The sequence below is a fragment of the Amycolatopsis japonica genome, from assembly GCF_000732925.1.
Lineage (GTDB): Bacteria > Actinomycetota > Actinomycetes > Mycobacteriales > Pseudonocardiaceae > Amycolatopsis > Amycolatopsis japonica.
Genome location: NZ_CP008953.1, coordinates 7,467,958 through 7,693,440, shown reverse-complemented (window position 1 = coordinate 7,693,440; position 225,483 = coordinate 7,467,958). Strand labels below are relative to the sequence as shown.

The following is a 225,483-nucleotide window of genomic DNA, read 5'->3' as shown; positions in this document are numbered from 1 at the left end:
CACCTGGACGTCGCTGTGTTCCGCGACGATCAGTTCGATGGCCGCGAGCGTGCGGCTCAGCGGCTCACCCCAGGACTCACGCCGGTGCGACGTCACGAGGACGAGCCGCTCACCCGCCTCGGCGATTTCCATCTCCAGCAGGGCGAGCGCGGTGTCCCGCGCGGGGAGATCACGTTCGGCGATCGCGATCACGGCGTCGACGACGGTGTTGCCGGTGACGGCGATCCGTTGTCGCGGAACGCCTTCCGTGCGCAGTGCGGCCGCGGCGCCCGGCGTCGGCGCGAGGTGCAGGGCGGCGATACGCGAGATCATCTGCCGCGTCCCCTCTTCGGGGAACGGCGCGGCGAGGTCGTGGGTGCGCAGTCCCGCTTCCAGATGCACGACCGGGATGCCCTGCCAGAACGCCGCGAGCGCGCCCGCGAGTCCCGTCGTCGTGTCGCCCTGGACGACGATCGCGGCCGGCGCGACCCGGCGCAGCACGTCGTCGAGCGCGGGAAGCAGGCCGGAGACCAGTTCCGCCTGGGTGCCGGTGGCCCTGGGCGGGGTGTCGAGCCAGGCGTCGACAGGCAGGCCGAACGGGATCAGCGCCTGTTCGACCATGCCCGGATGCTGTCCACTGTGGACGACGAAGGGCCGTAGGTGCGGGTGCTCCGCCAGTGCCAGCGCCAGCGGCGCGAGCTTGACCGCCTCCGGCCGCGTCCCGGCCAGCAACATCACATCCACGCGTTCGCGCTCCTCATCCACGTATTCGAGTGTCCCGCATCAACGCGGGTGATGGCCGCCGGCGTGCGAGGGGCCCACGCCGGCGGCCGTTCCGTCCAGGGGAGCGTCAGTTCCCCATCTCGCCGAGCCGTTTCGTGCGGCGGTAGCCCGCGATGACCGCGATGGTTCCGAGAACCAGCAGGATCACGCCGACGGCCAGCCACCAGCCGACATCGGCCCCGGTGGCGGCGAGGGCACCCACCCCGCCACCGGCGACGCCGACTCCGGCGCCAGGCAACTTGTACATTTCGACCTCACTTCACCCTGGTCAGGCGGTGGTCGCCGGACGCCGGTTGCGGACCACGCGGATGCCGACCGGGATGGCGACGGCACCGAGCAGGCCGAGACCGATCCACAGCCCCGCGCCCGAAGCGAGCGGCACGGGCAGACCGGCCGGGCCACAGGTCGCCGACGAAACGATCACGTCGCCGGAACCGAGCGGGGTGAGGGCGTCACCGAGGAGCTTCACGTGGATGGCGTTGACCGTGAGGCTGCCGTCCTGGTTCTTGATCTGCTCGTTCAGGATGATCGTCGCGACGTTGACGGTGCCGAGGCCGACCTTGATCTGCGTGTTCGGGGCGGGCGTCGCGTCGACCGCGCCCGCGCTGCCCAGGTTCGCGCCGACCAGGTTCGTCGCGCCCTGCACACCCTTCTGGGTCGCGGTGCAGGTGGCTTCGACGACCTTGATGCCGACGTCGCCGAGGGCACCCTTCAGCAGTGGCAAGCCGACGTCGGCGGTGCTGGCCTTGGCCGTCACGGCACCGGAGTTGTCGTCGCGCTTGGCCTCGGTGTTGATCGCGCCCGCGGTCAGCACACCGGTGAGGTTGGCCTTCGCGAGGCTGTTGGTGGTCGGCCCGGAGGTCTTCGCCTCGGCGAGCGGCCCGGCCTTCACCGCGTCGAGGCCGAGGAGCTTCACATCGACCTTGACGCCATACGCGGAGCCGTCGCCGGGGGCCGCCGAGGCGGGCACCGCACCGGCGAGAGCCACGCTCGCCACCACAGCGGCGAGTACTCCGCCTCGTCGCAAGAGGTGCGTGTTCTTCAACTGGTCCTCCGAATTGATTCGTGGGGGTTTCTCTAGTCTGCGGTCGGCACGAGGGCACAACCGTTGCGGACGAATCCTCAGCTGGCCTGACTCGGCTCGCGGATCGTCTATCGCCGAGTGTTTCTTAAATTGAACGGAAAACTGCGAGGATCACCGGATCGGGTGGTCCTCGAAGAAATTGCCGCAGGTCGCCGAAGGCATCACCCTTTCGGCCTAGTCAGTTTCTCCACGATCGTGCCGAAAGGGCCCATGATCACGTTGGAAATGCGAACCCCGGTCGAAAGGGCCGGTTCTCGCTGACTTACTCTCGTCGGCGAGTTCCTGTCCGCTGCGCCGGATCCCCGTCGTCTGCTGCGTCTTTCCTGAGAGGGTCACCGTGGCCGTTGCGAGCGCTCCTTTGCCGAGTCACCACCGGTTTACGCTGCGTATGGCGGTGCTGGCGGTGATCGCCGTCGCGGTCGGCCTGGTGCTGGCCGAACGTCTGTACCGGGTGTTCGAGGTCCAGCTCTCGGGTCTGATACTGAGGGTCATCACCACATCGGGTGTCTTCGTCGCCGGTGAACGCGAGACTGTCTACTTTGGGTTGTCGGGCGATACTCCACTCGGGTTAAGAATGACTCCGGAATGCTCGTCGGCATTCATGTTGCTGCCACTGCTGCTGGTGACCGCCGTCATGTTGTATTTCCGTCCGGGAAATGCGAAGCGGCTCTTCACTTCGTTGGCGATTTCCGCGATCGTCGTCATTCTTGTCAATCAGATGAGGGTTTTGGCCATCGTCGGTCTCGTGAACGTGATGGGTATCGACGAGGGTTATTACTGGGGTCACACCTTGCTCGGCTCGATGGTCAGCGTCCTCGGTGGCGCGGTCGCCCTCGTCCTGTTCGTCTGGCTGAGCACCCGCAAGCCCCGCGCCGAACGCGGGACCGCCTGATGGGCGGCGGCTCGATCAAGATCCTTCTCGCGATCACGCAGGCCTTCGCGCTCACCATGAGCGTGGCGTTCATCGTGTACGTCGTCGTGATCGTCGTGCCGTACCTGCGGCGCAAACCCGCGCCCGTCGGTGACGCCGACGACTTCACCTGGCACTTCTTCGTTCCCTGCCGGGACGAACAGACCGTCATCCGGGAAACCGTGCGGTACCTGCGTTCGACGTTCCGGCAGGCGCACGTCTGGGTCGTCGACGACGACTCCGAGGACCGCACCGCCCGTGTGGTCCGGTCGATCTGGCGGCGCAACGGCGGCTACGACCCGTATCTGCACCTCGTTCCCCGCCGTCGTCCGGAAGCGAGGACGGGCAAGGGCGACGCGCTCAACGCGGCCTATCAGGCGCTCAACGACTGGATGGGCCCGGACGCGAGCCGTGACGACGTGGTCGTCGTGGTCGTCGACGCGGACGGACGGCCGGCGGAGAACTGCCTCGAGGTGTGCGCCGCGGACCATCTCTTCGGCGACGAGACGATCGGCGCCGTGCAACTCGACGTCTGGATGGGCAACGCGGGCACCCGTCCGCCGGGGAAGAACTGGTTCTCCCGCGCGTTCGGGCTGAAGCTGGCCCAGATGCAGGATCTCGAGTTCCGCACGGCCATCGCGGCCATCCAGACCTCGCGCGGGTTCACCGGCACGATCTCCATGGGCGGCAACGGTCAGTTCACGCGACTGTCCGCATTGGACTCGATCGCCGGGCCGGACGAGCAGCCGTGGCGCGGTTCGCTGCTGGAGGATTTCGAACTCGGCGTGCACCTGCTGACCGCGGGCTGGCGGACCGGCTACACGCCGGATTCCCATGTGAAACAGGAAGGTCTGTACAGCCTGCGTCGATTCCTGGTGCAGCGCACGCGCTGGGGCCAAGGGACGATGCAGTGTTCGCGGTATCTCCGGCGGATCTGGGATTCGCCGCATGTGAGCACGCTGGGCGCGGCGGAGATGATGTACTACCTCGCGCAGCCGTGGATGCAGCTGCTCGGCTCGCTGCTGTACCCGATCCCGTTCATCCTGCTGCTCTTCAGTACCGCGGGGGATCCGGCGCAGGTGTGGACCTGGTTCGCCGACGACGGCGCGTGGATCCTGTTCGCGATCTACGGCTCTTTCGGGCTGCTGCCGTTCATCGTGTGGGGCCCGATCTACCAGTTCAAATGCCTGAAGAGCCGTAACCTTCTGCGCGGGATCGGGATGGGCTTCGCCTACGCGCTGTACATCTACACGTTCTACATCACGTCGTGGCGGGCGCTGTTCCGGCTGGTGCGCGGCCGCAACGGCTGGTCGAAGACGCGGCGGAACACCGAGCACGCCCCCGGGGTCAAGGTCGCGCTGGACTCCTGACCCCGGGGACGGGTTCAGACGGCGGGCAGGATCCGGACGTCGTCCGCCTTCACGAACGCGATGCGGTGTCCGAACTGGATCTGCACGTACTTCGTCTTGCCCTTGACGACCACGTGGTTCGCCGGGTCGAACGTCGTCGCCGAGTAGTACTCGGAACCGAGGACGTTGCCGAGCGAGTACCGCTGCCCGGCCGAGAACGTGTACGGCAGCGGGATCACCTGCTGCACCGGCACGTTCGCCGGGTACGCCTCCGCCTCGGGATACGCGCGGCCGAACACCGGCACGGTCGCCAGGCCGGGCTTCGGCGTGACGACCAGGCCGAACGCCGGGCTCGTCGTGCGCTGATCGCGGAACCAGCCCTTCTGGCCGAGGTACCAGATCGCCGTCCAGCCGTCACGCCGTTCGGCGACGACGTAGCGCTGCCCGGTCTCCGCGCGGCTGCCGATGTCGGAAACGGCCATCGTGCTCGCCGAACCGTCCGGACGCAGGCCGATGTCCTTCAGCAGCGGTGCCGTGTCGTTCGGCTCGCTGCGCAGCACGACCGAACCGGACCCCCTTGCCGGGCAAGGCTTTCCCGCGGTCTCGCAGCCGGTGAACGCGGGCTGGTTCGTGGCGAAGTCCGGCGTGATGGTCACCAGCGGCGAGCCGGGGCGGCCGAAACCGGACAGCGGCGCGCCCATCAGGTCGAAGTAGTGCGCCCAGTCCCAGTACGGGCCCGGATCCCAGTGCATGCCCTTGATGGTCGAGGGGATGGTGCCGGGGACGTTGTCGTGGCCGAGGATGTGCGCGCGGTCGAGCGGGATGTCGTACTTCCGCGCGAGGTAGCCGACGAGTTTCGCGGACGTGCGGTACATCGCCTCCGTGTACCAAGTGCCCTTCGCGGCGAAGCCCTCGTGCTCGATGCCGACGGACTTCGCGTTGACGTACCAGTTGCCCGCGTGCCAGGCGACGTCCTTGGTCGGCACGTGCTGCGCGATCTGGCCGTCCGACGAACGGATCGTGTAGTGCCAGCTCACGTAGGTCGGGTCACGGACGAGGTCCATCGCCGTGTCCCAGTAGCCCTCGGTGTCGTGGATGATGATGTATTCGACCTTTTGGCTCTTCGGCCGGTCCGCCTTGTCGTGGTTGCCGTAGTCGTTGTTCGGCAGCTCCTGGTACGGCGCCGGCACCGAAAGGCACGAGACCTTCTTCGGGCACTCCGTCTTCGGTGCCTCCGCCTCGGCGCGCGCCGGGCTCACCGGTGACGCGGCGAGGGTGACGTTCTGGCCGTCGTCGGTCCTGCGGCTGACGCCCTTGGAGATCGTGTCGAAGACTTCGTCGGCAAAGGACTGTGCGCCCTCCGCGACCTTCGCGCCGCTGTAGCGCGCGACGGCGGCCCTCCAGTCGCCGGTTTCGCGCTGGTACTTCGCCAGCAGCGCGGCGCCACCGCGGATGTTCTGCGTGGTGTTCGTGCGCAGCGTCGCGACGTCCTGGCCGATCAACGTGGCCGCCTCGTCGATGGTCTGGAGACCGGGCGGGGGAGGCTTCGGCGCCGGCGTCACCGGGAGTTTCGCCGTGCGGGCGTCGTCTCCGCGCGGATCCTCGTCGCCGTCGTCGTGATGCGTGCCCGTGCCCGCTTCGCGCAGGTCGGTCAGGTGCATCGGGCCGTAGCCGGCGGACGTGCTCGGGGTGCCGGCGTTGAAATCCCAACGCGACTCCAGGAACGAGACGCCGAGCAGGACGTTCTCGGGAACGCCGAACTCCTGCGCGGCGGCCGCGAAGTCCCGCTGACGCTGTTGATCCGCCGGAGCGGCTTCAGCGGGGACAGCGGCGAGGAGTCCGGCGGTGAGGCTGAGGATCGCGAGCCCGGCGGTCCGTCTGGACCGGCGCCGGGGCGGCGTGAGGGAAACGGGACGGAAGGGACGCGGCATGGGCGTATACCCCCAGTGACTAGGTCTGCTCGAACAGGACCGACCCCAATGGTCGGAACCTAACCAGAAACCGGCTTGGTCCGTAAGGCCCCTCCGGATCGCGATTAGGGGGCTAAACGCAGGTCGGTGGCAAGGTGGGGGCATGGGTGGGGTGCGGGAGCTTCTGCGGGAGAAGGACCACGTCTTCCTCGACTTCGACGGCCCGGTGTGCGACGTGTTCGCCCGGCTTCCGGCGAGGGAGGTGGCCGACAGGCTGAAACGACTCGTCGAACCCGAGGTGATCGCTTCGGCCGATCCGTTCGACGTGCTCCGGTTCGCGGCCTCATGCGGGCCGAACGCCGCGAACGTCGTCGAGCGACAGCTCAGCCGTTTCGAGGGGGAGGCCGTCGCGCAGGTCTCGCCGTCGCCCGGTGTCGCGGACGTGCTGCGTGACTGGCGTGCGCAGGGGTTCACGGTGACGATCGTCAGCAACAACTCCGTCGACGCGGTCCGGGCGTTCCTGGGGCTGCACGACCTCGCCGAGCTCGTTCGCGGGATCAGCGCGCGGACGACGAGCGACCCGGCGCGGCTGAAGCCCGAGCCCGCGCTCCTCGACGCGGCGGTGAAGGCACTCGGCACGTCGCCGGGGCAGTGCGTCATGGTCGGCGACTCGGCGGCGGACATCCTGGCCGCACGCGCCGCCGGTGTCGCCTCGATCGCTCTCGCGAAGACGCCGGCGAAGCGCCGGGCCCTCGCCGCCCTCGCTCCCGATGCCCTGGTGACCGACCTCGCCGACCTGCGTTTCGCGGGCTAAACGCGCTCCGGTGGAACGGGGACGGAACAAAACGGCCGGTCAGGGGCTCGCGGACAAGGTGAGCGGCCCCTCCTTGCGAAGCTGGCACTCACATGGCTAGAGTGCTAATTGCACGGCCCGAACACGCCCCGGCACCCGCGACGGCGGGGGTGGTAGGAGCCGTAACTCATCCTGCCAACGCTTTCGACGACCGTGGAGGTCAACCCGGTGAGCGTGAACATCAAGCCGCTCGAGGACAAGATCGTTGTCCAGACGAGTGAGGCCGAGGAGACGACCGCTTCCGGCCTCGTCATCCCCGACACCGCCAAGGAGAAGCCCCAGGAGGGCAAGGTTCTGGCCGTGGGCCCGGGCCGCATCGACGACAAGGGCAACCGCGTCCCGCTCGACGTTTCCGTCGGCGACGTCGTCATCTACTCCAAGTACGGCGGCACCGAAGTGAAGTACAACGGTGAGGACTACTTGATCCTTTCCGCTCGCGACGTGCTGGCCGTCATCAACTGACGTCCGCTCTCAGCGCATGACGCCCCGGGCCCCGCATTGCCGGGGAACGGGGCGTTCGTGTTTTCCGAGCTTTAGAACTGGAAGGTAAGCGGAACAGGCCATGCCCAAGCAGATCAGTTTCGACGAGGACGCTCGTCGCGCGCTCGAGCGCGGGGTGAACAAGCTCGCCGACGCGGTCAAGGTCACCCTCGGCCCGCGCGGTCGCCACGTCGTGCTCGACAAGAAGTTCGGTGGCCCGACCATCACCCTCGACGGCGTCACCGTCGCTCGCGAGATCGAGCTCGACGACCCGTTCGAGAACCTCGGCGCCCAGCTCGCCAAGAGCGTCGCCACCAAGACCAACGACGTCGCCGGTGACGGCACCACGACCGCGACCGTGCTCGCGCAGTCGCTGGTGAAGGTCGGCCTGCGCAACGTCGCCGCCGGTGCCAACCCGACCGCCGTCGGCCGTGGCATCGAGGCAGCCGCGGAGAAGGTCATCGCGGTGCTCAAGGAGAAGGCGACCCCGGTCAAGGGCCGCGACAACATCGCCCAGGTCGGCACCGTCACCTCGCGTGACGCGGCCATCGGCGCCCTGCTCGGCGAGGCCGTCGAGCGGGTCGGCGAAGACGGCGTCATCACGATCGAGGAGTCGTCCACGCTGGCGACCGAGCTCGTGATCACCGAGGGTGTCCAGTTCGACAAGGGCTTCCTCTCGGCGCACTTCGCGACCAACCCGGAGGAGCAGAAGGCGATCCTCGAGGACGCCTACATCCTGCTCGTCCGCGAGAAGATCTCGTCGCTGGCCGACCTGCTCCCGGTGCTGGAGAAGGTCGTCGAGGCCAAGAAGCCGCTGCTGATCATCGCCGAGGACGTCGACGGCGAAGCGCTGTCCACCCTCGTGGTGAACTCGCTGCGCAAGACGATCACCGCCGTCGCGGTCAAGGCGCCGTTCTTCGGCGACCGCCGCAAGGCGTTCCTGGACGACCTCGCGGTCGTCACCGGCGGTGAGGTCATCTCGGCCGAGATCGGGCACAAGCTGTCCGAGACCACGCTGGCCCAGCTGGGCAACGCCCGCCGGATCGTCGTCACCAAGGACGACACCACGCTCGTCGACGGTGCCGGCACCAAGGACGACATCGCGGGCCGTGTCGCGCAGATCCGCAAGGAGATCGAGAACACCGACTCCGACTGGGACCGCGAAAAGCTGCAGGAGCGGCTGGCGAAGCTCGGCGGCGGTGTCGCGGTGATCAAGGTCGGCGCGGCCACCGAGACCGAGCTGAACGAGCGCAAGCACCGCATCGAGGACGCCGTGGCTTCGACCAAGGCGGCCGTCGAAGAGGGCATCCTGCCCGGCGGTGGCTCGGCTCTCGTGCACGCGGTCAAGGAGCTCGACGGCGGCCTCGGCCTCGAGGGCGACGAAGCGACCGGTGTGCGCATCGTCCGCGACGCGCTGTCCGCCCCGCTGTTCTGGATCGCGACCAACGCGGGCCACGAGGGTGCGGTCATCGTGAACAAGGTCCAGGAGCAGAACTGGGGGCACGGCTTCAACGCCGCCACCGGTGAGCTCACCGACCTGCTGGCCGCCGGCATCGTCGACCCGGTCAAGGTGACCCGGTCCGCGGTGGCGAACGCCGCTTCCATCGCCCGGCTCGTGCTCACGACGGAGAGCTCCGTCGTCGAGAAGCCGGTCGAGGAGGAGCCCGCCGCGGCCGGTCACGGCCACGCGCACTAGTTCCACCCCGAAGCGGGGCGGCACTCCACTCGGAGGGCCGCCCCGTTTTGCTTTCCCGCCCCTCTCCCGCGCCCGGATCGCGTTTAGCCCGCGAAACGCGATCCGGCGCCGAGGTGGGGCGCGTCCGCGGGCAGAGCGACTTTCGCGGGCTAACTGCGATCTGACGGTGCTCCCGCGCTGACCTGCGTTTCGCGGGCTAATCGCGATCCGGTGCCCGGACATGCGGAAGGGCGGCACCCCACCCGGATGCCGCCCTTCCGCGTTGCCGACTCGGCCGGATCAGCCGTTCGACATGCTCAATTGGCGCTTGTCCGCCTTGATGATGTGCTCGCGTTCCGATTCCGACAGCCCGCCCCAGATCCCGTACGGCTCGTGCACGGCGAGTGCGTGGTTCCGGCACATCGCCAGTACCGGGCAGGCCAGGCACACGGCTTTGGCCCGCGCCTCGCGGCGGGCTCTGGCCGGCCCGCGCTCGCCGTCAGGGTGAAAGAAGGACGCGCTGTCCATGCCTCGGCACGACCCTTCGAGCTGCCAGTCCCATACATCCGCGTTGGGCCCCGGGAGCCTGCGTGTGTCCGCCATCCTGACCGCCTCCGTCATCCGGTCGAAGCGTTTACCTGCTCTGCTGCGCTGCGGATACTCCATTCGGTGCAACGGCGGTAACGTTAGAAGCGCGCCAATACTTGTTCAAGAGATTCAAGACGATTCAGCCGTTAGGCATCCCCCGGATGTGTGAGCCGTACTTTCCGCTCCGGTTGCCCCTGTCCCGGCCTGCCTGGATATTGGGTCGAGTGGGATCTCGGACGAGCAGTGAAGAACCCACCCTGCCGGTGGCCTCCGTCGCTCGCCGGCTCGGGGTCGCACCGTCCACCCTGCGCACCTGGGACCGCAGATACGGCGTAGGGCCGAGCCGCCACACCAACGGCCGTCACCGCCGCTACGGCAGCTCCGACATCGGCCGTCTCGAACTGATGCAGCGCGCGCTCCTTCGCGGCGCCTCGACGGCTGAAGCGGCGAAGTACGCACTTGAGCAGATGCCCAGGATGGCGACGGAGCCCCCGGAATCCGCCGTCGTCCAAGTGGCGGAGCAGGCCGCCGCGCCGGCCGCCGAAGATCACGACGTCCCGTCCCGCCTCGCCAGGCGGTTGAGCACGGCCGCGCTCGCGATGGATTTCGGCGCGGTCCAGCGCATGCTCGCCGACACGATCCGCGAACTCGGCGTCCTGCCGGCCTGGACCGGTGTCGTGTCGCCGGTCCTGACCGCACTCGGTGCGCGCTGGCGCGGGGTGAGCGCCGGAGCGGAGGTCGAGTACCTGCTCGCCGAATGCGTGTACGCCGCCCTCGTCCGCGCGACGCCGGTGCTCCGCGAGCCGCGTAACCAACGCCCGGTCCTGCTGACCTGCGTCCCCGACGAGCGCGACAACATGCCGATGTACGCCCTCGCCGCGGCGCTGGCGGGACGTCGGATCGGCGCCCAGCTGTTCGGGGCGTCCCTGCCCGCCGAAGTACTCGCGGTGACCGTCCGCCGCAGTGTCCCGGCGGCGGTCGTCCTGTGGTCGGGGCGGCGGGCGACCGCGGACCCGCGCCTGTTCGCCAGGGTGTCCCGCGGCCGTCAGCGCAGCAGGCTGTTCGCGTGCGGTCCCGGCTGGGATCCCGCCACGCTCCCGGACAAGATCGAACTGCTCGGCGAACTGACGACCGCAGCCGACCGGATCGAGCACGTTCTTGTCGGTGCGAGGCGATAGAAAGGACGCATGGAATCGTCCTTGCGGTCCGCCGCGTTCGGTGACGGCGTGCCGCCGCCGGACCCGTTCGCGGTGCCCGCGTCGCCTCGCGGACGGCTGCTCGCCGCGATCGGGCTCGGTGCCCGCGGCCGGTACGCGGCGGCGGCCACCCTGCTGAACGGGTTGCGCGCGAACGGTGGCCCGGTGTTCGCGTCGCTGGCCGCGAGCACGCTGGCGTCGCATCGGCGGCAGTTGGGCGGGCACGCGGCGGCCCTCGTCCTCGACGGCGAGGCGCTCGCGCTGGTGATCACGGAGCCGCCAGGCGAGCCCGACCCCGACGGTCTGGACGCCGAGGGCGCGCGGGCGGACGCCCTCCTGGGGCTCGCGGCGGACAATCTCGGGCGCGGCAGGCTGACCGCCGCCCGGCGGTTGGTCGCGCGTGCGGACGTGCACTGCGGCAACTGGCGGACCCGGACCAGGGCCGGTTGGGTGGGCGCGGAAATCGAACTGGCGGGTAACATTTCCGGGGCGGCCATCGCGCCGGCGGAAATGGCGTGGGAAACCGCGCATGCCAGGGGCGCGTGCCGACATGTCGTCAAATCGAGCCTTGTACTCGCCGTGACGATCGCGAATGGCGGTTCCGCTGAGCGGGATCGCGCGAAAGCGCTGGTAGAGACCGCGCGCGAAACCGCCGAGAAATACGAATTCAATTCACTTCTGTGGGTGGCGTGCCTGCTCGAGGCGGACTTCGGGGCAGGACACGCCGATGAGTATCGATCCAGAAGTGCCGAACTGTTGCACGCAGTGTTACGGCATGCGGATCCTTGCGGGAGGTGGCTCGCCCGGGAATCTCCGTGGGTCCCCCTCTGAGGGCGTCTAGCCTGTTGGAGGGCCCATTCCGGCAACCGGGCTAAGAACTTTCAAAAAAAGCCACCGGATCGTGTCAAGGTTCGGGCTAAAGCGTCCGATAGGGGAAGTGGAATGTCACCCGGCTGCAGGAAGGAAACCCCGTGACGACGGTCTTGATCTGCGACGACCGACGCAGTGTCCGCGAAGGGCTCACTCGAGTGATGTCCGCGGTCCCAGGGGTCAGTCGCATCGACTGCGTAGCGCACGGTGACGAGCTGCTGGCCCGGTACTCCCGTCAGCCGGTCGACGTCGTGCTGGTCGGAACCCAGCGCGCTGTCCCGACTGGCGTCGAAGCCACCCGGCGGCTCGTCTCTGCGAACCCCCAAGCGAACGTGATCGTGTTCGGCGCCCCGGACGACGCGGGCAGCATCGCCGCCGCCATCGCCGGCGGCGCGCGCGGCTACCTGCGCTGGGACGCCTCGCGTCCCGAGCTGGTCGCCGCACTGGCGCACACGCTCGCCAGCACCTCGGTGCCGGCGCCGCGCCAGCCGTCCGACCCCGGCGTCCAGCTCACCGAGCGCGAGCTCCAGGTGCTCCGCGGGATGAGCCAGGGCAAGAGCAACGGACAGATCGGCCGCGAGCTGTACCTGTCCGAAGACACCGTGAAGACCCATGCGCGCCGCTTGTTCCGCAAGCTCGGCGTTCGGGACCGCGCTCAGGCGGTCGCCCACGGATTCCGCCGTGGACTTGTTTCCTGACAACGCTTTCCTGATTTCATCGGTCAGATTGCACAACGGGTGACGAACGGGCCGGGGGAGTACCCCTGGCCCGTACCTGTGTTCCCTGTCACGCTTCGCGCTTTTATGTTCGACGCTCGGGCACTCTTGCCCGAGCGAGTCCGCCTCCGGGCGGACCGTCGTACCCCACTGCGTTCCGGCTCGTTGAAAGTTCGACTACGAGCGAAGGGAACCAGGCAGGACCCGGGTTCAGCGTGCTCGCCGGAAAGGCGGCGCGCCGATGACGGCCGTCAGTGAAGGTGTCGGACCCGGGCGGTACGGTAGCTGTCACCGGTAGTGGTCTCCGAAGTCACACGCCGGACTCTTTGCACGCCTATACGTAACACTGGGACTGTTGTCTGCGATGGCCAATGTGGGGGACGGACTGGATGAGCCGGTCGCCGCTGCTGTTGAGGGTGATCCTCAAGCGGTCGAGCGGTTGCTGGCGGCCATCCGTCCTTTGGTAGTGCGGTACTGCCGCGCTCGGGTTGGCAGGCAGGAGCGTTCGTTCGCTTCCGCAGACGACGTTGCTCAGGAGGTGTGTCTCGCGGTGCTCACGGCATTGCCTTCGTACCGTGATCAGGGCCGCCCGTTCCTGGCCTTCGTCTACGGGATCGCCCAGCACAAGGTGGCCGACGCGCATCGTGCCGCGGCCCGAAATCGCGCCGAGCCGGTCGCCGAAGTCCCCGACGAGGTCGAGGGCGGCGTCGGTCCCGAGCAGCGTGCTCTCCAAGGCGAGCTGAACGAGCGTATGTCGCAGCTGCTGCGCGTCCTTCCCGACAAACAGCGTGAGATCGTGGTCCTGCGGGTTGTCGTGGGATTGTCCGCCGAAGAGACGGCAGAGGCCGTGGGGTCCACCCCCGGCGCCGTCCGGGTGGCCCAGCATCGCGCCCTCGCGCGCCTACGTAAGGTTCTGGCCGCTGAGGAGGTGATCTGAGTGACCGATCGCGACCGTCGGTTCTCCCCTGGGACCGATCGTGAACTGACGGCTTTCGATAGAGGGCTGACGCCCTCGGAAGCCGAGTTCGCAGCTGATCTGTCGGCCGTCCAGGCCGATGACGCGCTGCTCGACGCTCTCGGCGGCTCGGATCCGAAGATGGCCGACGACCTCGGCGATCAAGAGCTCAACGCCCTGCTGCTGGCTTGGCGTCGTGACATCGACAGTGAGCCGCTGGCGGAACTCGTCGATGTCGACACCGCCGTCGTCACCGTGAAGACCGCCGCGCTCGCCCGTAAACACGGGGGAAGACGCCGGCTGCTGGTCCCGGTGGCCGCCGCCGCGGCCGTCCTGGCCATCGCCTTCGCCGGTACCGGTCTCGCCGCGAAGGACGCGCAGCCTGGTGACACTCTCTGGGGCCTGACCAAGGTGCTTTACGCCGACCACGCCCGGTCGGTCGAGGCCGCCGCGGCGGCCAAACTCGATCTCGAGAAGGCCAACCTCGCGCTCGCCGGCGGGCGCCTCGACGACGCACGCAAGGCGCTCGACGAGGCCCAGGCCGCGCTGAACCAGGTGACCGACGAAGAGAACCGCGATCAGCTGCTCGAACAACACCGTCAGTTGAGCGCTCAGCTGCAGAACCCCGGTCAGCAGCCGCTGCCCCCGGATCAGCAGTCGCCTTCGCAGACTCCGGTCGCGACCACCCCGCAGCCCACCACGCAGCCGACGGCTCCGCCGACGTCGCTGCCGGGAGGCGGCAACCCCGGCACGACTTTGCCGGGCACCACGACTCCCTCGCCGACTCCGCCGACCACGACCAGTGAGCCTCCGCCGCCCACGACGTCGACCACACCGCCGGCCTCGGGCAACGACCCGGGCGGCTCGCGGAACGAACCGTCGCCGGGCGCCGGAGCGCAGGCTCCCGCGGCCGCCGTCGAGACGCCGTAACACCCCAGAACGCCGAAAGGGCCTGGTGAGATCTCTCTCACCAGGCCCTTTCTCTTTCCGGCTCAAATCGCGTTTAGCGGGCTAAACGCGCTCAGTAGGCGCTTTCGTTGGCTGTGACACCGTCCGCGAAGCCGCGGCAGTAGTCCCAGCTCACATAGTCGCCGGGGTTCGGATCGAACGCGGGCTCGTGCGGCCGCATGCGACCGTCGGCGAGCAGCTGCTCGAGACTGGCGCGCAGCAGATGCCAGTCGTGATAGTGGGGTTCGTCGCATTCACCGCAGTCGACCACGATCCCGCGTACTCCGCGCGGCTCGAGAAGCGCCTGGTACACGGCGAGATCGGAGAGGTCGGCCAGCAACTCGGTGCGCTCTTCGTCGCTGATCGGCTCGTCGAGCCGGTCGGCGTCGTCGATGAACGCGCGGGCCGGGTCGTCCGGGTCATCCGCGAACGGGTCTGGGGGCAACGCATCTTGCGGCACGCCTGCACGCTACCGGGCGCCCACCCGGGCCGGGCGGCCGCCCGGCCCGGATATCATGAGGAGCAGGCCCCCGCCACGATGCCACCAGCCACGGCGGCTTCCCTCCATCACCGCCAGGAAGGCCCTTCGCCTGCTATGACCAGCGACAGCGTCACCGCCCCCGTCCCGAGCAAGTTCGCCATGCTCGGGCTGACCTTCGACGACGTGCTGCTGCTGCCGGCCGAGTCCGACGTGGTGCCCAGTGCGGTCAGCACCCGCACCCGGCTCTCGCGCAACGTCACCCTGAACATCCCGCTGGTCTCCGCCGCCATGGACACGGTCACCGAAGGCCGGATGGCCATCGCGATGGCGCGTCAGGGCGGGATGGGCGTGCTGCAGCGCAACCTGCCGATCGACGACCAGGCGGCCGCCGTCGAGGTCGTCAAGCGCTCCGAAGCGGGCATGGTGACCGACCCGGTCACGTGCTCGCCCGAGGACACCCTCGCCGAGGTCGACGCCCTGTGCGCGCGGTTCCGGATCTCCGGCGTGCCCGTCACGGACGCCGCCGGGACGCTGGTGGGCATCATCACCAACCGCGATATGCGGTTCGAGGTCGACCACACCCGCGCGGTGCACGAGGTGATGACGAAGCTGCCGCTGGTCACCGCGCAGGTCGGCGTCACCGCGGAGGCCGCGCTCGGGCTGCTGCGCCGTCACAAGATCGAGAAGCTGCCCATCGTCGACGGTGCGGGCAAGCTGCGCGGGCTGATCACGGTCAAGGACTTCGTCAAGACCGAGCAGTACCCCAACGCCTCCAAGGACACCAACGGCCGCCTGATCGTCGGTGCCGCCGTCGGGGTCGGCCCCGACGGGCACAAGCGCGCGATGGCGCTGGCAGACGCCGGGGTGGACGTGCTGATGGTCGACACCGCGCACGGGCACTCCCGCGCCGTCGTCGAGACCGTCGCGCTGCTGAAGAAGGAACTGGGCGAAACCGTCGACATCGTCGGCGGCAACGTCGCGACCCGGGCCGGGGCGCAGGCGCTGGTGGACGCGGGCGCGGACGGGATCAAGGTCGGCGTCGGCCCCGGTTCCATCTGCACCACCCGCATCGTCGCCGGGGTCGGCGTACCGCAGATCTCCGCGATCTACGAGGCGGACCAGGCGGCGCGCCCGGCCGGGATCCCGGTGATCGGCGACGGCGGCATCCAGTACTCGGGTGACATCGCGAAGGCGATCGCGTCCGGCGCGTCCACGGTGATGCTCGGCAGCCTGCTCGCGGGCACCGCCGAATCGCCCGGCGACCTGATCCTGGTCAACGGCAAGCAGTTCAAGACCTACCGCGGCATGGGCTCGCTGGGCGCGATGCAGTCCCGCGGCGAGGCGAAGTCCTACTCGAAGGACCGCTACGCCCAGGACGACGTGCTGAGCGAGGACAAGCTGGTCCCCGAAGGCATCGAGGGGCGGATCCCGTTCCGCGGGCCGCTCGCGAACGTCGTCCACCAGCTGGTGGGCGGGCTGCGGTCGGGTATGGGCTACGCGGGTGCGTCGACGATCCCCGAGCTGCAGGAGGCGCAGCTGGTGCGGATCACCGCGGCCGGGCTCAAGGAGAGCCACCCGCACGACATCACCATGACCGTCGAGGCGCCGAACTACACCACCCGTTAGTCCGCCCCTTAGGACACTTACCCATCCGGTTCCGTTCCCGGGAGACTTGGCCCGCTGATCAAGTCTCCTGGGAGGAACCCGATGTCTTTCACGTCGCGCCGAACCGCGCTCGCCGTCTTCGCCGCCGCTGCCCTCGGGCTCGGCGGCGGGGTGGCGGCTTCAGCCGTCCCCACCGCTTCCGCCGCGCCGTCCGCACCCGAGACCGTCGCTCTCCAGGCTTCGCCGGGTGAGCTGTGGAAGCGCACCGAGCTGTACTTCGGGACGACGAAGCCGGGCGGCGGGGAGCTGACCGACGCCGAGTTCGCCGCGTTCACCGACAAGGCCGTCACGCCGAGGTTCCCGGACGGGTTCACCGAGCTGACCGGTCGCGGCCAGTGGCGCGGTTCGGACGGGGTGATCTCGCGGGAGAGGTCGAAGGTGATCGTCGTCGTGTACCCGTTCACCGATCGCGACGCGAACCGCGAGATCGAGGAGATCCGGACCGACTACAAGAAGGCCTTCGCGCAGGAATCCGTCCTCCGGACCGACTCCGTCGAAAAGGTCTCCTTCTGACCCCACGACCCCCAGAGCGCCTTTAGCGGGCTAAACGTGAAACGGGTGGGGCACCTGGGGCTGGTGTGACTTCCGGCCCGGTTCGGGTGCCCCGTGCGCAGGTCACCCACGCGGCCTAGCGACAATGGGGTGTAACGGTCGTCGGTGAGAAGGGACTTGACGTGCGGGATCTGGTCGAGATCGGCATGGGCCGCACCGCGCGGCGGGCGTATGACCTCGATGACGTGGAGATCGTGCCGTCGCGGCGCACCCGGTCGTCTTCGGTCGTGTCCACCGCCTGGCAGATCGACGCGTACCGGTTCGAGCTGCCGCTGGTCACGCACCCCACCGACGCGATCGTGTCGCCGGGAACCGCGGTGGCCGTCGGCGAGCTCGGCGGGCTGGGCGTCCTCAACGCCGAAGGGCTCTGGGCGCGGCACCCGAACGTCGAGGACGCGATCTTCCGCCTCGTCCGGGCGGCCGAAGACACCGAGGACCCGACCGCGATCGTGCGTGAGCTGCAGGAGCTGCACTCCGCCCCGATCCGGCTGGACCTGCTGACCGAGGCGATCAAGACCGTCCGCGAGTCCGGGGTCACGGTGGCCGCGCGGGTCAGCCCGCAGCACGCCGCCGAGCTCACGCCGGATCTGCTGGCGGCGGGCGTCGAGATCCTCGTCGTGCAGGGCACGATCATCTCGGCCGAGCACGTCCAGCGCGACGCCGAGCCGCTGGACCTGAAGGACTTCATCGGGCGGCTCGACGTCCCGGTGATCGCGGGCGGCGTGAGCGACTACCGCACCGCGATGCACCTGATGCGCACCGGCGCGGCCGGCGTCATCGTCGGCCACGGGGCCAGCCGCGGCGTGACGAGCACCGACAGCGTGCTCGGGATCGGGACGCCGATGGCGACCGCGATCGTCGACGCCGCGGCCGCGCGCCGCGACTACCTCGACGAGACCGGCGGCCGGTACGTCCACGTGCTCGCCGACGGCGGGATGAGCACGTCCGGCGACATCGCCAAGGCCATCGCCTGCGGTGCCGACGCGGTCATGCTGGGCGCGCCGCTGGCCGCCGCCTCCGAGGCGCCGGGGCAGGGGCTGTACTGGACGTCGGCGGCCGCGCACCCGTCGCTGCCGCGTTCGCGCGTGGCGCTGGGCCCGGACTACGCCGTCGACCTGAAGACGCTGCTGTTCGGGCCGTCCTCGGACGCTGAGGGCGTCGTGAACCTCTTCGGCGCGCTTCGCCGCGCGATGGCGAAGACGGGCTACTCGGACCTGAAGGAGTTCCAGCGGGTGGGCCTGACCGTTCGCCGCTGACCCTCGCTTCCCGGCCCGGATCGCGTTTAGCCCGCTAAACGCGATCCGGGCCGGTTTGCGTCGTTGGGATAATGAACCTGAGCGGGCTAACGGGGCACTCCTAGAATGGATGTAGCCGCGAGGCTCCTTCTCGACTGCGACCTCGGCGTCGCGTCGATCGAGGGAGGGCGTGGCACCTCAGCCATGCCGATACCGGCCAGCGCGGAGTTCGTTCGCGAACGTCCGCCCTGCGGCCGCGTGCCCTGAGAGGTGCCAATGAACGCCGTGGTTGCGAGTTCTGAACATGTTCTCTGGGTAGGGGGCGCCCTCCTCGGCGGTTTTTTGACTCGCCTGCTCGCCCTCCTGATCGCATTGCGGGGAACTAAGCCGGGTGAGCGTCCGGCGATCATCCGGGCCCTTGGAGATCTCTTCCGCGTCCTGCCTCGGCGTCGCTCTTGACCCCCAGCAGTCACACCTGCCCCATGTGCCCCACCAGTGTCGCGTTTAGCCCGCTAAAGGCGCTCTGAGGCCGCCCGGGCGGCGCGGGTGATTTCGGAATGGCGGGATTGCCAGAAGGCCGGGTCTTTGGCCGGGGCCAGGTCGACGGAGCCGTCCAGGTGCTCTCGCAGGATGTCGGCGTGCCCGGCGTGCCGGCTGGTCTCGGTGAGCATGTGGACGAGGATGTTGAACAGCATCACGTCGGGACTCGGCCACCACGGCACGCGTCCGGGCGCATCGATGGGAAGCGCGGCGATCGTCGCGTCGGAGTGCTCCCAGACGCGCCGATAGCGGCCGATGATCTCCTCGCGGGTTTCGTGCTCGGTCGCCCACAGGTCGGTCCCGCGCTCAGGGATCGCCCCGGGGAACGGTCGATCGAAAACCTCGCCGAAGTACCGGGCCTCCCATGCCGCCAGGTGCTTGACCAGGCCGAGAAGGTTGGTCCCCGTCGAAGTCAGCGGACGCCGGACGTCGTACTCGGAAAGCCCGTCGAGCTTCCGGAGCATCGCCTCCCGGATCTCTCGCAGGTCACCGTGCAGGTATTCCTTCGCGAAATCGTCGATCACGTGTCCGAGCATGCACCATCCGAGTGGAAGGTAACCGGCGAGTAACTTACCTCTGGTCAGAAGGGGTGGCCGGGGTTACAGTCGAGGGTGTGACTGCGAGTAACACCACCACTGAAGACGACTTCGACTACGACGTGATCGTCGTCGGCTCCGGGTTCGGCGGCAGTGTCGCCGCCCTCCGCCTGACCGAGAAGGGCTACCGCGTCGCCGTCATCGAGGCGGGGCGCCGCTTCGCCGACGACGAGTTCGCGAAGACGTCCTGGGACCTTCGCCGCTACGTCTGGGCGCCTCAGGTCGGCTGCTACGGCATCCAGCGCATCCACATGCTCAAGGACGTCATGGTGCTCGCCGGCGCGGGTGTCGGCGGCGGCTCGCTGGTCTACGCGAACACGCTGTACCGCCCGCTGAAGCCGTTCTACGTGGACCCGCAGTGGTCCCACATCACCGACTGGGAGTCCGAGCTCGGCCCGCACTACGACCAGGCCAGCCGGATGCTGGGCGTCGTGACCAACCCCAGCGTCACGCCGTCCGACGTCGTCATGAAGGGCGTCGCGGCGGACATGGGCGTGCCGGAGTCGTACCACCCGACGCCCGTCGGCGTGTACTTCGGCAAGCCGGGGGAGCGCGCCGAGGACCCGTACTTCGGCGGCGCGGGCCCGGCGCGCACCGGCTGCACCGAATGCGGCGCCTGTATGACCGGCTGCCGCGTCGGCGCCAAGAACACGCTGGTCAAGAACTACCTCTACCTCGCGGAGAAGGACGGCGCGAAGGTCATCCCCCTCACCACCGTGAGCGCGATTAGCCCGCTAAACGCAGGTGGGTACGAGGTGAGCATCAGGAAGACCGGGACCACCTCGCGCAAGTTCCGGCACAAGCTCACCGCGGGGCAGGTGGTGCTCGCGGCCGGCACATGGGGCACGCAGAACCTGCTCCACAGCATGCGCGACACGGCCAAGCTGCCGAAGCTCTCGCCGCGTCTCGGCGAACTGACCCGCACGAACTCCGAGGCCATCATCGGCGCCGCCCGCACCTCGGTCGACGAGGAGCGGAACTTCAGCCGCGGCGTCGCGATCACGTCGTCGATCCACCCCGACGACAACACGCATATCGAGCCCGTCCGCTACGGCAAGGGCAGCAACGCGATGAGCTTGCTCCAGACCATCGCCACCGAAGGCGACTCGGCGGTCCCGCGCTGGCGTCAGGCCGTGAACTTCATGGTCAAGCACCCGGTCCAGACCGTGAAGCTGCTCAACGGCTACCGCTGGAGCGAGCGCACGGTGATCCTGCTGGTGATGCAGAGCCTCGACAACTCCATCACCACGTACACGAAACGCGGGCTCTTCGGCCGCCGTAAGTACACGTCCAAACAGGGCCACGGCGAGCCGAACCCCAGCTTCATCCCCGCCGGGCACGAGGCCAACCTCCGCACCGCCGAGCGTATCGGCGGCATGGCGGGCGGCACCTGGGGCGAGATCTTCGACATCCCGCTGACGGCGCATTTCATCGGCGGCGCTCCGATCGGAACGGCGCCCGACAACGGCGTGATCGACCCGTACCACCGCGTCTTCAACTATCCCGGCCTGTCCATTGTGGATGGTTCGGCGATCACGGCCAACCTCGGCGTGAATCCCTCGCTGACCATTACCGCGCAGGCCGAGCGGGCCTTCTCGTTCTGGCCCAACAAGGGTGAAAAGGACAGCAGGCCGTCGCAGGAATCGCCGTATGCGCGGCTTGAACCGATCGCGCCGAAGAATCCGGCGGTTCCGGCGGCCGCGCCGGCGGCACTTCGGCGCTAAGTTGGGGGAGTGACAGCCTCCGAACGCGCACACGCGCTGCTGAACCGCGTCCGCGCCCTTCACGAAGAATGGGCGCGCGTAGTAGGACAGATGGACGAGGCGGCCGTGCACGCCCCCAGCGGGTTGCCCGGCTGGACCAGGGCGCATCTGTTGTCCCACCTGGCGCGCAACGCCGACGGCCTGGTCAACCTGCTCACCTGGGCGAAATCGGGTGTCGAGACGCCGATGTACGCGGGTGAGGCGGCCAGGGACGACGACATCGAGAAGGGTGCTTACAGGTCCGCCGAGGAGATCGCCGAAGACGTCGTCGCGTCCGCGGCGCGGTTCGTCGAAGTCGCGTCGAGCATGCCGGACGACGCCTGGCCGGTCCGCGTGCGTGCCCGGCAGGGACGGGAGATCCCGGCGGAGTTCGTGCTGTGGCTCAGGCTTTCCGAGACCGCCATCCACTTGGCGGATCTCGATCTCGGCTACGACTTCGCGCGGGTCGCGGAGTTGCTCGGCGACGAGTTCGAGATCGTCGTCGGCAACGCCATCGGCATGTACGGCGGCGAGCTGCCCTCGGTCCTGCTGATCGCCGTCGGCGAAGACGGGACGCGTCACGAATGGCGGATGGGTGCCGGAGAGCCGGTCACGCTGACCGGCTCCCCGGGTGACGTCCTGGCGTGGATCACCGGCCGCGGCGATGGATCCACTTTGGACGGCACCGCGCCGCCACTGCCGCATTGGCTGTGACGGCTCGGTCCACAAAGGACTAAGCGCGGAACGAGTCCACGCCGAACTGCTTCGCGATGTCGTCCAGCATGGCGTGCGCGCCCTGCAGGCTGACCGACGTGAACCACGTGGTGTCGTTGACGTCGATCACCTTTCCCTTGAGGGTGCCCCAAAGTGGGTTCGACTGGAACTTCGTCTTGGGGCTTTCGGCCTGCTTGGTCTCGTCGGCGTAGGTGGCGACGAAGATCGCTTCGGCGTCGAGTTTCCCGATCTCTTCCTGGCTCAGGTCGTTGGAGATCTTCGTCTTGTTGTCCGGTTGCCCGGCGGGCCGCTGGAAACCGGCGTCCGCCATCACGGTCCCGGGGAACGACGCGCTGCTGTAGAGCCGCACGGTCGGCTCGCCTTCGACGAAGCGGACCACCGACACGGCGGCGGGCTTGCCGAGCTTGGCCTTGATCGCGTCGCCGACCTTGCGAGCCCGCTCCTCGTAAGCCTTGATCTTCTGCTCCGCCAAGGCTTCCTTGCCCAGCGCCTTGCCGAGCATCCGGATGTTGTCCTTCCAGGTGGCGCCGGTGGTCTGGCTGAACACCGTGGGTGCGACCTTGCCGAACTCGGCGTAGAACTTCTCGTGACGCACCTTCGCCGAAACGATCAGATCCGGCTTGATGTCGTACAGCTGCTCGATGTCCGGGCTTTCCAGCGCGCCGATCTCCTTGGCGCCCTCGGCGTACTTGCGGTCGTCGCCCAGGTAGTCCGGCAGCTTGTCGTAGTTGCGATATTTGGTGTACGCCACGACCTTCGTCTCGAGCGCCAGCGTCGCGTCGACGTAGCTGGAGTCCAGCGCGGCGACGGTGGCGGGCTGCTTGTCGATCGTGGTCGACCCCATCACGTGTTCGACGGTGCGCGGGAATCCACTTTGGCCGGTGCCGGTGGAGGCGGATTCCTGTGCCCCGCCACCGCATGCGGAGAGTGCCAGGCAGGCGGTCACGGCGAAGGCGACGGCTGCGCGCCGGGGTGGGGTCATGGGTCACTCTTTCTGTGCGGTTAGGCTTTCCTAACCGGAGCATAGGATGGCGGATGTCCACAGTGGAAGTTCGTGTTGGAAAGGCGACAGCGGGAGCCCTGCTCCTCACTCTTCTGGCTGTGATCTGCGTCGCGAGCGTCGCCCTCGGTGCGCGTTCGATTCCCTTGGGTGTGGTTTGGGACGCGATCTTCCATCCCGCGGGTGTGCCGGATCACCTGATCGTCCGTTCGTTGCGGGTGCCGCGCACGCTGCTCGGTGTCCTGGCGGGACTCGCGCTCGGCGCGGCCGGGGCGCTCATGCAGGGACACACCCGTAATCCGCTCGCGGACCCCGGTCTGCTCGGCGTCACCCAGGGCGCGGCGTTCGCGGTGGTGCTCGCCGTCGTCGTGCTGGGCATCGACGACCTCTACGCGTTCATCTGGTTCGGCTTCGCGGGGGCTCTCGTCGCGAGCGCCGTCGTGTTCCTGCTCGGCGCCGTCGGCGGCCGCGGCGCCACACCGGTGACGCTCGCGCTGGCGGGAGCCGCCGTGAGCGCCCTGCTCAACGGCGTCATCTCCGCGATCGTCCTCGGCGACGACCGCGGGATGGAGACGTACCGCTTCTGGCACGTGGGTTCGATCGCGGGCCGGGATCCCGCGATGATCGGCCAGATCGCCCCTTTCGTGGCCGCGGGCCTGCTCCTCGCGGTGATCAACACCCCGGGGATGAACACGCTCGCGCTCGGTGACGACGTCGCCGTCGCGCTCGGGCGGCGGGTCGGCCGGACACGGTTGCTCGGGGTCGCGGCGATCACGCTGCTGACCGGCGCCGCCGTCGCCGCCTGCGGGCCGATCGCGTTCCTGGGCCTGCTCGTCCCGCATTTCGCGCGGGCGATCAGCGGACCCGATTACCGCTGGCTGGTGCCGTTCTCGGCGGTGCTCGGCGCGATCCTGCTGCTCGCCGCGGACCTCCTCGGCCGCGTCGTCGCCTCGGACAGCCTGGAGGTCGGCATCATGCTGGCGGTGCTCGGTGTGCCGGTGTTCGTCCACCTCGTCCGCAAGAAGGGCCTGGCACGGATATGACGGCTCCCAAGGTGATCTCGCTCGGCCCGGCGGCCTGGACGGTCCGGCCGAGGACGCTCACCGTCGTGCTCTTCGCGGCGATCGCGCTGGTACTGGTCGCGGCGTTGAACATCGGCATCGGCACCTCCCACATCGGCCTCGGCGACGTCCTGAAGACGCTGTTCGGCGGTGGCACCGCGCGGGAACGCGGGATCATCTTCGACCTGCGGATGCCGCGGACGCTGACCGCGATCGGCGTCGGCGCCGCCCTCGGCCTTTCGGGTGCGCTGTTCCAGACCATCGCCCGGAATCCGCTGGCCAGCCCGGACATCCTCGGGATCACCTGGGGCGCGGGTGTCGGCGCGGTCGGCGTGATCGTCGCCGGCGGCACGGGCGGCCAGGTCAGCGGCCTGGCGAGCACGCTGGGGGTCCCGCTCGCCGGGCTGGCGGGCGGCGTGATCGCGGGGATCCTGCTGTACGCGCTTTCGTGGCGGCGCGGGATCGACGGCTACCGCCTCGTCCTGATCGGTATCGCGTTGTCCGCCGTCGGCTACAACCTCGTGTACTGGCTGCTGACCGTCGGAGACGTCGACAACGCCGCGCGCGCGACGACGTGGATCGTGGGCAGCCTCGCCGACGTCGGCTGGGAATCGGTCGGCCCGGTCCTGCTCGCGCTGGCCGTGCTCGCGCCCGTCACGCTGATCGCCGGGCACACCATCGGCGGGCTGCAGTTCGGCGACGACACCGCGCGCGGTCTCGGGATCCGGGTCGATGCCGCCCGGGGTTCCCTGCTGCTGCTCGCCGCGGCATTGGCCGCGGTCGCCACCGCGGCCGCCGGGCCCATCACCTTCGTCGCGCTGGCCACCCCGCAGATCGCCTTGAGGCTGGTCCGCTCGGCGCAGCCGCCACTGTTCGGATCGATGCTCCTCGGCGCGCTGCTGACCGTCGGCGCGGACTTCGTGGTGCGCGTGACACCGGTCCTGTCGGGGCTTCCGGTCGGTGTGCTGACGGCGATCCTCGGTGCGCCGTATCTGATCTTCCTGTTCATCCGCAGCCGTAAGGAGGAGCGCGCGTGAACGCCAGACTGCGTGCCCGGGAACTGGAACTCGGGTACGGCGAAACGCCCGTCGTGACCGGGCTCGACCTCGACGTCCTCGACGGGACCGTCACCGCGATCATCGGCCCCAACGGCTGCGGAAAGTCCACTTTGCTGCGTGCGCTGGCGAGGTTGCTCAAGCCACGCCAGGGCGCGGTCCTGCTGGACGGAGAGCGGATCGACAAGCTGCCGACGCGTGAGGTCGCCAAGATCATCGGCCTGTTGCCGCAGACGCCGTCCGCTCCCGAAGGGCTGACCGTCTCCGACCTGGTCCGGCGCGGACGGCATCCGCACCAGAGCTGGTACCGGCAGTGGTCGTCCTCCGACGACGAGGCGATCGAACGGGCGCTGCGGCTGACCGGGATGGACGAGTACGCGGGCCGGGTCGTGGACCAGCTTTCCGGCGGGCAGCGGCAACGGGCGTGGATCTCGATGACGCTGGCCCAGGAGACCGGGCTGCTCCTGCTCGACGAGCCGATCACCTACCTCGACCTCGCGCACCAGATCGACGTGCTGGACCTGGTGTACCGGCTGCACAAGGAACGCGGAACCACCGTGGTGATGGTGCTGCACGATCTGAACCTCGCCGCCAGGTACGCGGACAAGCTGGTCGCGATGCGCGACGGCCGGATCGTCGCGCAGGGCCCACCCGCGGAGGTCCTCACCGAACCGCTCCTCGACGAGATCTTCGGCCTGTCGGCGAAGGTCATGGAGGATCCGGTGTCCGGGACACCGCTGGTCGTTCCGGTGAGCGCACACCTTCGGGCGTAGCGTCGCAACCTGCCCGTCCGCTACGCGTCTAACGGGCATGGAGAGAAGGGCGTTCCTCAAACTCGCCGGTGCGACCGTGGCCGGAGTGGCCGCGACGGCGTGCTCGGCCGCGCCTCCCGCGCAGGCGCCCAGTTCCGCGCCCGGCACGTCGCTGCCGCCGAGCACCGGTGTCACGCCGCCGTCCGGTCCGCCGGACTGGGCCGCGCTGCGGAACAAGATCTCCCTTGTCCTGCCGGGGGATTCCGGTTACGACAACGCCAAACGCGTGTTCAATCCGGCTTTCGACGGGCTCAAGCCCGCCGCGATCGCGAAATGCGTCAAACCCGAGGACGTGCAGGAAGCGGTTTCCGCCGCGGCACGGCGGGTTCCGATCGCCGCTCGTAGTGGTGGCCACAGTTACGCCGGCTACTCGGTTCCCGACGGTGGCCTGATGATCGACCTCGGCGGAATGTCCTCAGTGGACGTCCAAGGTGAACAGGTCGTGATCGGCGCGGGTGCGAAGCTGAAGGACGTCTACGCGACGCTCGGCGCCGCGGGACGTTGCCTTCCCGCGGGTTCCTGCCCCAGCGTCGGGATCGCCGGGCTGACGCTCGGTGGCGGAATCGGTGTCCTCGCCCGGAAATACGGTCTCACCTGTGATCACCTGGTGTCCGCGCGAGTCGTCACGGCGGACGGGAAACTCCGGACGGCGTCGGCGGATTCCGAACCCGATCTGTTCTGGGCGTTGCGCGGCGGGGGAGGCGGCAACTTCGGGATCGTCACCTCGTTCACCTTTCGCACCGACCCGGCGCCTTCGGCCATTTCGGTGTTCTCCCTGCGATTCCCGGCAGGGAGCGCGAACGACGTGCTCGCCGAGTGGCAGCGGTGGCTTCCCGAAGCGCCGCCGGAGTTGTGGGCGAACGTCGTGCTGTCCGGGGGATCGCCGGTCGGCGCGCGCATCGCTGGTTGCTACGTCGGCGATTCCGCCTCCTTGGGCAAGCTGCTGGACGGATTCCCCGGTGCGACGCGTTCGGTGAAGCAGCTCGACTATCTCGGTGCGATGAAGTACTTCTCCGGCAGCGAAAGCCGACAGTCCTTTGTGGCCTCATCGCGAATACTCGAAGAACCGGCCGATCCCGCGAAGCTGACGTCCGTGCTCAAGGGCAGGCGCGGAATGGATCTCCTGGTCGACGGTCTCGGCGGCGCCGTCGCCGACGTCGCACCGGACGCCACCGCGTTCTGGCACCGGAAGGCGATCGGCAGTGTGCAGATCTACAGTCAGGCGGACATGCGTAACCGTTCCGCGGCAACGGGTTCCGTCGCGGAAGTGGTGACGGGGCTCGGGCTGGGCGGGGGCTACGTCAACTACATCGACCCCGCCCTGCCCGACTGGATGACGGCGTACTACGGCGGCAATGCCACCCGCCTCAAGCAGGTGGCCAAAACCTACGACCCGGACAAGGTCTTCGGTTTCGCGCAGGCCGTCACCCCGGATTAGAGGTCGATGCCGGTGAAGACGGTGACCCGTTCCTCGGTGAGGTCGTTCATCGCGGCGAGAACGCCTTCCCTGCCGACGCCCGATCCCTTGACGCCGCCGTACGGCATCTGGTCGGCTCGGTAGGACGGGACGTCGCCGATGATCACGCCGCCGACTTCGAGTTCCGTCGAGGCGTAGAAGGCGAGATGGACGTCGCGGGTGAACACGCCGGCCTGCAAGCCATAGGCGGATTCGTTGACCGACGCGAAAGCCTCGTCGACACCATCCACAATGGACACGGCGAGCACCGGGCCGAAGATCTCCTCCGCCCAGGCCTTTGTGGACGGTGGGACGTCGGTGAGCACGGTCGGCTCCACCGTGGCTCCGTCACGCTTGCCACCGGTGAGGATCTTCGCGCCCGCGGCGACGGCTTCGTCGATCCAGGCCACGATCCGCTCCGCGGCGGCCTCGTCGACGACCGGGCCCACGTCGGTGTTCTTGTCGTACGGGTCGCCGGTGCGCTGGGCCTTCACGGCTTCCACCAAGGCGGGCACGAACTCTTCGGCGACCTCGCGTTCGACGATGACGCGTTGCACGGCGATACAGGACTGCCCGGCCTGGTAGTTGCCGAAGGTCGCGATCCGCTCCGCCGCGCCCTCGGGATCCGGCCAGTCGCGGAGCACGACGGCGGCCGCGTTGCCGCCGAGTTCGAGCACGACGTGCTTGCGCGGCGCGGCGTCCGCGATCGACCAGCCGACCGGACCCGAACCGGTGAACGACACGACCGGCAGCCGGGGATCCGCGACCAGCGCCGACGTCTCCTCGTTGCCGAGCGGCAGCACCGAGAACGCACCCTCCGGCAGGTCGGTCTCGGCCAGGATCTCGCCGAGGATCAGCGCGGCGAGCGGCGTCCGAGGGGCGGGTTTGACGATGATCGGCGCGCCGACCGCGAGCGACGGCGCGACCTTGTGCGCCACCAGGTTCAGCGGGAAGTTGAACGGCGCGATCCCCAGCACCGGGCCGCGGGGGACGCGGCGGGTGAGCGCCAGCCTGCCTTCGCCCGCCGGGTCGGTGTCCAGCCGCTGCAGGTCACCACTGAACCGGCGGGCCTCCTCGGCGGCGATCCGGAACACCGACACCGCGCGCCGCACCTCGGCCTCGGCCCATTTGAGCGGCTTGCCGTTCTCGGCGGTGATGACCTCGGCGATCTCCTCGGCCCGGCCCGCGATGACCCGCGAAACGTGGTCGAGCGCCGCGGCGCGGCTGTGCGCCGAGGAACGCCGGAACTCTTTCGCGACACTCACCGCCGCGCTCACCGCTCGCTCGACCTGATCAGGGCCGGGCACCGCGACGGTGGCGACTTCGCTTCCGTCGAAGGGGTGATGCACGGTGAGCGTCGAAGCGCCCTGCTCGGGGCGTCCGGCGATCCAGGCGGGGCGCGGCTCCGGGGTGATCATGTCCATGGGTGACAAGGTATTCCAGTCAGGGTTTGACGAGCACCTTGAGCGCCTCGCGGTCGGCCATCGCACGGTAGCCGTCGGGGACCTCTTCGAGCCCGATGGTCCGGTCGAAGACCTTGCCGGGCTGGTACTTGCCCTCGACGACGTCTTCGAGCAGTTCGGGGATGTAGTGGCGGGCCGGGGCGACGCCGCCGGTGACGGTGATGTTGCGGCGGAAGAGCGCGGGGCCGATCGGGCCCTCGGCGTACTGCGGCACGCCGACGCGGCTCACCGTGCCGCCGGGGCGGACAGCACCGACCCCCATCTCGAAGGCGGGCTTCGTGCCGACGCATTCGAGGACGGTGTGCGTGCCTTCGCCGCTTGTCAGCTCTCGCACCTTCTCGATGCCTTCGTCGCCGCGCTCGGCTACGACGTCTGTCGCGCCGAACTCACGGCCCAGGTCCGTGCGGGTCCGGTGGCGGCCCATCAGGATGACGCGCTCGGCGCCGAGGCGTTTCGCCGCGAGCACCGCGGAGAGACCGACGGCACCGTCACCGATGACGGTGACGGTGGTGCGCTCGTTCACGCCCGCCTTGACCGCCGCGTGGTGGCCGGTCGCGAAAACATCGGAGAGCGTGAGGAACGAGGCGAGCAGGTCGTCGTCCTCGGTGTGCGGCAGTTTCACCAGCGTGCCGTCGGCCTGCGGGACGCGGACGGCCTCGCCCTGACCGGCGTCGACGCCCTTCGCGCCCCAGTTGCCGCCGTGCAGACAGGAGGTGTGGAGGCCTTCGCGGCAGAAGTGGCACGTGTTGTCGGAGTAGACGAAGGGCGCGACGGCCAGGTCTCCCGGCTTGAGCGTGGTGACGTCGGAGCCGACGGCCTCGACGAGGCCGAGGAACTCGTGCCCGATCCGGACGCCGCGGTCGCGTGCGGGCATGCTGCCGTACGGCCAGAGGTCGCTGCCGCAGATGCAGGAGCGGACGACGCGGAGGAGGGCGTCGGTCGGTTCGCTCAGCTTCGGGTCCGGGACGGTCTCGACGCGCACGTCACCGGCGCCGTAGATGAGAGTCGCTCGCACGACGGGTCCTTTCCTCGGCTGGCCCCCAGTATGGGCGCGTCGCGTTTAGCCCGCTAAACGCGATCGGTGGAGGTCGCGCAGCAGGAGGATTTCGGCGCCGTGGTGGATGGCCTCCCGGTTGATATGCAGGATGAGGGCCGCGAAGGGGTACTCCGCGTACGGGCCCTCAGCCTCGCCGCAGGGGCGTTCGAGGCCTTCGGCGGCGAGGGCGCGGACGCCGTCACGCCAGCGCGCGTAGGCGTCGTCGAGCTGCTCCAGCGCTTCTTTGGCGGAGGCTGCGTAGGGGAAGGTCTGATAGTCGGCGGGCGGGCCGCCGAAGTGCGACGCGGTCCGCATCCCGAAGACGCCGACGATAATGTGCGCGAGGCGCCAGGCGATCGTCGTCACCGGCGGCGGGGACGGCTCCGGATACGCCCAGTCGATCGTGACGTCGCCGTTTTCACCCGGCCTCACCGTCCAGCAGTCCTCGACGGGTTCCCAGAGGTATTCGTCGTCGGTGAGGGTCTCCAGCCGAGGGCGCAGGTGGTTCGTCCAGTGCCAGTCGAGCTGTTCGGAGAGTTCCTTGCTCCAGTCGATGCCCATGTCCCCGGACGCTAGGCCGCCTCGCGGTCATCCGCTGTCCTGAATCGTGAGGGGGTTGGCGGCGGGGTGACCGGGCCCACCTGGGACGATGGTGGGGAAGCGTACTGCTCTGATCTGGAGGTTTCAGGTGCCCAGTCCCACCGGTCCGGTACTCGTCGTGGACTTCGGGGCGCAGTACGCGCAACTGATCGCGCGCCGCGTGCGTGAGGCGCAGGTCTACTCCGAGGTCGTCCCGCACACCGCCACCGCCGAGGACATCCTCGCCAAGGACCCTTCCGCGATCATCCTTTCCGGTGGTCCTTCCAGCGTGTACGCGGAGAACGCGCCCGCCCTCGCCCCCGGGCTGGTCGACGCGGGCGTGCCGATCCTCGGCATCTGCTACGGCCACCAGGTGCTCGCGCAGGCCCTCGGCGGCACCGTCGAGCCGACCGGGATCCGCGAGTTCGGCCGCACCGAGGTCCGCGTCGCCGGTGAGGGTGGCGTCCTGCACGCCGGTCTCCCGAGCAACCAGCCCGCGTGGATGAGCCACAACGACAGCGTCACCAAGGCCCCCGAGGGCGCCACCGTGACCGCTTCGAGTGACGGCGCCGCCGTCGCCGGGTTCGAAGACGTCGAGCGCCGCTTCGCCGGCGTCCAGTACCACCCCGAGGTGCACCACTCGCCGCACGGCCAAGAGGTGCTCCGCCGCTTCCTGCACGACATCGCGGGCATCAAGCCGCAGTGGACGACGTCGTCCATCGTCGACGATCAGGTCAAGCGCATCGCCGAGCAGGTCGGCGACGGCCGGGCGATCTGCGGGCTGTCCGGCGGCGTCGACTCCGCCGTGGCCGCCGCGCTGGTCCAGCGGGCCATCGGTGACCGGCTGACCTGTGTGTTCGTCGACCACGGTCTGCTGCGCTCGGGCGAGCGCACCCAGGTCGAACGCGATTTCGTCGCCGCGACCGGGGTGAACCTGGTGACCGTCGACGCGCGCGACCGGTTCCTCGACGCGCTGGCCGGGGTCACCGACCCCGAAGAGAAGCGCAAGATCATCGGCCGCGAGTTCATCCGCGTGTTCGAGCAGGCCGAGCGCGACCTCAAGGCCGAGGGCGACTACAAGTTCCTGGTCCAGGGCACGCTGTACCCGGACGTCGTCGAGTCCGGCGGCGGCGAGGGCGCGGCGAACATCAAGAGCCACCACAACGTCGGCGGGCTGCCCGACGACCTGCAGTTCGAGCTCGTCGAGCCGCTGCGACTGCTGTTCAAGGACGAGGTGCGGCGCGTCGGGCTGGAGCTCGGGCTGCCGGAGACGATCGTGCAGCGGCAGCCGTTCCCGGGCCCGGGGCTCGGCATCCGGATCATCGGCGCCGTCGACGCCGAACGGCTCGAGACGTTGCGCGCGGCGGACGCCATCGCGCGCGAAGAGCTCACCGCGGCCGGGCTCGACGGCGAGATCTGGCAGTGCCCGGTGGTGCTGCTGGCCGACGTCCGCAGCGTCGGTGTCCAGGGCGACGGGCGGACCTACGGGCACCCGATCGTGCTGCGGCCGGTGTCGTCCGAGGACGCGATGACCGCGGACTGGACGCGGCTGCCGTACGAGGTCCTGGAGCGGATCTCGACCCGCATCACCAACGAGGTCGCCGAGGTGAACCGGGTGGTCCTGGACGTCACGTCCAAGCCGCCGGGCACCATCGAGTGGGAGTGACCGCTCCCGTCCCGACCTGCGTTTCGCGGGCTAATCGCGATCTGTCGGTCCTGGGGGCACCCAGGCGACCGGATCGCGTTTAGCCCGCGAACTGCGTTCTGAGGCCTGGGGCACCCGCCGCGGCCCGGATCGCGATTAGGGGGCGAAACGCAGGTCGGCGGGGGTGGGCACGGTGGCGACGCCGGATCGCGTTTAGCCCGCGAAACGCAGGTCGGCGCGGGAGGGGGCGGAGCAAGGCGAAGGCCCCGGCGAGGGGCCGGGGCCTTCGGAGTGGGGTGGAGCGTCAGCGGCGCCGCTAGCGGCGGCTCTTGCGCAGCGAAGCGGCGAGTAGCAGGACGCCGACGAAGATCGCCCCGCCCGCCATGATCCACCGGAAGTCGAACTGCGGGAGCCACGTGGAGCCGTCCGAGAGGACGTAACCCGACACCAGCAGCGTCGCGATCCCGACGATCAGGGTGATGACGTCCACCCCGCGCTTCGCCGGCTGAGCCGCCTGGGTCTGCGTGCTGTCGTAGTTGTCGTAGTCGTACTCAGCCACGACGCACCTCCACGTTCCCGACACCGTTCTCGACCTTCACAGTGATCTTCTGCCCGTTGGAACCCGGCGAGGTGAAGTCGATGACTTCCTCGCCCACCCCCGAGCGGGACTGGCCGAGGCAGTCGATGTCACCGGCGCCCGTCTCGCACGAGACCTTCACTTCGGCTCCCGCCGGCACGAGCACCGTCGAGTTGCCCGCACCGTTGGACACCTTCGTGGTCACCGAAGCGCCCGCCGGCAGCTTGGTCAGGTCGACGTCGATGTTCCCCGCCGAGCGGTGGTACTCCGGCAGCACCTCGGACACCTGGACGGGTGTCGCCTTCAGGTCGCCGACGCCGCCTTTGACCGAGAAGTTCTCGAACGGCACCGTGGTCAGCGCCATCCCGACGATCGCCAGCGGCACCGCGAGCCCGATCAGGCCGCGACCGCCTCGCACGAACGAACCGGCCACCAGCCCGATACCGACCACGGCCAGGGTGAGCCCGACGACGTGCTGCATGGTGAACCACGGCTCACCGTCCAGGCCGAGGACGGTGCCGACTCCTCCGACCAGCACGGCGATCCCGAAGGTCGCGGCGCCGATCTTCGACTTGCGGCGACGGGGCATCGGCGGCGCGGGCGGCGGCGGAGGGGTCTGCGGCGGCATGCCGCCGGACGGCGAGGCGTTCGGCAGATCCCAAGCGGACGGGTCGGCCGCGAGCGGGTCCCAGCCGCCCTCGGTCGCCGTCGAAGCGGAGGCGGCCGACGCCGACGCCATCGAGAACGCGGCGGCGGGCTGAGCCGGGGTGGGCATCGACGGCCGGTTGAACTGGCCGCGGTTGCGGTGCAGCAGGTACAGCGCGACGGCCATCAGCGCGAAACCGATCAGCCCGGTGCCGTCGGTCATCCAGCCGCCGCTCAAGGTCCAGGTGAGACCGGGGAACAGCAGGATCAGCAGCAGCACCGCGAACGCCGGCGAACTCGACGCGCGACCCCGGCCGATCAGGCCCTCGAACGCGGAAACGCGGTCGCCTTCCTGCGGCAGGAACAGCCAGCCCAGCAGATAGACGAAGACGCCGAACCCGCCGAACACCGTCGCGGCGACCAGCGCGACACGGACCACGGTCGGGTCGATGCCGTACCGGTAGCCGATGCCCGCGGCGACGCCGGCGAACTTGCGGCCGTGTACCGGCCGGACCGGCCTGCTCCGCCAGAAATCCTTGACGGTCTCCTCGAAGCCGGCCGCGGGGCCGCGCTTCGGAACCTGTGTCTCACTCCCACTCATGCCACAAAGAATGCGCCCTGGCCGGCCCTCGCCACATCCGGGAACTCCCCTGAGGTTTCCCCCAGCGGGAAGAGTCAGGGGTTTCCCCGATGGATCAGTATCCCACTCCGTGTGACCATGGAGAACGTGCAGGAATCCGCCCCCAACGACCTCGCCGGACAGGTGAAGCCGACGATCATCGAGCGCACTCCGGTGCCCGTTCCCGGCAGCCTGTCCCCGGCACCGTTCGAGCCGCCCAAGATGTATCGCCGCCGTTCCGGCCGCGCCATCGCGGGCGTCGCCGGCGGCCTCGCCGACCACCTCGGCGTCAAGGTGCTCTGGGTCCGGATCGCGTTCGCGTTGCTGGCCGCCCTGAACGGCGTTGGCCTGCTCGCCTACGGCCTGCTCTGGGTGTTCGTCCAGCAGCGATCCGGCGAGGCCGAGCCGGAGAAGTCCGCGCCGAAGGAGAAGCAGCAGGCCTTCGGGCTCATCGCGCTGGGTGTCGGCCTCGCCGTCGCCAGTGGCACGCTGACCGGTCTGATCAGCGGCTGGGTCGCCATCCCGCTGGCGCTGGCGATGATCGGTGCGGCCGTCGTCTGGCGCGAGGCCGACGAATCGCAGCGGCGGCGTTGGCGTATCAGTGCCAAGGGTGGAGTCGCCACGGCGTTCCTCGGCGGCGGGGGCTGGTCGGCCGCGATCCGCCTGGTCGCCGGTGTCGCGCTGGTGATGACCGGCATCGGCGTCGTCGTTCTGGAGAGCGGCAGCATCGACCAGGTCAAATTCGCGCTGGTCGCCGTGATCGCGACGCTGTTCGGCGTCGCCGTGCTGACCGTCCCGTTCTGGCTGCGCCTGGTCCGCGACCTGTCCGACGAGCGCACCGCCCGCATCCGCACCGACGAACGCGCCGAGATCGCCGCGCATCTGCACGACTCGGTCCTCCAGACCCTCGCGCTGATCCAGAAACAGGCGGAATCGCCGCGCGAGGTCGCCAGGCTCGCGCGTGGTCAGGAACGCGAGCTGCGTGGCTGGTTGTACGGGCCGTCGGGGTACGGCAAGAGCAAGAAGACCGAGGAAGAGGCCGTCAGCGGTCAGCTGTCCGAAGTGCTCGCGGCCGCGTGCGGCGAGGTCGAAGACGCGTTCGCGATCTCGGTGCAGCAGGTCGTCGTGGGGGAGGCGACGCTGAACGAGCCCCTGACCGCGCTGGTCCAGGCGGCGCGTGAAGCGATCGTGAACGCCGCCAAGCACGCGGGCGTCGACGAGGTCAGCGTGTACGCCGAGGTCGAGCCGACAGCGGTCACCGTGTTCGTGCGCGACCGGGGCAAGGGGTTCGACCCCGACGTCGTGCCGAGCGACCGGCACGGTCTCGCCGATTCCATCCGGGGGCGGATGGAACGGCACGGCGGGAAGCTGAAACTGCGTACCGCACCGGGTGAAGGAACCGAGGTCCAGCTGGAGATGCCGGTCAAGGCGGGGAAGGGTGCGGCGTGAGGTCGCTATGCTCACGGGACAGGGCGAGCGAGGGAGCATCGTGACGGAGAACCAGCAGACGCGGGAGCCGGTCAAGGTCTTCCTCGTCGACGACCACGCGCTCTTCCGGGCGGGTGTGCGCACCGAATTGGACTCGATCACCGACGACGTCCGCGTGGTCGGTGAGGCGGGGTCGGTCGCCGAGGCGGTCGCGGGTATCGCCCGGACCAAACCGCAGGTCGTGCTGCTCGACGTGCACATGCCGGACGGTGGCGGCGCCGAGGTGCTGCGCCGGGTCCGGCCGGAACTGCCGGACGTCGTGTTCCTCGCGCTGTCGGTCTCCGACGCCGCGGAGGACGTGATCGCCGTGATCCGCGCGGGGGCGCGGGGGTATGTCACGAAGACGATCTCGTCGAAGGAGCTCGTGCGCGCCGTCGTGCGGGTCTCGGACGGGGACGCGGTGTTCTCGCCGCGGCTGGCCGGGTTCGTGCTCGACGCGTTCGCCGACCGGCCGGGTTCCGCGCCGATCAGCGACCCGGATCTCGACCTGCTGACCCCGCGGGAACGCGACGTGCTGCGGCTGCTCGCGCGCGGGTACGCGTACAAGGAGATCGCGTCGGAGCTGTTCATCTCGGTGAAGACCGTCGAGACCCATGTGTCGAGCGTCTTGCGGAAGACGCAGCTGTCGAACCGGTACGAGCTTTCGCGCTGGGCTTCCGACCGGCGTCTCGTCTAGGTGGCGCCTGTTCTCCTCGGCCTGGTGGCCGTGTTCTTCCTGGGCATGGGACTGCTCGGGCTCGCCGCGCCGAAGCGGCTGATCCGGCCGTTCGGCATCTCGCTGGAGTCGGCGACGGCGCGGACCGAGGTGCGGGCCGTCTACGGCGGCTTCGGGGTGGCTGTCGCGGTGCTGCTCGGGTTCGCGGCTTTCGATGTCGGCGGGATCCAGCGGGGTGTCGCGATCGCGGTGGCCGTCGCGCTCGCCGGGATGGCCTTCGGACGGCTGGTCGCGCGGTTCGCGGAACGGCCCGAGCGGTTCTATCCGAGCTGGCTCTACTTCTGGGTCGAGATCGTCCTCGCCGCCCTGCTCATCCTCGCGACCCTGGCGCCCTGACCTGCGTTTCGCGGGCTAAACGCGATCCGGCGAGCCCCCAGGCCCCACCGCGTCGCGATTAGCCCGCGAAACGCAGGTCAGCGGAATTCGTGGGTGACCTCGATCTTTCCGACGATGTGCGTGTTGAACTCGGCGAGCTCTTCGGCCGGGACCCAGAGCTCCAGGATCGTCTTCCCGCCCGCCTGCTGGACGGGGTACCGCTCGACGAACGACGTCTCGACCTCGAACCGTGTCACGAAGCCCGCGCCGTCGTGGCGCACGTTCCAGTCACGGGCGATCTTGATCGCGTAGTCCTCGTTCAGCACCGGGTAGAAGATCGGCTGCTCCGGTAGCCTCGGCGGCCATTCGCGCCAGCCCGACTCGCGGACGAGGTCGAGCTCGACGGGTCCGGTGGGGCGCCACAGCGTCGTCGTGTCCGTCATGGCGCGACCTTGTCGGCGGCGGCCAAAGGGCGCTCGACCTGCGAAGTGGTAGCAAAGGTCCCTTGCTCCCTCGGGCGGAGCCGGGTCAGCGCGACCCCGCCCAGCACGACGACCATCCCCGCGATCACCCGCAGGTTCAGCGGCTCGGCAAGGAACACCGCGCCGAGCAGCACCGAGACCACCGGCAGCAGGTAGCCGACGATCGACGCCGCCACGGCACCCTCGCTCGCGAGGAGCTGGTAGTTCAGCGCGAACGCGATCCCGGTCGACCCGATGCCCAGGATCACCACCGCGACGACCGCGCCGGTGCTCAGGTGCACCGGTTCGAAGCCGCCCATCGGCATCGCGAGCAGCAGGAACCCGGTCGCCAGCAGCATCTGCCCGCCGGCCAGCGACATCGGCGAGTCACCGGTGCCGGTGAGGTACTTGCCCTCGTAGACGAACGCGAAACCGTAGCTCGCGGCCGCCGCGAGGCACGCCAGCGCGCCCCAGCTGAGCAGGCCGGAGGCCTCCCACGGCGCGAAGATCAGCAGGATCCCGGCGAGCCCGGCGACCAGCCCGGTGACCCGCACCGCGGTCATCTTCGTCCGCGCACCCATCATCGGAGCGGCCAGCAACACCCACAGCGGCGTCGTCGAGTTCAGCACGCCGGTGATCCCCGAATCGACGGTCAGCTCACCCCACGCGAACAGCAGGAACGGCAGCGCGTTGTGGAAGAACGCCGCGACGGCCAGGTGTCCCCAGATCCGCCGTCCCGACGGCAGCCTGTCCCGGCCGAGATAGCAGAGCCCGATCAGCACCGCCGCGCCGAGCGCCACCCGCGCCAGCACCAGCTGCACCGGCGTGAACGCGCCGAGCCCCAGCTTGATCCAGAAGAAACTCGATCCCCACATGAGCGCCAGCGCGCCGATCCGCAGCAGGGTCTTCGTCTCGCCCACCCCAGTCCTCCTTAAGTGCCTGGCCCAGCTTTGCCGGGCCGACGCGTAAGGACAAGCGAAAATAACTGCAGGGAGCCTTAAGAAGAACTGTACGATCGGAGCATGCTGGACGTCCGCCGCATGCAGGTCCTCCGAGCCGTGATCAGCAGCGGTTCGATCACCGCCGCCGCCAGGAACCTCGGCTACACACCCTCCGCGATCAGCCAGCAATTGTCCACCCTGGAAAGGGAAGCCGGCGTCGAACTGCTCGAACGCGTCGGCCGCGGCGTGCGCCCGACGCCCGCCGGTTCGCTGCTGTCCGAACACGCGGAAACGCTGAGCACGCAGCTCGCCAAGGCCGAAGCCGCGCTCACCGAACTCAAGGAAGGCCGCACGGGCAGGCTCGCGATCCGCTATTTCGCCACCGCGGGCGCGTCGCTGGTGCCCTTGGCCGTCGCCGCGCTGCGCCGGGACTTCCCTGGTGTCCGCCTTGACCTGAAACTGGTCGAGCCCGACGATTCGATGCCCGAGATCGAGTCGGGCGAGGCCGACGTCGCGATGATCGTGCTCCCCAGCAGCTCTCCCCGGATCAAGGGCGTCGAGTACATCCACCTCCTCGACGACCCGTACCGCGCGATCCTGCCGAAGAACCACCGGCTCGCCCGCAAACGCGTGCTCGATCTCGCCGAGCTCGCGGAGGATCCTTGGGTCGGCGTCGACGGTCTCCCCGGCGCCTGCCGCGACATCCTGCTCGACGCCTGCGGCGCGGCCGGTTTCGCCCCGAACCACGTCGTCGAATCCGAGGATTACCAGACGGCACAAGGGTTCGTGGCCGCCGGGCTCGGTGTCGCGCTGATCCCGGAGCTCGGCCTCGGCGCCCCGCACCCCGGCGTCGCCATCCGCAAGGTCCGCCGTCCGGATCCGGTGCGGTCCATCCACGCGGCCGTCGCCGCGCACGCCAGGGAACATCCCGCGGTGCGGCGATTCCTCGGCGCGATCCGCGAAGGGGCCGGACAGGCAAGCGGGAATGGTCGAGTGGGCACGAAAACCGGCTGAGCTTGAACAGCCGCGCGGGCGGTCGACAACCTGGCAGGGAAGCCATATTCCCGCCAGCGAAAGGACTTCCGTGCGTCCCCTGATCGTCCTGCACGGCTCATGGCACCAGCCCGCCCATTTCGACGACCTCGTCGAACGCCTTCGCCGGGACGGCGTCGAGGTCACCGTCCCCGACCTCGGCGGCCGCCCGATCGCCGAAACCACCCGGACCGTCCAGGAAATCGTCGACAAGGCGGCCGAGCCGCCGGTGGTGCTCGCGCATTCCTTCGGCGGTCTGACCGCCAGCGGGCTCCAGGGGACCGCACACCTGATCTATCTGGCCGCGATCGTCAGCGAGCCGGGTGAAACCGCGCAGTACTGGATCGAGCGGACCAGAGAGGAAACCGGCCGCGAACCCCAGCAGCTGCCCTTGATCTTCGACGAGGAAGGCTGGACCCATCTCGACCTCGCCGCCGTCCGCGAGGCCATGTACGCCGACTGCACGGACGCCGTCGCCGAGCGCGCCACGGAGTTGCTGCGCCCGGAACCCGTCACGATCTTCGACGAGTCGCCGGAAGGCTCGGCGTGGAAGGACACCCCGACCACGTACGTCACCTGCACCGAAGACCGGGCGCTCGTCCCGGAAATGGTCGTCCACTTCGCCGCCCGGTGCGACACGACGGTGACCTGGCGCGCGAGCCACAGCCCGTACCTCAGCCGCCCCGTCGAACTGGCGACGCTGGTCCGCGAGCGGCTCTAAATCAGGAACAGCTCCGCGAACAGCACGCCGATCAGGATCGCCGCCACGACGGCGCCGACCGTGATCAGCAGCTTCCGGGTGTCCGGCGACTTCGCGGCCGCCGGCGCGGCGGGAGCGGGAGCGGGAGCGTACTGCTGCGTCGGCGGCGCGTACTGCGGCTGCGGCGGCTGATACTGCTGCGGCTGGTGCTGGGGGAACTGCGGAACCGGCTGCTGCGACGGCTGCTGCGTCGGGATCGGCATCGAGGCCGGGACCGTCGGCATCGCGGGGGCGGTCGGCGGGATGAACGCCGTCTGCCGCCCTTCCGTGATCGCGTTCAGCGAGCGGACGGTGTCGGCCATCGTCGGCCGCGCGTCCGGCTCCGCCCGCAGCATCTTGCGCAACGCGCCGGCCAACGGCCCGGCGGTCTGCGGCGGCCGTTCCGAGGACTCGCCGTCCTCACCGAACGGCGGCACCCCCTCGACGGCCGTGTACAGGGTCGCGCCCAGCGAGAACACGTCGGACGCCGAAGTCGCCGGTTCGCCGCGGGCCACCTCGGGCGCGCGGTACGCCGGACTCGGGCCGCCACCGGTGATGCCGATGTCGGTGAGCTTCACGCCGCCGTCGTCGGCCAGCAGGACCGTGCCCGGCTCGACCGTCCGGTGCACCACCCCGGCCTCGTGCATCGCGGCCAGCGCGCGGCCGAGCACGATGCCCAGCCCGGCCGCCTGTTCCGCGGTCAGCCTGCCGTGTTCGGCGAGGAAGGCCGCCATCCCGCGGGACGGGATGTACTCCATCACCAGCCACACGTCCGGCCCGTCGGGCAGCACGTCGTACACCTTGATGGCGGTGGCGTGCTCGAACTTGGCCGCGTCCTTGCCTTCTTGGACTACGACGGCCTTGGCCTGCTCCGCCCGGTCCGGCGGGAGGCCGACGGGCAGATACATGCGCTTCATCGCGACCGTGCGCAGCAGACGGGTGTCGAACGCCAGCCACACGATGCCCGCCCGGCCACGCCCGATGGGCTGGTCGAGGCGGTATCGGCCGCCGACGATGGAACCTTCAGAACTCAATTGCAGCCTCGGATCGGATCACGGACTCGCCGGAGGCGATGACGGTTCGGTCGGCTCATTGGACGAGGTCGGTGTCGTCGGAGTTGTCGTCTTCGACGGTGGCTTGGCGGAACTCTTCGAACTGGTCGGCCGATCCGGCTCGTCCGTCTGGCTCGCCTTGCTCGACGTCTTCTTCGACGAAGTCGTCTCCTTGGGCGGCTCGGCCGACTCCGTCTCCGTCGGCGTTTCCGTCGTCTCCGGAGCGGAAGACGTCGCCGAAGGAGTCGGCTTCGTCGACGAGTTCCCCACCTGCGCGGGCGTCTCCGGGTTGTTCGGGCTCAGCAGCCAGAAGCCCAGCGCGGCCAGCGCCACGACCACGACACCGCCGATGATCGCGGGCTTCTTCCACGCACCCGGCTTCTCGTCGTCCTCGTCCACCGGGCTGGTCTGCGCGCGGGTGGGCGGCGGCGGGGGCGGGTCGTCGTAATCGTCGTCGTAGGGATCGTCGTCGTAGCCGCCCGCGGGGATCGGGACGGCGCGCGTGGGCGCGGGGCCGCCGCCGGGGTGACCGCGTTCGGACAGCAACGCCGTCTCGTCGTAGTTGTCGTACCCGTCGTAGTCGTCTTCCGGGTATCCCGACGCGGGCGGCTGGTGGTAGTCGTCCTCGTCGTCGTAGTACGAACCGGCCGCGGCCTGATCGTCGAGGAGCGAACCCGAGTGGCCTGCGGCCTCGCTGTCGAGCGCCTGGGTCACGCCGCCACCGGCGAGCGCGCCCGCGATCGGCGCGGCGAGCACGGTCTCGTCGGCGGGACCGCCCAGCGGCGTTTCACCCCGCGCGACGGCGGCGAGAAGCTCTTCGCACTCTTCGGCGGTGGGCCGGTGCCGCACCTCCGGGTGCAGCAGCACGGCCAGCACGCTGGCGAGCGGGCCGGACTGACGCGGCGGGATGATCTGCCCGGCCGCGACAGCGTGCAGGAGGCTCAGCGTGTTCTCGCTCAGGCCGAACGGCGGCTGGCCTTCGCAGGCCGCGTAGAGCGTCGAGCCGAGCGAGAAAACGTCCGACTCCGGGCCGGGGTCGCCGCCGATGGCCACCTCGGGCGCCAGGTAGGCGGGGGTTCCGGCGATCATCCCGGTCTTCGTGACCGTGACGTCGTCCTTGGCCCGCGAGATGCCGAAGTCGGTGATCTTCACGGTGCCGTTGGGCGCCAGCAGGATGTTGCCGGGCTTGATGTCGCGGTGCACGATGCCGACCGCGTGCGCCTCGGTCAGCGCCGCCGCGACCTGCGCGCCGATCCGCGCGACCTCGGTCGGCGGCAGCGTCCGCTCCTCCTGCAGCACCTGGGCGAGGCTCGTGGAGTTCAGGTACTCCATGATCAGGCAGGGCTGGCCGTTGTCGTCGGTGACGACGTCGAACACCGAGATGGCGTTCGGGTGGTGCAGTCGCGCGGCGATCCGTCCTTCACGCATCGTGCGCTGGCGGGCGTCTTCGGCGTCGTGAGCCTCGAGCCCCGGTTGCAGCAGCAACTGTTTGATCGCCACCGTGCGGCCGAGTACCTCGTCGTGCGCTTGCCACACGGCCCCCATCGCGCCCGTGCCGATCCGCCCGGCGATGCGATATCGACCGGCGACCAGGCGACCCTCGTCGCTCACGCGACCTCCCTTTGGGCTCCGTCTTCACGTCGCGGAGTCGTCCGCGCACGCGGTGCGGCCTTCAGCACGCCACAGCGTTGGAGCGTATGCACATGTAGTGGTCTGTGTGCCGGCTTTTCCGAGACCGACTCGTGACAAGGCTAGGCGCTCACTCTGCGCACACACACGCGGCACACTCTGATCGCCCTGGGTGGAGGGCTGTTACACGCGGGGTGTCCGTCACATGTGCTGCGCGGACAGCAGCCGCGCGTCGGTGATCAGGCCGGTCGTCTCGTCGGCGAATTCCAGTACCTGGGTGACCCGGAGCAGGCCGCCGTCCGGGTTGCGCATGGTCACCACGGCGAGGATGGTGCCGTCGGCCTGTTCGCGGATGTCCTGGATCTGGATGGCGTCCATCGAGCTCCAGGCCTCGATCAGCCTGCCGGCTTCGGACTCGGCCAGCACCGGCGTGATCAGCGACATCGCGCCGTAGGGATCGGCGTCGACGGTCCGGTAGAACGTCCGGACCGCCTCGATCTTGTCCTCGACCGTGCTGACCGCGGCCGGTTTGGTGGCCGGCTGAGAACTCGTGCTGCCCGCCGGGGAACTCTGCCGGGGGAGCGAGCCCGAACCGATTCCCGAAGACGGCTGCGCCTTCGAGCTGGTGCCCGAGGTCGTCGGCGTCTCCTGCTTCCGCTGCGGCTCCGTGGAGTCCGGGACGGCGAGCCCGCCGAGCGCGGCGGCCCCGCTCATCGTCTCGGGTGCGGCGGCGCCCGGCACCGTGCCTTCCCGCTGGGTGCCCGCGAGCACGCCCGCGGTGACGACGGCGCCCGCGACCAGCAGTCCGGCGGCGACCAGCCCGGCCAGTTTGGCCCGCCGGGCGGCGCGGCTCTCCGGCTCGTCCTCTTCGGGCTCGGGCCGGGGCGCGGGCTCTTCACGGGTGCGCGCGGGTACGAACTTCTGCGGCTCGCGGAAGACCTGCTCGAGATACTCGCGGTCGACGCGGGTGTCGTTCAGGATCTCTTCCGGGATGACGTCCTCGACACGTACGGCGTCCTCACGCCGTATGCGCTGTCGATCAAGCACGAAATTCCTCGCTCTGGTCCGGGGCAGGCACTGGGCCGTTCGGCCGGTGCCTTTGGTCCGCGCGGCCGTCTTCTGAACGGTGCGGACCCTGCAGTCGTCAGGTAACCCTGTGCGGACGGTGCACGGCCAGGCTCTATCGCCGGAATGCCGTCGCGATACGACGAACGGCAGCATAGGTCACCCACCCGGACCAGGGATGACCGCTCAACGCACCGCACGTGCAGAGGAACAGGACACTTGCACGTGCGCGGTCGCCTACATGCCGTCGTCGACGATCTTCTCGTCGTCACCGAAGGTGAACGTGCGCTGCTCCATGGTCTTCGTACCGTCTTTGTGAGTGACTTCGACGGTGTTGACCGTGACGCCGCGGCGCTGGTCGATGCTGACCTTCTTCACCTCGAAGTAGGCGACGTCGGCGTAGCGCTCCCGGAGGCCCTGAGCGCCTTCTTCGCCCAGGCTGCCGGAGGTCACCGAGGACGCCTCTTGGGGGTCGGTGGTGACGGAGTTGAGGAAGATCTCGGTGTTGTCGCCCATCGCCTGCGCGTCCGGCTGCGACGCGTACCAAGCGGCCGTCGTGGTGGTGCGGTCGGCGGGCACGACCGGCGGTTTCTGCGGCCGGTCGCTCGACGACGGCGCGGATCCGGACGTGGCCGGTGCGCCCGAGTCGGGCCGCGACGAGCCGGTGCCGGTGTCGGCACTGTCCGACGAGGTGCCGGAGTTGCTGGAACTCCGGTCGTCTTTTGTGGAGGAGTCGGTCTCGGATTCGGACGGGTTGCCCGCCGCGCCACCCTGGGGCGGGGTGGTCGGATTGCCGGCGAGACCGTCCTGGGTCAGCGGGCTTCCGCCGCGGTATCCGGGCCAGCCGCCCTGGCTCTGCTGCTCCGGGAGGGGTTTGCCGACCAGGAACGAACCGGCGAAGAGCAGGCCGACCACGACCAGCGCGGACGCCGCCGCCGCGAACCAGGCGGCCTTGCGCCAGGTCTTGGGCGGGGTCACCGAGGCGGGCACCGAGCCGAGGTCGAAGGTGCTCAGGCCGTCGACGGGCGGGGCGACGTAGACACGGACGTCGCTGTCGTCGATCTCCGCGGGCTCGGGACGACGGGGGGAGGGGGCGGTCAGCGTCACCTTCGTGCGCTGGGCGGCCTTCGCACGCCGCTCCTCGACGGGCGTCATGACTGGTTCGGTCAACGAGACCTCGACGCGGGCTGGGCGCTCCACGGGAACCTCGCGAGCGGGCTGGGGGAGCGGCAGCAGGCCGCTCGATGGGGCGTAGCCGGGGCTCGGCGCCCTCCTGTTCCGCGGTGGCGGCAAGGGAAGGGAACCGGTGGAAGGCGGGGCGAACTCGCGGTGCGCGTGATGCCCGTGCCCGGTCGGGCGCTGCCGCCTCGGCGGCACGGGTGGGGTCCAGCTCTCGGTGCCGCCCGCCCGGTGACGACCTGTCTGTGTGGTGCCGTTGCGTCCCTGGTGTTCCGCCCAGCCGTTCATGTCCGAGCGACCCCCTCACAGGCCCGCCCTGACGGCGATGTGACACCGGTTAAGCCGAACGGAGCAGCGGTTTCACGGGATCCCTCGCTTGCAGACTCCCGGGCAGTCTCGTGAGCAAATGCACGCGCATACGACTCGGGGCGCGCGGGGCCATCGCCCCCGCGCGCCATACGGGCATCGCCCGACCCAGACGCAAGGGTCCTCACGAGGTCCACACTAAAAGTTCGACACCCGCAAGTCTTCACCCACTCTGCAAGTTGCAGATGTTTCACTCGGTCGGGCGCGGCCGAACGGGCCTCGGTGACGTAACGCTGTGCTATCGGCGCTGGTGGGGTCGCTCAGTTGCCGCTGCGGTACTTCTGCTGGGTCGATTGCAGGGCTTTCGTGGCGGTGATCCCGCTACCCGCTGCAAGCAGAATCGCGATGACGTCGAGCGTCGTTCCCCCACTCGTGAGCAGCCAGGCGAAAAGCGAAGCCGCGGTGGTACCCGCTGCGATCGGCCAGCGCGTCTTGACGTACTGGGCGACGGGAGTGCCGCCGGCGCGCTTACCCGCCGCGTTGTTCAGCATGGCGAGATAACCGACATGGCCCAATGCCGCGAGGACACCGGCGATCGCGATGATCACGGCGATGAGGTTAATCATGTGTCCAGTTTGCCTGGTCCCGAGCCGTCGTGGCTCGGGGAACACCCTGAGTTCCGCCTCACGCCGCAGGATCGTGACGTGGCCGGATCGCGTTTAGCGGGCTAAACGCGATCCGGGTGCGTCGTGGGGGAGCAAGGGACCTTTGCTACCACCTACCGCCCCAGCCTGCCCCGCCCCAGGTTGAGCAGTGCCATCGCCAGCTGCCGGCCCTCCGGCCCGAGTTCGCGGTAGCGCGCGAGCACGTCCATCTCGCGGTTGTAGACGATCCTCGTACCGCCCGCGGCCATCCTGGCCGCACCGATCGTCTTGGAGACTTCGACGCGGCGTTTGACCAGCCGCAGGATCTCGCCGTCGAGGAAGTCGATCTCCTTGCGGAGCTCGCCGATCTCCTCGGCCGTGGCGATGGGTTCTTCGGCGTCCGGCTTCTCTGTGGTGTTCATCGGGACCTTTCTTCGGTCCGGATTCCCTGCTGGCCCCCGGAACAGCGTAAAGCCCCGGGGTCCGTGGACTCCGGGGCTTCGGGTGATGGCATTGGCGGCACTATGCGATCACGGGAGCCGGAGTCCGGGTCCCGTAAAAAAATCGCGTCGCGTGGTGTCGCATGCCGGTCATTATGCCACAGCGATGCCGTCCTCCGGCTTGAAGCGGCGCCGCGCTCCGCGGACACGGACATGCACGAAGACGCTCATGGCCAGCCAGAACATCGGCATCGCCGGCCAGAAGAACGGCACTCCGGAAGAAACCCAACGGAGGATCGACAGCACCGAAAGCACGACGGCGATCGCGAGGTGGATCCGCACCGCCGGATGCGCGAAGACGAGCGGGCGCCGCTTCGAGGCGGGTTTCGGCAGATCCGAGGTGAGCGCGGCGAGGTCGTCCGTGTATTTGGCGGAATACACAGCGCTCAGCCGGTCTTCCACCTCTTCGAGAGTGAGACGGCCTTCACCGCCGGCGGCCTGGATGCGGGTGGCGACCTGCTCGCGGTCGGCGTCGGCTGCCCTGAGCCTGGAGGGAATTCCGTTGGTGTCCATGGCATCCGATCCTCCGCCGCGAACACCGTCCGCGCGTCGGACGGCAGGCGGCAACACCGCCTACGCCCGGCGCTGTAGCGTGGACCGGCGATGAACACCCTCTTCGATCTCCCAGCGGACGGTCCGGCCAAGCCCCGGCACTCGGATCTGCTCGACGACCTGAACCCGGCACAGCGCGAAGCCGTGACCCACGCGGGCTCGCCGCTGCTGGTCGTCGCGGGCGCGGGTTCGGGCAAGACCCGGGTGCTGACCCGCCGGATCGCGTACCTGCTGGCCGAACGGGACGTCCACCCCGGCCAGATCATGGCGATCACGTTCACCAACAAGGCGGCCGCGGAGATGCGGGAGCGGGTGAGCGACCTCGTCGGCCGCCGCGCGAACGCCATGTGGGTGTCGACGTTCCACTCGATGTGCGTGCGGATCCTGCGCCGTGAGGCCAAAACGCTGGAGATGTCGTCGAGTTTCTCCATCTACGACTCGGACGACACGAAGCGGCTCATCACCCTCGTCGCCCGCGATCTCGACATCGACCCGAAGCGGTACGCGGCGCGCACGCTGGCCGTGCACATCTCGAACCTCAAGAACGAACTGATCGATCCGGAGACGGCGGTCGCCGACGCGGGCAACGACCTCGAACGCCGCGTCGCCGAGGTGTACGTCGAGTACCAGCGGCGGCTGAACCAGGCCAACGCGTTCGACTTCGACGACCTCATCATGCGGACGGTCGAACTCCTGCAGACCTTCCCGGACGTCGCCGAGTACTACCGGCGGCGCTTCCGGCACGTGCTCGTCGACGAGTACCAGGACACGAACCACGCGCAGTACACGCTGGTCCGCGAACTGGTCGGCACCGAGGCGAACGAGGCCGGGATCGAGCCCGCCGAGCTGTGCGTCGTCGGTGACGCGGACCAGTCGATCTACGCCTTCCGCGGGGCGACGATCCGCAACATCGAGGAATTCGAGCGCGACTTCCCGAACGCGCGGACCGTGTTGCTGGAACAGAACTACCGCTCGACCCAGACGATCCTGAACGCGGCGAACGCGGTCATCGCGCGAAACCCGAACAGGCGCGCGAAGCGGCTGTGGACCGATTCCGGTGACGGCGAGAAGATCGTCGGCTACGTCGCGGACAACGAGCACGACGAGGCGGCGTTCGTCGCGGGCGAGATCGACGCGCTGGCGGACAAGGGCGAAGCGGACTACTCCGACGTCGCGGTCTTCTACCGCACCAACAACCAGTCCCGTGTCTTCGAAGAGATCTTCATTCGCCTCGGCCTGCCGTACAAGGTCGTCGGCGGGGTGCGGTTCTACGAGCGGCGCGAGGTCCGCGACATGCTCGCGTACCTGAGGGTGCTGGCGAACCCGGAGGACACGGTCAGCCTGCGCCGCATCCTCAACGTCCCCAAACGCGGCATCGGGGATCGCGCCGAAGCCGTCATCGCGACGTACGCCGAGCGTGAGCGCATCTCGTTCGCTCAGGCGCTGCGCGGTGCCGTCAGCGGTGAAGTGCCGCTGCTGAACCCGCGTTCCGCCAAGGCGATCACCGGTTTCGTCGAGTTGATGGACGAGCTCGGCGAGGTCGTGGAGAGCGGCGCCGAAGTCGCCGACATCCTCGAAGCCGTCCTTGAACGCACGGGTTACCGCGCGGAACTCGAGGAGTCCGACGACCCGCAGGACGCGTCACGGGTGGAGAACCTGACGGAACTCGTCACCGTCGCGCGGGAGTTCACCGAATTCACCGCCGAGGTCGCCGGTCCGGACGGCGAGCTGCCGGAGGCGGACCCGGGTGTGCCGGAGCCGGGCTCGCTGCCCGCGTTCCTGGAGCGGGTTTCGCTGGTGGCCGACGCGGATTCGGTCCCGTCGCCCGACGGCGGCGATGACGGCGACGGGCACGACGCGGGTGTGGTCACGTTGATGACGGTGCACACCGCGAAGGGCCTGGAGTACCCGGTCGTCTTCGGAACGGGCTGGGAAGACGGGATCTTCCCGCATATGCGCGCGCTCGGTGACCCGACGGAGCTGGCCGAGGAACGCCGGCTCGCCTATGTCGCGATCACGAGGGCGAGGAAGCGGCTGTACGTCTCCCGTTCGATGGTGCGCTCGGCTTGGGGCCAGCCGCAGATGAACCCGGCTTCGCGGTTCCTCGACGAGCTTCCCGCCGATCTGGTGGATTGGCGCAGGCTCGCGCCTTCCTCTTCCTCCGGTGGTTTCGGTTCGTCGGGCGGATCGCCGCGGGCCGCGACGACCTGGGGCAGCCGAGGCGGTGGCGGCGGCGCGTCGTCGCGGGCGGCGAGCACGAGTCCGTTCGGCAAGGGCTGGAAGGACACCGTCGCGCTCAAGCTCGACGTCGGCGACAGGGTCAGCCACGACAAGTACGGGCTCGGGACGGTCGTCGCCTGCGACGGCGCGGGCCCGCGTGCCACGGCGACGATCGATTTCGGTGCCGCCGGCAAGGTCCGCCTGATGCTGATCGGCAGCGTCCCGATGGTCAAACTCTAGCCCTGACCTGCGGTTTCCCCGCGCGACCGAAAACTGTCGGACCCTTCCCGTATACCTGTGTCATCGAACACGAGTTCGATGCTCTGGGGTATGCTGGACAAGCCGGTGCGCCCCGAACCGAGGAGGGGGCGCACGGTGTGGACGGGGTGCTGTTTCAGATTCTCTCGAGTGGGGTACTCGAGTACTTGCGGGGTGTTGAAAAAGGGGCGGGACCGGATCGGGGTCCGGAACCGCCGGAAGTGCTCAGGCTGGTCGCGGCCTGGCGCGCGTTACTGCGGGCACACGAACCGGACGGGGCCGGACGGTGTGTCGTATGCGGGCACGCGCGGCGATGGCTGTTCGGGCCGCGGCCAGCCGGGTACCGCACACGTTCCCGGAGACTTTTCGCCGGATGGCGGCCGATCGAACGGCGCCCGGCCGGTCTCTGCACGGTCTGGCAGATCGCCGTGGGGTACTTCGTCCGGAAGCTGCCGGACGGCGTCGCCTGAGGGCTTTGAGAGCCCGGAAAATCACCTGGGCTTCGCCCCGGAGGACCTACGACGCTTCGTGATGCCCTCGAAGGGGGAAGCGGAGGTCCTGAAGGCGCGCCTGAGCGTCATTGCCCGGCGCGCCCTCGTCACAGACGGGATCACCGGTGTGGTGAGAAAAGGTGATGCGGGGAAGAGCGAGGCTCGATCAGCCGACGCTCACGCCACGGGCGGCGAGCCACGGGCGCGGGTCGATCTTCTTCGTGCCGTTCTGCCACACCTCGAAGTGCAGGTGCGGGCCGGTGCTCTGGCCGCGGTTGCCGACCTCGGCGATCTCCTCGCCGCACTTGACCTTCTGGCCTTCGCGGACGGAGAAGGAGTTCATGTGGCCGTAGACGTGGACGGTGCCGTCGGCGAGCTGGACCTTGACCCAGAGGCCGAAACCGCTGGCGGGGCCCGCTTCGATGACCGTGCCGTCGGAGGCAGCGACGATCGGCGTGCCGATCGGGGCCGCGAGGTCGATGCCGAGGTGGCTCGTGCCCCACCGGGCACCGAAGCCCGAGGTGAAGGTGCCCTTGGTCGGCATGCAGGTCTTGGGGCGCTTTGCCTCTTCTTCGGCCTTGCGGGCCGCTTCGGCCTCACGCTTCACGCGGGCCTGGGTGATGCTGTTGTTGTCCGAGAGCTTCTGGGCCTCGGCGGAGGCGTTCGTCGACTGGCTCGTCGGCAGCAGTTCGGGGGCGCCACCACCGGCTCCACCACCGAGGGCGAACGAGGCGCTCGCGTCCTGGGTGCTGGCCAGCGGGGTGACGGCGGCGTCGGAGGATTCCGAAACGGACTTCAGGGTCTGCCCGGCAGCGGCGGCCGCGAAGGCGCCGGCAGCGACGGCTGCGACCACGACACGGCCGCGAAGGGCCGAGGACGGGGGCGACAGGCGGTGCGAGCCCCGGACGCGAACGACCGCACCATCGAGTGCGTTCTCGAGCGCCGGGGAAGGAGCTTGGCCGCCGGGGGAGCGGTGTGAAGCCAAGACGGGGCCTTCCATAGTTCGGGGAGTCGGATCAAGAGCCCGGGCGGGGGATCCCGGTGAACGACCTCGGGGGTGGTTCGTTCGGTGCTCTCATTCGTGATCTGACTGTAATGGGGACCCCGGGACAGTAACGAAGCGGCACCCCGGTGAGCAAGATCTGACGGCGCTCTCGGCCGATCGGGCGACGGAGATCTGGCCGTTGTCCAGTGAGGATTACCCAAAGTTAAACCAGGTTTACTCACAACCGTGTGACTTGCGTTACAGGTTCGAGGGGCCGTTCGGGGGTACCGGGCGGCCGGGAAGGGGGCGAACGAGGGAAATAACCGGTTGCCCGACGGTGTTGAAGGGTCCTTACCCGGACTAGGCCGAGCCAGTCACGGCGAGGGAGGCCTTCGGTCACGCTGGTTCCCCTGCTGCCGGGCCTGGCCGGACTCGGCTTGCTAGCGTCGCCGTCGATGACTTCGCGCTCACGGCACCCTGGTGACGAATCCACCGGGCAAGCCGTCCCCGGGACCGCTTCCGCCGACCTTCTCCGGAGCGAACCGGGCGCCCGCCCGCGAGCGCTCGTGCTGTCGGCGGGGCTGGTGGCGGCCGGTGCGGTCGCGCTGGCCGCCGGCGCGCTGATGCCCGTCGTCCGGGGTGGTTCGGCCGGGTTCACCGCCGCTCCCTTGCTGGTCGTGCTGGCCTTGGCGCCCGCGGCGGCCGTGCTCTACGCACTGGTCTCCGGGCGCTCCGGGCTCACGGCGGGCCTGGTGCTCGGGCTCACCGCGCTCGCGCCCGGGCGGCTGCTGCTGGATCTGCAACTGCTCGCGGACGGCTCCCTGGCCGCGCGTCCGGAGCTGTTCCTGGCCGACAGGCTGCTCGCGATGCCGCAGGCCGGGCCGGGACTGTGGCCGCTGGTGGCGGGGCACCTGCTCACCCTCGCGGCCGGGGCCTTCGCCGCCGGGGCCGCCCGCGACGAGGCGGAACTGGCGGGTGAACTCGACGGACGGCGCCGCTGGCGGTTGCTCGGGCCCGTGCTCGGTGTGGCGGGCGGGGTCGGTCTGCTGCTCGCGCCGTTCGGTTCGGGCAACGCGTACCTCCTGGCCAAGAACGCCTTCGAGGGCCCGACGGTCGCGATGGCCGGGTATCTGCTGCTCGCGGCCTTGCTTCCGCTGACAGTGCTCGTGGCCGTGAGCTCGCCCTCGGCCGGGGTCGGCAAGGGCGGCTTCGCGGGCGCGGGGCTGGCGGCGCTCGCGGTCGGTGTCCCGCCGGTGGTCGCGGGACTGGTCGTGGACCGGCTTTCGGTCGCGCCGGGTTCGGTGGTGGTGACCATCGCCGGTCTGGCGCTGGTCGGGCTGGCCTTCACGCGGTTCGACGTCGCGGAAGCGGACGAGACCGTCACCGGTGACCTGGCCGGCGAAGCCAGGCTGCCCGGGCTGTTCTGGTGGCGGCTCGCCACCGGAGGCCTGGCGTTGCTGGCCGCCGGTGCCGCGGCCGCGGGCGCGCTGGCCCCGGTGCTGAAGGCCAACGGTCCGACGCCGGTCCCCGAGACACCCGTGCGCTGGCTGCTGCTCGGTGCCGCCGTCGTGCTCGCCGTGCCCGCGCTGTTCGTCTTCGTGCCGCGGCTCTCGGCGTTCGCCAGGGGAGTCGTCGCGGCCACGTGGGCGGGCGTCGTCCTCGCGGGCGCGGCGGTGCTGAGCGCGGCCTTGTCCGTGACCGAGGACAAGGCCGTCGACCCGGCGCTGTTCGGGGTCGACCTGCCGGTGCCGTTGCCGGACAAGGTCGGCTACTCGGCGGGCGCCGGGGTCACCTGGACGTTCATCGCGCTCGTGCTGGCCGCGCTCGCCGCGCTCGCCGCGGTGATCACCGGCGTCGTGGAACGCGACGACTCCGATGAAGAGACCGACGAAACGCGCGTGAGCGGGACCGTGCTCACCCCGGTCGTCGCGGCCGCGGTGCTGGCGATCGCCGCGTTCGGCACGCCGGTGTTCGGCGCGCCCGGCTACACCGCCCCGGGACTGTGGTCGAACTTCGGCGCGGCGTCGTGGGGCCTGCTCGGCGCGCTGGCCGTCGTTCTCGGTCTGTACGCGCTCGTCCCGCGTTCCCGGCCGGTCGCCGCGGCGTCCGCACTGGCCGGGGCCGCGCTGGTGCTCGGCCTGCGCGCGGCGGAACTGCCGCTCGTCGGCGCGGAGTACGAGGGCTCGTCGGCAGGGGTGGGGTTCTGGCTCGCGCTGGGCGGCGCCGTCGTCACCCTCGTCGCGGCCGGCATGGCCGTCGCGGGTTCACGGCGGGCCGGATGACCCGTCATCTCCTTCGGGTCGTGCTGGCCGAGTTCGGTGTCGAGGAAGGTTCGGCGGTCGCGCTCGGCAGGTTGCTGCGCGACGAAGGCGTCGAGGTCGTCTACGCCGGACGTCTCGACACCGTCGAACAACTCGTCAGGACGGTCGAACAGGAGGATCCGGACATCCTCGGGATCCTGCGTGGCGCGAGCGAACCGGAAGGGCTCGCCGAAACGCTCCCCGGCGTTCTGCTCTTCGCGGTCGGTAACGGCCCGAGCGGGTTCGACAACGCCTTCGAAAGCCAGGAAGACGCGGCGAACTGGGTCTCCGGTGTGCGGTCTCACACCGTGGAAACACCGTCTGACCGCGTACGGTGACCGACTTCACCAGGTGCGGAGTCCCCTGCTTCTGCGCAGGTCGCTAACCTCGACTGGTCCGACAGCGCGGTCCGGCAACGGACCACCACAGTGGCGTGTCGTCAGGAGACTGGAGTAGTGGACCTCTACGAGTACCAGGCGAGGGATCTCTTCGCCGCCCACGGAGTACCGGTTCTGCCGGGTGCCGTGGCAAACACCCCCGAAGAAGCCAAGGCCACCGCCGAGAAGATCGGCAACCAGGTCGTCATCAAGGCGCAGGTCAAGACCGGCGGCCGCGGCAAGGCCGGCGGCGTCAAGCTGGCCCAGACGCCGGACGAGGCCGCGGAAAAGGCCGAGGCGATCCTCGGTCTCGACATCAAGGGCCACATCACGCGTCGCGTGCTGGTGGCCGAAGCCTCGGACATCGCCGAGGAGTACTACTTCTCCTTCCTGCTGGACCGTGCGAACCGCACCTTCCTCGCGATGGCTTCGGCCGAAGGTGGCGTGGAGATCGAGCAGCTGGCCGTCGAGCGCCCCGAAGCGCTCGCGAAGATCCCGGTCGACGCGATCGCCGGTGTCGACAAGGCGAAGGCCGTCGAGATCCTGACCGCGGGCAAGTTCCCGGAGAAGGTCGTCGACGAGGCCGCCGACGTCGTCGTGAAGCTCTGGGAGACCTTCGTCTCCGAGGACGCGACCCTGGTCGAGGTCAACCCGCTGGTCCGTGACCCGCAGGACAAGATCATCGCCCTCGACGGCAAGGTCACCCTCGACGAGAACGCGTCGTTCCGTCAGCCGGGCCACGAGGCCCTGGTCGACAAGGACGCGGAGAACCCGCTCGAGGCGAAGGCCAAGGCCAAGGACCTCAACTACGTCAAGCTCGACGGCGAGGTCGGCATCATCGGCAACGGCGCGGGCCTCGTGATGTCCACGCTGGACGTCGTGGCCTACGCGGGCGAGAAGCACGGCGGCGTCAAGCCCGCCAACTTCCTCGACATCGGCGGCGGCGCTTCGGCCGAGGTCATGGCGGCCGGTCTGGACGTCATCCTCAACGACACCGACGTGAAGAGCGTCTTCGTCAACGTCTTCGGTGGCATCACCGCTTGCGACGCGGTCGCGAACGGCATCGTCGAGGCGCTGAAGATCCTGGGCGACGAGGCCACCAAGCCGCTCGTCGTGCGGCTGGACGGCAACAACGTCGTCGAGGGACGTCAGATCCTTGCCGACGCGAACCACCCGCTGGTCACCGTGGTGGACACAATGGACAACGCGGCCGACAAGGCCGCCGAGCTCGCCGCGGCAGGTGCGTGAGATGTCGATCTTCATCAACGAGAACAGCAAGGTCATCGTCCAGGGGCTCACCGGCTCCGAGGGCATGAAGCACGCGACCAAGATGCTGAAGTCCGGCACGAACATCGTGGGTGGCGTCAACGCCCGCAAGGCCGGTCAGACCGTCTCCATCGAGGGCAAGGACCTCACCGTGTTCGGCACGGTCGAGGAGGCCATCAAGGAGACCGGCGCCGACGTTTCGGTCATCTTCGTGCCGCCGAAGTTCGCCAAGGACGCGGTCATCGAGGCGATCGACGCCGAGATCCCGCTCGCCGTGGTGATCACCGAGGGCATCCCGGTGCACGACTCCGCCTACTTCTGGGCGCACGCCGTCGCGACCGGCAACAAGACCCGCATCATCGGGCCGAACTGCCCCGGCGTGATCAGCCCCGGCAAGTCGAACGCCGGCATCATCCCGGCCGACATCACCGGCGCGGGCCCGATCGGCCTCGTGTCGAAGTCGGGCACGCTGACCTACCAGATGATGTACGAGCTGCGTGACATCGGTTTCTCGACCGGTGTCGGCATCGGCGGCGACCCGGTCATCGGCACGACGCACATCGACGCCCTCGAGGCGTTCGAGGCCGACCCCGAGACCAAGGTCATCGTGATGATCGGCGAGATCGGCGGCGACGCCGAAGAGCGCGCCGCGGCCTACATCAAGGACAACGTGACGAAGCCGGTCGTCGGCTACGTCGCCGGCTTCACCGCGCCCGAGGGCAAGACCATGGGCCACGCCGGCGCCATCGTCTCCGGCTCCTCCGGCACGGCCGCCGCGAAGAAGGAGGCCCTCGAGGCCGCCGGCGTCAAGGTCGGGAAGACCCCGAGCGAGACCGCCGTCCTGGCGCGCGAGCTGTACAACAGCCTCTGATCCTTCGGAGACTGAGCTTTCCCCGGCGGGCCGGGCACCCTCACCGGTGCCCGGCCCGCCTCTTTTCGCCCCGGATCGCGTTTAGCCCGCGAAACGCACGTCCGCGGTCGACCTGCGGTTCGCGGGCTAAACGCGATCCGACGGTCGGGAAGGGGTTCCGCCGGGAACCTGATCGGGTGTACAGACGTCTCAGAGCCCGAGGCGTGGGGTGTCCGCGTGTGCGCTAGCGTTCGAGCATCACAGCCGCCTCGTTTGTCCCGGGAGTCCCGCGCGCCCCGGGGTGCCGGTCGAACGACAGGAGAGCATTCGGATGTCCTATCCCAGCGGTGGGCCCGGCTACCCCCAGCAGGGTGGCGGCCAGCAACACCCCAACCCCGCCTCGGGGGCCTTCCCGCAGCAGCAGGCGCCGTCACCGGCCGCCCCGCTGAACCTGGCGTTGCTGCTCGCGCTCGCCGTCACCGTCCTCGGCCTGGTGCAGTTCTTCATCGGTTTCTCCGACGAGGCCGACGCCGCCGGACAGATCTCGGTCTTCCTCCTGGTCAGCGGTCTGCTCGCGGCCCTGCACGCGCTGCCGCGTGGCCCGAAGACGCTGCCGTTCGCCGCGTTGTTCAGCGTCATCGGCGCCTTCGGCGCGCTGGACCTGGTCATCGGCTACGGGAGCGGCCGTGAGGACGTCTCGGTCCCGGGCATCCTCACCGTGGTGCTGATCCTCGGCATCCTGCAGATGCTGGTCGCGGTCGCCGCGCTGCTCTTCGAACACGACGTCATCAAGCTGCCCGCCGCGAAGCCGCAGCAGCAGGCGCCGCAGGCCCCGTACAGCCAGCAGTTCCCGCAGCAGGGCCCGCAGGGTCCGTTCGGCCAGCAGGGTCAGCAGGGCCCGGCCGCCACGCAGGTCCAGCCGTTCCCCGGCGCGGGCCAGCAGGGGCAGCAGCCGGGCGAGCAGTCCGGTCCGTTTTCGCAGCCGGGCGGATTCCAGCCGCCGGTGACGCAGCCGCCGGGCCAGCAGGCCACGACGTACGCGCCGCAGCAGGGCCAGTTCTTCCAGCAGCCGCCGTCCTCGTCGTCGGAGTCGGGCCAGAACCCGGGCACGCCGCCCGGCGGTTTCGGCCAGCAGAGCTGACCTGCCGAACGCGAAAGCACCCGCTGTGACTCTCCGTGTCACAGCGGGTGTTTTTCTTTTCCGGGGTACCCGACCGGGTGGGTTGGGCCACGTGCCCCGGCCGGCGGCGGCGTGCCTCACCCGGACGGCCCAGTCCGGATGTCATGGTGCGGTTCATGAAGCTGCTCACCCGCGACGAACGCCCGCCGGGCGAAGAGCCGGTGAGCGACCTCGTCCCCGAGCTGGAGGTCTCCAGGGCGAAGCGGGTTCGTGTGTTGCTCGCCGCCGCCTGCGCGCCCTTGCTCTTCTCCTATACCGCCCTCGCTGCCGTGCTCGCGGTGGTCTCGTTCGCCGCCGACCGGACCCGGTTCTCCGCCACCGGCGCCCTGCTCGCCGCCGGCCCCGGCTGGCTCGCCTCGTGGCAGGTGGAACTCGACCTCGGCGGTCATCCGCTCGGCGTGCTGCCGCTGCTGCCGACGCTCGCCGTCGGCTGGCTCGTGGCGAGGGCGGCCGCGCGCGCCGCCCGCCGCGTCGGCGGCCGGACCCCCGCGGACGCCGTCCCGGTGGTGACGGTGATCGCCGGGGCGCACGCGCTGTTCGGCGTGCTGATCGCCCTGGCGGCCGGTGGGTCGCCGATCGACGTGAACCCGCTGACCGCTTTCTGCGTGCCGGGCCTCCTCGCGGGGCTCGCCGCCGTCGCCGGAGTCGCCAAGGTCTGCGGGCTTCCGGCCGTGGTCCGGGACCGGTTCGACCCGGTGGCCGTCCACGGCCTGCGGGCGGGCGCACTCGGCCTCGCCGCGCTCATCGCCTGCGGCGCCGTGGTGTTCACCGCGGCCACCGCGCTGTCGTGGTCCACTGTGGACAGTCTGTTCGAGCCGGGCTTCGGTGCGAGCTTCGGCCTGTTCGTGCTCTCCGTGGCCTACCTGCCGAACGCGGTCGTCGCCGCGCTGTCGTTCACCACCGGGCCCGGTTTCTCGGTCGGCTCGCTGACCGTCGGCATGTTCGGCTACCAGGAAGGACAGGTGCCCGGGGTGCCGGTGCTGGCGGGGATCCCGTCGCACCACGCCGTCTGGTGGCCCGCGTTGCTGCTCCTGCCCGCGCTGGTCGGTGCGCTGGTCGGCTGGCGGATCCGCGCGATCGACGAGGATCCGATGCTGCGGATGCGGGCGGTCGCCGTCGCGGGCGCGCTGGTCGCCTTCGGCTGCGTCATCCTCGGGACCGTCTCCGGCGGCAGGCTCGGCGACGGGCCGTTCGACCCGGTCAGCGTGCCGGTCGGCGTCGCGTCCGTGATCGCCTTCTGCTGGATCGTCGTCCCCGGCGGGTTCGTCGCGTTCTTCGCCGGACCGCACGAGGCCCCCGCACCGCCGGGTGAACCCGACGTCGAAGAGATCGCCGAAGTCGAGGAAGAACCGGCTGAGGAACCCGAGGCGGAAACACTCGAAGAAGCGGCGCTCGACGAAGAGGCCGAAGCGGAACTCGCCGCGGAGCTGGGCGAGGACACCGACGAGGTCCCGGCGGAATCGGAGCCCGAAACCGAGCCCGAGCAGGACGATGTCGTCGACGGTGCCGATGATGACGCTGTGACCGAGTCCACCGACGGGTCCGGCGACGAAAGCGCCCCCGGCGACGACCGTTAGGGTTGTCGCGACCAGGTGAAGCGCCGTACGCCCGAGTGCGTACCGCCGTGGCAAGGAGCCCGTTCTGGCTAGTCGGTTGGACCTGCCCACTCCGGTGAAGCTCGTCGTCCTCGCGTCCGGTTCCGGCACGCTGCTGCAAGCCGTGCTCGACGCCGTCGAAAAGCCGAACTTCCCGGCGAAGGTGGTCGCCGTCGGGGCGGACCGCACCGGGGTCGCGGCGCTGACCAGGGCCGAACGCGCCGGCGTGCCGTCGTTCACCGTCCGGATGGCCGACCATCCGGACCGCGCGGCGTGGGACGAGGCGATCACCGAAGCCGTTGCCGCCTACCAGCCGGACCTGGTCGTCTCCGCGGGGTTCATGAAGATCCTCGGCGCCGAATTCCTCGCGCGGTTCCCCGGCCGCGTGATCAACACGCATCCGGCCCTGCTGCCGTCGTTCCCCGGCGCGCACGCCGTGGCCGACGCGCTGGCGATGGCCGTCAAGGTCACCGGGTCGACGGTCCATTTCGTCGACGCCGGGGTCGACACCGGGCCGATCATCGCGCAGGAGCCGGTGATCGTGGAGCCCGAGGACGACGAGAACGTCCTGCACGAGCGGATCAAGGCCGTGGAACGCAGGCTCCTGGTGGAAACGATCGAGAAACTCGGCCGGAGCGGGTGCTCGGTCGAGGGACGAAAGGTGAGGTTTTCGTGAGTACCGCACAGGGACAGCGTCCCGTCCGGCGCGCGCTGATCGGCGTCTCGGACAAGGCCGGCCTGCTCGAACTCGCCACCGGGCTGCACGCGGCGGGTGTCGAGATCGTGTCGACCGGCGGCACGGCGAAGGTCATCGCGAACGCCGGGGTGCCGGTGACGCCCGTCGAAGAGGTCACCGGGTTCCCCGAGTCCCTCGACGGCCGGGTCAAGACGCTCCACCCGCGCGTGCACGCCGGTCTGCTGGCCGACCGTGACCGCCCGGAGCACGTCGAGCAGCTCAAGCAGCTCGACATCGCGCCGTTCGACCTGCTCGTGGTCAACCTGTACCCGTTCACGCAGACCGTCGCCTCGGGTGCGAGCCTCCAGGACTGTGTCGAGAACATCGACATCGGCGGTCCGGCGATGGTGCGTGCCGCGGCGAAGAACCACAACAGCGTCGCCGTCGTGGTCGACCCGTCCCGCTACGAGTGGGTGCTGGAGCGCGTCGCGGCGGGCGGTTTCGAACTGGCCGACCGCAAGCGGCTCGCCGCGCAGGCCTACGCGCACACGGCGGCGTACGACACCGCCGTCGCCGCGTGGTTCGCCAACGTCTACGCGCCCGCGGACGACTCCGGCTTCCCGGACTTCACCGGCGCTTCGTGGGAGCGCGGCGACGTGCTGCGCTACGGCGAGAACCCGCACCAGAAGGCCGCGCTGTACAAGCACTGGCGGCCCGGCCTCGCGCACGCGGAACAGCTGCACGGCAAGGCCATGTCGTACAACAACTACGTCGACACCGACGCCGCGCGCCGCGCCGCCTACGACTTCGACGCCCCGGCCGTCGCGATCATCAAGCACGCCAACCCGTGCGGGATCGCGGTCGGCGAGGACATCGCCGAGGCGCACCGGAAGGCGCACGCGTGCGACCCGGTCTCGGCCTACGGCGGGGTGATCGCGACCAACCGGCCGGTGAGCCGTGAGGCCGCCGAGCAGATCTCCGAGGTGTTCACCGAGGTCGTCCTGGCACCGGACTTCGACACCGAGGCGCTCGAGATCCTGCAGCGCAAGAAGAACGTGCGGCTGCTGAAGCTGCCCGCGATCACGTCGCCGGATCCGATCGAGTTCCGGCCGATCTCGGGCGGCATGCTGGTGCAGACCGTCGACACGATCGCCGCCGAGGGCGACGACCCGGCGAACTGGACCTTGGCGACCGGCGCGCCCGCCGACGAGCGGACGCTGGCCGACCTCGAGTTCGCGTGGCGTTCGCTGCGCGCGGTGAAGTCGAACGCGATCCTGCTGGCGAATGACGGCGCGACCGTCGGCGTCGGCATGGGCCAGGTCAACCGGGTCGACTCTTCGCGTCTCGCGGTCTCGCGGGCCGGGGATCGGGCGAAGGGCTCCGTCGCCGCTTCGGACGCCTTCTTCCCGTTCCCGGACGGGCTCGAGGTCCTGCTGGCGGCCGGCGTCCGCGCCGTCGTCCAGCCGGGCGGCTCGATCCGCGACGCCGAGGTCATCGCCGCCGCCGAGGCCGCCGGGGTCACCCTGTACCTCACCGGCACGCGGCACTTCGCCCACTGAGCCGACCTGCGTTTAGCGGGCTAAACGCGATCCGTGCGCGGACCTGCGTTTAGCCCCCTAATCGCGATCCGGGGGTGCCCGCGGGCGTTCCCGGTGCCCGGGTCCTGGGGGTTCGTGCCATGCTGGCCCCGGATCGCGTTTAGCCCGCGAAACGCAGGTCCGGGCGCGTGTCGCCTTTAGCGGGCTAAACGCGACGCGGACGTAAGTGAGTCGCCAGGGGAGGATCGGTGCACCAGCCGCCGCAGGGGTACGGCCAGGGGCCGGGTTACGGCCCGCCGCCTGGGCAGGGAGGGCAGCCGGGCTACGGACAGCAGCCGGGTTACGGCCAGCCCGCCGGTCCCGGATACGGTCCGCCGCCCGGCTATGGCCCGCCCGGCTACGGGCAGCCGCCCAAGAAGAAAAAGACCGGGCTGATCGTCGGCGTGATCGTGGGTGTCGTGGTCCTTCTCGGGCTGGGCATCCCCGGCGCCATCTTCGGGTCGGAGTACTACTCCTCGGTCGGCAAGGCGCCAGTGTCGCAGCAGCCGCCCGCCGAGTGCGCCGTCTCCCCGGAGCTGCTGAACAAGACGTTCACCACCAGCTTCCAGGGCGTCCGCGACAACGAGATCAAAGCGGGCGAGATCGTCACCAAGCAGCAGGGCTGTTCCTGGCTGCCGCCGGAGAGCGACAACGTCCACGACCGCGCCCTCCAGGTCATGGTGTACCGCCACGAGGGCCCGGACGCCGAGAAGCGCGCGGCCGAGTCGTCCACCGGATCGGCCGCGCCGTCCGAGCGCCAGCAGCAGGTCCAGGGCATCGGGGAGAAGGCGGTCCTCGTCTCCCTCGACACCGACAGCGCCTTCAGCGGCGCCGAGCTGCGGGTCATCCAGGGCGTGTACGTCGTCCTCGTCACCTACAAGGGCTGGGACAAAGGGTTCTTCACGAACTCGCCGATCCCGCCGGCGGAGTCCGCTGAAGTGGCGAAATCCGTGGGCGCCGAACTCGTGAAGAACCTGCCCCGCTAGGCGTACAGGCCGTTCAACCAGGCTGTCCACGCCTTCGCGGCTTTGTCCGCGTCGGCGTCTTCGGCGAACAGGTGGTGCCCGATGCCCACAAGCCAGCCCCAGACGTTCCGGCCGTAGAAGCGGTACAGCGCGTCTTCGGTCCGGACGCCGATGAAGGCCGGCGTCAGGTAGTCGACGACACCTTCGACGTCGGCGACTTCGAGATGCACCCGGTCGCCTACGGCCTTCGCGCCTAGAGCCGCCTTCACGGTCTCGAACGCCTCCGGAGCCTTCGACGCGTCGGGCGCATCGGCCTTGAAGTACTTCGCCTGACGCCGGTTGAAGTGCGTCAGGTACTCGCCCAGCGAGTGGTGGTAGAACGCCGTGTGCTGCTCGCACGCGTCGTATTCGACGTCCCAGTCGTCGAGGACGGTGGTGTGCTCGTAGCGCAGGTACGTGCCTCCGTCTTTCGGTTCGAGGACGTATTCGAGCGTGTTGAACCAGCCGGTCTCGTCTTCCGCGTACGTGACGAAGCGCCGCGACGGCTTCCAGACGGTCACCATGCCGCCGTTGGGGGTGAGGCCGGACTCGGCGCCGCCGTCGTGGGGTTCGTACTGGATCGGCCAGAGCCAGCCGCCGCTGGCGGTGGTGATCGCGGCCCAGGTGTCGGCGGGGGTGGTGGGCATGAAGCCCTCGAAGCGGACCTCGGATTCCTTCGCCATGACTGTCCTCTCTCTTGTGTCTTCATGAGAGCGACGCCTGGCCAGGGGCGCTTTCGACAACCGGATCGCATTTAGCTCGCTACGACTACCGCCGGGAAGTGATCAGCCTTCGGTGGGGCCGCCTCCTCAGAGGCGTTCGATGCGGTCGGCCTGCGGGCCCCGGTCGCTCTGACGCACCGTGTACCGGACCCGGTCACCCTTCTGCAGCGGCTCCGATCCCATGATCACGGACACGTGGGCGAAGAGATCGTCGCCGCCTGCGTCCGGGGTGATGAAGCCGAAGCCGCGGTCGGCGTCGTAGCGCGCGACGACGCCCTCGCCGCCTCGTACAGGCACGTCCCGCGTCGCCGACCCCGCGGCCGAGGCAGGCGCCGACCGCTGCGGCGACGGCTGGGGCTCGGTGCCCCGGACCAGGTGCACGTCGCGGGCCTGCGGGCCCTTGTCTCCACTGGTCACCTCGTAGGCGACGCGGTCGCCCTCCGCGAGCCACGTCAGCCCCTCGGCCAGGGCCCGGGCGTGAACGAAGACGTCCCCGGCGCCGGAGTCGGGGTTGATGAAGCCGAAGCCCTTGTCCTCGTCGTACCAGGCCACCGTGCCGTCGGCACCGTCCGCGATACCGGCCGCGGCGGGTGAGCCGGCCCCTGCTCCCAGCGGGATCACGTGCCCGGCCTGCGGTCCGCGCTCGCCTTCGACGATCAGGAAGGCCACCCGCTGCCCCTCGGTGACCACACCGCCGGTCACGATGGCGGAGCTGTGCACGAAGATGTCGGCGCCGCCGCCGTCCGGCGACGCGAAGCCGTACCCCTTGCCCGGCTCGTACCAGTTGATGGTGCCGAGCAGACCCACGGCGCTGCCGGTGGCCGCATCGGCGGTGACGCGAACGCGCAGCGCCTGGGGCCCGCGGTCGTTCTCGCCGACCTCGAACACGACGGCCTGACCCTCGCGGAGCATCTTCGCGCCGCCGTCCCCGACGATCTCGGAGGCGTGCACGAACACGTCCGGCGAGCCGTCCTCGGGCGCGAGGAAGCCGAAACCCCGTTCGGCGTCGAACCAACGGACGGTCCCTTGCGGCATAAAAGGCTCCAGGTCGAGAGGGCGGGTACTGGCCCCCAGTCTCTCTGACGGACCTCCGGTCCGTCGGGCCGGGCCCACAGGCGGGCGGTGCGGAGCCAGGGGCGGGCCGTTGGTTCACGCCGAGTTCCGAGACCAGGCCTATAGGTGAAGTGACGCAGGTCACATTTCGGGATGTCGAAGTGCGGCGGACAGCGGCGTCCCCGGGGTGTCCGCGAAGACGGCGAACCCGAGGAGAGAGACATGCGGCAGAGCACGATCGACGAGATCCTGAACCGCCCGTACAGCCAGGAGCTCCTGGCCCGTGACATGGCCCGGCTGGCCTACACCGCGTCCGACGGCACGCCGCGGGCGATCCCGATCAGCATCCACTGGAACGGCAAGGAGATCGTCATGTGCACCTCGACGAACGCGCCGAAGCTGCACTCGCTGCGCCGCAACCCGGCCGTCGCGCTGACGATCGACACCGAATCGCACCCGCCGAAGATCCTGCTCCTGCGCGGCACCGTCGAGCTGGACCACGTCGACGGCATCCCCGACGAGTACATGCAGTGGAACGGCACCTACGAGATGACGCCGGAGCAGCGGGCCGAATGGGAAGAGAACGTGAAATCGCTCTACGAGAGCATGGTCCGCATCGTGATGACCCCGACCTGGGTCAAGCTCATCGACTTCGAGGAAACACTGCCCACCGCCGTCGAAGAGCTCATCCGCCGTCAGAGCGCCTGAAAGGAGCGATCATGAAGCTGGAACACATCGGTGCCGTCGTCCACGACCTCGAAGCGGCCAAGGCGTTCTTCCTCGCGCTCGGTCTCGAATTGGAAGGCGAGGCGTCGCTCGAAGGCGACACGGTCGATCGCATCACCGGGTTGAAAGGGGTCCGGACGGATATCGCCGTGCTGCGGCCGCCGGACGGCCACGGCGGAGTGGAGCTGATCAAGTACCACACGCCGGAAGGGCCGGAAGGTGATCCGCACGCGCCGATGAACACGCCCGGTATCAGTCACTTCGTGTTCTCGGTGGAGGACATCGACGCGACCCTCGAGCGGTTGCGGCCGCACGGCGCCACGCTCGTCGGCGAGCTGGTGCGCTACGAGGACAGCTACCGGCTCTGCTACGTGCGCGGCCCGGAGGGGATCGTCGTCGAGCTGGCGGAAGCGCTCGTACGCCCGGAAGCGTAGGCGAGAAGCCGCGTCTCGACGGATTCCCGCGACGCCCCGCGCTGCCAGCATTTGCGCCATGACACTGACAGGAATCCTGGCCGCCGCGCTGATCGTCACCGGTGCGCCCGCCATCGGCACGGACGACGTCCACGTGCACACCGGAACGATCGACGGTGCCCGGTACCGGGTCGAGGTGCCGTCGAACTGGAACGGCAAGTTGTTGCTGTACAACCACGGGATCTATCCGCCGGGCTACGTTCCCGAGGAGATCGAACTCGCCAACCGGGCGGAGGCGAAACCCGTTCTCCTCGGCGAGGGGTACGCGTTGGCCGCGTCGCTCTACAGCAAGCCGAACGGCTTCTCGGCCCGCGAAGCCGTTCACGATCAGACGGCACTGCTGTCCTGGTTCGACCACAACGTCGGCCGCCCGGAGCAGGTGCTCACCTGGGGAGCTTCCGGCGGCGGGCTCAACGCGGTCCTGCTGTCCGAGCGGCTCCCGCACCGGATCGACGGCGCGCTGGCGATGTGCGGTCCCGTCGCGGGTGGTTCCGCGTTGTTCGGCCAGTCGCTCGATCTGGGGTTCACGGTCCGGACGCTGCTGGCGCCCGAACTGGAGATCGTCCGCATCGCCGACCCGGGGGCGAATCTGGCGAAAGCCCATCAGGTGATCGCGAAGGCGCTGGAATCACCCGATGGACGGGCGCGGCTCGCTCTCGCCAACGCGTTCGCCGACGTCCCCGGCTGGTCGACGGCGCATCATCCCCGTTCCGCCGATGTCGCCGAGCAGATCCGTCAGCAGACGAAGTTCGTCCAGGCGGTCTACGACCAGCTGGTCTGGGGTGCGCACCGGGCCGATCTGGAGACGCAGGCAGGCGGGAATCCGACCGGGAACACCGGTGTGGACTACCGCGGCCTGCTCGCCCGGTCCAGTGAACGCGGCCTCGTGGACCAGGCCTACCGTGACGCGGGCCTGGACCTCGACGCCGACTTGGCGCGGCTCGCGACCGCGCCGCGGGTCGAGGCCGACAAGGCCGCCGCCCGATGGCTCGGCCGCGTCGGGACACCGACGGGGCGCGGTCGTCAGCCCGTCGTCACGCTGCATCCGATCGGGGACGGCGTCGCCCCCGAACACGAGCGGACCTACGGCGACCGCGTCGATCCCGGCCGGATCCGGCAGCTGTTCGTGAATCGGGGCGGGCACTGCCAGCACACCGCCGCGGAAGAACTGACGGCGTTGCGCGTGCTGCGGGACCGCGTCGAAACCGGTCGCTGGCCTTCGACGTCACCGGAACGCTTGAACGCCGAGGCGAACCGGTTCGGCCCGGAGTTCCGCTTCCTCTACGACTGGCTGCACGCTGAGCCGGGGACCGCCGCACCCGCTTTCCGGCGGTATCACCCGGATCCGCTTCCCCGTGCCGTCTGAGATCGGCCGGGTCTCGTGAGTGGCAAGGACGGTTCTGACCGTCCTTGCCACTCACGAGGCTTCATTCGCCGTGGTAGCGCAGGCCGGTGCGCTTCAGGACGACCCAGCGTTCACCGGGCCGGTCCGCCACGACCGGATACCACCGCGGCGCGACCGCGTCGGTCAGTTCGCCACCTCGTTCGATGAGGGAACTCACCGCCGGTTCGCCCACCACGATGAGCGCGGACCAGTCGACGTGCGCCAGCAGGTCGTCCTCGGTGACGCCGAACCGTTCCTCCAGAACCATGACCAGGTCGTGCCCGCTGTCCGGGCCGGACTGGACTTCGCTGACGTCGGGCACTTCTTCGACGATTACGGGTTCGACCTGATCGAGGTCGTAGTCGTCTTCATCTTCTTCGTCGTCTTCGCGTTCTTCGGACCAGACGTGGTGATCGAGCCGCGAGATGCTGTTGCTCAGGTCGAAGGCCTGTTCGTCGGTCATGCACAGCGTCACGGTCTGCCCGTCGGTCAACGTGAACGTCAGTTCGGCCTCCGGGTAACCGCTGGTGCCGGGCTCCGCCTCGACCATGCCCGCCACGGTCCCGGCCAGCGCGGTGGGCGCCGGGCTCGTGTGCCAGTCCAGCGACGGCAGGTTCGCGGCCATCTCCAGCACGCAGGTCGCGGCGGTCCAGAACGCGTCCTTGTCCCGGAAGTCCTTGCGGCTGCTGGTCAGTGTCCGGCCGCCGCCCAGCGGCTCGGTGCGGGCGTCCACCCGGCCCCGCCCGGTCCCGTTCTCCCACATCGCGGTGACCGTGACCCGGTTGGCCAGGCGTTTGCGGTAGTTCTCGATATGGCCTTCCCTGGCGAGTTCCCAGCCGTTCACCGTCTCGGGCCAAGCGTCGTCCACTGCGGTTTTCCTTTCCTGACGGGAAGACCCCCGGTCTCGGACGTGACAGGTCCGGTGATCGTTCCGGCTCGCTTGACAAGCGCTGCGCCACCCGGTCTACTGGAGTCATCGAACAAGCGTTCGAAGTGCCGCCTTCCCCGTGGCACGCCGGTGCCGTCCACAAAGGACGGTCTAGGTGTCGTGGGGAGGCGAGGTCCGGTGACAGCGGAGGTGGTCGAGGCGCGGGCCTTGCCGTTGGCGAGGCTGGCGGCTTTGCCAGGAGTGAGCACGGCCAGTGGCGTGGCTTCCGCGGCCGAACACGCGAGGACGACGGGAAGGGTGCTCCCGGTGTCCCCGGCGTTGTCCGGTCTGCTGCCCGCCGCGGGGCTCCGGCGCGGGAGCACCGTTTCGGTGCTGGGGTCCACGTCACTGATGCTCACCCTGCTGGCCGCCGCGACCGCCGGCGGTGCGTGGGCGGTCGCGGTCGGCCTGCCCACGCTCGGGGTGGTCGCCGCCGCGGAACTCGGGGTCGAGGTGGGCAGGCTGGCGCTGGTCCCCCGTCCCGGTGCCGAGTTCCCGGCGGTGACCGCGGCCTTGCTGGACGGTTTCGATCTCGTGGTCGTCGGTCCGGGGCTCGCCCGGCCCGACGTGGCGAGAAGGCTGTCCGCCCGCGCGCGCAACCGTGGTTCGGTGCTGCTTTCGCTGGGTTCCTGGCCCGGTGCGGAAGTCGAGCTGAGCTGTCGTCGTTCGCATTGGACGGGTTTCACCGGCGGCGGTGCGGGCTATCTGCGCGCTCGTGAGGTGGAAGTGCGGGCGGGCGGCCGGGGTGCGGCCGCCCGGCCGATGTCGGCCTTGCTGCGCTTTCCCGGCGAGGGCGAGGTCGAGCGGGCCGAGTTCCCCACGACCAAGTGGGGGACGGCATGAACCCGCCGGTGCGCATGCTCGTCCTGTGGTGCCCGGACTGGCCCGCGGTCGCCGCCGCGGCCGTCGCGGGCGAACCCGTCGGCCGCCCGGCCGCGGTCTTCTCGGCGAACCGCGTGGTCGCCTGCACCGCGGTGGCCAGGGGCTACGGCGTCCGCCGCGGGATGCGGCGGCGCGAGGCCCAGTCCTGCTGTCCGGAGCTGGCGGTCTTCGGTGAGGACGAAGGTCGCGACGCCCGGCTCTTCGAATCCGTCGCACGGGCGGTGGAAGAGCTGGCCGTCGGCGTCGAAGTGGTACGCCCGGGGATCGTCGCCGTCCCGGTCGACGGCGCGGCCGGTTACTTCGGCGGTGAGCACGGCCTCCTCGAAAGACTGGTGGACGAGGTGTCGGTGGCGGCGGGAGTGGAGAGCCAGGTCGGCGTGGCCGACGGCCTGTTCGCCGCGACGCTCGCCGCCCGCCGTTCGACGCTGGTCGAACCCGGTGGGACGGCGGAATTCCTGGCCCCGCTGCCCATCCGCGAACTCGACCAGCCCGAGGCGGGCCGCGCCGAGCTGGTCACCTTGCTCAAGCAGCTCGGTCTGCAGACGCTGGGTGCCTTCGCGGCGCTCGGTGAAAGTGATGTCTCCGCGAGGTTCGGAATGGAGGGGGTGCTCGCGCATCGGTTGGCACGAGGACGGTCCGAACGTCCGCCGTCGCGCCGCCGTCCGCCACCGGAACTCTCGCTCGCGAAGGCGTTCGATCCGCCGATCGACCGGGTCGACGCCGCCGCGTTCGTGGCGAAAGGGCTCGGCGAACGCTTCCATGCCGGGCTCGCCGCGTACGGGCTGGCCTGCACCCGGCTCGGCATCTACGCCACCACCGAGACCGGCGAGCAGCTCGGCCGCGTGTGGCGTTGCGCCGAACCGCTGACGCCACTCGGCGTCGCGGACAGGGTGCGCTGGCAGTTCGAAGGCTGGCTGAAAGCCAAAGATCGCCCCCATTCCGGGGTCGTCCGGCTGCGGCTGGAGCCGGAGGAGACGGTCGAAGGCCGGTCGCTGCAGCTCGGGTTGTGGCAGGCGGGTGCGGCGGGGGTGCTGCGGCCGTCCACCGAGGACGAGGACCTGTCCGGCGAGCGCGCCGGTCGCGCCCTGGTACGGGTGCAGGGATTGCTCGGCCCGGAGAGCGTCTTCACCGCGGTGCTCGACGGCGGCCACGGCCCCGCCGAGCGGGCCCGGCTGGTGCCGTGGGGTGACAGGCGGGAGAAGACGGCGCAGGCGGACGCGAACTGGGCCGGGAGGCTCCCGTCGCCTTCCCCGGCGACGGTGTTCGCCCGGCCGGTGCCCGCCCAGGTGCTGGACGAAAGCGGGCGCGTCGTGGAGATCACCACGCGGCGCCGGGTCACCGCCGCGCCGTGTTTCGTGAGCTTCGAGGGCGGTGAGCCGCGCGAGGTCCTCGCTTGGGCGGGGCCGTGGTTCGTCGGTGTCCGGGCCGGCGCGGGCCATGCCCGGTCGGGGACGCGGATGCGGTTGCAGGTGCTGCTGGCCGACGGGCAGGACGCCGAGGAAGCGGTGCTGCTCCGCTTCGAGCATCACAAGAATCCGATGTGGACACTGGAAGGGAAGTACGACTGAACATGGACGAGGAGTACACGCGGCTGGTGCGGCGATGGCTGGAGGAGCCGGCCATCCCGGTGCAACGTGCGGAACTGGAAACGGCCTGGGCGGCGTGCGTCCCGCGCGCGGAAGTGTTCGTCCCCGCGCCGAGAAGCTCGACCGAGAACCGGTGACCGATGGGCTGGAACAATCCTCCACGGCCGTGGAAGGACCTCGCCCGCGAGCTCGCGGGTGAGGTGTCACCGCCCGGCGATGGCGGTGACAGCCCCGCGTGGAGTGCCAAGCGGCAGGGCTACCAGCGGCCCGCGGATCTGGCCGGGCTGATCGGTGACGACGACGGCGCCACCGCGCGCCGGATGCCGTACGCCGAACTGCACTGCCATTCGAACTTCAGCTTTCTCGACGGCGCGAGCCATCCCGAGGAACTGGTGGAGGAAGCCGCACGGCTGGGCCTGGACGCGATCGCGCTCACCGATCACGACGGCATGTACGGCGTGGTGCGTTTCGCCGAAGCGGCGAGGGAACTGGGCGTGCACACCGTTTTCGGCACGGAGCTCAGTTTCGGGCTGTCCGGCCCGCAGAACGGGTTCGCCGATCCCGAGGGCGAGCATCTGCTCCTGCTGGCCAAGCAAAAGGACGGTTATCTGAGCCTGAACCGGGCGATCACCGCCGGTCAGCTGCACGGCTTCGACCGGCGGTCGTTGTCCCCCAAGGAAAGGGCGGAGAAGGGCAGGCCGGTCTACGACCTGCGCGCGGTCGCCGAAGAGGTGCGCGGGAAGTGCGTCGTGCTCACCGGCTGCCGCAAGGGCGCGGTGCGCAAGGCACTCGTCACCGAAGGCCCTGCCGCGGCCGTGGTGCGGTTGAAGGAACTCATCGACTGCTTCGGCCGGGAAAACGTCTATGTCGAACTCATCGACCACAGCCTTCCCTTGGACAGCACGCACAACGACCTGCTGAGCGAGATGGCCGACGAGTTCGGCCTGCCGACGGTGGCGACCACGGCCGCGCACTACGCCCGGCCGGAGCGGGCGCCGCTCGCCGACGCGCTCAGCGCCATTCGCGCCCGGCGGGGGCTGGAGGACATGGAGGGCTGGCTGCCCGCCGCGGGGACGGCGTTCCTGCGGTCGGGGGAGGAGATGGCCGAGATCTTCGCGCGGTATCCGGGCGCGGTGCAGCGGGCGGCGCTGCTCGGGCGGGAGTGCGCGTTCGAACTCCACCACATCGAGCCGAAGCTGCCGCCGTTCGAGGTACCGGAGGGACACACCGAAGCGTCCTACCTCCGGGAACTCACTTACGAGGGCGCGAAGGAGCACGAGAAGAACAAAGACGCCGAGTACCGCGAGAAGGCCCGGAAGCTGATCGAGCACGAACTGGACATCATCGAAGAACTGGGTTTCCCCGGCTACTTCCTGATCGTCTGGGACATCGTGCGGTTCTGCCGGGAGAGCGACATCCTCTGTCAGGGCCGGGGATCGGCCGCGAACTCGGCGGTCTGTTACGCGCTCGGCATCACCAAGGTCGACGCCGTGCGCTACGGCCTGCTCTTCGAACGGTTCCTCGCCCCGGAACGCGACGGCTACCCGGACATCGACCTCGACATCGAATCCGATCGCCGCGAGGAGGCGATCCAGTACGTCTACCGGAAATACGGGCGGCTGAACACCGCGCAGGTGGCGAACGTGATCACCTACCGGGCGCGGTCCGCGGTCCGGGACGCGGCGCGGGCGCTGGGGTACTCGCCCGGCCAGCAGGACGCGTGGAGCAAGCAGATCGACCGCTGGGGTGCGTTGCGGGCCACGGAGAAGGACCACGATCACGATATCCCGGAAGAGGTCGTGGAGCTGGCTTGCGCGCTCGAAGACTTCCCCCGGCATCTGGGCATCCATTCCGGCGGAATGGTGATCTGCGAACAGCCGGTGAGCGAGGTGGTCCCGATCGAATGGGCCCGTATGGAGAATCGCAGTGTCGTGCAGTGGGAGAAGGACGACTGCGCCGCCGCCGGACTGGTCAAATTCGACCTGCTCGGGCTCGGAATGTTGTCGGCCCTGCACTATATGATCGATCTGGTTCGTGACCACAAAGGGGAAGAGGTCGACATCTCCGAATTGGATCTCAAGGATCAGAACATCTACGAAATGCTCTGCCGTGCCGACGCGATCGGCGTCTTCCAGGTGGAGAGCCGCGCGCAGCTGGCCACGCTGCCCCGCTTGCGCCCCAAGAAGTTCTACGATCTGGCGGTCGAGGTCGCGCTCATCCGGCCCGGGCCGATCCAGGGTGGTTCGGTGCATCCCTACATCCGGCGCAAGAACGGCCAGGAGAAATGGGATTTCGACCATCCGAAACTGGCCAACGCGCTGGGGAAGACGCTCGGCGTCCCGTTGTTCCAGGAACAGATGATGCAGATCGCCCTCGATATCGCCGATTTCACCCCGGCGGAGGCGGATCAGCTGCGGCACGCCATGGGTGCCAAACGTTCCGAACACAGGATGGAAAGGCTCAAACGACGTTTCCTCGAAGGTGCCGCGAGGAACGACGTCGACGGGGAGCTGGCGGAGAAGATCTTCGGCAAGCTCAAGGCCTTCGCGAATTTCGGCTTCCCGGAGAGCCACGCGCTGAGTTTCGCCCTGCTGGTGTTCGCGAGTTCGTACTTCAAGTACTACCACCCGGACGCGTTCCTGGCGGGTTTGCTGCGTGCGCAACCGATGGGGTTCTACTCGCCGCAGTCGCTGGTCGCCGACGCGCGGCGGCACGGAGTGCGGGTGCTCGGCCCGGACATCAACGCGAGCCTTCCGCACGCGACGCTGGAACCCTTGCCGGACGGGGGAGAACTGCTCGCCGTACGCGGCGGTCTGTCCACCGTGCGGATGATCGGCGAGAACTTGGCGCGGAAGATCGTCGAGGAGCGGGACCGCGACGGCCCGTTCGCGGATCTGGCGGAGGTCGCCCGGCGGGTACGGCTGACCAAACCGCAGGTCGAGGCGCTGGCCGCGGCCGGCGCGTTCGGTTGTTTCGGTGAGAGCAGGCGGAGCGCGCTCTGGGCGGCGGGCGCGGTCGCCGACGAAAGCCTGGAGAAGCTGCCGGGGCTGATCACCGGGGCCAAAGCGCCGATGTTGCCGGGGATGGACGAAATCGACATCGCGGCCGCGGACGTCTGGGCCACCGGGGTGTCACCGGACAGCTTCCCGACCCAGTTCATCCGGGAACACCTCGACGAACTCGGTGTCGTCACCGCGGCGGGCCTGCGCGAGATCCCGCACGGCGCCGAGGTGCTGACCGGGGGCGCCGTGACCCATCGCCAGCGGCCGGCGACCGCGGGCGGCGTCACCTTCATGAACCTCGAAGACGAGACGGGGATGATCAACGTCATCTGCACGATGGGCGTGTGGCAGCGCTATCACCGCGTCGCCCGCGGCAGTCCCGCGCTGCTGATCCGAGGCGTGGTCGAGCGCACCGGTGAGGTGGTGAACGTCCTCGCCGAACAGATCCGGCATCTGCCGTTGCGGATCACCGCCAAGTCCCGTGACTTCCGCTGAACCCTCTTGACGATCACCGGGGGGCTGTGCTGAAGTTGCGCCAGCGTCGCAGTGCACCCGGCAAAGAGACCGTCGCGGGCATGGAGGCGCCGGACCATGGGAAATCATGGAAACCCCTTCTCGGACGAACGGCCGGTTGACGGCGTTCGGAAATCAACTCGTTCAGGTTCACAACTGGCTGCGTAAAGAGCTGGCCTTGCTGCACGACGACCTCGGGTCGGTCGCTGAGGGGCGTGCCGAGCGGCTACGCGATCTCAGGGCGCATTGCCTCACCTTCTGCTCGGCGCTCACGAGGCATCACACCGGCGAGGACGGCGGTGCTTTCCTTGTGCTGGCGGACAAATTCCCCGAATTGCGACCTTCGCTCGAAGAGCTCGCACACGACCACGGGGTGATGACCGGGATCATCGAACGGCTCGAAGAGCTGGTCGCCGGGGTCGGCCCCGGGTCGAGTCAGGACGAGATCCTCGACGTCCAACGGGAACTGGACGGCCTCACGGCGATCATGGAGACGCATTTCCGCTACGAAGAGAAGCGGATCGTCGAGGTGCTCAACTCGCTGGACATGCCGGAGTGGCAGGAGTCGCAGCCGCCTTTCCTGCTGAAGACGCATTAGGACACGATCTGTCCTATACGGGCTCTAGCGTTCTTCTCATCGCTTACGACGACGAGGAGAACTCCGATGAGCAACCCGATTCCCGACGGCTACCACTCGGTCACCCCGTGGATCATCTCGCGTGACACCGCGGGCGTGATCGACTTCCTCAAGCGCGTCTTCGACGCCGAGCCGATCGGTGAACCGGTGTACGTCGAGGGCGGGAAGATCGGGCACGCGGAGGTCCGGATCGGCGACTCGGTCGTCATGTTGTTCGACGCGAAGGACGACTGGGTCGACACTCCGGCTTACCTGAGGCTCTACGTCGAGGACAGCGTGGAGACGCAGCGCCGGGCGGTCGAGGCGGGCGCCGAAGAAGTGACGAGGCAGACCGAACTCTTCTTCGGCGACCGTGTCGGCCGGGTCCGGGACCCGTTCGGCAACCTGTGGTGGATCCAGACCCGGCTGGTCGATCTCGACTACCCGGAGATGGAGCGACGGATGAACGATCCGAAGTTCATCGAGGCCATGCGGTACGTCTCCGGCTCGAAGATCATCCCCAGCCGCTGAAATCGGTAGGGTGGTGACAGCGACGCGGAGGTGAGCCGGTGGATCGCCACCCACTCCGGGGCAACCCCGGGGAGTACGAAGTCAGCGAAACAAGGCGCCCCGCGCGAGCGCGGCATGCTCCGCGTGCGAGTCCGCGCGGATGACAGGAGAAAGAGTCACCTCCGCGTCGCTCCTCGAACCCCTGCCGCCGGTTTGGCGGTTCCAGGTGGCTCGCTGGACGACCGTCGACGAGTGCGCCGCCGCGCTCGACCTGACGCCCGGCGAACTCTCGTGGTTCGCCGACGCGAAGGGCTGGAACAGGCGCGCCGCCGAGCCGGTCCGGCACTACACCTACCGCTGGCTCCCGACCGCTTCGGGCGGCGTGCGGCTCATCGAGCGGCCGAAACCGCGGCTCGCCGAACTGCAGCGCCGGATCGTGCGGCACGTCGTCGACGCGCTGCCGGTGCACGAGGCCGCGCACGGGTTCCGGCGCGGGCGTTCGCCGCTGTCGTGCGCCGCGCCGCACGCCGGGCGGGAGACCGTGGTCAGGATGGACCTCGAAGGGTTCTTCCCGGCGGTGTCCGCGCGCCGGATCTCGGCGTTGCTCGCCCTCGCCGGCTACCCGCCCGCGGTGGCGGAGGCGCTGGCGGGCGTGCTCACCACGGCCGTTCCGCCCGATGTCCTCGCCACCGTGCCCGGCGGACGGCGGGACCCGGCGCGAACGCGGCTGTTGAGCAACCTGGCGGCCACGCATCTGCCGCAGGGCGCGCCGTCCTCGCCCTCGGTCGCGAACGCGGTCACGCATCATCTGGACCGGCGGCTCGACGGGCTCGCGCGCGTACTGGGCGCGACGTACACGCGGTACGCCGACGATCTGGCGTTCTCCGGGGATTCCCTGCCACTGCACCGGTTGCTGCCCGGCGTCCGGCGGATCGTGACCGACGAGGGCTTCCGGCTCCGGGACGACAAGACGTCGATCGCCGGCGCGCACCAGCGGCAACGGGTCGCGGGCCTGGTGGTCAACAGCGCGCCCGCCGCGACGCGTGCCGACTACGACGCACTGCGTGCCCTGCTCCACAACTGCGTCCGAACCGGCCCGGAAGCGCAGAACCGGGGCAGGCATCCGGACTTCCGTGCCCATCTGCTCGGCCGGATCGGCTGGATCGCCGCGTCTTCGCAGGCACGGGCGGCGAAGCTGCGCGCGATGTTCGGCAGGATCACCTGGGGTTGAGCGGGTATGCGATCCTGGACGGGTGATCGAGACTGCCGAGGACTACCGAGAAGCCGTCCTTTCCCAGCAATGGTGGGAAAAACGCAGTTTCGTCGGCTGTGATTTCACCGAAGCCGACCTGCGCGGGCTGCGCACCCAAGGCTGCACCTTCGACCAGTGCGACTTCACCAAGACGGACTTCGAGGGCTCGCGCCACGAGGCGTCGGCGTTCCGCTCGTGCACCTTCGACCGCACCGTACTGGCCGGCACGCGGTGGAGCTCCTGCTCGATGCTCGGATCGTCCTTTGTGGACTGCCGATTCCAGAAGATCGCCTTCACCGAATGCGATCTTTCGCTCGTCTCGCTCAGCAAGGCTCGTCTGTCCAAAGTGGATCTGGGTGGTCTGCGACTGCGCGAGGCGAACCTGCTGGACGCGGACCTGACCGGTGCCGCTCTGCGTGGCGCGGATCTCACCGGTGCCCGGCTGGCGGGCGCGAAACTCGAGGGCGCGGACCTGCGCGGCGCGCGGCTCGACGCCAACGGGCTGGTGCAGGCGAACCTCTCCGGTGTCCACGTGGACACCGAGACCGCGATCGCCTACGCCGCCGCGCACGGCCTCGTCATCCACTGACCCCGCGTGCAATGAAAGGTCCTTTCCTCGCAAAATTTGCGAGGAAAGGACCTTTCATTGCACTTGAGAGGGCTAGTCGATCGGCGGTTCGCCCGGGTCCAGCTCGATGAGGTCGCCCTCGGCGAGCAACTCCTCGATGGACGCGGGCAGCAGGTACGCCGACCCGCCACCCGGCTGGTTGAACCACGGGATCGCGACACCGGCGAGGGCTTCGAGCGGACGCTGCACGCGGTACACGTGGTACGGCCGGTTCACCCATTCCGGCACGAGCGAGCGCTCCTCGAACGGCGTCCCGGCCGCGTAGGTCAGGTTGCCGTTCGGGCCGCCGAAACGGTCCAGTTCGCTGCCGGCGGGCAGCTCACGCAGCTCCTTGCCGCGGAACAGCGTCAGCGGCGGCTCGCCGTTGAGCGGCGAGATCGGCCAGTTCTGCTTGGCGTCGGGGGCCCCGGCGTTCGCCGCGACCGGCGGACGGGCCGGTTCCTCGCGCCGCATCGGCGGCGGAGGCGGCGGCGTCACCGGCGGCTCACGCCGCGGCGGCGCGGGCGGCGGGCTCGCCAGCACCGGGTTCGGCCGCGACGGGGGCGCGGGCGGGACCGGAGCGGGGGCGGGCTCGTCGTCCAAATCGTCCCCGAGCAGCTCCTCGGCCGTCGTGAACGCGGTCTGTTCCTGCGCCGGGATCGACTCCCGGGGCGGCACCGGATGCGAACCGGTCGCGATCTCGGGGGACAGCGTCGCCAGCACGGGAGGCGCCGGAGCGGGCTCCTCGACAGGCGGCTCTTCGGCGGCGGGCGGCTCCTCGGGAGGCGGGGCGCCGTTCGGGTTCAGCAGGACCTTGCCGAGCATGAACGCGGCCGCGTCCTCGGCGTCGCCGAACACCGCCGGGTTGGTCAGCTTCCCGTCGTACCAGCCGACCCGCCAGCCGCCACCGTCGACCTGCTCGACGCTCCAGCCGTGCTCGGCGGGGGCGCCGATGCGGTAGACGTCTTCGGGCACGTCGAGGTCGTCGAACCTCGCCTGCAGCTCGTTCAGCACGGGCACGGGGTGCTCGGCGCGGCGCGGCTGCGCTTCCTCGCGTCGCGGCTCGGGCTCCGGCTGGGGCACGGGGGTGGTAGCAAAGGTCCCCCGCTCCTGCGGTGGGGTGTCGACCTGCGTGACCTCGGAATCCGACGGCGGCGGTGCCACGTTCGGCTCCGCGTCGTGCGTCAGGAGAGGCAGCTCAGGACCGGCGTCGGCCTGCTCGACCGGGGTGTAGCCGGTGGTCGTCTCCTCCTCCGGAGGCGCGTACGGCTGCTCTTCCTCCTGCCGGGCGTACGCGTCCTGCTCCTCTTCGTGAGGAGGCTGCTCGTAGGCGTCGGCCTGCGGAGCCCGCGCGTACGTGGTCGCCTCCGGGTCGGCGATCCGCGGTTCCGGCTCGGGCTCGGTGTCCTGCCGGGCCTCGTCCGCGTAGGTGTCCTGTTCGGACGCGTACGGGTCTTCGTAACCCTCTTCGTACTGCTGCTCGGCGGCGGCCTCGTGGAAGTCCTGCGCCTGGTAGTCCTGGGTGTCGTAGTCGTCTTCGTACCGCTGGGCCTGCTCGGCCTGGTCAGGGACGGCCGACTCGGCGGAGGGGACCGCCGCCGCCGCGGCGACCGGTGCCGCGGCCGCGGCGGCCGCCACGGCCGGATCCGGGCCCTGCTGGTGCGGCGGCGGGACGGGCGGCTGAGCGGGGGGCTGGTTCGGCCCCGGACCACCGGGACCGGGCTGTCCGGGAGCGCCGGGACCGGCCTGCTGCGAAGGCGCCGGGCCGTTCTGCGGCGGGCCCTGCGGAGGCGGGCCCGCGGGCACGCCGTTGGGTCCACCCGGGCCACCGGGGCCGGGGCGCTGCTGCGGGGGCTGATTCCCCCGGGTGAGGTACCCCGCCGCGGCCTGCAGCGTCGGGGCGTCGACCTCGGGCAGCGTGAAGTCGTTCTGCCGGACGTGGTCGATCAGGTCGAGCTCCGGCGAGACGCCGTACTCGCGCAGGTAGAAGTTGACGGCGGCGGGCCAGATCCACTGGCCGTCGCTGTGGAAGGCGACCGGGACGGTGGCCTCGGGAGTCTGCGCGAGCCTGTCGATGTCGTAGCCGCGCTCGGTGACCACCAGCGGCGCGTGGTCGAGGTATTCGAGCAGCCTGTCCTGCTCCTCGATCTCCAGGTCGGGCCGGTTGATCACCGGACGTCCGGCCGGGCCGATGGTGTCGAAGATGCGGGCGATGCGGAAATGCGGTCCTGGCTGTTCGGGGCCGAGGCCGGACATGCGCCGGATCAGCCATTCGGGCACGTTCTCCTCGGAGCGGGGGAACATGCGCAGTTCGTCGGAGAGCGCCTGAGGAGGCGGCGCGAGGCGCCACTGCGGCTCGTCGCGGTTGTATTCGAGGTTGTAGCTGGACGGGTGGTCGAGCTGGTAACGGGCGTTGAACCAGGTGCCGCGGCCGTCGCGGTACATCCCGGCACGGAGCCTGCCGAACAGCGTCGCGATGTCGTGCGTCGCGACCCACTCGTGCGAGGTGCCGTCCTCGGTGATGATCTCGCCGGTCATCTCGTGGTACCTGCCGACGGCTCGGTACTCGGCGGTCACCTTCCGCCAATCACGCGGAGCGGCCCGCAGCAGGGCGAGGCCGATCTGTTTGACCAGGGTGTCCTGCTCGGTCGCGTTCAACTGAGTCGTCGGTTGTGCCACGGTCACATTTTGACCGTATCCGCGCTCCTGTGCACCCCGCATGTGGGTTTTGCCGCTATTGACTCCCTCGGAAGTCGCCCTGACCTGCTGCCCGATCACTCACCCGGGATACTGACGGGGTGAACCGATTTGCCGGCGAGACCCCGAAGGACGAGGACTGATGGCGGTGGCCGGACAGCGGCGTGACCGTGGGGCACTGCTCCATCACCTGCCGTTTCTGCTGGTGATGCTGGTGGTGGCGGTCGCCGCCCTGCGGATCGGCCAGTACCACTGGCGGCAGGGGGCCGCGCTGATCGGCGGCGCGTTGCTGCTCGCCGGCCTGCTCCGGGCGGTGCTGCCCGAAGCGAAGGCCGGGTTGCTGGCGATCCGGGGCAAGCCGGTCGACGTCCTGACCTACGGCGCGCTGTCGGTGTTGATCCTCTTCATCGCGTTCACGATCACCGGCGGGCCCCTGTCCTAAGAGGTCAGGACGCCATCGCGGGGGCCAGGCGTGCTTCGCGGCGGTCCATGCCGCCGGACACGACGGCCAGCGAGAGCCCCAGGACGGCCAGCGACGCACCGACCCAGTTCGGCGCGACCAGGCCGAAGCCGCCCGCGATCACCAGTCCGCCCAGGTAGGCGCCGATCGAGTTCGCGATGTTGAACGCCGACTGCACGGCCGCAGAGACCAGCGACGGCGTCCCGCCCGCCTTCTCCATGATCCGGGCCTGCATCATCGGGCCGATCATGAACCCGGCGAGGCCCACGAAGAAGATCGTCACCGCCGCGCCGACCTTGCCGTTCGCGGTGAAGGTGAAGATCGCCAGCACCGTGGCCAGGCCGAACAGCGAGACGTAGAGGCTCGGCATCAGCGCCTTGTCGGCGAGCCTGCCGCCGAGGATGTTGCCGATCGTCATGCCGACCCCGGCCAGCGAGAGCAGCAGGGTGACGTTCGACGGCGAGTAGCCGGTGACGTCGGTCAGCATCGGCGCGATGTAGGAGAGGCAGGCGAACACGCCGCCGAGGCCGAAGGTGACGATCGCGAGGGCGAGCCACACCTGCGGACGGCGGAAGGCACCGAGTTCGCCGCGCAGCGACGGCTCGGCCGGTTTGCCCTGGTGGGGGACCAGTTTCGCGATCGCGGCCATGGCGATCAGGCCGATCACGGCGACGACGCCGAAGGTCGCGCGCCAGCCGACCTTCTGGCCGAGGAGCGTCCCCAGCGGCACGCCGACGACGTTGGCGAGGGTCAGGCCCAGGAACATCATCGAGACGGCCTTCGCGCGTTCGCCCGGCTTGGCCAGGCTGGACGCGACCACCGCGCCGGCGCCGAAGAACGCGCCGTGCGGCAGACCGGCGAGGAAGCGGAACGCGACGCCGAACTCCTGGTTCGGCGAAAGCGCGAAGAGGGTGTTGCCGAGCGTGAACAGTCCCATCATCGCCAGCAGCATCGTCTTGCGTGGCAGCCGGACGGCGGCGGCGGTGAGCAGCGGTGCGCCGACCACGACGCCCAGGGCGTAGCCGGAGATGAGGTAACCGGCGGACGGGATCGACACGCCGAAGTCGGCGGCGGCTTCGGGCAGCACGCCCATCATGACGAATTCGGTGGTCCCGATGCCGAAGGCACCGATGGCGAGCGCGAGCAGCGCGACGGGCACGGCTCTCCTTCCGGGGTCGTACGTGAGTAAACGATTACTCGCCCAGCGTCGCGGATGGGGAGCTGAATCGATTTAGGTCTCGGACACAAAAGAAGACAGCGCGTGCGGCCCCAGCGTCGACGAGCTGTCCTGCGTCCAGTTCAACGGATCGAGGGGGCGTTTGTCATCCCGGTTTCGGGTGAGGCTGACCACCCTCAGCGGCGGGCGGCGAGCACGCCCTGGAGCAGTCCCGGGAAGAGCTCGTCGAGATCGTTGCGGCGCAACGAGTTGTAGCGGGCGGTGCCCTGCTGGCGGCCCATGATGATGCCCGCTTCGCGCAGGGTGCGCAGGTGATGGGTGAGTGTGGACTTGGTCACGGCGACGTCGAAACCGCTGCACGAGATCTCGGAGCCGGCGTCGGCCAGCTGGCGGACCATGTCGAGCCGGACCGGGTCCGCGAGCGCGGCGAGGACCGCCTCGATCCGGATCTCGTCCCGATCGGGATAGACGTACTGCTGCGTCGCGGCCATCCGTCCATAGTACGACGCCCCTCGAACTTCTCGCGTATCCGTAGTACGGTCACCATCGAACTACGACAACCATCGAACAACGACCCCGTGTCGCCTTTCGCGGGCTAACCGCGATCCGGCGCCGACCTGCGTTTAGCGGGCTAAACGCGATCTGTGGGGTCTGGAGCTGGGGAGTCATGACTTTCGCACCACCCAGGACCGCGGTGCTGGCGCTCGGCACCTTCGCGGTCGGGACCAGCGGCTACGTCGTCGCCGGGCTGCTGCCGGCGCTGACCGGCGAGCTCGCCGTCTCCGAGACGGCCGCCGCCCAGCTGGTCACCGCCTTCGCCATCGCGTACGCGGTCGGCTCGCCCCTGTTCGCCGCGGTCACCGGCCGCTGGGAACGCCGCACGCTCCTGGTCGCCGCGCTCGTCGTCACCGCCATCGGCAACGCGCTCGCCGCCCTCGCGCCCGGCTACGTGACCCTGCTGCTCGCGCGGGTCGTCACCGCGATCGGCGCCGCGGTCTTCACCCCGGCCGCGAGCGCCGTCGCCGCCGAGCTCACCTCGCCGGAACGCCGGGGCCGCGCGGTCGCGCTCGTCTTCGGCGGGCTCACCGTCGCGACGATCCTGGGCGTCCCGCTCGGCAGTGTCCTTTCGCAGAGCGTCGGCTACCAGGCCGTCTTCGCGCTCGTCGCGGCCTTCTCGCTCCTCGGCGCCTTCGCCGTCCGGATGGTCTTGCCCGCCGTCCCGGCGCCGCCCCCGGTCCGGCTGGCCGAACGGTTCACCGTCGCCAAGGACCCGCGTGTGCTCGCCATGCTCGGCGCGACCGTGCTCGGCTGCCTCGCCGCGTTCTCCGTGTACACCTTCATCTCGCCGGTCCTGTCGGCCACCGCGGGTATCCACGGCACGACGGTCAGCCTGCTGCTGTTCGTCTACGGCGCGGGTGGCGCGCTCGGCAACGTCCTCGGCGGCCGCGCCACCGACCGCTGGGGCGCGAGGGGACCGCTGCTGATCGTGTTCGGCGGGATCACCGTGGTGCTCGCGATGCTGCCGCTGGTGGCGACCACCGTCGCGGGCGCGGCCGTCGTCCTCTTCCTCTGGGGGCTGGCCACCTGGTCGGTCAACCCGCCGATCCAGCACCGGCTGATCGAGCTGTCCAAGCAGAACGCCGGGCTCGTGCTCTCGCTCAACGCGTCCGCGATCTACCTCGGCGTCGGCCTCTCCGGCCTGGTCGGGGGAGCGGTGCTCAGCGGCGGCGGGCCGCTCCTGCTGCCCGAGATCGCGGCGGTGCTGACCGCGCTCGGCGCGGCCGTGGTCGTGGCGGGCTGGCGGAGCCGCGTGAAGCAGCCCGCCATGGCCGAGTGACGACTACTCGGCGCGTGTCTGGACTTCGCAGTCGGGGCCGGGGAAGACCAGCCCTTCGTGTCCGTCCGCGAACCGGACGAGATACGGCGGGGCACCGTGTTCGCCGCGTACCTCGAGGATCTCGCCGCGTTGTTCGGCCGAGCCCACCGTGCGTCCGTGCACGTGGATCTCGTCTCCGACGGTCGCCTGCATGAGAACCACCTCCGACGTTTCAAGGTTAGGAGCGTCGGACTGATCCCGCTACAGTGTCGGCATGATCCTCGAAATCCTTGGAGGCGCGACGCCTCACGTCCGGTGAGCCCGTCGATCCGGGTCCGCACGCCTTCGGAGCTGCGTGCGGCCAGAAGAAGGAAATCCCATTCCTGCTGGGGGCATCTCGTCGCGGCACCGCTGTGGCCGCTGCACGGCGCGAACCTCGGCACCCTGCTGCGGACCTGCGACGCCGTGGGTGCTTGCCTTGCCGTACCGAGGTTTCCCTGGGTGCCGGAGGCGCTGCGCCGGGGGAACACGTTGCGGCGTCCGGCTTGTGTGCACTGGGTGCACGATCCACCCGGCTGGCTGACGCGGGAGAAGGCGGCGGGCACGGCGATCGTCGGCGTCGAACTCGCCGACGAGGCCGTGCGCCTCGCCGATCTCCCGCCCGCGCGGGGGCGGACGATCGCCGTGCTCGGCCATGAGCAGCAGGGTATTCCGCCGGAAGCGCTCGACCTTCTCGACACCGTCGTCGAAATCCCGATGGTGGGCACCGGCGCGAGCCTCAACGTCGCCGTCGCGGGCAGTCTGGTGTTGTACAAATTGGCGGGCTTGCTGTGACCGTCGCCGATAGGCTGCCCGGATGACCGACGTACTCGACAAGGTGGCCGGGAAGAGCGGCGAATTGGTGCTCCGCAGGGCGGGCGATGATTTCGAGGTCATCGCCAACGGCGTCTTCCTGATGGACACCCGTAACGGTGAATCCGAACGGTTGCTCGTCTCGGTGGCCGCGGATCTGGTGCCGGGCAAGGCACGGATGCTGATCGGCGGCCTCGGGGTCGGCTATTCGCTGCGCGCCGCGCTGGACCACCCCGGTGTCGGCGAGGTCGTGGTCGTCGAGCGCGAGCCCGCCGTGATCGGCTGGAACCGCGAGGGCCCGCTCAAGGACGTCCACGACGACGCCCTGTCCGACGAACGGGTCACCGTGGTCGAGGCCGATCTGGTGAAATGGTTGCGCCGTACGGAAGAGCGGTTCGACGCGCTGTGTCTCGACATCGACAACGGTCCTGAGTGGACGGTCACCGACGGCAACGCGAAGCTGTATTCCGACGCCGGTCTCGACATGCTCACCGCGCGGTTGCGGCCGGGCGGCGTGCTCGCGGTGTGGAGTGCCGAGTCGGTGCCGTCGTTCGCGAAACGGCTGCGGGCTCGGTTCGGTGAGGTTCGGGAGCTGAAGATCCCGGTGCCGCAAGGGGAACCGGACGTGCTGTGGTTCGCGCGGGTGTAGCCGACGCCGCGCGCGTCAACGCCCGCTGGTGCGATGTGGTCTGCCGGACGGGCACCTTCACCACCCGCGTCTGGAAGTCGCCGATCCGGACGCCGCCGCTGTATCCCGACGCGGTGACTCTGGCTCCCGACGCGACGGCCGCGGAGGTACTGGACGGGATCGACACCTCACCAGGCTGCGCGGTGAAGGACAGCTTCGCCTGCCTGGATCTCGCGCGCGAAGGTTTCGAGGTGCTCTTCGAGGCGACGTGGATCGCGCGGATGGCCGACGTGCCGCTCGAACCGGGCTGGGCCCGGGTCGACGACCGGTTCGACGATCCGTCCGTCGCCGTGTGGTCGAACGGCGTCGCCGGAGTGACGGCCAATCGTGACGGCGGCTTCGCCGGACTGTCCAATTTGTACACTCAAGGCGATCTGGACGAGGCCTGGCGCGGCGCGACCTCGGCCGTCGCGGCGAGCTTCCCCGGCTTGCCGATCACCGGCTACGAACGCGGCGAAGATCTCGACGCCGCCCTCCGCGACGGCTACACGGCGCTGGGGCCGCTGCGGGTCTGGCTGAAATGATCCCCGCATGGAGATCACCACCTGGCACCTCGAACAGACCTCACCGGACGACCTGAGCGCGGCGAAACCGCCTGCCGTCCCGGTGACGGTCACCCGCGCCGAGCTGGTCAGCCCGGAGCTGAATCGCTACCTCTACACCGCCGTCGGCGGCGACTGGTTCTGGATCGACCGGCTCGGCTGGTCGTGGGATCAGTGGATCGAGTGGCTGGACAGGCCGGGCGTCGAGACCTGGGTGGCGTACGCGCAGGGGACGCCGTGCGGGTACTTCGAGCTCGACGGCACTGTCGAGGGCGAAGTGGAACTCGCGTACTTCGGCCTGATGTCGTCCTTCGTCGGCAAGGGCCTCGGAGGGCATCTGCTGACCGTCGCGCTGCGGGAGGCGTGGACGCTCGCGGAGCGCTGGCCGGGCAAAGCGCCGGCGCGCCGCGTCACGGTCCACACGTGCACCACCGACGGCCCGGCCGCGCTCAAGAACTACCAGGCGCGCGGCTTCCGGCTGTTCCGCACCGAGGTCGAGGAGGCCGAACTGCCCGCCGAGACGCCGGGACCGTGGCCGGGAGCCGGGAAGAAGAAGTAGCTACCGGCCGGCCTCCTGCTCCGTCCTCGGCCCCTCCCAGCCGTGCCGGGCGGCGATCTCCGCCGCCCGTTCGAACTCCGCGGGCCCCCACTTCGGGACCGGCATGCCCGGCACGGCCGGATCACCCGCCTCCTGGAAGAACTTCTCGAACCCGGCGGGGGTGTAGACGAAGATCGTGTGCGCGACGTGGGCGCTGATGTTCTTGAAGCAGTGCGGGACGCCGCGGGGGACGAGCACGAAATCCCCCGCCTTGCCGAGGAACTGCTCGTCGCCGACGGTGAAACTCAGCTGGCCGGACAGGACGTAGAACGCCTCGTCCTCCTGCGTGTGGACGTGCAGCGGCGGACCGCTTCCCGGCAGGATCGAGGACTCCAGGACGGACATGGCGCCGTTGGTGCTCTCGGCGCTCGCCTTCACGGTGTAGACGTTGCCGTCGAACCAGGTCGTCGGCCCGTGGCCGGCGGGAACGAGCGCGGATGGTTCGGTCATGCTGCTCCTTAGCGGTTGGCCCATGGCCGGTCGGACTGGTACGGGCGCGCGGCGGTCTCCTGTTCGAACGGCGCGCCCGCGGGGATGTCGATCAATTCCATCTGCATCCCCCACGGCGTCAGGAAGTACACCCACCGATCTCCCGCGATCGGCCCGTCGGTGATCGTTTCCGGGTCGCCGAGGACACGGACACCCGGTTGGGTCCGCAGATAGGCCGCGGCGGCGTCGACGTCCGTGACGTGGATCGCCAGGTGGTGACCGCCCCAGTCGCTGTTGCGGGGAAGCTCGCAGCGCTGATCCGGCGCGGTGTACTCGAAGAGCTCCAGGTTGGTCACCGGCCCCATCCGGAGCATGGCGACCCTGGCGACGGCCGAGGCGTCCACGGCGAGTTTGCGGGTCATCCAGTCGCCTTCCCGGTCCTGCACCGGGCCCTCGGTGTAGATCAGCTCCGCGCCGACGACCTCGACGAAGAACTCGACCGCCTGCTCCAGATCCGGGACGGTGTAGGCGACATGGTGCACCGCCCTGGCCCCGGGGATGCCCCGCCGCCGGGTCATGCCACGCCGCCGGGCACTTCGATCATCAGCCAGTTCAGGTGGTCCGTGCCCTGATTCGCGAAACGGTGCACCGCACCGGCTCTGGTGGCGATCAGGTCGCCGGGACGCAAGTCGTGCGAGACCTCGTCGACCCGCAGCGCACCTTCGCCCGACAGCACGAAACAGAACTTGTCGGTCCCGGTCCGCGTGTCCTCCACCCGGAGGCCGCCGGGTGGCAGCGAAGCCCAATGGATCGCCTGCCAGGTGCTGCTCAGCCCGCCCCGGTCGATCAGGCGGTTCCCGTCGGCGTCGGACCGGCCGCCGACGTCGGTGACGATCACCTCGTCCGCCCCCGTCTCGTGCAGCGTACGAAGGTTCTCCGCCGCATGGGCGAGTTCGGCGGCGGTGAGATCGTTGAGGAAGCAGGCCGCACCGATCCCGACCGGGATCGGCATCCGTTGCAGCCCGTCCCGGTGCCGGACCGTCTCCCGTAGCGCGTGTTCCAGCAGTTCGGCCTCCATCAACGGATGCCAGACGGGCAGGCGCAGCCGACGCATGAGCCGGAAGATCCGCTCGCGGTCCACTGTGGACACCAGGCCGCGGGCCTCGGCGAGCACCGTGGTCAGCGCCATGTCGATGGTCACGGCCTCGCCGTGCAGCAACGCGGGAAGCGCCCGCATCTCCAGCGTGGGACTGAACGAGTGACCGTAGTCGACCACCCGTTCCAGCTGCTTCTCCCACAGGTTCGGCTGCAGCTCCTCCAGCATGCCGCCCACCGCCCGGCTGAACACCTCGCCGGCGACGAGGTCGCCGGTCTGCGTCTGGCCGGTGAGCCGTTCGGCGAGGAGCAACTCGGCGTGGTCCTCCAGGAGCTGGAACAACCTCGCGTCCTTGATCAGCGCGATCTTGAGGATCTCGGCGAGGCCGTTGCTGATGTGCCGACCGTCCAATGTGGCCAGAAAATCGCGGTCCAGCAACGCCACCGTCGGCGCGAAGTACGAGCCGAGACGGTTCTTGTGGTCGCCGTGGTTCACGCCGGTCTTGATGCCGACGCCGGCGTCGACCAGCCCGATCAGTGAAGTGGGGACCCGGACGTACGGGGTCCCGCGCCGGTACAGGCTGCCGACCAGGCCGACGATGTCGAGCACGACGCCGCCACCGATGGCGATGATCGGCTCGTTCCGGCGGGAGATACCGAACGAGTCGAGGTCGTTCACCACGGTGAACACCGACTCCATCGTCTTGGTCTCCTCCGAGACGGGCAGGACGCAGAGGCTGTATTCGACGTTGTGGTGTTCCAGGTATTTGCGCACGTTGTCGCCGTAGATGGCGTAGACCTCGGCGTCGACCACGACGAACCGCCGAAGCCGTTCGGCGCGGACGAGGGTGCCCGCGTCGAGCAACGCCGGGTTGGACGGGTCGAGTACGCCGGTGGTCAGCCGGACTTCGTAGTCGACGGGGAGCTGGGCCTCGACCCGCCAGTGGTGGGCGGGCGAACCCGTCTCCGCCGGTTTCGATTCGACCGGTTGCATGTTCACGTCCTCGCGACCACTTCGTTGACGGCTGATTTGACTGCGGTGGCGACGGCCTCGATCTCGTCGGCCGTCGAGAGCGGGGTGATGCCGAATCCGGCGCCGAGATAGCCGTCGACCACGCCGACGGACAGCGTGATCGACCGGCCGAGGATGTCGTCGGTACGCGGCAGCATGTGCGGCTCGTACCGGACCTCGGTGGGATGGGCCTGGCAGCCGAAAGGATGTTCCGACGCGGTGGGCATGCGACGGCTGATCAGCTGGGGCATGTTCCCGTAGTAGTGACGGCCGGAGTCGATGAGCGTGGAGGTGCCGAGCTTGGCGGCCACCGCCCGCGCCGTCTCGACGGTCTCGAACCGCAGGACGAGGAAGGAATGGCATTCGCCGTCCGGATCGTTGAGCCGCCTCCGCTCGACGCCGGGCAGCTCACCGATCGCCTCGGCGAGCGCGGTCTTCTGCTTGCGCAGGGTTTCCAGGATGAGATCGATCTTGCGTAGCTGGCCGAGCGCGACGGCGCCGCTCAGTTCGTGCATCCGCAGGTTCAGCCCGAACAGCGAGTCGGCGTCGGCGATGCCGTGGCGCATCGGTTTGAACCCGTGGTCGTGGAAGGCGAAAGCACGTTCGTAGGCGTCGTCGTCCGCGATCGTGAGAAGCCCGCCGTCACCGCTGGTGATGATCTTGAAGAGGTTGAGGGAAAAGGCGCCGGCGTCGCCGACGGTGCCGAGTGCGCGGCCCCGGTACCGTCCGCCGGTGGCCTGGGCGGCGTCCTCGATCAGGAACAGGCCGTGGTCGTCCGCGATCCGGCGCAGCTCGTCCAGCGCGGCGGGCGCTCCCAGCATGTGCACCGCGAGAATGGCCTTGGTCGCGGGGGTGATCCGGCGCGCCACGTCTTCGGGGTCGAGGGTCAGCGATTCGTCGATCTCGGCGAGCACCGGGACCGCGCCGCGGTGGACGATGGCGGCGATGGACGCGATGAACGTGTAGCCGGGGACGATCACCTCGTCGCCGGGGCCGACGCCCAGCGCCGCGAGCGCGGTGAGCAGCGCGGAGGTGCAGCTGTTCACCGCCAAGCAGTGGGCGGCGCCGGTCCGCTGCTCGAATTCGCGTTCGAGCGTGAACACCATGGACGGTTCGGCGTCCTCGTCGAACCGGTACCTGTTCAGCTGCCAGGTGTCCAGCGCACGAGTGACCAACGCCTTCTCTTCGTCACCGAGGAACAAGTAGCCCGGGCCGCTCATCTGCGCGCCTTTCCGCCGAGGATGGATGTTCAGTGCCGAGAATTCCGCGCGCCGCCCGCAACGCCATCGCGACGCTGGTCAGGGTCGGGTTGCTCGCGTTGGGGGTCGGGATGAGGCCGTTTCCGCCGAGATAGAGGTTTTCGACGCCCCAGACCCGCGAACCGGGGTCGACCACGCTGGTGTCCGCGTCGGTGCCCATCCGGGTGGTTCCCGCGATGTGCAACGGAAGCGTGGGAACGATGAACCGTGGTTCCGACCCCGGCAGGTACGACCCGAGCGCGGCCGCGGCCCGCCGGAGGTCCGCCATCATCCGATGCTGCCGTTCGCGATCCCGTTCGCCGAGCGAGAATTCGAAGCCCGGTCGCGGCAGGCCGAAGACGTCCTGTTCGGTGTCGGAGAACCGCACCCGGTTCTCCGGGCGCGGGTCGACGAGCCCGAACCAGCGCAGGTCGACCACCAGCCGCTTGTCGATTTCCCGGTTCGGCACCAGATCGGCGTAGGGCAGGTCGCGATGGATCTGGCAGTGCCACGGACGGTCCGCCGACACCGGGATCCAGACGTTCGGATCGGCGTCGTCCACCGGGATGGGCAGGGGATCGGCGGGACGGCTCGCCCGGTGGGCGGCGACCCGGTCGGTGAAGCGCTCATCGGCCGTCACGCGAGCGACCAGGTCGTCGCCGAGCACGACCTGGCAGAAGGCGACCGGCTGTTCGGTGAGGTAGCGGCCGAGCGCCGGCGGGCGGATACCGGAGGCGTACAACAACTGGGGGGTGAGCACGGCGCCACCGGCGAGGACGTACGTTTCCGCCACGACCCGCAGCGTCCGCCAGTCGCGGTGGTCCTCGATCTCGGCGTACTCGATCCGCCCGCCGTCCGCCGACGGTACGAGACGGCGGCACAGATGCTGTTCGCGCAGCACGAAATCGTCCCGCCCGCCGTCCGCGAGCGGGCCGAGAACGGTGTCCGTCCCGGTCCAGCGCACGAGCCGCGGGTTGTCGGCACGGCGCCGCGCCGCCATCGGCAGATGCCGGACCCCGTACGCCTCGGGCAGCTCGCGGTACTCCGAAGCGAGCGCGTCCAGGACGATCCGATGCGAGACGGCGTCCGCGGTCAGGTCGGTTCCGGTGTGAAGCAGAGCCTCGGCGTCGTCGTAGAGCCGGTTCCACTCGGCGGCGGTGAAGGCGTCGGACAGTTCGACCGCCGGGTGGTGCCGTGGGGTCACCCCGGTCCAATGGGTGGCCATCCCGCCGACCGCATACGTGGCGACGCCCGCGTCCAGGCTGATCAACCGGCCGGGCTCGGCAGGTTCGGCGGCCGGAACCGACAGCGGGTGCAGATGCCCGCTGACCAGACCGCCGAAGCGCTCGTGGCTGTGCTGGTAGGCGAAGTGGTTCTTCAGGTGCTCGCCAGGACGGCTGGAGAGCTGCGGACCGGCGTCCACCATCATGACGCCGCGTCCGCCTTCGACGAGCGTGCGCGCGAAGGTCGCGCCCACCGGCCCGGAACCGACGACGAGAACGTCGACCTCGATTCGCTGGTGACTCATGGGACTCTCCTTTCCCTGGTCAGTCGGACGGGGTCCGGGTCGGCAACCGCAGGCTCACCGAAGCGGGCATCAACGCCAGGAACAGCATTTCCAGCGGGGAGTCGCCGACGTTCCGCCAATGACCGGCCGACGCGTGCGCGCAGAAGACCAGTTCGCCTTCGCGGGCGAGCAGCGGGTCTTGGCCGTCCTCGACGAACTCGGCCTCGCCGCGAAGCACGAACCAGGCTTCTTCGATGTCACTCCGGCCGCGTCCGTCGAGGACCGCGCCCGGTGCGAGCCGGACGAAATCGAAGGATTCGCATTCACTGAACAACATCCCGCGGCGCCCGAGGCACCGCCATACCGCTTCCCCGGCGTCGCCGTCGAGGGTCCGGGTGAGTCCGTCGCCGGAGTCGGAGACGATCATTCCGCACCTCCCGCGTCAGCCGGGACGACCAGGCTGACCACGAAGAACTCCAGTCCGTCCGGCCCGCCCTCGACGGTGACGGAACCGCGGAACGGCACCCCGACCGATACCCCGTAGCGCAACGGGACGGTGGTGGACCCGGACTTCGCGGATCCGGTGCCGTCGAGCGTGAAAAGCACGTGCTCTTGCTCGTCGGCCACCAAGGTCTCGGCCTGCCCTGGAGCGAGCTCGATCAGCCGGGCCCGCCGAAGCGGCCCGGACAGATAGTCCAGCGCGTCGACATCGCGGACCTCACGGAGCTTGATCACCTCGGCGCGGTCGCCGCTGGTGTCCTGTGCGGGTACCTCCGGCGCCATTCCCGGGCCGGAAACCTCGATGACCAGCCAGATCAGGTCTTCGTCACCGACATTGCGGATACCGTGCCGGGTGCCGAGGCAGGTGGTGAGCAGATCGCCGGCGGTGACCGGATGGTCGACGCCGTCGATCGTCATCACACCGCTGCCGGAGACCACGTAGTCGAATTGCTCGGTCCGGCTGTGCAGGTGCACGCCGCTGGCCCCGCCCGCGGGCAGGAAGGAACACTCCACCGCTTCCCATGCCCCGAACAGATTGTTCCGCCTGGCAAGGCATTTCCACCGGGCGACCTTCTCGCCGCCGTGCATTTCGTAGACCTCGGACAGCTCGTCCAGCGTCGTGACGGTCAGCCGGTCAGCCATGGTCGGCTCCGGTCAACGGCGCGGGCGCCACCGGGATCCGGGCGGGGAGCCGGTCGGTCACCGCGGTGGGCAGCACCGCGAAGGAAAGCAGTTCGAGGTGACCGGTGGACGGGTTGTGCAGCGACCCGCGCGTTCCGCCCGACCAGAGCACCAGGTCGCCAGGGTGCAGCGGGACGGAATCCTCGGTACCTGGCCTGAATTCCCCTTCACCGCTGAGCACGAACCAGACCGCGTCGACCCCTTCCCTGCCGCGTCCGTCCCGCGTCCCGCCCGGCGGCAGGCGGAGATAGTCGAAGGCCTCGCATTCGCTGTGCAACATCCCGCGCCGGGCGAGGCAGCGCCACGCGCCGCCGTCCTGGCTCCGGCTCAGTCCCTCGGCGTTGGTGACGATCACCGCGCCGCCCCGGCGGTCTGCGGTGTGGTGAGGCTGGCGATGAACAGTTCCAGGCCTTCGTCGCCCGCTTCCACCGTGACACTGCTGCCCAGCGGCAGGGTCAGGGCGACGCCGGCGCGCAGCGGCACCGTCGTCGATCCGGTCACCGCGGTTCCGTTGCCGCGCACGATGAACAGGGTGTGCTCCTGGTCCTCGGCGATCAGCGTCTCCTGCTGGCCGGGCTCGAACTGCGGCAGCCGGATCCGGCCGAGCGGCCCGCTCAAGAAGACACGCGCGTCGATTTCCCGTACTTCACGAAGATTGATCACCACGGCGTTGCTCATCGATTTCCCCCGTTTTCGGTCAGTTTCTGGTGTTCGGAATAAACGGCGGCCATAAGCGGGCCGACCACTTCGACGACCAGCCAGGTCAGCCGGTCTTCGCCCGAGTTGATCAGGCCGTGCCGGGTGCCGATGCCGTTCAGGATCAGGTCACCGCCCCGCACCGGGTGCTCCTGACCGTCGAGGAGCATGGTCCCCGTGCCGGAGATGATGAAATAGAGTTCTTCGGTCCGGGTGTGCACGTGTTCGCCGCTGATCCCGCCGGGCGGTAGCGCGGCCCATTCGACCGCCTCCCACGTGCCGAACAGGTCATGGCGGCGGGCGAACGCCTTCCATTCGGAGGCGCCGTCCGCGCCGTGCACGCCGTGGACCACCGACGCCTGGTCGAGGTCGGCGACCACCATGCCGCGGCTCATTTCCGCAGTCCGTCGAAGTGGGCGAGCCAGCCGTTCAGCGTGGGAGCGGAAGCCAGCTCTTCGAAGACGACCGGCACCTTCGCCCGGCGCCAGCGACCGACCAGCCGCATCATGTCGATCGAGGTCAGGCCCTGCAGGATCAGATTGGCGTCGGCGGGAACGTCCTCGGGCCGGGTGTCCAGCAGCGGGGCCAGGAGTTCGCGCAGTTCCTGCTCGCCGGGTGGTTGCGTACTCGACGGGGAATCGGTGTCCATGTCAGCCTTTCCGGTTCGTTACCGACAGACGGGATCGCTCGGCGAGCCGCACCAGCGCCACCTTGTCGACCTTGCCCAAGGGGGTGACCGGGAGTTCGTCGACGAACTCGACCCGGTCGGGAAGCTTGTAGCCGGCCAGCCCGCAGTCGTGCAGGGCCCGCTTGAGGTCGGGCAATGACGGGCGTTCGCCCGCCACCACGAGATAGGCGCAGGTCCGTTCCCCGAGGAGGTCGTCCGGCACGCCGACCACCGCCGCGCGGAGCACTCCCGGATAACCGAGCAGGTGCCCTTCCACCTCGGCCGCGGAGATCTTGTCGCCGCCCCGGATGATCACGTCCTTGATCCGGCCTTCGATGACCAGATCACCGTCGGCGGTCAGCCGGGCGAGATCCCCGCTGCGGTAGAAGCCGTCCTCGGTGAACGCGATCGCGTTGTGCTCGGGCGCGCGGTAGTAGCCCCGCAAGGTGTAGGGGCCGCGGGTGAGCAGTTCGCCGATCTCGCCGTCGGCGACATCGCGGTCGTCCGGGCCGACGATCCGGATTTCGTCCTCTTCGGACAGTGGCCTGCCCTGGGTACCCAGTACCACCTCCGGTGCGTCGCCGAGCCTGGTGAGGGTGAGCAGTCCTTCGGCCATGCCGAAGACCTGCTGGAGCTCGCAGCCGAGGACCGGGGTGATCCGCTCGGCGACCGACCGCTGCAGTTTGGCGCCACCGATCTGGACCACCCGCAGGCTCGACAGGTCCGCCTCGGACCACTCCGCCGCCTCCAGCCACAGCTGGGCGATGCTCGGCACCACCGAGGTCACGGTGACCCGCTCGCGTGAGATCAGGGCGAAACAGTCGTCGGCCGTCGGGTCGTCGGCGAGTACCACCGTGCCGCCGGAGACCAGCGTGCCGAGCACTCCGGGGCAGCCCCAGGTGAAATTGAACTCCAGCGGCAGGACCGCGAGGTAAACGTCCGAAGTGGACATTCCGAGCACCGCGGACGTGGCGCGGATCTGGTAGGCGTAATCATCGTGGGTGCGCGGGATGACCTTCGGCAACGCCGTCGTCCCGCCGGAGAGCAGGAAGAACGCCGCGTCCGACGGATCCTGCCCGGGGAGCTCGACCGGTTCCGCGTCCACCGTGGACAGATCGATGACATCGCCGCCCTTGCCGCTGAGGCTGAACAACAGCCGGAGCGAGGGCGCTCCCGAGCGGACCTCCTTCGCCAGCACCCGGTGGTCGAACCCGCGGTGCACCCCGGGCAGCACATACGCCACCGCGCCGGTGATCCGGCACAGATGCCCGATCTCCTGCGAGCGGTGCGCGGTCAGCGCGAACACCGGTTTGGCGCCGAGCCGGAACAGGGCGAAACACACCGCGACGAACTCCGGCACATTGGGCAGCTGGACCACGACCCGGTCGCCGGGGGAGATGCCGTACCTGGCGAAGCCCGCCGCCATCCGATCCGCCCAGCGGTCGAGTTCGGCGTAGGTGATCCGGCGGTCGCCGTGCACCAGCGCGATGGCGTCGCCGTACTCGGCGGCGGCCGTCCGCAGCAGGGTGCCGAGTGTCTCGCCCCGCCACAGCAGGGCTTCCCGGTAGCGCCGCGCCGGATCGGCGGGCCAGGGGGTGCATCCTTCCAACACGTCAGTTCTCCGTCGCTGGCTGAGGGGCGGTGAGGATTTCGACGACGGCGGCGCCCATGGAGGCGCCCGCTCCCGAGGACACCAGGAGCACGCGGTCACCGGGGCCGACCTGTCCGGAGGTCCACAGATGTTCGAGGCCGAGGAACACCTCGGTCACCCCGGCGTGCCCGACTTTCCTGATGTAGTCCCAGATCCCGCGGTCGGCGTCGATCCCCAGCGGATCGAGGAACATCGTTTCCAGCGATTCCCAGCCGAAACCGGGATGCGCGACCCTCGCGATCTCGTCGAAGGTGACATCCGCTTCCTTGAGCACCGACTCGGTGACGGCGACGATCTTGTCGCCGAAGTAGCCGATGGGCGGGGTGACCCCCTGCGCCCATTGCTCGCGCATGTACTCCCGCCGCTTGGTGAAGTCCAACGGCTCCCCGACGGTCACCCCCGGCGGGAACAGCGGGTCGCCGCCGCGGTCGAGCGCCTCCATCCGGGCGTCGGACACCGAACCGATCGCCAGCAGCCGGGCGAATCCGCCGCCGCGGGACAGGGCCACCGCCGCGGCGGAGTCGGCGAGCACGAACGCCGAGGAGGTGCGCCAGCGGTCCACCAGCGGGATGGAGAAGTTGTCCGCTGCGGTCACGAGCGCGGACGGGTGGCTCGGATTGGCCAGCAACCGGGTCGCGGCGAGTTCGAGCGCGGCCAGCCCGCCGAGGCAGCCCTGTTTGACCTCGATCGCCGGGATCGGCCGGTCCAGGGTGTTGTTCAGGATGTAGTGCGCGGGCGACCAGGCGTCCGGGCCCTGGTGATGGGCGTGGCTGTGGAACAGGACACCGAAATCGTTCGCGGCCCGGCCGGAACGCCGGATCGCCACGTTCGCGGCCTCGACCGCCATGTCCGGCGCGGGCGTCGACCCGGCGACCGTGACCGACAGGATCCCCGACGCCTCGCGGTCCGCCTCGTCGTACCAGCCTCGCGTCACCGCGGATTCGGTGCTCACCCGGTCCGGCAGGACGCTGCCGATCCCGGAAAGGTAGACGTCCTCCGTCCTCACGCGGGCACCTCCGCCTTGATTTCGGCGGCGACCAGGAAACGCGCGACGCTGTCGAGCTTCTCGCAGGTCTCCTCGAACTCCCGGTCCGGCTGCGACCGGCCGACGATGCCCGCACCGGCCCTCAGCCAGGTCCGGCCGTCCTGGCGGTAGACGGTCCGCAGCACCAGCGCGGCGTCCATCGCTCCTGACTCGTCCACGGTCAGCACGGCGCCGCTGTACAGGCCGCGACGTTCGGTCTCATAGCGGCGAATGGCCTCGTACGCGGCCTCTTTCGACACCCCGGACGCGGTCACCGCGGGAAAGACGGCGGAGAAGGCGTCCCAAGCGTCGTGACCGGCGGAGAGCTTGCCGGTCACCCGGGAGGCGATGTGCTGGACACTGCCTCGTTCTTCCAGCGTCATCAGGTTGCGGACACCCACCGAGTCCGGTTCGCAGACGGTGAGCAGTTCGTCGTTGCCGACCTTCACCGAGATCGCGTGCTCGTAGATCTCCTTCTCGTCCGACAGCAGTTCCCCGCGCAGCCGGTCGTTGGTCGCGGCATCCGCGGTGAGCGCCCTGGTGCCGGCCAGCGGCTGGCTGACGACCGTGCCGTCCTCGGTCACGCTGACCACGATCTCCGGGCTGAAACCGGCGGCTTCCAGGCCGCCCAGCCGGATGAGGAAGGACCGGGCCGGGGTGTTCCGGCGGCGGCCGAGCACATAGGTGCCGACCAGGTCGATGTCCTCGTCCACCTGTACGAGCCTGGACAGGATCACCTTCTGCAGCCGCGCGTCGGCGATGTCCTGTACGGCGCCCGCGACCGCGGCTCGGTACTCGTCGCGGCCGGTCTGCCTGACGTCCAGCGGAACGGCGTCGCTCTCACGGCCTTCGGCGGGGCGGCCGAGCAGGTCGACGAGGACGGCGAGGGTGTCGGGGTCGGTGGAGCGCACCCATGCCCGGCCGGAGCCGACGCGCACCTCGCTCTTGGGCACCACGAGATGCAGCAGGGGCTGGTCGTCCACATGCTTCAGGTCGCCGTCCTTGGCGTAGGACAGCTCGAACGTCGCGGCACCGTAAGCCCGCCAGCCCCGGACGGGCACCATCCCGAGCAGTTCCTTGACCTGACGCAACGGCCGATCACTCCAGGGCAGTCGCGCGGTCCGCACGCCGCCGAGCCGGGCCCCGTCCCGGTCGAGCGTCACCTCGGCGAGCACTCCGCCCGCATAGGACCACTGCCCGTCCTTCTCGTAGATGACGAATTCGCCGTGCGGGCCCGCCTCGGCCAGCCTTGCCGACACCTCCAGCGGATCGCCCGCCACCTCGATCGACGTCTCGACGTAGTGCGCCCACTCTGTCCCGCCCATTACAAAGCCCTCGATTCTGCTGATACGACGACAGGAAAGGAATACGGATCCGAATCAGCCCTGGTGCTACCGGCGCCAGGCGGAAACCACTTCGATGGCCTGTTTCGGGTTGAGCCTCGGATCACAGAAACTGGTGTATTTGTCGCCGACATGGCCGATCATCGACTCGTCGGCGACACATTCGGTGACCTCGTCGGGAGTGGTCTCCAAATGCAGCCCGGCGGCCACTCCCCGTCCTTCGGACACCGCACTCCTGAATTCGAGGATCTCCCGTACGACGGTTTCCACGAACCGGGTCTTCAGCCCGTCCGGGCCGCTCACGGTGTTGCCGTGCATGGGATCGGTGAGCCAGCCTGCCCGATGGCCGGCCTCGCGGACCGCGGCGACCAGTGGTGGCAGGCGCTCGGCCGCCTTCCCGGCGCCCATGCGGGAGATGAGGGTGAGCCTGCCGGGGACGCGGAAGGGGTCGAGGCGCTCGCAGAGCGCGACCAGCGCGTCCGGCGTCATATCCGGCCCCACCTTGCAGGCGATCGGGTTGTCGATCGTGGCCAGCAGGGCGGCGTGGGCACCGTCCGGCTGGTTGGTGCGGTTGCCGATCCATGGCCAATGCGTCGAGGTGAGGAGCCATCGGCCCGCCTCGGTCCGGCGCAGCATCGGCAGCTCGTAGTCGAGCAGCAAAGCCTCGTGGCTGGTCCAGACCGACGCCTCCGGCCGTTCGCCGTTGCGCAGACGCAGGTACTCCATCGCCGCGTTCGCCGCGTCGTAGCACTCGAGCAGGCGCTCCGGATCCGGCCTGCGAAGCACGGGATCCGGCTCCGGGCTGTTGACCAGGTGACCGCGATAGACGGGCAGGTCGACGCCGCCGACCCGCTCGGCGGGCCGGGACCGCGGCTTGGCGAACTGGCCCGCGATCCGCCCCACTCGCAGTACGGGTTTGCCGGTGGCCATCTTCAACGCCCCGGCCAGCATGTCCAGCAAGGCGATCTTGCGGGCCACGTACCCCGGCGTGCATTCCGCCGGATCCTCGGCACAGTCGCCCGTCTGCACGACCAGGAGTTCCCCTGCCGCGACCCTCGACAGGTGAGAACCCAGCTTGTGGACATCGTCCGCGTACACCAGCGGCGGCCGATCGGCGAGTATCTCTCTCACCATTCGCACATGCTGGTGATCGGGCCATTCCGGCTGTTGCAAAGCCGATTCGGCCGAAATCACCGGTAGATCACTCCGCACCAGAGCCTCCCCCAATGAGCCGAGTTCGCCGGAATTCGATCGCTTGATCGGCGGCGTTCGACCATTACTTAATCGCTGGGCATGAGCGGCGAATTCACTCGCCAGACACCGCTGAATTTTCGCGGCGGATTCGATCACCGAATCTATCAGAACACCGGGCACCTGAGTAGATCCGCGGTTCCCCGCCGTCTCGCCAGCGGGACAAATGCGGCCCGCCCGCTATCGGCGACGAATCCGGCAGTCGCCGGTCGTTTGACGTCCGCCTCAACTGAAACTATGCTGGTTGCAGTTTCGAAGGGGGGACAGGTGGCTCTCAGCAGCAGGAGCGCGGCAGCCATTCACGCGCTGACGATGCTGGCGCGCTGGGACGATTCGCTGACCTCCGCGGAGATCGCGGACAGTCTGGCGAGCAATCCGGTGCTGGTCCGGCGCATTCTCGGCAGCCTCCGTGACGCCGGGCTGGTGCGGTCGACGGAGGGACGTGGCGGCGGTTGGACGCTGGCGCGTCCGCCGGGGGAGATCACGCTCTACGACGCGTACACCGCGGTCGAGCAGGGGCCGATCCTGACCCGCCATGCCCATCCGCCCAGTACGACGTGCGATGTCGGCCGCCATATGCGCGCGCTGCTCGACGCGGAGTTCCGGGAAGCCGAACAAGCCATGGAAGAACGGCTCGGCCGCACGACGATCGCCCATCTCGTCCAGCAGGTGCTGGCCAAGGGACGCGAGCTCGCCCGCGAAGAAGGTCTTCGCGCCGGCCGCGTCTGAGGTCCAGAGCCCTGGGCTGGCGTCTCGGGTTCTCGGGGGAGGGTGTCTTGGCGTGCGTGGGTGGCGATGTCGCGTGATCAGCGGGACGACACGCGTGACGGGATGGACGACACGCGTGTCCAGGGGGACGACTCGCCGTGCAGCCCGGTCGCGCCCGTGTCGTCCGTTCAGTCACGCGTGTCGTCTACCCGATCACGCGTGTCGTCCGTCCTGTCATGGGAAACGAGAAGCGCCGCAGGCCGGAACACCTGGGGTGAAGGGACTTTCTTCGCATGCGATGACGCGGTTGTTCAGTCGAGACTGGGCCGATCAGGCCCACCACAGCAGAACCCGGTCAAGTCCATCCATAAAGGACGGTCAATGAGCGTGAAACGTCTGATTCGTACCTATCGGTGCGGTGTTCCTGCCGCTGCGCGTGGGCTGAGGGCGCCAGCGGAAGTACATGAAGGACCCCTTCCTTGCGCCTAGGTACAGGAAGGGGGCCTTCATGTACAGCGGAGACGACCAGAACGGAAGCCATGTCCTCGAAATCCAACCCGTGGCCCGCGCTCTACGCGGTCATCGTCGGTTTCTTCCTGCTCCTGCTGGACATGAGCATCGTCGCGGTGGCCAACCCGGCGATCATGGCGGATCTGCACGCCGACATCTCCCAGGCGATCTGGGCCACCAGCGCGTACCTGCTGGCCTACGCGGTGCCGCTGCTGATCACCGGACGGCTCGGCGACCGCTTCGGCCCCAAGAACGTCTACCTGCTCGGCCTGGTGGTGTTCACCGGGGCCTCGCTCTGGTGCGGAGCGTCCACCAGTATCGACATGCTGATCGCGGCGCGCGTCGTGCAGGGACTGGGCGCGGCCCTGATGACGCCGCAGACCATGGCCGTCATCACCCGGACCTTCCCGCCGGACAAGCGCGGCGCGGCCATGGGGCTCTGGGGTGGCGCGGCCGGGCTGGCGGCGCTGGTCGGCCCGATCGTGGGCGGCGTGCTGGTGGACTGGCAGGGCTGGCAATGGATCTTCTACGTGAACGTGCCCATCGGCATCCTCGCCTTCGTACTGGCGGTCTGGCTGGTGCCCGCGCTGGAGACCCGGGAGCACAAATTCGACATCACCGGGATGGCGCTGTCCGCGATCGGCATGTTCCTGCTGGTGTTCGGTATCCAGGAGGGCAACGCCAGGAACTGGGACCTCGTCATCTGGGCGCTGATCGTCGCCGGGGTCGCCGTGCTGATCCTGTTCGTCGTCAACCAATCCCGCAACACGCGGGAACCGCTGGTCCCGCTGAGCCTGTTCAAGGACCGCAACTTCTCACTGTCCAATGTGGCCGTCACTTCGATGGCCTCGGCGGTGAACGGCCTGTTCGTGATCGCCTACTTCTATCTGCAGCAGGTGCGTGACCTGTCACCGACGAAGTCGGCGATGGTCTTCGCGCCGATGGCGATCCTCACCGGCTTGCTCGCGCCCTTCGTCGGCAAGATCGCCGATCGGCTGCCGCCGCGGATGATCCCGACCATCGGTTTCGCCTTGTTCGCCGGGACCTTGTTCGGCTATACGTGGGTCATGACGCCGGATTCGTCCCTGGCGCTGTTCGTCGTCCTCGGCGCGATCGCCGGTATCGCGAACGCCTTCGTCTGGGCACCGCTCGCGGCCAACGCGATCCGGAACCTGTCCATGCATCAGGCGGGAGCCGGCTCCGGAGTTTTCCTGACCACCCGCCAAATGGGATTCACGCTCGGCTCGGCCGCCATCAGCGCGCTGCTGTCGACGCGCATCGCGGCACAGGGACTTCCCGCCGGTCCGATCGGCGAAACCGGTGACGGCACCAGTGTGCGCGACCTGCCACCCGAACTGCGCGAAACGGTGCTGCACAAGCTGAGCAGCGCGCTCAGCCAGTCCATGTACCTGCCGGCGTTGGTCCTGCTGATCGGTTTGGTGGCGTCCGCGCTGTTCGTGGGACGGCCCCGCGCCGCGGAAGTCTCGACGGCGCAGGCGGAGAAATCCCCCGCGGGGCGTTGAAGCCCCACACACCACAGAATGCGGAAAAGCCCCTTTCGCTTCGGCGAAAGGGGCTTTTCGGTCGATCGGCTCAGACGGTCTTCATCATTCCGCCGTCGATCACCAGATCCGCACCGCTCATATTGGCCACCTTGCCGGAGGCGAGGAACACCACGAGCGCCGCGATCTCCTCCGGGTCGGCGAACTCGCCGGTCGAGGTGCCGACGGAGGCGGGCAGCTGATCCTTGAAGGTGTCCAGCGTGGCACCGGCTCGTTTGGCGATCATTTCGCCGGGACCGCCGGGTGAAGTCCACAGATCGGTCCACACCGGGCCGGGTGAAATGGTGTTCACCCGCAGACCCTGTCCGCCGAACTCCTCGGCGAGTGCCTTGCCGAGATTCGACACCGCGGCCTTGACCGCGGATTGCGCGACCAGCCGCGGCTGGGGCAGTTTCGCGTTGACCGAACTGATGTTGATCACCGCGCCGCGGCGCTCGAGAAGGCTCGGCAGCGCGGCCCGCGTCGCACGGACATTCGACATGAACGTCACATTGAAGGTGTGCAGGAACGCCTCGTCGTCGAGCTGGAGAAATCCGCCGGGCGGCGTCGACGTGCCCGCGACATTGTTGACCAGCAGATCGATTCCGCCATGCTGGTCGAGAGCGTGCCGTACGACGCGGGCGGGCTCGTCGGGATGGCCGAGATCGGCCTCGAGCGCGTCCGCGGTCAGTTCCTTCAATCCGGCGGTGACGGTGCGGCTGCCCGCGACGACGGTGTATCCGTCTTCGACCAGCGCGCGAACGATCGCGAGGCCGATCCCCCTTCCGGCTCCGGTCACTACAGCGACACGTGTTTTCTTCGTCGTCATGAGAGGTGTCCTCCACCGCTTCAGCGGCAATAGTCGTGCTGGATCGAATCCCGCATTGGCCCGAACAGGCGACCGCCCCGGAGGTTCGTCCCGCCAGCGGGACGAACCTCCGGCCGTCGATCGGGCTCTGTGAAAACCGCGTTCACGTGTAATATCCCTTTCGGTGAGCGTCTCCGCGCCGCCGACAGGCATTTACCGTCATCACGTCGATTTCGTACTCAATATATCCTCTGCCGCCCGGTCGAGTATCAGGACCATCCAGTTCTCCAGATGATCATCCGCCTGTTGTGCGGCGGCTCGCCAGCGCTCGACGCGTTCCCTGGCAACGGCGAGCCTCGGCACCACCGAGGCCGGTTCCGCGCCGGTCTTCTTGTTCGCTTTGATCCCCCGCAGCCTGCGGCGTAGCTCGTTGCGCGACCATCTTTCTTTCTCGGCACGGTCCAGCCAATGGTCCTGTTCCCTGGTGTCGAGTGCGGCGACCTCGGCGTGATGCTGGAAACTCAGCAGTTCACGGCGTCTCTCCAGTTGGAAACGGCGCGTGACCCAGGCATAGTTACGCAGGGTCTGATAGTCGAGGCCCGCGGCGTCGATCGCCCGGACATAGCGATCGGCGTAGTTCTCCTGACCGCAGACCAGCCAGTCGCCAAGGCACCAGGCCGATGAATCGAAGATCCGGGAAAGCTGCAGTCCCGCTCGTTCCCAGTCGCCATAGGTGAGGCTGGGCGGAATACGCAGGCCAAGGCGCGAGATCAGCACCTGGTCGGCGCGGACCTGCGGTTTCGGTTCTACTTGCGCCGGCTCGAGAACATCTCGGTTGGTTGGTGGCACAGTTCCCCCTGAAGGGTCGGACATTGTCGTTTGGTGTACTCGCGATGAATTCCAGACGGCGTGGATCGACGCAGCAGACAATGGGCGACCTGACGGAGCCGTCGATGAAACGATAATGGACGGCCCCCGCGCGTCTCACTCCGTGAAACCGCTCCGGGTATACCGGCTGGACGCCGTGAACTCACCGCATGGACACCCCCCATAGGCCACCTCCGATAGTAGCCCAGTCGTTACTCATGTGCGTTGCCCGTGACACCTGTTACGGGCTACTCCGAATGCGCACCCAATCGTCGCAGTGCTCTGGTAGGCTCGCGCTCACTTGGTGGCACGGGGGCCCGCCGAGGATGGGGTGTTGTTGGGGGCAAAGGCGCATATTCTCCGACGGCTCGTCTCGATGACGACGTCCGTCTTCTTTGTTCTGCCCCTGGATCTCCAGCGCGTATTCGACATGACTTCAGTGGGGAAAACAATGGAAGAAAGAATCGCCGATGCCGCGCGTGGAAAGGGCAGGCGGGCATTTCTCAGCGCGAGCGCCGGGTTGGCCGTCGGCGCCGCCGCGCTCCCGTTCCTCGGCTCCGGGACCGCGAACGCGACCGATCGTACGACCGACGCGTTCGGTCCCTTCACCGTCAAGCCGGGCGACCCTCGTTACGGGGAATTGATCACCGGCAACAATCAGCGCTGGGTGGGTTCTCCCGACTGTTTCCAGCTGGTCGGTTCGACCCAGCAGGTCGTCGACGCCGTCCAAGCCGCGGTCACGTCGGGCAGGCGGATCGCCGTGCGCAGCGGCGGCCACTGCTACGAGGACTTCGTCAGCAATCCCGACGTGCGCACGGTGATCGACATGTCCGAAATGGACTCGGTCTCCTACGACCCGAACATGAAGGCCTTCGCCGTCGAACCCGGTGCGCGGCTGCTGAACCTGTACGCCACCCTGTACAAGGGCTGGGGCGTGACCCTCCCCGGTGGACGGTGCTACTCGGTGGGCGCGGGCGGCCACATCTGCGGCGGCGGCGATGGTCCGCTGTCCCGGCGCCTCGGGCTCACCGTCGATCATCTGTACGCCGTCGAGGTCGTCGTGGTCGATCAAACGGGCAAGGCGCGCAGTGTCGTGGCGACCCGCGAGCCCGCCGATCCCCACCGTGATCTGTGGTGGGCGCACACCGGTGGCGGCGGCGGGAACTTCGGCGTGATCACCCGCTACTGGCTGCGCTCGCCCGGCGTGAGCGGTGCCGATCCGGCGAACGCGCTGCCCAAACCGCCGTCGACCGTCCTGGTCAACGGAATGTCGTTCTCCTGGGCGGAACTCACCGAGGCGAAATTCGCCAGGCTGCTGAAGAACTTCACCGGATGGCACGAGCGCAACAGCGCACCGGATTCGCCGGGTACGGCATTGTCGGCTTCGCTCGCCCTCAATCACAAGTCCAACGGCAACGTGGGCATGTTCGTCCAGGTCGACGGCGACGTTCCGAACGCGGAGCAGTTGCTGCAGGATTTCGTGACCGAGATTCGCGACGGCGTGTCGGCGACGATGCTTCCGCTGAGCGGAAACGTGGGCGAATACAGCGCGATGCCACAGCTGGTCAATGCCCAGCGGTTGCCCTGGTTCCAGTCGGTTCGGCTGCTGGCGACCAATTCGCCCATGCTGACGAATCCGACGCTACGCGCCGACCACAAGTCGGCCTACCACCGCAAGGCGTTCACCGACGCGGACGTGGCGGTCGTCTACAAGCACCTCACGAGCACCACGATCGACAACCCGAACGCGATGCTGCTGTTGCTTCCGTACGGTGGGAAGGTGAACGCCGTGGACCAGGCCGCGACCGCCGCCTCGCACCGGAGTTCGGCGTTCCAGGCGCTTTGCCAGACCTTCTGGGCCGCTCCCGGCGACGACGCCAAGAACCTGGCCTGGGTCCGCAAGTTCTACGCCGAGCTCTACGGCGCCACCGGGGGCGTGCCCGTCCCCAACGACCGCACCGACGGCTGCTACGTCAACTATCCCGACACCGACCTGTCGGACCCCGCGTACAACTCTTCGAAGGTTCCCTGGCACGACCTGTACTACAAGTCCAATTACGCACGCTTGCAACAGGTCAAGGCCAAATGGGACCCGAAGGACATCTTCCGGCACAAGCAATCCATCAAACGTCCGTCTTGATCCGTGCTTATTCGGCGCTCGCCCGGGAGGCCTCTTTGGCCGCCTTCTTGAAGGCGCGGACCTGGGCGAGCGTCTCGGGGCTGGTGACGTCGGCGATGGAACGGCGGGAGCCGCGGTCGCCGTAGGCGCCGGCGAGGGCACGCCAGCCTTTGGGCTGGACGCCCAGTTGCTTGCCGAGGAGCGCGAGGAGGATCTTGGCCTTCTGCTCGCCGTAGCCGGGGAGTGCTTTGAGGCGTTTGAGGACCTCTTCGCCGTTGGGTTTGGGGCGGCCTGCCGTCCAGATCGCGGTGGTGTCGCCGTCGTAGTGCTCGATGACGTGCCGGGCAAGGGTCTGGACGCGCCGGGCCATGGAGCCGCCGTAGCGGTGGATGGCGGGTGGGGTGACGCAGAGTTCGACGAACGTCTCGGTGTCGGCTTCGGCGATTTTGTGGATGTCGAAGCCGTCCATCCGGTCGGCGATCTTCTTCGGTCCCCGGAAGGCGTGTTCCATGGGGTACTGCTGATCAAGGAGGAGCCCGGTCACCAGGGCGAACGGATCGTCGTTGAGCAGCTTGTCGGCGTCGGCGTCGCCGGTCAGTCGGAGCTCGTTCGGCATGACATCATCTTCCCGGATCAGTGGTGGCGCGGCGGTTACCCGCGATACGCGCGTCCTGCGCCCAGGATCTCACGACCGGGCCGGAGCGCGCGTCCTCATCCGTGCGGATCCACCAACAGGTCCGCCGCCGCGGTCGTGACGGCGTCCGACACCGCCGCCAGCGCGGGGGAGTCGAGTTTCCACTGCTGCCAGAACAGCGGTACGTCGATCGGGTGATCCGGGTCGAGGCAGGCGAAGGTGCCGTCGCGCAGGCGGTCGCCGATCTGCGCGAGCGGCACCATGCCCCAGCCCATGCCGGCCGCGACGGCGTCGAAGAACCCTTCGGACGACGGGACGTAGTGCCGCAGCGAGCTCGCGATCGTGCCGCGCTCACGCGCGAAGCGGTCCTGAAGGTCGTCACGGCGGTCGAAGACGACGACGGGTGCTTCGGCGAGGTCGAGGTCCGTGCCGAGCGCCGGGCTCACGACGGCCAGGTAACGCATGTGCCCGAGCCGGTGCACCGAACACCCCGCGACCGGATCGGGTGACGACGTCACGGCGGCCATCACCAGGCCCTCCCGCAGCAGGGTCGTGGTGTGGTCCTGGTCCTCGCGATGCAGTTCGAAGCAGATCTTCTGCTCGGGCGGCACCCGCGTGAGGGCGGGCAGGAACCAGGTCGCCAGCGAATCCGCGTTCACCGCGATCGGCAGCCGGACCGGTTCGTCGCCGGCGGTCAGGCCGAGTTCGGCCCGGGTGTCGGCCTCCAGCAGGGCCATCTGACGGCCGAACCGCACCACCGCCTGCCCGGATTCGGTCAGCCGCACCGGTTTCGTGCGGATCAGCAGGACAAGGCCGGTGCGCTGTTCGAGCGCCTTGACGCGCTGGCTGATCGCCGACGGCGTCACGTGCAGCGCCGACGCCGCCGCGTCGAACGTGCCTTCGTCGGCGACCACGAGCAGCGTGCGGACCAGGTCGAGCGGCAGATCAGTCATCACGAACGCTAATCTTACGTAAGAATCTTTAGCTGTACTGTTGACGATCGGCTTCCTAGCCTGGTCCGTATGGGAGACGTTCTGTTCAGCCTGGGCGCCGGATTCGGCGCCACCATGGCCCTCATCGTCGCGATCGGCGCCCAGAACGCGTTCGTGCTGCGCCAGGGCATCCGTCGCGAGGCGGTGCTCGTGGTGGTGCTGATCTGCATCTTCTCGGACGCCATCCTGGTCAGCCTCGGCGTCGGCGGGGTCGGCGCGCTGGTGGGGACGTCACCCGAAGCGCTGACCGTCGTCGCCCTGATCGGCGGCGCCTTCCTGCTTTGCTACGGCGCTCTCGCGGCCCGCCGCGCGTTCAAACCGGCCGCGCTGGAGACCGGCGGCCCGGAGACCGGCGGATCGCTGCGCCGCATCGTGCTGACCACGCTGGCGATCACGTGGCTGAACCCGCACGTCTACCTCGACACCCTCCTCCTGCTCGGCGCGATCGCGGCCGGGCACGGCAGCGACCGGTGGGCGTTCGGGGTCGGTGCCGTGTCGGCCAGCGTGCTCTGGTTCCTCGCGCTCGGTTTCGGCGCGCGGCTGCTCAGCGGGTTCTTCCGCAAACCGTCGTCGTGGCGGGTGCTGGACGGCCTGGTCGCCGCGACGATGATCGGTCTGGGCGTGGCGCTGGTGGCCGGCGCCTGATCACGGCAGGCGGGCCAGCTCTTCGGCGGTGAGCACGAGATCGGCCGCGGCCGCCGAATCGCGGATGGTGACGGGCCTCGTCGAGCCGGGGATCGCGATCATCGACGGTGACTTCGCGAGCAGCCACGCCAGGCACACCCGCTGGGCGCTGACGCCGCGTTCCTCCGCCACGGCACGAAATTCCGCGCCGATCCCGCGGAGCGGGCCCCACGGCAGATACGCGAGCCCGAGTTCGGTGCACAGTGCCAGCTCCGGTTCGTGCACCAGCTGCGCGGGCGCGTGCTCGTTCTGCACCGAAACCAGTGTCTCGCCGAGGATCTCCCGTGCTTCGAGGATCTGCGCCCGGGACACGTTGGAGATCCCGGCGAGCCGGATCTTGCCTTCGTCGGCCAGTTCCTTGATCGCGCCGACGGACTCCGCCCACGGCACGGTCTCGTCGGGCTTGTGCAGCTGGTAGAGCCCGATCGCGTCGACGCCGAGCCGGTTCAGCGAACCCTCGCAGGCGGCCTTGAGATGCGCGGGAGTCCCGGTGACGGTCCATGAGCCGTCACCGGGACGGCCACGGCCGCCCTTGGTCGCCACGAGCACCGCGTCCGCTCCACTGTGGACGGCCAGTGCGGCGGCGATCAGCTCCTCGTTGTGGCCGATTTCGTCCGCGTGCCAGTGGTAGGAGTCGGCCGTGTCGATGAGCGTGACCCCGGCGTCGAGCGCGGCGTGGATGGTGGCGATCGCGCGGTCGCGATCCGGCCGGCCTTCGATCGACAGCGGCATCGCGCCGAGGCCGATCGCGCTCACTTCGACGTCTCCGATGCTGCGGTAACGCATGCGGGTCAAGCCTTTCTGAGTTCTTCGACGGCTTCGCCGAGCCAGTCGGTGGTGGTGGAGAAGGAGAAGCCGAGGCCGGTCGCGCGCGAAGTGTCCAGGACGGCGTAGCGGTCGAAGGAGAACGGCGAGGCGTCTTGCTCGACGACCCGGAACTCCGGCTCCGCGCTGATCGCGGCGGCGAGCTCGAGCACCGACAGTTCGCCGTGCGAACCCGCGTTGACCGGACCGGTGAAGTCCGCGAGCGTGGCCCAGGTCAGGAAGTCCGCGATCTCACGCGCATGGATGAACGTCGAGGGTCGTGGATCCGCGTGGATGTCCACGGCGTCCCCGGCGTCCAGCCGTTCGACGTAATGCCGCAGCCGCCCGGTGAAGTCTTCGCCACCGAGGACGTGCGCGACGCGTACCGAGACGAACGGTGTGTCTCCCGCGGCGAAGACCGTCTCGGCCTGCCGCTTGCCATCGCCGTAGTCGTACTCGGGAAGTTCGAGATCGACGGTCGCCGGGGTGACCAGCGATTCGGTCATCGGGGTCTCGGTCCGGACCTGGTCGTAGACCTCGATCGTGGACGTCATGACGTAGCGGTCCGCGCGCAGGACACGGCGCGCGATCTCCGCCTGGACCGGCGTGTAGCAGACCTGGTCGAGCACGACGTCGAACGAACGGGAACCCAGCGCGGCCTTGAGTTCGACTTCGTCGTCGCGGTCGACGATCAGCTGCGCGACGCCGGACGGCGCGGGGGTGGAGCCGCGGTTCAGGACGGTGACGTCCATCCCGGCATCGCGTAGCCGCTCGACCACCCCGCGGCCGAAGTACCGGCTTCCACCGAGAACGAGCACTTTCTTCATGGGCACCAGTGTTACGGTGGTGATCCAGGTGTTTGAAGGGGAAAACATGGGCGAAATGGCTGTATCGCTGAAAGATTCTCGGTCGAATCGAGGATCCGCTGAAAGCTCACTGGACGTGATCGATCGGCGACTTCTCGAACTCCTCCAGGAGGAAGGCCGCATCACCCTGAGCGAACTCGGGCGCCGTGTCTCGCTGAGCCCCGCCGCCGTCGGCGAACGCGTCAAACGCCTCGAAGCCGACGGCACGATCACCGGCTACGCGGCGCTCGTTTCGCCGTCCGGGATCGGTCTCGGGCTGCGGGCGTTCGTGCGGATGGCGCCGCACAGCGGGTTCACCGTCCGGCATCCGCGCACGCGGAAGATCATGGACCGCCCCGAAATCCTCGAACTGCACCATGTGGTGGGGGAGGACTGCTGGATCCTGAAGATCGCCGTGCGGGACACGAGCCACCTGGAAGAACTGCTGGAGGACCTGTCCGCATTGGGCGCCACGACGACGTCGATCGTCATGTCCAGTCCGATCGAGAGGCGCGTATTACTGCCCTTGTGATCTGTCACAAGAGGCGGCGTGTAAGTCTGGTCGTTCTCCCGGTTCCGCTCGTCGATTTGTGACGCATGATGACTCGCATCACATACTGACGAGTAACCGGAGGCAGGGATGCGGGCTCGGATCCTCACCACGCTTGTCGCGGCCTTGACGTTCACGATCGCCGTCCCGGCGGTGGCGAGCGCGGCGCCGTCGAGCGGTTGGAACGACTGGTCGTGCGAGCCGAGCGCGAGCCATCCCGAGCCGGTGGTGCTGGTGCACGGCCTCGGCGGCAACGCGACGACCAACTGGTTCTACCACGCGCCGAAGCTCAAGGACGCCGGCTACTGCGTCTATTCGCTGACCTACGGCTCCACCGTCCTGGGTGGACAGTTGTTCGGCGGGCTCGCCTCGATGCGGAAGAGCGCGGCCGAACTCGGCGCGTTCGTCGACCGCGTGCGCACGAGCACCGGCGCGGACAAGGTCGACATCGTCGGGCATTCCGAGGGGACGACGATGCCCGCGTACTACCTCAAATTCGAGGGAGGCGCGGAGAAGGTGAAGCATTTCGTCGGCTTCGGCTCGAACTTCAAGGGCACGTCGCTCAACGGGTTCTCCGAGCTGGCGAAGGCCGTGCTTTCGCTGCCAGGGATCGACCTGCTCGCCGACGGCGTCTGCGGGGCGTGCCGCGAATACCTCGCGCCATCGGCGTTCCTCGACGACCTCGCCCGCGGTGGGGTGAGCGTGCCCGGGCCGACGTACACGAGCATCGTGAGCCGGCACGATCGAGTGGTCACGCCGTACACCAGCGGCGTGCTCGGCGAGCCGGGCACGACCGACATCGTGGTGCAGGACCGGTGTGGCGTGGACGTTTCCGGGCACCTCAGCCAGGCGATCGACCCGAACGTGACGGGCCTGATCCTCAAGGCGCTCGACCCGGAGAACGCGCCCGCGCCGAAATGCGTGCCGTTCTTCGCGCCGCTGTAGACCTCAGGGCCTGGTCGCGTGCACCACGAACACCGACCGGACCCGATCGTCGGACTCGACGTCGAGCCGCTTCACGGTCACCTCGGTGAAGCCGGCTTCGGAGGCCAGTTCCGCCGCGTCGTCCTCGGTTTCCGGCAGCTTCAGGTCGGCGGGGACGATCGCGGCGAACGCCTCCGACGGCCGGAACGCCGAGGCGATCGGCAGGCTGAAACCGACCCGTCCGCCCGGGCGCAGCGCACGCAGCCAGTCGCGCAGGGCGGCCGCGCCGAGGAAATGCAGCGAGGACGCGCATAGCACCGCGTCCGCGCCCTCGTCCTCCACCGGCGACGGGACCGCGGAGGCGACCTGCCAGGTGATGCGCTTGCCGGGATCGTCGGTCGCCGCCTTCGCCTCGGCTCGGGCGATCATGCCCGGCGAGATGTCGATCGCCAGCACTTCGCCCGGCTCCAGGCGCAGCGCGGCGAACGCGGCCACCCCGGTCCCGGTCGCGACGTCGAGAACACGCTCGGGCGCGGTGCTGCCGAGACCGTCGACGAGCGCGTCGGCGACGAGGCCGTGGAAGGTGTCTTCGTCGTAGTGCGCGGCGATGCCGTCGAACAGCCCGGCCGCGATCTCCTCGCTCACGACCGAGACCCTATCCGGGAGACGGCGCCGCCCGGCGAAACCCAGGTCGACGCGGTGATACCAGCACAGCTCCGGGTCGCCTTCGAGCCAGCACAGCAGGACGTCGACGCCGTCGAGCTCGGCGGGGAAGTCGACCAGGAGCGGGGCGAACCCCTTCAGCTCCGCACCCGTCCGCTGGACGGTGGTCATCAGGTCGTCCAGCCGGGCCTGCGCGGCCTTCCACTCCGGCATCCCGCCGAGCGAGGTCTCCCGGCCGCCCGGGCGCAGGGAAGCGGCGAGTTCGGCCGCGTCGGCGCGGAGACGGACGAGCTCGTCGAGCACCGGACGTAGCCGGGCGAGCTCGGCGCGGGCTTCGGGAACGGTGAACAGACCCATGCGCCGATGGTCCCAGCCCGCTCAGCGGCGCCTCCGGGCGAGTCTCGACGCGAGGCCCGCGCCGATCAGGAGGAAACCGGTCGCGAGCAGGCCGCCGATGAACAGCCAGCTCGTGACGCCGTAGGTGACATCGTTCTGCGGCAACAGTTTCACCAGCCGGAAGCCCCACTCCGGGACGGCGATGGTGGCCACGCCGGGTGCGACGCCCCAGACGAGACCGCCGAGGATCGGGCCGGTCGCGGAGAGCGCGCCGAGCAGCCCGACGGCGAGCAGGAGGATCCCGCCGCCCACGAGCAAGCCGATGCTGAAGACGTCACGCTGGGTGCTGAGTGTCGCCTGGACGAGCATCTGCTGCCGCAGCCCGCCCCAGGCCAGCAGACCGAGGGCGACCGGCGTCAGGATCAGGCCGCCGGCGCCGCTGAGGACGCGTCGCACACCTCGGCCGGCGCGCGGGTCTTCGGCGCCCAGGCCGTCGTCGAACGGCTCGTACGGTTCGTACGACTCGACGTCCTCGTACGGTCTCCGGGGGTCTCGCGGGTTTTCGGGTTGCTCGTACTCGCCGTACTCCTGGTAGTCCTCGTCGTCGTACTCCGCGACGTACCGGTGCGATGACATGGGCGGGTCACCTCCCTTGCCCCGGACTACGGACGCCGGCCCCCTTCGGTTCACTTTGATCTCCGCGGATCGCGTTTAGCCCGCTAAACGCGATTTGAGCGACGCCGCGAGAGGGTGCCGACCAGGCCCGCCCCGATCAACAGGAAACCGCCCGCCACCAGCGCGCCCATCACCAGCCAGGTCAGCAGGCCGGTGCCGAGTTCCCTGGCCCCGACGTCGTAGATGAGGCCCATGATGTCGTGAGGGCTCAAGAAGAACGCGAGGCCGGGCAGCACACCCCACAGCAGCCCGCCCAGCACCGGCCCGAGCCCGGACAGCGCCCCGAGGAACGCGACGCCGAGCAGAAGCAGGCTGCCGACGATCAGCAGGATCAGGCCGAGCGGGTCTTCGGCGACGCTGTAGGCACGCGAGAAGCCCTGCTGCAGCCGCGAGCCGCCGTAGATCGTGACGCTCAACGCGACCGGCGTGAGCAGGAAACCGCCGAGCCCACTGATCACCCGGGGCACCGCCCGGCTGCTTTGCCTAGGCTGGAGGTAAGGCTCCGGCGTCGCCGGCTGCCCGTGCGGTGGCACGGCGTAGGGGTCGGTGGTCATGAGGTCCGCCTTTCCGGTGGCCGACGTGCCGATTGTCGGGTTCGGTTCGATGATGACGCGGTCGCCGCCGTTCCCGTGAGGGCCGGATGGCCGTCGTACGACCGGGTGACGTCGGACACATCCGCCTCGTGGAGACTTGATACCGACCACTACTGGAACCATCCAGGACCGTTAAGCAGTACGCTTGTACCGCTACCGGAGAGACTGAAGAAGAACGCGAAGATCCGCGGAAGGAGCACCGCTGCTCATGGCCAAGATCAAGGTCCAGGGCACCGTCGTCGAGCTCGACGGTGATGAGATGACCCGCATCATTTGGCAGTTCATCAAGGACAGGCTGATCCACCCGTACCTGGACGTGAACCTGGAGTACTACGACCTGGGCATCGAGGAGCGGGACCGCACCGACGACCAGATCACCGTCGACTCCGCCAACGCGATCAAGAAGCACGGCGTCGGCGTCAAGTGCGCCACGATCACGCCGGACGAGGCGCGCGTCGAAGAGTTCGGCCTGAAGAAGATGTGGCTCTCGCCCAACGGGACGATCCGCAACATCCTCGGCGGCGTGATCTTCCGCGAGCCGATCGTCATCCAGAACATCCCGCGCCTGGTACCGGGCTGGACCAAGCCGATCATCATCGGCCGTCACGCGCACGGTGACCAGTACAAGGCGACCAACTTCAAGGTCCCCGGCCCGGGCACGCTGACCATGACCTACACCCCGGCCGACGGTTCCGAGCCGATGGAGTTCCAGGTCGCGCAGTACCCCGAGGGCGGCGGCGTCGCCATGGGGATGTTCAACTTCCGCAAGTCCATCGAGGACTTCGCGCGCGCCTCGCTGCAGTACGGCCTCGACCGCGAGTACCCGGTCTACATGTCGACCAAGAACACCATCCTGAAGGCCTACGACGGCATGTTCAAGGACGTGTTCGAGGAGATCTACCAGGCCGAGTTCAAGGCCGACTTCGACGCCAAGGGCATCTCCTACGAGCACCGCCTGATCGACGACATGGTCGCCGCGGCGATGAAGTGGGAGGGCGGCTACGTCTGGGCCTGCAAGAACTACGACGGTGACGTGCAGTCCGACACGGTCGCGCAGGGCTTCGGCTCGCTGGGCCTGATGACCTCGGTGCTGCGCACCCCGGACGGCAAGACCGTCGAGGCCGAGGCCGCGCACGGCACGGTGACCCGGCACTACCGCCAGCACCAGCAGGGCAAGCCGACCTCGACGAACCCGATCGCGTCCATCTTCGCGTGGACCCGTGGCCTCGAGCACCGCGGCAAGCTGGACTCGAACCCGGAACTGATCGGCTTCGCGAACAAGCTGGAGCAGGTCGTCATCGAGACCGTCGAGAGCGGCAAGATGACCAAGGACCTCGCGCTGCTGATCAGCAAGGACCAGCCGTTCCAGACCACCGAGGAGTTCCTCGCGACGCTGGACGCCAACCTGGCCAAGAAGATCGCCCAGGGCTGAGTCTCGTAAGCGCTCGAAGGCCCCCTTCCCTCGCGGAAGGGGGCCTTTTCGCGTTGTGACGGTGGGTAGCCCGTGACCGGCCGGGTTGGCGCCTCCGGGTGGTAGGCGATCCGGGATCTGGGCGGCCGCCCCGGCTTCTGCCACTCTGGACCGGACAGAAAACGATTCCCTTGTTCGAGGAGTGACCATCATGGCCATCTCGAAACCGGTCTTGTTCATCGGCGGTGGACTGGCGCTGATCGTCGTCGTCGCCATCTCGGGACAGGACAGGGAGTCGAGCGCGTCGAGCCCGACCGGTTGCCAGGTCGTGGTGACGGCGGACGTGCTCAACGCGCGCGACGCCCCCGGTGGGCAGAAGATCGTCGGCAAGTACGTCAAGGAGGCGAAGATCGACGCGCAGCCGGTGGTCGAGAACGGCTTCCGCAAGATCGCCGAGGGCAAATGGGTTTCGGCCGAGTTCGCGCCCCCGGTCGAAGGGTCGAAATGTGGCCCGTGACCTGCGGCTTCGCGTTTAGCCCGCTAAAGGCGACGTGGGCGTTGACCTGCGGGATCGCGTTTAGCCCGCGAAACGCAGGTGGGCGCCTTCCGCGGCCGCCAGGACCTCGCCGCTGAACTCCTGCCGCGCTTCGGCCACCGAGATCTCGCGGTCGGAGCCGGGCCAGAAGTGGGTGAGCAGCAACCGCCGGGCACCTCCGCGCTCGGCCCAGTACCCGGCCTCGCCCGCCGTCGACACCAGGCGTGGCGTCTCGTCGGGGGAGGGCCCCTGGAGCGTGGCGTCGGCGATGAGCAGGTCGGCGTCGCGTGCCAGCTCCGCGAGGATCGGGCTCGGCCCGCTGTCGCCGGTGTAGGCGACAGTGAGTCCGGGCGCGGTCAGCCGCACCCCGTAGTTCGGCACGTGGTGCGGCAGCAGGAACGTCGTCATCCGGAACGGCCCGACCTCGCGCGGCGGGCCGAGTTCGCGCACGTCGAAGATCGTCGTCGGATGCGGGCGCGGCTCCATCGCTTCGAGCCGTCGCACCGTGCCGGGCGTGCAGTGCAGCGGGATCCGCGGCTCGTCCGGCAGCCCGTAGGCGCGGGCCCGGCCGAGCGCGCTCACGTCGGCGCAGTGATCGGGATGCTCGTGCGTCACCACCACCGCGTCGACCCGGCCTTCCGGGCAGTACTCGAACAGCCGTGACGCGGCGCCGTAGCCGAGGTCGAGCACCACCTTGAAACCCTCGTGGACCAGGAGGAAGCCGGCGCAGGCCCGGCCGGGTTCGGGCCAGGCGCCGCAGCTGCCCAGCACGGTCAGCTCGCTCATGCGCGCAGTCTCCCAGTGCCGATTCTGTCGGACCCCCCGGGTAGCGTGCGAAGGGTGCTGACCGTCTCCACTGTGAATGTCAACGGCCTCCGTGCCGCCGCGAAAAAGGGCTTCGTCGAGTGGCTGGGCTCGACGAAGGCGGACGTCGTCGCCTGCCAGGAGGTCCGGGCCGAGCTCAAGGAGCTCCCGGCCGGTGCCGCCGCGCCCGAAGGCTGGCACGTGGTGCACGCGCCGTCGGTGCAAAAGGGGCGCAACGGCGTCATGCTCTTCAGCCGTGCGGAACCGGAAGAGGTCCGCATCGGTTTCGGCGAGCCCGAATTCGAGGACAGCGGCCGCTACGCCGAGATCCACCTGCCGAACGTCGTCGTCGCGAGCCTGTACCTGCCCAGCGGCGACGTCGGGACACCGCGCCAGGACGAGAAGGAGCGTTTCATGGCGGCGTTCCTGCCGTACCTCGTCGACCTGCGCGCCAAGGCCGAGGCCGGTGGCCGCGAAGTCGTCGTCGTGGGTGACTGGAACATCGCGTACGACAAGATCGACCTGAAGAACTGGCGCGGGAACCAGAAGAGTTCGGGCTTCCTGCCGGAGGAGCGGGAATGGCTCGGCCGCGTGTTCAGCGAGGCAGGCTACGTCGACGTGCAGCGCAAGCTCGATCCGGAAGGCCCCGGCCCGTACACGTGGTGGTCGTACCGCGGGAAGGCGTTCGACAACGACACGGGCTGGCGCATCGACTGCCAGATCGCCACTCCCGGCCTGGCCGAGCGGTGCACCTCGGTCGTGGTCGAGCGCGCCGAGGCCTACGACCAGCGCTGGTCCGACCACGCGCCGGTGACGGCGACGTACGGCATCTGAGGGCTCGGCTGGTGATCCCGGAGGTCATGGGTTTCACCGTGACCTCCGGGATCCGGTCAGGCACAATCATGCTCAGGAGGAGGTGGTGGTCGTGCACGAGTCGATCGAACTCAAAAAGCGTGAGATCGAAGAGCTTTGCCGAGCACACTCAGTGCGCCGCCTCGATCTGTTCGGCTCGGCTGTGAGTGACAGGTTCGACTTGCGATCCAGTGATGTCGACGTGCTCGTCGAGTTCGATGCTGGGCCCGGCTTCGACTATTTCGGGACCTACTTCGATCTGAAGGAAGGTCTCGAGCGGGTGCTGGGACGCCCGGTCGATCTCGTCAGTGTGACCAGTATTCGCAACCCGTTCTTCAAGCAGCAAGTGTTGGAGACCCGGGAGCTTCTCTATGCAGCGTGATGCGCGTGCTTACCTTTGGGACGCCCTGAGGGCGGCGGACCTGTTGATCAAGTTCAGTGAAGGCGCGGACTTCGACGCTTACCGGTCGAACGCCATGCTGCGCTCGGCGGTCGAGCGTCAGTTCGAAATCATCGGCGAGGCGCTGAATCGGCTTTCCAAATTGGACAGTGGCCTCGCGGCGCAGGTGCCGGATCTCGGACGTATCGTCGCCTTTCGCAACATCCTCATCCACGGTTACGCGACGGTCGATGATGCCTTGGTGTGGCAAGTGCTCACTGAAAGGCTTCCTGGGTTGATCGACGTTCTGCGGCAGCTGCAGGATGCCTAGCTCCGACCACGCGCCGGACTCCGGATAGCCTGCGCGCAGGAGATCCGGGGGTTGCGATGGAGACGAACGAAGCCAGGCGTGTCGAGGCGACCAACGCCGAGCGCTACGCGATGTCCAGCCAGTACGGGTGGGAGTTCAGCCCGGACGCGCCGAACCTGCTGGAGCGCTGGACGGTCCTGCCGTTCAACCAGCGCGGCGACAAGCGGATGGCGTTCGGCGCCCTGAGCGGCGCGTACAACGGGCTTCGCTTCAGCGTCTTCGACTATCACCGCCGCCCGACGGTCACGAGCGTGCACACGCGGTGGACCAACAAGAAGGTCAACGAGCTCGACACGATCTCGATCGACACGGTCTGGGTCGTCACCCTGCCCGCGCCGATGCCGAACTTCCAGATCGTGTCGAGTATCGAGTCCGCCTGGGACGTCGATCAGTACCCGGAGCCCGCCACCGCGGACCGGAAGTTCAACCGCTGGTACAAGCTGATCGACACCGACCCGAACGTCGCGGTCGGCGTGCTCACGCCGCAGGTCGCCGCCACGATGCGGTCGTCGAAACTGCACACCTGGTCGCTGGTGGGCGCGGAACTGGTCTACGTCGAGAATCCGACCTTCGGCCGGACCAAACCGGACGACGTGCTCTCCACGCTCGGGAGGCTCGCGCAACTGGTGTCGCTGCTGCCGTTCCATCTCGGCGGCGGTGGGCAGCCCGCCGCGCCGCCTCCGCCGCAGCCTTACCATCCGCAACAGCCGTACCCGCCGCAGAACCCCGGGTATCCGCCGCAGTACCCGCCCCCGCCGCAATACGGTCAGCCGCCGTATCCGCCGCAATATCCGGGACACCCGCCGCAGCACTATCCGCCACAGCAGTACCCACCGCAGTATCCGCCGCCGGGATACCCGCCGCGCGGTTACTGACGGGACTTCGCGCTCTCCGTCCACACTGGACTTTCGACGAAGTGGTTGTCGAATTTTTCCTGGCTGTCCAAGAGATCCTGGACGGTCGCCTCGCCGTGCCCGACCTTCTCCAGTAGCCGGAAGTAGTCGAACCGTTCGACGCCGGGAATGAACACGATCAGGACGTCCGCCGCCGAGTCCACGGCCGCACGGAACGCGTGTGTGGTCAGCGGCGGCACGACGAGCATGTCGCCTTCGGAAACGGTCACGATCTCTTCTCCCACAAGGACTTCCAGCTTTCCGCCGAGCATGAAGAACATCTCGGACGAGCCGGTGTGGTAGTGCGGTGCCGCGCCGTTGGCGCCCACGCCCAGCCGAGTTCTCGCGCTGCTCATGACTCCGCCCGTGGTCGAGACGTCGGCGAGCAACGTGACGAGGGTGGGGGCCGCGCCGACGGTCTCGGCTTCGGCGGCGCGGACGAGGACGGGTTCGCGGGTTTCGATGCGCTGTGTCATGGACACGATAGTTCCACTTCTGATAGTTCGCTGTCAAACTATCTCCCGTCGAATAGACTGCGTTCGTGAGTGAACAACGAAGCTCGGACGCGATCGACGCCGTCGTCGACGCCTGGCACCGCGAGCGACCGGAACTGGACTTGACCGCGATCGGGGTCGCCGGCCGCCTCGGTCGCGTCACGATGCTGACCACGCCGATGGTCGAGGCCGTCTTCGCGAAACACGGCTTGAAGCAGGGGGAGTTCGACGTGCTCGCGGCGCTCAGGCGCTCCGGGAAGCCGTACACGCTGATCCCGTCCGAGCTGTCCGCGACCCTGATGATGTCCAGGGCCGGGATGACCAGCCGGATCGACAGGCTCGAGTCGGCGGGGCTGGTCGAGCGGGCGCTCGATCCCGAAGACCGGCGCAGCTTCCGGGTCACGTTGACCGAGCGCGGCTTCGAGGTCGTCGACGCCGCGATGACCGAGCACACGGCGAACGTCGCGAAGCTGCTCTCGCCGCTGGGTGAGGATCTCGGCGTCCTCGACGCTTCGCTGCGTCGGCTGCTGGCGTCCCTCGACGAAAACTGAAGGGGCCCTTCGCCGCGTGGCATGCGGCGAAGGGCCCCTTCAGCTCCCTGGGCGGATCAGCAGTACAGGTTGCCTCCGGGGTCGACGCCGAGGATGCCCGTGAACTGCTGGTACTTGCTCACGCGGCTCTGCACCTGGGCGGGGTTGCCGCCGTTGCACTCGATGCTCCCGTTGATGCTGCGGATCGTCTCGCCGAAGCCGCGGCTGTTGACCATCGCGTTGTGCGGGGTCATCGTGCCGGGACCGTTCTGGGTCATCCAGTACCAGATGCCGGTCTTCCAGGCGACCGCCGCGTCGTTCTGCACCAGCCACGGGTTGGTCAGCAGCGGCAGGCCCAGCGCGTCGCCGGCGGCCTTGTAGTTGAAGTTCCAGCTGAGCTGGATCGGGCCGCGGCCGTAGTACGCGGCGTTGCCGGCGGGGCAGCCGTAGGACTGGCTCGTGTCGCAGTAGTGCGGGTAGTTCGCCTCGTTCTGCTCGACGATGTGGACCAGGCCGCCGGTCTCGTGGCTGACGTTCGCCAGGAAGGCCGCCGCTTCCTGCTTCTTCACGGTGTCGCTGCCCGTGCCCGCGAAGGCGGGGTACGCGCTGAGGGCGGTGACCAGGCCGTTGTAGGTGTAGAAGGGGTTCCGGCTCGGGAACATCTGGTTGAACTGCGCCTCGCTGACCACGAAGCCGGACGGGTTCGGCGGGTTGGTCGTCCCGCCGCCACAGGCGCCTTGATCGGCCCAGACCTGCGCCGTACCTGGGGTTTCGTTCTGCGTCCACCACTTCGCGGACCAGTTGTGCCCGTTGTAGGAGGCGGTGTTGCCGCCCCAGTAGACCGAGCTCGCGTTCCACGGCGCCACGCAGTCCGCGGCGGAGGCGGACTGGGTCGGGACGACGACGGCGACCGTGGTGGCGGCGAAGGTGGCGGCGACCGCCGCGAGAATACGTCGAAGAGACATCGGTGGCTCCTTCGTACGAGGGGACCATGCAGGGAGATATTGGTCTATACCTTTTAAGGGGTATGGCCAACAGGTATAGACCATTGCGCACAAGAAACCAACCGGGGAAAGTCGGATCGTGCCTGTTCGGCCGCGTGCGACAACCGAATGGCCTAACCCCTGTCCGGTTTTGTCAGAAACCGATTGCCCGTATGACAACTCTGAGGCGAGGGGTGCTCGAAACATCCCCCCTGTGAGGGGCTAGTCTCGGGCCCCGAGTTGATCAGAACCCACAGGTCTTGACACGCTCGGTAGTTTTTTGACCAGCAACCTGGAAATGCTCACTCGTTCGGGTTAGCGTTCCGGTTCGGCAATGTCACGTCACGGGAGGCACTCCGGTGCGGAACCCAGTTCATCTCCTGATGCGATCGTCCGTGCCCGCGGCCCGGGCCGCGGCGGTCATCGCGATCCCGGTCGCGTTGCTCGTCGCGGGCGCCGTTCCGGCGTCGGCCGCGGAGTCGGCGTCACGTTCGGAGATGGCGTTCGGCCTGTTGGGCCCGGTCGGCCTGATCGCCGTCGCACTCGGCATCGTCGGCATGGCCTTCGGTGTGTTCCGTCAGCGCCGGAAGGCCCGCGCGGCCGCCGTCGCCCCCGCTCCCGTCGCCCCGCCGCAGCCCGCCGCCCCGCATGTGGCCGCGATGGCCGAGGCCGTGCTCGCGGACGACGCCCTCACTCGCCAGCAGCGCCCCTGACCTGCTTTTCCCCGCTTCGGATCGCGTTTAGCCCGCGAAACGCAGGTCGGCGGATTTCTTGGGTAGGTACACCTAGTCCCGCCCGGATTGTTTAGCCGCCCGCTGATCGCCACGCTCGGGTCCATGACGGTGACGCGGCGTCGCAGCCGGCCCGGTGACCCCTTCCCCCGCGCCCTGGACCGGGCGATCACGGAAAGCGGCCTCGGGCTCGACCGGATCCGGCACCGGCTCGCCCAGCAGGGAGTCCGGATCAGTGTCGCGACCTTGAGCTACTGGCGGACAGGAAGAAGCCGCCCCGAGCGGTGCGACTCCCTGAAGGCGGTCGCGCTGCTGGAGCGGCTCTTCGAACTACCGCACGGTTCCTTGCTGAACCGGCTGGGCCCGCGTCGCCCCCGGGGGCGGTGGGGCGACGCGGGGACCGGGTCAGACGCCGGAGTTGGTGCGGATCCAGTTGCGGAAGTAGGGGACGTCCACGTAGATCGACGGCCCGGTCGCGCAGGTGCTGCTGTTGTTCCCGGCGCGGCTGGTGGCGCCGACCAGCTGCCAGACACCGCTGACCTGCTTCACCTGCGGGCCGCCCGAGTCGCCGTAGCAGGCGCCCGAGTTGCCGTTGGGGTTGTTGGTGCAGATCTCGCTGGCGCCGTTGATGCCGCTGCACCGGGTGTCGGCGACGATCGAGGTGTTCAGCTCCTGGAGGTTGATCGGGGCGCCACAACCACCGCGGACGGGGCAGGTCTGGCCCCAGCCGATGATCCGCGTCGCGGTGCCAACGGCCCCGGACGAAGCGGCGATCGTGACCGGCGCCTGCGACACCGCCGTCGAGAGACGCAGCAGCGCCAGGTCGGCGCTCGGGTGGGCGATGCGCTGGGCGACGCGGGCGACGGAACCGCCGCTGGTGCGGTTCGTGGTGCCGACCCGCACCTGGTACGGCGTGCCACAGTGCGCCGCGGTGACCACCCAGGTCGAGCTGATCAGTGAGCCACCACACTGGTGGCTGCCGGAGCTCGACTGCTGGGACACCATGAACGAGTAGACCTGGGTCGCGTTGCCGCCGCCGACGATGTTCGGCTGGACGCCTCCGGTGGGCTCGGCCGCCGCCGCGACGCCGGAAAGCGAGAAGACGGCCGCAGCCGCCATGGCCAAGCCCATCAGCAGGGATCGTGCCTTCATCTGGGTTCTCCTTCGGTGTGGCCGGAAGATCCGGTGCCATGAACGCTAGGAATCGGACACCGCGCCCAGAACCGTCGGAAGTATGTGGCGTTTAACCGTTTAGCCCGTTCGGCCGGGCCGAGGCCGGATGACCCGCCGCGGCGTGGCCTGACAGAATCCGGGCGTGTCCGACGAACAGAAGCGCCCGCGCGTGCTCTCCGGGATCCAGCCGACCGCCGACTCGTTCCACCTGGGCAACTACCTGGGTGCGCTGCGGCAGTGGGTGCGGCTGCAGGACACCCACGACACCTTCTACATGGTCGTCGACCTGCACGCGATCACCGTCGAGCAGGACCCGAAGGTGCTGCGCGAGCGCACGCGCCGCTCGGCCGCGCAGTTGCTGGCCCTCGGGGTCGACCCCGCCCGCAGCGCGCTGTTCGTCCAGAGCCAGGTGCCCGAGCACGCCCAGCTGAGCTGGGTGCTGGAGTGCCAGACCGGGTTCGGCGAGGCGAGCCGGATGACGCAGTTCAAGGACAAGGCCGCGAAGCAGGGCACGGATCGCGCCAGCGTCGGCCTGTTCACGTACCCGGTCCTGCAGGCCGCGGACATCCTGCTGTACCAGGCGAACGAGGTCCCCGTCGGCGAGGACCAGCGGCAGCACCTGGAGCTGACGCGCAACCTCGCTCAGCGGTTCAACAACCGCTACGGCAAGACGTTCACCGTGCCGGAGCCGCATATCGTCAAGGACACGGCGAAGATCTACGACCTGCAGGACCCGACCGCGAAGATGAGCAAGTCCTCGTCGACCGGCAACGGCCTCATCGAGCTGCTCGAAGACCCGAAGAAGTCGGCGAAGAAGGTGCGCTCGGCGGTCACCGACACCGGCCGCGAGATCGTCTTCGACGCCGAGAACAAGCCGGGTGTCTCGAACCTGCTGACGATCCTGTCCGCCCTGACCGACCAGCCGGTCGCCGAACTCCAGAACGCCTACGAGGGCAAGGGCTACGGCGACCTGAAGAAGGGCGTCGGCGAGGCGTTCGTCGAGTGGGTCACGCCGGTGCAGGAGCGCGTCCGGTCCTACCTGGACGACGTCGCCGAACTCGACAAGGCCTTGGCGCTCGGTGCGGAACGGGCCAGGGAGGTCGCTTCGGTGACCTTGCGGAACGTCTACGAGAACATCGGGTTCCTTCCCCCGGCAGGCTGATTCGCGCTGCGCGGCCGCGGCCGTGTGGTTAGCGTTTCAAGGTGGCGAAAGATGACGGCGCGAAGCCGGAAGAGGACAAGCTGTTACCGCGCCTGAGGCGGAAGTACGGCTGGCTCGATCACCTCATCCGGGCCAATGACGCCTTCACCGAGCGCTACGGCAACCACTACGCGGCCGCCATCACCTACTTCAGCGTGCTTTCGGTGATCCCGATCTTGATGGTCGCCTTCGCGATCGTCGGGATCGTGCTCAAGGGCGACACCGCGGTGACGAACCAGCTCGTCGACGGCATCACGAAGTCCGTACCGGACGGGCTACGGGGTCTCGTCGGCGAGATCATCGGCGCGGCGCTGAAATCCGGTGGTGGCATCGGGGTGTTCGGTCTGCTGCTCGCCCTCTACTCGGGCGTCGGCTGGATGTCGAACCTGCGCGACGCGCTGACCGCCCAATGGGGGCAGGAAAAGCAGAAGCTTCCGCTGGTTTCGACCACCATCAAGGACCTGCTGTCCCTCGTCGGGCTCGGCCTCGCGCTGGTGGTCTCGTTCGGCCTCACCGCGGCGGGCAGCGGCGTCGGGCGGTTCCTGCTCGAACTGGTCGGCCTCGAGAACCAGGGCTGGGCCGTGTTCCTGCTGAAGGTCGCGACGATCCTGCTCGGCCTCCTCGCGAACACCCTGGTGTTCCTGTGGGTCATCGCGAGGCTGCCTCGTGAGCACGTCGCGCTGCGCAGCGCGGTCAAGGGCGCGATCTTCGCCGCCGTCGGGTTCATCGTGCTCCAGCAGGCCGCGACCGTTTACCTCGGCAGCGTCACGAAATCACCGGCGTTCACGCTGTTCGGCCCGGTGATCGGTCTGCTCGTGTTCGCGAACCTCGTGTCGCGGTTCCTGCTGTTCGTCACCGCGTGGACGGCGACGGCGAAGGAGAACCAGCAGACGGTCGTCGAGCCGCCGGCCCCGGTGCTGATCCACCCGAGGGTGACCGTGCAGCAGGGGCCGGGGCTCGGCGCCGTCGGCGGGGCTTTCGCGACCGGTGCCCTGTTGGGCTGGTTCGGCCGCCGGAAGTCCTGACCTACCGGCCGGGCTCCTGCGTGACCGGAGCCGCCTGTGCCTGCGCGGCCTTCTTGGTGCGGATGGTAGTCCTCGGCTCACATCAGCAGGATGAACCGACGGTCGGTGTAGGTCGGCGCGACCGAGCCGAAACCGAGCAGGACGAACAAGAACGCGTGTCTCCGTATGGAGAAGGCACCTCGGAAATGAGTACTTGAAATCGCCGTCGCTGTCCGCCGATTTCGTTTTCCGCGGTCTACTCGCCCGCCATGGCCTTTTTCCGCTGGTGACCGACGACGAACGACGCCACGATGATCAGGAACACGACCAGCGTGATGATCCAGCCCGTCACGCCGAACGGGTCTTCGGCCGCGGCCGCGGCGCCGCTGTTCGACGCTCCGTCCCCGTTCGGTGTGGCGTTGGCCGGGTCCGCGTTCGCGGTCTCCGGTGACCGGTATTCGATACGCCCCACCGATTCGGCCTTGGCCTCGCGCAGCGCGATGCCGTAGTCGAGGAGTTTCGCCGCCTGCTCGACGACCCGCGTCGGGCGCTGCTCGGCGCGAAGCATCACGACCCCGATCCGGTGCCCGTTCTGGACCGCGCTGCCCGCGTAGGTGTGGCGCGCGTCGTCGGTGAAACCGGTCTTCCCGCCGGTGAACCCGGGGTAGCTGCCGAGGAGTTTGTTGTCGTTGTAGATCGTGATGAGCGGCTTTCCCGCGGTGGGCGGGATTTCGAAGCTCTTGGTCTTGACCACCTTGGCGAATTCGGGCTTCTTCATCGCGTAGTGGAAGATCAGGCTCATGTCGTAGGCCGAGGTCGACATACCGGGGCCGTCGAGCCCGGACGGCGTCGCGGCCCGGGTGTCCGTGGCGCCGATGCGGGTGGCCAGCGCGTTCATCTTCGCGACGGTCGCGTCCACCCCGCCGAGCACGGTGGAGAGCGCGTGCGCCGCGTCGTTGCCCGAATGCATCAGCAGCCCGTGCAGCAGCTGGTCCACTGTGTACTGACCGCCCGCGGCGATGCCCATGCAGGTGCACTCCTGCTCGGCGTCTTCCTTGGTCGGCACGATGCTCTTGTTCGGCGGGAGTTCGGTGACCACGACCAGCCCGAGCAGCACCTTGATCAGCGACGCCGGCCGTTGACGGGCGTGCGGGTCCTTAGCCGCGATGATGTCGCCGTTGTCGAGGTCCTGCAGCACCCACGACGCGGAGGTGTTCCCCTCGGGCGGGTTCAGCGCGCGCTTCGGGAGCACGAGCCCGCATTCGGCCATCCGGTCGCCGCCCACCGGGACCGGTGGGACCGGCAACGGCTCCGGCGCGGCCTCGCCGGGACGCGGCTTCTCGGAAGTGTCGATGGGCGGGGGAGGCGTCGTCTTGTTCGCGCACGGCTGCGCCTGGGCTGGTGGCTTCGGGGCGGCTGTGGCCACCGGCGTCACCGCGAGGGCGAGCACACCGGAAACGAGGACCAGGAGCGACCGGGAGATAGCGCTGTGCACCCGAGCAATGTAGCGTCGCCGGGCCCGCTGCATACTCAGGGGCATGCGCATTTCGCGAGGTACTTCGATGTTCCTGCTGGGTTTCGGCGTCTGGTCGTGGATCATCTGGATCACGTTCGCCAAGAACCTCTGGGACAGTGACCGCGCCTGGGCCGCGGACGGCTCGCCCACCGCCTACTTCATCGTGCACGCGGTGCTGACGGTGGTCTCGTTCGTGCTCGGCACCATCATCGGCGTCATCGGTCTGCGCACGCTTCGTGGCGCCAAGTCACGGGACGCGGAAAAGGCTGACGCCTGATCCGGTTTGTCGTCCTTTTGACGGTGGTGGCCCGCCTTCGGCTCGCTTACGTTCACTCCACCGAATCATGGAGGTGGAATGTCCCGGATCAGACGCCTGCTCGTCCCCGCGCTCGTCGCGGCGGCGGCGGGAAGCGTGTTCGCGGCCCCGTCGGCGAGCGCCGCGCCCGCGCCGCAGTGCGACACCGCGAGCGCGCCGTTCAACTACGTGGTGCTCTACAACCCGCGTACCCCGGAGCGCAAGGTCGACAGCGAGCTGCGCGCCAAGTGCGGCGAGAAGGTCGCGTACTACCCGGAGATCGGGGTCGCGGTGGCGACCTCGCGCAACGCCGACTTCCAGGCGAAGATCGGCGTCTTCCGCGCCTACTCGGGCGGCCGTGACGTCGCGTTCCCGCCGGCGGCCACCGCCCGCGCGACCCGCTCCGCCGTGGTCGACACCAAGGAGAACGAAGAGACCACCAGCGTCGCGGTCGAAGAGGACCTGTCGGCCCAGCAGTGGGACATGCGGGCGATCCAGGCTCCCGAGGCGAACAAGATCTCCGGTGGCAGCAGCTCGGTGACCGTCGGCGTGCTGGACTCGGGCATCGAGCCCACCCACCCCGCGCTGAAGGCGGCCCTCGACCCGAACGTGTCGGCAGGCTGCAACAGCGGCGCGCCCGACACCACGCCCGCCGCCTGGGCGCCCACGAACTCCGACCACGGCACGCACGTCGCCGGCACGATCGCGGGCAAGGACGCGTCGCGCGGCTTCACGGGTGTCGCGCCCGGCGTCAAGCTCGCGTCGGTGAAGGTCGTGAACGACGACGGCCTGATCCTCCCCGAGGCCGCGGTGTGCGGGTTCATGTGGGCGGCGAAGCACCGCTTCCCGGTCACGAACAACAGCTACTACATCGACCCGGGCATGTTCTACTGCGCGAAGGAGCCGGGCGACGCGGCCGCGTTCGAGGCCGTCCGCCGCGCGGTGACCTACTCGACGGGCCGTGGCGTGCTGAACGTCGCCGCCGCCGGCAACAGCGGCTTCGACCCGGACGAGCAGACCACCGACCCGAACCGCCCGCACCCGGTCGACGAGAGCTGCGGCATCCTGCCCAAGGCCATCGACGGCGTCGTCAACGTCTCGGCCATCGGCTACGCGGGCACGAAGTCGTCGTACAGCAACTACGGCGACGACGTTTCGGTCACCGCCCCCGGTGGCGACCGCGCCCAGCTGCCGCCCGCCGGCCAGGGTGTCGGTTGCCCGCTGTCGACGATCTTCAACGGCGGCTACGGCGCCAAGTGCGGTACTTCGATGGCGTCCCCGCACGCCGCCGGTGTCGCCGCGCTGCTGGCTTCCCGCTACCGCCACGCTCCGCCGCGGCTGCTGACCTGGCTGCTGGAGCACCAGGCGGACGAGGTTCCCTGCGGCACCGCGGCGCCGGTCTGTGAAGGCCCGGCGAAGGACAACTCGTACTACGGGCACGGCCGCGTCAACGCCCTGGACGCGGTGAAGTAATTTCACACAGAAGTGATGGACCACGAGAAGCGCTGCTCAAGAGTTCAGGTGTATCGTGGGCGACCCAGATGGATATACTCGAATGGAATTCACAATGAGCGGCGGTTCCGAAACGGGCGGTAACTGACCACCCGAGGTCTTCGGCAGAGGCCGGGAAGCTGATGCTTCCCGGCCTCTGCTCATCCGTTGCGGGTGTAGTCCGCGATGAAGCCCATCTGTTGATTCATCTCCGGGCGGGTCGCGGAAAACTCCACGATCACGTCCCTGCCCTGAGTCTCTTTCTTGAAATTTCGCGCGCCTTGGTTTCGCACGGTGAAAAGTGACGGATTCCGGATGTTCCGGAACACGACTCGATGAGTGAAGCTGCTGACCTCCTTGTCGAAAACCACGTCGAAGGCCTCCGGTGCCGCACCACTCATGAGGTCGGCGGAGTATTTCGGCCAGAACCACTCGACGGTGACCAGGTCGCCGTCCTGGACAAATGTTCCGAGGTGGACATAGACGTCCAGGCGAGGCTTCCCGTTCCGAGCGGTCTTCCATGTCGACGTCGCGTTGGCGCGCGTGCGTTCCGCCGAGTTTTCGGCTCCCGCGTGAAACGCTTTGCAGACGACCTTGCGTCTGGCCCTGTCGGTGAGCGGGCCGGCTCCGTAATACACCAGATTGATCGAGACATACCGGGGCTTTCCGTTGGCCGCGGCGTCAAGGATCAACGTGCGTTGGCAGTATGCGTCACCGTTGTCTTCGATGATCACGTCCTGTCGCCACTCCTTGACGACGATCGGTGATTCCGTGTGCATGGCGTCCGCGTAGCCGTGCAGAATGTTCTCCGCGTTGGTCAGTTTGTTCCGCTGTTTCTGGCCGCCGGCGAACGAGACCAACGCGGCGACGACGAACAGGAAGGCCGCCGCTGTCGCGAACGTCGTCCGCAGCCAGGCGATGCCGAGCACTTGTCCGAGTAGCCCCGCCGTTCCCAACATGGCCACCGCGCTGCCGAAAACGCGGATGTACCCGTAGCGATAGACCAGTTCTTCGATCTCCGCGATCAAGGGCAGCAGTCGTTGGGACAGAATCTTGCGCAGCTCCGAACCAGCACCCATCGCCTCGCCGCCCCTCGGTCACCCGGCTTGGTGACTCTCCAGGCTATCTCAGTCACACACCGTTTCCAACGGTCTTCTTGGCGGCGAAGCACCTTTCGCCGGATTCGCGACCGGTGCGTTCTCGCTACGTTGTGAACACCTTCGACAGTGGGGAGTTCACGATGTCGGTGTTCGGTCGGTTGGTTCCCGTGGTAGTCGGGCTGGCGATGCTCCCGCTGGTCAGCACGCCCGCGGCGGCGGCTCCGGTGGCGCCTTGCAGCGAGGAACCGCGGGAGCTGCCCATCAACGAGTTCACCGACTACCGCGAAATGGTGCGGGAACTCGGCAGGCTTGAGCGCGTGAGCAAGGGGCGCGTAGCGGTCAAGGAGGTCGGGCGGTCCAACCGCGGCCGGGTGATCCATCAAGCGACCGTCGGGACCGGCCCGAAGGTCTTCGTGGTCTCCAGCGAGATCCACGGGAACGAGAAGACCGGCACCGACGCCCTGCTCCGGATCCTGGACTACCTGGGCACCTCCGAGTCGCGGGACGCCGAGCGGCTGCGGAAGACCATCACCTTCGTCGCGGTGCCGAAACTGAACCCGGACGGCGCCGAACTCGACCGGCGGGGCAACGACCTCTCGTGGGCCGAGGTGCAGCGGAAGTTCCCCCAGCTGAAGGACCGGCCGCCTGCCTGGAACTATCTCAGCGACGTCCTCCAGGGCGACGACTACCGGAAGCGGCCCGGGTTCGACGTCAACCGCGACTTCAATCCGGACCTGAACTACGTCCCGCGCGCGGAGGACTTCCCGGGCGCACCGGATCAGCCGGGCTGGTTCATCACGCCCGAGGCGCGGGCTTTGCGGTCGGTGTACATGGAGCTGACCGCCCGGCGCGGGAAGGTGCCTGACGTCTACGTCGATCTGCACCATCAAGGCGCGTGCGTCCGCCAGGAAGGCAGCAACCGGCTCCTCGACGTCGGCATCGACTACCCGCCGCTGCCGGACAAGTTCTTCGAGCCCGGCCAGAAATACGCGAAGTACCGCGATGTGTACACAAAGGACGAATCGCGGCAGCTGGCGATCAGTGGCTTCAACGGGATGACGTCGCGTGGGTTCGTCGGGGCGCGGTATCCGCATGGCGCGGATCGTGACCTGCCCGGGCAGGCGCGGTGTTCGTTCGCGTTGAACGGGACGGGGACGGTGCTGTTCGAGGTGCGCGGGCAGACGCAGACGCTCGGGCAGCAACACCGGGAACACTTCACGCGCGCGGTGATGGCGGGGCTGTACAACATGCTGCGGGATGTGAGCACGGGCGCTGTGGACCGCATCGATCCGGAGTCCTTCGACCTGCTTCCCGGCACTGCCGACTCGGCCGCCGACCATCACTCGCTGGACGCTCGCATCCTTGAGTAGCGGCTGTCCGTGAAGGCCTCCTTGAGGGACCCAGAGTCCCTCAAGGAGGCCTTCACGGACGATCAAGCCGCACGAGAGATCAGACCGACAGGTGGGCGCGGGCGTGCGGCGGCGGCGAGGCGAGCCGCTTCCAGTTCGGCCAGAACTCCGGCGGGATCTGTCAGCAAGCGGGAAGGCAAGGTCTGTACGACGACTATCCCGGCGGCCGCGTAGCGCGTATTGCGCATGACAGTGCGCCTGTAGTCCTCGCGGTGGAAATGGAAGTCGAACGAGTCGATCTCCCACGCGAGTGCGATGTCGTCCCACCAAGCATCAGGACGACCGATGTAGCCGCCGCGGCTGTCGCAGATCTCCGGGTTCCAGTGGCTCGGCTGAACGAGGAGACTGCGACTCAAGATCTTGGCTCGTGCTTCCGCGATCGAGTAGAGATCCTGCCACTCACCGAGAATTCTGCGCGGGATCGCGGTGCCTCGTTTGGAACCCTTGTTCAGTTCGTAGGCCAGCGCCTCAGGCGAACACCGGCCATGCTGGATGGCTTCGACGAGAAGGCGCCCGACGGGTTCGACCGTCCGCAGGCGTCGGCAAGCGTCCGTGGTCGCACGGACGAGCGGAGCGAGGGGAACGCCTTGGTGGGTTCGGGCTTCAGGCAGACGATGGGTTCGCTCGACGGTCACGAATTCAGCGCTGCGGACTTTGTGTTCATGCGGAATGAGAACGTGAACGTCCTTGTCCGGAGGTAGCTCACGGGGACGAAGCCCGTGTCGGCGACAAGCCTCCACGCCGGTCACGAGTGCGCGAGGACCCGCATGCAAGAGCGCGCCGATCACCCGTTCGTCGATGGTCGGGGGCGCCTGGTGCAGCAGAATGATCCCTGGTAGCAGGCGTTGCCATGGACCGCCGGGTAGGCATCTTCGATAGATGACCTTGCTGCTCATGTCGAGCGACTCCAAGGTCGTCGCCTTGATGACGCCGTGCCGGCTCCGCTGCTGGAGCAGTTCGGGGTGCTCAGCCCATCTGCCGCGTTTGTTCATGACCACAGAGTGGGCCGGTCGGCATCGCGATCACCAGACACACTTCCGCGATCTGTGGATAACCCACCCCTTGTGGATAACTGCCCAGAAATCCGTGAAGGCCTCCTTGAGGGACTCTGGGTCCCTCAAGGAGGCCTTCACGGACAGTCCAGAAGCGTCAGACGCGCTTGAAGAGCAAAGCGCGCTTAACCTCCTGAATCGCCTTCGTCACCTGGATACCGCGCGGGCAGGCGTCGGTGCAGTTGAACGTCGTCCGGCAGCGCCAGACACCCTCGGAGTCGTTCAGAATGTCGAGACGCTCTTCGGCGCCTTCGTCACGCGAGTCGAAGATGAACCGGTGCGCGTTGACGATCGCGGCCGGGCCGAAGTACGAGCCGTCGTTCCAGTACACCGGGCACGAGGACGTGCAGCAGGCGCACAGGATGCACTTGGTCGTGTCGTCGAACCGGTCGCGGTCGGCCTGCGACTGGATCCGCTCGCGCGTGGGCTCGTTCCCGTAGGCGATCAGGTACGGCTTCACGGCCTTGTACGCCTCGAAGAACGGGTCCATGTCGACGTAAAGGTCCTTGAGCGTCGTCAGGCCCTTGATCGGCGCGATGGTGATCGTCGTCTTCTTGCCGTCCTGCGACAGCAGGTCCTTCATCAGGACCTTGCACGCCAGCCGGTTGATGCCGTTGATCTGCATCGCGTCGGAACCACAGACGCCGTGCGCGCACGAGCGCCGGAACGAGAACGTCCCGTCGATGTAGTCCTTCACGTAGAAGAGCAGGTTCAGCAGCCGGTCGGTGCGCTGCGCCGGGACGTCGTAGGACTCCCAGTGCGGCTCGTTGTCGATCTCGGGGTTGAACCGGAGGATCTTCAGCGTGACGGTGATCGGCGTGTGGTCGGAGGACACGGCCTCCGACTTCTCGGGGGTTGCCGTGGTCATCAGTACTTCCGCTCCATCGGTTCGTAGCGGGTGAAGGTCACCGGCTTGTAGTCCAGGCGGACGTCGGCGGTGAGACCTTCGCCCTCCTTGTAGGCCATGGTGTGCCGCATGAAGTTCGTGTCGTCGCGGTTCGGGTAGTCCTCGCGCGCGTGCCCGCCGCGGGATTCCTTGCGCGCCAGGGCGCCGACGACGAGGACCTCGGCGAGTTCGAGCAGGAAGCCCAGCTCGACGGCCTCGAGGACGTCGGTGTTGTACCGCTTCCCCTTGTCCGACACGGTGATCCGGCTGTACCGCTCCTTCAGCGCCTGCACGTCGGTCAGCGCCTGCTTCAGCGTGTCCTCGGTGCGGTACACCGAAGCGTGCGAGTCCATCGTCCGCTGCAGCTCGGTGCGGATGTCGGCGACGCGCTCGTCACCGTGCTCCGAAAGCAGCAGCGCGAGCTGGTCTTCCACCACCTTGGTCGGGTTCTCCGGCAGCTCGATGTGCTCGTGCGCCAGCGCGTACTCGGCGGCCGCGATGCCGGCGCGACGGCCGAACACGTTGATGTCGAGCAGCGAGTTCGTGCCGAGCCGGTTCGAGCCGTGCACGGACACGCACGCGACCTCACCCGCGGCGTACAGGCCGGGGATGACGTTTTCGTTGTCCCGCAACGCTTCGCCGTGGATGTTGGTCGGGATGCCGCCCATCACGTAGTGGCAGGTCGGGAACACCGGCACCGGTTCGGTGACCGGGTCGACGCCCAGGTACGTCCGCGAGAACTCCATGATGTCCGGGAGTTTCGCGTTCAGCGTCTCTTCCGGGATGTGCGTGACGTCGAGGACGACGTAGTCCTTGTTCGGCCCGCAACCGCGGCCCTGCAGCACTTCCTGCACCATCGACCGGGCGACGATGTCCCGCGGCGCGAGGTCCTTGATGGTGGGGGCGTAGCGCTCCATGAACCGCTCGCCGTCGGCGTTGCGGAGGATGCCGCCCTCGCCGCGCACGGCCTCGGAGATGAGGATGCCGAGCCCGGCCAGACCTGTCGGGTGGAACTGGAAGAACTCCATGTCCTCCAGCGGCAGGCCCTTGCGGAAGATGATGCCGAGGCCGTCACCGGTGAGGGTGTGCGCGTTCGACGTCGTCTTGAAGATCTTGCCCGCGCCGCCGGTGGCGAACACGATCGACTTCGCCTGGAAGACGTGCAGCTCGCCGGTCGCCAGCTCGTAGGCGACGACGCCGGAAGCGGCCGGGTTGCCGTTCTCGTCCGGGGTCAGCACCAGGTCGAGCACGTAGAACTCGTTGAAGAACTCGGTGCCGTGCTTGACGCAGTTTTGATACAGCGTCTGCAGGATCATGTGCCCGGTGCGGTCCGCGGCGTAGCAGGCGCGGCGCACCGCGGCCTTGCCGTGGTCACGGGTGTGCCCGCCGAAGCGGCGCTGGTCGATCTTGCCTTCGGGCGTCCGGTTGAACGGCAGGCCCATCTTCTCGAGGTCGAGGACCGCGTCGATGGCTTCCTTCGCCATGATCTCGGCGGCGTCCTGGTCGACCAGGTAGTCGCCGCCCTTGATCGTGTCGAAGGTGTGCCACTCCCAGTTGTCCTCTTCGACGTTCGCGAGCGCGGCGCACATGCCGCCCTGCGCGGCGCCGGTGTGCGAACGCGTCGGGTAGAGCTTGGTGAGGACCGCGGTGCGGGCACGCTGGCCGGATTCGATGGCCGCGCGCATGCCGGCGCCACCGGCGCCGACGATCACCACGTCGTACTTGTGGAACTGCATGAGGACTCCGCTTTGAACGTGTGGTGGGGCGTCAGTTGGCCGAGATGCCGGGATCGAAGGTGAAGATCACCATCGTGCCGACGGCGAGGATCAGCACCATCGAGACGTAGAGCACGATCTTCAGCCAGAACCGGGTGCTGTCCTTGCGGGCGTAGTCGTCGATGATCGTCCGCAGGCCGTTGCCGCCGTGGATCTCGGCGAGCCACAGCATCGACAGGTCCCAGAACTGCCAGAACGGCGAGGCCCAGCGGCCGGCGACGAAGCCCCAGTTGATGCGGTGCACGCCGCCGTCGAGGATGTTCATGATGAACAGGTGGCCGAGCACCAGCACGATCAGGGCGAGGCCCGAGATGCGCATGAACAGCCAGCTGTAGAGCTCGAAGTTGCTGCGGCGGGCGGCGGGGCGCTTCGGCGAGCGCGGCTTGTCGAGGGTGAGGACTTCGGATGCCATGGTCAGTTACCCCCGAAGAGCGTCTCGACGGTGCGCTTCATCATGAAGAACGCGCCCGGAATCATCACCACGACCCAGATGGCCAGGATGGTCCAGAGCATCGGCTTCTGGAACTTCGGTCCCTTCTCCCAGAAGTCGACCAGCATGACCCGGATGCCGTTGAGCGCGTGGAACAGCACCGCGCCGACCAGGCCGACCTCGAGGAGGTTGACCAGCGGGGTCTTGTAGGTCTCGATGACCTCGTTGTACGTGTCGGGCGACACGCGCACGAGCGCGGTGTCGAGCACGTGCACGAAGAGGAAGAAGAATGTCAGCACGCCGGTGATGCGGTGCAGCACCCAGGACCACATACCGGGGTCTCCCCGGTAGAACGTCCCTTGCCGGCGTGAGGCACCCGCCCGATCGCTCGCGGCCGCCTCAGTGGCGGTGCTAGCCGTGGTGGACATCGGTGAACGGCCTCCAACGTCATGGCTTGGGCCCGCTGACCGCTGGTTTCCGCGCCTGCCGCCGGGACGTCCACCTGGGGACGGCTCCGGCGACGGTGCCGAGATCATGGTCATCGAGCGTGGATGAAAAGGATGCTAGACCCGCACCTCACGGTGGGCTCACCTCCGGGTTCCTCTGTGTGATGGACCAGACATCGGGACCCTCGCACGATCGAGTGACGAGGGCCGGTAACTCACCGGTTCGTCCACTGTGGACGCGCGGGCGGTCCCGGCGGAGGGTCTGAACGGTGCGTGACGATCTTGGGCGCGTCACGCGGCTCGGGGGCCGAGCACTGCCTGCGATTACTCCATTCCGATCACCGTGAGTACTCCGTTCGTCGCGCTCGCGACTCATGAGTAAACGTTTGTGTTACGTAGCGTGCCTTTCCTATGGCAGCAAAGCGGCCGTTAGGTACCGTTCCTCGGTCGAACCCGGCAGTGTCGCCGGGTCGCTTTCTTCGGACCATCCGCTGGATCAGCGGGGAGGGAGACACACGTTGCGTCGCATGCGTGGAACCGCGCTGGCCGCCGCCGCCATGGCCGGTGCACTGGTACTGGCCGGGTGCGCGAAGGATTCGGGTGCGGGGAACAACAACAACGCGAGCACGGGGGACCAGTCTGCCAGCTGCGTGACGGCGCCGAAGCCGCCCGCCGCGCCGGCCGCGTCGAGCAGCTCCGCGCAGTCGGGTGAGAAGGTCGACGGCAGCAAGCTCAAGGTCGCGCTGGCCTTCGACGTCGGCGGCCGTGGCGACGCGTCGTTCAACGACTCCGCCGCCGCCGGTACCGACAAGGCGAAGAGCGAGCTCGGTGTCACCTCGGTGACCGAAAGCACCGCCGCCGCGACCGAGGACGAGGCCGCGAAGTCGCAGCGTCTCGACCAGCTCGCTTCGCAGGGCTTCAGCCCGGTCATCGCGGTCGGCTTCGCCTACGCCAAGGCCGTCGGCGCCATCGCGCCGAAGTACCCGAACACCCAGTTCGCGATCGTCGACGACGACTCCGTCAAGGCGCCGAACGTCACCCCGCTGGTGTTCGCCGAGGAGCAGGGCTCGTTCCTGGCCGGTGTCGCCGCCGCCTACAAGTCGAAGAAGTGCCACGTGGGCTTCGTCGGTGGCGTGAACACGCCGCTGATCCAGAAGTTCGAGGCCGGCTTCCTTCAGGGTGTGAAGGCCGCGTCGAGCAAGGCCAAGATCGAGGACGAGTACCTCACCCCGGCCGGTGACTTCTCCGGGTTCCAGGACCCGGCGAAGGGCAACGTGAAGGCCGCCGCCCAGATCGCCAAGGGCGCGGACGTCGTCTACCACGCCGCCGGTGCCTCCGGTAAGGGCGTTTTCGAGGCGGCCAAGTCCAACAACGCCATGGCCATCGGCGTCGACTCCGACCAGTACAACCAGAAGACGGTCGAGGCGTCGAAGGACGTCATCATCACCTCGATGCTCAAGCGCGTCGACGTGGCGGTGTTCGACTACCTGCGCGCGCTGGCGAAGGGCGACCTGACGTCGCTGCCGAAGCGGTTCGACCTCAAGGTCGACGGCATCGGCTACGCCACCTCCGGCGGCAAGGTCGACGACATCAAGGACGTCCTCGACGGCTACAAGGCGCAGATCGTCTCCGGGGCGATCACCGTCTCGGACAAGCCGCAGAAGTAAGGTTCGTCTGGCAGCGGGGCTCGGGAGGGTAACCCCTTCCGAGCCCCCACCTGTTTACCCCCAGAACTGGATGGCTTTTTCATGAGCGCTCCCCAGGCCGAGGTCACCGACGCCCCCGACCGGGGTGAACCGGCCGTGCAGCTGACCGGGATCACGAAGCGATTCCCCGGTGTCGTGGCCAACTCCGACGTCAACCTCACCGTCACCAAGGGCGAGGTGCACGCAGTCTGCGGCGAGAACGGCGCGGGCAAATCGACCCTGATGAAGATCCTCTACGGCATGCAGCAGCCGGACGAGGGCGACATCGCGATCAACGGTCGACCGGTGAAACTGCGCAACCCGCAGGACGCCATCAAGACCGGGATCGGGATGGTCCACCAGCACTTCATGCTGGCCGACAACCTGACCGTCGGGGAGAACGTCTTCCTCGGCGCGGAGAACCTGCACGGCATCGGCCGCGCGGCGAGGGCGAAGCTGGCGGAACTCGCCGGCCGCGTCGGCCTGCGCGCCCGCCCGGACGCGCTGCTGGAAGAGCTCGGCGTCGCCGACCGCCAGCGTGTGGAGATCGTCAAGGTGCTCTACCGCGGCGCGCGGATCATCATCCTCGACGAGCCCACCGCGGTGCTCGTGCCGCAGGAGGTCGACGCGCTGTTCGAGACCGTCCGCGCCATGCAGAAGGACGGCTTCACCTTCATCTTCATCTCGCACAAGCTCGACGAGGTGCGCGCGATCGCCGACACGGTCACCGTGATCCGCCGCGGCACCACCGTCGGCACGGCGGATCCGAAGACGATCACCTCACGGCAGCTGGCCGAGATGATGGTCGGCACGGAGCTGCCCAGCCCGGAGACCCGCGAGTCCACCGTCACCGATCGGGACGTCCTCCGCCTGGACGACGTGTGCCTGAGCGTCGAGGGTTCCGAGCGGAACGTGCTCGACCACATCTCCTTCACCGTGCACGCGGGTGAGGTGCTCGGGATCGCCGGCGTCGAGGGCAACGGCCAGACCGAACTCGTCGAGACGATCATGGGCATGCGCAAGGGCGGCGGCCGGATCGAACTGACCGAGGCCGACGGCAAGGTCGTCGAACTGCACAAACTGGGGACGCTCGCCCGCCGCGAGGCAGGCATCGGCTACATCGCCGAAGACCGCACGCGGCACAGCCTCCTGCTCACGCAACCCTTGTGGGTCAACCGGATTCTCGGTTACCAGACGCGCAAGCCGGTCGCGAAAGGACAGTTGCTCGACATCGACGGCGCGCGGGAGGACACCCGCCGCATCGTCGAGGAGTACGACGTCCGCACGCCGGGTATCGACGTCCCCGCCGCCGCGCTTTCGGGTGGTAACCAGCAGAAGCTGATCGTCGGGCGCGAACTTTCCGGCAACCCCGTCCTGCTGATCGCGTCGCATCCGACGCGCGGTGTCGACGTCGGCGCGCAGGCGCTGATCTGGGAACAGATCCGCCAGGCGCGTGCCGCCGGGCTGGCCGTCCTGCTGGTTTCGGCCGACCTCGACGAGCTGATCGGGCTTTCCGACACCATTCAGGTCATGCTTCGCGGACGGCTGGTCGGCGAGGCCGACCCCGCGACCGTGACCCCGCAGCAACTGGGCTCCGCGATGACGGGTGCTTCCGAAGACTCCGAAGAGGACGGTGCGGCGTGAGTTCCTGGCGTACGAGGCTGCTGCCGCCTCTGCTCGCGATCGTTTTCGCGGTCATCCTGACGGCCATCGCGCTGATCATCTCGGGGGCGGATCCGCTCCAGGCCTACGGCACGATGATCGGCCAGCTCTTCAAGGGCTCGACGGCCGTCGACACGGTGAACCTCGCGACGGTCTATTACCTGTCCGGGCTCGCGGTGGCCATCGGTTTCCAGATGAACCTCTTCAACATCGGTGTCGAGGGCCAGTACCGGTTCGCCGCCATCGTCACCGCCATCATCGGCGGGGCGCTGCAGCTGCCGCCGGTGATCCACGTGATCGCGATCCTCATCGTCGCGGTGGCCAGCGGCATGCTCTACGCGGCGATTCCCGCCGTGCTGAAGGTGACCCGCGGGGTTTCCGAGGTCATCTCGACGATCATGCTGAACGCGATCGTCGGCGGCATCGTGGCGTTCCTGGTCAACGCGGACCAGTTCGGCGTGCAGACCGGCAACAACATCGCCACCCGCGAGATCGCCGAGACCGGCCGGATCCCCGGTATCCCGATCGGGTCCGGCGAGCTGTTCGGCTTCGTGATCATCGCGGCGCTGATCGGCGCGGCCTACTGGTTCATGCTCAACCGGACCCGGTTCGGCTTCGAACTCAAGGCCTCCGGCGAATCGACGACGGCCGCCGCGGCGGGTGGCGTCAACGCCAAGAAGATGACGCTGATCGCGATGCTGCTTTCCGGTGGTGTGGCCGGTCTGGTCGCGATGCCGGAACTGCTCGGCCGCGACTTCAGCTACGGCATCACCTCGACCCAGATGTACGGCTTCACCGGCATCGCGGTCGCCCTGCTCGGGCGTAACCACCCGGCCGGGATCGCGCTGGGCGCCCTGCTGTGGGCGTTCCTCGACCGGTCCGCCGTTTCGCTGGAGCAGATCAACGTGTCCAAAGAGATCGCCACGATCATGCAGGGCGTGATCGTGCTGTCGGTCGTCATCGCTTACGAGATCGTGCGCCGCGCCGACCTGGCCGCCGAGCAACGCCGCGTGGGTCGCGCGCTGGCGGGCAACGGCCGCAAGGGTTCCAGCGTGTCCGAGGGAGGTGCGGTGTGACCACCGCGGACGTTCTTTCGCCCAACACGGGCGGCACCACCATGCCGGTGAAGCCGCCGAAGCGGCGTATCCCGGGCTGGCTCAAGGGCGCCATCTGGGGTCTGCTGGCGGTCGGTGTGCTCGCGATCGCGTCGTACGCCACCGGCGTCAACACGCTGACCTCGACCAACACCGCGCACACCGCGTTGCGGCTGGCGCTGCCGATCCTGCTGTGCGCGCTCGGCGGTCTCTGGGCCGAACGCGCGGGCGTGATCAACATCGGCCTCGAAGGCATGATGATCCTCGGCACCTGGGGTGCCGCGTGGGGCGCGTACCACGGCGGGGTCTGGGCGGGGCTGATCTCGGCGGTCGTGTTCGGCGCGCTCGGCGGGCTGCTGCACGCCGTCGCGACGGTGACCTTCAACGTCAACCACATCGTCTCCGGTGTGGCGATCAACCTGCTCGGTCTCGGTGTCGCGAAGTACCTGGCGAACCTGGTGTTCACCCCGCTTTCGGGTAACCCGCGCCAGTCGCCGCCGGTGCCGAAGTTCGACACGTACTCGGCGACGTTCCTCTCGGACTGGTTGTCGGATCTGGAAAAGATGCAGCGCGTCTTCATCTCCGACCTCGCCGGCATCCTCAACGGCCTGATCACCGAGGTCGCGCCGCTGACGATGATCGCGATCGCGCTGGTGCCGATCAGCTACTTCGTGCTGTGGCGCACGCGGTTCGGCCTGCGGCTGCGGTCCTGTGGTGAGAACCCGGTGGCGGCCGAGTCTCTCGGCGTGAACGTCTACCTGCACAAGTACGTCGCCATGATCATCTCCGGCGGGCTCGCCGGAATGGGTGGCGCGTCGCTGGTGCTGCTCGCGGGTGGCGCGGACTACCTGGAGAACCAGACCAACAACCGTGGCTACATCGGCCTCGCGGCGATGATCTTCGGCAACTGGCGGCCGGGCGGCCTGCTCGGCGGCGCGGCGCTGTTCGGCTACGCGGACGGCCTCCAGCTCGCCGGTGGCGGCACCGCGGTGCTCGCGCTGCTGTACGGCGCGGTGATCCTGCTGGCCGTGATCGTGGCGGTGCAGTTGTTCCGGCGTCAGTGGATCGCCGCCGCGCTCGGCGTCTTCGGCGCGGCTCTGCTGTACGCGATCTACTGGACCAACGACGACCTGCCCAGCGACCTCATCCCGTACACGGCGCACTTCGTGACGCTGATCGTGCTGGCGGTGGCTTCGCAGCGGCTGCGGCCGCCGAAGGCCGACGGCGCGCTGTACCGACGAGGTGAGGACTGACATGGCGGAGTACGACTGGGAAGCCTTGCGGGCTCAGGCCATCGAGGCGGCGAAGTCGGCGTACGCGCCGTACTCCGGCCTGCACGTCGGTGTCGCGGCCGTGGTGGACGACGGCCGGATCGTCGTCGGCTGCAACGTCGAGAACGCTTCGTACGGCTTGGGAATGTGCGCGGAATGCACGATGGCGGGGCAGCTGCGGCTGACCGGGGGCGGCAAGCTCGTCGCCGTCGCGTGCCGTAGCGGTGAAGGCGCGCTGCTGATGCCGTGCGGGCGCTGCCGTCAGGTCCTGTTCGAGCACGGTGGTGCCGACTGCCTGGTGGACACCCCGAGCGGCATCCTGCCGATGTCGGCGGTGCTGCCGGACGCGTTCGGACCGGACGACCTGCCGTGAGCGCTTTCGCCGCCGTCGACGTCATCCGCGCGAAGCGGGACGGTGGACGGCTGTCCGACGAGCAGATCGACTGGACGATCGACGCGTACACGCGCGGCGACATCGCCGAGGAACAGATGGCCGCGCTCGCGATGGCCATCTTCCTGCGGGGGATGGACTCCGGCGAGATCGCGCGGTGGACCGGCGCGATGATCTCGTCGGGGGAGCGGCTGGACCTGAAGGTCAGCCGTCCGACGATCGACAAGCACTCGACCGGCGGGGTCGGCGACAAGATCACGCTCCCGCTGGCGCCGCTCGTCGCGGCTTGTGGCGCGGCCGTGCCGCAGCTGTCCGGGCGCGGGCTCGGGCACACCGGCGGGACGCTGGACAAACTGGAGTCGATTCCGGGCTGGCGTGCCTCTTTGTCGACATCGGAGATCATCCGGCAGCTCGACGAGGTCGGCGCGGTGGTCTGCGCGGCCACTGAAGGGTTGGCGCCCGCGGACAAGAAGCTGTACGCACTGCGCGATGTGACGTCGACGGTGGAGTCGATCCCGCTGATCGCGAGCTCGATCATGAGCAAGAAGATCGCCGAGGGCTCGGCTGGGCTGGTGCTCGACGTGAAGACGGGTTCGGGCGCGTTCATGAAGACGGTTCCGCAGGCGCGCGAACTCGCGCGGACGCTGGTGGAGATCGGGACCGCGCACGGCGTCGCGACGACGGCGCTGATCACGGACATGAACGTGCCGTTGGGGCACGCCGTCGGCAACGCGATCGAGGTCGCGGAGTCGGTCGAGGTACTGCGCGGCGGCGGCCCTTCCGACGTCGTCGAGCTGACCGTGGCGTTGGCGCGGGAGATGCTGGCGCTGGCCGGGCTGTCCGATGTGGACCCGGCCGAGGTGTTGGCTTCCGGCCGGGCTTACGAGACGTGGTGCCGGATGATCGCCGCTCAGGGCGGGGATCCGGAGGCTGCTTTGCCGCGGCCTCGTTATGTGCACGTGGTTCCGGCGCCCGCCGATGGTGTCCTGACGTCTCTGGACGCGTACGCGGTCGGGGTCGCCGCTTGGCGGCTCGGGGCCGGGCGGGCGCGCAAGGAGGACCCGGTGCAGGCCGCGGCCGGCGTCCTGTGCCTGGCGAAGCCGGGCGACAAGGTCGCGGCCGGGCAGCCGCTGCTGGAGTTGCACACCGATACGCCGGAGGCTGTTCCTTCGGCTCTCGCTGCGCTCGAAGACGCCTACGCCGTCTCCTCGGAGGCTCCGGCCTCCGCTCCGCTCGTCCTGGAAACCGTGCGCCCCTGACCTGCGTTTCGCGGGCTAAACGCGATCCGACGGTCGCCCTGCTCGCGGCGCCTGTGTCCGGAAGGCCCCCTTTGAGACGTTGAACGTCCTAAAGGGGGCCTTCGCGCGTCCGCGCCCCGGCACCCCCCCGCGTTTCGTCCTCTGGATGCGGTAGTTGCACGCGCAAGTACCGCATCCAGAGGACGAAACGCGGGCGACCGCCGGATCGCGTTTAGCCCGCGAAACGCAGGTCGCGCGGGGCGGGTGTCCCCAATGTGGCATTGGGGACACTGAGCGCCTCCAATGCCACATTGGGGACATCGGGCCCGGCCCGACCGACGCCGGGCCCCGGGACGTGCACCGCATTTAGAGGACGAAACGCGGGCGACCGCCGGATCGCGATTAGCCCGCGAAACGCAGGTCGTGGCCGTAGAAGCGTGAAGGCCCCCGTCCCAGGCGAAGCCGTGGGAAGGGGGCCTTCACGCGTTAAGAGAGGGCGTCAGTCCGAGGACTCGTCGCCGCCGTCGGCCTTCGCCTTGGCGTCGGCCGCCTTGGGCGCACGGCCGTTGCGCGAGCTGCGACGCGGCTGACGCGGGGCGGGCGGCGGCGGGGAGATCTGCTGCACGGCCGGGCCACCGCCGAGCATCAGCTCCGCGAAGGTCGCCATGGCCTCGTCCAGCTGGCCGCCGATGCGGCGCACGGACTCGTCGTTGCTCTTGCGCACCAGCGAGTCGACCGAGTCGGTGTCCGGCTGCTTCTGCAGCGTGCTCTCGACCTTCGACAGACCGGAGCGGATCGAGCCGTCGAGGTCGCCGAGGCGCCCGGTGAAGCCGTCCTCGACCTTGTCGAGCCGCTCCGCCAGGTCGTCGAGCCGCGAGGTGACCTTCTCGAGCCGGTCGCCGAGGCCGTCGAGGCGCTCCGAAGCGTCGATCATCTCGCCGGTCTCGGTCAGCGCGGTCTTCAGCGCCTCGGTGTTCGCGGTGAGGCTTTCCTTGGTGGCCTTGTCGAGGTTCTCGACGCGGGTCCGCAGCTCGCGGTCGACGGTGTCGACGCGGTCCCGCAGGGTGGACTCGGCCTGCTCGACGCGCTCGCGCACCGGCCCGATCACCGACTGCGGCAGCGCGTCGGTCTTCACGTCCTGCTTGTCGAGGTGCGCGCCGAGCTCGTCGAGACGGCGGTGGATGTTCTGGAGCTTGTCCTCGAGCCCGTCCATCCGGCCCCCGACGCCTTCCAGACGCGCGGCCATGCCGTCGAGGCGGCCGTCGAGCTGAGCGAACGGCTTGGCCAGCTTGTCGACGATGCTTTCGACGGCGCGGGTCAGCGCGGCGATCGCGGTGTCCTGCGCTTCGAGCCGCGACATGGTCTCGTCGAGCCGCTCGGCGAGCACGCTGGTCTCGGTGCGGTCGGGCATCTCGGAGAGCCGCTTGCGCACCGCGCCGAGCGAGTCGACGGGGGCCAGACGTGCGTAGATGTCGTCGAGCGCGTCGAAGATCTGCTGCTGTTCGCTCTCACGCACTTCGGCCGCGCGCACCAGCATGTTGCGCATCCGGTCGAAGGACGGGGCTGCAATGTGGTTGTCAGTGGTCACTGCGGTGTCCTTCGTGGGCGGGGAAATGGGAGGGACGTGACGTGAAGCTTATCCATTGCGAAATTGCTCTGCGTATGGCCCCCGGGTATCGGACAATGCCGAGCTCTGCCCTGATGGCCGATTCAGCCGGTGATCCACAAAGCCGAGGGTTAAGTCAAGCATGAGACTTACAGCCATGTAGGGGAATGACAGGCTGGTTACCGTTACGTATGTCCTCTGAAAGCAGCAGATCCCGCATCCCGGAGGCGGTACTGGCCCGCGCTCCCAAGGTTCTCCTCCACGACCACCTGGACGGCGGATTGCGTCCCGCGACGGTCGCCGAACTCGCCGAACAGACCGGCTACGAGGCCTTGCCCACCGCCGATCCCGTGGAACTCGGCCGCTGGTTCCGCGACGCCGCCGATTCCGGCTCCCTCGTCTCGTACCTTGAGACGTTCGCGCATACCTGCGGCGTGATGCAGACCGAGGAAGCGCTGGTCAGAGTGGCCGCCGAGGCGGTGGAAGACCTCGCGGCCGACGGCGTCGTCTACGCCGAGGTGCGTTATGCCCCCGAACTCTTCGTCGAACGCGGACTGTCACTCGATGCGGTGGTCGAGGCCATTCAGGCCGGGTTCGCCGAAGGTGAACGGAGAGTGGCGGCCGCCGGGGGCCGGATCCGCGTCGGGACGTTGCTCTGCGCGATGCGCCAGCACGCCAGGGCGCTGGAGATCGCCGGGCTGGCCGTCCGCTACCGCGACGCCGGCGTGGTCGGGTTCGACATCGCCGGACCGGAAGACGGATTCCCGCCTACCAGAAATCTCGACGCATTCGAGTTTCTGCGGACGAATAATGCGCATTTCACCATTCATGCCGGGGAGGCGTTCGGGCTCGCGTCCATTTGGGAGGCGATTCAGCATTGCGGCGCGGAGCGGCTGGGCCACGGCGTGCGCATCGTCGACGACATCAAGACCGACAGTGACGGCACGGTCCATTTGGGACGGTTGGCCGCCTACGTCCGCGACCGGCGGATCCCGCTCGAGATCTGCCCCACGTCCAATGTCCAGACGGGAGCGGCCCGCTCGATCGGCGAGCATCCCATCGGCCTGCTCGCCAGGCTGCGGTTCCGGGTCACCGTCAACACCGACAACCGGCTGATGAGCGGCTGCTCGATGACCAGCGAATTCGCGGCCCTGAGCGAGGCGTTCGGCTTCGGGCTGGCCGATCTCGAGTGGTTCACGATCAATGCGATGAAATCCGCCTTCCTCGATTTCGACCGGCGGCTCGACATCATCAACACGGTCATCAAGCCCGGGTACGCGGCCTTGCGTTAGTTAGCAGTGACAACTATCGTTCACTATGTAGGAGTTATCTCCCAGATAGTGGAACGGTGGCGAAGATGGCGCAGGTCGCGGACGTGGGGATCGGCGGCAAACGACGCTGGCTCATCCTCGCGCTCGGTCTCGCCGCGCAGACCGCGAGCTGCTCGTTCCTCTACGGGCTCCCGTTCCTGGTGCCGTCGATGCAGCGTGCGGAGGGTCTCACGCTCGCCGAAGCGGGAACCGTCGTCGCGGCGCCGAGTCTTGGCCTGTTGTTCACCTTGATCCTGTGGGGCGCGGCCGCGGACCGTTACGGAGAGCGTTTGGTAATGGCCATCGGGCTCGGCGTCTCGGGGTTACTCCTCGTGTACGCGGCCGTCGGTGACCACTCGCTCGGGATCCTCTTTGGGGTGTTCTTGCTCGCCGGCGCGAGCACCGCGTCAGTGAACGCCGCGAGCGGCCGGGCCGTCCTCGGCTGGTTCGGCCCGGCCGAACGCGGCTTCGCGATGGGCATCCGCCAGATGGCCCAGCCGCTCGGGGTGGGCGTCGCCGCCTTCGGCCTCCCGCCGCTCGCGGACCGCTGGGGTTTCCAGGTCTCGCTCCTGCTGCCCGCGCTGACCGCGATCGGCGTCGCGCTCCTGGTCGCCTGGCTCCTGATCGACCCACCGCGTCCGGAATCCGGGACGGCGGGGGAGAAACCGCCGTCGCCGTACCGGAGGCCGGCGTTGTGGCGGGTCCACGGCGCGAGCGCGCTGCTCGTCGTCCCGCAGTTCACGGTCTCCGCGTTCACCCCCGTGTACCTGGTGACCATGCACGACTGGACGGCGGCGTCCGCGGGCTGGTTCGTCGGCGCCGTCCAGATCCTCGGCGCGCTGGGCAGGCTGGTGTCGGGCTACTGGTCCGACCGCGTCGGCAGCAGGCTGCGGCCGATGCGGCAGCTGGCGATCGCGAGCGGCGCGGTGATGCTGCTGGTCGCGCTCGGGGACGCGACGTGGCCGTGGCTGGTGCTGCTCGCGCTGGTGCTGGCAGCGGTGATCACGGTGTCCGACAACGGGCTCGGGTTCACCGCGTCGGCGGAGATGGCCGGGCTCGCCTGGGCCGGACGGGCGATGGGTACGCAGAACACCGGCCAGAACATCGCCGCCGCGCTGACACCGCCGATGCTGGGTCTCGTGATCGGTGATTCGCGGTACGCGCTGGCGTTCTGCGTCGCTGCGGTCTTCCCCGCACTGGCCGTGGCGCTGGTGCCCGTCAAAGACGAAAAGGGCCCCTCAGGACGAACCTGAGGGGCCCCTTCGCGGGTGGATCAGAGAACCGTGAGGCGGTTTTCGAAGGTCTCGACGAGCTTGCGCCACTCGGACTGCTCGGCGTCGAACGGAGCGCTCGGCTCCAGCCGCGACGGGTCCGGCCGCAGCACGAACGACACCAGCCAGCCGAGGCTTTCGTTGGCGGCCAGCGCGGTTTCGACGCTGTCGTCTTCGGCCCACTCGGCGGCGTCGGTGATCAGCTCGACGGCCAGCTCCAGCTGCGTCGGGTCGATCGACTCCGGGCCTTCGGCGATGTCGTCGGCGATCCCGTTGAGCACATAGGTGTTCTCGGTGTCGACCTCGATCTCGAGCTCGCCCGCGGTGGCCTTCGTGGTCACCTCGTCCCAAGTGGACACTTGGGCGAGGTCGTTGCCCGCCAGCTCCTTGCCGTCCGCGATCGCGCGGATGAGGGCCTTCTCGGAGGTGAAGACGTCGATCTCGCCTTCGCTGCCGAGGAAGATCGGCTTGTCGTCGAGGTAGCAGCGCAGCGTGTAGTACTCGGCGCCGGAGGTGATGATCTTGATGGGGTCGATGCCGACCTCGCCCCAGAAACCGACGGGCTCGTCGTCTTCCTCGTCTTCGTCGTCCTCGTCCACGAGATCCGCGTCGACGGCGGCCGCTTCGGCCTCGGCGGACTCCGCGAGGAAGGTCGCGAGCTCCTCCGCCGTCTGCTCCAGCACCTTCTCGTCGACGTCGGGGACGGTCACCAGGCCGTCGATCGCGTCGAGGACGGTGTCCCACTTCTCGGAGACCGCCTGCGACAGGTCCGCCCAGAGGCGCTCGCCGTCGCGGCCGGAGAAGGGCAGCGTGCCCTGGTCCAGCAGCGAGAAGCTCTCGTGCGCGTCGAGGACTTCGTGGACCTCGTCCAGCTCGCAGACGTCCGCGAGCGAACGCACGATGCCGATGATCTCGGCCAGCTCGCCGAGCGTCCACTGGTCCGGCTTCTCGGCCACCAGCTCGGGGACGCCCACCAGGTCGTAGGTGTGGTCGTCGTCCGGGATGAGCTCGGGCACGTTCAGCGCCGGGACGACCTCCCACGCGGGGTGGTCGAGCAGGTCGTGCTGCTCGGAGGTCCGCACGAAGGCGGCGAGATGCGCGGCGTCCGGGAAGGCGTACAGGTCTTCCTCGTCGCCGAGGAAGGCTTCCCATTCCTCGCCGTCTTCCCGCCAGCGCGGCGCCCAGAGGGTGACGACGTCACCCTGTGGCAGGCCGAGTTCGATCGGGATGATGTCCTGTGCCATTCCTTTAGCCCTCTCGGATTACCGCCTGTGTGCGCGGCCGGGTGATGGTGCCCGGAAGGTGCGCGGTACCGCGAAGCCTACGGGTTTCCGCCGATGGGCGCGATCACCCCTGGGCAAGAAGCGACCAACGGATGGCACGATAGGTCCTCTGATGACACTTACAGACCTCCTGCCTGCGGATCCCGACCCCGACTCGCTGTTCGAAGCCTTCTCCACCTGGACGGCCGAGCGCGGGTTGGAGCTGTACCCCGCGCAGGAAGAGGCCATCATCGAGGTGGTCTCCGGCGCGAACCTGATCCTGTCGACGCCGACGGGCTCGGGTAAGAGCCTGGTCGCCGTCGGGGCGCACTTCACCGCGCTCGCACACGGCCGCCGCAGCTACTACACGGCACCCATCAAGGCGCTCGTCTCGGAGAAGTTCTTCCAGCTCATCGAGATCTTCGGCGCCGAGAATGTCGGCATGATGACCGGTGACTCGGCGGTGAACGCCGACGCGCCGATCATCTGCTGCACGGCGGAAATCCTGGCGAACATGGCGTTGCGCTTCGGTGCCGACGCGCCGGTCGGCCAGGTCGTCGCGGACGAGTTCCACTTCTATGCGGAGCCGGATCGCGGCTGGGCCTGGCAGGTGCCGCTGCTGGAACTGCCGAAGGCGCAGTTCGTGCTGATGTCGGCCACCCTGGGCGACGTCTCGTTCTTCGAAAAAGATCTCACCCGCCGGACCGGCCGTCCGACCGCGGTGGTCACCTCGGCGCAGCGGCCGGTGCCGCTGACCTTCCGTTATGCGCTGACGCCGTTGCACGAGACGATGTCCGAGCTGCTCAACGGCGGGCAGTCGCCGGTCTACGTCGTCCACTTCTCGCAGGCCGCGGCGATCGAACGCGCGCAGACGCTGATGAGCATCAACGTCACTTCGAAGGCGGAGAAGGAGGCCATCGCCGACATGCTCGGCGATTTCCGCTTCTCGGCCGGGTTCGGGAAGACGCTGTCGCGGCTGGTCCGGCACGGGATCGGCGTGCACCACGCCGGCATGCTGCCGAAGTACCGGCGCCTCGTCGAGCAGCTGGCGCAGGCGGGGCTGCTGAAGGTGATCTGCGGGACCGACACGCTCGGCGTCGGCATCAACGTACCGATCCGCACGGTGGTCTTTTCGGCGCTGACGAAGTACGACGGTGTGCGGCAACGGCATCTCAAGGCGCGCGAGTTCCATCAGATCGCCGGCCGCGCGGGCCGCGCCGGATACGACACCGACGGCTACGTCGTCGTGCAGGCGCCGGACCACGTCGTCGAAAACGCCAAGGCGCTGGAGAAGGCGGGCGACGATCCCAAGAAGAAAAAGAAGATCGTCCGCAAGAAGGCGCCCGAAGGGTTCGTCAACTGGACGGAGAGCACCTTCGACCGGCTGATCGCGGCCGAGCCGGAGCCGCTGACGTCGAGCTTCCACGTCAGCCACTCGATGCTGCTGAACGTGATCTCCCGGCCGGGCAACGCGTTCGACTCGATGCGGCATCTGCTGGAGGATAACCACTCCGACCGTCCCGCCCAGCGGAAACTGATCCTGCGCGCGATCGCGATCTACCGCGCGCTGCTCGCGGCCGGTGTGGTGGAACGGCTCGACGAACCCGACGAACAGGGCCGCATCGTCCGGCTGACCGTGGACCTGCAGTTCGATTTCGCGCTGAACCAGCCGCTTTCGCCGTTCGCGCTCGCCGCGATCGAACTCCTCGACGTCGACTCGCCGTCGTATCCGCTCGACGTCGTGTCCATTGTGGAATCCACTGTGGACAATCCGCGGCCGGTGCTGTCGCAGCAGCAGTTCAAGGCGCGCGGTGAGGCCGTGCAGGCGATGAAGGCCGAGGGCATCGAGTACGACGAGCGGATGGAGCTGCTCGAGAACGTCACGTACCCGAAGCCGCTGGAGGAGCTGCTGGAGGCGGCGTATTCCCGCTACCGGCAAGGGCATCCGTGGGTCGAGGACTACGAGCTCAAGCCGAAGTCCGTCGTGCGCGACATGTACGAGCGCGCGATGAACTTCGTGGAGTACATCGGTTTCTACCAGCTCGCCCGCTCGGAAGGGCTGGTGCTGCGGTATCTCACCGACACCTACGACTCGCTGCGCCACACGGTGCCCGACGAGGCCAAGAACGAGGGGTTGCAGGACCTCATCGAATGGCTCGGCGAACTCGTGCGCCAGGTCGACTCCAGCCTCCTGGACGAGTGGGAAGCCTTGCGGCATCCCGAAGAGGAGGGCCCGGTTTCGACGAGGCCGCCGTCCGAGCCGCCCGCGGTCACGCGGAACGAGCGGGCGTTCCGGGTGCTCGTGCGCAACGAGCTGTTCCGGCGGGTGGAGCTGGCTTCGCGGCGTGCCTACGACACGCTCGGCGAGCTGGACGCCGCGTCGGGCTGGGACGCGGACGCGTGGGAAGACGCCATCGAGGACTACTACGACGAGCACGAAACGCTCGGCATCGGGCCGGACGCGCGCGGGCCGAAGCTGCTGATCATCGAGCAGGAGCCGGGGATCTGGCGGGTGCGGCAGATCTTCGACGATCCGGCGGGCGATCACGACTGGGGCATCAGCGCCGAGGTCGATCTGGCCGCTTCGGACGAGGCGGGCTCGGCGGTCATCCGGATCACGGCGGTGGACCAGCTCTGATTTCGGCATTCCGCCGAAACGACTGTGCGACCCGGCGGATCGGTGTTACATTCGTCAGGTAAGTGTCACAGGGGCTGGGAGGAATCATGGGCGTCTTCAAGCGTGCGCTGGTCGTCGTTGCCATCGCGGCGGGACTGGGAATCGCGGGCGGGGCGGCCGCGCAGGCCGCGTCGATGACCGAGTACTCGCTGGCGGGGGACGACGCGACCACCGTCGAGTACGGCGTCGCTTCGGACAACTCGGCCGACATCGTGGCCGGCGCGTACAAGAAGTAGCTCGTTCCGTGAAGGCCTCCTTGAGGGACCCAGAGTCCCTCAAGGAGGCCTTCACGGACTTGTGACGACGCGGCGGCGGACCAGCTGAACGACCAGAACCACAAGTGAAAGCGCCGGCAGCGGGTACCCGAGGAGCAGGCCCACCGTGATGTCGGTGAGCGGCGCGAGGACCGCGGCGACGAACACCCACGTCGGCGCGGTCGGAAGTCTCGCGCCGGAGCGGACCTTGCCCCACGGTTTCGCCACCGAAAGCCAAGCCTGGAAAGCCAACGCGCTCGCCATCAGCGCGGTCCCGGCGACCAGTGCCGCCGGCGGCGGATCACCGGCCCTGGCGGCGTCGACGGAATCCCGCAAAGTGCCCGACAGCAGGAAGATCCCGGCGTAGAGCTGGACGAGCGTGATCGCGAACTTCGCCAGCACCCACCAGTGCCGGGTGAATCCCCAAGCCGTCGCCGCGGCGAGCATGAAACCGGTGAAGGCCGACGCGTTCGCCAGCGGCGCCAGCAGGAACGAGTCGATCTCGTGCGCCATCGACGTCGCCGCGACGCGGATCTCGCCGTCCGCGCTCGTGCGGCCGATCGCCAGGAGGGTGAACAGGGCCAAGGCCTGTCCCATCCAGCCCACCGAGGTGACGACGTGCAGCCACACGGTCAGCTGCCGCCAGGTCTTCGTCCGCATGGCGCACAGATTCGCGTGACCGCCCGGCCCGGCGCATCGGGGACGACCCTGAAATCAGGCCGGAAGGGGCGGGAAGCAGGCCTGGGCGTCGTGGCCGTCGAACCAGAGACCGACCATGAACGCCATGGTCGCCTCCATGAGCCCCGCCCGGTCGAGCCCGCCGGCGTTCAGCGGGGTGCAGCCGAGGTCGCGGACCAGCGAGCTCACCACCTCGATGGCCTCCGGCGCACCGCAGAGCGGCACCGCGAGCGGGCGGCCGCCGAACACCGGGGGAGTCATCCGCCAGACGTCCACTTCGCAGAGGTTGAACGCCTTGACCACGTGCGCGCCGGGTGCGGCGGCGGCGATCCGGACGGCCTGGTCGGGGATCGTGAGCGCGGCGCCGGGACCGACGGCGTTCGTGCAGTCGATGAGCACCTTGCCGTCGAGATTCCCCGCCGCGGCAAGGACTTCCGGCACCGAAGCGGCGGGGAGGGCGAGCAGGATCACGTCGCTCGCGCGGGCGGTCTCCGCCCACGTTCCGACCCGCGCGGAGATCTTGGCGGCCTTCGCCTGATCGCGCGCCGCGACCATCACGTCGTGCCCGGACCACTGGCCGCCGAGCGCCTCCGCCATCCCGCCCGCTCCGAAAATACCGATACGCATGTGCTGCTCCCTAAGATCGAGTGACGACACCGACCGTAGAAAGCCGCGCGGGTACCGAATGGTTACCGGAGGTCCGATGAACGACGTCTTCCTCGCCGATTGCCGTGCGCGGCTGGCCTTCGACCTGATGGCGAACACGTGGAACCCGGTCGTGCTGTGGGCCCTGCGCGAAGGTCCGCTGCGCCCGGCGGAATTGCGGCGAAGGCTGGGCGGGATCAGCACGAAGGTGCTCACGGAGACGGTCCGGCGGCTGGAGTCCAACGGTCTCGTCCACCGGCGCGACTGCGGGCGGACGGCGAAGGTCGAGTACTCGCTGACGGATCTCGGGACCACGTTGCTGGCGCCCATCGAGGCCTTCGGGGAGTGGGCGTTCCGGTACGGCGACGAGGTCATGGCGGCGCAGGACGAGGCGGCGCGGTTTCGCGATCTCGCGTGATTGAACGCCGATCTCGCGTGATTGGAGGCGGATCACGCGTGATTGGGGGGCGATCTCGCGTGATTGGGCGGACGACACGGGGTCAGGGGAGCGGGCGGGCTTCGGCCAGCCGGAGTAGCGGGACGGCCGCGGCGGCGTCGGTGATCAGGGTCGAGACCATGCCGGAGCGCAGGACGGCGTCTATCGCTTCGGCCTTCGGTTCCGTGTAGCCCAGCGCGATCACCTCGGGGACGGCGAGGAGTTCCTCGGCGCTGATGGCCAGCACGTGGTGGGCCAGCCCGGTGGACATCGGGTTGCCGTCGGCGTCGAACAGGCGGGCCGAGACCTCGGCCTTGGCGCCGCGTTTCGCGATCGCGCTCCGTTCGGCCTCGTCGAGCGCGTCGTACACCGTCGACTCTTCGGGTTTCCACGCGCCGATGCTGACGACGGCCTTGGTCAGGTTCTTGAACTGCCCGAAGGTCTCCGCGATACCCGGCTGCCTGCGCAGCGTTTCGGTGGTGCGGCGGTCGGGGAGGACGAGCGGGCCGAAGATCGGGTACGGCGCGCCACCCGAGACGGAGGCGACCCGGCTGACCGTCTCCACCGACCGGTCGCGCATGTCCATCCCCGCCTGTACGCCGCACAGTTGCACGATCGGGCATTTCGGCAGCGACTCGATCGCGTCGGTCATCGCGTTCACCGAACGTGCCCAAGAAAGGCCGAGGACGTCGCCTGGAGTGACGATTTCGGCCAGGAGCCGGGCGGCGAGCGTGCCGATCTTGCGCCGGGCCACCTCGCGGGATTCCGGTTCCGGCGCTCGTTCGAGCACCAGCACCCGGTCCAGCCGGTACGCGGCGCGGATCTCCTCGGACAGCACGAGATCGACCGGCGCGGGCAGGTGGAACTCGACCTTGACGATGCCGCTTTCCCTGGCCGTGTCCAGCATTCGCGCGACCTTGAACCGGCTGATCCCGAACTCTTCGGCGATCTCGAGTTTCGAGGCGCCCTGTTCGTAGAAGCGCCGGGCCACCGCTGCCAGGCGTAGCGATTCAACCAGGCCGGGACCCTGCTTACGAGCGCTCATATGAGCACTATAACGCGAAATCCGACCGAAAGGTTGACGTAACAACTGGGAAAAGTTCACCATGCCTGGACATGCAGTCCGAAGCATAAGCCTGCCCCGCTCATTTGAGCGGAGAGAAGAGGAGCTGGCATGCGTGCCGCGATCGTGGACAAGCCCGGGGAGATCAGGGTCGGCGAGGTACCCGACCCGAAACCGGGGGATCGCCAGGTCGTCGTCAAGGTGGGTGCCTGCGGGATCTGCGGGACCGACCTCCACATCGCCGACGGGCATTTCCCGCCGACGCCCTATCCGATCGTCCCCGGCCACGAATTCGCCGGCGAGATCGTCGAACTCGGCGCGGACGTGCCGGGTGGCTGGAAGATCGGCGACCGGGTGGCCGTCGACCCGTCGCTGTTCTGCGGCTACTGCAAGCCCTGCCGGTCGGGCCGCGGCAACCTCTGCGAGAACTGGAACGCGACCGGCGACACCGTGAACGGAGCTTTCGCCGAGTACGTCGCCGTTCCCTCCGCGAACTGCTACCGCATGCCGGACACGATGACCTGGGAACAGGGCGCCCTCGTCGAGCCGGTCTCCTGCGCGGTGCACGGCGTGCGCCGGATCGGGGTCGAGGCGGGGGAGCGGTTCCTCGTCGTCGGCGCGGGCACGATGGGGTTGATCATGCAGCAGTTGCTGCAGCGCGCGGGCGCCCACGTCACGGTGGTCGACCGCAACACCTCCCGCCTCGGCCGGGCCATGGACCTCGGCGCGGTCGCGGTCGCGGGTGACGTGAAGGACCTGGACGACGAGAAGTTCGACGCCGCCGCGGACTGCACCGGCGCCGCACCCGCCATCGAAGCCGCTTTCGACTCGCTTCAGCGCGGAGGCCGTCTGCTGGTCTTCGGGGTCGCGCCCGCCGAAGCCCGCGTCGCGCTTTCGCCGTTCCGGATCTACAACGACGAGATCACCGTCGTCGGCTCGATGGCCGTCATGAACAGCTTCGGTGCCGCGCTCGACCTGGTCGCCGACGGCGCCGTCGACACCGCCGCGCTGCTCACCGACACCCTTCCGCTGGAGCAGTATCCCGACGCTCTCGCCCTCATGCGCAGCGGCGCCGGCCTGAAGGTGCAGGTAATACCGGGAGGCGAAGGTGCGTAAAGCAGCCGCTCTGCTCTCGGTACTCCTGCTGACCCTCACCGGGTGCGCCGGTGCGGGGGCGCTCGGGACCGGTGACCGGACGCTCGTCGTCGCGATCGTCGCGAACCCGCAGATGAAGGACGCCATCGAGCTTTCCGGCGAGTTCGAGAAGGCGAATCCCGGCGTCAGCCTCAAATTCGTGTCGCTGCCGGAGAACCAGGCACGCGCGAAGATCACCGCGTCGACGGCCACCGAGGGCGGCGAATTCGACGTCGTCATGATCAGCAACTACGAGGCGCCGCAATGGGCCGCGAACGGCTGGCTCGAAGACCTCGGCCCGCATATCGCGGCGAATCCGTCCTACGACGCGGACGACTTCATCCCGAGTATCAAGGAATCCTTGTCGCACAACGGGTCCATGTACGCGGTGCCGTTCTACGGCGAATCGTCGTTCCTGGCCTACCGGAAGGATCTGTTCGAACAGGCCGGGATCACCATGCCCGCCAAGCCGACGTGGACGCAGATCGCCGAGTACGCCGCGAAACTGGACGACAAGGCCAAGGGCATCGCGGGGATCTGCCTGCGCGGCAAGCCCGGCTGGGGTGAGAGCCTCGCGCCGTTCACCACGGTCGCCAACACCTTCGGCGCACAATGGTTCGACAAGGACTGGAACGCGAAGCTGACCAGTCCCGAGTTCAAGGCGGCCGCCGAGTTCTACGTGAACCTCGTGCGGAACCACGGCGAGGTCGGCGCGTCGAGCGCGGGCTTCTCCGAATGCGGCACGCGGTACACCCAGGGCCAGGCCGCGATGTGGTACGACGCCACGGTCATGGCGGGTACGAACGAGGACCCGTCGGCCAGCAAGGTCGTCGGGAAGTCCGGCTACGCCCCGGCGCCGGTGGAGAAGACGCAGGCGAGCGGCTGGCTCTACACCTGGGCTTTGGCGATCCCCAAGGTCGCCAAGGACAAGGAAGCCGCCTTCAAGTTCATGGCCTGGATGACCGACAAGGCCTACGTGCAGCGGGTCGCGAAGGAGTTCGGCGACTGGAACCGTGTCCCGCCGGGCGTGCGGAAATCGACCTACGACATCCCGCAGTACCGCGAGGCCGCCAAGGCCTACGCGCAGCCGACGCTGGACGGCATCGCGGACGCCGACCAGCGCAAGGCGATGGCGAATCCGGTGCCCTATCCCGGGATCCAGTTCGTCGGTATCCCCGAGTTCCAGGATCTCGGCACGCGGGTGAGCCAGCAGCTTTCGGCGGCGATCGCGGGCCAGATCACCGTGGACGAAGCGCTCAAGCAGTCGCAGGAGTACGCGCAGACCGTCGGCAAGTCGTATCAGGAGGTGCAGTGATGGCCACGATCTCCGCTCCTGCTCGCCCAGAGCCCGCCCATGCGAAGAAGGCGGCTCCGAAACGCGGCACCGACACCCCGTTCAAACGACGGCTGCCGCTCCTGCCGGCGCTGCTGTTCGTCGTCGCCGTGACGCAGTTGCCGTTCGTGCTGACGGTGTTCTATTCGTTCCAGTCGTGGAACCTGGTGCGGCCGGGTTCGCGGCATTTCGTGGGGCTGCAGAACTACATCGACGTCTTCGCCGACTCGACGTTCCTCGGGGCGTTGCTGAACACCGTCGTGCTCACGGTGGTGTGCGTGTTCTTCTCGTTGCTGCTCGGGCTGGGGCTGGCGATCCTGCTGGACCGCAAGTTCCTCGGCCGCGGGGTGGTCCGGACCCTGCTGATCACGCCGTTCCTCATCCTGCCCGCGGCGGGCGCGCTGCTGTGGAAGACGACGATGTTCGACCCGACGTACGGGTTGCTGCACTTCGTTTTCGGCACCGACGTCGACTGGCTGTCGGAGTTCCCGCTGGCCGCCGTGATGGCGCAGGTCGTCTGGCAGTGGACGCCGTTCATGATGCTGCTGATCCTGGCCGGGCTGCAGAGCCAGCCGAAGGATGTGCTGGAGGCCGCGTCGGTCGACGGCGCCGGCCGCTGGCGGACGTTCACCGCGATCACGCTGCCGCATCTGAGCCGGTTCCTGCAGCTGGCGACGTTGCTGGGCGCGATCTACATCGTGAACAGTTTCGACGCGATCTTCCTGATGACACAAGGCGGCCCGGGGACGGCCAGCACGAACCTGCCGTTCTACATCTATCAGCGGGCGTTCCAAGGTTTCGACATCGGGCAGTCGTCCGCGATGGGCGTGATCGTCGTGATCCTGACGATGATCGTCGCGACCTTCGCGCTGCGGCTGATGTTCCGCACGTTCTCGGTACAGGGAGGCGCGAAATGAAAAGCCGTTTCGGCCCCGGCGCGCTGACGGTCGCGACCTGGGTGATCGCGATCCTGTTCGTGTTCCCGCTGCTGTGGATGATCCTCACGGCCTTCAAACAGGAGGCCGACGCCTACACCGATCCGCCTCGGCTGCTCTTCACCCCGACCCTCGACCAGTTCGCGGGCGTGCTCGAACGCGGCTTCCTGCCGTACCTGTCGAACTCGGCGTTCGTGACCGTCGTTTCGACGCTTTTCGTGCTGCTGCTGGGAATCCCGGCGGCGTACGCGCTCTCGCTGGCGCCGGTGAAGGGGACGAGCAACGCGCTCGGCTTCTTCCTGTCGACGAAGATGCTGCCGATCGTGGCGGCGATCATTCCGCTTTACGTGATCTCGCAGAACACCCGGCTGCTGGACAACGTGTGGGCGCTGATCATCCTGTACACCTCGATGAACCTGCCGCTGGCCATCTGGATGATGCGATCGTTCTTCCTGGAGGTGCCGCACGAGATGATCGAGGCGGGCCGGATCGACGGGGCGACGCTGCCGACCCTGCTGCGGAAGATCATCATGCCGGTCGTCGCGCCCGGGGTGGCCGCGACCGCGCTGATCTGCGTGATCTTCTCGTGGACCGAGTTCTTCTACTCGGTCAACCTCACCGCCGCGCGGGCCGGGACGGTGCCGGTGTTCCTGGTCGGCTTCATCACCAGCGAAGGCCTGTACTGGGCGCAGCTTTCCGCCGCCGCTCTGCTCGCGTCGCTGCCGGTGATGATCGTCGGCTGGATCGCGCAGAACCACCTGGTGCGCGGCCTTTCGATGGGCGCGGTCAAGTAAGGCGTCGGTACAGGTGGTCGTGAGTGGCGTTTCGGGTTAGAACCCGAAACGCCACTCACGACCCCCACGCCTCACGCGAGCGACAAGGCCTGCCCCGGGCAGATGTGCACGGCGGTGCGCGCGTTCTCCTCGGCTTCTTCGCCCTCGGGCTCGGCGTTCAGCAGAAGGACCGTCCCGTCGTCCTCGTTCTGGTCGAACAGATCGGGATCGGTGAGCACGCACTGGCCCGCTCCGACGCATTTCCCGGTGTCCGCGATGATCTTCATGGCTCCTCCTACCAGGTGACCGGCAGGGCGTGGAGGCCGTAGATCGTCGAATCGTGCTTGAACGGCAGTTCGTCGACCGGTACGGCGATCCGGATGCCCGGCACTCGCCGGAACAACGTATCGAACACGATCTGGAGTTCCAACCTCGCCAAGTTCTGCCCGAGGCATTGGTGCACACCGAATCCGAAGGCGACGTGATGCCGCGCGCCGCGCTCGATGTCGAAGGTGTCCGGGTTCTCGAAGCCGGCCGGATCGTGGTTGCCCGCGTTGCTCAGGCCGATGACGCCTTCACCCGCGCGGATGAGCGTGCCGCCGATCTCGACGTCCGCGGTGGCGAAGCGCGAGGTCGCCGACTCGGCGATCGTGAACACCCGCAGGAGTTCTTCGATCGCGGCGAGGGTCTTGTCCGGATCCGCCTTGATCTTCGCCAGCTGATCCGGGTTCTCCAGCAGGGTCACCGTGCCGAGCGAGATCATGTTCGCGGTGGTCTCGTGTCCGGCGATGAGCAGCAGGAACGCCAAACCGACGAGTTCGCCGTGGTCGGCTTCGCCCGATTCACGCTGCTTCAGGATCTGACGGCCGAGGAGATCGTCCTCGGTGGCGTTCGCTTCCTTCTTGGTGACGAGGTCGTCGAGATAGTTCCGGAGGCCCTCGAACGCCGTCTGCCGCTCTTCGGGGCTGACCTCCCGGTTGAGCATGCGGGAACTGCACGACTGGAAGAAATCGTGGTCCGCATAGGGAACGCCGAGCAGTTCGCAGATCACCAGCGACGGAACCGGAAGGGAAAGTGCCTGGACCAGGTCGGCGGGTTTGGGGCCGGCGAGCAGGGCGTCGATATGCTCGTCGACGATCTGCTGGATCCGCGGCTGCAACGCCTTCATGCGTTTGACCGTGAATTCGCCGACGACGTCGCGCCGGGCCTGGCTGTGCTCCGGCGGATCCATTCCGATGAGGGACGGGCGGAACGAGTCGTCCTCCGAGCGGACCGGGCGCGCCACCAGCAGCGGGAACGACGGATTACGCCGGTCGGAGCTGAAATGCGGGCTGCTCAGCATTTCGCGGATGTCCTCGAGCCGGGTGAGTGCCCACGCCGTTTGCCCGGACGGGAGACCGACCCGGGAAATCGGACTTTCCTCGCGAAGCGTCTCGTATTCGGGAGGTGGCGAAAACGGGCATTTACGCGCCAGCGGCAAGGTCGCGGTGGTTTCCTCGACGTCGGTCATCGGGTTGTCCTTCCCCAGAATGTCGGGTGGGTTCGGGCGATATCGGACAGCGAGCCCCAAAACGTATGCGGATGGTTTCATTCCGCTTATGCACCCAAGGTACTCAAGTGGAGACAGGTCGTCCACTCGCGAAGGGGTGGTTTCGCGGGAGGCGTGAAGGGCACGCCCTTACGTGCGAGAATCACGGCCCTGAAGGACCTTCGAGAGGCGAGGACCATGACAGCCGACCCCGAGACCCGCTTGCGTGCCGACGCGCGCCGGAACCGGGATCAGATCCTGGCCGCCGCGAGAGTCATCTTCGCCGCCCAGGGCGCCGAGGTCCCGATGGAGGAGATCGCACGCTCGGCCGGCGTCGGAGTCGGCACCCTTTACCGGCGCTTCCCGGACCGGGACGCACTGATCCGGGCGGTCGCCGTCGACAACTTCGACCGGGTCCTCAGGGACGCGAAGGCGGCGAAGGACCAGGAGTCCTCGGACTGGGAAGCGCTGATCCGGCTCCTGCACCAGTCGATGGAACTACAGCTCAGCATTCAGCTCGCGATGGTCTCGCCGCGGGCGCTGGCGATCCTGAAGAGCGACCCCGCGATCAAGGCCCTGCGTGACGAGTTGCTCCTGGTGATGGACTCGTTCGTCCAGGGCGCGCAGGCGGAGGGCAGGCTCCGGACGGACGTCGCCACCGGCGACGTCGCGATCCTCTTCGCGACGCTGCTGCGGCAGATGCCCGGCAAGGGCGAGGAGGTCGCGCGGATGGCGACGAGGCGGTGCATCGGGATCATGATCGACGGGTTGCGGGCCGTGGGCTCGAACGAGCCGCTGCCGGGCCGGGTGCTGACCGGGGCCGATCTCGATCCGTGAGTCCGTGAGGTCCCGGATGTCAGGAAAGGGTCGTTCAGGACATAAAACGTCCTGAACGACCCTTTCCTGACATTTGCCCCGCGGTCAGCTGTCCAACTGCGGAAAACGGGTCGGCTCAGACACCCAGCGGGTGCCAGACGGTCTTCGCCTCCAGGTACCGCCGCAGTCGCGCGATGTCGGCGTCGGCGGTCCAGTCCGGCTCGGTGTCCGGGACGGTCAGGACCCGCTTCACGGTGCCAGCGGCCTCACGCGCCAGATCCGCCCGCGCGGACGGCTCCGCGCCGGTCGGGTCGAGGGCGTTGACGTCGCCGTGCGACGCCAGCCACGAGCCCAGCTCCGACGCGCGGCCGGTCAGGATGTTCGCGACCCCGCCGGGCAGGTCGGAAGTGGCCAGGACCTCCGAAAGCGTGATCGCGGGCAGTGGCCGGTCCGCGCTGGAGACGACCACCGCGGTCGAGCCGGTCGCCAGCACCGGGGCCAGCACGCTCACCAGACCCAGCAGCGACGACTGCTGCGGCGCGAGCACGCCCACGACACCGGTCGGTTCCGGCACGGTGAAGGAGAAGTACGGGCCCGCGACCGGGTTGGCCGCGCCGAGCACGGTCGCGATCTTGTCCGTCCAGCCCGCGTACCAGACCCAGCGGTCGATCGAGGCGTCCACAATGGACTGAGCCTTCTTCGCCGCGACGCCTTCGGACGCGGACACCTCCGCGACGAACTGCTCGCGGCGGCCTTCCAGCATCTCCGCCACCCGGTACAGCACCTGGCCGCGGTTGTAGGCGGTCGCCGCCGACCAGCCGCCGAAAGCCTTGCGGGCGGCCGAAACCGCGTCACGGACGTCCTTGCGCGACGCGTGCGAGGCGTTCGCCAGGAACTTGCCCTTGGTGTCGGTGACCGGGTACACCCGGCCCGACTCCGAACGCGGGAACTTGCCGCCGATGTAGAGCTTGTAGGTCTTCGCCACCGAAATACGGTCAGACATCGAGGTAGGCCTCCAGTCCGGTGCGTCCGCCTTCGCGGCCGAAACCCGACTCCTGGTAGCCGCCGAACGGCGCGGCGGGATCGAAGCGGTTGAACGTGTTGGCCCAGACGACACCGGCGCGGAGCTGGTTCGCCATCCAGAGAATGCGCGAGCCCTTTTCCGTCCAGATTCCGGCGGAAAGCCCGTACGGCGTGTTGTTCGCCTTGGTGACGGCCTCGTCCGGCGTGCGGAAGGTCAGCACCGAGAGCACCGGCCCGAAGATCTCCTCGCGGGCGATGCGCATCGACTGCTGGACGTCGGAGAACACCGTGGGAGCGAAGAAGAAACCGCGTTCTGGCACCGGGCACGGGCTGGTCCAGCGCTGCGCGCCCTCGGCGTCGCCGGACTCCACGAGCCCCTTGATCTTCGCGAGCTGCTCGGCGGAGTTGATCGCGCCGATGTCGGTGTTCTTGTCCAGCGGGTCGCCCAGCCGCAGCGTCGAGACGCGGTAGCGCAGCTTTTCGAGGACCTCCTCGGCGACGGATTCCTGCACCAGCAGGCGCGAACCCGCGCAGCAGACGTGGCCCTGGTTGAAGAAGATCCCGTTGACGATCCCCTCGACGGCCTGGTCCAGCGGAGCGTCATCGAAGACGACGTTCGCCGCCTTGCCGCCGAGCTCCAGCGTCAGCTTCTTCGCGGTACCCGCGATCTGGCGCTGGATGGCCTTGCCGACCTCGGTCGATCCGGTGAAGGCGACCTTGTTCACGTCGCCGTGGCCGACCAGCGCGGCGCCGATGTCCCCGGCGCCGGGCAGGATGTTGACCACGCCGGGCGGGAGTTCGGCCTGCTGACAGATCTCCGCGAACACGAGCGCGGTCAGCGGCGTGGTCTCCGCGGGCTTGAGCACCACGGTGTTGCCGGTGGCCAGTGCGGGCGCGATCTTCCACGCCAGCATCAGCAGCGGGAAGTTCCACGGGATGACCTGGCCCGCGACGCCGAGCGGCTTCGGGTTCGGGCCGTAGCCCGCGTAATCGAGCTTGTCGGCCCAACCCGCGTGGTAGAAGAAGTGCGCGGCGGCCGTCGGCACGTCGGAATCACGCGATTCCTTGATCGGCTTGCCGTTGTCGAGACTTTCCAGCACGGCCAGCTCCCGCGACCGCTCCTGGATCAGGCGGGCGATGCGGAACAGGTACTTGGCGCGTTCGGAGCCCGGCATTTTCGACCAGACATTGTTGTACGCCTTGCGCGCGGCCTTCACCGCGGTGTCCACATCGGACACCGACGCGGTGCCGACCTCGGCGAGCACCTCTTCGGTGGCCGGGTTGATCGTCTTGAGCGGCTCGCCCGAGCCGTCGACGAATTCGCCGTTCACGAACGGCCGGTAATGCGACTTGAGGTTCGCGAGGTCGCGCGATTCGGGCGCGGGCGCGTACTCGAAGATGCCCATGGATCAGTCCACCGTCACGTAGTCGGGACCGCTGTAGTGGCCGTCGGCCTGGGTGCGGCGCTGCAGCAGGAGGTCGTTGAGCAGGCTGGACGCCCCGAACCGGAAGAGGTCCGGGTTCAGCCACTGCTCGCCGGCGACCTCGTGCACCGCGACCAGGTACTTGATCGCGTCCTTGGTCGTCCGGATGCCACCGGCCGGTTTGACGCCGCGCAGTTCACCGGTCTGGACGAACCAGTCGCGGACGGCCTGCAGCATCACGTGGGTGACCGGCAGCGTCGCGGCGGGCGAAACCTTGCCGGTGGAGGTCTTGATGAAGTCGCCGCCCGCCAGCAGCGCGAGCCAGGACGCGCGGCGGACGTTGTCGTAGGTGGCCAACTCACCGGTTTCGAGGATGACCTTGAGGTGAGCGCTGCCACAGGCGGCCTTGATCGCCTGGATCTCCTCGAAGACCTCCAGGTAACGGCCTTCCAGGAACGCGCCTCGATCGATCACCATGTCGATCTCGGCGGCGCCGGCGTCCACGGCGATCTTGGTGTCGGCCAGCTTGATCTCGCGGCTCGTGCGGCCGGCCGGGAAGCCGGTGGCCACACTCGCGACGTGGATGCCGGTGCCGCGAAGCGCCTCGACAGCCGTCTCGACCATGTCCGGGTACACGCAGACGGCCGCGACCTGCGGGGTGTCCGGGCGTTCCGGGTCCGGCCGCTTGGCCTTGGCCGCGAGCGCGCGGACCTTGCCCTGGGTGTCGGCGCCTTCGAGGGTCGTCAGGTCGACCATCGAGATGGCAGTGTCGATCGCCCAGAGCTTGGCGGCCTTCTTGATGCTGCGCGTGCCGAGTCCCGCCGCCCGCTGCTCGACGCCGACCTGGTCGACACCAGGCAGCCCGTGCAGGAACCGGCGCAGGCTCGCCTCGTCGCGAGTCGCGTCCGCCAGCGGCGACGGGGTGGCCGTCGCCGCTGACGAGCTGGTCGTAGCTGTCATACGGGTGAGTGTAAGCGGCCTACAAGCTGGGCACCGGGGCCTGGGCGACGGCCCTGGTCGAGGGCACCACCGGGGTGCAGAACTCGCTGACCATGGGCAGCTGGCGCTTGAGCGCGGCGTCCGGCGACACGGTGAGGTCGACGGTGGCCAGCGTGGAGATGTCCTTGCCGGAGTCGTCGTGGAAGCTGAGAGTGTTGAAGCCCGGCAGATCGCCGCCGTGACCCCAGACGACGTGGTCGTCCGCGCAGGCGCCCGCGGTCTTGAGGTTCAGCTTCATCAGGCCGAGGCCGTACTCCATACCGCCCGCCGGGACCGTCGTCTTCATCTGCTTCAGCAGGTCCGCGGGCAGCAGGCGGCCGCCGAACAGCGCCTCGAAGAAGCGGTTGAGGTCCTTGCCCGAAGACACCATGCCGCCCGCGCCGAAGTAGCGCGAGTAGTTGTAGGTGGTGACGTCGGTGAGGCCGCGCGGCGCGTCGTACAGCTGCTCGTAGCCGCGGGCGGCCGGGCGGATCAGGAACGGGAAGTCGCGGGGCAGCGAGGTGTCGCGCAGGTGCAGCGGCCCGGTGATCCGTTCGGCGAGCGCGCGTTCCAGCGGCTTGCGCGTGGTCTTCTCGACCAGCAGGCCGAGGACGTTGTAGCCGGTGTTCGAGTACGCCCAGCTCGTCCCGGGTTTGAACTGCAGCGGCTGCTTCGTGACGCTCAGGCGGATCTGGTCGTCGCTGTCGAAGTGCTCGAAGCGTTCGGTGTCGACCTCCGGACCGGAGGCCCAGGTGTCCTCGGGGGCCAGGTCGCGCGGGAGGCCGCTGGTGTGCTGCAGCAGCTGGCGGACGGTGATCGGCTCCGGATACGGCAGCAATCCGGGCAGATAGCGCTGGACGGGCTCGTCCAGCCCGACACGCTTCTCCGCCACGAGCTGCAGGATCAGTGTCGCGACGAACACCTTGGACACACTCGCGATCCGCCAGCGGCCCGACGCGTCGGGCTTGCCGGGACGCTCGATGTCCGCGACGCCGCTGACACCGCGGAAATCGTCGGCGACGGCGACCATGCCGGGGATGCCCGCGGCGACCGCCGCGTCCATCGCGGTCTGGCGCGGATCGGTCTTCCCGGCGGCCGCTGCCGGGAGGGCGGTAACGGAAAGCAGTGCGGCACAAGCGATCGCGACGACGGTTCGGCGCATCGGATGTCCCCCCAGGTTGTGTTCAGCCTTCGATTTCAGGCACGTCCTTCTTGCGTGGCTTCCGCTTGACGACGACCCCACCCCAGAATGCCAGGCCGGTGATCTTCACGGTGGGCGCCGTCGGCGGCGCCGCGGGCGTCCCGGCACGGTCTTCCAGCTCGAACGCGCCCATGAAGCCGATTCCGGTGACGTCCACGTTGATGTCGTCGGGCACGATGATGTCGATCCCGCCCATGATCGCGACCGCGGTGATCGTCGAATGCTTCTCGGCGAACCGCGCGTGCCGCAGATCGAGTTCGGCGCCGCCCCAGAACGCGAAACTGTTGTGCTGCGGCGGGACGACCCAGCTGCCCTTGCGCGACGCGCCGGACATGACGGCGATCGACGCGCCGGAGCCGGGATGCCCGCCGATGCGGTCGTCGGGCAGGCCGAGCGCGCGCGACGTCGCCGGCTCGATCGCCGACCGTGACTGCTGCGGCAGATCCGCGGTGACCGGCTTGAGGTCGCCGACGGTCTTGGCCGCGTACACGGTGGTGAGCCGCTCTTCCAGCTCGTTGATGGTGATGCGCCCTTCGGACATCGCCGCGTGCAGCACCTGCGCGACCTGCTCGCGATCGGCGTCGGAGATGCGCATCTGTTCGGGGCCCGGCAGGGCCGGTTCTTCACTCACGCGGAGGAGCCTAGCGCCGACGGGAGGGCCGAGCGTCCATCTTATGGTCGACAGTGGCATCCTCCCGAGATGGGGAACTCACTACCCGGCGCCGTCGAGCTGCCGGACGGGATCAAGGTGCGCGGACGGGGCCTGGGGCGTCCCTGGCCGGACGGGCCCTCGCCGGATTTCGGACTGTATTTGGGCGGCGCGAAGCTGCGCCGGAAACACGATCACAAAATGGACTGGGAGCGGGCGTGGATCCGCTGGCCCGACTTCCTGCTGCCGACGGACTGGGCGGACGCGCGGCGGCGCATCGTCGACCTGCACGAGCGGGCGGCGAGGGGTGAAGGGGTCGAGGTCGCCTGTTACGGCGGAGTCGGGCGGACCGGCACGGTGCTGTCCTGCCTCGCCACGCTTTCCGGGCTGAGCGCCGACGAGGCCGTGGCCTGGGCGCGAGCCAACCACGACAAGCGTTCGGTGGAGACGCCCTGGCAGCGCCGCTGGGTCGGCTGGTTCGCGCGGCAGGCGTGAACGGCTAAATTGACCGGCATGGATGTGCACGTCGTTGATCACCCGCTGGCCAAGGCCAGGCTCTCCACCATGCGCGACGCGCGCACCGACAGCGCCGCCTTCCGCGCGGCGCTGCACGAACTGACCGTCATGCTGGTCTACGAAGCCACGCGCGACATGCCGGTGCGGATCGAGCGGATCCACACGCCGGTGGCGCGCACCGACGGCTACGCGCTGGCGAGCCCGCCGCTGCTCGTGCCGGTGCTGCGCGCCGGGCTCGGGATGGCGGATCAGGCGCACAAGCTGATCCCCGACGCCCAGATGGGTTTCGTCGGCCTCGCCCGCGACGAGGAGACCCTCAAGCCGACGCCGTACCTCGAATCGCTGCCCGAATCGCTCGCCGACCGGCCGGTGATGGTGCTCGACCCGATGCTGGCGACCGGTGGGTCGATGGAGTACACGATCCGGCTGCTCACCGACCGCGGCGCCACCGACGTCACGGCGATCTGCGCGCTGGCGGCGCCCGAGGGCATCGAGCATCTGGAGAAGACCGGGCTGCCGCTGCGGGTGGTGACCGCGAGCATCGACGAGCGGCTGAACGACTCCGGGTTCATCGTGCCGGGGCTCGGGGACGCGGGGGACCGGCAGTACGGAGCCGTCTGACCCCGGATCGCGTTTAGCGGGCTAAACGCGATCCGCAACATCTCCGCCGTTGCCGGTCACTGACAGGTGTGACCAGAACAGTGACCGGAACGGTGGGGGTACCGGTGGACTCACGCGAACCTCCTTCCGACAGGAGCGACACGGAGCTGTGGCGGACGGCCGCGGGCGGTGATCACGGGGCGTTCACCGAGCTGTTCGAACGGCATGTCCAGTCGGTGTGGAACCACGCCTACCGGCTGACGGGGTCGTGGGCGTCGGCCGAAGACCTGACGTCGGCGGCCTTTCTCACCGCCTGGCGGCGCAGGGCGGACATCACGCTCGTCCGCGACAGCGCGCTGCCCTGGCTGTACACCGTCGTGGGCAACCTCGCGCGCACCGAACACCGCGGTGCCGGGCGGCGGCTGCGGCTCGTCCGGCGGCTGCCGGAACCGCGGTCGGTGTCCGACCACGCCGACACCGTCGTCGATCAGCTCGACGGCGAAGACCGACTCCGGCACGTGCTCGCCTTGGTCGCGAAACTGCCGAAGTCGCAACGACAAGCCGTCGAACTCTGCCTGCTCGGCGATCTCTCCGTGCCGGACGCCGCCGAACTGCTCGGCGTCGCCGAGGTGACCGTTCGCGCCCACATCTCGCGGGCCCGCGCCCAGCTGCGGGCCGCCCTGGAGGAGAAATGACCGACGACCTCGGCCTGCCGGGCAGGCGTGAACTTCCTCCGGAAGTGCTGGACAACCTGCGGATGACCCTGCGGGAGGGAATGGGAAAACCCGCGCGGCGGCGATGGCCGATCGTCGCCGCGGCCGCCGCCGTCGTCCTGGTCCTCGCGGGTGCGCTGGTCGCGACCGTGGTCATCCGGGAGCCGGACGGACAGGGACCCGTCGTCGCGAACCCTGACTTCTCCCTCGACTGGCCGAAGGCCGTGACGGCGATGGACCGGTGCTGGGCCGCGATCGAGAAGAAGGGCAGGGCGGCGGGCTTCCCGGCCCGCGACGAGTGGGTGCCGCAGTTCACCACCACTCCCACCTGGACGTCCATCACGGTCGTCGCGGTGCGCGCGGGCGACAAGGTCTTCTTCTGCGAAACCACGGCGATCACCGTGACGGTGTCCGACCCGGACGCCTCCCCGTCGTACTCGGCGGGGACCAAGGCCGCCGCGCTGCTGATGACCCGCGCCGGGACGGTCGCGGGGGTGGCCGACCCCGGCTGGGACAAGATGGAGCTCTTCGGCCGGACCGCCGATACGACGGGCTCGACCGAGGTGCGCGTGTTCCGGCCTGGGAACCTGTTCGTGGAGATCTCGCAGTCCAAGCCTTCGTCGACGACGTACTCGGTCGGGCCGTACACCGGGGACTCGAACGACGCCGTCACCGACGCGCCACACGTCCTCCCGCCCGCGCCCGAGCCGGTCGTGACGGATATCGATCGCATCCCGCCGGTGGTGCCGATCCGGGACACGCCGGCGGGGGAGTTCTTCAAGACCTGTATCGCCGGAGCGTCGGAACCGTTGCCGGACGAGGACGTGTACGAGATCGGAACGCTGCTCGAAGGCAACGGCGTCAAGGTGGTGACCGCGCGGCTCGGCGACAGGGTCGTCGTCTGCCAAGGCGGGCTTGGCTACCGCGACGGAACGAGCGAGTACTACCGCGTCTTCGCCGACTTGGCGGCCGAGCGGCCACCGGTGCGCAAACTGTCGACCGAAACGCTCGGCGCCGCCGAACAGGGCGGGTCGGGCAACGCGCAGACCCCGTTCATCGGGGTCGTCCCGCGGGCCGCGACCACGGTGAAGCTCGACTTCGGAGCGGGTAAGAAGGTCGACGCGACGGTCACCGAAGGGACCTTCGCGGTCTGGCGGCCGGAGCTTCCGGGAGCGATGGACCCGAACGCGCAGGCGGGCGTCGTCGTTCTCGATGCCGAGGGGAAGACGCTCCACGAAGGCAGCCTTCCGTTGTACTGAGTGCCCGGATCGCGTTTAGCCCGCTAAACGCGATCCGTCAGGCGCTATGGGGCAGGGAAGTACATGAAGGGGGCCTTCACGGAGCTAGGCGCAAGGATGGGGACCTTCATGTACTCGGGCGCCCGAAGTGGCAGATCGCGTTTAGCGGGCTAAACGCGACGCAGCCAGCCCGAAGCGTTCGCCCGCAGCGCGGCCTCGTAAGCCGCGCTCACGGTGAACTCGTCGGGCAGGTTCCCGTTCAGCTCCAGCGACACGAGCCCGTGCACGATGCCCCAGCAGCTCACGGCGATGACCTCGGGCGGCACGTCGAGGAAGGCGCCGTCGGCGACGGCCTTGCGGATCGTCTCCTCGAGCGGCGCCATCGTGGCGCGCGCCTGGCCCGCCGTTTCGTCCGCCGGCTCGAAACCCGGCACCGACTTCGTGAACATGATCGCGTAGAGATGCGGGTCGGCCAGCGCGCTTTCCCGGTACGCGACGCCCAGCCGCACCAGGTCCTCGACCGGGTCACCGCTCAGCGTGACCCCCGACATCCGCCGTCCGAACCGGCGGAACCCCTCGGTGAAGAGCGCGCTGACGAGATCCGTCTTCCCGCCGAAGAGCGAGTAGACCGCGGTGGTGGACGTGCCGACGTCGGCGGCCAGTTTGCGGAGGCTGAGCGCCTTCGGTCCGTCGGCCGAGATGAGCTCACCGGCGCGGTCCAGCAGTTTCAGCCGGAGGTTCTCGTCGTGCGTCCTGGGGCGGGGCATGATCCCAGCGTAACGCAACGCTGTTATCAATCGCTCGGATTCGGAGTTGACCTGGAGCGCACTCCAGGTCGTAGTGTCGTTCACATGAGCTACTCGATAGCGGAAGCCGCGCGACGTAGCGGACTGTCCATCGACACTCTCCGGTACTACGAGCGCATCAAACTCGTCGAGCCCCCGGCGCGGGACGCCGCGGGGCGGCGCGCCTACACCGACGACGACCTCGGGTGGCTGGGGTTCCTGACCAAACTGCGCCTGACCGGCATGCCCATCAAGCGGATGCGGGAGTACGCCTCCCTGCGTCACCACGGGGCGGCGAGCGCGGGGCGGCGCAAGGCGATCCTGGTCGACCAGCGTAAGTCGGTCGCCGATCGGATCGCCGAGCTGCAGACCTGCCTCGACATCCTCGACTACAAGATCGACCACTACGACCAGGTGGAGCGGAAGGTGCTCGGCACCGGAGCCACCATGGAGGGAATTTCAGCGTGATCAGCACCAGGAGGCTCGGCGGTCTGGAAGTCGGGGCGCAGGGACTCGGCTGCATGGGGATGAGCCAGGCCTACGGTGTCCGCGACGACGACACGGAGTCGATCGCCACCGTCCACCGCGCCCTCGAACTGGGCGTGACCCTGCTCGACACCGCGAACGTCTACGGCGCGGGAGCGAACGAGGAGCTGGTCGGCCGCGCGATCGCGGGCAAACGGGACCAGGTCGTGCTGGCGACCAAGTTCGGCATCGTCTGGGACAAGGACGGCGGGATGTCCGCCCGCGGCGACGCGGCGTACGTCAAGCAGAGCTGCGAAGAGTCCCTTCGCCGGTTGAACGTCGACCACATCGACCTCTACTACCAGCACCGCGTCGACCCGGACACGCCGGTCGAGGAGACCTGGGGCGCGCTCGCGGAGCTGGTCCAGGAAGGCAAGATCCGTTTCGCCGGGATCTCCGAGGCCAGTGCCGAGACCATCCGTCGCGCGCACGCCGTCCACCCGGTGACCGCGCTGCAGAGCGAGTGGTCGCTGTGGACGCGCGGCATCGAGGGGGAGATCCTCTCGACCGCGCGTGAGCTGGGCGTCGGCATCGTGCCGTTCTCGCCGCTCGGCCGCGGTTTCCTCGCCGGCAGCGTGACGTCGGTGAAGGACCTTCCGGAGGACGACATGCGCCGCGGGCTGCCCCGGTTCGCCGAGGGCAACTTCGAGCGCAACATGGCCATCGTCGAGGCGCTGCGCGCGCTGGCCGAGCAGAAGGGCGTCACCGCTGGACAGCTCGCGCTCGCCTGGGTGCAGGCGCAGGGCGACGACGTCGTGCCGATCCCGGGTACCAAGCGCCGCAAGTACCTCGAAGAGAACACCGCCGCCGCGGAGCTGGAACTGTCCGAAGTGGACATCGAAGCCATCGAAAAGGCCGCGCCCCTCGAGGCGATCGCCGGTGAGCGTTACCCGGAGCGGCTCGCCCGCGCGGCCGGCAAATAACCCGAGAGAAGTGCGAGAAGAAATCATGACGGGTTCCACCCTGCCCACCCGCAGGCTCGGCACGCTGGAAGTCGGCGCGCAAGGGCTCGGCTGCATGGGCATGAGCGAGTTCTACGGCCAAGGCGACGACACCGAATCCATCGCGACGATCCACCGCGCGATCGAGCTGGGCGTCACCCTGATCGACACCGCCGACATGTACGGCTTCGGCCGCAACGAGGAACTGGTCGGCCGCGCCCTCGCGGGCAAGCGCGACCAGGTCGTGCTGGCGACCAAGTTCGGCATCGTGCGCGACGAAGCTGATCCCTCGAAGCGCGGCATCCGCGGCGACGAATTCTATGTGCGGCAACAGGTCGAGGCGTCGCTGCGCCGGCTGGACGTCGACCATATCGACCTCTACTACCAGCACCGCGTCGACCCGGAGGTGCCGATCGAGGAGACCGCGGGTGCGCTGTCCTCGCTGGTCGAGCAGGGGAAGATCCGGCACATCGGGTTGTCCGAGGCCGGTCCGGAGACGATCCGGCGGGCGCACGCCGTGCATCCGGTGACGGCCGTGCAGACGGAATGGTCGCTGTGGTCGCGCGACATCGAGAACGAGGTCGTCCCGGTCTGCCGCGAACTCGGCATCGGGCTGGTGCCGTATTCCCCGCTGGGCCGCGGTTTCCTCACCGGTCGCTTCAAGTCCAAAGAGGACTTCGCGGACGGTGACTTCCGTCAGACGACCCAGCCGCGGTTCGCCGAAGGCAACCTGGAGCGGAACCTGGCGATCGTCGAGGCGCTGCGCGCGCTGGCCGAGCAGAAGGGCGTCACCGCCGGACAGCTCGCGCTCGCATGGGTGCAGGCGCAGGGCGACGACGTCGTGCCGATCCCGGGCACCAAGCGCCGCAAGTACCTCGAAGAGAACGTCGCGTCCGTCGGCCTGAACCTGACCGCCGAAGACATCGCCGCGATCGAAGAGGCGGTCCCCGTCGACGCGGTCGCGGGGGAGCGCTACCCCGAAGCGGCCATGCGCCTGCTGTCCCGCTGAACACGAAAAAGCCGGCGCCCCCGGAAAGGGCGCCGGCTTTTTCGTTTGTCAGAGCGAGGAGTTGACCGCTTCGACCACACCGTCGAGCGCCACGGTCTGCTGTTCGCGGGTCGCGAGACCGCGCACCGTCACGTTCCCGGCGTCCCAGTCCTCCTGGCCCACGATCACCACGGCCCGCGCCCCGGCCTTGTCCGCCCGGGTGAGCTCCTTGCCCAGCTTGCGGAGCTCGACCGGCGTGGACGTGCGCAGACCGGCCTTGCGGAGCCGTCCCGCGACCTCGCGCGAGGCGTCGGTGAGCTCTTCGGTCACCGGGATCACGACGACGTCGACCTCGCTGCGCGGCTTCGGGGTGAGGCCGTGCGTGTCGAGGAAGTCGATCAGCGTGACGTCGCCCATGCCGAAGCCGATCCCGGGGATCTGCTGCGACGTGAACAACGACGCCAGGTCGCTGTACCGGCCGCCGCCGAAGAGGGCACGACGGTTCTCCGGCGAAGTGTCGAAGACCTCGAACACGGTCGACGTGTAGTACGCGAGCCCGCGCACGATCATCGGATCGAACGTGATGAGATCCGCGGCGCCGCTGTTGAGCACCTTGACCAGGTTCGAGTTCTCCTTGACCTGCTCCGGCAGCTCGTCGAGCAGGGCCGAGCCCGAGGACAGGATCTCGGTCAGCTTCTCGAACTGCTTGTCGGTCAACCCGATCTCGGTCGCGGTGTCGCTCAGCTTCGTACGATCCGACTTCTCCCAGCGGTCCACCAGGGTGAACACCTGCGGCAACTGCTCCGTGGTCACGCCGACGATGTCGGTGAGCGCCGACGAGAGCAGGTTCCGGTCGTTGGCCCGCACCTGGAACATGTCCGGGGTCGCCCCGAGCGCGCTCATCATGTCGTGGACCAGCTCGAAGATCTCGATCTCGCAGTTCGCGCTGTCCGAACCGAAGATGTCCGCGTTGATCTGCCAGTGCTCACGGACCCGCCCGCGCTGCGGCCGCTCGTAGCGGTGGCAGTTCGGGTGGCTGTACCAGCGCACCGGGAACTGCAGCGACTTGGCGTTGCCCGCGATCATCCTGGCGACCGACGGCGTCATCTCCGGGCGCAGCGCCAGCCGCTCGCCGCCCTTGGTGGTCAGCGTGTACAGCTGCTGGTCGGCGATCTCCTGCCCGGACTTCCGCTCGTAGATCTCGGCGGGTTCGAGGATCGGCCCGTCGTAGCGGAGGAAACCCCGCAGTTCGAGCACGTCGTAGAGATGGCCGAACACCTGCGTCCGGACGGACATCTCGGCGGGCAGGAAGTCGCGGGTCCCCTTGGCGGGGGCTGTCGGCAGGTATTCAGGCACGTCAACAAGCTTAACGAGCCGTTGCCAGTGGTTTTGTCAGGGGAAGGCCACGCCGTACGCGGTGGTCAGGATCGCCGCCCCGAGCAGGACCGCCCCGGCGCTGGTGACCCGCCCGCCGAGCTTGCCCTTGCCCGGTGCCAGGTGCAGGAAGAAGCCGCCGGACTGGGCGAGCACACCGAACAGCAGCAGGAAGCAGACGATCCACCGTGCGGTGTCCGGGAGCCCGGTCCGGCCGAGGATCTGCAGCGCGACCAGCGCGAGGACCAGCAGGACGCCGGCATGCGCGTGGCCGGCGCGGAACATCCCGCGCTGGTGTTCGGTCAGCTTCTTGTCGCGCAGGACACCCATCAGGGCGTAGCCGCCGTACATCACCGTCGGCAGCGAAACGAGGGCGATGACGGTGAAGAGTTTGATCGGTCCTTCCATGAGGCAACGATAACACTGTTTTAAAACGCTGTCACCAAACTCGGCGTCCCACTTCCGGGAATCAGGCCCGAACGCCGCGCGAAAGCACCAAACGCAGGTTTCGCAGGGCCGAAAGATTGGCGAGGGGATCGCCGTCGACCGCCAGGACATCGGCACTCAGCCCCGGGGCGAGCCGTCCGGTCACCTCGCCGAGGCCGAGCCCGGCGGCGGAGTCCTCGGTCGCGATCTCCAGGATCCGGCGCCTGCCGAAACCGAGCCATTCGTAGAGTTCGAGGGCGCCGACGGGATCGTCGAAGACCGAACCGGGCAAGCCGGCGTCCGTGCCCGCCAGGAGCGGGACACCCAGTTCCTCCAGCCAGGACAGCCTGCCGTAGACGGTCTTCGCGAGCTCCTCGCCCATGCGCTCGGCGAGCATCCGCCAGTTGCGGCTGCTGGTCGAACAGGCCGCGATGCCCTCGGCGGCCATCCGCTTGGCGACGCCTTCGCGTCGGTCCTGTCGCTGCGGTCCGGTCATCCAGGTGCAGTGCTCGATGGTCGCCACACCCGCCTCGACCGACGCCTCGATCGCGTCGGCTCCGTGGGCGTGCGCCGCGACCGGGAGCCCGTGGCGCCCCGCGTGCTCGACGATCAGGCGCAGCGCCCGGACGTCGAACTGGGACTCCCACATGTCCGCGCCGCCCTCGGTGATCTGGCCGCCGCTGGCCATCACCTTGATCACGTCCGCGCCGGCGGCCGCGTTCGCGTCGATCAGGGCCCGGATCGCGTCGTCGTCGCCGACCTCGCCGCCGAAGAAGTGGCAGTGTCCATTGAGGACGGTCAGGGGTGATCCGGCGGTCAGCAGACGCGGCGCGGCGGTGCCTTCGAGTTCCGCGCGGACCCGCGCGCCCAAAGCGCCGCGATCGCCGAGATCCCGCACCGTCGTGACGCCGCTGCGCAGCAGTTGCCCCAAGCGCTCTTTGGCGCCCGCGCGCAGGGCTTCGTCGTCGCTCGCCAGGAAGTTCGGCAGCATCTCGCGGGTGGCGTCGAACGCCAGGTGCACGTGGGCGTTGAACAGGCCGGGCAACAGGGTCGCGCCGGGGAAGTCGAGTTTCTCGGCCTCCGGCGACGCCTGTGCCGCGACCTCGGCGCGCGGGCCCGCCGCGAGGATGCGGTCGCCCTCGACGAGCACGGCGCCGTCTTCGACCGGCGTGCTCGGACGCGGCAGGATCCGGCTCGCCGTCAGCAAAAGCTGTTTCGTCATGCGTCGCTCCTGGAAACGGCGGCGGAGAGCGCGAGCAACGGCCGCACGTCGGATTCGATGTCGGAGGCGCCGCCGGGGAGCACGAGTTTCGCGCGCCCGTCGGTCTCCTCGCCCGCGGTCTGCCGGGCGATCGCGCGCTTGAGGGCTTCCGCCGCCGCGTGCGGATCGTCCGCGGCGAGTGCGGTCAGATCGGTTTCCAGATAGGGGCTCAGCTGCACGAGCCCGTCCCGGATCTCGATCACCCGGCGGTAGTACCGGCGGTGGACCGTGCGCGGGCGCCACCGCTCCCACGCGCCCTGCGGGGTGGTCCGGAGCACGATGTTCGGGTAGATCCCGGCCAGCGCGGTCCACAGCGGGGTGAGTTCGTCGTGATGCCGCCGGTGCTGACGGCGCCGTCGCAGCGCGGCGAACCGCGCGCGGGCGCCGGGATAGGTGATCCCGGCGAGGAAGAGCACGATCCCGAGGAGCACCAGCGGGACGGCGACGGTGAGCAGAATCGGGATCGACGGCCCGAACGCCCACGCGATCACGATGTAGAGCGCGCGGAAGACGCTGCCGACGGAAAGGCAGATCAGCCCGGCGGCGCTGAGTTTCAGCCCGATCTTCAGATGGCGGTCCGCGGTGCGGATGTACCGGAAGATCCACCAGGCGCAGGCGGCGAGGCCGTAGATCAGGTAGATCCCGGCGCCGAGGTAGAACAGCGCCACCCCGGGCACGTGCACGAGCTTCGGGCTCAGCGCCAGCCCCCGCACCTCCGGCGGCGTGACGGCCATGGCGACCAGCATCAGCGCGATCGCGCCGGACAACGGGATCAGTTCGAACAGGACGCGCCCCGGCCGGCGCGGGCCCAGTGCGGAGCCGAGGAACACGATCAACAGCGCGCAGACGCCGATGGCGAGCAGGACGTTGTTGACCAGGCGGCCGGTGCCCTTGCCGGTCAGGTCGTCGAGCCAGCCGACGATGACCTTCTGCTGGGCGAGGAAGGAGCCCGCGACGCAGACGATCGTGATCGTGATCGCCCAGTTCGGCAGCAGGCGGGGTGCTCGGTAGGTCTGGTAGATCCGCCAGGCGAGCGCGGTCGCGAACAGCACCATCGCCACGACGTTGATGGGGGAGAACAGTGGAGTCACAGCCACCCTTGATGGTCGCCCAGCGCGCCTTGGACGCGGCGGACGTCATCGTCGTCGGCGCGACGGGGAATCGTGTAGTTCAAGACCGACGCCCATTCGAGGATGATGGTCGCCACGGTCTCGGCTTCCCATTCGTGCGCCTCATCGTAGGAGGTGCGGCGTAAAGCGCGGTGTACCGCGTCGCCGTCGAGGCCGGGGGCGGGGCCGCGCAGGAAGTCGGCGGGTTCGGCGTCGCCGCCGGGATGGTGATCGGCGAGCATATGCCCGAGTTCGTGCAGGATGATGTGGTCCTGGTGGGACTTCGTGGTCTCCTGCTGGAAGAAGATGTAGTCCGCCGAACCGGTGGCGATCCAGCAGCCGAACGGGCCGGGGACCTCCAGCGGATACGGCATCAGGCGGATCGGCCTGCCGCGCTGTTCGCCGAGCCGTTCGCAGAGCACGCCGACGTCGAGCGGCGGCTCGATGTCGAGCTTGTTCAGCATCTTGCGGCAGCGTTTGCGGAGTTCCCGTTCCTTCATCGGTTCTCTTCCGGCTGCTCGCGCTCGGCCCGTTCGTAGCGTTCGACGAGCTCCAGCAGGTCCATCACCTGACGACGGCCCTGCGGGGACAGTTCCTGTGCGCGCATGGCCATGAGCGTCGCCTCTCCGACCGGTTGGGGCTCCTGCTCGTCGAAGAAGTACGTGATCGGCACCCCGAACAGTTTCGCCAGCGCTTCGACGTAGTGGATCTTCGGATTGACCCGTTTGCCCGTGGCGAGCTGCTGGAGGTACGCGGGCGACATGGTGGGCCCGCCGGCACGGTCGATCGCCGCGGACAGCTCGCGATAGCTGTGCGGGGCGCCTTCGTCCGCGCGCACCGAATCGATCAGCGCGGTCAGTTTCTGGGCGAAGGTCTGATACGGCGACATGACCCCCCAACCGTTCCGTAGTCCCGTTCCGTAGTTGGAGTGTAACGCGATACAGCCTGTCCGCAGCTGTTGACAGCGCATGTATGCAGTGGTTTACAGTTGTCAAGCGGTTTCGTGCCGTGTCCGGTCTCTCACTCCGGAATCCGTGCCCTGGGGGTGTACGGACGCCGGAGTGAGAGCCGTTTTTTCCGGTGGGTGCACAAGATCGTGCCGGATGTAGTACGCTGAGGCAGCCAAGGTTGATCGCCATCACGGCGAACCCTTGGCCTAGGCCTGTTGCCGGAGGTCGACCCCCAGGGCTTCCGGTGACAGGCCCCTTTACTTTCACCCCTCGCGTTTCGTCCTCTGAATGCGATAGTCCGCATCGCGAACGACCGCATTCAGAGGACGAAATGCTGGTGTGGGGTCAGGGCATGAGCGTGGCGGCCAGGGTGCCGCCCAATTCGAAACAGGCCTCGAGATCCGCTTTGCCCGGTTCGCCGGTGACGAGCACCGGCGAGGCCGCGCTTTCCCAGCCGAGGCCGGTCGTGATGGCCTCGATCCCGCGCACGGTGCCGGACGTGTCGCTGTTGCCGTGCACGAAGAACCCGAACGGACGCCCCCGCGTGGAATCCAGGCACGGGTAATAGACGGTGTCGAAGAAGTGCTTCAGCGCGCCGGACATGTAGCCGAGATTCGCCGGGGTGCCGAGCAGGTAGCCGTCGGCCTCCAGGACGTCGGGCACGGTCGCGCCCAGCGCCGCGCGGCGCACGACGTCGACGCCCTCGATGTCCGGATGGTTCGCGCCGGAGAGCACGGCTTCGAACATCGCCTGCGTCGAGGGCGACGGCGTGTGGTGGACGATCAGCAGCTTCGGCATGTCAGGCCAGCCGGGACTCGATGTCGGCCCGGAGTGCCGCCAGCCGCGCGTCCGCGGCGGCACGCGCCTCGGCGAGATCGCCGGTGACCGGCTCCTTGATCTGCAGGTACGCCTTCAGTTTCGGCTCGGTCCCGGACGGCCTGATGACGACACGCAGCCCCTCGCCGCTCAGGCGGAGGACGTCGGCGTCGGGCAGGAGGTCCTCCATCGTGACGTCGGTGCCGCCCAACGACACCGGGGGTGTGGCGCGCAGGCCCGCCATCAGGCGCTCCCGCACCGACAGATCGGTGACGCGCAGCGAGACCTGATCCGTCACGTGCACGCCGTGCTTCACGGCCAGTTCGTCGAGGACGTCCAGCGGTCCGCGGCCCGCCGCGCGCAGGGAGGCGGCCAGGCCCGCGGCGAGCACGGCGGCGGAGATGCCGTCCTTGTCGCGCACGAAACCGGGGTTCACGCAGAGGCCGAGCGCCTCTTCGTAAGCGAACACGAGCCCTTCGCCGGCACGGACCAGCCATTTGAACCCGGTCAAGGTCTCCGCGTAGCGCGCTCCGAATTCTTTCGCGACTTCGCCGAGCATCGACGACGAGACGATCGTCGTGGCCACCAGCGGATCGACACTGTCTACAGTGGACAGAACGTGCCAGCCGAGCAGGACGCCCGTTTCGTCCCCGCGCAGCATCCGCCACGAACCGTCCCGCTCGCGCACGCCCAGCGCGCACCGGTCGGCGTCCGGGTCGAGCGCGATCGCCAGGTCGGCGCCGACCTCGGACGCCAGAGCCAGCAAGAGATCCGTCGCGCCCGGTTCCTCCGGATTCGGAAAGGCGACCGTCGGGAAGTCGGGATCAGGCGTGGATTGCTCGGCGACCAGGCTCAGCTCGGTGAAACCGGCGCGCTCGAACGCGGCGCGCAGGGTCTCCGCGCCGACGCCGTGCAACGCCGTCGCGGCGACCTTGACCGCGCGTTCCGGGCCGCGCGGCAGCAGCGCGACCTTGGCGAGGTACGCGTCGCGGAGTTCGTCGCCCAGCACTTCGGCGCCGGGCTCGCGCGGCACGCTGATCGCCGGGGGAGCGGCTTCGATGGCGCGCTCGATCTCGCCGTCCGAAGGCGGGACGATCTGGCCGCCCGTCGCGTCGTAAAGCTTGTAACCGTTGTCGGCCGGGGGATTGTGCGACGCGGTGATCTGGATACCCGCCACCGCGCCGAGTTCCAGTACGGCGAACGCGAGCACCGGCGTGGGCAGCGGGCCGGGCAGCGTCTTCACCGCGAACCCGGCGGCCGTCAGCACCTCGGCGGCGGCCTTGGCGAAGGCCTCCGAACCGTGCCGCGCGTCGCGGCCGACCACCACGACACCGCCCGAATGTCCTTGTGCGGTCAGCCAGGCCGCGACACCCGCCGTCGTCCGGGTGACGACCGCGACGTTCATCCCATGGGGGCCCGCGCGCACCGGGCCGCGCAGCCCGGCGGTGCCGAATTCGAGCGGTCCGGCCATGCGGTCCGCGAGTTCGTCCGCCGCACCGGCTTCGCCGCCCATCGCGCGGGCGAGGATGTTCTGCAGCTCGACGCGGGAATCGTCGTCCGGGTCGTCGGCGATCCAGCGGAACGCCCGATCCCGGAGATCCGAGGTCAAGGAAGTCGTCACCGAGTCAGCCTACGGGTACGTTGGAGAGGGTGCGATTGATCTTCACTTCTCTGGTGAGTCATGGTCATCTCTATCCCCTACTACCGCTCGCCGTCGCCGCTCGCGACGCCGGGCACGAGGTCGTCTTCGCCACCGGCGAAGACATGCTGGCGGTGGTCGAAAAGGCCGGTCTGGCAGTGGAAATCGCCGGATTCGGGATGCGGGAGGCGTTCGAGTCGATCGCCGGGCCCGACGCTCCGAAACCCAACGCCTCCGACGCCCCGCCCGAATCGTTCAATCCCGTCATCGGCGAAGTGTTCGGAAATGTGCTGCCCCGGCGTTTCGTCGCCGATCTCACACCGCTGCTGGAACGGCACCGGCCGGATCTCGTCGTCTACGAAAGCGGCAACGCAGGTGGTGCCATCGCCGCCCACCTCGCCGGGATTCCCGCGATCGGGCACGGTTTCGGCCGATTCTCGCCGGGTGACGTCATGGATGTCATCTACGGCCGCGTCGCGGAATTCGCCACGGAAGTCGGTTTGGGTGGCTTGAAGCTGCCGTCCTTCGGCGATCCCGTCGTCGACATCTGTCCGGAATCGGTGCAAGCGCCGGATTTCCTGGCCACGGCGACCCGGATCCCGCTACGTCCGGTCGGCTGGGCCGAGCCGGGAGACCTCCCGGCGGGTGTGGTCGGCCGGGACAAGAGCCGTCCGCTCGTCTACCTCACCCTCGGGACCGCCTTCGGTGACGAAGACGTGTTGAAGCGGGCCATCGGCGCCCTCGCGCGGCTCGACGCGGACGTCATCGTCGCGGCGGGCCCGACGGTGGATCCGGCGAGCCTGGGCGAAGTCCCGGGCAATGTCCGGGTCGAGAGCTGGGTGCCGCAGGTCGAGCTCCTGCCGCACGTCGATCTCGTGGTCCACCACGGCGGCAGCGGGACGACGATGGGTGCCTTCGGCGCCGGGTTGCCGCAGCTGGTACTGCCGCAGGGGGCGGACCAGTTCACGAACGCCGAGGCCGTCGTCGCGGCCGGGGTGGGCGCGCAGCTGATCGGTGCCGAGGCCGTCGAGGACGTCATTTTCGAGCAGGCGCGAAAGCTGCTCGCCGACGAGGCCGTCCGCGGTGCTGCACGTCGGCTCGCCGACGAGGTCGCCGCGATGCCTTCGCCCGCGGAGGTCGCCCAGCGGCTTCCCGAGTTCGCCGGCTGAGAAGTGCCCCGGATGTCATGAAAGGGTCGTTCAGGACGAAAAACGTCCTGAACGACCCTTTCATGACACTTCTCAGGCGCGGGAGACGAGTTCCTTGAGCAGGGTGCCCATGCGGGTGGCGGACTGACGGCCCGCCTCGAGGACCTCTTCGTGGTTCAGCGGTTCCCCGGTCATCCCGGCCGCCAGGTTGGTCACCAGCGAAAGCCCGAACACCTCGACCCCGGCGGCGCGGGCGGCGATGGCCTCCAGCACCGTCGACATGCCGACGAGGTCGGCGCCGAGCGTCCGCAGCATGCGGATTTCCGCGGGCGTCTCGAAATGCGGCCCGGTGAGCCCCGCGTACACGCCCTCCTCCAGCGAAGGGTCGATTTCGCGCGCGATGTCGCGCAGCCGCTTCGAGTAGAGATCCGTCAGGTCGACGAAGTTCGCGCCGACGATCGGCGAGCGCGCGGTGAGGTTCAGGTGGTCGGAGATCAGCACCGGCTGCCCGACGCGGAAGCCCTCGCGCAGGCCGCCCGCGGCGTTGGTCAGCAGCACCGTCCCGGCACCGGCCGCCGCGGCGGTGCGCACGTTGTGCACGACCGGGTCGATGCCCTTGCCCTCGTAGAAATGCGTGCGGCCCAGCAGGATCAGCGCGCGCTTCTCGCCGACGCGGACCGACCGGACGGTTCCCCCGTGCCCGACCGCGCCCGGCGCGGCGAATCCGGGCAGTTCGCCCAGCGGGATCTCCGCCTCGGGCTCCCCGATGACGTCCGCCGCCGGGCGCCAGCCCGAACCGAGCACGACGGCGATGTCGTGCTTCTCGACGCCGGTGCGTTCGGCGATGGCGGCGGCCGCCGCGACCTCGTTCTCACTCATGCGACGAGCGTATCCGGACGGTTCGCACGAGCAGGAACGCCACCAGCCCGAACGGGGACAGGAAGATCGTGAGCGCCAGGATCGGCCCGGTCACCAGCGGGTGGATCCGGTGCTCGCGGGATTCGAGGTACATCCAGCGCGCGATGAACAGGTCGAAGGCGATCAGATGCGCCCAGATCGTGGCCGCCCCGTACGGCGATCCGGTGAACGCGCCGAGCACGCCGAGGTCCGGCCTGCTGACCGCCGTCCAGAGCTCGCCGAAATGCGCGATCGCGAGGACGAAGTACGGGATCAGCGGCAGCAGCGGCGTCCAGGGTGACGCCATGATCCGGCGGGTCCACGACCAGCCCGGCAGGAAGATCATCAGCAGCCAGAACGGCGTCGCCAGCGGGAAGGTCCAGGTGAAGAGGGTCTCGACGCTCATCGCAGCGAGGCCTCCAGCTCCCTGTCCTTCGCCGGCCGCCCGATCGCGATCAGCCCGCTAAAGGCGACGCCCGCGATCAGGAGGGCGAAGGCGGTGAGGGTCTGGCTGTCGGGGGCGACGATCGACTGGCCGCGCAGCGCCTGCCAGGTGAGCAACGCGAGCAGGCCCGCGTAGCCGACGCCGGCGATCACCACGAGCCGCAGCCGGAGGACGTCGTCGCGGAGCCGCGGGTAGCGCGCGGCCAGGACGCCGAGGGCGAGCGCGAGCAGAGGAAGCGCCTGGAGGCCGTGCAGGCCGAGGAAATGCGGGATCCGCAGGTCGCCGCCGACCGTGCTCCAGCCGAGGATCGGCAGGCCGGGGCCGCCGTCGGGGAGGCCGACGGTATGCGCGCCGATCATCGCGGACTGGCCGGTCGCGTCGAGCAGGGCCTGCTGGTCCGGGGTGGGGCTGCTCATCAGCGTCGCCAGCGAGATCCCGATCATGCCGAGGATCGCGCCGATCCGGGCCGCCCACGCCGTCGCGCGGTCGGGGATCCGGGTGAACATGACGGCGATCGTCAGGACGAGGTTGACCATCCAGAGCACGGCGATCATCCCGCCCATGACCTGGAAGATCGTGTTGTCGAGCGGTGTCGCGTTGTTGAAGTGGCTCGCGCGGACGCGGGCGGCCTGGAAGATCACGAGCGCGTACTCGGCGCCGAAGATCACGACGAGCGTGTTCGCCAGCCAGCTCGCGGTCCGCCGGAACTTGGGCAGCAGGGAGACGAGCCAGCTCCAGGTGAAGAAGTACAGCGTGGCGGAGACGGCGAATTTGAACGGTTTCGCCCAGAGCGGGGCGCCGTTCAGCGTCCGCTGGTCGATCAGCATGGCCAAGACGCACAGCACGGTGATCACGGCGAAGGCCTGGGCGAAGCGATACGAACCCCGGTGCCAGGTGCGGGTTCTCTCGCGGAGATCGGTCAAGATGGTCATGGGTCCCTCCCAGAAATGGATAGTCAAGCTCTCCGTTATGGGAAGTTAAACTATCCATCCTGAGAAGTCTTCAGGGATGACCCTGGAACCGTCCCCGAGATGGGAGAACGCACGCGTGCGGATGGCCGAACTGAGCGAAAAAGCCGGGATCCCGGTCGCCACGATCAAGTACTACCTGCGGGAAGGACTGCTCCCGCCGGGCGAGCGGACCAGCCCCAACCAGGCGAAGTACGACGACGGGCACGTGCAGCGGATCAAGCTGATCAGGGCGCTGATGGACGTCGGCGGCCTTTCGCTCGCGACGGTCGGCGAAGTACTCGCCGCGGTCGACGCCGGGGAGGCCAGCCCCCACCACGTTCTCGGTATCGCGCAGCAGGGCATCACGACGTCGAAGCGGGTCGTCGACGACGAAGCCCGCGAATGGGCGCTCGCCACGGTCCGCGCCCTCGCCGACCGCCGCGGCTGGCCCTGCAAGGACGAAGACGACCTGGTCATCCAGGCCCTGGTCGGCGTCCTGTGCACGATCCGCGAGGTCGGGCACGGCTGGTATCTCGAGAAACTCGACGCCTACGCCGAGATCGCCGACCGGACCGCCGACCTGGACCTCGAAGGGATCTCGGGGATCGAGTCGCTGGATCAGATCATCGAGATCGCCGTCGTGGAGACGGTTCTGGGCGACAGGCTGCTCTCGGTGCTGCGGAGGCTGGCGCAGCAGCGCGCGTCGAAGGCGTACTTCGCCGGGCTAACCGTCGACGATGAACGACAAGGCGACCGGCTCGAAGATCCCGGTCTTCGCTGAGTTCTCCTGCTCGATCGTCGAGGTCACCGACAGGATCCACAGATCCGTGCCGCCGCTGAACAGGTCCATGTACGTCGTCCGCGTGATGCTCTCGTTCACGGCGTCCCGGTTCCCGGCGGCGCGCTCCGTCGTCCGGTAGGTGTACCGCTGGCTGTCGTCGCCCCGGCCGGGAACGGTGGTCGGCCCGCCGATGGGGGCGATCTCCGGATGCTGGCTCCTCAGCCAGCTGAAGTAGGCGGGCGGCGGGCTCTCGGCCAGGAAACCGCTCAGCCGCTCGACCCGGATGGCCTGGCGGCCGTCGGGCGAGACGTACTGGACCACCGTGCTCGGCACACCCCTGGTGATATGCGGCGCGACGAACTTCTGCCAGCCCTCCGGGACACCGAGGCTGAACCGGCCGCCCTTGAGGCCGTTCACGGTGCTCGCGTCACCCTGTTGCGTGATCAGTTTCGGCGGCGGCTGGGTGATGATCGTGTCGCCTTGCTGCAGCTTCTCCGGCGGTCGCAGATCCTGTCCGCCGACGGCCCTGGCCAGCACGAACCCGCCGCCCGCTGCCAGCAGGAACAGGACGACCGACGCGAGCGCCAGCACCACCGTGCCCACCGTCGAGCGGCCGGGCCGCCGAGGCGGCGGTGGCGTGACGGTCGGCATCGGCGCGAGTTCGACGGGAGGCGCCGGCGCGGGCTGGTTGAGGAACGGCAGCGGACCGGGGTCGGCGGCGAGTTCGGAACTCGTGCCCTCGCCCGGTTTCTCCGGCGCGACCGGCTTGATCACCTGGGTGTCGGTGGCGTCCAGATGCGCGGTGGTCTTCTTGCCGTCGGGCGTGTGGAACAGCTCGGCGGGGAAGAGGTCGATGAGCGTCTTGGCCTGCAACGGGTACAGCCGGCGCCGGACCTCGCGCAGGGTGATCCGTTTCGACGGCTCCTTCTTCATGAGCGCGCCGATCACGTCGGCCAGCGGGCCGGGGCCGGGCTTCGGCACCTTCCCGTTGACGACCTTGCCGACCGTTTCGAGCGGGTCGCCGTCGGCGTCGTACGGCGGCGAGCCCTCGATGGCGGCGAACAGTGTCGCGCCGAGACCCCACAGATCGGCGGCGGGGACGACGGCGCCGCCGGAAGCGACCTCGGGCGCGATGTAGGCGGGCGAGCCCAGCATCATCCCGGTGCGGGTCATGGTGGCTTCGGAGACGTTGCGCGCGATGCCGAAGTCCGTGAGCTTGATCCGGCCGTCACCCGCGACGAGGACGTTGCCCGGTTTGACGTCACGGTGGGTGATCCCGGCGGCGTGCGCGGCTTCGAGCGCGGACGCCACCGCGATGCCGACCGCCGCGGCCTGCTCGACCGTCAGCGGCCCGTGGTCGCGCAGGATGTGCGCGAGGCTGCGCGACGGCAGCAGCTCCATCACGACGAACGGTTCGTCGTTCTCGCGGGCGACGTCGTGCAGGATGATCACGTTCGGGTGGCTCAGGACGGCGATCGCGCGGGCTTCGCGCAGGGTCCGTTCGCGCAGTTCGTCGGCCTGCGACGCCGGAACGCCGGGCGGGAGGCGGACCTCCTTGACCGCGACGGGGCGGTGCAGGAACTCGTCGTAAGCCGACCAGACCGTGCCCATCGACCCTGATCCGATGACCGAGCGCAACCGATATCGCCCGGCGACTACTCGCTTCTCGTCGCCGGGACTCTCGCTGGACTCGGTGGTGTCGGACGGCACGGCCCAATTGTGTCGTATGCCCGTGTGGCGGCCCTATGCGCCGTGCCCTGTCGGAGTGAACGGGCCGCCCGGACAGCGGTGCGCTGCCGGGTCGTTTCGTGTGATCAGACGGACGACACACGTGACTGGCCGGACGACACACGTGATCAGACGGACGACTCGAGGCGGAAGCCCGGCTCCGAGCGTGTCGTCCATTCCATCACGCGTGTCGTCCGTCTGATCACACGTGCCGTCCGGCCAGTCACGCGAAACCGCCGTTCACGACCGCCCGGCATCGCCCCCTAATCACCCCCTAGGCGCGACTAGCGTCACAGGTGGTGCCACTTGAGGGCCGTTAGCATCGATGGCTATGACGGAAGTGGCCGAGACGGAGTCAGTGCCGACCCCTGGCGAGCCCGACGCGCCGGAAGAATTGGAGCTCGCGGCGGAGTTCCCCGAAGCGAGCCGGGACCAGTGGCGCGAGCTGGTCGCGGGCGTGCTGCGCAAGAGCGGCGCCATCGACGAGTCCTTCGACGGCCTGCCCGAAAGCAAGCTGGTCACGCGGACGTACGACGGCCTGGAGATCCAGCCGCTCTACACGGCCGAAGACACCGTCGACGGGACTGGTTTTCCCGGCCTTCCGCCGTTCGTGAGAAGCGCCCGGCCCGAGGGCGCGGTGACGACCGGCTGGGACGTCCGCGCCCGGTACACGCGCCGTGACGCCAAGGCCACGAACGCCGCGATCCTCGCCGACCTCGAAGGCGGCGTCAGCTCCATCTGGCTGCGCGCCGGCGCGACCGGCGTCCCCGTCGCCGATCTGGGCGACGCGCTGAACGAGGTCTACATCGACCTCGCACCCGTCGTCCTCGACGCGGGCGACGAGTACGAAGCCGCCGCGAACGAGTTGTTCGCTCTTTTCGCGGAACGCGAGATCCCGGCGAGCGCGGTCACCGCGACGCTCGGCGCCGACCCGATCGGGTCGGCCGCGCGCACCGGTTCGGCGCATCCGCTCGCCCCCGCCGCGGAACTGGCGGCGCGGGTCGCCGTCAGTCACCCGAAGGTGCGGACGATCGTCGCCGACGGCCTGCCGTTCCACGAGGCGGGCGGCTCGGACGCGCAGGAACTCGGCGCGACCATCGCCGCGGGTGTCGCGTACCTGCGGGCGCTCACCGAAACGGGGCTGGACGTCGACACCGCGGCCGCGCAGATCGAATTCCGGCTCGCCGCCACCGCCGACCAGTTCCTCACGATCGCCAAGTTCCGTGCCGCGCGGCGGCTGTGGGCGCGGGTCACCGAGGTTTCCGGCGGCAAGGCGTCCGGCATGCGGCAGCACGCGGTCACCTCGCCCGCGATGCTGACCCAGCGCGACCCGTGGGTGAACATGCTGCGGACCACGCTCGCCTGTTTCGGTGCCGGGGTCGGCGGCGCGGACGCGATCACCGTGCTCCCGTTCGACGCCGCGATCGGCCAGCCGGACGCGTTCTCGGCGCGGATCGCGCGCAACACGCACGCCGTCCTGCTGGAGGAGTCCAAACTGGCCGGTGTCATCGACCCGGCCGGCGGCTCCTGGTACGTCGAGAACCTCACCGAGGACCTGGCCAAGGCCGCGTGGCGCGAGTTCACCGCCATCGAGGCGGCGGGCGGGATCGAGGCCGAACTGGCCTCCGGCGCGCTCGCCGCACGGCTCGCCGAGACCTGGGAGAAGCGGTCGAAGCGGATCGGGACCCGACGCGATCCGATCACCGGCGTCAGCGAATTCCCCAATCTGACGGAGAAAGCGGTCGTCCGCGACCCGCTCGGCGACCTGCCGGGTGGCGGCCTGCCGCGCTACCGGTACGCCGAAGCGTTCGAGGCGCTGCGAGACCGGGCGGACGCGCATCCCAGCCGTCCTCGCGTCTTCCTCGCCACCCTCGGCCCGGTCGCGGCGCACACCGCGCGGGCGAGTTTCGCGGCGAACCTGTTCCAGGCGGGCGGGATCGAGGCGGTGAACCCCGGTGCGCCCGAGGACGTCGTCGCGGAATTCCGGGCCAGTGGAACGAAGATCGCCTGCCTCTGCGGCAGCAACACTTCCTACGCCGAAGAAGCGGACAGCGTCGCGAAGGCGTTGAAGGAAGCGGGCGCCACGTCGGTGCTGCTCGCCGGTAAACCCGGTGACCACCCGGACGTCACGGGCTACCTCTTCACGGGCTGCGACGCCCTGGAAATCCTGACCGGCACGTTGAACGAGCTCGGAGTGCAGTGATGACCATCCCGAACTTCGCCGGAATCGAGCTCGGCAGCCCCGAGCCGGGCGACCGTCCTCAGTGGACCGAAGCCTTGCACGCCGCCACTGGCAAGGGCCCCGACGCGCTCGCGTGGGAGACGCCGGAGGGTATCGGCGTCAAGCCGGTGTACACCGCCGACGATCTGTCCGGAGTGGACTTCCTCGGCACGTATCCCGGTGTCGCGCCGTACCTGCGCGGCCCGTACCCGACGATGTACGTCAACCAGCCGTGGACCATCCGCCAGTACGCGGGTTTCTCCACCGCCGAGGAGTCGAACGCCTTCTACCGCCGCAACCTCGCCGCCGGGCAGAAGGGCCTCTCGGTCGCCTTCGACCTCGCGACGCACCGCGGTTACGACTCCGATCACCCGCGTGTCGCCGGTGACGTCGGCATGGCGGGCGTCGCGATCGACTCGATCTACGACATGCGCCAGCTCTTCGACGGCATCCCGCTCGACAAGATGAGCGTTTCGATGACCATGAACGGCGCCGTCCTGCCGGTGCTCGCGCTCTACGTCGTCGCGGCCGAGGAACAGGGGGTCACGCCGGACAAACTGGCCGGGACCATCCAGAACGACATCCTCAAGGAGTTCATGGTCCGCAACACCTACATCTACCCGCCGCAGCCGTCGATGCGGATCATCTCGGACATCTTCTCGTTCACCTCGCGGAACATGCCGAAGTACAACTCGATCTCCATCTCCGGCTACCACATGCAGGAAGCCGGGGCGACCGCCGATCTGGAGCTGGCGTACACGCTCGCGGACGGTGTCGAGTACATCCGCGCCGGCGTCGAGGCCGGGCTGGACGTCGACAAGTTCGCACCGCGCCTGTCCTTCTTCTGGGCGATCGGGATGAACTTCTTCATGGAGGTCGCGAAACTCCGCGCGGCGCGTCTTCTGTGGGCGAAGCTGGTGAAGGGCTTCGAGCCCAAGTCGTCGAAGTCCCTGTCGTTGAGGACGCATTCGCAGACCTCCGGCTGGTCGCTGACCGCGCAGGACGTCTACAACAACGTCGTCCGCACCTGTGTCGAGGCGATGGCGGCGACCCAGGGCCACACGCAGTCGTTGCACACCAACGCCCTCGACGAGGCGCTGGCGCTGCCGACCGACTTCTCCGCCCGCATCGCGCGGAACACGCAGTTGTTGCTGCAGCAGGAATCCGGCACCACGCGCGTCATCGACCCGTGGGGCGGCAGCGCGTTCGTCGAGAAGCTGACGTACGACCTCGCGCGCAAGGCGTGGGGCCACATCACCGAGGTCGAGCAGGCGGGCGGGATGGCGAAGGCGATCGACGCCGGCATCCCCAAGCTGCGCATCGAAGAGGCCGCGGCGCGGACGCAGGCGCGGATCGACTCCGGCCGCCAGCCGGTGATCGGCGTCAACAAGTACCAAGTGACCGACGACGAGCAGATCGACGTGCTCAAGGTCGACAACGCGGGCGTGCGCGCGCAGCAGCTGGAGAAGCTGCGGCGGCTGCGTGAAGAGCGCGACGAGGACGCCACCCAGGACGCGCTGCGGCGGCTCACCGCGGGCGCCGAGTCCGACGGGAACCTGCTCGCGCTGGCCATCGACGCCGCGAGGGCGAAAGCCACCGTCGGCGAGATCTCCGACTCGCTGGAGAAGATCTGGGGGCGCCACTCCGGCCAGATTCGTACCATCTCCGGTGTGTACCGCGAGGAGGTCGGCAAGACCGAGAACGTCGAGCAGGCGCGCGAGCTGGTCGAGAAGTTCGCCGAGGAGGAAGGCCGCCGTCCCCGGATCCTGGTCGCGAAGATGGGCCAGGACGGCCACGACCGCGGCCAGAAGGTGATCGCGACCGGCTTCGCCGACATCGGTTTCGACGTCGACGTCGGCCCGCTGTTCTCCACGCCCGGCGAGGTCGCGCGGCAGGCGATCGAGGCGGACGTGCACGTGATCGGCGTTTCGTCGCTGGCCGCCGGGCACCTCTCGCTGGTGCCCGCGCTGCGCGCCGAACTCGCCGAGCAGGGCCGCGAGGACATCATCGTCGTGGTCGGCGGCGTCATCCCGCCGCAGGACTACGAGGAGCTGCGCGCGGCGGGCGCGGCGGCGATCTTCGGCCCCGGCACGGTGATCGCCGAAGCCGCGATCGACCTCATCGGACAGCTGACCGCCCAGGAGTCCTGAACCTTGCCGCGCAAGATCGACGTCGGGGCGCTGGCCAAAGGTGTCCTCGCGGGTGACCGCGGCCTGCTGTCGCGGGCGATCACGCTCGTCGAGTCCAATCGGGACGATCACCGGGCGCAGGCGCAGGAGCTGCTGGTGGAGCTGCTCCCGCACGCGGGTGGCGCGCGGCGCGTCGGCATCACCGGGGTTCCCGGTGTCGGCAAGTCGACCTTCATCGATCAGCTCGGCACGGATCTGACCGAGGCCGGGCACAAGGTCGCCGTGCTGGCCGTCGACCCGTCGTCGACGCGGACCGGTGGCTCGATCCTGGGCGACAAGACCCGGATGGCGCGGCTCGCGGTGGACCCGAAGGCGTTCATCCGCCCTTCGCCGACTTCGGGCACGCTCGGCGGCGTCGCGCGGGCGACCCGCGAGACGATCGTGCTGATGGAGGCGGCCGGGTACGACATCGTGCTGGTCGAGACCGTCGGCGTCGGGCAGTCCGAGGTGACCGTGGCGAACATGGTCGACTGCTTCCTGTTCCTGACCCTGGCCCGCACCGGCGACCAGCTGCAGGGGATCAAGAAGGGCGTCCTCGAACTCGCGGACGTCATCGCGGTCAACAAGGCCGACGGCGACCACGAACGCGACGCGAAACGCGCGGCTCGCGAACTGGCGGGCGCGTTGCGGATGATCTACGGCCGGGACGCCGAGTGGACGCCCCCGGTGCTGACCTGCAGCGCGCTCACCGACGTCGGGCTCGACGAGATCTGGGCCGAAATCGGGCGTCACCGTGACGTGCTGACCGCTTCGGGTGAACTGGACGGGCGGCGACGGCGGCAGCAGGTGGAGTGGACCTGGGCGATGGTCCGCGAACAGCTGCTCGGGCGGCTCGCCGCGCATCCGGACGTGCGAGCGGTCGTTCCGGACGTCGAACGGGCGGTCCGGGACGGTGAGCTGACCCCGACGCTGGCCGCCCAACGGATTCTGGAGGCGTTCTCCGGTCCTCCGCGTGGCGGCTGACGCGGGAACCCGGCAGAGTGCAGAATCGGACTCGCGCTACGCCGACGAAAGGGAGTCATGCCGAAAAGGTCTCGTCTCGGGCAGCTGGCCGGGCTGGTCGCCGCCGGGCTGGTCGTCTGCGCTCCCGTCGCGCAGGCCGTTGAGATCCAGGCGCCCGCGCCGGTGATCATGCAGGCAGCGGCGGTGCACGAAGCGCTGGAGCAGGCGCCTCCGGGGCCGGTGCTCGACCCCGCCGAGACCGACAAGGCCAACAGCCAGGAGACCAAGAACAAGGTCATCGCGGGTATCGCCGCGGCCATCCTGCTCGGCTTGGTGATCCTCGGGCGGCGCTCCCGTTCCAAGAAGAAGAAGTCCTGAACCGCTACCCGTAAGTAGAAGGACTCTCCGCTTAGCCCGGGCCGAACTCTCGCAGCCGTTCATCGCAGATCCACTACCGGCCGTCTAGGGTTCGATCACTCGACGAGCGGCTTGTCATCTGCATGGTGCACGATCTATCGCAAATGCGTATCACAGATCGAACGGCACCCAGCGTGCCTTCAGCGACCACTCGTACGGTGGTAGACGAAGGTGACTGTGTTGCGGGAGGAGGTGCGGCGTGACGGTGCTCGATTCACGTCCGGACATTCCAGGCGACCCCGAGGGTCGCGTCGTAGCCCCTATAGAGGCGCCCACCGCGCTGATCTCCGAGGCCGGCGTCAGCATGGCACCTGTGCATGATCTGGGTGCCGGGCGCGGCCCCTTCTGGCTCGACGACTGGCTCCGCGCGAACGCCACCGACGTCGTCGCGTGGCGTCGTCGCATCCACGCGCACCCGGAGCTCTCCCGCCACGAGTTCGCCACGACCGAACTGGTCATGTCCCTGCTCCGCTCGGTGGGGCTCAAGCCATGGGTGCTGCCCTCGGGCACCGGCGTGGTCTGCGACATCGGCAGCGGCGACCGCTGCGTCGCGCTGCGCGCCGACATGGACGCCCTGCCGCTGACCGAGGCCACCGGGCTCCCGTACGCCTCCAAGACCGACGGCGCCGCGCATATGTGCGGGCACGACGCGCATACGGCGATCCTCCTGGGCGCCGCCCGGGCGCTGGCGGGCGCGCCGGAGCTGCCGGGCCGGGTGCGGCTGATCTTCCAGCCCGCCGAGGAGGTCATGCCCGGCGGCGCGCTGGACATGATCGCGGCGGGCGCGATGGAAGGCGTCGAGCGGATCTACGGGCTGCACTGCGACCCGCGGCTCGAGGTCGGCAAGGTCGGGCTGCGCGTCGGCGCGCTGACCTCGGCCGCCGACCTCATCGAGCTGCGGCTCACGTCGCCGGGCGGGCACACCTCGCGGCCGCATCTGACCGCGGACCTGGTGCACGCGCTCGGCACCGTGATCACGTCGCTGCCCGCGGTCCTTTCGCGGCGTGTCGACCCGCGATCCGGGACCGTGCTGGTCTGGGGCGCGGTGCACGCCGGGCAGGCCGCGAACGCCGTCCCGCAGGACGGGGTGCTGCGCGGCACGCTGCGCACGGCGGACCACGAGGTCTGGACGATGCTGGAGCCGCTCGTCGCGGCTTCGGTGGAGTCGCTGCTCGCGCCGACCGGGGTCGGGTTCTCCCTCGACTACCGCCGCGGCGTGCCGCCGGTCGTCTCCGATCCGGAGTCGCACGCGCTGATGCGGGCCGGCGTCGAGGCCGCCCTCGGCGAGACCGCCGTGGCCGGGACCGAGCAGTCGTCCGGTGGCGAGGACTTCGGGTGGTACCTGGAGCACGTCCAGGGCGCCTTCGCTCGCCTCGGCGTGTGGTCCGGTGAAGGCCCGATGGCCGACATCCACCGCCCGACCTTCACCCTCGACGAGCGTTCGCTCCTGTGCGGAGTCCGCACGCTGGTCCACACCGCCCTGGCCACCCTGGCCTGAGTTCCGCCCCCAATCACGCGAGTTCCGTCTTCAATCACGCGAGTTCCGCCCCTGTGCACGGATGTTCGCCCTAACGGGTCCGGACATCCGCGCACAGGGTTATCCACAGCCTGGGCGAGTTATCCACAGCTCGGGAAATCGGGTCTTCCCAAGGCCGATCCGATCTTCGATTCTCGAAGACGTGATCAACTGGGGAGGACGTCATGGGGTGGTCTCGCGTAGTGAGGCCGACAGGATCTTGGGGCGGAGAGCCGTCCTCGAAGGCTTGGCGCGCGGCGTGCTGGTGCAGCCGTGGCGGGGTGTCGTCGTCCACGCCGCGGATCTGCTCAAGCTGCCGACGCTGGCGCAGGCGGCATTGCTCGCGATCGGGCCGCCCGCCGTCCTGTCCGGCGTCACTTCTCTTGCCCTGCATGGGATTTCGGCTGCGGAGGGCGCCGCGGTCCACCTGACCGTCCCGTACTCGAGACGGGTCGAATCGAGGTCAGGGCTCGTGGTGCACAGGGCGGAATTTCACCCGTCCGATATCGTCGAACTGGACGAACTTCCCGTGTTCTCGTTGGACCGCGCGCTGGCCGATCACCTCTGCGACGGTGCCGAACGAACAGCGTTCGCCGCGCTCGAAGAGGCCATGCACAACCTCACGCCGGACCATCGGGCGGTGCTGCACGCCAACGTCCGGGATCGCCTTCTCGACCGTCGCGACCGGCGAGGTATCCACAGGGCACAGATGCTGCTCGCGCTCGCGACGGGCGAGGCCGAATCGCCGTCGGAGAGCATCCTGCGATTGATCGTCGTGGAGGCCGGACTGCCGGTGCCGGTCGCCCAATACGAGATCGGCACCATCGACGGGCGGAAGCTGTACGTCCTCGACCTCGCGTGGCCTGAGTTGCGTATCGCCCTGGAGTACGACGGCTACGCCGCTCACGAGGGCAGGCAGGACTACGACGCGGAGCGGGACGCCCGGATGGCGGCGCGCGGATGGATCACGATTCGTGCGACGGCGGCCGACCTGCGGGATCCGCGACGGTTACTGGCGGAGTTGCGGGGAGCGTTCGAGCGTCGTACGGCGCGACTCGCGTGATTGAGACCGTGATTCGCGTGATTGAGGGCGGAACTCGCGTGATTGGGGGCGGAACTCGTGGGTCAGCCGGAGATGCCCTGGCAGGGGCGGGTGCGGAGGGCGTCGACGTAGTCGGCGGGGGCGCCGGCGGCCTCGGCCGCGTCGGCCAGCACGCCGAGGTAGCGCGCGGACGGGAGGCCGCCCTCGTAGGCGTCCAGGACGTACAGCCACGCCAGCACGGAGCCGTCCATGGTCTGCACGCGGAGGCGGATCTTGGAGTGGATGCCCAGCTCGCCGCCTTCCCAGCGGTCGAGATTGGGCTCGTCCAGCGAGGTGACGTCGTACAACACCACGAAGACCCGGGAGCCCGGGTCTTCGACGATGGTCGCCAGCGCGCCTTCCCAGCCGAGGTCCTCGCCGCCGAAGGTCAGCCTCCAGCCCTCCAGCCAGCCGGTGCCGGCCATGGGCGAGTGCGGAGCGCGCTCCAGCATCTGGGCGGGCTCCATATTGGATCCATACGCGGCATACAACGGCACGGCGACAGCCTAGCGACCTACCGCTCACCCGGCTGGACGCACATGCCGTGTCCGGCCACTCAATCCGCCCAACGGTCGCCCGCGTACGGTAAACGCAGTCACAGACACCGCTGCGAGGAGGAGACCAGTGACCAAGATCGTGATCATGGGCGGAGGCCCCGCCGGTTACGAAGCGGCACTGGTCGCGGCCCAGCACGGAGCCGACGTCACCATCGTCGAACGGGACGGTCTCGGCGGCGCGTGCGTGCTCTACGACTGTGTCCCGTCGAAGACGTTCATCGCCTCCTCCGGCGCGCTCGCGAACATGCACGACCTCCGTGAGCTCGGCATCAACACCGACATGGCCGACACCAGCGTCGACCTGCCGACCGTCCACGGCCGCGTGAAGGGCCTCGCGCTCGCGCAGTCCGCCGACATCCGCGCCCGTGTCCAGCGCGAAGGCGTCCGCGTCCTCATCGGCCAGGGCCGGTTCGACGACGAAGAGACCGGCCTCGCCACACACAAGGTCGCCGTCACCACCCACGACGGCACCGTCGAGACCCTCGACGCCGACGTCGTCCTCATCTCGACCGGCGCCACCCCGCGCGTGCTGCCCGGCGCGGTGCCGGACGGCGAGCGCATCCTCGACTGGCGTCAGCTCTACGACCTGCGTGAGCTGCCCGAACACCTGGCCGTCATCGGTTCGGGTGTCACCGGCGCCGAGTTCGCGTCGGCCTACACCGAAATGGGTGTCAAGGTCACCGTCGTGTCCAGCCGCGACCGCGTCCTGCCGCACGAGGACGCCGACGCCGCCGCCGTGCTCGAAGAGGTCTTCTCGCAGCGCGGCACCACGGTCGCCAAGCAGGCCCGCGCCGACAAGGTCGAGCGCACCGAAAAGGGCGTCGAGATCCACCTCGCCGACGGCCGCGTGATCGAAGCCAGCCACGCGCTGATGACCGTCGGTTCCGTGCCCAACACCGTCGACATCGGCCTGGAGAAGGTCGGCATCGAGCCCGGCCCCGGCGGCTTCATCGGCGTCGACCGCGTTTCCCGCACGAGCGCGCCCGGCATCTACGCCGCGGGCGACTGCACCGGCGTGCTCATGCTCGCCTCGGTGGCCAGCATGCAGGGCCGCATCGCGATGTGGCACGCGCTCGGCGAAGGCGTCGCGCCGATCAAGCTCAAGACCGTCGCCGCCAACGTGTTCACCCACCCCGAGATCGCGACCGTCGGCATCAGCCAGCAGGCGATCGACTCGGGTGAGGTGCCGGCCCGCACCATCATGCTCCCGCTCGCGACGAACGCCCGCGCGAAGATGGAAGGCCTGCGACGCGGTTTCGTGAAGCTGTTCTGCCGCCCCGCCACCGGCGTGGTCGTCGGCGGGGTGGTCGTGGCCCCGAACGCGAGCGAACTCATCCTTCCCATCGCGCTCGCCGTCCAGAACCAGCTCACAGTGGAACATCTGGCACTGACATTTTCGGTGTACCCGTCGCTCTCGGGATCGATCACCGAGGCGGGCCGCCAGCTCATGCGGCACGACGACTTGGACTGATCTTCGTCGGCCGAGCAACCTTCGCGGGGGTGCCCGCGTCTAGCGCGTGTCGGTGTTTCGTTGACAGCTAGGGGTTTTTCGTGATTCGCAGGGTGTTCGCCGGAGTGGTGGCGATCGGTGCGGCGGTGCTGGCGGGGCCGTCGACCGGTTTCGCTCAGCAACCCCAGCCGGATCCCGGTGTCACCGTGCAGCTCAACGACGACACGGCCTACGAACTCGGGCTCGTCAACAAGTACGTGCACGGCGACGCCAACGTGGCGCTGGCGCAATGCCCCGGCGGAGACGGCATGAAGGCGCCGACGTCGACGACGTTCTCTTCGCCGGTGCTGACCATCGGGAAATACGACTACGGCCCGCTCATCGGTGTCCCGGCGAATGTCAGCGCCGACGTCGAACTCAAGGCGGGCACGGCTCCCGGCAGCTACCCGCTGACCGTCAACTGCAACGGAAAGTCTTATACGGCAACGTTTTCCGTGCCGCCCCGGCAGGTGAGCGCGGTACCCGCGGGCGCCGCCCACGCGGGCGACGGCAGCATGGCCTCCTGACTTCCGTCCTCTCGCACCGGCGGTCGCGATCATTTCGTGACCCTGGCGGGCAACCGCCAGGCCGCCTGCGGCGTTTGCCAGTCGTGGGGTGAACGACGAGCCGGTCCCGGTCTGGGGGCCGGGGACCGGCTCGTCGCGCCCGGGAGGTGGACATGAAAGCGAACTGGGTGCGAGGGCGACGGGCGCCGCTGGTGCTCGCGGCCGTCCTGTCGGCCGTCTTGGCGACGCTGGCGATCGTCCTGTCCGGTCCGGGGGAGACCGGCCAGGCCGCGCCTCCGGCGAGCGCGGAGCGGACCGAGGTGCCGGTGGCACCGAGCGAAGAGCCGGAGGTCGAGCCGGTCGGCGGGATGCCGAAGGCCGATCCGGTGTCGATCGACGTGCCGAAGATCGAGGCGAAGTCCAGCCTGATCCCGCTCGGGCTCAACGCGGACAACACCATCGAGGTACCGCCGGTGACCCGGCCGTTGCAGGCGGGCTGGTACGTGAACGGTCCGACGCCGGGGGAGGTCGGGCCGTCGGTGATCCTCGGGCACGTGGACGGCAACAAGCAGAAGGGCATCTTCTTCCGGCTGAAGGAGCTGGCGCCCGGCGACAAGGTCTCGGTCGCCCGCAAGGACGGCACGACGGCCGAGTTCGCGGTCACGAAGGTCGAGCGGGTGGCGAAGGACAAGTTCCCGACCGACGCCGTCTACGGCGACACCGCCGAACCGGAACTGCGGCTCATCACCTGCGGTGGGGTCTTCGACAAGGCGTCACGCAACTATCTCGACAACATCATCGTTTTCGCCCGGTTGATCGCGAGGTGAGTTCCATGATCAGGTCCGCCCTGGTACTGGCGTTCGGGGTCGCGCTGGTCGCCCCGGCCGTCGCGTACGCGCAGGACGCCCCGTCCACGAGCCCGAAGGCGGATCCGTACCCGTTTCTCGGGCTCTCGCCCCGGCAGTCGGTGGCGGGGGAGGAGATCCTGGTCTCGGTCGGCTGCCCGGTCGGCGAACTGGGCGAGGTGAAGTCGAAGGTGCTCGACCGCATCGGCGAATTCACGGTGACCAACGAGATTCCGGTGATCCAGGGCGCCGTCGCGCATGTCGACGCCGGGGCACGGCCTGCCTTCTACACGGTCACGGCGATCTGCAAGACCACGAAGATCACGGCGAACCTCGAAATCGTGCCGGACAAGACGCCGACCTCGTCGAGTAAACCACCGGCGCCGAAGCCGACAATGCTGCCGAAGCCTTCTTCGCCGGGAAAACCGGCTTCGGGCCGTCAGGTTTCGAAAATTCCGGTGGGGGCGCCGCAGACCGGGGCAACCGATTCCCTTTCCCGATGGTGTTCTCAGTGCGAGGGCTCGCATTGAGGGAGAAAAGATCATGGGAATGAAGGGAATCGTCGCGGGCGCCGGTTTGCTCGCGATGACGGCGGGAGTGTTCCTCGCTCCTCAGGCGTCGGCCACCGCACCGCCGCCGAAATTGTCGGTCAGCCCGGCGAAGGTCGCGCCGGGGCAGGCGCTGGACTTCACCGCCAGTTGCCATGGCACGCGCAGCGCCGTGACGTCGCCGGGCCTGACCGGTCCGGTCACGCTCTCGGCCCAGTCCGGCGCGACGTACACCGGGCACGGGAAGGCCGCGGGGAGGACCGGCAAGTTCAAGGCGAGTTTCCGGTGCGACGGCGGGCCGAACCTGCCCGCCGCCAGTGGGACGGCGACCGTCGAGTTCGAGATCGTCTGCCCGCCGCCGACGACCACGCCCACCAGCCCGCCGTCGAGCAGCCAGCCGCCGTCGAGCAGCAAGCCCCCGTCCAGCAGTGAACCGCCGTCGAGCAGCAGCGCGCCGTCGTCGAGCTCGGCGCGGGTCGTTCCGGCCGCGTTGACGAAGCCGTGCGGTACGCCGGGCAAGACGCCGCAGGTGAACGTCAAGCCCGCCGGCGCTCCGCAAACCGGCGGCGGCATTTAGTCCTCTGAATGCGCAAGTAAGTGAAGGCCTCCTTGAGGGACGCAGGGTCCCTCAAGGAGGCCTTCACGGACAGACGTCAGGTCAGTCTTCGTCGACCCAGTCGAAGGTCTTCGTGACCGCCTTCTTCCAGTTCCGGTACTCCGACTCGCGGCGGGCCTCGTCCATCGACGGGTCCCACTGCTTGTCCTGCGCCCAGTTGTTGCGGATGTCGTCCTCGCTCTTCCAGAAGCCCACCGCGAGACCGGCCGCATAGGCCGCGCCGAGCGCGGTGGTCTCGTTGACCACCGGCCGGATCACCGGCACGCCGAGGATGTCGGCCTGGAACTGCATGAGCAGCTCGTTGACGACCATGCCGCCGTCGACCTTCAGCGACTTCAGCGGGACGCCGGAGTCGGCGTTCATCGCGTCGATCACCTCGCGCGACTGGAACGCCGTCGCCTCCAGGACTGCCCGCGAGATGTGTCCCTTGTTGACGAACCGGGTGAGGCCGACGATCGCGCCGCGGGCGTCGGAGCGCCAGTACGGCGCGAAGAGACCCGAGAACGCCGGCACGAAGTACGCGCCACCGTTGTCCTCGACGGTCCGGGCGTGCTGCTCGACCTCGGCCGCGGAGCCGATGAGGCCGAGGTTGTCCCGCAGCCACTGCACGAGCGAGCCGGTGACCGCGATCGAGCCTTCGAGCGCGTACACCGTGTCGTTCGAGCCGATCTTGTAGCAGACCGTGGTGAGCAGCCCGTTGTCCGACATGACCTTCTCGGTGCCGGTGTTGAGCAGCATGAAGTTGCCGGTGCCGTAGGTGTTCTTGGCTTCACCCGGCGACAGGCACGCCTGTCCGAAGGTCGCCGCCTGCTGGTCGCCCAGGATGCCCGAGATCGGGACCCCGGCCAGCGCGCCCTTCTCCCGGACCTTGCCGTAGGTCTCCGACGACGACCGGATCTCCGGCAGCATCGACAGCGGGATCGTCATCTCCTCGGCGATCTCCGCGTCCCAGGCCAGCGTGTCGAGGTCCATCAGCATGGTCCGCGACGCGTTGGTCGGGTCGGTGACGTGCACGCCGCCGTCGACCCCGCCGGTCATGTTCCACAGCACCCAGGTGTCCATGTTGCCGAAGATCAGGTCCCCGGCTTCGGCCTTCGCGCGGGCGCCGTCAACGTTGTCGAGGATCCACTTGATCTTCGGTCCGGAGAAGTAGGTCGCCAGCGGCAGGCCCACCTTCGCGCGGTAGCGCTCCTGCCCGCCGCCGAGCGCGCCCAGGTCGCTGACGATCTTGTCGGTGCGGGTGTCCTGCCACACGATCGCGTTGTACACCGGCTTGCCGGTGGTGCGGTCCCAGACCAGCGTGGTCTCGCGCTGGTTGGTGATGCCGACCGCGACGATGTCGCCCGCGACCAGGTCGCCCTTGGCCAGCGCGCCCGCGGCGACGGCCCGCGTGTTCTCCCAGATCTCTTCGGCGTTGTGCTCGACCCAGCCCGCCTTCGGGAAGATCTGCTCGTGTTCCCGCTGGTCGACGGCGACCACCCGGCCGGAGTGGTCGAAGATCATGCAGCGGGTCGACGTGGTGCCCTGGTCGATCGCGGCTACGTACGAAGTCATCGAAAACTCCAGTCTCAGGTGAGGTTGTGGACGGCGAGGAAGAGCAGGGCGGCCAGGGCACCGCCGACCAACGGGCCGGCGACCGGGACCCAGGAGTAGCCCCAGTTCGGGTTGGCCTTGTTCTTGATGGGCAGCAGGAACGCGTACGCGATGCGGGGGCCGAGGTCTCGGGCCGGGTTGATGGCGTAACCGGTCGGGCCACCGAGGGACTGGCCGATGACCAGCACGACGAACGCTACACCCGCGTAGCCGAGCGCGGAGTTGCCGAAGTTCGGCGTGCCGCCCTCACCCGTGGCGTTGGCGTAGACCGGGCTGAGCAGGATCCACGCGACCAGCACGAAGGTGCCGATGATCTCGGTGACGAGGTTCCACGCCTTGTTCGGGATCTGCGGCGCGGTCGAGAAGATGCCGAGCGTCTCGTCGCGCTGCGGGTGGTCGTCGAACTGCAGCTTGTAGGCGGCCCAGCAGAGCACGGCGCCGAGGATCGCGCCGACCATCTGCCCGGCGAAGTAGATCGGGACGTCCGCCCACTTCGTCTTGTCCGCGATGGCGAGGCCCAGCGTGACCGCGGGGTTCAGATGCGCGCCGCTCGGCGCGGCGATGCTCGCGCCGGCGAAGACCGCGAACGCCCACCCGAGGGTGATCATCACGACGCCACCGTTGTGGCCGTTGTTCTTCCGCAACACGTGGTTGGCGACCACGCCGTTACCCAACAGGATCAGGACCGCCGTTCCCAGCAGCTCCCAGACGAATATGGCTCCTGCACTCACCGCTTGACCTCCACTTTGGACATTCCGCGCAGGGTCGAACACGGTGTGCTACGGCGCCCTTGCCGACCCACGTCCGTGGCACGTTACCGTCGCGTATTTGTTCGTTCCAGGCATCGCGGGAACCAATCCTTCCAAGATCGACGAGGGTTACGCCACACGTGTCACCCGCATAACGGACCGGTCGCGGCCGATCGTGCGATGCTGGAGCCACAGCGGCACAAGGAGGAATGTCACGTGGCAAGCTCTCAGCGCGAAGCCGAAAACAGCCCCGCCAGGCTGGGACCGCTCAAGCGGGAAGAGTCTTGGCAGCGGCTGGGTGAGGACAAATTCGACCTCGTCGTCATCGGCGGCGGAGTGGTCGGGGCGGGCACGGCGCTCGACGCCGCGACACGCGGCCTGCGGGTCGCCCTCGTCGAAGCGCGCGACCTCGCCTCGGGAACGTCGAGCCGGTCCAGCAAGCTCTTCCACGGCGGGCTCCGTTACCTCGAACAGCTGGAATTCGGGCTGGTGCGGGAAGCTCTGCGGGAACGCGAGCTGATGCTGACGACGATCGCCCCGCATCTGGTGAAGCCGGTCAGCTTCCTGTACCCGCTGACCCACCGGATCTGGGAGCGTCCGTACACCGCGGCCGGCCTGCTGATGTACGACACGATGGGCGGCGCGCGGTCGGTCCCCGGCCAGAAACACCTGAGCCGCGCGGGCGCGCTGCGGATGGTCCCGGCGCTGAAGCGGTCCGCGTTGATCGGCGGGATCCGTTACTACGACGCGCAATCCGACGACGCGCGGCACACGATGACCGTCGCCCGCACCGCCGCGCACTACGGCGCCGTCGTGCGCACTTCCACCCAGGTGGTCGGGTTCCTCCGCGAGGCGGACCGTATTTCCGGTGTCCGCGTGCGCGACGTCGAGGACGGCCGCGAGACGGAGATCCACGCCTCCGCGGTGGTCAACTGCACCGGCGTATGGACCGACGAACTGCAGCGCCTTTCCGGTGGCCGCGGCCGGTTCCGTGTGCGGGCGAGCAAGGGTGTGCACATCGTCGTCCCGCGCGACCGGATCGTCTCGGAATCGGGCATGATCCTGCGCACCGAGAAGTCCGTGCTGTTCGTCATCCCGTGGCGCAACCACTGGATCGTCGGGACCACCGACACCGACTGGAACCTCGACCTCGCGCATCCCGCCGCCACCAAACACGACATCGACTACCTCCTCGAACACGTCAACACCGTGCTCGCGACGCCGCTCACGCACGACGACATCGAAGGCGTCTACGCCGGGCTACGGCCTTTGCTCGCCGGGGAAAGCGAAGAGACGTCGAAGCTTTCGCGTGAGCACGCGGTCGCGCGTGTCGCGCCGGGACTGGTCGCGATCGCGGGCGGCAAGTACACGACGTACCGGGTGATGGCGGCGGACGCCGTCGACGCCGCGGCCGTCGACCTGCCGGGCAGGCCGCAGTCGTCCATCACGGACAAGGTGCCGCTGCTCGGCGCCGACGGCTACCACGCGCTGGTGAACCAGGCCGACCATCTGGCCAGTGAGCACGGGCTGCATCCGTACCGCGTGCGTCATCTGCTCGACCGGTACGGCTCGATGGTGCACGAGGTCCTCGCGCTCGGCGAAGGACGGCCGGAACTGCTGAAGCCGCTGGAGCACGCTCCGGACTACCTCGGCGTCGAGGTCGTCTACGCGGCCAGCCACGAGGGCGCGCTTCACCTGGAAGACGTGCTCGCGCGCCGGACGCGGATCTCGATCGAGTACGCGCACCGCGGCGTCGACTGCGCCGCGCAGGTCGCCACACTGGTGGGCGAGGTGCTCGGCTGGTCGAAGGACGAGGAGGAGCGCGAAGTCGAGGTGTACAAGGCGCGGGTCGACGCGGAACGGGAGTCCCAGTCGCAGCCGAGCGACGAGGCCGCCGACGCGTTGCGCTCCGCCGCGCCGGAAGCACGCTCGGGGATCATCGAGCCGGTGAGTTGATCGCCGCCGCCGCGTGGTGTGCCAGGCGCGCAGAGATCGTTGCCTGATCCGGTGAATCTGGCATAGCGTCGGCCGTCCCAGAGACGGAAGGCGGCCTTGTGGTGTTTCTCGACTCGTCGACGTGGACGGACCGGATCTTCGCCGGTGGTTCCTGGGTGCCCGGCACCGGCGGCACCCGGAAGGTCACGGAGCCCGCGACCGGAGCGGTGCTGGGAAGCATCGGGATGGCCTCGGCCGAAGACGCCGCGAAAGCGGCTGAAACGGCGGCCGAGGCGCAGCGGGCTTGGGCGGCGACACCGCATGTCCAGCGGGCCGCGATCCTGCGCAAGGCGGCCACGCTGTGGTCGGAGTACGCCGACGAGATCCGCTGGTGGAACGTCCGCGAGGTCGGCGCGGTGCCGGGCGTCGCGGGCTTTTCGCTGCACGTCGCGGAGCAGGAGTGCTACGAAGCGGCGGCCCTGCCCGGCCGCCCGTACGGCGAACTCCTGCCGAGCGAGGAGCCGCGCCTCTCGATGGCGCGCCGTGTCCCGGCCGGTGTGGTCACGGTGATCTCGCCGTTCAACATGCCGATCATCCTGGGTATCCGGTCGGTCGCCCCGGCGCTCGCGCTGGGGAACGCGGTCATCCTGAAGCCGGATCCGCGCACCGCCGTCACCGGCGGCGTCGTCCTCGCGCGGATCTTCGAGGAAGCGGGTCTGCCGCCGGGTGTGCTGCAGATGCTGCCGGGCGGCGCGGACGTCGGCGAGACGCTGGTGACGCATCCGGCGGTCCGGGTCGTCTCGTTCACCGGGTCGACCGGCGCCGGGCGCAAGGTCGGCGAACTCGCCGGAAAGCATTTGAAGCGGGCACATCTGGAGCTGGGCGGGAACTCCGCGCTCATCGTGCTCGACGACGCGGACGTCGACGAGGCCGCCGGGGTCGCCGCGTTCGGCTCGTTCTTCCACCAGGGCCAGATCTGCATGACCACCGGGCGGCACCTCGTGCACGAGCGGCTTTACGACGACTTCGTCGAGCGGCTGGCGGCGAAGGCGGCGGCGTTGCGGGTGGGTGACCCGGCGCGGGACGAGGTCGCGCTCGGGCCGATCATCGACGCCGGACAGCGGGACAAGATCCACGACCTGGTCACGGCCAGCGTGGCGGCGGGGGCGCGGGTCGCCGCCGGCGCCGAGTACGACCGGCTGTTCTACTCCGCGACGGTGCTCGCCGACGTGCCGCCGACGGCACCCGCGGTCGCGGAGGAGATCTTCGGCCCGGTCGCGCCGGTCGTGCGGTTCTCCGACGCGGAGGAGGCCATCCGCCTCGCGACGGCGAGCGAGTACGGGCTTTCGCTGGGGATCGTCACGCGCGATGTCCTGAAAGGACTGGAGCTCGCGGACCGCGTCCCGACCGGGATCGTGCACATCAACGACCAGACCGTCAGCGATGAGGCGAACAGCCCCTTCGGCGGCGTCGCCGCTTCGGGCACCGGGAGCCGCTTCGGCGGTGCGGCGGCGAACATCGAGGCGTTCACCGAGACCCGCTGGGTCACCGTCCGGAACCCGCCGCCGACCTACCCCTTCTGACCCCCGCATTTAGTCCTCTGGATGCGGTAGTTGGTGTCGCGTACTACCGCATTCAGAGGACGAAATGCGTAAGGGGGTCAGGCGGTGCGGCGCCAGCGGATGAGGCGTTCCCCGGTCGGGGCCGGATCGAGTTCGGGCCCGACCAGGGTGAACCCGCATTTGCGGGCGACCGAGGCGGACACCTCGTTCGTCTCCTCGTAGCGATAACTGACCTCGCGCAGGCCGAGCCCGCCGAAACCGAAGCGCAGGGCCGCGTTGAGCGCGGTGCTCGCGACCCCCTTGCCCCGCGACGCCGCCCGCACCCAGACCGACGCCTCCGCGTACCCGGCGTCGAGATCGAGATCCCGCAGGCCGACCTCGCCCAGCAGATCCCCGGTCGTCGGCTCGGCCACCGCCCAGGAACAGCGCTCGTCACCCGCCCACTGGGCGGCGCGCAGCGCGACGTACTCGGTCGCCTCGTCCAGGTCCCGCAAGCGGTAGTTCAGGACGTACTTGCGGTGCGTCGGGTCCGCGAAGGCCGCGACCAGCGCCGGACGGTCGTCGAGGGCCTTGTCCGCCCGCAGCTGCCGCAGGTAGTACTCGCCCGCGTTGATCTCCACCGGTTCCACCCTTCGAGGGTAACCGGCGCTTCAGCGGCGGCGGCTCATGATCAGCGCGACCGCCAGCGGCAGCAGGAAGACCAGGAACGTCCCGCGGGTGAAGAAGAACAACGCGATCGCGACGGCGGCGGCGATCGGCACGGCACTGGCCGTCAGCCATTTCGACGGCTGGATCTCGTTCTTCGCGGACGCCTGCGAGACGCCGGGCATCGGCGGCAAGGGGAGCAGCGCGCTGGGCCGGGGCGAAGGCAGGTCCGTGAACAGCGGTTCGAGTTCGCTCGCCATCCTCGCGGCGCTGACCTTCGCCGACCGCGAACCGAACTCGTCGAGGTCGAGTCTGCCGGTGCGGACATGCTCTTCCAGCGCCTCGAGCGCGTCTTGGCGTTCGGCGTCGCTCAGCCGCATGTCCGGTCTCTCGGCACTCACGTCCCGAGTCTACGGGCGGATCAGCCGTCGAGTTCCCGTCGACGCTGCTTCCCGAGCTTCTTGTGGGAGTTCTCCCAGCCCTTGCCCCAGATGCCCTCGCCGACGGCGCTGATCCCGATCGGGACGAGGATGAACCACCAGGTGATGCCGGTGGTGATGATCAGCGCGATGGTGGCGATGAACAGGATCGGCAGGAGCGCGCCCATGACGCGTTGCGCCGGGGAGATGCCCGCCCACGTCGACGCCGGTTTCCCCGGTTCGCCGACGGCGGCCTTGGGCGTGTCGTAGCGGGGGTGCGGCTCGGGCAGGTCGAGGAAGATCTCGGCCAGCTCGCCGCGGGTTTTGGCGGCGGTGATCCGGGCGGACCGGTCGCCGAACTCGTCGATGTCGATCCTGCCGACGGTCATGTGCTCGCCGAGCGCGGTCAGCGCGGACTCGCGATCCTGATCACTGATCCGCAGCCGCGGAGACGGAACCTCGCTCACCCTTTCGAGAATAGGCCGGGCGAGGCCCCGTCAACCACGACATTCGTCAGTCTTTGAGCTCGAACAGCTGCGTGCCCTGCGTCACCGCGGCGCCGACCTCGACCGAAAGCCCGGTGACGGTGCCCGCTTTGTGCGCGGTGACCGGGTTCTCCATCTTCATCGCTTCGAGCACGACGACCAGCTCGCCCGCTTCGACCTGCTGGCCCTCTTCGACGGCGACCTTGACGATGGTGCCCTGCATCGGCGCGGTGACGGCGTCACCGCTCACCGCGGCCTTGGTACCGCCCGCGCGCTTGCGCGGCTTGGCCTTCACGGCCGTCCCGCCGCCACCGGCGTCGAGCGAGAAACCGCCGGGGAGCGACACTTCGAGCCGTCGGCCGCCGACCTCGACGACGACGTTCTGCCGGGGCTGCTCTTCCTCGGCCTCTACGGTTTCCGGCGCCACGAACGGCTCGATGGTGTTCTCGAACTCGGTCTCGATCCAGCGGGTGTGGACGCTGAAACCGTTCTCGTCGCCGATGAAGGCCGGGTCGTCCACGATCACGCGGTGGAACGGCAGCACCGTCGCCATGCCGTCGGCGACCATCTCGGCCAGCGCGCGGCGGCTGCGCTCGAGCGCGTTCTGCCGGTCCGAGCCGGTGACGATCAGCTTCGCGAGCATCGAGTCGAACTGGCCGCCGATGACGCTGCCGGACTCGACGCCCGAGTCGACGCGGACGCCGGGGCCGCTCGGCGCGACGAACCTCGTCACGGTGCCGGGCGCGGGCAGGAAGCCGCGGCCGGCGTCCTCGCCGTTGATGCGGAACTCGATCGAGTGGCCGCGCGGTTCCGGGTCTTCGGTGATGCGCAGCTTCTCGCCGCGCGCGATGCGGAACATCTCGCGAACGAGGTCGAGGCCCGTCGTCTCCTCGGACACCGGGTGCTCGACCTGCAGCCGCGTGTTGACCTCGAGGAACGAGATCGTGCCGTCGACGGCGACGAGGTACTCGACGGTCCCGGCGCCGTAGTAGCCGGCTTCCTTGCAGATCGCCTTGGCGGATTCGTGGATGCGCTTGCGCTGCTCGTCGGTCAGGAACGGCGCGGGCGCCTCCTCGACCAGCTTCTGGTGGCGGCGCTGCAGCGAGCAGTCGCGGGTGCCGACGACGATGGCGTTGCCGTGCTGGTCGGCGAGGACCTGCGCCTCGACGTGGCGCGGCTTGTCGAGGTAGCGCTCGACGAAGCATTCGCCGCGGCCGAAGGCGGAGATCGCCTCGCGCGTCGCCGATTCGAAGAGCTCCGGGATCTCTTCGCGGGTGCGGGCGACCTTCAGACCGCGGCCGCCACCGCCGAACGCTGCCTTGATCGCCACCGGCAGGCCGTGCTCGTCGGCGAACGCGATGATCTCGTCGGCGTTCGCGACGGGGTCCTTGGTGCCGGGCACGAGCGGGGCGCCGGCGCGCAGCGCGATGTGGCGCGCGGTGACCTTGTCCCCGAGGTCGCGGATGGCCTGCGGGCTCGGCCCGATCCAGGTCAGCCCGGCGTCGATGACCGCCTGGGCGAAGTCCGCGTTCTCGGAGAGGAACCCGTAGCCGGGGTGGACCGAGTCCGCGCCCGACCGCTTGGCGGCGTCGAGCAGCTTGTCGAAGACGAGGTAGCTCTCGGCCGCGGTGGTGCCGCCGAGCGCGAAGGCCTCGTCCGCGAGGCGCACGTGGGGTGCGTCGCGGTCAGGATCGGCGTAGACGGCGACGCTGGTCAGCCCGGCGTCCTTCGCCGCCCTGATCACCCGTACCGCGATTTCCCCGCGGTTCGCGATCAGGACCTTGGTCACCGGACCACCTGTGCCGGCCTGCTCGGTCACGCCGTACCTCCTGCGTTCGCACGTCGGGCCGCCCCGATGCGGCTCCGCAGCAGTTTAGGTGAAGTTCCCGCCCCGATTAATGAGAGCAAGGCCACCCGGTGACCTTTGCTTTATACCAGCGCTTCGCGATGCCGCAGTTCTTCCGGAAGGTCGGAATCGAGCACGATCAGGTCGTACGGCTGGGCCTGGTGGACCCGGCCGAGGTGCTCGGATTTGACCAGTGCCCACGGCTGGTGCGGCCCGCAGCACTCGACCAGACGCTGCACGGAACTGAAGGCGATCAACGCCATCCGGCCGTCCTTGGTCGCGCGGAGTTCGATCTCCGCGCTCGTGTAGTCCTTCGGCTTTTTCGCCGTCGGAAGGAACAGTGCGGTGGGCAGTCCGGGGTTCGTCACAGGAACAACATAGACGTGCACTCTGCGCTAGATCACTTACGCTCTCGGATATGCGGAAACAGGAAGCGCGGGCGCCACTGTCCGTGCTGTTCACCGCCCTGCTGGCGGTGGTGGTGACGGCGGGCGTGATCGTCGCCGTGATCCTGCTCCGCCCGGCCGCCCCGACGCCCGACGGTGACCCCGGCGTGCCTCCGGTGTCCGATGGCGCCCCAAGTGCGCCCGGGGTGAACTGCGGGGACGCGGCCTGCCGCGAGATCGGCGCGATGACCGTCGGCGGGCTGCCCGTCGTGCTGCTGGCCGACGGCGCGGGGAAGCAGGGTGTGGTCCGGATCGGCGCGGACACCGCGTACCCGCTGATGATCAACGACATGGGGGTCACCCTGAAGGGCGATTCTTTGCGCTGTGTCGACGGGGCGACGCCGGTGTGCCTGGTGCGCGGAGAGACGGGTGCCGGTGCGGCGGGGGAACTGTTCGTCGCGCGTGGCGGGATCTGGCGGGACACCGGGAAGCCGTATTTCTCCGACGCCGGGACGGTCGCCCTGGGCGACGTGACCGCCGACGGGGTCGCGGACGTCATCGTCGTGCGGCACGAGTGCCCCGGCGCGCAGTCCGGATCGGCGCGGTGCCAGGCGGCGCCGGTGCTCGCCGAGGTCTACGACGTCGCCCGCGGTTCCGTGGGGTGCACGCGGCGGTACACGGCGCCTTCGGAGCTGAGGGGCTGGCCGGATGTCCGGTTGACGAAGGCTGACCTGCGGGCCTGCCCCTGACGGGGAGCAAGGGACCTTTGCTACCACTCGGGCGGCCGGTCCCAGCTCAAGTACATGAAGGCCCCCTTCACAGCGCCAGGCGCAAGGAAGGGGGCCTTCATGTACTTGAGAAGGGTCACGCACCAGCGGTGGCAGGCTCCTTCGCGGAGGCAGTAGCCGCTTCGCCGTCGGAAGTCGGCGAAGGGTCCGTCGGCGAGTTGAGCACCTCGTCGTCCAGAAGGCCTTCGCCGCGGGCGACGACCACCGGCACGACGATCTGGCCTGCCACGTTGGTCGCGGTCCGCATCATGTCCATGATCGGGTTCACCGAGTAGATCAGCGCGATCCCGAGCGCCACCTGCTGCGCGTCGAGGCCGATGAACGCGGTGGTCAGGGTCAGCGCGGTCAGCCAGCCGGTGGTGCCCGCGGTGGCCAGCGCGCCGAGCACGGCGACCACGACGATCCCGACGTACTGCCAGATGTTCAGCGAGACCCCGGACAGGTTCGCGATGAAGATGGCGCCGATCGCGGGGAACACCGCCGCGCAGCCGTCCATCTTCGTGGCGCTGCCCAGCGGAGTCGCGAAGGCGGCGTATGCGGGCTGGACGCCCAGGTTCACGGCGGACTGCCGGGTGAGGGGCAGCGTCGCGGCCGAAGACTGCGAAGCGAACGCGAACTGGATCGCCGTGCCCGCCTTCGAGAAGAACTTCAGCGGGCTGACTTTCGCCACGAACTGCAGCAGGATCGGGTAGACCACCAGCAGCACCACGAGGCAGCCGACGTACACCGCGAGAGTGGTGGTGAACAGCGGCCGGAACAGGGCGTCACCGTAGTTCGCGACCGCGGCGCCGATCAGGCCGACGATGCCGATCGGGGCGAGCCGGACGATCCAGCCGAGGTAGCGCTGGATGATCTCGAAGACGCTGGTGGTGAAGTCGACGAACGGCTTGGCCTTGTCACCGAGGCTGTAGGCCGCCGCGCCGATGATCACGGCGAGGAACAGCACCTGCAGCGTCGAGCCTTCGGTGAAAGCCGTGAAGAAGTTCTTCGGCAGGAAGCCTTCGACGAAGGCGCTCCAGGAGCCCCAGTTGTCGACGCTCTTGGTGGCCTTGTCCGCGTTCTTAGCGGTCGCGGCGACGCCTTCGCCGAGGCCGCCGCTGCCCGGGTTGAACAGCTTCGCGACGGCGATGCCGATCAGCGACGCGATGAACGAGGTGATCGCGAACCACAGGACGGTCTTGCCACCCAGCCGCGCGGCCTTCTTGCCGCCGCCGAGGTTGCGCAGGCTGTTGATGCCGACCACGATCGCCGTGAAGACCAGCGGGATCACCGCGATCTGCAGCAGCGTCGTGAAGATCGTGCCGATCTGGTCGAGCAGGTCGGTCAGCCAGCTCGCCTCGGTCGTCCTGGCGAGGACGCCGAGCAGGGCGCCCACGACGAGCGAGCCGAGGACCGCCGCCGCGAAGACCCTTGGCCTTGTGTAGGTCCGAATGAAAGACACGGGGCGACTCCGGTGCGTGAAAGTTTCCTGATTTCCCGAACGTGAAGAACGTTCGGCGAGGCAGGACTCTTCCGGATCACCCGATCGTGTGGGAGTCGTCTCAGGATGCGGGACGGGTCCAGAGATCGATGACGCTCACGCCGACCTCCGTCAGCAAACGCCGGGTCAGCGGCAGGCTGATGCCGATGACGCTCGAGAAATCACCGTCGATTCCCTCGATGAACCAGCCGCCGAGCCCGTCGAGGGTGAAGCCGCCGGCCACCTGAAGCGGCTCTCCGGAAGCGATGTACGCCTCGATCTCTTCTTGCGACGGTGTGCCGAAGCGAACAGTGGTCCCTTCGGTCCCGGAGGCTTCCTTCGTCCTCTCACCGTTCTCGACGCGGATGATCGCGTGGCCGGTCAGAAGTTCACCGGTTTTGCCCGCCATCGACGCCCAGCGCTCGCGCGCGGCTTCCGGCGTGATCGGCTTCCCGACCATTTCGCCGTTGATCGACAGCATCGAATCGCAGCCCACGATGACCATGTCGGAGTGACCGTCGAGGGCCTCGAAAACCGCTTCGGCCTTCGCGGCGGCGAGTGCGCGGACCAGCTCTTCGGGGGCCGGATCGGTCAGGGACGCGGCGACCGCGTCCTCGTCGACGCCGGACACGACGACGCTCGGATCGAAGCCGGCGGAACGCAGGACACCGAGGCGGGCGGGGGACTGGGACGCGAGAACGAAACGCACGTGAGGAAGGTACTCGACGGCTCGCCGTTGCCTGATTGTGACCTGGAACACCCGAACGTGGAGTTAGTTTGTTGTGGCGCGCAACATATGGATTGTTCGAGCTACGGAGGAACCAATGTCGCCCCGCCTCCGCGTCAGAAGATCTCTTCGCACGACGCAAACCACAGTGCTCGCAGGACTGCTCCTGGCCGGTTCGGCCCTGACCCCGGTCGCGTCCGCCGCCCCGGGACCGCTCTACAAGAATCCGCACGCTTCGACGTCCGCGCGGGTGAACGACCTGCTCAAGCGGATGAGCCTCGACGACAAGATCGGCCAGATGACGCAGGCCGAACGCGGCGCGGTCACCCCCGACCAGGCCGCCGCGCTCAAACTGGGGTCCTTGCTCTCCGGCGGTGGCTCGGTGCCCGCCAGCAACACCCCGAACGGGTGGGCCGACATGGTCGACTCGTATCAGAAGGCGGCGGTCTCGACGCCGCTCGGCATTCCCACGATCTACGGCGTCGACGCCGTGCACGGCCACAACAACGTCTACGGCGCCACGATCTTCCCGCACAACATCGGCCTCGGCGCCGCGAACAATCCGCGCCTGGTCGAGAAGATCGGCCGGGCGACGGCGCTCGAAGTCGCCGGAACCGGCCCGCAGTGGGACTTTTCGCCGTGCCTGTGCGTCGCCCGCGACGACCGCTGGGGCCGGACCTACGAATCCTTCGGCGAATCCCCGCGTGACGCCATCGCGAACGCGTCGGCCATCACCGGGCTTCAGGGACGCAGGCTCGGCGAGAAACCGGGATCCGTGCTCGCGACGGCGAAACACTACGTCGGCGACGGTGGCACGACGAACGGCGTCGATCAGGGCAACACCGAAGTGAGTGAACGCGAACTGCGCCAGATCCACCTGCCGCCGTTCCGCGAGGCGATCGACCGCGGGGTCGGCTCGGTGATGATCTCGTTCTCCAGCTTCCAGGGAGTGCGCATGCACGCCCAGAAGTACCTCATCACCGACGTCCTCAAGAAGGAACTGCGGTTCCGCGGGCTGGTGATCTCGGACTACAACGCGATCAACCAGATCGACGGCAAGGAGGGCTTCACTCCCGAAGAGGTGCGGCTCTCGGTGAACGCGGGCATCGACATGTTCATGGTCCCGTGGGACGCGCCGCAGTTCATCGCCTACCTCAAGGCCGAAGTCGAGGCGGGGCGCGTCTCGCGCGACCGGATCGACGACGCGAACCGCCGCATCCTGGCGGAGAAGTTCGAACTCGGCCTGTTCGAGCACCCGTACACCGACCGATCTCTCCAGAAGACGTTCGGCAGCAAGGAACATCGCGAACTGGCCCGGCAGGCGGTCCGCGAATCCCAGGTGCTGCTGAAGAACAACGGTGTGCTGCCGCTGGCGAAGAAGAACAACAAGATCTTCGTCGCGGGCAAGAACGCGAACGACATCGGAAACCAGGCGGGCGGCTGGACGCTCACCTGGCAGGGACAGAGCGGCCCGGTGATCCCGGGCACGACCATCCTCGACGGCATCAAGTCGGGGGCGGGGAAGGGAACCACGGTGACCTATGACCGTGCGGGTGACGGAATCGACGGCAGCTATCAGGTCGCCGTCGCCGTGGTGGGCGAAACGCCGTACGCCGAAGGACAGGGAGACCGGCCGAACGGGTTCGGACTCGACGCGGAAGACCTCGCCACGATCGCCAAGCTGAAGAGTTCGGGTGTTCCGGTCGTCGTGGTGACCGTGTCCGGGCGTCCGCTCGACATCGCCGCGCAACTGCCGCGGTTCGACGGGCTGGTCGCGGCCTGGCTGCCGGGCAGTGAAGGCGCCGGCGTCGCCGATGTCCTTTACGGCGACTACAACCCGACCGGGAAGCTGACGTTCAGCTGGCCGGTCAGTGCGGCGCAAGAGCCGGTGAACGTCGGTGACGGCAAGAAGGCGCTGTACCCGTACGGCTACGGCCTGCGGTACCGCCGGTAGCCTCCGCCTCCCGCGGATGAGAGGAACGGTCCTTTCCTTGCGAAATTTGCAAGGAAAGGACCGTTCATTGCACCGGTGGTGGGGCCCACGACCCGCATTCAGAGGACTAAATGCGGGAGGAGGGTCAGGCGGCGCTGGCGGCGGGTTCGCGAGCGGGCGGGTGGGGTTTTCGGGAAGGGCGGCGCATGGTGAGCGCGGCGAGCACGCCCAGCACGAGCACCGCGGCCGGAAGCAGCAGCGTCACCCGAGCCGCGTCGGTGAGTCCATTGTGGACGGCTTCGAGCGCGAGCCGCTGAGCCTGCTCGGCGACACCGGACGGCAAGCCGGGGAACGCGGCCGCCCCGGAAGAACCGAACTCCCCGGTCGATTCCGCGGCCTTCGCGACGCCTTCCGCGAACGGTGCCCGGTACTGCTCCGGCAACGCGCTCGCGGCCGACGCCGCCTCGTCGGCGATCGACGTACCGATCCGTGCCTGCAGCAGCACGCCGACGGCCGCGCTGCCGAGTACGCCGCCGACCTGCCGGGCGGTGTTGAAGATGCCCGACGCGGTCCCGACGAGCCGCGGTTCGACCGAACTCATCGCCAGATTGCCCATCGGTGCGAAGATGAAGCCGATGCCGAGGCCCGCCACCAGCAGCGCCGGGGTGAGCGTCCACGCGTTCGCGCCCGCCTCGGCGATCAGGGCCGCCAGTCCCATTCCCGCGGCGAGCGCGGTGAGCCCGACGATCAGCAGGATCTTCCCGTTGACCTTGTCCGAAGCGCGGCCGACGAACGGGCCGATCAGGCCGGCCAGCAACGACATCGGTGCGAACAGCAGGCCGGACATCGTCGGCGACTCGCCCAGCACCGCTTGGACGTAGATCACCAGCGGCAGGAACATGCCGGTCATCGCGAAACCGACGGTGACCGAGGTCAGCGTGCCCGCCGAGAAGTTGCGGTTCGCGAAAACGCCGAGCGGAAGCAGTGGTTCCCGGCGGTTGAACCGTTGCCACGCCACGAAAGCGACCAGCAGGGCGACACCGAAACCGATGATCTCGAACACGGTGACCGGCCCGAACACCCGTCCCCAGTCGTAGTGCTGTCCATTTTGGACGCCGTAGACGACGCAGAACAGGCCGGCGCCGGACAGCAGGATTCCCGGGACGTCGAAGGAATGCGAGTGCTTCGGCTGCCAGTCCGGCACTTTGAGCAGCGCCAGCGCGATCGCGACCACGCCGACCGGCAGGTTGACGAAGAAGATCCATTCCCAGCCGAGGTGGTCGACGAGCACGCCGCCGAGCACCGGCCCGACGATGGCCGCGATCCCGGCGACGCCGCTCCAGAGCCCCATCGCGGGACCACGCTTCGACGGCGGGAACAGATGGCTGATGAACGCCAGGGTCTGCGGCGTCATCAAGGCGGCGCCGAGGCCTTGCACCGCGCGGGCCGCGATCAGCATCTCGACCGAACCGGACAGACCGCACCACAGCGAGGCCAGGGTGAACACCACGAGCCCGGCCAGGTAGACGCGTTTCGGGCCGAAGCGGTCGCCGAGACGGCTGGCGAACAGCATCGGCACCGCGTAGGTGAGCAGGTAGACGCTGATCACCCAGACGATCGCGTTCAGCCCGGCGCCGAGTTCCCGCAGCATCGCGGGGATCGCGGTCGAGACGATCGTGGTGTCCAGCAGGATCATGAAGAAACCCAGGCACAGCGCGGAAAGCGCGGCCCAGGGGTTAGCTTGTCTTGCGTTCATCGCTGTCGTCCTCGGTGACCAGGTTCAGTTGTGGCGTGCAGTGGCCCTGGAACCGGATACGGCCGGATTCCAGGTCTGCGACGAGTTTTTGGGTCCATTCGAGCTCGAAGGCCCGCCGCGCGGTGGCGTAGGACCAGTCGAGCCAGTAGATCTCGGGGAGTTTGTGCTCGTTGACCAGGTTTTCGAGCACGACCTGGTCGGAGGCGATGGCGGCCTGCAGCCGCAGCACGCGGTGCTTGAGCTGCGTGAGCGACATTTCCGGGCCGAGCTCGTCGATGACGGCGAGCGCGCTGAGGTACTCGGGGTACTCCTCGGCGGGCGTGGCCAGCATGTCCTGCGCCCTGGTGACGAACTCGTCGCGGCCGGTGTCCGTCATCGCGTACACGGTGCGTTCGGGGCGTTTCCCGTCCCGTTGTGTCTCGACGACTTCGACGAAACCGTTCTGCACCAGGCGATCCACCGTGTGGTAGAGCGAGCCCGCCTTCACTTTCACACGCGTGTTGACGAAGCGCTCGCGCATCAGCTGCGCCATCTCGTACGGATGCATGGGCCGCTCATGCAGGAGTTCGAGCACCGCCATGGCGAGCGGGGTGAGCTTCGCGGCCATGAATGTCCCCCTTGGAAGATTCCCTGCTGATTATTCCGTGTGGAATATATGCCAGGCAGGGCTGAACCTTCAAGGGGGGCTTCGGTGCGTCGGCCGGCCGCTAGTCGAGCGGTCGCGGCCCGATCTCGCGTTCGAGGAAGCGGTGGTACTCGATGGCAGCGATCGAGTTCTCCAGCTGTTCGAACGTCGGCGCGGGGAGCGCGCCGTTGAAGACGATGGTCAGGCTCTTCCGCGGGATGTTGATGACATACGGATCGACGTCGAGTTCTTCGCAGTGCCCGCGCAGGACGGCGGTCCAGTGGTCGAGGTCCTCGTCCTCGCCGAGGTGCTCCCACCGCGCGACGATCCAGTTGCCGTTGATCAGCTGGCCCGCCATCTCCCGCGGATCGTGGACCATGTACGGCTCGGCGACGTCGTTCATCGTCCGAGGTGCTCGAGGAGCGCGGCGAAGGACTCGGCCGGGAGCACCAGGATCGGACGGCTCTCGTCCGGCAGTGCCCACTGTTTGGTGTCCCGGATGCCCACGAGGCCGGGTGCGGTGCCGACCTCGACGCAGGCGTTCTCTTCCCAGTGCGTGTAGGTCGACTTGTGCCAGCCGGTCATGTTTTCGTGCCAGGTGGTCATAGGAGGGCCTTTCCCCAGTGACTGTTTCGGCAAGTAGACGGGTTGCGCGGCAGCAAGGTTGGCGAGATCGGGTGATCTGTGCCGATCGGTCGGTGAGCGGCTCCGCTGATCGCGTTCGGCGCACGGAAAGGGACCTTCACCGACAGCTGCTTTACACACGATGCACTCTCGGAGTGCATAAGGCCAAGGGTCTTAGGTCACCGAAGGGATCCGGCCGCGAGCTTTCGGTAGTCGGCGGCGATACGCGTCAGATGCCCGCAGGCGATGTCGCCGTAGGTGGCGTAGCGCTCGACTTCGGCGAAGTTCTTTTCGTAGTCGGTGACTTCGCGTTCGTCCGTGACGAGGGCCGTGGCCGTCTGCGTCCCGAGGAGCACCGCGCGCGAGTCGTAGATGTCGAAACCGTGGAGGACGGGGACCGCCACCGGAGTCGTCCACGGGATCACGCCGAGCCGCACCCGGTCGCGGCGGGAGATCTCGATGAGATGGCCGAGCTGGGCCAGCATGGTCGCCGCGCCGCCCATGTTCCAGCGCAGCGCGCCTTCGGTGAGCACGAAATGGAACTGACGGTTCGAATCGAGGATCCGCTGGCGCTCCAGCCGGGCCTCGACCGTCTGGTCGCGTTCGTCCTCCGGCAGCGCGTCGCCGAAGAGCGCGGTGATGTAGTCGCGGGTCTGGAGCAGGCCGAACACGATGGTCGGCTGGAAGCTCCGGATGCGGGCGGAGGCCGTCTCGATCTTGCCGATGCGCTGCTGCATCCGCCAGGCACCGCGCTGAAAGACGACGCGGGCGGACGACGCCTCTTCACGGAGGTCCCGAGTGATCGCGACCAGCTCCCGCCGGACCTTCGCGGGCGCGCGATAGACGCGGCACAGCGCGACGACCTGCTCCTCGGTCGGCATGAACGCGCCGGTCTCGACCCGCGACACCTTCGACTGACTGAGGCCGGTGAGACTCGCCGCTTCGGTACCGGACAGTCCGGCGGCCTTGCGCAGACGGCGCAACTCGGTTGAGAGGTGGTCCTGGTTCGTCACGCATGGCTTTCTGAGGAGATCGCGGTCGGCAGGACTGTCACGATAGCCCGCCGGACCCGTCTCAGCGAGGAAGCGCCGACGCCCGCCAGGCTCCCTCTCCCGGGGCGAGCGGAGCCCGCACGAGCGATGCCTTGTCCGCCCACCACGAATCCCGTTTCGACGCCGGTTCCGGTGCCCGCGCACCGGCCACCGCCGCGACGACGGCGGTCAGCGCGGCGAGCTCGGCGTCGTCCGGGTTGCCCCGGACGACGCGCAGCAGCGGGGTTTCGGGCGCGGTCACAGCGGGATGTTCCCGTGCTTCTTGGGCGGCAGCGACTCACGCTTGCCCTGGAGCAGCGAGAGCGCCTTCGCGACGTGGCCGCGGGTGTGCGCGGGCACGATCACCGAGTCGACGTAACCGCGCTCGGCCGCCGCGTACGGGTTCAGGAGGGTGTCTTCGTACTCCTGGATGAGCTCGGCCCGCAGCGCGTCGACGTCCTTGCCGTCGGCGGCGGCCGCGGCGAGTGTCTTGCGGTGCACGATGTTCGCCGCGCCCTGCGCGCCCATGACCGCGACCTGCGCCGTCGGCCAGGCCAGGTTGATGTCCGCGCCGAGGTGCTTCGACCCCATGACGTCGTACGCGCCGCCGTACGCCTTGCGGGTGATGACGGTGACGAGCGGGACGGTCGCTTCGGCGTAGGCGTAGATCAGCTTCGCGCCGCGCCGGATGATGCCGTTCCACTCCTGGTCGGTGCCGGGCAGGAAGCCGGGGACGTCGACGAAGGTCAGCACCGGGATGTTGAACGCGTCGCAGGTGCGCACGAACCGCGCGGCCTTCTCGGAGGCGTCGATGTCGAGGCAGCCGGCGAACTGGGTCGGCTGGTTCGCCACGATGCCGACGCTGCGCCCGTCCACCCGGCCGAAGCCGACCAGGATGTTGGGCGCGAACAGCTCGTGCACTTCGAGGAAGTCACCGTCGTCGACGACGCGGTTGATGACCTCGTGCATGTCGTACGGCTGGTTCGGCGAGTCCGGGATCAGCGTGTCGAGCTCGCGATCGGTGTCGGTGACGTCGTCGAAGAACCCGCCGGGCGCCGAGCCGGTCTCGAACAGCGGCGCTTCGGACAGGTTGTTCGCCGGGAGGAACGCGAGCAGTTCCTTCACGTACGCGATGGCGTCCTCGTCGTCGGAACCGAGGTAGTGCGCGACACCCGAACGGGTGTTGTGCGTGCGACCGCCGCCGAGTTCCTCGAAGGAGACCTCTTCGCCGGTCACGGTCTTCACGACGTCGGGGCCGGTGATGAACATGTGCGAGGTCTTGTCGACCATCACCACGAAGTCGGTCAGCGCGGGGGAGTAGACGTGCCCGCCCGCGTTGGCGCCCATGATCAGCGAGATCTGCGGGATGACGCCGGACGCCTTGACGTTGCGGTTGAAGATCTCGCCGTACAGCCCGAGCGAGACGACGCCTTCCTGGATCCGCGCGCCGCCGCCCTCGTTGATGCCGATGATCGGGCGGCCGGTCTTGATCGCCAGGTCCATCACCTTGACGATCTTCTCACCGTACACCTCACCGAGTGAACCGCCGAAGACGGTGACGTCCTGGCTGAACACGCACACCGGGCGGCCGTCGACCGTGCCGTAGCCGGTGACGACGCCGTCGCCGTAGGGGCGGTTCTTCTCCTGGCCGAAGTTGACCGAGCGGTGCTTCGCCAGCTCGTCGAGCTCGACGAAGGAGCCCTCGTCCAGCAGCAGGTCGATCCGCTCGCGGGCGGTCTTCTTGCCCTTGGCGTGCTGTTTCTCCACCGCCCTCGCGGAACCCGCGTGCACCGCCTCGTCATACCGGCGGTACAGGTCGGCCAGCTTGCCGGCCGTCGTGTGGATGTCCGGTTCGTCCTCGGGCGGCGTCCCGAGCGGCTCCGTCGCACTGCTCATGAAACCGCAGCCTAGCTACTCGACGGTCACTTCGCGTGTGGCGTAGGCAACGTCCTGGGGGTCTGGGGCCTGAAGTACATGAAGGCCCCCTTCACTGCGTCTAGCGCAGTGAAGGGGGCCTTCACGTACTTGGGAAGGGGTGAAGGTCGAGTTTCCTCGGCTGAGCCGAGGGAAGGGGGCCTTCACGCGCGGCCGCTGTGACTGCTGGTGTTCATGGGGCTTGTGTGGCGCCTCGCAAGTCCGTGAAGGCCTCCTTAAGGGACCCAGAGTCCCTCAAGGAGGCCTTCACGGACCGGTACTTGTTGATCTACATCTGACCTGTGCGTGAGCGGGATTCGCTCCGTTCCAGACCGGGTCGAGCGTTGTCGATGAAGGATTTGGGACGTCCACTGTCCCAAATCCTTCATCAACGAATCCCTGTGTGGAGGAGCCAGGACGTTCAGCGCCGCGAACCCCTCAGGCTCGACCCGCTAGACCGACGCCCGCACCAGCCCGGACTCGTAAGCCGCGATCACGAGCTGAGCCCGGTCTCGCGCCGCGAGCTTGTGCAGCAGATGGCCGATATGCGTCTTCACCGTCGCCAGCCCGAGGTGCAGCGTCCCGGCGATCTCGTCGTTCGACAGGCCGCGCGCGATCAGGCTCAGCACCTCGCGTTCCCGCGTGGTGATGTTGTCCAGCGACGCCGCGACGCGCTGGCCGGGTTCGGGCAGCCGGGCGAACTCCGCGATGAGCCTTCGCGTGATCGAAGGGGCGAGAAGTCCTTCGCCCGCCGCGACGACGCGGATCGCGGTCAGCAGTTCGGCGGGCGGGGTGTCCTTCAGCAGGAAGCCGCTCGCGCCCGCGCGCAGGGCCGAATAGACGTAGGCGTCGAGGTCGAAAGTGGTCAGCATCAGCACGTGGACGCCTTCGGTGGCGGGTGACGCGCAGATCCGCCGGGTCGCTTCGATCCCGTCCAGCTCCGGCATGCGGACGTCCATCAGCACGACGTCGGGGCGTTCCTTCTCGGCGAGTTCGGCGGCTTCCGCGCCGTCGCTCGCCTCCCCGACGACTTCGAGGTCCGGCGCGCTGTCGACGAGCACGCGGAAACTGCCGCGCAGCAACGCCTGGTCGTCGGCGATCAGTACGCGGATCATCGTGTCCCCACTTCCTTGGCGGCGTACGGAAGCCGCGCGAACACCCGGAATCCCCCGGCGGGCAGCGGGCCCGCCTCGAAGTCGCCACCGTAGACGGCGACGCGTTCGCGCATGCCGATCAAACCGTGTCCGCCCACGGCGGGCGGCGAGCCTTCGCCGCGTCCGTCGTCGACGATTTCGACGCTGACCTCACCGGGGCCTTCGGTGATCGTGACCCGGCACGCCGACGGTCCCGCGTGTTTCACGACGTTGGTCACCGCCTCCTGCGTGATGCGGTAGACCGAAAGCGCGACGCCTTCGGGCAGGTCGTCCACCGCCTCGCCGGTCAGCTCGACCCGCACCCCGGCCTGTCCGGCGCGTTCGGCCAGGGTTCGCAGGTCGGCGAGTTTCGGCGCGGGCCCGAGCGCGGCCTCGGGTGTGCCGTCACCGGAACGGAGGACGCCGAGCATCCGCCGGAGTTCGACGAGGGTCTCGCGGCTGGTGAGTTCGATGACCCGCAACGCCTCACGTGCTTCGTCGGGCTGTTGCTCCGCGACGTGGTTGCCGACGGCCGCCTTGACCGCGATCAGGCTCATGCTGTGCGCGACGACGTCGTGCATCTCGCGCGCGATACGCAGGCGTTCGTCGGAAACCGCCTGATCGGCCTGGGTTTCGGCGAGCTGGGCCAGGTTCGCGCGTCGTTGCCGCGTCATCCAGCCCAGCGCCCACGAACCCGCGACGCCCCCGCCCGCGAAGGCCGTCGACGCGATCGTGTTCGGCCCGAGCCGCAGTACCTCGAAGATCATGACGACGACGAGCCCGAGACCCATCGCGATCAGCGAGCGGGTCCGCGGGTGTTCCAGCGCCACGGTGTACAGCGCACATCCGGTGGCCAGGAGCGCGGCCGGGGCCAGCCCGTTGCCCGCGATCAGCGCCGGGACGAGGCTGCCCAAGCCGAGGCCGTAGGCGAGCAGAGGGCGGTGCCGCCGTAGCGCGATCGCGATCCCGCTGGCGGCGACCGTCGCCCAGGCGAGCCACATCGGGATGACGACGAGGAACGTCCAGGTCTGTGCCGCGAGGTTCCCGCCGACGGCCACGACGAGCACCAGCGCGAGGAGCGCGTCGATCGTGTACGCCACCCGCTGGGAGAGCGCCGACGGCTGTTTCATACGGCGAACTCAACCAGACGGGCGGCGTCTCCGCGTCCGTCCGGTGGAGGTCATCCCCAGGGTGGAGATCAGCTTCCGTGAGCCGCCGCGAAGAACTCTTTCAACTTCTCTCGCCAGCTTCGCAGCGCTTCGGGTACGACGTCGTCCTGTCCGGCGGGGACGGTCTGGGTCAGCTCGACCATGGTGCCGTCGAGTTCGGAATGGCTGAACTCCCAGCGGACGACGCCACCTCGCGGCAGGCTGAACTCCAGCAGCCGCGGCGGCTCTTCGCGGATGACCGTCCCCGCGGCCTTTTCGGCCGAGAGAAGGCCCCAGACCTCGTCGAGCGGTTTCCAGACCAGATCACGGCGGAAGCGGATCACCTTGCCGTCGCCGGTTTCCAGGACCTCGCCCTCGGCGAGCCCGAACTCCTCGGTGTAGGCCTCGATCGGGCCGACCCAGTCCTGCGGCGGCTCGTGATCCTTGCCGTCGAGCAAGGCGATGAGCGCGACGAGGCAGCTGTCCCAGCCGGCGGCCGTGCGGCCCGCGGCGATCCTGGCGATGGCGGGTTCACCCCGGCCGAACGTATGCGTGAACAGCAGACGGCTGCCTTCACCCTCCGGGACGATCTCCCAGCGCAGCACGTCTTCGTTCCAGCTGAACGCGAAGACGCGGGGCTCGTCGGCTTCAAGGACTTCGCCCACTGTCGGTGCCTCTTCGCCCTCGAAGGTGAACTCGATGGCCCCACCCGGCCGCAGGTCGACGGTGACCGCGGCGGGGAACCAGTTCGCGAGCTCCGACGGTTCGGTGATCGCCCGCCAGACGCGTTCCGGCCGATGCGCGAGACGGCGTTCGATCCGCAGCGCCGGACGTTCTCCGACGGTTTCCAACCGGGCGCGAGCGTTCACGGTTACCTCCTAATGTGCCGTGAGGGAAATATAACCGCGACGTAATATTAGGTCAACCGGCGAGGTGGACGCCGATACCGCTCCGCCCTGGCGCCAGTTCGTCTCGCAGGACCAGGGCGTCGTCGTAGTCGCCGCCGTTCTGACGGCGGAACGGGATCGGGTCCTGAGTGGACAGTGTCCGCAGTCGCTCGCGGAGTGACTCCGCGGCGGCCTCGTACTGCTCGGGCGAAACGCGGTCGGCGCCGCAGATCGTCAACGGCGGCAGCACGGACATCCCCGCGTACCACAGTGTTCCGTGCTGAAGCGGGAACAGCAGATCGCCGATCTCGCCGTTCACGCCACGCGGTCCGATGGTGGCCTCCGGCGCGCCCGCGGTCAGCACGACCATGGCGCGTTTCCCGGCCAGTGCTCCTTCGCCGTAGCGTGCCGTCCGGCCGTCGGGGCGCTGGACGCCGTAGGCGAAACCCTTGACGAAGACGCGGTCGAACCAGCCCTTGAGGATCGCGGGCATTCCGTACCACCACAACGGGAACTGGAAGATCACGGTGTCCGCCCACGCCAGCTTTTCGTGCTCGGCGCGGATGTCCTCGCCGAGTTCGCCCGTCCGGAAGGCGTCCTTCGACGTCGAGCCGACGATGAGCCGCTCCGTGGAGGCGGCCCGGCCGAAGTCGTCGGCGTCGACGACGGCCTTCCATTTCATCGCGTACAGATCGGATTCCCGGACGTCGGCGCCCTGCGCGCGGAGGGTGCGCAAGCCCTCGTCGCGCAGCGAGCCGCCGAGGGAACGGGGTTCGGGGTGAGCGAAGATCCACAGCACGTTCATGGTCTCACCGTCGCTCGGTCCCGTCGTCGAAACGAGTGGCCCGATGGACAACATGTGCAAGAATCGAGCCATGGGCTTTTTCACGCATCCCGGCCGCCATCGGGTCGCCGTGCTGGTCCGGCACGGAATGCTGGTGATGGAGCTGGGCATCGTCACCCGGCTGTTCGGCACGGCCAGATCGGCCGACGGCGAGCCGCTCTACGAAGTCGTCACCTGCACGCCGGAACCCGGGCAGATCCGGACCGACGCCGACGTCACCATCTCGGTCGCGCACGGCCCGGAAGTGCTGGCCGAGGCCGACACCGTCGTCATCCCGGCGTCCTCCACCGAATACGAACCTTCGGGGCACGACCTCACCGAGCCGCTGGCCCGGGCGCTGGAGCTGATCCGGCCGGAGGCCAGGATCGCGTCGATCTGCACGGGTGCCTTCGTGCTCGCCGCCGCCGGTCTGCTCGACGGCCGGAAGGCGACCACGCACTGGCGTTCGGCGCTGGACTTCCAGGCGAAGTTCCCGAAGGTCGCCCTCGACCCGAACGTGCTCTACACCGACGACGGGAACGTCCTCACCGCGGCGGGCGTCGCGTCCGGGATCGACCTCTGCCTGCACATGATCCGCTGTGATCACGGTGCCGCGGTCGCGAACGAGGTCGCGCGCGGAACGGTCGTCTCGCCGCATCGCGAGGGCGGGCAGGCGCAGTTCATCCGGCGGCCGGTGCCGGAGCCGCAGTCCTCGTCGACGGCGGCGGCCCGGGCCTGGGCGCTGGAGAATCTCGACAGGCCGCTGACGCTGCGCGAGCTGGCGGCGAAAGAGGCGATGAGCACGAGGACGTTCACGCGGCGGTTCCGCGACGAGGTCGGGATTTCGGCGTTGCAGTGGCTGACCCAGCAGCGGATCGAACGGGCGCGTCAGCTGCTCGAAGAGACCGATCTGCCGGTGGACAAGGTCGCCGCCGAGGCGGGTTTCGGCACTGCCGCCTCGCTGCGCCAGCATCTGCAGGCGGCGCTGGGGGTCTCGCCGAGCGCGTACCGGAACACCTTCCGCGAAGCCGTCTGAATCAGACTGACCTCCTGGTAACTTACCCAGAAATAAGTTCCGGAGGTGGTTGGTGAAAGCCCTCAAGATCGCCGAACGCGTGTTGTTCGCCGGTGCCGCGATCGGCACGGTGTACTCCGCCAGAACGGGTAATCGGAAGCTGCAACTCGCGACCAAACCTGCCGCGGTTCCGGTACTCGCCGCCCGGGTCGCGCGTTCGCGGGGGCTTGCGCCGGGGGAGAAGGGGTTGCTCGTCGCCGCGTTGATCGCGGCCGGCGCGGGCGACCATTTCATGGGCCGGTCCGATGAAGACGGCGAGCTGATCAAGGGCGCGACGTCGTTCGGCTTGATGCAGGTGCTGTACTCCGCGCTGCTGTGGCGCCGGGGTGCTCGTCCGCGCGCGGCGACCGCGTCGCCCCGGCTGGCGGCGTGGGCGGCGGCCGCGGTCGCGATGGCGTTGCCGAAGCCCTCTCCGGTCTCTTCGGTGCTTTCGGCCTACGGAGGCCTGCTGAGCACGACGTCGACCCTCGCGGCGGACCCGGTACTGGCGCCGAAGGCCAAGGTCGCGGGCGGGATGGTGATCCCGTCGGGTGACCGCCGGACCTGGATCGCCGCCGGTGCGCTGCTGTTCTCCGCGTCGGATCTGGCGATCCTGATCCGCCGCAACTTCGTCACCAGCGAGCGGGTGCGAGCCAATCTCGAAACCTTCGTGCTGACCTCGTACCTGGCGTCGCAGTGGCTGCTCGTGGAGGGGATGACCGCAGAAAGTTAAGCATTTACTTGACTATCGCTCGGCGTGGGTGGATGGTTAAGCATGTGCCTAACCAACGGATGGATCAGGTGTTCAAGGCGCTGTCCGACGGGACGCGCCGCGAAATGATCGAGCGCCTCACCCGGGGACCCGCCTCGGTGGGGGAGCTCGCGCAGCCGCTGTCGATGTCGCTGCCCGCCGTGATGCAGCACCTCCAGGTGCTGGAGGCGAGCGGGCTCGTCCGGTCGGAGAAGGCGGGGCGGGTCCGCACCTGCCACCTCGAACCGGACGGCCTGCGGATGGCCGAGGACTGGCTCGGCGGACAGCGCACCGGCTGGGAACACCGGCTCGATCGTCTTGGTGGCTTTCTGAACTCCGACGAAGGGAACAGGTCATGACCGTCAAACACGCCACGTTCACCCTCGAACGCGTCTACCCCGTGTCGCCGGAACGCGTTTTCGCGGCCTGGGCCGATCCCGCCGCGAAAGCCGGCTGGTTCACCGTGTCCGGTGGCGAGCATTCCCTGGACTTCCGCGTCGGTGGCCGCGAGATCACCACGGGTCCCCATGGCGACGGCCGGAAGCTGATCGCCGATTCGCGGTACGAGGACATCGTCGACAACGAGCGGATCGTCTACGCCACGTCCTTGTCCACCGACGACGTCCTCGCGACCGTCTCGCTCACGACGGTGCTGCTCGAACCCGAGGCGGACGGCACCCGCCTGACGCTGATCGAGCAGGGCACCTTCCTCGACGGACAGGAAGAACCGGCCTGGCGCGAGCAGGGAACCGGATGCTGGCTCGACGCACTGGGGAAGGCTTTGTCGGCAGTATGAACACATGCTGACCGCTGAGCTGATCGCCGACAGCCGAGTCCCGTCGAATCCCACGCTTTCCGCTGACGGGCGGTGGGTCGCCTACCAGGTCGACACCATCGCGGACCCCGTTCCCGAGATCTGGTTCGCGTCCGTCGACGGTCGCGAGGAACCCCGGAGGCTGGCCGAGGGCTCCATGCCCAAATGGTCGTCGAACTCCCTCTACTTCCTCCGGGACGGCCTGATCCACACGGTGGACGGGCCGCTGTTCGCCTGGCGGAGCGAGATCACCGCGTTCCTCCCGATGCGTGAACGGATCGTGTTCATCGCCGAGGACGAGACACCCGCCGTGGCCATCCGGGTCTGGAGCGAGAGCCTCCGCCCGGCGCGGCTCCGGAGTTTCGATCGGCGGACCGGGGAGATCAGGACGCTGGTCGACGAGCACGTCGTCGGTGTCGCCCGCCGTCAGGACGACGGGGCGCTCGCGGTGCTGACCTGGCCCACCCCGGAGCTCGATCCCGGCGGGCTCGAACCCCGGCTTTCCGTGCTGGACCTGGAAACCGGGGAGCGGCGCGACCTCGGGAGGACCGCGGTCGAAGCCACGAGCCCGGTCTGGTGGCGGAACGGCGAAGACTGGCACGTCGCCTATCTCGCGACACCGGAGATGGTGGGTGGCTGGGCGGTCTTCGACGTGCCCGTGGAAACCGCCGAACATCGGAACATGACGCCGGAATCGGCCTGCCCGATCAGGCTCGCGCAGGTCGATTCCGGTGCGCCGCTGATGCTCGTCGCCGACGGGCTCGACACGGCCCTCCATCGGCTCGGATCAGGAGAAGTGGCGTTCTGGCGCGGGCAAGCGGACGCCGTCGCTTCGAACGGCGAGGTCGTGGCCATCGTGCTGAGCACCGCTCACCGGCCGAAGGATGTCCATTGTGGACCGATCGGCGAGCCCTTGGCGAGGGTGAGCGACACGGCGCCGGAATTCGCCGAAATCACTTGGGGCGCTCAGGAACGGTTGTCCTACAAGGCTTCCGATGGCCTGGCTCTGGACGGGCTGCTCGTCCTCCCGCCGGGAAAGACCCGGGATGACGGCCCGTTCTCCCTGATCACCTTGCCGCACGGCGGGCCGTACGACCGGTACGCGGACGGCTTCCGGCTCGGCTGGTTCCCGTCCGCGCAATGGCTCGCGCTGGCGGGGCACGCGGTCTTCCTGCCGAATGCCCGTGGGGGACAAGGACATGGCCACGAATTCGCCGCCGCCGTCGCGGGACGGGTCGGGCTGGAGGAATGGAGCGATCTCGAAACCGGGATCGATCTGCTCGTCGCCGAAGGGGTGGCCGATCCGGATCGGCTCGGCATCGCGGGCTGGAGCCACGGCGGGTTCGTGTCGGCCTGGGCCGTCGGCCGGACCAGGCGGTTCAAGGCGGCGTTGATGGGCGCCGGAATCTGTGACTGGGGGATGCTCGCCGCGACCGGCGAGTTCGGCCCGTTCGAAGCCGCGCTCGGCGGAAGTACCGGCTGGGAAGGGACCGGTCCGCACCGGCACGATCGGCTCAGCCCGATCTCCCACGCGTCGGAGATCGAGACCCCCGTGCTGATCGTGCACGGTGCGGACGACACGAACGTCCCGCTGTCCCAGGCGGAATTCTTCCATCGCGCGCTACGCCACTTCGGCGTCGAACACGACTTCGTGGTCTATCCCGGCGAAGGACATTCGATTCGCGGGCGGGCGCATCAGCTGGATCTGCTGCGCCGCACCCGCGAGTGGTTCGCGCGGCTGCTCTAACCCTGCGGCTCGCCGGGGACGTACGTGCCGAAAGTCCATTCGTACCCTTCGAGATCGTCGACACGGCAACGGTAGTTGCCCCATTCGGTGTTCTCCGGTTTCCAGACCGGCGTCGCGCCGGCGTCGATGGCGGAAGCGAAGACGGCGTCCACGGCCTCTTGCGTCGGAAGGCTGAC

229 protein-coding genes (2 of these 229 cut by a window edge) are annotated in these 225,483 nt (G+C 68.8%); 116 read left to right on the top strand and 113 right to left on the bottom strand.

Annotated features, from left to right (window positions below):
- The 3 genes from wecB to AJAP_RS35465 all read right to left on the bottom strand — a co-directional run.
- Window positions 1-723: the 5' portion of a non-hydrolyzing UDP-N-acetylglucosamine 2-epimerase gene (gene wecB, locus AJAP_RS35475; RefSeq protein ID WP_038519730.1), read on the bottom strand. The gene continues 429 nt to the left of window position 1, outside the view; 723 of the gene's 1,152 nt are visible here — the first part of the coding sequence; its start codon is at window positions 721-723; its stop codon lies beyond the left edge, outside the window.
- Between the two features lie 106 nt (window positions 724-829).
- Window positions 830-1,009, bottom strand: a complete 180-nt coding sequence (locus AJAP_RS35470; RefSeq protein ID WP_038519727.1) for an LPXTG cell wall anchor domain-containing protein — start codon at window positions 1,007-1,009, stop codon at window positions 830-832.
- A 21-nt stretch (window positions 1,010-1,030) separates the two neighbouring features.
- On the bottom strand, window positions 1,031-1,807 hold the full coding sequence (locus AJAP_RS35465) for a choice-of-anchor P family protein (RefSeq protein ID WP_038519725.1): 777 nt from the start codon (window positions 1,805-1,807) through the stop codon (window positions 1,031-1,033).
- Window positions 1,808-2,234: 427 nt separating this feature from the next.
- Between AJAP_RS35465 and xrtP the strand changes: the two genes are divergently transcribed.
- Complete coding sequence (xrtP, locus tag AJAP_RS35460; RefSeq protein WP_038519723.1) at window positions 2,235-2,738, top strand: exosortase P; 504 nt, start codon at window positions 2,235-2,237, stop codon at window positions 2,736-2,738.
- Window positions 2,738-4,126, top strand: a complete 1,389-nt coding sequence (locus tag AJAP_RS35455; protein WP_038519720.1) for a glycosyltransferase — start codon at window positions 2,738-2,740, stop codon at window positions 4,124-4,126. The genes xrtP and AJAP_RS35455 overlap by 1 nt, the downstream gene beginning before the upstream one ends.
- A gap of 14 nt (window positions 4,127-4,140) precedes the next feature.
- Here the strand turns inward: AJAP_RS35455 and AJAP_RS35450 are convergent, their stop codons facing one another.
- Entirely contained in the window at window positions 4,141-6,036 is a 1,896-nt protein-coding gene (locus AJAP_RS35450) for an N-acetylmuramoyl-L-alanine amidase (protein WP_038519718.1), read from the bottom strand.
- Between the two features lie 142 nt (window positions 6,037-6,178).
- Here AJAP_RS35450 and AJAP_RS35445 point away from each other — a divergent pair, with 142 nt between their 5' ends.
- The 3 genes from AJAP_RS35445 (at window position 6,179) to groL (ending at window position 9,044) form a co-directional block, all read left to right on the top strand.
- Complete coding sequence (locus tag AJAP_RS35445) at window positions 6,179-6,829, top strand: HAD family hydrolase (protein ID WP_038519717.1); 651 nt, start codon at window positions 6,179-6,181, stop codon at window positions 6,827-6,829.
- Between the two features lie 207 nt (window positions 6,830-7,036).
- Entirely contained in the window at window positions 7,037-7,330 is a 294-nt protein-coding gene (gene groES, locus AJAP_RS35440; protein WP_007031106.1) for a co-chaperone GroES, read from the top strand.
- A 100-nt stretch (window positions 7,331-7,430) separates the two neighbouring features.
- On the top strand, window positions 7,431-9,044 hold the full coding sequence (gene groL, locus AJAP_RS35435) for a chaperonin GroEL (protein WP_038519714.1): 1,614 nt from the start codon (window positions 7,431-7,433) through the stop codon (window positions 9,042-9,044).
- Window positions 9,045-9,323: 279 nt separating this feature from the next.
- Here the strand turns inward: groL and AJAP_RS35430 are convergent, their stop codons facing one another.
- The gene (locus AJAP_RS35430; RefSeq protein WP_073847344.1) at window positions 9,324-9,644 is read right to left on the bottom strand and encodes a WhiB family transcriptional regulator; all 321 of its coding nucleotides are present in this window, start codon (window positions 9,642-9,644) and stop codon (window positions 9,324-9,326) included.
- 230 nt (window positions 9,645-9,874) lie between these two features.
- On the opposite strand from AJAP_RS35430, the gene AJAP_RS35425 reads away from it, so the two are divergent.
- The 5 genes from AJAP_RS35425 (at window position 9,875) to AJAP_RS35405 (ending at window position 14,278) form a co-directional block, all read left to right on the top strand.
- Window positions 9,875-10,789 carry a MerR family transcriptional regulator gene (locus tag AJAP_RS35425; protein WP_174492115.1) on the top strand — a complete coding sequence of 305 codons (915 nt, stop codon included), beginning with the start codon at window positions 9,875-9,877 and terminating at the stop codon, window positions 10,787-10,789.
- A gap of 9 nt (window positions 10,790-10,798) precedes the next feature.
- A complete protein-coding gene (locus AJAP_RS35420) occupies window positions 10,799-11,638 on the top strand; it encodes a hypothetical protein (protein WP_038519708.1) in 840 nt (279 codons plus the stop codon).
- 140 nt (window positions 11,639-11,778) lie between these two features.
- Complete coding sequence (locus AJAP_RS35415) at window positions 11,779-12,375, top strand: response regulator transcription factor (RefSeq protein WP_003073605.1); 597 nt, start codon at window positions 11,779-11,781, stop codon at window positions 12,373-12,375.
- Between the two features lie 382 nt (window positions 12,376-12,757).
- A complete protein-coding gene (locus tag AJAP_RS35410; protein WP_026467317.1) occupies window positions 12,758-13,330 on the top strand; it encodes a sigma-70 family RNA polymerase sigma factor in 573 nt (190 codons plus the stop codon).
- On the top strand, window positions 13,331-14,278 hold the full coding sequence (locus AJAP_RS35405) for an anti-sigma-D factor RsdA (RefSeq protein ID WP_038519699.1): 948 nt from the start codon (window positions 13,331-13,333) through the stop codon (window positions 14,276-14,278).
- A 91-nt stretch (window positions 14,279-14,369) separates the two neighbouring features.
- On the opposite strand, the gene AJAP_RS35400 is transcribed toward AJAP_RS35405, so the two are convergent.
- Window positions 14,370-14,756: a DUF5319 domain-containing protein gene (locus AJAP_RS35400; RefSeq protein ID WP_005166667.1), complete on the bottom strand. Its 387-nt coding sequence runs from the start codon at window positions 14,754-14,756 to the stop codon at window positions 14,370-14,372.
- A 135-nt stretch (window positions 14,757-14,891) separates the two neighbouring features.
- Here AJAP_RS35400 and guaB point away from each other — a divergent pair, with 135 nt between their 5' ends.
- The 3 genes from guaB (at window position 14,892) to AJAP_RS35385 (ending at window position 18,250) form a co-directional block, all read left to right on the top strand.
- On the top strand, window positions 14,892-16,403 hold the full coding sequence (gene guaB, locus AJAP_RS35395) for an IMP dehydrogenase (protein ID WP_038519695.1): 1,512 nt from the start codon (window positions 14,892-14,894) through the stop codon (window positions 16,401-16,403).
- A gap of 81 nt (window positions 16,404-16,484) precedes the next feature.
- Window positions 16,485-16,955 carry a DUF3574 domain-containing protein gene (locus AJAP_RS35390; RefSeq protein ID WP_038519692.1) on the top strand — a complete coding sequence of 157 codons (471 nt, stop codon included), beginning with the start codon at window positions 16,485-16,487 and terminating at the stop codon, window positions 16,953-16,955.
- 161 nt (window positions 16,956-17,116) lie between these two features.
- Window positions 17,117-18,250, top strand: a complete 1,134-nt coding sequence (locus tag AJAP_RS35385; protein WP_034304399.1) for a GuaB3 family IMP dehydrogenase-related protein — start codon at window positions 17,117-17,119, stop codon at window positions 18,248-18,250.
- A gap of 491 nt (window positions 18,251-18,741) precedes the next feature.
- Here the strand turns inward: AJAP_RS35385 and AJAP_RS35380 are convergent, their stop codons facing one another.
- Window positions 18,742-19,305, bottom strand: a complete 564-nt coding sequence (locus tag AJAP_RS35380) for a DinB family protein (RefSeq protein ID WP_038519689.1) — start codon at window positions 19,303-19,305, stop codon at window positions 18,742-18,744.
- A gap of 77 nt (window positions 19,306-19,382) precedes the next feature.
- Between AJAP_RS35380 and AJAP_RS35375 the strand changes: the two genes are divergently transcribed.
- Complete coding sequence (locus tag AJAP_RS35375; protein WP_038519687.1) at window positions 19,383-21,089, top strand: GMC oxidoreductase; 1,707 nt, start codon at window positions 19,383-19,385, stop codon at window positions 21,087-21,089.
- 9 nt (window positions 21,090-21,098) lie between these two features.
- On the top strand, window positions 21,099-21,821 hold the full coding sequence (locus AJAP_RS35370) for a maleylpyruvate isomerase N-terminal domain-containing protein (RefSeq protein WP_038519684.1): 723 nt from the start codon (window positions 21,099-21,101) through the stop codon (window positions 21,819-21,821).
- A 19-nt stretch (window positions 21,822-21,840) separates the two neighbouring features.
- Here AJAP_RS35370 and AJAP_RS35365 read toward each other — a convergent pair whose 3' ends face one another.
- Entirely contained in the window at window positions 21,841-22,824 is a 984-nt protein-coding gene (locus tag AJAP_RS35365; RefSeq protein ID WP_174492070.1) for an ABC transporter substrate-binding protein, read from the bottom strand.
- 53 nt (window positions 22,825-22,877) lie between these two features.
- Here AJAP_RS35365 and AJAP_RS35360 point away from each other — a divergent pair, with 53 nt between their 5' ends.
- From AJAP_RS35360 to AJAP_RS35345, 4 genes are read left to right on the top strand one after another with little or no spacing between them, the layout of a single operon-like run.
- Window positions 22,878-23,885, top strand: a complete 1,008-nt coding sequence (locus tag AJAP_RS35360) for a FecCD family ABC transporter permease (RefSeq protein WP_051972690.1) — start codon at window positions 22,878-22,880, stop codon at window positions 23,883-23,885.
- The gene (locus AJAP_RS35355; protein WP_038519679.1) at window positions 23,882-24,940 is read left to right on the top strand and encodes a FecCD family ABC transporter permease; all 1,059 of its coding nucleotides are present in this window, start codon (window positions 23,882-23,884) and stop codon (window positions 24,938-24,940) included. The genes AJAP_RS35360 and AJAP_RS35355 overlap by 4 nt, the downstream gene beginning before the upstream one ends.
- Window positions 24,937-25,731: an ABC transporter ATP-binding protein gene (locus tag AJAP_RS35350; protein WP_038519676.1), complete on the top strand. Its 795-nt coding sequence runs from the start codon at window positions 24,937-24,939 to the stop codon at window positions 25,729-25,731. Before AJAP_RS35355 ends, AJAP_RS35350 begins: the two co-directional genes overlap by 4 nt.
- Window positions 25,732-25,768: 37 nt before the next feature.
- The gene (locus AJAP_RS35345) at window positions 25,769-27,208 is read left to right on the top strand and encodes an FAD-dependent oxidoreductase (RefSeq protein ID WP_038519673.1); all 1,440 of its coding nucleotides are present in this window, start codon (window positions 25,769-25,771) and stop codon (window positions 27,206-27,208) included.
- Here the strand turns inward: AJAP_RS35345 and AJAP_RS35340 are convergent.
- Genes AJAP_RS35340 through AJAP_RS35330 form a run of 3 tightly spaced genes read right to left on the bottom strand, consistent with a single transcriptional unit; the run spans window position 27,205 to window position 30,286 of the window.
- Window positions 27,205-28,650, bottom strand: coding sequence for an aldehyde dehydrogenase family protein (locus AJAP_RS35340; RefSeq protein ID WP_038519671.1), 1,446 nt, complete (start codon window positions 28,648-28,650; stop codon window positions 27,205-27,207). The two genes, AJAP_RS35345 and AJAP_RS35340, sit on opposite strands and share 4 nt — an antisense overlap.
- A gap of 19 nt (window positions 28,651-28,669) precedes the next feature.
- Window positions 28,670-29,704, bottom strand: coding sequence for a zinc-dependent alcohol dehydrogenase family protein (locus AJAP_RS35335; protein ID WP_038519669.1), 1,035 nt, complete (start codon window positions 29,702-29,704; stop codon window positions 28,670-28,672).
- Between the two features lie 45 nt (window positions 29,705-29,749).
- Window positions 29,750-30,286: a DinB family protein gene (locus AJAP_RS35330; RefSeq protein ID WP_038519666.1), complete on the bottom strand. Its 537-nt coding sequence runs from the start codon at window positions 30,284-30,286 to the stop codon at window positions 29,750-29,752.
- A 127-nt stretch (window positions 30,287-30,413) separates the two neighbouring features.
- Between AJAP_RS35330 and guaA the strand changes: the two genes are divergently transcribed.
- Window positions 30,414-31,970, top strand: coding sequence for a glutamine-hydrolyzing GMP synthase (gene guaA, locus AJAP_RS35325; protein WP_038519664.1), 1,557 nt, complete (start codon window positions 30,414-30,416; stop codon window positions 31,968-31,970).
- Window positions 31,971-32,265: 295 nt separating this feature from the next.
- Here the strand turns inward: guaA and AJAP_RS35320 are convergent, their stop codons facing one another.
- Together AJAP_RS35320 and AJAP_RS35315 are read right to left on the bottom strand one after the other, a co-directional pair.
- Window positions 32,266-32,508, bottom strand: a complete 243-nt coding sequence (locus tag AJAP_RS35320; protein ID WP_038519661.1) for a hypothetical protein — start codon at window positions 32,506-32,508, stop codon at window positions 32,266-32,268.
- Window positions 32,501-33,772 carry a PspC domain-containing protein gene (locus AJAP_RS35315; protein WP_038519658.1) on the bottom strand — a complete coding sequence of 424 codons (1,272 nt, stop codon included), beginning with the start codon at window positions 33,770-33,772 and terminating at the stop codon, window positions 32,501-32,503. Before AJAP_RS35315 ends, AJAP_RS35320 begins: the two co-directional genes overlap by 8 nt.
- A 111-nt stretch (window positions 33,773-33,883) precedes the next feature.
- Between AJAP_RS35315 and AJAP_RS35310 the strand changes: the two genes are divergently transcribed.
- From AJAP_RS35310 to AJAP_RS35300, 3 genes are read left to right on the top strand one after another with little or no spacing between them, the layout of a single operon-like run.
- A complete protein-coding gene (locus AJAP_RS35310) occupies window positions 33,884-35,239 on the top strand; it encodes an ATP-binding protein (RefSeq protein WP_038519655.1) in 1,356 nt (451 codons plus the stop codon).
- A gap of 7 nt (window positions 35,240-35,246) precedes the next feature.
- Window positions 35,247-35,954 (top strand): response regulator, encoded by a 708-nt coding sequence (locus AJAP_RS35305; RefSeq protein ID WP_085939730.1) that lies wholly within the window; start codon window positions 35,247-35,249, stop codon window positions 35,952-35,954.
- On the top strand, window positions 35,955-36,329 hold the full coding sequence (locus AJAP_RS35300) for a DUF4345 domain-containing protein (protein WP_038519652.1): 375 nt from the start codon (window positions 35,955-35,957) through the stop codon (window positions 36,327-36,329).
- Between the two features lie 77 nt (window positions 36,330-36,406).
- Here the strand turns inward: AJAP_RS35300 and AJAP_RS35295 are convergent, their stop codons facing one another.
- Window positions 36,407-36,751 (bottom strand): hypothetical protein, encoded by a 345-nt coding sequence (locus AJAP_RS35295; RefSeq protein WP_038519650.1) that lies wholly within the window; start codon window positions 36,749-36,751, stop codon window positions 36,407-36,409.
- Window positions 36,748-37,689, bottom strand: coding sequence for a DMT family transporter (locus tag AJAP_RS35290; protein WP_038519648.1), 942 nt, complete (start codon window positions 37,687-37,689; stop codon window positions 36,748-36,750). Before AJAP_RS35290 ends, AJAP_RS35295 begins: the two co-directional genes overlap by 4 nt.
- A gap of 102 nt (window positions 37,690-37,791) precedes the next feature.
- On the opposite strand from AJAP_RS35290, the gene AJAP_RS35285 reads away from it, so the two are divergent.
- Together AJAP_RS35285 and AJAP_RS35280 are read left to right on the top strand one after the other, a co-directional pair.
- On the top strand, window positions 37,792-38,724 hold the full coding sequence (locus AJAP_RS35285; protein ID WP_038519645.1) for a LysR family transcriptional regulator: 933 nt from the start codon (window positions 37,792-37,794) through the stop codon (window positions 38,722-38,724).
- A 70-nt stretch (window positions 38,725-38,794) separates the two neighbouring features.
- Window positions 38,795-39,463, top strand: a complete 669-nt coding sequence (locus tag AJAP_RS35280; protein WP_038519642.1) for an alpha/beta hydrolase — start codon at window positions 38,795-38,797, stop codon at window positions 39,461-39,463.
- Here the strand turns inward: AJAP_RS35280 and AJAP_RS35275 are convergent.
- The 7 genes from AJAP_RS35275 to AJAP_RS35245 all read right to left on the bottom strand — a co-directional run bounded on the left by AJAP_RS35275 (window position 39,460) and on the right by AJAP_RS35245 (window position 46,369).
- Window positions 39,460-40,515 (bottom strand): serine/threonine-protein kinase, encoded by a 1,056-nt coding sequence (locus AJAP_RS35275; RefSeq protein ID WP_038519639.1) that lies wholly within the window; start codon window positions 40,513-40,515, stop codon window positions 39,460-39,462. The two genes, AJAP_RS35280 and AJAP_RS35275, sit on opposite strands and share 4 nt — an antisense overlap.
- 18 nt (window positions 40,516-40,533) lie before the next feature.
- A complete protein-coding gene (locus tag AJAP_RS35270) occupies window positions 40,534-42,144 on the bottom strand; it encodes a serine/threonine-protein kinase (RefSeq protein WP_038519635.1) in 1,611 nt (536 codons plus the stop codon).
- Window positions 42,145-42,363: 219 nt separating this feature from the next.
- Window positions 42,364-43,209, bottom strand: coding sequence for a hypothetical protein (locus tag AJAP_RS35265; protein WP_038519632.1), 846 nt, complete (start codon window positions 43,207-43,209; stop codon window positions 42,364-42,366).
- 255 nt (window positions 43,210-43,464) lie between these two features.
- A complete protein-coding gene (locus tag AJAP_RS35260) occupies window positions 43,465-44,694 on the bottom strand; it encodes a hypothetical protein (protein WP_228694732.1) in 1,230 nt (409 codons plus the stop codon).
- 338 nt (window positions 44,695-45,032) lie between these two features.
- Entirely contained in the window at window positions 45,033-45,338 is a 306-nt protein-coding gene (locus tag AJAP_RS35255) for a hypothetical protein (RefSeq protein WP_038519627.1), read from the bottom strand.
- Window positions 45,339-45,490: 152 nt separating this feature from the next.
- A complete protein-coding gene (locus AJAP_RS35250; RefSeq protein WP_038519624.1) occupies window positions 45,491-45,778 on the bottom strand; it encodes a chorismate mutase in 288 nt (95 codons plus the stop codon).
- Window positions 45,779-45,949: 171 nt separating this feature from the next.
- A complete protein-coding gene (locus AJAP_RS35245) occupies window positions 45,950-46,369 on the bottom strand; it encodes a DUF1707 SHOCT-like domain-containing protein (RefSeq protein WP_038519621.1) in 420 nt (139 codons plus the stop codon).
- 90 nt (window positions 46,370-46,459) lie between these two features.
- On the opposite strand from AJAP_RS35245, the gene pcrA reads away from it, so the two are divergent.
- Window positions 46,460-48,868, top strand: a complete 2,409-nt coding sequence (pcrA, locus tag AJAP_RS35240; RefSeq protein ID WP_038519618.1) for a DNA helicase PcrA — start codon at window positions 46,460-46,462, stop codon at window positions 48,866-48,868.
- A gap of 239 nt (window positions 48,869-49,107) precedes the next feature.
- Window positions 49,108-49,356 (top strand): hypothetical protein, encoded by a 249-nt coding sequence (locus tag AJAP_RS35235; protein ID WP_038519615.1) that lies wholly within the window; start codon window positions 49,108-49,110, stop codon window positions 49,354-49,356.
- Window positions 49,357-49,543: 187 nt separating this feature from the next.
- On the opposite strand, the gene AJAP_RS35230 is transcribed toward AJAP_RS35235, so the two are convergent.
- Window positions 49,544-50,230 carry a M23 family metallopeptidase gene (locus AJAP_RS35230; RefSeq protein ID WP_038519612.1) on the bottom strand — a complete coding sequence of 229 codons (687 nt, stop codon included), beginning with the start codon at window positions 50,228-50,230 and terminating at the stop codon, window positions 49,544-49,546.
- A gap of 587 nt (window positions 50,231-50,817) precedes the next feature.
- Between AJAP_RS35230 and AJAP_RS35225 the strand changes: the two genes are divergently transcribed.
- From AJAP_RS35225 to AJAP_RS35185, 9 genes are all read left to right on the top strand, one after another.
- On the top strand, window positions 50,818-52,644 hold the full coding sequence (locus AJAP_RS35225) for a hypothetical protein (RefSeq protein ID WP_084098434.1): 1,827 nt from the start codon (window positions 50,818-50,820) through the stop codon (window positions 52,642-52,644).
- Window positions 52,641-53,000 carry a hypothetical protein gene (locus AJAP_RS35220; RefSeq protein WP_038519606.1) on the top strand — a complete coding sequence of 120 codons (360 nt, stop codon included), beginning with the start codon at window positions 52,641-52,643 and terminating at the stop codon, window positions 52,998-53,000. Before AJAP_RS35225 ends, AJAP_RS35220 begins: the two co-directional genes overlap by 4 nt.
- A 117-nt stretch (window positions 53,001-53,117) precedes the next feature.
- Window positions 53,118-54,287: an ADP-forming succinate--CoA ligase subunit beta gene (sucC, locus tag AJAP_RS35215; protein WP_016331197.1), complete on the top strand. Its 1,170-nt coding sequence runs from the start codon at window positions 53,118-53,120 to the stop codon at window positions 54,285-54,287.
- Window position 54,288: 1 nt separating this feature from the next.
- The gene (gene sucD, locus AJAP_RS35210; protein ID WP_005165134.1) at window positions 54,289-55,176 is read left to right on the top strand and encodes a succinate--CoA ligase subunit alpha; all 888 of its coding nucleotides are present in this window, start codon (window positions 54,289-54,291) and stop codon (window positions 55,174-55,176) included.
- A 310-nt stretch (window positions 55,177-55,486) separates the two neighbouring features.
- Window positions 55,487-56,296, top strand: a complete 810-nt coding sequence (locus tag AJAP_RS35205) for a DUF5336 domain-containing protein (RefSeq protein WP_038519602.1) — start codon at window positions 55,487-55,489, stop codon at window positions 56,294-56,296.
- A gap of 143 nt (window positions 56,297-56,439) precedes the next feature.
- A complete protein-coding gene (locus tag AJAP_RS35200; protein WP_038519599.1) occupies window positions 56,440-57,912 on the top strand; it encodes a cell division protein PerM in 1,473 nt (490 codons plus the stop codon).
- Between the two features lie 76 nt (window positions 57,913-57,988).
- Complete coding sequence (gene purN, locus AJAP_RS35195; protein WP_038519596.1) at window positions 57,989-58,606, top strand: phosphoribosylglycinamide formyltransferase; 618 nt, start codon at window positions 57,989-57,991, stop codon at window positions 58,604-58,606.
- Window positions 58,603-60,165: a bifunctional phosphoribosylaminoimidazolecarboxamide formyltransferase/IMP cyclohydrolase gene (purH, locus tag AJAP_RS35190; protein WP_038519593.1), complete on the top strand. Its 1,563-nt coding sequence runs from the start codon at window positions 58,603-58,605 to the stop codon at window positions 60,163-60,165. The genes purN and purH overlap by 4 nt, the downstream gene beginning before the upstream one ends.
- A gap of 227 nt (window positions 60,166-60,392) precedes the next feature.
- The gene (locus AJAP_RS35185) at window positions 60,393-61,169 is read left to right on the top strand and encodes a hypothetical protein (RefSeq protein WP_038519591.1); all 777 of its coding nucleotides are present in this window, start codon (window positions 60,393-60,395) and stop codon (window positions 61,167-61,169) included.
- Here the strand turns inward: AJAP_RS35185 and AJAP_RS35180 are convergent.
- On the bottom strand, window positions 61,166-61,870 hold the full coding sequence (locus AJAP_RS35180) for an SRPBCC family protein (protein ID WP_038519589.1): 705 nt from the start codon (window positions 61,868-61,870) through the stop codon (window positions 61,166-61,168). The genes AJAP_RS35185 and AJAP_RS35180 overlap by 4 nt on opposite strands.
- Before the next feature lie 126 nt (window positions 61,871-61,996).
- A complete protein-coding gene (locus AJAP_RS45265) occupies window positions 61,997-62,944 on the bottom strand; it encodes a cold-shock protein (RefSeq protein WP_038519586.1) in 948 nt (315 codons plus the stop codon).
- Window positions 62,945-63,184: 240 nt separating this feature from the next.
- On the opposite strand from AJAP_RS45265, the gene AJAP_RS35170 reads away from it, so the two are divergent.
- The 3 genes from AJAP_RS35170 to AJAP_RS35160 are packed head-to-tail and all read left to right on the top strand — an operon-like array spanning window position 63,185 to window position 65,527.
- The gene (locus tag AJAP_RS35170; protein ID WP_038519583.1) at window positions 63,185-63,670 is read left to right on the top strand and encodes a pyridoxamine 5'-phosphate oxidase family protein; all 486 of its coding nucleotides are present in this window, start codon (window positions 63,185-63,187) and stop codon (window positions 63,668-63,670) included.
- 11 nt (window positions 63,671-63,681) lie between these two features.
- A complete protein-coding gene (locus AJAP_RS35165; RefSeq protein WP_038519580.1) occupies window positions 63,682-64,122 on the top strand; it encodes a VOC family protein in 441 nt (146 codons plus the stop codon).
- Window positions 64,123-64,180: 58 nt separating this feature from the next.
- Entirely contained in the window at window positions 64,181-65,527 is a 1,347-nt protein-coding gene (locus AJAP_RS35160; protein ID WP_038519579.1) for a DUF6351 family protein, read from the top strand.
- A gap of 61 nt (window positions 65,528-65,588) precedes the next feature.
- Here AJAP_RS35160 and AJAP_RS35155 read toward each other — a convergent pair whose 3' ends face one another.
- On the bottom strand, window positions 65,589-66,413 hold the full coding sequence (locus AJAP_RS35155) for a hypothetical protein (RefSeq protein ID WP_038519576.1): 825 nt from the start codon (window positions 66,411-66,413) through the stop codon (window positions 65,589-65,591).
- 228 nt (window positions 66,414-66,641) lie between these two features.
- On the opposite strand from AJAP_RS35155, the gene AJAP_RS35150 reads away from it, so the two are divergent.
- The 8 genes from AJAP_RS35150 to AJAP_RS35120 all read left to right on the top strand — a co-directional run bounded on the left by AJAP_RS35150 (window position 66,642) and on the right by AJAP_RS35120 (window position 75,423).
- Window positions 66,642-67,316, top strand: coding sequence for a hypothetical protein (locus tag AJAP_RS35150; protein WP_038524473.1), 675 nt, complete (start codon window positions 66,642-66,644; stop codon window positions 67,314-67,316).
- Window positions 67,313-68,923 (top strand): DNA polymerase Y family protein, encoded by a 1,611-nt coding sequence (locus tag AJAP_RS35145; RefSeq protein ID WP_228694730.1) that lies wholly within the window; start codon window positions 67,313-67,315, stop codon window positions 68,921-68,923. Before AJAP_RS35150 ends, AJAP_RS35145 begins: the two co-directional genes overlap by 4 nt.
- A 2-nt stretch (window positions 68,924-68,925) precedes the next feature.
- Entirely contained in the window at window positions 68,926-69,078 is a 153-nt protein-coding gene (locus AJAP_RS44445; RefSeq protein WP_167551727.1) for a hypothetical protein, read from the top strand.
- Window positions 69,079-69,081: 3 nt separating this feature from the next.
- Entirely contained in the window at window positions 69,082-72,438 is a 3,357-nt protein-coding gene (locus tag AJAP_RS35140; protein WP_038519573.1) for an error-prone DNA polymerase, read from the top strand.
- A gap of 106 nt (window positions 72,439-72,544) precedes the next feature.
- A complete protein-coding gene (locus tag AJAP_RS35135; protein WP_037332496.1) occupies window positions 72,545-73,054 on the top strand; it encodes a hemerythrin domain-containing protein in 510 nt (169 codons plus the stop codon).
- A 66-nt stretch (window positions 73,055-73,120) separates the two neighbouring features.
- Complete coding sequence (locus AJAP_RS35130; protein ID WP_038519570.1) at window positions 73,121-73,603, top strand: VOC family protein; 483 nt, start codon at window positions 73,121-73,123, stop codon at window positions 73,601-73,603.
- 139 nt (window positions 73,604-73,742) lie between these two features.
- Window positions 73,743-74,813, top strand: coding sequence for a reverse transcriptase family protein (locus tag AJAP_RS35125; protein ID WP_038519567.1), 1,071 nt, complete (start codon window positions 73,743-73,745; stop codon window positions 74,811-74,813).
- Between the two features lie 22 nt (window positions 74,814-74,835).
- Window positions 74,836-75,423, top strand: coding sequence for a pentapeptide repeat-containing protein (locus tag AJAP_RS35120; protein ID WP_038519564.1), 588 nt, complete (start codon window positions 74,836-74,838; stop codon window positions 75,421-75,423).
- Window positions 75,424-75,495: 72 nt separating this feature from the next.
- On the opposite strand, the gene AJAP_RS35115 is transcribed toward AJAP_RS35120, so the two are convergent.
- Entirely contained in the window at window positions 75,496-78,162 is a 2,667-nt protein-coding gene (locus AJAP_RS35115; RefSeq protein WP_407639387.1) for a TNT domain-containing protein, read from the bottom strand.
- 118 nt (window positions 78,163-78,280) lie between these two features.
- Here AJAP_RS35115 and AJAP_RS35110 point away from each other — a divergent pair, with 118 nt between their 5' ends.
- The gene (locus AJAP_RS35110; protein WP_034304513.1) at window positions 78,281-78,580 is read left to right on the top strand and encodes a DUF3017 domain-containing protein; all 300 of its coding nucleotides are present in this window, start codon (window positions 78,281-78,283) and stop codon (window positions 78,578-78,580) included.
- A 4-nt stretch (window positions 78,581-78,584) separates the two neighbouring features.
- On the opposite strand, the gene AJAP_RS35105 is transcribed toward AJAP_RS35110, so the two are convergent.
- Window positions 78,585-79,757, bottom strand: a complete 1,173-nt coding sequence (locus tag AJAP_RS35105; RefSeq protein WP_038519557.1) for an MFS transporter — start codon at window positions 79,755-79,757, stop codon at window positions 78,585-78,587.
- Between the two features lie 194 nt (window positions 79,758-79,951).
- On the bottom strand, window positions 79,952-80,266 hold the full coding sequence (locus AJAP_RS35100; protein ID WP_038519555.1) for an ArsR/SmtB family transcription factor: 315 nt from the start codon (window positions 80,264-80,266) through the stop codon (window positions 79,952-79,954).
- A gap of 176 nt (window positions 80,267-80,442) precedes the next feature.
- On the opposite strand from AJAP_RS35100, the gene AJAP_RS35095 reads away from it, so the two are divergent.
- Complete coding sequence (locus AJAP_RS35095) at window positions 80,443-81,612, top strand: MFS transporter (RefSeq protein WP_038519552.1); 1,170 nt, start codon at window positions 80,443-80,445, stop codon at window positions 81,610-81,612.
- Window positions 81,613-81,615: 3 nt separating this feature from the next.
- On the opposite strand, the gene AJAP_RS35090 is transcribed toward AJAP_RS35095, so the two are convergent.
- Complete coding sequence (locus AJAP_RS35090; RefSeq protein ID WP_037332488.1) at window positions 81,616-81,804, bottom strand: DUF1918 domain-containing protein; 189 nt, start codon at window positions 81,802-81,804, stop codon at window positions 81,616-81,618.
- Window positions 81,805-81,906: 102 nt separating this feature from the next.
- Between AJAP_RS35090 and AJAP_RS35085 the strand changes: the two genes are divergently transcribed.
- Genes AJAP_RS35085 through AJAP_RS35070 form a run of 4 tightly spaced genes read left to right on the top strand, consistent with a single transcriptional unit; the run spans window position 81,907 to window position 84,232 of the window.
- Window positions 81,907-82,425: a TrmH family RNA methyltransferase gene (locus AJAP_RS35085; RefSeq protein ID WP_228694728.1), complete on the top strand. Its 519-nt coding sequence runs from the start codon at window positions 81,907-81,909 to the stop codon at window positions 82,423-82,425.
- A gap of 22 nt (window positions 82,426-82,447) precedes the next feature.
- Complete coding sequence (locus tag AJAP_RS35080) at window positions 82,448-83,092, top strand: spermine/spermidine synthase domain-containing protein (protein ID WP_038519549.1); 645 nt, start codon at window positions 82,448-82,450, stop codon at window positions 83,090-83,092.
- Window positions 83,074-83,655: a hypothetical protein gene (locus AJAP_RS35075; protein WP_038519547.1), complete on the top strand. Its 582-nt coding sequence runs from the start codon at window positions 83,074-83,076 to the stop codon at window positions 83,653-83,655. The genes AJAP_RS35080 and AJAP_RS35075 overlap by 19 nt, the downstream gene beginning before the upstream one ends.
- Before the next feature lie 7 nt (window positions 83,656-83,662).
- Entirely contained in the window at window positions 83,663-84,232 is a 570-nt protein-coding gene (locus AJAP_RS35070; RefSeq protein WP_038519545.1) for a GNAT family N-acetyltransferase, read from the top strand.
- Here AJAP_RS35070 and AJAP_RS35065 read toward each other — a convergent pair whose 3' ends face one another.
- The 15 genes from AJAP_RS35065 to AJAP_RS34995 form a co-directional block, all read right to left on the bottom strand.
- On the bottom strand, window positions 84,233-84,721 hold the full coding sequence (locus AJAP_RS35065) for a quercetin 2,3-dioxygenase (RefSeq protein WP_038519542.1): 489 nt from the start codon (window positions 84,719-84,721) through the stop codon (window positions 84,233-84,235).
- An 8-nt stretch (window positions 84,722-84,729) separates the two neighbouring features.
- Complete coding sequence (locus AJAP_RS35060) at window positions 84,730-85,278, bottom strand: VOC family protein (protein WP_038519539.1); 549 nt, start codon at window positions 85,276-85,278, stop codon at window positions 84,730-84,732.
- On the bottom strand, window positions 85,275-86,789 hold the full coding sequence (locus AJAP_RS35055; RefSeq protein ID WP_051972687.1) for an iron-containing alcohol dehydrogenase: 1,515 nt from the start codon (window positions 86,787-86,789) through the stop codon (window positions 85,275-85,277). Before AJAP_RS35055 ends, AJAP_RS35060 begins: the two co-directional genes overlap by 4 nt.
- A 2-nt stretch (window positions 86,790-86,791) precedes the next feature.
- On the bottom strand, window positions 86,792-88,027 hold the full coding sequence (locus AJAP_RS35050) for a DegT/DnrJ/EryC1/StrS family aminotransferase (RefSeq protein ID WP_038519534.1): 1,236 nt from the start codon (window positions 88,025-88,027) through the stop codon (window positions 86,792-86,794).
- The gene (locus tag AJAP_RS35045) at window positions 87,996-89,573 is read right to left on the bottom strand and encodes a GMC oxidoreductase (protein ID WP_038519531.1); all 1,578 of its coding nucleotides are present in this window, start codon (window positions 89,571-89,573) and stop codon (window positions 87,996-87,998) included. The genes AJAP_RS35050 and AJAP_RS35045 overlap by 32 nt, the downstream gene beginning before the upstream one ends.
- Window positions 89,574-89,592: 19 nt before the next feature.
- Window positions 89,593-89,979 (bottom strand): cupin domain-containing protein, encoded by a 387-nt coding sequence (locus AJAP_RS35040; RefSeq protein ID WP_038519529.1) that lies wholly within the window; start codon window positions 89,977-89,979, stop codon window positions 89,593-89,595.
- On the bottom strand, window positions 89,976-90,695 hold the full coding sequence (locus AJAP_RS35035) for a cupin domain-containing protein (protein ID WP_038519526.1): 720 nt from the start codon (window positions 90,693-90,695) through the stop codon (window positions 89,976-89,978). The genes AJAP_RS35040 and AJAP_RS35035 overlap by 4 nt, the downstream gene beginning before the upstream one ends.
- Window positions 90,688-91,089 (bottom strand): cupin domain-containing protein, encoded by a 402-nt coding sequence (locus AJAP_RS35030; protein ID WP_038519524.1) that lies wholly within the window; start codon window positions 91,087-91,089, stop codon window positions 90,688-90,690. The genes AJAP_RS35035 and AJAP_RS35030 overlap by 8 nt, the downstream gene beginning before the upstream one ends.
- Window positions 91,086-91,412: a cupin domain-containing protein gene (locus AJAP_RS44640; protein ID WP_038519521.1), complete on the bottom strand. Its 327-nt coding sequence runs from the start codon at window positions 91,410-91,412 to the stop codon at window positions 91,086-91,088. The genes AJAP_RS35030 and AJAP_RS44640 overlap by 4 nt, the downstream gene beginning before the upstream one ends.
- Complete coding sequence (locus tag AJAP_RS44635) at window positions 91,409-91,825, bottom strand: cupin domain-containing protein (RefSeq protein WP_084098432.1); 417 nt, start codon at window positions 91,823-91,825, stop codon at window positions 91,409-91,411. The genes AJAP_RS44640 and AJAP_RS44635 overlap by 4 nt, the downstream gene beginning before the upstream one ends.
- Window positions 91,822-92,079: a phosphopantetheine-binding protein gene (locus AJAP_RS35015; protein ID WP_038519518.1), complete on the bottom strand. Its 258-nt coding sequence runs from the start codon at window positions 92,077-92,079 to the stop codon at window positions 91,822-91,824. Before AJAP_RS35015 ends, AJAP_RS44635 begins: the two co-directional genes overlap by 4 nt.
- 1 nt (window position 92,080) lies before the next feature.
- Window positions 92,081-93,709, bottom strand: coding sequence for a (2,3-dihydroxybenzoyl)adenylate synthase (locus tag AJAP_RS35010; protein ID WP_038519516.1), 1,629 nt, complete (start codon window positions 93,707-93,709; stop codon window positions 92,081-92,083).
- Window position 93,710: 1 nt separating this feature from the next.
- Window positions 93,711-94,754, bottom strand: a complete 1,044-nt coding sequence (locus tag AJAP_RS35005) for a ketoacyl-ACP synthase III family protein (RefSeq protein WP_038519513.1) — start codon at window positions 94,752-94,754, stop codon at window positions 93,711-93,713.
- Window positions 94,751-96,097, bottom strand: coding sequence for a salicylate synthase (locus tag AJAP_RS35000; RefSeq protein WP_038519510.1), 1,347 nt, complete (start codon window positions 96,095-96,097; stop codon window positions 94,751-94,753). Before AJAP_RS35000 ends, AJAP_RS35005 begins: the two co-directional genes overlap by 4 nt.
- Window positions 96,098-96,163: 66 nt before the next feature.
- The gene (locus tag AJAP_RS34995; protein WP_148311744.1) at window positions 96,164-97,309 is read right to left on the bottom strand and encodes a 3-deoxy-7-phosphoheptulonate synthase; all 1,146 of its coding nucleotides are present in this window, start codon (window positions 97,307-97,309) and stop codon (window positions 96,164-96,166) included.
- 324 nt (window positions 97,310-97,633) lie between these two features.
- Between AJAP_RS34995 and AJAP_RS34990 the strand changes: the two genes are divergently transcribed.
- Complete coding sequence (locus AJAP_RS34990; protein ID WP_228694726.1) at window positions 97,634-98,095, top strand: Rrf2 family transcriptional regulator; 462 nt, start codon at window positions 97,634-97,636, stop codon at window positions 98,093-98,095.
- A 518-nt stretch (window positions 98,096-98,613) separates the two neighbouring features.
- Window positions 98,614-100,107, top strand: a complete 1,494-nt coding sequence (locus AJAP_RS34985) for a DHA2 family efflux MFS transporter permease subunit (RefSeq protein WP_038519506.1) — start codon at window positions 98,614-98,616, stop codon at window positions 100,105-100,107.
- Window positions 100,108-100,177: 70 nt separating this feature from the next.
- Here AJAP_RS34985 and AJAP_RS34980 read toward each other — a convergent pair whose 3' ends face one another.
- Entirely contained in the window at window positions 100,178-100,924 is a 747-nt protein-coding gene (locus AJAP_RS34980; protein ID WP_084098429.1) for an SDR family NAD(P)-dependent oxidoreductase, read from the bottom strand.
- Between the two features lie 231 nt (window positions 100,925-101,155).
- Window positions 101,156-101,782 carry an LmbU family transcriptional regulator gene (locus tag AJAP_RS34975; RefSeq protein WP_228694724.1) on the bottom strand — a complete coding sequence of 209 codons (627 nt, stop codon included), beginning with the start codon at window positions 101,780-101,782 and terminating at the stop codon, window positions 101,156-101,158.
- A gap of 469 nt (window positions 101,783-102,251) precedes the next feature.
- On the opposite strand from AJAP_RS34975, the gene AJAP_RS34970 reads away from it, so the two are divergent.
- Window positions 102,252-103,940: an FAD-binding oxidoreductase gene (locus tag AJAP_RS34970; RefSeq protein ID WP_167551726.1), complete on the top strand. Its 1,689-nt coding sequence runs from the start codon at window positions 102,252-102,254 to the stop codon at window positions 103,938-103,940.
- 7 nt (window positions 103,941-103,947) lie between these two features.
- On the opposite strand, the gene AJAP_RS34965 is transcribed toward AJAP_RS34970, so the two are convergent.
- Window positions 103,948-104,535, bottom strand: a complete 588-nt coding sequence (locus AJAP_RS34965; protein WP_038519499.1) for an HhH-GPD-type base excision DNA repair protein — start codon at window positions 104,533-104,535, stop codon at window positions 103,948-103,950.
- Window positions 104,536-104,630: 95 nt separating this feature from the next.
- The gene (locus tag AJAP_RS34960) at window positions 104,631-105,509 is read right to left on the bottom strand and encodes a LysR family transcriptional regulator ArgP (RefSeq protein WP_038519496.1); all 879 of its coding nucleotides are present in this window, start codon (window positions 105,507-105,509) and stop codon (window positions 104,631-104,633) included.
- A gap of 66 nt (window positions 105,510-105,575) precedes the next feature.
- Between AJAP_RS34960 and AJAP_RS34955 the strand changes: the two genes are divergently transcribed.
- The gene (locus AJAP_RS34955; RefSeq protein WP_037332475.1) at window positions 105,576-106,190 is read left to right on the top strand and encodes a LysE/ArgO family amino acid transporter; all 615 of its coding nucleotides are present in this window, start codon (window positions 105,576-105,578) and stop codon (window positions 106,188-106,190) included.
- Here AJAP_RS34955 and AJAP_RS34950 read toward each other — a convergent pair whose 3' ends face one another.
- Together AJAP_RS34950 and AJAP_RS34945 are read right to left on the bottom strand one after the other, a co-directional pair.
- A complete protein-coding gene (locus AJAP_RS34950) occupies window positions 106,191-107,015 on the bottom strand; it encodes an aldo/keto reductase (protein ID WP_038519494.1) in 825 nt (274 codons plus the stop codon).
- Between the two features lie 5 nt (window positions 107,016-107,020).
- On the bottom strand, window positions 107,021-107,860 hold the full coding sequence (locus tag AJAP_RS34945) for an NAD-dependent epimerase/dehydratase family protein (RefSeq protein ID WP_038519491.1): 840 nt from the start codon (window positions 107,858-107,860) through the stop codon (window positions 107,021-107,023).
- Window positions 107,861-107,975: 115 nt separating this feature from the next.
- On the opposite strand from AJAP_RS34945, the gene AJAP_RS34940 reads away from it, so the two are divergent.
- Window positions 107,976-108,410 carry an Lrp/AsnC family transcriptional regulator gene (locus AJAP_RS34940; RefSeq protein ID WP_200882661.1) on the top strand — a complete coding sequence of 145 codons (435 nt, stop codon included), beginning with the start codon at window positions 107,976-107,978 and terminating at the stop codon, window positions 108,408-108,410.
- A 108-nt stretch (window positions 108,411-108,518) separates the two neighbouring features.
- Window positions 108,519-109,373 (top strand): esterase/lipase family protein, encoded by an 855-nt coding sequence (locus AJAP_RS34935; RefSeq protein ID WP_038519488.1) that lies wholly within the window; start codon window positions 108,519-108,521, stop codon window positions 109,371-109,373.
- Between the two features lie 3 nt (window positions 109,374-109,376).
- On the opposite strand, the gene AJAP_RS34930 is transcribed toward AJAP_RS34935, so the two are convergent.
- The 3 genes from AJAP_RS34930 to AJAP_RS34920 form a co-directional block, all read right to left on the bottom strand.
- Window positions 109,377-110,372: a DUF2203 family protein gene (locus AJAP_RS34930; protein ID WP_038519487.1), complete on the bottom strand. Its 996-nt coding sequence runs from the start codon at window positions 110,370-110,372 to the stop codon at window positions 109,377-109,379.
- Between the two features lie 21 nt (window positions 110,373-110,393).
- Window positions 110,394-110,987, bottom strand: coding sequence for a hypothetical protein (locus tag AJAP_RS34925; protein WP_038519484.1), 594 nt, complete (start codon window positions 110,985-110,987; stop codon window positions 110,394-110,396).
- A gap of 83 nt (window positions 110,988-111,070) precedes the next feature.
- On the bottom strand, window positions 111,071-111,580 hold the full coding sequence (locus tag AJAP_RS34920) for a hypothetical protein (protein WP_228694722.1): 510 nt from the start codon (window positions 111,578-111,580) through the stop codon (window positions 111,071-111,073).
- A 247-nt stretch (window positions 111,581-111,827) separates the two neighbouring features.
- On the opposite strand from AJAP_RS34920, the gene AJAP_RS34915 reads away from it, so the two are divergent.
- Window positions 111,828-113,051: an NADP-dependent isocitrate dehydrogenase gene (locus AJAP_RS34915; RefSeq protein WP_038519480.1), complete on the top strand. Its 1,224-nt coding sequence runs from the start codon at window positions 111,828-111,830 to the stop codon at window positions 113,049-113,051.
- A 190-nt stretch (window positions 113,052-113,241) separates the two neighbouring features.
- Window positions 113,242-113,547 (top strand): hypothetical protein, encoded by a 306-nt coding sequence (locus AJAP_RS34910; protein WP_084098427.1) that lies wholly within the window; start codon window positions 113,242-113,244, stop codon window positions 113,545-113,547.
- A gap of 60 nt (window positions 113,548-113,607) precedes the next feature.
- On the opposite strand, the gene AJAP_RS34905 is transcribed toward AJAP_RS34910, so the two are convergent.
- Complete coding sequence (locus AJAP_RS34905) at window positions 113,608-114,351, bottom strand: MBL fold metallo-hydrolase (protein ID WP_038519477.1); 744 nt, start codon at window positions 114,349-114,351, stop codon at window positions 113,608-113,610.
- A 45-nt stretch (window positions 114,352-114,396) separates the two neighbouring features.
- On the opposite strand from AJAP_RS34905, the gene AJAP_RS34900 reads away from it, so the two are divergent.
- The 4 genes from AJAP_RS34900 to AJAP_RS44180 all read left to right on the top strand — a co-directional run bounded on the left by AJAP_RS34900 (window position 114,397) and on the right by AJAP_RS44180 (window position 116,845).
- Window positions 114,397-115,203, top strand: a complete 807-nt coding sequence (locus tag AJAP_RS34900) for an exodeoxyribonuclease III (protein ID WP_038519474.1) — start codon at window positions 114,397-114,399, stop codon at window positions 115,201-115,203.
- Between the two features lie 91 nt (window positions 115,204-115,294).
- Window positions 115,295-115,603, top strand: coding sequence for a nucleotidyltransferase family protein (locus tag AJAP_RS34895; RefSeq protein ID WP_038524455.1), 309 nt, complete (start codon window positions 115,295-115,297; stop codon window positions 115,601-115,603).
- Window positions 115,593-115,931, top strand: coding sequence for a HepT-like ribonuclease domain-containing protein (locus AJAP_RS34890; protein ID WP_038519472.1), 339 nt, complete (start codon window positions 115,593-115,595; stop codon window positions 115,929-115,931). The genes AJAP_RS34895 and AJAP_RS34890 overlap by 11 nt, the downstream gene beginning before the upstream one ends.
- A gap of 56 nt (window positions 115,932-115,987) precedes the next feature.
- Complete coding sequence (locus tag AJAP_RS44180) at window positions 115,988-116,845, top strand: hypothetical protein (protein ID WP_038519469.1); 858 nt, start codon at window positions 115,988-115,990, stop codon at window positions 116,843-116,845.
- Here AJAP_RS44180 and AJAP_RS34880 read toward each other — a convergent pair.
- A complete protein-coding gene (locus AJAP_RS34880; RefSeq protein ID WP_038519467.1) occupies window positions 116,839-117,339 on the bottom strand; it encodes a cupin domain-containing protein in 501 nt (166 codons plus the stop codon). The two genes, AJAP_RS44180 and AJAP_RS34880, sit on opposite strands and share 7 nt — an antisense overlap.
- 65 nt (window positions 117,340-117,404) lie before the next feature.
- Between AJAP_RS34880 and AJAP_RS34875 the strand changes: the two genes are divergently transcribed.
- Window positions 117,405-117,908: a MarR family winged helix-turn-helix transcriptional regulator gene (locus tag AJAP_RS34875; RefSeq protein WP_038519464.1), complete on the top strand. Its 504-nt coding sequence runs from the start codon at window positions 117,405-117,407 to the stop codon at window positions 117,906-117,908.
- Between the two features lie 56 nt (window positions 117,909-117,964).
- Here the strand turns inward: AJAP_RS34875 and AJAP_RS34870 are convergent, their stop codons facing one another.
- The gene (locus AJAP_RS34870; protein WP_038519463.1) at window positions 117,965-118,852 is read right to left on the bottom strand and encodes a glycoside hydrolase family 19 protein; all 888 of its coding nucleotides are present in this window, start codon (window positions 118,850-118,852) and stop codon (window positions 117,965-117,967) included.
- A gap of 401 nt (window positions 118,853-119,253) precedes the next feature.
- Between AJAP_RS34870 and AJAP_RS34865 the strand changes: the two genes are divergently transcribed.
- Window positions 119,254-119,583 (top strand): hypothetical protein, encoded by a 330-nt coding sequence (locus tag AJAP_RS34865; protein WP_038519461.1) that lies wholly within the window; start codon window positions 119,254-119,256, stop codon window positions 119,581-119,583.
- 423 nt (window positions 119,584-120,006) lie between these two features.
- On the opposite strand, the gene AJAP_RS34860 is transcribed toward AJAP_RS34865, so the two are convergent.
- The gene (locus tag AJAP_RS34860) at window positions 120,007-120,753 is read right to left on the bottom strand and encodes a S1 family peptidase (RefSeq protein ID WP_038519458.1); all 747 of its coding nucleotides are present in this window, start codon (window positions 120,751-120,753) and stop codon (window positions 120,007-120,009) included.
- Window positions 120,754-120,916: 163 nt separating this feature from the next.
- Here AJAP_RS34860 and trpS point away from each other — a divergent pair, with 163 nt between their 5' ends.
- Complete coding sequence (trpS, locus tag AJAP_RS34855; protein ID WP_038519455.1) at window positions 120,917-121,936, top strand: tryptophan--tRNA ligase; 1,020 nt, start codon at window positions 120,917-120,919, stop codon at window positions 121,934-121,936.
- A gap of 41 nt (window positions 121,937-121,977) precedes the next feature.
- The gene (locus tag AJAP_RS34850; protein WP_038519453.1) at window positions 121,978-123,000 is read left to right on the top strand and encodes a YhjD/YihY/BrkB family envelope integrity protein; all 1,023 of its coding nucleotides are present in this window, start codon (window positions 121,978-121,980) and stop codon (window positions 122,998-123,000) included.
- A gap of 235 nt (window positions 123,001-123,235) precedes the next feature.
- Here AJAP_RS34850 and AJAP_RS34845 read toward each other — a convergent pair whose 3' ends face one another.
- Window positions 123,236-124,474 (bottom strand): D-alanyl-D-alanine carboxypeptidase family protein, encoded by a 1,239-nt coding sequence (locus AJAP_RS34845; protein WP_038519450.1) that lies wholly within the window; start codon window positions 124,472-124,474, stop codon window positions 123,236-123,238.
- Between the two features lie 43 nt (window positions 124,475-124,517).
- Between AJAP_RS34845 and AJAP_RS34840 the strand changes: the two genes are divergently transcribed.
- On the top strand, window positions 124,518-124,772 hold the full coding sequence (locus AJAP_RS34840) for an SCO4848 family membrane protein (RefSeq protein ID WP_125732324.1): 255 nt from the start codon (window positions 124,518-124,520) through the stop codon (window positions 124,770-124,772).
- A gap of 78 nt (window positions 124,773-124,850) precedes the next feature.
- Window positions 124,851-126,263, top strand: a complete 1,413-nt coding sequence (locus AJAP_RS34835; RefSeq protein ID WP_038519448.1) for a S8 family peptidase — start codon at window positions 124,851-124,853, stop codon at window positions 126,261-126,263.
- Between the two features lie 179 nt (window positions 126,264-126,442).
- Here AJAP_RS34835 and AJAP_RS34830 read toward each other — a convergent pair whose 3' ends face one another.
- Window positions 126,443-127,360 carry a hypothetical protein gene (locus tag AJAP_RS34830; RefSeq protein ID WP_038519445.1) on the bottom strand — a complete coding sequence of 306 codons (918 nt, stop codon included), beginning with the start codon at window positions 127,358-127,360 and terminating at the stop codon, window positions 126,443-126,445.
- Between the two features lie 161 nt (window positions 127,361-127,521).
- Here AJAP_RS34830 and AJAP_RS34825 point away from each other — a divergent pair, with 161 nt between their 5' ends.
- The gene (locus AJAP_RS34825) at window positions 127,522-128,751 is read left to right on the top strand and encodes a M14 family zinc carboxypeptidase (protein ID WP_228694720.1); all 1,230 of its coding nucleotides are present in this window, start codon (window positions 127,522-127,524) and stop codon (window positions 128,749-128,751) included.
- A gap of 62 nt (window positions 128,752-128,813) precedes the next feature.
- Here the strand turns inward: AJAP_RS34825 and AJAP_RS34820 are convergent, their stop codons facing one another.
- From AJAP_RS34820 to sdhC, 5 genes are all read right to left on the bottom strand, one after another.
- Window positions 128,814-129,782 (bottom strand): hypothetical protein, encoded by a 969-nt coding sequence (locus AJAP_RS34820; protein ID WP_148311617.1) that lies wholly within the window; start codon window positions 129,780-129,782, stop codon window positions 128,814-128,816.
- Between the two features lie 157 nt (window positions 129,783-129,939).
- The gene (locus tag AJAP_RS34815; RefSeq protein WP_038519442.1) at window positions 129,940-130,710 is read right to left on the bottom strand and encodes a succinate dehydrogenase iron-sulfur subunit; all 771 of its coding nucleotides are present in this window, start codon (window positions 130,708-130,710) and stop codon (window positions 129,940-129,942) included.
- Window positions 130,710-132,464, bottom strand: coding sequence for a succinate dehydrogenase flavoprotein subunit (gene sdhA, locus AJAP_RS34810; protein WP_038519440.1), 1,755 nt, complete (start codon window positions 132,462-132,464; stop codon window positions 130,710-130,712). The genes AJAP_RS34815 and sdhA overlap by 1 nt, the downstream gene beginning before the upstream one ends.
- A gap of 31 nt (window positions 132,465-132,495) precedes the next feature.
- A complete protein-coding gene (locus tag AJAP_RS34805) occupies window positions 132,496-132,915 on the bottom strand; it encodes a succinate dehydrogenase hydrophobic membrane anchor subunit (RefSeq protein ID WP_007032045.1) in 420 nt (139 codons plus the stop codon).
- Window positions 132,916-132,917: 2 nt separating this feature from the next.
- Window positions 132,918-133,361, bottom strand: coding sequence for a succinate dehydrogenase, cytochrome b556 subunit (gene sdhC / locus AJAP_RS34800; protein ID WP_073847418.1), 444 nt, complete (start codon window positions 133,359-133,361; stop codon window positions 132,918-132,920).
- 545 nt (window positions 133,362-133,906) lie between these two features.
- Between sdhC and AJAP_RS34795 the strand changes: the two genes are divergently transcribed.
- The 6 genes from AJAP_RS34795 to AJAP_RS34770 all read left to right on the top strand — a co-directional run bounded on the left by AJAP_RS34795 (window position 133,907) and on the right by AJAP_RS34770 (window position 140,741).
- Window positions 133,907-135,046 (top strand): BMP family lipoprotein, encoded by a 1,140-nt coding sequence (locus AJAP_RS34795; protein ID WP_038519437.1) that lies wholly within the window; start codon window positions 133,907-133,909, stop codon window positions 135,044-135,046.
- Window positions 135,047-135,127: 81 nt separating this feature from the next.
- A complete protein-coding gene (locus tag AJAP_RS34790) occupies window positions 135,128-136,708 on the top strand; it encodes an ABC transporter ATP-binding protein (RefSeq protein WP_037332427.1) in 1,581 nt (526 codons plus the stop codon).
- Window positions 136,705-137,802: an ABC transporter permease gene (locus AJAP_RS34785; protein WP_038519432.1), complete on the top strand. Its 1,098-nt coding sequence runs from the start codon at window positions 136,705-136,707 to the stop codon at window positions 137,800-137,802. The genes AJAP_RS34790 and AJAP_RS34785 overlap by 4 nt, the downstream gene beginning before the upstream one ends.
- Complete coding sequence (locus AJAP_RS34780) at window positions 137,799-139,073, top strand: ABC transporter permease (protein ID WP_038519431.1); 1,275 nt, start codon at window positions 137,799-137,801, stop codon at window positions 139,071-139,073. The genes AJAP_RS34785 and AJAP_RS34780 overlap by 4 nt, the downstream gene beginning before the upstream one ends.
- Window position 139,074: 1 nt before the next feature.
- A complete protein-coding gene (locus AJAP_RS34775; RefSeq protein ID WP_038519427.1) occupies window positions 139,075-139,464 on the top strand; it encodes a cytidine deaminase in 390 nt (129 codons plus the stop codon).
- On the top strand, window positions 139,461-140,741 hold the full coding sequence (locus tag AJAP_RS34770) for a thymidine phosphorylase (protein ID WP_038519426.1): 1,281 nt from the start codon (window positions 139,461-139,463) through the stop codon (window positions 140,739-140,741). Before AJAP_RS34775 ends, AJAP_RS34770 begins: the two co-directional genes overlap by 4 nt.
- Window positions 140,742-141,219: 478 nt before the next feature.
- Here the strand turns inward: AJAP_RS34770 and AJAP_RS34765 are convergent, their stop codons facing one another.
- Window positions 141,220-142,308, bottom strand: coding sequence for a hypothetical protein (locus AJAP_RS34765; protein WP_038519424.1), 1,089 nt, complete (start codon window positions 142,306-142,308; stop codon window positions 141,220-141,222).
- Window positions 142,309-142,517: 209 nt separating this feature from the next.
- On the opposite strand from AJAP_RS34765, the gene AJAP_RS34760 reads away from it, so the two are divergent.
- Together AJAP_RS34760 and AJAP_RS34755 are read left to right on the top strand one after the other, a co-directional pair.
- Window positions 142,518-143,618, top strand: coding sequence for an adenosine deaminase (locus AJAP_RS34760; protein ID WP_038519422.1), 1,101 nt, complete (start codon window positions 142,518-142,520; stop codon window positions 143,616-143,618).
- Between the two features lie 65 nt (window positions 143,619-143,683).
- Window positions 143,684-144,889: an MFS transporter gene (locus AJAP_RS34755; protein WP_038524449.1), complete on the top strand. Its 1,206-nt coding sequence runs from the start codon at window positions 143,684-143,686 to the stop codon at window positions 144,887-144,889.
- 20 nt (window positions 144,890-144,909) lie between these two features.
- On the opposite strand, the gene AJAP_RS34750 is transcribed toward AJAP_RS34755, so the two are convergent.
- Entirely contained in the window at window positions 144,910-146,151 is a 1,242-nt protein-coding gene (locus tag AJAP_RS34750; protein ID WP_038519419.1) for a hypothetical protein, read from the bottom strand.
- 151 nt (window positions 146,152-146,302) lie between these two features.
- On the opposite strand from AJAP_RS34750, the gene AJAP_RS34745 reads away from it, so the two are divergent.
- Together AJAP_RS34745 and AJAP_RS34740 are read left to right on the top strand one after the other, a co-directional pair.
- A complete protein-coding gene (locus AJAP_RS34745) occupies window positions 146,303-148,807 on the top strand; it encodes a DEAD/DEAH box helicase (protein WP_038519416.1) in 2,505 nt (834 codons plus the stop codon).
- Between the two features lie 86 nt (window positions 148,808-148,893).
- Entirely contained in the window at window positions 148,894-149,082 is a 189-nt protein-coding gene (locus tag AJAP_RS34740; protein ID WP_038519413.1) for a hypothetical protein, read from the top strand.
- Window positions 149,083-149,133: 51 nt separating this feature from the next.
- Here the strand turns inward: AJAP_RS34740 and AJAP_RS34735 are convergent, their stop codons facing one another.
- The gene (locus AJAP_RS34735) at window positions 149,134-149,760 is read right to left on the bottom strand and encodes a hypothetical protein (RefSeq protein ID WP_038519410.1); all 627 of its coding nucleotides are present in this window, start codon (window positions 149,758-149,760) and stop codon (window positions 149,134-149,136) included.
- A 54-nt stretch (window positions 149,761-149,814) separates the two neighbouring features.
- Complete coding sequence (locus tag AJAP_RS34730) at window positions 149,815-150,405, bottom strand: NADPH-dependent F420 reductase (RefSeq protein ID WP_038519407.1); 591 nt, start codon at window positions 150,403-150,405, stop codon at window positions 149,815-149,817.
- A gap of 76 nt (window positions 150,406-150,481) precedes the next feature.
- Between AJAP_RS34730 and AJAP_RS34725 the strand changes: the two genes are divergently transcribed.
- Complete coding sequence (locus AJAP_RS34725) at window positions 150,482-150,841, top strand: winged helix-turn-helix transcriptional regulator (RefSeq protein WP_038519405.1); 360 nt, start codon at window positions 150,482-150,484, stop codon at window positions 150,839-150,841.
- A gap of 82 nt (window positions 150,842-150,923) precedes the next feature.
- Here AJAP_RS34725 and AJAP_RS34720 read toward each other — a convergent pair whose 3' ends face one another.
- A complete protein-coding gene (locus tag AJAP_RS34720) occupies window positions 150,924-151,904 on the bottom strand; it encodes a sugar-binding transcriptional regulator (RefSeq protein WP_038519402.1) in 981 nt (326 codons plus the stop codon).
- 129 nt (window positions 151,905-152,033) lie between these two features.
- Here AJAP_RS34720 and AJAP_RS34715 point away from each other — a divergent pair, with 129 nt between their 5' ends.
- The 4 genes from AJAP_RS34715 to AJAP_RS34700 are packed head-to-tail and all read left to right on the top strand — an operon-like array spanning window position 152,034 to window position 156,118.
- Window positions 152,034-153,038 (top strand): zinc-dependent alcohol dehydrogenase family protein, encoded by a 1,005-nt coding sequence (locus AJAP_RS34715; protein WP_038519399.1) that lies wholly within the window; start codon window positions 152,034-152,036, stop codon window positions 153,036-153,038.
- Window positions 153,031-154,371: an ABC transporter substrate-binding protein gene (locus AJAP_RS34710; RefSeq protein WP_038519397.1), complete on the top strand. Its 1,341-nt coding sequence runs from the start codon at window positions 153,031-153,033 to the stop codon at window positions 154,369-154,371. The genes AJAP_RS34715 and AJAP_RS34710 overlap by 8 nt, the downstream gene beginning before the upstream one ends.
- Entirely contained in the window at window positions 154,371-155,306 is a 936-nt protein-coding gene (locus AJAP_RS34705) for a carbohydrate ABC transporter permease (protein WP_038519394.1), read from the top strand. The genes AJAP_RS34710 and AJAP_RS34705 overlap by 1 nt, the downstream gene beginning before the upstream one ends.
- Window positions 155,303-156,118, top strand: a complete 816-nt coding sequence (locus tag AJAP_RS34700) for a carbohydrate ABC transporter permease (protein ID WP_038519392.1) — start codon at window positions 155,303-155,305, stop codon at window positions 156,116-156,118. Before AJAP_RS34705 ends, AJAP_RS34700 begins: the two co-directional genes overlap by 4 nt.
- Window positions 156,119-156,189: 71 nt before the next feature.
- On the opposite strand, the gene AJAP_RS34695 is transcribed toward AJAP_RS34700, so the two are convergent.
- Both AJAP_RS34695 and AJAP_RS34690 read right to left on the bottom strand, forming a co-directional pair.
- Entirely contained in the window at window positions 156,190-156,384 is a 195-nt protein-coding gene (locus tag AJAP_RS34695) for a ferredoxin (protein WP_037332400.1), read from the bottom strand.
- Between the two features lie 8 nt (window positions 156,385-156,392).
- Window positions 156,393-157,607, bottom strand: a complete 1,215-nt coding sequence (locus AJAP_RS34690; RefSeq protein ID WP_038519390.1) for a cytochrome P450 — start codon at window positions 157,605-157,607, stop codon at window positions 156,393-156,395.
- Between the two features lie 216 nt (window positions 157,608-157,823).
- On the opposite strand from AJAP_RS34690, the gene AJAP_RS34685 reads away from it, so the two are divergent.
- Window positions 157,824-158,462, top strand: a complete 639-nt coding sequence (locus AJAP_RS34685; protein ID WP_037332398.1) for a TetR/AcrR family transcriptional regulator — start codon at window positions 157,824-157,826, stop codon at window positions 158,460-158,462.
- Window positions 158,463-158,577: 115 nt separating this feature from the next.
- Here AJAP_RS34685 and AJAP_RS34680 read toward each other — a convergent pair whose 3' ends face one another.
- The 5 genes from AJAP_RS34680 to AJAP_RS34660 are packed head-to-tail and all read right to left on the bottom strand — an operon-like array spanning window position 158,578 to window position 163,662.
- Window positions 158,578-159,444 carry an aldehyde dehydrogenase family protein gene (locus AJAP_RS34680; protein ID WP_038519387.1) on the bottom strand — a complete coding sequence of 289 codons (867 nt, stop codon included), beginning with the start codon at window positions 159,442-159,444 and terminating at the stop codon, window positions 158,578-158,580.
- Window positions 159,437-160,870: an aldehyde dehydrogenase family protein gene (locus AJAP_RS34675; protein WP_038519385.1), complete on the bottom strand. Its 1,434-nt coding sequence runs from the start codon at window positions 160,868-160,870 to the stop codon at window positions 159,437-159,439. Before AJAP_RS34675 ends, AJAP_RS34680 begins: the two co-directional genes overlap by 8 nt.
- A gap of 3 nt (window positions 160,871-160,873) precedes the next feature.
- Window positions 160,874-161,848, bottom strand: a complete 975-nt coding sequence (deoC, locus tag AJAP_RS34670; RefSeq protein ID WP_016331285.1) for a deoxyribose-phosphate aldolase — start codon at window positions 161,846-161,848, stop codon at window positions 160,874-160,876.
- A 19-nt stretch (window positions 161,849-161,867) separates the two neighbouring features.
- The gene (locus tag AJAP_RS34665; protein WP_038519382.1) at window positions 161,868-163,028 is read right to left on the bottom strand and encodes a serine hydrolase domain-containing protein; all 1,161 of its coding nucleotides are present in this window, start codon (window positions 163,026-163,028) and stop codon (window positions 161,868-161,870) included.
- 22 nt (window positions 163,029-163,050) lie between these two features.
- Window positions 163,051-163,662 carry a DUF1707 SHOCT-like domain-containing protein gene (locus AJAP_RS34660; RefSeq protein WP_038524446.1) on the bottom strand — a complete coding sequence of 204 codons (612 nt, stop codon included), beginning with the start codon at window positions 163,660-163,662 and terminating at the stop codon, window positions 163,051-163,053.
- Between the two features lie 105 nt (window positions 163,663-163,767).
- Here AJAP_RS34660 and AJAP_RS34655 point away from each other — a divergent pair, with 105 nt between their 5' ends.
- The 4 genes from AJAP_RS34655 to AJAP_RS34640 all read left to right on the top strand — a co-directional run bounded on the left by AJAP_RS34655 (window position 163,768) and on the right by AJAP_RS34640 (window position 166,804).
- Window positions 163,768-164,211, top strand: coding sequence for a protein-tyrosine phosphatase family protein (locus AJAP_RS34655; protein WP_038519380.1), 444 nt, complete (start codon window positions 163,768-163,770; stop codon window positions 164,209-164,211).
- An 18-nt stretch (window positions 164,212-164,229) separates the two neighbouring features.
- Window positions 164,230-164,853, top strand: a complete 624-nt coding sequence (gene upp / locus AJAP_RS34650) for a uracil phosphoribosyltransferase (RefSeq protein WP_037332384.1) — start codon at window positions 164,230-164,232, stop codon at window positions 164,851-164,853.
- Window positions 164,854-164,933: 80 nt separating this feature from the next.
- Window positions 164,934-165,527: an RNA polymerase sigma factor gene (locus tag AJAP_RS34645; RefSeq protein ID WP_051972682.1), complete on the top strand. Its 594-nt coding sequence runs from the start codon at window positions 164,934-164,936 to the stop codon at window positions 165,525-165,527.
- Complete coding sequence (locus AJAP_RS34640) at window positions 165,524-166,804, top strand: hypothetical protein (RefSeq protein WP_038519374.1); 1,281 nt, start codon at window positions 165,524-165,526, stop codon at window positions 166,802-166,804. The genes AJAP_RS34645 and AJAP_RS34640 overlap by 4 nt, the downstream gene beginning before the upstream one ends.
- A 149-nt stretch (window positions 166,805-166,953) precedes the next feature.
- Here AJAP_RS34640 and AJAP_RS34635 read toward each other — a convergent pair whose 3' ends face one another.
- Window positions 166,954-167,550: a TetR/AcrR family transcriptional regulator gene (locus AJAP_RS34635; RefSeq protein WP_038519371.1), complete on the bottom strand. Its 597-nt coding sequence runs from the start codon at window positions 167,548-167,550 to the stop codon at window positions 166,954-166,956.
- 84 nt (window positions 167,551-167,634) lie between these two features.
- Here AJAP_RS34635 and AJAP_RS34630 point away from each other — a divergent pair, with 84 nt between their 5' ends.
- From AJAP_RS34630 to AJAP_RS34620, 3 genes are read left to right on the top strand one after another with little or no spacing between them, the layout of a single operon-like run.
- Complete coding sequence (locus AJAP_RS34630) at window positions 167,635-168,036, top strand: MerR family transcriptional regulator (protein WP_038519368.1); 402 nt, start codon at window positions 167,635-167,637, stop codon at window positions 168,034-168,036.
- Window positions 168,033-169,016 (top strand): aldo/keto reductase, encoded by a 984-nt coding sequence (locus AJAP_RS34625; RefSeq protein WP_038519366.1) that lies wholly within the window; start codon window positions 168,033-168,035, stop codon window positions 169,014-169,016. The genes AJAP_RS34630 and AJAP_RS34625 overlap by 4 nt, the downstream gene beginning before the upstream one ends.
- Before the next feature lie 25 nt (window positions 169,017-169,041).
- On the top strand, window positions 169,042-170,043 hold the full coding sequence (locus tag AJAP_RS34620) for an aldo/keto reductase (protein WP_038519363.1): 1,002 nt from the start codon (window positions 169,042-169,044) through the stop codon (window positions 170,041-170,043).
- Window positions 170,044-170,091: 48 nt separating this feature from the next.
- Here the strand turns inward: AJAP_RS34620 and hisS are convergent, their stop codons facing one another.
- The 8 genes from hisS to AJAP_RS34580 all read right to left on the bottom strand — a co-directional run bounded on the left by hisS (window position 170,092) and on the right by AJAP_RS34580 (window position 177,579).
- Window positions 170,092-171,378, bottom strand: a complete 1,287-nt coding sequence (gene hisS, locus AJAP_RS34615; protein ID WP_038519361.1) for a histidine--tRNA ligase — start codon at window positions 171,376-171,378, stop codon at window positions 170,092-170,094.
- Between the two features lie 36 nt (window positions 171,379-171,414).
- A complete protein-coding gene (locus tag AJAP_RS34610; RefSeq protein WP_038519358.1) occupies window positions 171,415-171,804 on the bottom strand; it encodes a hypothetical protein in 390 nt (129 codons plus the stop codon).
- Between the two features lie 61 nt (window positions 171,805-171,865).
- Entirely contained in the window at window positions 171,866-173,044 is a 1,179-nt protein-coding gene (locus AJAP_RS34605; protein WP_038519354.1) for an amidohydrolase family protein, read from the bottom strand.
- Window positions 173,041-174,174, bottom strand: a complete 1,134-nt coding sequence (locus tag AJAP_RS34600) for an MAB_1171c family putative transporter (protein WP_038519351.1) — start codon at window positions 174,172-174,174, stop codon at window positions 173,041-173,043. Before AJAP_RS34600 ends, AJAP_RS34605 begins: the two co-directional genes overlap by 4 nt.
- Window positions 174,171-174,692, bottom strand: coding sequence for a hypothetical protein (locus AJAP_RS34595; protein WP_016331300.1), 522 nt, complete (start codon window positions 174,690-174,692; stop codon window positions 174,171-174,173). The genes AJAP_RS34600 and AJAP_RS34595 overlap by 4 nt, the downstream gene beginning before the upstream one ends.
- Window positions 174,689-175,081 carry a helix-turn-helix domain-containing protein gene (locus AJAP_RS34590; protein ID WP_038519350.1) on the bottom strand — a complete coding sequence of 131 codons (393 nt, stop codon included), beginning with the start codon at window positions 175,079-175,081 and terminating at the stop codon, window positions 174,689-174,691. The genes AJAP_RS34595 and AJAP_RS34590 overlap by 4 nt, the downstream gene beginning before the upstream one ends.
- A 406-nt stretch (window positions 175,082-175,487) precedes the next feature.
- The gene (locus AJAP_RS34585) at window positions 175,488-175,940 is read right to left on the bottom strand and encodes a flavodoxin family protein (protein ID WP_038519348.1); all 453 of its coding nucleotides are present in this window, start codon (window positions 175,938-175,940) and stop codon (window positions 175,488-175,490) included.
- A 1-nt stretch (window position 175,941) separates the two neighbouring features.
- Window positions 175,942-177,579 carry a phospho-sugar mutase gene (locus AJAP_RS34580; RefSeq protein ID WP_038519347.1) on the bottom strand — a complete coding sequence of 546 codons (1,638 nt, stop codon included), beginning with the start codon at window positions 177,577-177,579 and terminating at the stop codon, window positions 175,942-175,944.
- A 29-nt stretch (window positions 177,580-177,608) separates the two neighbouring features.
- Between AJAP_RS34580 and AJAP_RS34575 the strand changes: the two genes are divergently transcribed.
- A complete protein-coding gene (locus AJAP_RS34575; RefSeq protein WP_038524443.1) occupies window positions 177,609-178,766 on the top strand; it encodes a glycosyltransferase in 1,158 nt (385 codons plus the stop codon).
- 72 nt (window positions 178,767-178,838) lie between these two features.
- Here the strand turns inward: AJAP_RS34575 and AJAP_RS34570 are convergent, their stop codons facing one another.
- From AJAP_RS34570 to AJAP_RS34560, 3 genes are read right to left on the bottom strand one after another with little or no spacing between them, the layout of a single operon-like run.
- Window positions 178,839-179,624 (bottom strand): purine-nucleoside phosphorylase, encoded by a 786-nt coding sequence (locus tag AJAP_RS34570; protein ID WP_016331305.1) that lies wholly within the window; start codon window positions 179,622-179,624, stop codon window positions 178,839-178,841.
- Window positions 179,617-180,048 carry an ABA4-like family protein gene (locus AJAP_RS34565; protein ID WP_038519346.1) on the bottom strand — a complete coding sequence of 144 codons (432 nt, stop codon included), beginning with the start codon at window positions 180,046-180,048 and terminating at the stop codon, window positions 179,617-179,619. The genes AJAP_RS34570 and AJAP_RS34565 overlap by 8 nt, the downstream gene beginning before the upstream one ends.
- Entirely contained in the window at window positions 180,045-181,019 is a 975-nt protein-coding gene (locus AJAP_RS34560) for a hypothetical protein (RefSeq protein WP_038519344.1), read from the bottom strand. Before AJAP_RS34560 ends, AJAP_RS34565 begins: the two co-directional genes overlap by 4 nt.
- Before the next feature lie 76 nt (window positions 181,020-181,095).
- On the opposite strand from AJAP_RS34560, the gene AJAP_RS34555 reads away from it, so the two are divergent.
- A complete protein-coding gene (locus AJAP_RS34555) occupies window positions 181,096-181,818 on the top strand; it encodes a MerR family transcriptional regulator (protein WP_063777820.1) in 723 nt (240 codons plus the stop codon).
- Here the strand turns inward: AJAP_RS34555 and AJAP_RS34550 are convergent.
- On the bottom strand, window positions 181,762-183,528 hold the full coding sequence (locus tag AJAP_RS34550) for a serine/threonine-protein kinase (RefSeq protein WP_038519342.1): 1,767 nt from the start codon (window positions 183,526-183,528) through the stop codon (window positions 181,762-181,764). The two genes, AJAP_RS34555 and AJAP_RS34550, sit on opposite strands and share 57 nt — an antisense overlap.
- Before the next feature lie 349 nt (window positions 183,529-183,877).
- Between AJAP_RS34550 and AJAP_RS34545 the strand changes: the two genes are divergently transcribed.
- From AJAP_RS34545 to AJAP_RS34520, 6 genes are all read left to right on the top strand, one after another.
- Window positions 183,878-185,749, top strand: a complete 1,872-nt coding sequence (locus AJAP_RS34545) for a methylmalonyl-CoA mutase family protein (RefSeq protein ID WP_051972680.1) — start codon at window positions 183,878-183,880, stop codon at window positions 185,747-185,749.
- On the top strand, window positions 185,749-187,917 hold the full coding sequence (scpA, locus tag AJAP_RS34540; RefSeq protein WP_038519340.1) for a methylmalonyl-CoA mutase: 2,169 nt from the start codon (window positions 185,749-185,751) through the stop codon (window positions 187,915-187,917). Before AJAP_RS34545 ends, scpA begins: the two co-directional genes overlap by 1 nt.
- A gap of 3 nt (window positions 187,918-187,920) precedes the next feature.
- Entirely contained in the window at window positions 187,921-188,919 is a 999-nt protein-coding gene (meaB, locus tag AJAP_RS34535; protein WP_038519337.1) for a methylmalonyl Co-A mutase-associated GTPase MeaB, read from the top strand.
- Between the two features lie 57 nt (window positions 188,920-188,976).
- Window positions 188,977-189,276: a hypothetical protein gene (locus AJAP_RS34530; RefSeq protein WP_038519335.1), complete on the top strand. Its 300-nt coding sequence runs from the start codon at window positions 188,977-188,979 to the stop codon at window positions 189,274-189,276.
- Between the two features lie 238 nt (window positions 189,277-189,514).
- Window positions 189,515-190,813, top strand: a complete 1,299-nt coding sequence (locus AJAP_RS34525) for an amidohydrolase (protein WP_083650025.1) — start codon at window positions 189,515-189,517, stop codon at window positions 190,811-190,813.
- Between the two features lie 238 nt (window positions 190,814-191,051).
- A complete protein-coding gene (locus tag AJAP_RS34520; protein WP_051972873.1) occupies window positions 191,052-191,894 on the top strand; it encodes a DUF559 domain-containing protein in 843 nt (280 codons plus the stop codon).
- 62 nt (window positions 191,895-191,956) lie between these two features.
- Here the strand turns inward: AJAP_RS34520 and AJAP_RS34515 are convergent, their stop codons facing one another.
- Window positions 191,957-192,409 (bottom strand): gamma-glutamylcyclotransferase, encoded by a 453-nt coding sequence (locus AJAP_RS34515; RefSeq protein ID WP_179948472.1) that lies wholly within the window; start codon window positions 192,407-192,409, stop codon window positions 191,957-191,959.
- Between the two features lie 127 nt (window positions 192,410-192,536).
- Between AJAP_RS34515 and AJAP_RS34510 the strand changes: the two genes are divergently transcribed.
- The 4 genes from AJAP_RS34510 to AJAP_RS34495 all read left to right on the top strand — a co-directional run bounded on the left by AJAP_RS34510 (window position 192,537) and on the right by AJAP_RS34495 (window position 195,839).
- A complete protein-coding gene (locus AJAP_RS34510) occupies window positions 192,537-193,940 on the top strand; it encodes an NAD(P)H-quinone dehydrogenase (protein ID WP_038519331.1) in 1,404 nt (467 codons plus the stop codon).
- Window positions 193,941-194,044: 104 nt separating this feature from the next.
- Entirely contained in the window at window positions 194,045-194,485 is a 441-nt protein-coding gene (locus AJAP_RS34505; protein WP_083650040.1) for a hypothetical protein, read from the top strand.
- A gap of 152 nt (window positions 194,486-194,637) precedes the next feature.
- The gene (locus tag AJAP_RS34500) at window positions 194,638-195,291 is read left to right on the top strand and encodes a class F sortase (RefSeq protein ID WP_038519328.1); all 654 of its coding nucleotides are present in this window, start codon (window positions 194,638-194,640) and stop codon (window positions 195,289-195,291) included.
- A gap of 5 nt (window positions 195,292-195,296) precedes the next feature.
- On the top strand, window positions 195,297-195,839 hold the full coding sequence (locus tag AJAP_RS34495; protein ID WP_038519325.1) for a hypothetical protein: 543 nt from the start codon (window positions 195,297-195,299) through the stop codon (window positions 195,837-195,839).
- Between the two features lie 81 nt (window positions 195,840-195,920).
- On the opposite strand, the gene AJAP_RS44955 is transcribed toward AJAP_RS34495, so the two are convergent.
- The 3 genes from AJAP_RS44955 to AJAP_RS34480 form a co-directional block, all read right to left on the bottom strand.
- Entirely contained in the window at window positions 195,921-196,397 is a 477-nt protein-coding gene (locus AJAP_RS44955) for a hypothetical protein (RefSeq protein ID WP_228694718.1), read from the bottom strand.
- Window positions 196,398-196,515: 118 nt separating this feature from the next.
- A complete protein-coding gene (gene glpK, locus AJAP_RS34485) occupies window positions 196,516-198,027 on the bottom strand; it encodes a glycerol kinase GlpK (protein WP_038519322.1) in 1,512 nt (503 codons plus the stop codon).
- Window positions 198,028-198,041: 14 nt separating this feature from the next.
- The gene (locus AJAP_RS34480; RefSeq protein ID WP_174492067.1) at window positions 198,042-198,797 is read right to left on the bottom strand and encodes an MIP/aquaporin family protein; all 756 of its coding nucleotides are present in this window, start codon (window positions 198,795-198,797) and stop codon (window positions 198,042-198,044) included.
- Window positions 198,798-199,031: 234 nt separating this feature from the next.
- Here AJAP_RS34480 and AJAP_RS34475 point away from each other — a divergent pair, with 234 nt between their 5' ends.
- Window positions 199,032-200,771, top strand: coding sequence for a glycerol-3-phosphate dehydrogenase/oxidase (locus AJAP_RS34475; RefSeq protein WP_051972679.1), 1,740 nt, complete (start codon window positions 199,032-199,034; stop codon window positions 200,769-200,771).
- A 98-nt stretch (window positions 200,772-200,869) separates the two neighbouring features.
- On the top strand, window positions 200,870-202,333 hold the full coding sequence (locus AJAP_RS34470; protein ID WP_038519319.1) for an aldehyde dehydrogenase family protein: 1,464 nt from the start codon (window positions 200,870-200,872) through the stop codon (window positions 202,331-202,333).
- A gap of 77 nt (window positions 202,334-202,410) precedes the next feature.
- On the opposite strand, the gene AJAP_RS34465 is transcribed toward AJAP_RS34470, so the two are convergent.
- The 5 genes from AJAP_RS34465 to AJAP_RS34445 all read right to left on the bottom strand — a co-directional run bounded on the left by AJAP_RS34465 (window position 202,411) and on the right by AJAP_RS34445 (window position 206,075).
- Window positions 202,411-202,941 carry a GNAT family N-acetyltransferase gene (locus AJAP_RS34465; protein ID WP_125732402.1) on the bottom strand — a complete coding sequence of 177 codons (531 nt, stop codon included), beginning with the start codon at window positions 202,939-202,941 and terminating at the stop codon, window positions 202,411-202,413.
- Window positions 202,942-202,962: 21 nt separating this feature from the next.
- Window positions 202,963-203,337, bottom strand: coding sequence for a DUF1707 SHOCT-like domain-containing protein (locus AJAP_RS34460; protein WP_038519317.1), 375 nt, complete (start codon window positions 203,335-203,337; stop codon window positions 202,963-202,965).
- A gap of 41 nt (window positions 203,338-203,378) precedes the next feature.
- Window positions 203,379-203,843, bottom strand: coding sequence for a DUF1707 SHOCT-like domain-containing protein (locus AJAP_RS34455; protein WP_038519314.1), 465 nt, complete (start codon window positions 203,841-203,843; stop codon window positions 203,379-203,381).
- 46 nt (window positions 203,844-203,889) lie between these two features.
- Complete coding sequence (locus AJAP_RS34450; protein WP_038519311.1) at window positions 203,890-205,680, bottom strand: acetyl/propionyl/methylcrotonyl-CoA carboxylase subunit alpha; 1,791 nt, start codon at window positions 205,678-205,680, stop codon at window positions 203,890-203,892.
- 110 nt (window positions 205,681-205,790) lie between these two features.
- Entirely contained in the window at window positions 205,791-206,075 is a 285-nt protein-coding gene (locus AJAP_RS34445; RefSeq protein WP_037332331.1) for an SAV_915 family protein, read from the bottom strand.
- A gap of 83 nt (window positions 206,076-206,158) precedes the next feature.
- Here AJAP_RS34445 and AJAP_RS34440 point away from each other — a divergent pair, with 83 nt between their 5' ends.
- Window positions 206,159-206,842, top strand: a complete 684-nt coding sequence (locus AJAP_RS34440; RefSeq protein ID WP_084098741.1) for a hypothetical protein — start codon at window positions 206,159-206,161, stop codon at window positions 206,840-206,842.
- Between the two features lie 115 nt (window positions 206,843-206,957).
- Here AJAP_RS34440 and AJAP_RS34435 read toward each other — a convergent pair whose 3' ends face one another.
- Both AJAP_RS34435 and AJAP_RS34430 read right to left on the bottom strand, forming a co-directional pair.
- The gene (locus AJAP_RS34435; protein WP_038519306.1) at window positions 206,958-208,322 is read right to left on the bottom strand and encodes a dicarboxylate/amino acid:cation symporter; all 1,365 of its coding nucleotides are present in this window, start codon (window positions 208,320-208,322) and stop codon (window positions 206,958-206,960) included.
- A 100-nt stretch (window positions 208,323-208,422) separates the two neighbouring features.
- Complete coding sequence (locus AJAP_RS34430) at window positions 208,423-209,049, bottom strand: Maf family protein (protein WP_037332324.1); 627 nt, start codon at window positions 209,047-209,049, stop codon at window positions 208,423-208,425.
- Between the two features lie 166 nt (window positions 209,050-209,215).
- On the opposite strand from AJAP_RS34430, the gene AJAP_RS34425 reads away from it, so the two are divergent.
- Window positions 209,216-211,021 (top strand): glycoside hydrolase family 3 protein, encoded by a 1,806-nt coding sequence (locus tag AJAP_RS34425; RefSeq protein ID WP_038519303.1) that lies wholly within the window; start codon window positions 209,216-209,218, stop codon window positions 211,019-211,021.
- 124 nt (window positions 211,022-211,145) lie between these two features.
- On the opposite strand, the gene AJAP_RS34420 is transcribed toward AJAP_RS34425, so the two are convergent.
- From AJAP_RS34420 to AJAP_RS34370, 11 genes are all read right to left on the bottom strand, one after another.
- Complete coding sequence (locus AJAP_RS34420) at window positions 211,146-212,756, bottom strand: DHA2 family efflux MFS transporter permease subunit (RefSeq protein WP_084098425.1); 1,611 nt, start codon at window positions 212,754-212,756, stop codon at window positions 211,146-211,148.
- Window positions 212,737-213,363, bottom strand: a complete 627-nt coding sequence (locus AJAP_RS34415) for a PadR family transcriptional regulator (RefSeq protein WP_038519299.1) — start codon at window positions 213,361-213,363, stop codon at window positions 212,737-212,739. The genes AJAP_RS34420 and AJAP_RS34415 overlap by 20 nt, the downstream gene beginning before the upstream one ends.
- Window positions 213,364-213,463: 100 nt before the next feature.
- Complete coding sequence (locus tag AJAP_RS34410) at window positions 213,464-213,784, bottom strand: hypothetical protein (protein ID WP_016331336.1); 321 nt, start codon at window positions 213,782-213,784, stop codon at window positions 213,464-213,466.
- The gene (locus tag AJAP_RS34405) at window positions 213,781-213,987 is read right to left on the bottom strand and encodes a DUF397 domain-containing protein (RefSeq protein WP_038519296.1); all 207 of its coding nucleotides are present in this window, start codon (window positions 213,985-213,987) and stop codon (window positions 213,781-213,783) included. The genes AJAP_RS34410 and AJAP_RS34405 overlap by 4 nt, the downstream gene beginning before the upstream one ends.
- A gap of 197 nt (window positions 213,988-214,184) precedes the next feature.
- Window positions 214,185-215,018, bottom strand: a complete 834-nt coding sequence (locus tag AJAP_RS34400) for a helix-turn-helix domain-containing protein (protein WP_038519293.1) — start codon at window positions 215,016-215,018, stop codon at window positions 214,185-214,187.
- A gap of 61 nt (window positions 215,019-215,079) precedes the next feature.
- Window positions 215,080-215,298 carry an acyl-CoA carboxylase subunit epsilon gene (locus AJAP_RS34395; protein WP_038519290.1) on the bottom strand — a complete coding sequence of 73 codons (219 nt, stop codon included), beginning with the start codon at window positions 215,296-215,298 and terminating at the stop codon, window positions 215,080-215,082.
- Window positions 215,295-216,932 carry an acyl-CoA carboxylase subunit beta gene (locus AJAP_RS34390; RefSeq protein ID WP_016331340.1) on the bottom strand — a complete coding sequence of 546 codons (1,638 nt, stop codon included), beginning with the start codon at window positions 216,930-216,932 and terminating at the stop codon, window positions 215,295-215,297. Before AJAP_RS34390 ends, AJAP_RS34395 begins: the two co-directional genes overlap by 4 nt.
- Window positions 216,933-217,402: 470 nt before the next feature.
- Window positions 217,403-218,065 (bottom strand): response regulator, encoded by a 663-nt coding sequence (locus AJAP_RS34385; protein WP_038519287.1) that lies wholly within the window; start codon window positions 218,063-218,065, stop codon window positions 217,403-217,405.
- Window positions 218,062-219,213, bottom strand: a complete 1,152-nt coding sequence (locus AJAP_RS34380) for a sensor histidine kinase (RefSeq protein WP_038519284.1) — start codon at window positions 219,211-219,213, stop codon at window positions 218,062-218,064. The genes AJAP_RS34385 and AJAP_RS34380 overlap by 4 nt, the downstream gene beginning before the upstream one ends.
- A gap of 68 nt (window positions 219,214-219,281) precedes the next feature.
- Entirely contained in the window at window positions 219,282-220,100 is an 819-nt protein-coding gene (locus AJAP_RS34375; RefSeq protein ID WP_038519281.1) for an SRPBCC family protein, read from the bottom strand.
- 52 nt (window positions 220,101-220,152) lie between these two features.
- On the bottom strand, window positions 220,153-220,923 hold the full coding sequence (locus AJAP_RS34370; RefSeq protein WP_038519279.1) for an NAD(P)H-dependent oxidoreductase: 771 nt from the start codon (window positions 220,921-220,923) through the stop codon (window positions 220,153-220,155).
- Window positions 220,924-220,966: 43 nt separating this feature from the next.
- Here AJAP_RS34370 and AJAP_RS34365 point away from each other — a divergent pair, with 43 nt between their 5' ends.
- The 5 genes from AJAP_RS34365 to AJAP_RS34345 are packed head-to-tail and all read left to right on the top strand — an operon-like array spanning window position 220,967 to window position 225,307.
- The gene (locus AJAP_RS34365; protein ID WP_038524422.1) at window positions 220,967-221,977 is read left to right on the top strand and encodes a GlxA family transcriptional regulator; all 1,011 of its coding nucleotides are present in this window, start codon (window positions 220,967-220,969) and stop codon (window positions 221,975-221,977) included.
- Window positions 221,978-222,029: 52 nt separating this feature from the next.
- Window positions 222,030-222,728 (top strand): lysoplasmalogenase family protein, encoded by a 699-nt coding sequence (locus AJAP_RS34360; RefSeq protein WP_038519277.1) that lies wholly within the window; start codon window positions 222,030-222,032, stop codon window positions 222,726-222,728.
- Window positions 222,729-222,787: 59 nt separating this feature from the next.
- Entirely contained in the window at window positions 222,788-223,105 is a 318-nt protein-coding gene (locus AJAP_RS34355; RefSeq protein ID WP_038519275.1) for an ArsR/SmtB family transcription factor, read from the top strand.
- The gene (locus tag AJAP_RS34350; RefSeq protein WP_038519273.1) at window positions 223,102-223,542 is read left to right on the top strand and encodes an SRPBCC domain-containing protein; all 441 of its coding nucleotides are present in this window, start codon (window positions 223,102-223,104) and stop codon (window positions 223,540-223,542) included. Before AJAP_RS34355 ends, AJAP_RS34350 begins: the two co-directional genes overlap by 4 nt.
- Before the next feature lie 4 nt (window positions 223,543-223,546).
- Window positions 223,547-225,307, top strand: a complete 1,761-nt coding sequence (locus AJAP_RS34345) for a S9 family peptidase (protein ID WP_038519270.1) — start codon at window positions 223,547-223,549, stop codon at window positions 225,305-225,307.
- On the opposite strand, the gene AJAP_RS34340 is transcribed toward AJAP_RS34345, so the two are convergent.
- A protein-coding gene (locus tag AJAP_RS34340) for a VOC family protein (protein WP_038519267.1) crosses the window boundary here: on the bottom strand, window positions 225,304-225,483 show its 3' portion. It continues 246 nt past the right edge of the window; 180 of the gene's 426 nt are visible here — the last part of the coding sequence; its start codon lies off the right edge, out of view; the stop codon is at window positions 225,304-225,306. The two genes, AJAP_RS34345 and AJAP_RS34340, sit on opposite strands and share 4 nt — an antisense overlap.

Coding starts and splice junctions, on each gene's coding strand:
- AJAP_RS35470 (WP_038519727.1), bottom strand. CDS start 1,009: ATGTACAAGTTGCCTGGCGCCGGAGTCGGCGTCGCCGGTGGCGGGGTG.
- xrtP (WP_038519723.1), top strand. CDS start 2,235: ATGGCGGTGCTGGCGGTGATCGCCGTCGCGGTCGGCCTGGTGCTGGCC.
- AJAP_RS35455 (WP_038519720.1), top strand. CDS start 2,738: ATGGGCGGCGGCTCGATCAAGATCCTTCTCGCGATCACGCAGGCCTTC.
- AJAP_RS35450 (WP_038519718.1), bottom strand. CDS start 6,036: ATGCCGCGTCCCTTCCGTCCCGTTTCCCTCACGCCGCCCCGGCGCCGG.
- AJAP_RS35445 (WP_038519717.1), top strand. CDS start 6,179: ATGGGTGGGGTGCGGGAGCTTCTGCGGGAGAAGGACCACGTCTTCCTC.
- groL (WP_038519714.1), top strand. CDS start 7,431: ATGCCCAAGCAGATCAGTTTCGACGAGGACGCTCGTCGCGCGCTCGAG.
- AJAP_RS35430 (WP_073847344.1), bottom strand. CDS start 9,644: ATGACGGAGGCGGTCAGGATGGCGGACACACGCAGGCTCCCGGGGCCC.
- AJAP_RS35420 (WP_038519708.1), top strand. CDS start 10,799: ATGGAATCGTCCTTGCGGTCCGCCGCGTTCGGTGACGGCGTGCCGCCG.
- AJAP_RS35410 (WP_026467317.1), top strand. CDS start 12,758: ATGGCCAATGTGGGGGACGGACTGGATGAGCCGGTCGCCGCTGCTGTT.
- guaB (WP_038519695.1), top strand. CDS start 14,892: ATGACCAGCGACAGCGTCACCGCCCCCGTCCCGAGCAAGTTCGCCATG.
- AJAP_RS35390 (WP_038519692.1), top strand. CDS start 16,485: ATGTCTTTCACGTCGCGCCGAACCGCGCTCGCCGTCTTCGCCGCCGCT.
- AJAP_RS35380 (WP_038519689.1), bottom strand. CDS start 19,305: ATGCTCGGACACGTGATCGACGATTTCGCGAAGGAATACCTGCACGGT.
- AJAP_RS35365 (WP_174492070.1), bottom strand. CDS start 22,824: ATGACCCCACCCCGGCGCGCAGCCGTCGCCTTCGCCGTGACCGCCTGC.
- AJAP_RS35360 (WP_051972690.1), top strand. CDS start 22,878: ATGTCCACAGTGGAAGTTCGTGTTGGAAAGGCGACAGCGGGAGCCCTG.
- AJAP_RS35355 (WP_038519679.1), top strand. CDS start 23,882: ATGACGGCTCCCAAGGTGATCTCGCTCGGCCCGGCGGCCTGGACGGTC.
- AJAP_RS35345 (WP_038519673.1), top strand. CDS start 25,769: ATGGAGAGAAGGGCGTTCCTCAAACTCGCCGGTGCGACCGTGGCCGGA.
- AJAP_RS35340 (WP_038519671.1), bottom strand. CDS start 28,650: ATGGACATGATCACCCCGGAGCCGCGCCCCGCCTGGATCGCCGGACGC.
- AJAP_RS35330 (WP_038519666.1), bottom strand. CDS start 30,286: ATGGGCATCGACTGGAGCAAGGAACTCTCCGAACAGCTCGACTGGCAC.
- AJAP_RS35315 (WP_038519658.1), bottom strand. CDS start 33,772: ATGAGTGGGAGTGAGACACAGGTTCCGAAGCGCGGCCCCGCGGCCGGC.
- AJAP_RS35305 (WP_085939730.1), top strand. CDS start 35,247: ATGCTCACGGGACAGGGCGAGCGAGGGAGCATCGTGACGGAGAACCAG.
- AJAP_RS35295 (WP_038519650.1), bottom strand. CDS start 36,751: ATGACGGACACGACGACGCTGTGGCGCCCCACCGGACCCGTCGAGCTC.
- AJAP_RS35285 (WP_038519645.1), top strand. CDS start 37,792: ATGCTGGACGTCCGCCGCATGCAGGTCCTCCGAGCCGTGATCAGCAGC.
- AJAP_RS35260 (WP_228694732.1), bottom strand. CDS start 44,694: ATGAACGGCTGGGCGGAACACCAGGGACGCAACGGCACCACACAGACA.
- AJAP_RS35255 (WP_038519627.1), bottom strand. CDS start 45,338: ATGATTAACCTCATCGCCGTGATCATCGCGATCGCCGGTGTCCTCGCG.
- AJAP_RS35250 (WP_038519624.1), bottom strand. CDS start 45,778: ATGAACACCACAGAGAAGCCGGACGCCGAAGAACCCATCGCCACGGCC.
- AJAP_RS35245 (WP_038519621.1), bottom strand. CDS start 46,369: ATGGACACCAACGGAATTCCCTCCAGGCTCAGGGCAGCCGACGCCGAC.
- pcrA (WP_038519618.1), top strand. CDS start 46,460: ATGAACACCCTCTTCGATCTCCCAGCGGACGGTCCGGCCAAGCCCCGG.
- AJAP_RS35225 (WP_084098434.1), top strand. CDS start 50,818: ATGACTTCGCGCTCACGGCACCCTGGTGACGAATCCACCGGGCAAGCC.
- AJAP_RS35220 (WP_038519606.1), top strand. CDS start 52,641: ATGACCCGTCATCTCCTTCGGGTCGTGCTGGCCGAGTTCGGTGTCGAG.
- sucD (WP_005165134.1), top strand. CDS start 54,289: ATGTCGATCTTCATCAACGAGAACAGCAAGGTCATCGTCCAGGGGCTC.
- AJAP_RS35205 (WP_038519602.1), top strand. CDS start 55,487: ATGTCCTATCCCAGCGGTGGGCCCGGCTACCCCCAGCAGGGTGGCGGC.
- AJAP_RS35200 (WP_038519599.1), top strand. CDS start 56,440: ATGGTGCGGTTCATGAAGCTGCTCACCCGCGACGAACGCCCGCCGGGC.
- AJAP_RS35180 (WP_038519589.1), bottom strand. CDS start 61,870: ATGGCGAAGGAATCCGAGGTCCGCTTCGAGGGCTTCATGCCCACCACC.
- AJAP_RS45265 (WP_038519586.1), bottom strand. CDS start 62,944: ATGCCGCAAGGGACCGTCCGTTGGTTCGACGCCGAACGGGGTTTCGGC.
- AJAP_RS35170 (WP_038519583.1), top strand. CDS start 63,185: ATGCGGCAGAGCACGATCGACGAGATCCTGAACCGCCCGTACAGCCAG.
- AJAP_RS35165 (WP_038519580.1), top strand. CDS start 63,682: ATGAAGCTGGAACACATCGGTGCCGTCGTCCACGACCTCGAAGCGGCC.
- AJAP_RS35160 (WP_038519579.1), top strand. CDS start 64,181: ATGACACTGACAGGAATCCTGGCCGCCGCGCTGATCGTCACCGGTGCG.
- AJAP_RS35145 (WP_228694730.1), top strand. CDS start 67,313: ATGAACCCGCCGGTGCGCATGCTCGTCCTGTGGTGCCCGGACTGGCCC.
- AJAP_RS44445 (WP_167551727.1), top strand. CDS start 68,926: ATGGACGAGGAGTACACGCGGCTGGTGCGGCGATGGCTGGAGGAGCCG.
- AJAP_RS35140 (WP_038519573.1), top strand. CDS start 69,082: ATGGGCTGGAACAATCCTCCACGGCCGTGGAAGGACCTCGCCCGCGAG.
- AJAP_RS35135 (WP_037332496.1), top strand. CDS start 72,545: ATGGAAACCCCTTCTCGGACGAACGGCCGGTTGACGGCGTTCGGAAAT.
- AJAP_RS35130 (WP_038519570.1), top strand. CDS start 73,121: ATGAGCAACCCGATTCCCGACGGCTACCACTCGGTCACCCCGTGGATC.
- AJAP_RS35125 (WP_038519567.1), top strand. CDS start 73,743: ATGACAGGAGAAAGAGTCACCTCCGCGTCGCTCCTCGAACCCCTGCCG.
- AJAP_RS35115 (WP_407639387.1), bottom strand. CDS start 78,162: ATGCGGGGTGCACAGGAGCGCGGATACGGTCAAAATGTGACCGTGGCA.
- AJAP_RS35110 (WP_034304513.1), top strand. CDS start 78,281: ATGGCGGTGGCCGGACAGCGGCGTGACCGTGGGGCACTGCTCCATCAC.
- AJAP_RS35100 (WP_038519555.1), bottom strand. CDS start 80,266: ATGGCCGCGACGCAGCAGTACGTCTATCCCGATCGGGACGAGATCCGG.
- AJAP_RS35095 (WP_038519552.1), top strand. CDS start 80,443: ATGACTTTCGCACCACCCAGGACCGCGGTGCTGGCGCTCGGCACCTTC.
- AJAP_RS35090 (WP_037332488.1), bottom strand. CDS start 81,804: ATGCAGGCGACCGTCGGAGACGAGATCCACGTGCACGGACGCACGGTG.
- AJAP_RS35080 (WP_038519549.1), top strand. CDS start 82,448: ATGACCGACGTACTCGACAAGGTGGCCGGGAAGAGCGGCGAATTGGTG.
- AJAP_RS35070 (WP_038519545.1), top strand. CDS start 83,663: ATGGAGATCACCACCTGGCACCTCGAACAGACCTCACCGGACGACCTG.
- AJAP_RS35065 (WP_038519542.1), bottom strand. CDS start 84,721: ATGACCGAACCATCCGCGCTCGTTCCCGCCGGCCACGGGCCGACGACC.
- AJAP_RS35060 (WP_038519539.1), bottom strand. CDS start 85,278: ATGACCCGGCGGCGGGGCATCCCCGGGGCCAGGGCGGTGCACCATGTC.
- AJAP_RS35055 (WP_051972687.1), bottom strand. CDS start 86,789: ATGCAACCGGTCGAATCGAAACCGGCGGAGACGGGTTCGCCCGCCCAC.
- AJAP_RS35050 (WP_038519534.1), bottom strand. CDS start 88,027: ATGAGCGGCCCGGGCTACTTGTTCCTCGGTGACGAAGAGAAGGCGTTG.
- AJAP_RS35045 (WP_038519531.1), bottom strand. CDS start 89,573: ATGAGTCACCAGCGAATCGAGGTCGACGTTCTCGTCGTCGGTTCCGGG.
- AJAP_RS35040 (WP_038519529.1), bottom strand. CDS start 89,979: ATGATCGTCTCCGACTCCGGCGACGGACTCACCCGGACCCTCGACGGC.
- AJAP_RS35035 (WP_038519526.1), bottom strand. CDS start 90,695: ATGGCTGACCGGCTGACCGTCACGACGCTGGACGAGCTGTCCGAGGTC.
- AJAP_RS44640 (WP_038519521.1), bottom strand. CDS start 91,412: ATGAGCAACGCCGTGGTGATCAATCTTCGTGAAGTACGGGAAATCGAC.
- AJAP_RS44635 (WP_084098432.1), bottom strand. CDS start 91,825: ATGAGCCGCGGCATGGTGGTCGCCGACCTCGACCAGGCGTCGGTGGTC.
- AJAP_RS35015 (WP_038519518.1), bottom strand. CDS start 92,079: ATGGACACCGATTCCCCGTCGAGTACGCAACCACCCGGCGAGCAGGAA.
- AJAP_RS35000 (WP_038519510.1), bottom strand. CDS start 96,097: ATGGGCGGGACAGAGTGGGCGCACTACGTCGAGACGTCGATCGAGGTG.
- AJAP_RS34985 (WP_038519506.1), top strand. CDS start 98,614: ATGTCCTCGAAATCCAACCCGTGGCCCGCGCTCTACGCGGTCATCGTC.
- AJAP_RS34970 (WP_167551726.1), top strand. CDS start 102,252: ATGGAAGAAAGAATCGCCGATGCCGCGCGTGGAAAGGGCAGGCGGGCA.
- AJAP_RS34965 (WP_038519499.1), bottom strand. CDS start 104,535: ATGCCGAACGAGCTCCGACTGACCGGCGACGCCGACGCCGACAAGCTG.
- AJAP_RS34955 (WP_037332475.1), top strand. CDS start 105,576: ATGGGAGACGTTCTGTTCAGCCTGGGCGCCGGATTCGGCGCCACCATG.
- AJAP_RS34950 (WP_038519494.1), bottom strand. CDS start 107,015: ATGCGTTACCGCAGCATCGGAGACGTCGAAGTGAGCGCGATCGGCCTC.
- AJAP_RS34945 (WP_038519491.1), bottom strand. CDS start 107,860: ATGAAGAAAGTGCTCGTTCTCGGTGGAAGCCGGTACTTCGGCCGCGGG.
- AJAP_RS34935 (WP_038519488.1), top strand. CDS start 108,519: ATGCGGGCTCGGATCCTCACCACGCTTGTCGCGGCCTTGACGTTCACG.
- AJAP_RS34930 (WP_038519487.1), bottom strand. CDS start 110,372: ATGGGTCTGTTCACCGTTCCCGAAGCCCGCGCCGAGCTCGCCCGGCTA.
- AJAP_RS34925 (WP_038519484.1), bottom strand. CDS start 110,987: ATGTCATCGCACCGGTACGTCGCGGAGTACGACGACGAGGACTACCAG.
- AJAP_RS34920 (WP_228694722.1), bottom strand. CDS start 111,580: ATGACCACCGACCCCTACGCCGTGCCACCGCACGGGCAGCCGGCGACG.
- AJAP_RS34915 (WP_038519480.1), top strand. CDS start 111,828: ATGGCCAAGATCAAGGTCCAGGGCACCGTCGTCGAGCTCGACGGTGAT.
- AJAP_RS34910 (WP_084098427.1), top strand. CDS start 113,242: ATGGCCATCTCGAAACCGGTCTTGTTCATCGGCGGTGGACTGGCGCTG.
- AJAP_RS34905 (WP_038519477.1), bottom strand. CDS start 114,351: ATGAGCGAGCTGACCGTGCTGGGCAGCTGCGGCGCCTGGCCCGAACCC.
- AJAP_RS34890 (WP_038519472.1), top strand. CDS start 115,593: ATGCAGCGTGATGCGCGTGCTTACCTTTGGGACGCCCTGAGGGCGGCG.
- AJAP_RS44180 (WP_038519469.1), top strand. CDS start 115,988: ATGGAGACGAACGAAGCCAGGCGTGTCGAGGCGACCAACGCCGAGCGC.
- AJAP_RS34880 (WP_038519467.1), bottom strand. CDS start 117,339: ATGACACAGCGCATCGAAACCCGCGAACCCGTCCTCGTCCGCGCCGCC.
- AJAP_RS34870 (WP_038519463.1), bottom strand. CDS start 118,852: ATGTCTCTTCGACGTATTCTCGCGGCGGTCGCCGCCACCTTCGCCGCC.
- AJAP_RS34865 (WP_038519461.1), top strand. CDS start 119,254: ATGCGATCGTCCGTGCCCGCGGCCCGGGCCGCGGCGGTCATCGCGATC.
- AJAP_RS34860 (WP_038519458.1), bottom strand. CDS start 120,753: ATGAAGGCACGATCCCTGCTGATGGGCTTGGCCATGGCGGCTGCGGCC.
- AJAP_RS34840 (WP_125732324.1), top strand. CDS start 124,518: ATGCGCATTTCGCGAGGTACTTCGATGTTCCTGCTGGGTTTCGGCGTC.
- AJAP_RS34835 (WP_038519448.1), top strand. CDS start 124,851: ATGTCCCGGATCAGACGCCTGCTCGTCCCCGCGCTCGTCGCGGCGGCG.
- AJAP_RS34830 (WP_038519445.1), bottom strand. CDS start 127,360: ATGGGTGCTGGTTCGGAGCTGCGCAAGATTCTGTCCCAACGACTGCTG.
- AJAP_RS34825 (WP_228694720.1), top strand. CDS start 127,522: ATGTCGGTGTTCGGTCGGTTGGTTCCCGTGGTAGTCGGGCTGGCGATG.
- AJAP_RS34820 (WP_148311617.1), bottom strand. CDS start 129,782: ATGAACAAACGCGGCAGATGGGCTGAGCACCCCGAACTGCTCCAGCAG.
- AJAP_RS34815 (WP_038519442.1), bottom strand. CDS start 130,710: ATGACCACGGCAACCCCCGAGAAGTCGGAGGCCGTGTCCTCCGACCAC.
- sdhA (WP_038519440.1), bottom strand. CDS start 132,464: ATGCAGTTCCACAAGTACGACGTGGTGATCGTCGGCGCCGGTGGCGCC.
- AJAP_RS34805 (WP_007032045.1), bottom strand. CDS start 132,915: ATGGCATCCGAAGTCCTCACCCTCGACAAGCCGCGCTCGCCGAAGCGC.
- sdhC (WP_073847418.1), bottom strand. CDS start 133,361: ATGTCCACCACGGCTAGCACCGCCACTGAGGCGGCCGCGAGCGATCGG.
- AJAP_RS34795 (WP_038519437.1), top strand. CDS start 133,907: ATGCGTGGAACCGCGCTGGCCGCCGCCGCCATGGCCGGTGCACTGGTA.
- AJAP_RS34790 (WP_037332427.1), top strand. CDS start 135,128: ATGAGCGCTCCCCAGGCCGAGGTCACCGACGCCCCCGACCGGGGTGAA.
- AJAP_RS34775 (WP_038519427.1), top strand. CDS start 139,075: ATGGCGGAGTACGACTGGGAAGCCTTGCGGGCTCAGGCCATCGAGGCG.
- AJAP_RS34760 (WP_038519422.1), top strand. CDS start 142,518: ATGTCCTCTGAAAGCAGCAGATCCCGCATCCCGGAGGCGGTACTGGCC.
- AJAP_RS34755 (WP_038524449.1), top strand. CDS start 143,684: ATGGCGCAGGTCGCGGACGTGGGGATCGGCGGCAAACGACGCTGGCTC.
- AJAP_RS34750 (WP_038519419.1), bottom strand. CDS start 146,151: ATGGCACAGGACATCATCCCGATCGAACTCGGCCTGCCACAGGGTGAC.
- AJAP_RS34745 (WP_038519416.1), top strand. CDS start 146,303: ATGACACTTACAGACCTCCTGCCTGCGGATCCCGACCCCGACTCGCTG.
- AJAP_RS34740 (WP_038519413.1), top strand. CDS start 148,894: ATGGGCGTCTTCAAGCGTGCGCTGGTCGTCGTTGCCATCGCGGCGGGA.
- AJAP_RS34735 (WP_038519410.1), bottom strand. CDS start 149,760: ATGCGGACGAAGACCTGGCGGCAGCTGACCGTGTGGCTGCACGTCGTC.
- AJAP_RS34730 (WP_038519407.1), bottom strand. CDS start 150,405: ATGCGTATCGGTATTTTCGGAGCGGGCGGGATGGCGGAGGCGCTCGGC.
- AJAP_RS34725 (WP_038519405.1), top strand. CDS start 150,482: ATGAACGACGTCTTCCTCGCCGATTGCCGTGCGCGGCTGGCCTTCGAC.
- AJAP_RS34720 (WP_038519402.1), bottom strand. CDS start 151,904: ATGAGCGCTCGTAAGCAGGGTCCCGGCCTGGTTGAATCGCTACGCCTG.
- AJAP_RS34715 (WP_038519399.1), top strand. CDS start 152,034: ATGCGTGCCGCGATCGTGGACAAGCCCGGGGAGATCAGGGTCGGCGAG.
- AJAP_RS34705 (WP_038519394.1), top strand. CDS start 154,371: ATGGCCACGATCTCCGCTCCTGCTCGCCCAGAGCCCGCCCATGCGAAG.
- AJAP_RS34700 (WP_038519392.1), top strand. CDS start 155,303: ATGAAAAGCCGTTTCGGCCCCGGCGCGCTGACGGTCGCGACCTGGGTG.
- AJAP_RS34695 (WP_037332400.1), bottom strand. CDS start 156,384: ATGAAGATCATCGCGGACACCGGGAAATGCGTCGGAGCGGGCCAGTGC.
- AJAP_RS34690 (WP_038519390.1), bottom strand. CDS start 157,607: ATGACCGACGTCGAGGAAACCACCGCGACCTTGCCGCTGGCGCGTAAA.
- AJAP_RS34685 (WP_037332398.1), top strand. CDS start 157,824: ATGACAGCCGACCCCGAGACCCGCTTGCGTGCCGACGCGCGCCGGAAC.
- AJAP_RS34680 (WP_038519387.1), bottom strand. CDS start 159,444: ATGTCTGACCGTATTTCGGTGGCGAAGACCTACAAGCTCTACATCGGC.
- AJAP_RS34675 (WP_038519385.1), bottom strand. CDS start 160,870: ATGGGCATCTTCGAGTACGCGCCCGCGCCCGAATCGCGCGACCTCGCG.
- deoC (WP_016331285.1), bottom strand. CDS start 161,848: ATGACAGCTACGACCAGCTCGTCAGCGGCGACGGCCACCCCGTCGCCG.
- AJAP_RS34665 (WP_038519382.1), bottom strand. CDS start 163,028: ATGCGCCGAACCGTCGTCGCGATCGCTTGTGCCGCACTGCTTTCCGTT.
- AJAP_RS34660 (WP_038524446.1), bottom strand. CDS start 163,662: ATGCGCATCTCCGACGCCGATCGCGAGCAGGTCGCGCAGGTGCTGCAC.
- AJAP_RS34655 (WP_038519380.1), top strand. CDS start 163,768: ATGGGGAACTCACTACCCGGCGCCGTCGAGCTGCCGGACGGGATCAAG.
- upp (WP_037332384.1), top strand. CDS start 164,230: ATGGATGTGCACGTCGTTGATCACCCGCTGGCCAAGGCCAGGCTCTCC.
- AJAP_RS34640 (WP_038519374.1), top strand. CDS start 165,524: ATGACCGACGACCTCGGCCTGCCGGGCAGGCGTGAACTTCCTCCGGAA.
- AJAP_RS34635 (WP_038519371.1), bottom strand. CDS start 167,550: ATGCCCCGCCCCAGGACGCACGACGAGAACCTCCGGCTGAAACTGCTG.
- AJAP_RS34630 (WP_038519368.1), top strand. CDS start 167,635: ATGAGCTACTCGATAGCGGAAGCCGCGCGACGTAGCGGACTGTCCATC.
- AJAP_RS34620 (WP_038519363.1), top strand. CDS start 169,042: ATGACGGGTTCCACCCTGCCCACCCGCAGGCTCGGCACGCTGGAAGTC.
- AJAP_RS34610 (WP_038519358.1), bottom strand. CDS start 171,804: ATGGAAGGACCGATCAAACTCTTCACCGTCATCGCCCTCGTTTCGCTG.
- AJAP_RS34605 (WP_038519354.1), bottom strand. CDS start 173,044: ATGACGAAACAGCTTTTGCTGACGGCGAGCCGGATCCTGCCGCGTCCG.
- AJAP_RS34595 (WP_016331300.1), bottom strand. CDS start 174,692: ATGAAGGAACGGGAACTCCGCAAACGCTGCCGCAAGATGCTGAACAAG.
- AJAP_RS34590 (WP_038519350.1), bottom strand. CDS start 175,081: ATGTCGCCGTATCAGACCTTCGCCCAGAAACTGACCGCGCTGATCGAT.
- AJAP_RS34585 (WP_038519348.1), bottom strand. CDS start 175,940: ATGCCGAAGCTGCTGATCGTCCACCACACGCCGTCGCCCTCGACGCAG.
- AJAP_RS34570 (WP_016331305.1), bottom strand. CDS start 179,624: ATGAGTGAGAACGAGGTCGCGGCGGCCGCCGCCATCGCCGAACGCACC.
- AJAP_RS34565 (WP_038519346.1), bottom strand. CDS start 180,048: ATGAGCGTCGAGACCCTCTTCACCTGGACCTTCCCGCTGGCGACGCCG.
- AJAP_RS34560 (WP_038519344.1), bottom strand. CDS start 181,019: ATGACCATCTTGACCGATCTCCGCGAGAGAACCCGCACCTGGCACCGG.
- AJAP_RS34555 (WP_063777820.1), top strand. CDS start 181,096: ATGACCCTGGAACCGTCCCCGAGATGGGAGAACGCACGCGTGCGGATG.
- AJAP_RS34545 (WP_051972680.1), top strand. CDS start 183,878: ATGACGGAAGTGGCCGAGACGGAGTCAGTGCCGACCCCTGGCGAGCCC.
- scpA (WP_038519340.1), top strand. CDS start 185,749: ATGACCATCCCGAACTTCGCCGGAATCGAGCTCGGCAGCCCCGAGCCG.
- AJAP_RS34530 (WP_038519335.1), top strand. CDS start 188,977: ATGCCGAAAAGGTCTCGTCTCGGGCAGCTGGCCGGGCTGGTCGCCGCC.
- AJAP_RS34500 (WP_038519328.1), top strand. CDS start 194,638: ATGAAAGCGAACTGGGTGCGAGGGCGACGGGCGCCGCTGGTGCTCGCG.
- AJAP_RS34495 (WP_038519325.1), top strand. CDS start 195,297: ATGATCAGGTCCGCCCTGGTACTGGCGTTCGGGGTCGCGCTGGTCGCC.
- glpK (WP_038519322.1), bottom strand. CDS start 198,027: ATGACTTCGTACGTAGCCGCGATCGACCAGGGCACCACGTCGACCCGC.
- AJAP_RS34460 (WP_038519317.1), bottom strand. CDS start 203,337: ATGCGGCTGAGCGACGCCGAACGCCAAGACGCGCTCGAGGCGCTGGAA.
- AJAP_RS34420 (WP_084098425.1), bottom strand. CDS start 212,756: ATGAACGCAAGACAAGCTAACCCCTGGGCCGCGCTTTCCGCGCTGTGC.
- AJAP_RS34415 (WP_038519299.1), bottom strand. CDS start 213,363: ATGGCCGCGAAGCTCACCCCGCTCGCCATGGCGGTGCTCGAACTCCTG.
- AJAP_RS34410 (WP_016331336.1), bottom strand. CDS start 213,784: ATGAACGACGTCGCCGAGCCGTACATGGTCCACGATCCGCGGGAGATG.
- AJAP_RS34405 (WP_038519296.1), bottom strand. CDS start 213,987: ATGACCACCTGGCACGAAAACATGACCGGCTGGCACAAGTCGACCTAC.
- AJAP_RS34390 (WP_016331340.1), bottom strand. CDS start 216,932: ATGAGCAGTGCGACGGAGCCGCTCGGGACGCCGCCCGAGGACGAACCG.
- AJAP_RS34385 (WP_038519287.1), bottom strand. CDS start 218,065: ATGATCCGCGTACTGATCGCCGACGACCAGGCGTTGCTGCGCGGCAGT.
- AJAP_RS34380 (WP_038519284.1), bottom strand. CDS start 219,213: ATGAAACAGCCGTCGGCGCTCTCCCAGCGGGTGGCGTACACGATCGAC.
- AJAP_RS34370 (WP_038519279.1), bottom strand. CDS start 220,923: ATGAACGTGCTGTGGATCTTCGCTCACCCCGAACCCCGTTCCCTCGGC.
- AJAP_RS34365 (WP_038524422.1), top strand. CDS start 220,967: ATGGACAACATGTGCAAGAATCGAGCCATGGGCTTTTTCACGCATCCC.
- AJAP_RS34355 (WP_038519275.1), top strand. CDS start 222,788: ATGGATCAGGTGTTCAAGGCGCTGTCCGACGGGACGCGCCGCGAAATG.
- AJAP_RS34350 (WP_038519273.1), top strand. CDS start 223,102: ATGACCGTCAAACACGCCACGTTCACCCTCGAACGCGTCTACCCCGTG.
- AJAP_RS34345 (WP_038519270.1), top strand. CDS start 223,547: ATGCTGACCGCTGAGCTGATCGCCGACAGCCGAGTCCCGTCGAATCCC.